Source organism: Caulobacter sp. GW821-FHT09B08 (genome assembly GCF_059418225.1).
Window position 1 is genome coordinate 113,131 of sequence record NZ_JBWKPL010000006.1, and the last position, 225,101, is coordinate 338,231.

200 protein-coding genes, 2 tRNA genes and 3 pseudogenes (2 of these 205 only partly in view) are annotated in these 225,101 nt (G+C 68.6%); 89 read left to right on the plus strand and 116 right to left on the minus strand.

The features are described 5' to 3' along the window. Together AC07OA_RS17510 and AC07OA_RS17515 are read right to left on the minus strand one after the other, a co-directional pair. A protein-coding gene (locus AC07OA_RS17510) for a methyl-accepting chemotaxis protein (RefSeq protein ID WP_494665091.1) crosses the window boundary here: on the minus strand, positions 1-1,359 show its 5' portion. It extends 465 nt beyond the left edge of the window; the window shows 1,359 of its 1,824 coding nt (coding positions 1-1,359); the start codon lies at positions 1,357-1,359; its stop codon lies off the left edge, out of view. Positions 1,360-1,439: 80 nt separating this feature from the next. Continuing rightward, the gene (locus AC07OA_RS17515) at positions 1,440-2,246 is read right to left on the minus strand and encodes an alpha/beta hydrolase (protein WP_494665092.1); all 807 of its coding nucleotides are present in this window, start codon (positions 2,244-2,246) and stop codon (positions 1,440-1,442) included. A gap of 121 nt (positions 2,247-2,367) precedes the next feature. On the opposite strand from AC07OA_RS17515, the gene AC07OA_RS17520 reads away from it, so the two are divergent. Both AC07OA_RS17520 and AC07OA_RS17525 read left to right on the plus strand, forming a co-directional pair. After that, positions 2,368-3,690, plus strand: coding sequence for an Hsp70 family protein (locus tag AC07OA_RS17520; RefSeq protein ID WP_494665093.1), 1,323 nt, complete (start codon positions 2,368-2,370; stop codon positions 3,688-3,690). A gap of 157 nt (positions 3,691-3,847) precedes the next feature. Beyond that, complete coding sequence (locus AC07OA_RS17525) at positions 3,848-5,071, plus strand: glycosyltransferase (protein WP_494665094.1); 1,224 nt, start codon at positions 3,848-3,850, stop codon at positions 5,069-5,071. On the opposite strand, the gene AC07OA_RS17530 is transcribed toward AC07OA_RS17525, so the two are convergent. From AC07OA_RS17530 to AC07OA_RS17545, 4 genes are all read right to left on the minus strand, one after another. After that, positions 4,965-5,879, minus strand: coding sequence for a glucosamine inositolphosphorylceramide transferase family protein (locus tag AC07OA_RS17530; RefSeq protein ID WP_494665095.1), 915 nt, complete (start codon positions 5,877-5,879; stop codon positions 4,965-4,967). The genes AC07OA_RS17525 and AC07OA_RS17530 overlap by 107 nt on opposite strands. Positions 5,880-5,882: 3 nt before the next feature. Continuing rightward, entirely contained in the window at positions 5,883-7,028 is a 1,146-nt protein-coding gene (locus AC07OA_RS17535; RefSeq protein ID WP_494665096.1) for a heme-binding protein, read from the minus strand. Positions 7,029-7,141: 113 nt separating this feature from the next. After that, the gene (gene ppdK, locus AC07OA_RS17540; RefSeq protein WP_494665097.1) at positions 7,142-9,829 is read right to left on the minus strand and encodes a pyruvate, phosphate dikinase; all 2,688 of its coding nucleotides are present in this window, start codon (positions 9,827-9,829) and stop codon (positions 7,142-7,144) included. Positions 9,830-10,161: 332 nt separating this feature from the next. Next, on the minus strand, positions 10,162-11,286 hold the full coding sequence (locus AC07OA_RS17545) for a carbohydrate porin (protein ID WP_494665098.1): 1,125 nt from the start codon (positions 11,284-11,286) through the stop codon (positions 10,162-10,164). Between the two features lie 253 nt (positions 11,287-11,539). Between AC07OA_RS17545 and AC07OA_RS17550 the strand changes: the two genes are divergently transcribed. The 3 genes from AC07OA_RS17550 (at position 11,540) to AC07OA_RS17560 (ending at position 17,198) form a co-directional block, all read left to right on the plus strand. After that, complete coding sequence (locus AC07OA_RS17550) at positions 11,540-13,348, plus strand: methyl-accepting chemotaxis protein (RefSeq protein WP_494665099.1); 1,809 nt, start codon at positions 11,540-11,542, stop codon at positions 13,346-13,348. 92 nt (positions 13,349-13,440) lie between these two features. After that, positions 13,441-15,078, plus strand: a complete 1,638-nt coding sequence (locus AC07OA_RS17555; RefSeq protein WP_494665100.1) for a flavin-containing monooxygenase — start codon at positions 13,441-13,443, stop codon at positions 15,076-15,078. Positions 15,079-15,218: 140 nt separating this feature from the next. Next, positions 15,219-17,198 (plus strand): ATP-binding protein, encoded by a 1,980-nt coding sequence (locus AC07OA_RS17560; RefSeq protein WP_494665101.1) that lies wholly within the window; start codon positions 15,219-15,221, stop codon positions 17,196-17,198. An 870-nt stretch (positions 17,199-18,068) separates the two neighbouring features. Here the strand turns inward: AC07OA_RS17560 and glyS are convergent. From glyS to AC07OA_RS17580, 4 genes are all read right to left on the minus strand, one after another. Next, the gene (glyS, locus tag AC07OA_RS17565) at positions 18,069-20,423 is read right to left on the minus strand and encodes a glycine--tRNA ligase subunit beta (protein WP_494665102.1); all 2,355 of its coding nucleotides are present in this window, start codon (positions 20,421-20,423) and stop codon (positions 18,069-18,071) included. Positions 20,424-20,429: 6 nt separating this feature from the next. Beyond that, positions 20,430-21,329 (minus strand): glycine--tRNA ligase subunit alpha, encoded by a 900-nt coding sequence (locus tag AC07OA_RS17570; protein WP_494665103.1) that lies wholly within the window; start codon positions 21,327-21,329, stop codon positions 20,430-20,432. Positions 21,330-21,442: 113 nt separating this feature from the next. Then, a complete protein-coding gene (locus tag AC07OA_RS17575; RefSeq protein ID WP_494665104.1) occupies positions 21,443-21,820 on the minus strand; it encodes a hypothetical protein in 378 nt (125 codons plus the stop codon). Between the two features lie 85 nt (positions 21,821-21,905). Next, on the minus strand, positions 21,906-22,256 hold the full coding sequence (locus tag AC07OA_RS17580) for a DMT family protein (RefSeq protein ID WP_494665105.1): 351 nt from the start codon (positions 22,254-22,256) through the stop codon (positions 21,906-21,908). 322 nt (positions 22,257-22,578) lie between these two features. Between AC07OA_RS17580 and AC07OA_RS17585 the strand changes: the two genes are divergently transcribed. After that, complete coding sequence (locus AC07OA_RS17585) at positions 22,579-22,917, plus strand: P-II family nitrogen regulator (protein WP_494665106.1); 339 nt, start codon at positions 22,579-22,581, stop codon at positions 22,915-22,917. 28 nt (positions 22,918-22,945) lie between these two features. Further along, entirely contained in the window at positions 22,946-24,481 is a 1,536-nt protein-coding gene (locus AC07OA_RS17590) for an ammonium transporter (RefSeq protein WP_494665107.1), read from the plus strand. 154 nt (positions 24,482-24,635) lie between these two features. On the opposite strand, the gene AC07OA_RS17595 is transcribed toward AC07OA_RS17590, so the two are convergent. The 3 genes from AC07OA_RS17595 to AC07OA_RS17605 all read right to left on the minus strand — a co-directional run bounded on the left by AC07OA_RS17595 (position 24,636) and on the right by AC07OA_RS17605 (position 29,081). After that, positions 24,636-25,517 carry a 4-(cytidine 5'-diphospho)-2-C-methyl-D-erythritol kinase gene (locus AC07OA_RS17595; RefSeq protein WP_494665108.1) on the minus strand — a complete coding sequence of 294 codons (882 nt, stop codon included), beginning with the start codon at positions 25,515-25,517 and terminating at the stop codon, positions 24,636-24,638. 57 nt (positions 25,518-25,574) lie between these two features. Further along, positions 25,575-27,296: a tetratricopeptide repeat protein gene (locus AC07OA_RS17600; protein WP_494665109.1), complete on the minus strand. Its 1,722-nt coding sequence runs from the start codon at positions 27,294-27,296 to the stop codon at positions 25,575-25,577. Positions 27,297-27,407: 111 nt separating this feature from the next. After that, the gene (locus tag AC07OA_RS17605) at positions 27,408-29,081 is read right to left on the minus strand and encodes an electron transfer flavoprotein-ubiquinone oxidoreductase (protein WP_494665110.1); all 1,674 of its coding nucleotides are present in this window, start codon (positions 29,079-29,081) and stop codon (positions 27,408-27,410) included. A 162-nt stretch (positions 29,082-29,243) separates the two neighbouring features. On the opposite strand from AC07OA_RS17605, the gene AC07OA_RS17610 reads away from it, so the two are divergent. The 3 genes from AC07OA_RS17610 (at position 29,244) to AC07OA_RS17620 (ending at position 32,093) form a co-directional block, all read left to right on the plus strand. Next, positions 29,244-30,065 (plus strand): uracil-DNA glycosylase, encoded by an 822-nt coding sequence (locus AC07OA_RS17610; RefSeq protein ID WP_494665111.1) that lies wholly within the window; start codon positions 29,244-29,246, stop codon positions 30,063-30,065. Positions 30,066-30,134: 69 nt separating this feature from the next. After that, on the plus strand, positions 30,135-31,688 hold the full coding sequence (locus AC07OA_RS17615) for a lytic transglycosylase domain-containing protein (protein ID WP_494665112.1): 1,554 nt from the start codon (positions 30,135-30,137) through the stop codon (positions 31,686-31,688). 48 nt (positions 31,689-31,736) lie between these two features. Next, positions 31,737-32,093 (plus strand): hypothetical protein, encoded by a 357-nt coding sequence (locus tag AC07OA_RS17620; RefSeq protein ID WP_494665113.1) that lies wholly within the window; start codon positions 31,737-31,739, stop codon positions 32,091-32,093. Here the strand turns inward: AC07OA_RS17620 and AC07OA_RS17625 are convergent. Then, on the minus strand, positions 32,082-32,558 hold the full coding sequence (locus tag AC07OA_RS17625) for a glycosyltransferase family protein (RefSeq protein WP_494665114.1): 477 nt from the start codon (positions 32,556-32,558) through the stop codon (positions 32,082-32,084). The two genes, AC07OA_RS17620 and AC07OA_RS17625, sit on opposite strands and share 12 nt — an antisense overlap. Before the next feature lie 73 nt (positions 32,559-32,631). Here AC07OA_RS17625 and AC07OA_RS17630 point away from each other — a divergent pair, with 73 nt between their 5' ends. Beyond that, the gene (locus tag AC07OA_RS17630; protein WP_494665115.1) at positions 32,632-33,282 is read left to right on the plus strand and encodes an HAD-IA family hydrolase; all 651 of its coding nucleotides are present in this window, start codon (positions 32,632-32,634) and stop codon (positions 33,280-33,282) included. On the opposite strand, the gene AC07OA_RS17635 is transcribed toward AC07OA_RS17630, so the two are convergent. Further along, positions 33,279-33,785: an RES family NAD+ phosphorylase gene (locus tag AC07OA_RS17635; RefSeq protein WP_494665116.1), complete on the minus strand. Its 507-nt coding sequence runs from the start codon at positions 33,783-33,785 to the stop codon at positions 33,279-33,281. The genes AC07OA_RS17630 and AC07OA_RS17635 overlap by 4 nt on opposite strands. 68 nt (positions 33,786-33,853) lie before the next feature. After that, positions 33,854-34,951 carry a PA0069 family radical SAM protein gene (locus AC07OA_RS17640; RefSeq protein ID WP_494665117.1) on the minus strand — a complete coding sequence of 366 codons (1,098 nt, stop codon included), beginning with the start codon at positions 34,949-34,951 and terminating at the stop codon, positions 33,854-33,856. Positions 34,952-35,151: 200 nt separating this feature from the next. Here AC07OA_RS17640 and AC07OA_RS17645 point away from each other — a divergent pair, with 200 nt between their 5' ends. From AC07OA_RS17645 to AC07OA_RS17660, 4 genes are all read left to right on the plus strand, one after another. After that, a complete protein-coding gene (locus tag AC07OA_RS17645; RefSeq protein WP_494665118.1) occupies positions 35,152-35,304 on the plus strand; it encodes a hypothetical protein in 153 nt (50 codons plus the stop codon). A gap of 312 nt (positions 35,305-35,616) precedes the next feature. Next, positions 35,617-36,177: a helix-turn-helix transcriptional regulator gene (locus tag AC07OA_RS17650; RefSeq protein WP_494665119.1), complete on the plus strand. Its 561-nt coding sequence runs from the start codon at positions 35,617-35,619 to the stop codon at positions 36,175-36,177. Between the two features lie 65 nt (positions 36,178-36,242). Further along, entirely contained in the window at positions 36,243-37,220 is a 978-nt protein-coding gene (locus AC07OA_RS17655; RefSeq protein ID WP_494665120.1) for a S1C family serine protease, read from the plus strand. A 262-nt stretch (positions 37,221-37,482) separates the two neighbouring features. Continuing rightward, a complete protein-coding gene (locus AC07OA_RS17660; protein ID WP_494665121.1) occupies positions 37,483-37,890 on the plus strand; it encodes a GreA/GreB family elongation factor in 408 nt (135 codons plus the stop codon). 1 nt (position 37,891) lies between these two features. Here AC07OA_RS17660 and AC07OA_RS17665 read toward each other — a convergent pair whose 3' ends face one another. The 4 genes from AC07OA_RS17665 to AC07OA_RS17680 all read right to left on the minus strand — a co-directional run bounded on the left by AC07OA_RS17665 (position 37,892) and on the right by AC07OA_RS17680 (position 41,524). Further along, positions 37,892-38,875, minus strand: coding sequence for a glycerophosphodiester phosphodiesterase family protein (locus AC07OA_RS17665; protein WP_494665122.1), 984 nt, complete (start codon positions 38,873-38,875; stop codon positions 37,892-37,894). A 127-nt stretch (positions 38,876-39,002) separates the two neighbouring features. Next, positions 39,003-39,076: transfer RNA gene (locus tag AC07OA_RS17670), tRNA-Cys, on the minus strand. Between the two features lie 99 nt (positions 39,077-39,175). Further along, positions 39,176-40,267 (minus strand): class I SAM-dependent methyltransferase, encoded by a 1,092-nt coding sequence (locus AC07OA_RS17675; protein WP_494665123.1) that lies wholly within the window; start codon positions 40,265-40,267, stop codon positions 39,176-39,178. A 30-nt stretch (positions 40,268-40,297) separates the two neighbouring features. Further along, positions 40,298-41,524: a class I SAM-dependent RNA methyltransferase gene (locus AC07OA_RS17680; protein WP_494665124.1), complete on the minus strand. Its 1,227-nt coding sequence runs from the start codon at positions 41,522-41,524 to the stop codon at positions 40,298-40,300. A gap of 260 nt (positions 41,525-41,784) precedes the next feature. Between AC07OA_RS17680 and AC07OA_RS17685 the strand changes: the two genes are divergently transcribed. Further along, complete coding sequence (locus AC07OA_RS17685; RefSeq protein WP_494665125.1) at positions 41,785-42,432, plus strand: hypothetical protein; 648 nt, start codon at positions 41,785-41,787, stop codon at positions 42,430-42,432. A 217-nt stretch (positions 42,433-42,649) separates the two neighbouring features. On the opposite strand, the gene AC07OA_RS17690 is transcribed toward AC07OA_RS17685, so the two are convergent. After that, the gene (locus AC07OA_RS17690; RefSeq protein ID WP_494665126.1) at positions 42,650-43,381 is read right to left on the minus strand and encodes a TlyA family RNA methyltransferase; all 732 of its coding nucleotides are present in this window, start codon (positions 43,379-43,381) and stop codon (positions 42,650-42,652) included. A 99-nt stretch (positions 43,382-43,480) separates the two neighbouring features. Here AC07OA_RS17690 and AC07OA_RS17695 point away from each other — a divergent pair, with 99 nt between their 5' ends. Continuing rightward, positions 43,481-44,980 carry an amidase gene (locus AC07OA_RS17695; RefSeq protein WP_494665127.1) on the plus strand — a complete coding sequence of 500 codons (1,500 nt, stop codon included), beginning with the start codon at positions 43,481-43,483 and terminating at the stop codon, positions 44,978-44,980. Between the two features lie 5 nt (positions 44,981-44,985). Here AC07OA_RS17695 and AC07OA_RS17700 read toward each other — a convergent pair whose 3' ends face one another. Next, on the minus strand, positions 44,986-45,348 hold the full coding sequence (locus tag AC07OA_RS17700; protein WP_494665128.1) for an iron chaperone: 363 nt from the start codon (positions 45,346-45,348) through the stop codon (positions 44,986-44,988). Positions 45,349-45,379: 31 nt separating this feature from the next. Continuing rightward, positions 45,380-47,155, minus strand: a complete 1,776-nt coding sequence (locus AC07OA_RS17705; protein WP_494665129.1) for a class I adenylate-forming enzyme family protein — start codon at positions 47,153-47,155, stop codon at positions 45,380-45,382. A 215-nt stretch (positions 47,156-47,370) separates the two neighbouring features. Between AC07OA_RS17705 and AC07OA_RS17710 the strand changes: the two genes are divergently transcribed. Further along, positions 47,371-48,591, plus strand: a complete 1,221-nt coding sequence (locus AC07OA_RS17710) for a serine hydrolase domain-containing protein (protein WP_494665130.1) — start codon at positions 47,371-47,373, stop codon at positions 48,589-48,591. Positions 48,592-48,720: 129 nt separating this feature from the next. Next, a complete protein-coding gene (locus AC07OA_RS17715) occupies positions 48,721-49,050 on the plus strand; it encodes a hypothetical protein (RefSeq protein WP_494665131.1) in 330 nt (109 codons plus the stop codon). Between the two features lie 49 nt (positions 49,051-49,099). Here AC07OA_RS17715 and AC07OA_RS17720 read toward each other — a convergent pair whose 3' ends face one another. The 4 genes from AC07OA_RS17720 to AC07OA_RS17735 all read right to left on the minus strand — a co-directional run bounded on the left by AC07OA_RS17720 (position 49,100) and on the right by AC07OA_RS17735 (position 54,842). Then, positions 49,100-51,823, minus strand: coding sequence for a valine--tRNA ligase (locus tag AC07OA_RS17720; protein WP_494665132.1), 2,724 nt, complete (start codon positions 51,821-51,823; stop codon positions 49,100-49,102). 149 nt (positions 51,824-51,972) lie between these two features. Further along, positions 51,973-52,506 (minus strand): pole-organizing protein PopZ, encoded by a 534-nt coding sequence (gene popZ, locus AC07OA_RS17725; RefSeq protein ID WP_494665133.1) that lies wholly within the window; start codon positions 52,504-52,506, stop codon positions 51,973-51,975. 117 nt (positions 52,507-52,623) lie between these two features. Next, the gene (locus AC07OA_RS17730; RefSeq protein WP_494665134.1) at positions 52,624-54,129 is read right to left on the minus strand and encodes a TolC family outer membrane protein; all 1,506 of its coding nucleotides are present in this window, start codon (positions 54,127-54,129) and stop codon (positions 52,624-52,626) included. 140 nt (positions 54,130-54,269) lie between these two features. Continuing rightward, positions 54,270-54,842, minus strand: a complete 573-nt coding sequence (locus tag AC07OA_RS17735) for a protein-L-isoaspartate O-methyltransferase family protein (protein ID WP_494665135.1) — start codon at positions 54,840-54,842, stop codon at positions 54,270-54,272. Between the two features lie 169 nt (positions 54,843-55,011). Between AC07OA_RS17735 and AC07OA_RS17740 the strand changes: the two genes are divergently transcribed. Both AC07OA_RS17740 and AC07OA_RS17745 read left to right on the plus strand, forming a co-directional pair. Continuing rightward, entirely contained in the window at positions 55,012-55,446 is a 435-nt protein-coding gene (locus AC07OA_RS17740) for a CAP domain-containing protein (protein WP_494665136.1), read from the plus strand. Further along, complete coding sequence (locus AC07OA_RS17745; protein WP_494665137.1) at positions 55,447-55,596, plus strand: hypothetical protein; 150 nt, start codon at positions 55,447-55,449, stop codon at positions 55,594-55,596. 4 nt (positions 55,597-55,600) lie between these two features. Here the strand turns inward: AC07OA_RS17745 and AC07OA_RS17750 are convergent, their stop codons facing one another. Next, a complete protein-coding gene (locus AC07OA_RS17750) occupies positions 55,601-56,980 on the minus strand; it encodes a DUF6880 family protein (RefSeq protein WP_494665138.1) in 1,380 nt (459 codons plus the stop codon). Positions 56,981-57,201: 221 nt separating this feature from the next. Here AC07OA_RS17750 and AC07OA_RS17755 point away from each other — a divergent pair, with 221 nt between their 5' ends. Then, positions 57,202-57,597 (plus strand): hypothetical protein, encoded by a 396-nt coding sequence (locus AC07OA_RS17755; protein ID WP_494665139.1) that lies wholly within the window; start codon positions 57,202-57,204, stop codon positions 57,595-57,597. 4 nt (positions 57,598-57,601) lie between these two features. Here AC07OA_RS17755 and AC07OA_RS17760 read toward each other — a convergent pair whose 3' ends face one another. The 3 genes from AC07OA_RS17760 to AC07OA_RS17770 all read right to left on the minus strand — a co-directional run bounded on the left by AC07OA_RS17760 (position 57,602) and on the right by AC07OA_RS17770 (position 63,961). After that, entirely contained in the window at positions 57,602-59,116 is a 1,515-nt protein-coding gene (locus tag AC07OA_RS17760; protein ID WP_494665140.1) for a tryptophan halogenase family protein, read from the minus strand. Between the two features lie 8 nt (positions 59,117-59,124). Next, positions 59,125-60,651, minus strand: coding sequence for a tryptophan halogenase family protein (locus AC07OA_RS17765; RefSeq protein ID WP_494665141.1), 1,527 nt, complete (start codon positions 60,649-60,651; stop codon positions 59,125-59,127). Positions 60,652-60,895: 244 nt separating this feature from the next. Then, positions 60,896-63,961: a TonB-dependent receptor gene (locus tag AC07OA_RS17770; protein ID WP_494665327.1), complete on the minus strand. Its 3,066-nt coding sequence runs from the start codon at positions 63,959-63,961 to the stop codon at positions 60,896-60,898. Between the two features lie 695 nt (positions 63,962-64,656). Here AC07OA_RS17770 and AC07OA_RS17775 point away from each other — a divergent pair. From AC07OA_RS17775 to AC07OA_RS17785, 3 genes are all read left to right on the plus strand, one after another. Further along, on the plus strand, positions 64,657-65,679 hold the full coding sequence (locus AC07OA_RS17775; RefSeq protein WP_494665142.1) for a LacI family DNA-binding transcriptional regulator: 1,023 nt from the start codon (positions 64,657-64,659) through the stop codon (positions 65,677-65,679). 49 nt (positions 65,680-65,728) lie between these two features. Further along, a complete protein-coding gene (locus AC07OA_RS17780; RefSeq protein WP_494665143.1) occupies positions 65,729-67,999 on the plus strand; it encodes a beta-glucosidase family protein in 2,271 nt (756 codons plus the stop codon). Between the two features lie 196 nt (positions 68,000-68,195). Beyond that, a tRNA-Asn gene (locus AC07OA_RS17785) sits at positions 68,196-68,270 on the plus strand. 205 nt (positions 68,271-68,475) lie between these two features. Here AC07OA_RS17785 and AC07OA_RS17790 read toward each other — a convergent pair. After that, positions 68,476-69,159, minus strand: a complete 684-nt coding sequence (locus tag AC07OA_RS17790) for an alpha/beta hydrolase (protein WP_494665144.1) — start codon at positions 69,157-69,159, stop codon at positions 68,476-68,478. A 249-nt stretch (positions 69,160-69,408) separates the two neighbouring features. Between AC07OA_RS17790 and AC07OA_RS17795 the strand changes: the two genes are divergently transcribed. From AC07OA_RS17795 to AC07OA_RS17810, 4 genes are all read left to right on the plus strand, one after another. Beyond that, positions 69,409-71,016: a tannase/feruloyl esterase family alpha/beta hydrolase gene (locus AC07OA_RS17795; RefSeq protein WP_494665145.1), complete on the plus strand. Its 1,608-nt coding sequence runs from the start codon at positions 69,409-69,411 to the stop codon at positions 71,014-71,016. A 27-nt stretch (positions 71,017-71,043) separates the two neighbouring features. Continuing rightward, on the plus strand, positions 71,044-71,616 hold the full coding sequence (locus AC07OA_RS17800) for an NADPH-dependent FMN reductase (protein ID WP_494665146.1): 573 nt from the start codon (positions 71,044-71,046) through the stop codon (positions 71,614-71,616). 174 nt (positions 71,617-71,790) lie between these two features. Continuing rightward, positions 71,791-73,092, plus strand: a complete 1,302-nt coding sequence (locus tag AC07OA_RS17805) for a metal-dependent hydrolase family protein (protein WP_494665147.1) — start codon at positions 71,791-71,793, stop codon at positions 73,090-73,092. Then, positions 73,089-74,378: an MFS transporter gene (locus tag AC07OA_RS17810; RefSeq protein WP_494665148.1), complete on the plus strand. Its 1,290-nt coding sequence runs from the start codon at positions 73,089-73,091 to the stop codon at positions 74,376-74,378. The genes AC07OA_RS17805 and AC07OA_RS17810 overlap by 4 nt, the downstream gene beginning before the upstream one ends. 85 nt (positions 74,379-74,463) lie before the next feature. On the opposite strand, the gene AC07OA_RS17815 is transcribed toward AC07OA_RS17810, so the two are convergent. Then, a complete protein-coding gene (locus AC07OA_RS17815; RefSeq protein ID WP_494665149.1) occupies positions 74,464-75,294 on the minus strand; it encodes a TauD/TfdA dioxygenase family protein in 831 nt (276 codons plus the stop codon). 234 nt (positions 75,295-75,528) lie between these two features. On the opposite strand from AC07OA_RS17815, the gene AC07OA_RS17820 reads away from it, so the two are divergent. Beyond that, positions 75,529-76,188, plus strand: coding sequence for a GntR family transcriptional regulator (locus AC07OA_RS17820; protein WP_494665150.1), 660 nt, complete (start codon positions 75,529-75,531; stop codon positions 76,186-76,188). Here AC07OA_RS17820 and dmpG read toward each other — a convergent pair. Both dmpG and AC07OA_RS17830 read right to left on the minus strand, forming a co-directional pair. After that, positions 76,185-77,198: a 4-hydroxy-2-oxovalerate aldolase gene (dmpG, locus tag AC07OA_RS17825; RefSeq protein ID WP_494665151.1), complete on the minus strand. Its 1,014-nt coding sequence runs from the start codon at positions 77,196-77,198 to the stop codon at positions 76,185-76,187. The genes AC07OA_RS17820 and dmpG overlap by 4 nt on opposite strands. 2 nt (positions 77,199-77,200) lie before the next feature. Continuing rightward, positions 77,201-78,124: an acetaldehyde dehydrogenase (acetylating) gene (locus AC07OA_RS17830; protein ID WP_494665152.1), complete on the minus strand. Its 924-nt coding sequence runs from the start codon at positions 78,122-78,124 to the stop codon at positions 77,201-77,203. A gap of 145 nt (positions 78,125-78,269) precedes the next feature. On the opposite strand from AC07OA_RS17830, the gene AC07OA_RS17835 reads away from it, so the two are divergent. From AC07OA_RS17835 to AC07OA_RS17850, 4 genes are all read left to right on the plus strand, one after another. After that, on the plus strand, positions 78,270-79,091 hold the full coding sequence (locus AC07OA_RS17835) for an aspartate dehydrogenase (RefSeq protein ID WP_494665153.1): 822 nt from the start codon (positions 78,270-78,272) through the stop codon (positions 79,089-79,091). 91 nt (positions 79,092-79,182) lie between these two features. After that, positions 79,183-79,881 carry a GntR family transcriptional regulator gene (locus AC07OA_RS17840; protein WP_494665154.1) on the plus strand — a complete coding sequence of 233 codons (699 nt, stop codon included), beginning with the start codon at positions 79,183-79,185 and terminating at the stop codon, positions 79,879-79,881. A 92-nt stretch (positions 79,882-79,973) separates the two neighbouring features. Continuing rightward, positions 79,974-81,197 carry an FAD-dependent oxidoreductase gene (locus tag AC07OA_RS17845; protein WP_494665155.1) on the plus strand — a complete coding sequence of 408 codons (1,224 nt, stop codon included), beginning with the start codon at positions 79,974-79,976 and terminating at the stop codon, positions 81,195-81,197. 23 nt (positions 81,198-81,220) lie between these two features. Next, on the plus strand, positions 81,221-81,745 hold the full coding sequence (locus AC07OA_RS17850) for a cupin domain-containing protein (protein WP_494665156.1): 525 nt from the start codon (positions 81,221-81,223) through the stop codon (positions 81,743-81,745). A gap of 80 nt (positions 81,746-81,825) precedes the next feature. Here AC07OA_RS17850 and AC07OA_RS17855 read toward each other — a convergent pair whose 3' ends face one another. From AC07OA_RS17855 to AC07OA_RS17875, 5 genes are all read right to left on the minus strand, one after another. Continuing rightward, positions 81,826-82,635, minus strand: coding sequence for a DODA-type extradiol aromatic ring-opening family dioxygenase (locus AC07OA_RS17855; RefSeq protein WP_494665157.1), 810 nt, complete (start codon positions 82,633-82,635; stop codon positions 81,826-81,828). A 3-nt stretch (positions 82,636-82,638) separates the two neighbouring features. Further along, entirely contained in the window at positions 82,639-82,911 is a 273-nt protein-coding gene (locus AC07OA_RS17860; RefSeq protein ID WP_494665158.1) for a hypothetical protein, read from the minus strand. Positions 82,912-82,913: 2 nt separating this feature from the next. Beyond that, complete coding sequence (locus tag AC07OA_RS17865) at positions 82,914-83,762, minus strand: alpha/beta fold hydrolase (RefSeq protein ID WP_494665159.1); 849 nt, start codon at positions 83,760-83,762, stop codon at positions 82,914-82,916. Next, complete coding sequence (locus tag AC07OA_RS17870) at positions 83,759-84,925, minus strand: Rieske 2Fe-2S domain-containing protein (protein ID WP_494665160.1); 1,167 nt, start codon at positions 84,923-84,925, stop codon at positions 83,759-83,761. Before AC07OA_RS17870 ends, AC07OA_RS17865 begins: the two co-directional genes overlap by 4 nt. 135 nt (positions 84,926-85,060) lie before the next feature. Next, on the minus strand, positions 85,061-85,852 hold the full coding sequence (locus AC07OA_RS17875) for a 2-keto-4-pentenoate hydratase (RefSeq protein ID WP_494665161.1): 792 nt from the start codon (positions 85,850-85,852) through the stop codon (positions 85,061-85,063). A 135-nt stretch (positions 85,853-85,987) separates the two neighbouring features. Between AC07OA_RS17875 and AC07OA_RS17880 the strand changes: the two genes are divergently transcribed. Beyond that, positions 85,988-86,995: an FAD-binding oxidoreductase gene (locus AC07OA_RS17880; protein ID WP_494665162.1), complete on the plus strand. Its 1,008-nt coding sequence runs from the start codon at positions 85,988-85,990 to the stop codon at positions 86,993-86,995. Here AC07OA_RS17880 and AC07OA_RS17885 read toward each other — a convergent pair. After that, complete coding sequence (locus AC07OA_RS17885; protein ID WP_494665163.1) at positions 86,992-87,960, minus strand: asparaginase; 969 nt, start codon at positions 87,958-87,960, stop codon at positions 86,992-86,994. The two genes, AC07OA_RS17880 and AC07OA_RS17885, sit on opposite strands and share 4 nt — an antisense overlap. Positions 87,961-88,097: 137 nt before the next feature. Here AC07OA_RS17885 and AC07OA_RS17890 point away from each other — a divergent pair, with 137 nt between their 5' ends. Beyond that, a complete protein-coding gene (locus AC07OA_RS17890; protein WP_494665164.1) occupies positions 88,098-88,412 on the plus strand; it encodes a non-heme iron oxygenase ferredoxin subunit in 315 nt (104 codons plus the stop codon). A 9-nt stretch (positions 88,413-88,421) separates the two neighbouring features. On the opposite strand, the gene AC07OA_RS17895 is transcribed toward AC07OA_RS17890, so the two are convergent. Continuing rightward, positions 88,422-90,212 carry a gamma-glutamyltransferase family protein gene (locus AC07OA_RS17895; RefSeq protein WP_494665165.1) on the minus strand — a complete coding sequence of 597 codons (1,791 nt, stop codon included), beginning with the start codon at positions 90,210-90,212 and terminating at the stop codon, positions 88,422-88,424. A 120-nt stretch (positions 90,213-90,332) separates the two neighbouring features. Between AC07OA_RS17895 and AC07OA_RS17900 the strand changes: the two genes are divergently transcribed. Further along, entirely contained in the window at positions 90,333-91,316 is a 984-nt protein-coding gene (locus AC07OA_RS17900) for a bile acid:sodium symporter family protein (RefSeq protein ID WP_494665166.1), read from the plus strand. A gap of 68 nt (positions 91,317-91,384) precedes the next feature. On the opposite strand, the gene AC07OA_RS17905 is transcribed toward AC07OA_RS17900, so the two are convergent. From AC07OA_RS17905 to AC07OA_RS17915, 3 genes are all read right to left on the minus strand, one after another. Further along, the gene (locus AC07OA_RS17905) at positions 91,385-92,158 is read right to left on the minus strand and encodes an alpha/beta fold hydrolase (RefSeq protein WP_494665167.1); all 774 of its coding nucleotides are present in this window, start codon (positions 92,156-92,158) and stop codon (positions 91,385-91,387) included. Between the two features lie 11 nt (positions 92,159-92,169). After that, positions 92,170-93,294: an LLM class flavin-dependent oxidoreductase gene (locus AC07OA_RS17910; protein ID WP_494665168.1), complete on the minus strand. Its 1,125-nt coding sequence runs from the start codon at positions 93,292-93,294 to the stop codon at positions 92,170-92,172. Between the two features lie 68 nt (positions 93,295-93,362). After that, on the minus strand, positions 93,363-94,694 hold the full coding sequence (locus AC07OA_RS17915; RefSeq protein WP_494665169.1) for a spinster family MFS transporter: 1,332 nt from the start codon (positions 94,692-94,694) through the stop codon (positions 93,363-93,365). A 545-nt stretch (positions 94,695-95,239) separates the two neighbouring features. On the opposite strand from AC07OA_RS17915, the gene AC07OA_RS17920 reads away from it, so the two are divergent. The 6 genes from AC07OA_RS17920 to AC07OA_RS17945 all read left to right on the plus strand — a co-directional run bounded on the left by AC07OA_RS17920 (position 95,240) and on the right by AC07OA_RS17945 (position 106,090). Continuing rightward, complete coding sequence (locus AC07OA_RS17920; protein ID WP_494665170.1) at positions 95,240-97,519, plus strand: TonB-dependent receptor; 2,280 nt, start codon at positions 95,240-95,242, stop codon at positions 97,517-97,519. 244 nt (positions 97,520-97,763) lie between these two features. Then, the gene (locus AC07OA_RS17925; RefSeq protein WP_494665171.1) at positions 97,764-100,463 is read left to right on the plus strand and encodes a TonB-dependent receptor; all 2,700 of its coding nucleotides are present in this window, start codon (positions 97,764-97,766) and stop codon (positions 100,461-100,463) included. A gap of 87 nt (positions 100,464-100,550) precedes the next feature. Continuing rightward, the gene (locus AC07OA_RS17930; protein ID WP_494665172.1) at positions 100,551-101,447 is read left to right on the plus strand and encodes a metallophosphoesterase; all 897 of its coding nucleotides are present in this window, start codon (positions 100,551-100,553) and stop codon (positions 101,445-101,447) included. A gap of 76 nt (positions 101,448-101,523) precedes the next feature. After that, the gene (locus AC07OA_RS17935; protein WP_494665173.1) at positions 101,524-104,508 is read left to right on the plus strand and encodes a TonB-dependent receptor; all 2,985 of its coding nucleotides are present in this window, start codon (positions 101,524-101,526) and stop codon (positions 104,506-104,508) included. 75 nt (positions 104,509-104,583) lie between these two features. Then, positions 104,584-105,105 carry an RNA polymerase sigma factor gene (locus tag AC07OA_RS17940; RefSeq protein ID WP_494665174.1) on the plus strand — a complete coding sequence of 174 codons (522 nt, stop codon included), beginning with the start codon at positions 104,584-104,586 and terminating at the stop codon, positions 105,103-105,105. Between the two features lie 19 nt (positions 105,106-105,124). Continuing rightward, entirely contained in the window at positions 105,125-106,090 is a 966-nt protein-coding gene (locus AC07OA_RS17945; RefSeq protein WP_494665175.1) for a FecR family protein, read from the plus strand. A gap of 278 nt (positions 106,091-106,368) precedes the next feature. Here the strand turns inward: AC07OA_RS17945 and AC07OA_RS17950 are convergent, their stop codons facing one another. The 6 genes from AC07OA_RS17950 to AC07OA_RS17975 all read right to left on the minus strand — a co-directional run bounded on the left by AC07OA_RS17950 (position 106,369) and on the right by AC07OA_RS17975 (position 113,946). Further along, positions 106,369-106,521 (minus strand): hypothetical protein, encoded by a 153-nt coding sequence (locus AC07OA_RS17950; protein ID WP_494665176.1) that lies wholly within the window; start codon positions 106,519-106,521, stop codon positions 106,369-106,371. A gap of 485 nt (positions 106,522-107,006) precedes the next feature. Then, positions 107,007-107,138, minus strand: coding sequence for a hypothetical protein (locus tag AC07OA_RS17955; RefSeq protein WP_494665177.1), 132 nt, complete (start codon positions 107,136-107,138; stop codon positions 107,007-107,009). Between the two features lie 447 nt (positions 107,139-107,585). After that, a complete protein-coding gene (locus tag AC07OA_RS17960; protein WP_494665178.1) occupies positions 107,586-108,983 on the minus strand; it encodes a hypothetical protein in 1,398 nt (465 codons plus the stop codon). A gap of 6 nt (positions 108,984-108,989) precedes the next feature. Then, a complete protein-coding gene (locus AC07OA_RS17965; protein WP_494665179.1) occupies positions 108,990-111,368 on the minus strand; it encodes a formylglycine-generating enzyme family protein in 2,379 nt (792 codons plus the stop codon). 150 nt (positions 111,369-111,518) lie between these two features. Further along, entirely contained in the window at positions 111,519-112,613 is a 1,095-nt protein-coding gene (locus AC07OA_RS17970; RefSeq protein WP_494665180.1) for a helix-turn-helix transcriptional regulator, read from the minus strand. A gap of 436 nt (positions 112,614-113,049) precedes the next feature. Continuing rightward, entirely contained in the window at positions 113,050-113,946 is an 897-nt protein-coding gene (locus tag AC07OA_RS17975; RefSeq protein WP_494665181.1) for an alpha/beta hydrolase, read from the minus strand. 169 nt (positions 113,947-114,115) lie between these two features. On the opposite strand from AC07OA_RS17975, the gene AC07OA_RS17980 reads away from it, so the two are divergent. From AC07OA_RS17980 to AC07OA_RS18005, 6 genes are all read left to right on the plus strand, one after another. Beyond that, positions 114,116-116,401, plus strand: a complete 2,286-nt coding sequence (locus AC07OA_RS17980; RefSeq protein WP_494665182.1) for a TonB-dependent receptor — start codon at positions 114,116-114,118, stop codon at positions 116,399-116,401. A 17-nt stretch (positions 116,402-116,418) separates the two neighbouring features. Then, positions 116,419-117,483 carry an LLM class flavin-dependent oxidoreductase gene (locus AC07OA_RS17985; RefSeq protein WP_494665183.1) on the plus strand — a complete coding sequence of 355 codons (1,065 nt, stop codon included), beginning with the start codon at positions 116,419-116,421 and terminating at the stop codon, positions 117,481-117,483. Between the two features lie 4 nt (positions 117,484-117,487). Continuing rightward, the gene (locus tag AC07OA_RS17990) at positions 117,488-118,762 is read left to right on the plus strand and encodes an MFS transporter (protein ID WP_494665184.1); all 1,275 of its coding nucleotides are present in this window, start codon (positions 117,488-117,490) and stop codon (positions 118,760-118,762) included. 18 nt (positions 118,763-118,780) lie between these two features. Next, a complete protein-coding gene (locus AC07OA_RS17995) occupies positions 118,781-119,863 on the plus strand; it encodes a Gfo/Idh/MocA family protein (RefSeq protein WP_494665185.1) in 1,083 nt (360 codons plus the stop codon). A gap of 198 nt (positions 119,864-120,061) precedes the next feature. Beyond that, positions 120,062-121,405, plus strand: a complete 1,344-nt coding sequence (locus tag AC07OA_RS18000; protein WP_494665186.1) for an LLM class flavin-dependent oxidoreductase — start codon at positions 120,062-120,064, stop codon at positions 121,403-121,405. A gap of 63 nt (positions 121,406-121,468) precedes the next feature. After that, complete coding sequence (locus AC07OA_RS18005; protein WP_494665187.1) at positions 121,469-122,419, plus strand: NAD(P)-dependent oxidoreductase; 951 nt, start codon at positions 121,469-121,471, stop codon at positions 122,417-122,419. Positions 122,420-122,431: 12 nt separating this feature from the next. On the opposite strand, the gene AC07OA_RS18010 is transcribed toward AC07OA_RS18005, so the two are convergent. Together AC07OA_RS18010 and AC07OA_RS18015 are read right to left on the minus strand one after the other, a co-directional pair. Then, positions 122,432-123,295: a phosphate/phosphite/phosphonate ABC transporter substrate-binding protein gene (locus tag AC07OA_RS18010; protein WP_494665188.1), complete on the minus strand. Its 864-nt coding sequence runs from the start codon at positions 123,293-123,295 to the stop codon at positions 122,432-122,434. Beyond that, complete coding sequence (locus AC07OA_RS18015) at positions 123,292-124,218, minus strand: fatty acid desaturase (protein WP_494665189.1); 927 nt, start codon at positions 124,216-124,218, stop codon at positions 123,292-123,294. Before AC07OA_RS18015 ends, AC07OA_RS18010 begins: the two co-directional genes overlap by 4 nt. 523 nt (positions 124,219-124,741) lie before the next feature. Here AC07OA_RS18015 and AC07OA_RS18020 point away from each other — a divergent pair. Both AC07OA_RS18020 and AC07OA_RS18025 read left to right on the plus strand, forming a co-directional pair. Then, positions 124,742-127,144: a TonB-dependent receptor plug domain-containing protein gene (locus AC07OA_RS18020; protein ID WP_494665190.1), complete on the plus strand. Its 2,403-nt coding sequence runs from the start codon at positions 124,742-124,744 to the stop codon at positions 127,142-127,144. Between the two features lie 15 nt (positions 127,145-127,159). After that, complete coding sequence (locus tag AC07OA_RS18025; protein ID WP_494665191.1) at positions 127,160-128,098, plus strand: ABC transporter substrate-binding protein; 939 nt, start codon at positions 127,160-127,162, stop codon at positions 128,096-128,098. On the opposite strand, the gene AC07OA_RS18030 is transcribed toward AC07OA_RS18025, so the two are convergent. Next, the gene (locus AC07OA_RS18030) at positions 128,089-129,627 is read right to left on the minus strand and encodes an N-acyl-D-amino-acid deacylase family protein (RefSeq protein WP_494665192.1); all 1,539 of its coding nucleotides are present in this window, start codon (positions 129,625-129,627) and stop codon (positions 128,089-128,091) included. The genes AC07OA_RS18025 and AC07OA_RS18030 overlap by 10 nt on opposite strands. 165 nt (positions 129,628-129,792) lie before the next feature. On the opposite strand from AC07OA_RS18030, the gene AC07OA_RS18035 reads away from it, so the two are divergent. Further along, positions 129,793-130,314 carry an Lrp/AsnC family transcriptional regulator gene (locus tag AC07OA_RS18035; RefSeq protein ID WP_494665193.1) on the plus strand — a complete coding sequence of 174 codons (522 nt, stop codon included), beginning with the start codon at positions 129,793-129,795 and terminating at the stop codon, positions 130,312-130,314. Here AC07OA_RS18035 and AC07OA_RS18040 read toward each other — a convergent pair. The 6 genes from AC07OA_RS18040 to AC07OA_RS18065 all read right to left on the minus strand — a co-directional run bounded on the left by AC07OA_RS18040 (position 130,296) and on the right by AC07OA_RS18065 (position 135,423). Then, positions 130,296-131,297 (minus strand): dipeptide epimerase, encoded by a 1,002-nt coding sequence (locus tag AC07OA_RS18040; protein WP_494665194.1) that lies wholly within the window; start codon positions 131,295-131,297, stop codon positions 130,296-130,298. The genes AC07OA_RS18035 and AC07OA_RS18040 overlap by 19 nt on opposite strands. After that, positions 131,297-132,319 carry an N-acetyltransferase DgcN family protein gene (locus AC07OA_RS18045; RefSeq protein WP_494665195.1) on the minus strand — a complete coding sequence of 341 codons (1,023 nt, stop codon included), beginning with the start codon at positions 132,317-132,319 and terminating at the stop codon, positions 131,297-131,299. The genes AC07OA_RS18040 and AC07OA_RS18045 overlap by 1 nt, the downstream gene beginning before the upstream one ends. Before the next feature lie 97 nt (positions 132,320-132,416). Continuing rightward, a complete protein-coding gene (locus AC07OA_RS18050; protein WP_494665196.1) occupies positions 132,417-132,752 on the minus strand; it encodes an Lrp/AsnC ligand binding domain-containing protein in 336 nt (111 codons plus the stop codon). 104 nt (positions 132,753-132,856) lie between these two features. After that, positions 132,857-133,303 (minus strand): Lrp/AsnC family transcriptional regulator, encoded by a 447-nt coding sequence (locus tag AC07OA_RS18055; RefSeq protein WP_494665197.1) that lies wholly within the window; start codon positions 133,301-133,303, stop codon positions 132,857-132,859. 29 nt (positions 133,304-133,332) lie between these two features. Continuing rightward, the gene (locus AC07OA_RS18060; RefSeq protein WP_494665198.1) at positions 133,333-134,349 is read right to left on the minus strand and encodes an isoaspartyl peptidase/L-asparaginase family protein; all 1,017 of its coding nucleotides are present in this window, start codon (positions 134,347-134,349) and stop codon (positions 133,333-133,335) included. Between the two features lie 54 nt (positions 134,350-134,403). Beyond that, complete coding sequence (locus tag AC07OA_RS18065; protein ID WP_494665199.1) at positions 134,404-135,423, minus strand: cyanophycinase; 1,020 nt, start codon at positions 135,421-135,423, stop codon at positions 134,404-134,406. Between the two features lie 291 nt (positions 135,424-135,714). On the opposite strand from AC07OA_RS18065, the gene AC07OA_RS18070 reads away from it, so the two are divergent. The 3 genes from AC07OA_RS18070 to AC07OA_RS18080 all read left to right on the plus strand — a co-directional run bounded on the left by AC07OA_RS18070 (position 135,715) and on the right by AC07OA_RS18080 (position 141,219). Next, positions 135,715-138,537 carry a TonB-dependent receptor plug domain-containing protein gene (locus AC07OA_RS18070; RefSeq protein ID WP_494665200.1) on the plus strand — a complete coding sequence of 941 codons (2,823 nt, stop codon included), beginning with the start codon at positions 135,715-135,717 and terminating at the stop codon, positions 138,535-138,537. A gap of 60 nt (positions 138,538-138,597) precedes the next feature. Continuing rightward, positions 138,598-140,526 (plus strand): M61 family metallopeptidase, encoded by a 1,929-nt coding sequence (locus AC07OA_RS18075; RefSeq protein WP_494665201.1) that lies wholly within the window; start codon positions 138,598-138,600, stop codon positions 140,524-140,526. Positions 140,527-140,619: 93 nt separating this feature from the next. Then, the gene (locus tag AC07OA_RS18080) at positions 140,620-141,219 is read left to right on the plus strand and encodes a sigma-70 family RNA polymerase sigma factor (RefSeq protein WP_494665202.1); all 600 of its coding nucleotides are present in this window, start codon (positions 140,620-140,622) and stop codon (positions 141,217-141,219) included. Between the two features lie 37 nt (positions 141,220-141,256). On the opposite strand, the gene AC07OA_RS18085 is transcribed toward AC07OA_RS18080, so the two are convergent. Both AC07OA_RS18085 and AC07OA_RS18090 read right to left on the minus strand, forming a co-directional pair. Beyond that, positions 141,257-142,201, minus strand: a complete 945-nt coding sequence (locus AC07OA_RS18085; protein ID WP_494665203.1) for a DUF808 domain-containing protein — start codon at positions 142,199-142,201, stop codon at positions 141,257-141,259. Between the two features lie 92 nt (positions 142,202-142,293). Next, a complete protein-coding gene (locus AC07OA_RS18090; RefSeq protein ID WP_494665204.1) occupies positions 142,294-142,500 on the minus strand; it encodes a hypothetical protein in 207 nt (68 codons plus the stop codon). 180 nt (positions 142,501-142,680) lie between these two features. On the opposite strand from AC07OA_RS18090, the gene AC07OA_RS18095 reads away from it, so the two are divergent. Together AC07OA_RS18095 and AC07OA_RS18100 are read left to right on the plus strand one after the other, a co-directional pair. Then, positions 142,681-143,757, plus strand: a complete 1,077-nt coding sequence (locus AC07OA_RS18095) for an alkene reductase (protein WP_494665205.1) — start codon at positions 142,681-142,683, stop codon at positions 143,755-143,757. 106 nt (positions 143,758-143,863) lie between these two features. Beyond that, positions 143,864-144,298: a hypothetical protein gene (locus AC07OA_RS18100; RefSeq protein WP_494665206.1), complete on the plus strand. Its 435-nt coding sequence runs from the start codon at positions 143,864-143,866 to the stop codon at positions 144,296-144,298. A gap of 3 nt (positions 144,299-144,301) precedes the next feature. On the opposite strand, the gene AC07OA_RS18105 is transcribed toward AC07OA_RS18100, so the two are convergent. The 4 genes from AC07OA_RS18105 to AC07OA_RS18120 form a co-directional block, all read right to left on the minus strand. Continuing rightward, positions 144,302-144,739 (minus strand): VOC family protein, encoded by a 438-nt coding sequence (locus tag AC07OA_RS18105; RefSeq protein WP_494665207.1) that lies wholly within the window; start codon positions 144,737-144,739, stop codon positions 144,302-144,304. Between the two features lie 112 nt (positions 144,740-144,851). Continuing rightward, on the minus strand, positions 144,852-145,031 hold the full coding sequence (locus tag AC07OA_RS18110; protein WP_494665208.1) for a hypothetical protein: 180 nt from the start codon (positions 145,029-145,031) through the stop codon (positions 144,852-144,854). A gap of 55 nt (positions 145,032-145,086) precedes the next feature. Then, a complete protein-coding gene (locus tag AC07OA_RS18115; protein ID WP_494665328.1) occupies positions 145,087-147,021 on the minus strand; it encodes an ABCB family ABC transporter ATP-binding protein/permease in 1,935 nt (644 codons plus the stop codon). After that, entirely contained in the window at positions 146,952-147,770 is an 819-nt protein-coding gene (locus AC07OA_RS18120; protein WP_494665209.1) for an Ig-like domain-containing protein, read from the minus strand. Before AC07OA_RS18120 ends, AC07OA_RS18115 begins: the two co-directional genes overlap by 70 nt. 115 nt (positions 147,771-147,885) lie before the next feature. Between AC07OA_RS18120 and AC07OA_RS18125 the strand changes: the two genes are divergently transcribed. The 3 genes and pseudogenes from AC07OA_RS18125 to AC07OA_RS18135 form a co-directional block, all read left to right on the plus strand. Continuing rightward, positions 147,886-148,518: an LOG family protein gene (locus tag AC07OA_RS18125; protein WP_494665329.1), complete on the plus strand. Its 633-nt coding sequence runs from the start codon at positions 147,886-147,888 to the stop codon at positions 148,516-148,518. 69 nt (positions 148,519-148,587) lie between these two features. Beyond that, entirely contained in the window at positions 148,588-148,887 is a 300-nt protein-coding gene (locus AC07OA_RS18130; RefSeq protein WP_494665210.1) for a DUF8200 family protein, read from the plus strand. 537 nt (positions 148,888-149,424) lie between these two features. Further along, positions 149,425-150,348 (plus strand): annotated as a pseudogene (locus AC07OA_RS18135) (beta-1,6-N-acetylglucosaminyltransferase); the annotation flags it as partial. 41 nt (positions 150,349-150,389) lie between these two features. On the opposite strand, the pseudogene AC07OA_RS18140 reads toward AC07OA_RS18135, so the two are convergent. From AC07OA_RS18140 to AC07OA_RS18160, 5 genes and pseudogenes are all read right to left on the minus strand, one after another. Further along, positions 150,390-150,534, minus strand: a pseudogene (locus AC07OA_RS18140) (hypothetical protein). 260 nt (positions 150,535-150,794) lie between these two features. Further along, the gene (locus AC07OA_RS18145) at positions 150,795-151,163 is read right to left on the minus strand and encodes a hypothetical protein (RefSeq protein WP_494665211.1); all 369 of its coding nucleotides are present in this window, start codon (positions 151,161-151,163) and stop codon (positions 150,795-150,797) included. A 149-nt stretch (positions 151,164-151,312) separates the two neighbouring features. Further along, complete coding sequence (locus tag AC07OA_RS18150) at positions 151,313-152,470, minus strand: acyl-CoA dehydrogenase family protein (protein WP_494665212.1); 1,158 nt, start codon at positions 152,468-152,470, stop codon at positions 151,313-151,315. A gap of 108 nt (positions 152,471-152,578) precedes the next feature. Next, positions 152,579-153,793, minus strand: a complete 1,215-nt coding sequence (locus tag AC07OA_RS18155; protein WP_494665213.1) for an acyl-CoA dehydrogenase family protein — start codon at positions 153,791-153,793, stop codon at positions 152,579-152,581. A gap of 135 nt (positions 153,794-153,928) precedes the next feature. Further along, complete coding sequence (locus AC07OA_RS18160; RefSeq protein ID WP_494665214.1) at positions 153,929-154,807, minus strand: nicotinate-nucleotide--dimethylbenzimidazole phosphoribosyltransferase; 879 nt, start codon at positions 154,805-154,807, stop codon at positions 153,929-153,931. Positions 154,808-154,888: 81 nt separating this feature from the next. On the opposite strand from AC07OA_RS18160, the gene AC07OA_RS18165 reads away from it, so the two are divergent. Next, positions 154,889-155,131 (plus strand): DUF1289 domain-containing protein, encoded by a 243-nt coding sequence (locus AC07OA_RS18165; RefSeq protein ID WP_494665215.1) that lies wholly within the window; start codon positions 154,889-154,891, stop codon positions 155,129-155,131. Between the two features lie 20 nt (positions 155,132-155,151). Here the strand turns inward: AC07OA_RS18165 and AC07OA_RS18170 are convergent, their stop codons facing one another. After that, positions 155,152-155,505: a hypothetical protein gene (locus AC07OA_RS18170; RefSeq protein WP_494665216.1), complete on the minus strand. Its 354-nt coding sequence runs from the start codon at positions 155,503-155,505 to the stop codon at positions 155,152-155,154. Positions 155,506-155,780: 275 nt separating this feature from the next. On the opposite strand from AC07OA_RS18170, the gene AC07OA_RS18175 reads away from it, so the two are divergent. Beyond that, positions 155,781-156,281, plus strand: coding sequence for a TIGR02281 family clan AA aspartic protease (locus AC07OA_RS18175; RefSeq protein WP_494665217.1), 501 nt, complete (start codon positions 155,781-155,783; stop codon positions 156,279-156,281). Here the strand turns inward: AC07OA_RS18175 and AC07OA_RS18180 are convergent. Both AC07OA_RS18180 and dusA read right to left on the minus strand, forming a co-directional pair. Then, complete coding sequence (locus tag AC07OA_RS18180; RefSeq protein WP_494665218.1) at positions 156,278-156,943, minus strand: hypothetical protein; 666 nt, start codon at positions 156,941-156,943, stop codon at positions 156,278-156,280. The two genes, AC07OA_RS18175 and AC07OA_RS18180, sit on opposite strands and share 4 nt — an antisense overlap. Before the next feature lie 75 nt (positions 156,944-157,018). Then, on the minus strand, positions 157,019-158,038 hold the full coding sequence (gene dusA, locus AC07OA_RS18185; protein ID WP_494665219.1) for a tRNA dihydrouridine(20/20a) synthase DusA: 1,020 nt from the start codon (positions 158,036-158,038) through the stop codon (positions 157,019-157,021). A gap of 154 nt (positions 158,039-158,192) precedes the next feature. On the opposite strand from dusA, the gene AC07OA_RS18190 reads away from it, so the two are divergent. Next, entirely contained in the window at positions 158,193-159,668 is a 1,476-nt protein-coding gene (locus tag AC07OA_RS18190; RefSeq protein WP_494665220.1) for a class I adenylate-forming enzyme family protein, read from the plus strand. A gap of 103 nt (positions 159,669-159,771) precedes the next feature. Further along, a complete protein-coding gene (locus AC07OA_RS18195; protein WP_494665221.1) occupies positions 159,772-161,370 on the plus strand; it encodes an AMP-binding protein in 1,599 nt (532 codons plus the stop codon). Positions 161,371-161,573: 203 nt separating this feature from the next. Here the strand turns inward: AC07OA_RS18195 and AC07OA_RS18200 are convergent, their stop codons facing one another. Then, positions 161,574-162,485 carry an SDR family NAD(P)-dependent oxidoreductase gene (locus tag AC07OA_RS18200; RefSeq protein ID WP_494665222.1) on the minus strand — a complete coding sequence of 304 codons (912 nt, stop codon included), beginning with the start codon at positions 162,483-162,485 and terminating at the stop codon, positions 161,574-161,576. A 179-nt stretch (positions 162,486-162,664) separates the two neighbouring features. Between AC07OA_RS18200 and AC07OA_RS18205 the strand changes: the two genes are divergently transcribed. Next, positions 162,665-163,447, plus strand: coding sequence for an SDR family NAD(P)-dependent oxidoreductase (locus AC07OA_RS18205; protein ID WP_494665223.1), 783 nt, complete (start codon positions 162,665-162,667; stop codon positions 163,445-163,447). Between the two features lie 3 nt (positions 163,448-163,450). Here the strand turns inward: AC07OA_RS18205 and AC07OA_RS18210 are convergent, their stop codons facing one another. After that, positions 163,451-163,909 carry a MarR family winged helix-turn-helix transcriptional regulator gene (locus AC07OA_RS18210; RefSeq protein WP_494665224.1) on the minus strand — a complete coding sequence of 153 codons (459 nt, stop codon included), beginning with the start codon at positions 163,907-163,909 and terminating at the stop codon, positions 163,451-163,453. A gap of 198 nt (positions 163,910-164,107) precedes the next feature. Between AC07OA_RS18210 and AC07OA_RS18215 the strand changes: the two genes are divergently transcribed. After that, positions 164,108-165,118 carry an alpha/beta hydrolase fold domain-containing protein gene (locus AC07OA_RS18215; RefSeq protein WP_494665225.1) on the plus strand — a complete coding sequence of 337 codons (1,011 nt, stop codon included), beginning with the start codon at positions 164,108-164,110 and terminating at the stop codon, positions 165,116-165,118. Between the two features lie 106 nt (positions 165,119-165,224). Then, entirely contained in the window at positions 165,225-165,929 is a 705-nt protein-coding gene (locus AC07OA_RS18220; protein WP_494665226.1) for a dienelactone hydrolase family protein, read from the plus strand. Here the strand turns inward: AC07OA_RS18220 and AC07OA_RS18225 are convergent. Further along, a complete protein-coding gene (locus tag AC07OA_RS18225; RefSeq protein ID WP_494665227.1) occupies positions 165,926-167,392 on the minus strand; it encodes a carboxylesterase/lipase family protein in 1,467 nt (488 codons plus the stop codon). The two genes, AC07OA_RS18220 and AC07OA_RS18225, sit on opposite strands and share 4 nt — an antisense overlap. A 118-nt stretch (positions 167,393-167,510) precedes the next feature. Continuing rightward, positions 167,511-168,074, minus strand: a complete 564-nt coding sequence (locus AC07OA_RS18230) for a TetR/AcrR family transcriptional regulator (protein WP_494665228.1) — start codon at positions 168,072-168,074, stop codon at positions 167,511-167,513. A 245-nt stretch (positions 168,075-168,319) separates the two neighbouring features. On the opposite strand from AC07OA_RS18230, the gene AC07OA_RS18235 reads away from it, so the two are divergent. The 4 genes from AC07OA_RS18235 to AC07OA_RS18250 all read left to right on the plus strand — a co-directional run bounded on the left by AC07OA_RS18235 (position 168,320) and on the right by AC07OA_RS18250 (position 171,450). Next, positions 168,320-169,066: an SDR family NAD(P)-dependent oxidoreductase gene (locus AC07OA_RS18235; protein ID WP_494665229.1), complete on the plus strand. Its 747-nt coding sequence runs from the start codon at positions 168,320-168,322 to the stop codon at positions 169,064-169,066. Positions 169,067-169,083: 17 nt separating this feature from the next. Then, complete coding sequence (locus tag AC07OA_RS18240) at positions 169,084-169,884, plus strand: SDR family NAD(P)-dependent oxidoreductase (RefSeq protein WP_494665230.1); 801 nt, start codon at positions 169,084-169,086, stop codon at positions 169,882-169,884. Between the two features lie 62 nt (positions 169,885-169,946). Beyond that, positions 169,947-170,525 (plus strand): TetR/AcrR family transcriptional regulator, encoded by a 579-nt coding sequence (locus AC07OA_RS18245; RefSeq protein WP_494665231.1) that lies wholly within the window; start codon positions 169,947-169,949, stop codon positions 170,523-170,525. 85 nt (positions 170,526-170,610) lie between these two features. Next, positions 170,611-171,450, plus strand: a complete 840-nt coding sequence (locus AC07OA_RS18250; RefSeq protein ID WP_494665232.1) for a TauD/TfdA dioxygenase family protein — start codon at positions 170,611-170,613, stop codon at positions 171,448-171,450. 91 nt (positions 171,451-171,541) lie between these two features. On the opposite strand, the gene AC07OA_RS18255 is transcribed toward AC07OA_RS18250, so the two are convergent. The 10 genes from AC07OA_RS18255 to AC07OA_RS18300 form a co-directional block, all read right to left on the minus strand. Continuing rightward, positions 171,542-172,291: an SDR family NAD(P)-dependent oxidoreductase gene (locus AC07OA_RS18255; RefSeq protein WP_494665233.1), complete on the minus strand. Its 750-nt coding sequence runs from the start codon at positions 172,289-172,291 to the stop codon at positions 171,542-171,544. 5 nt (positions 172,292-172,296) lie between these two features. Further along, positions 172,297-173,895 carry a cytochrome P450 gene (locus AC07OA_RS18260; protein ID WP_494665234.1) on the minus strand — a complete coding sequence of 533 codons (1,599 nt, stop codon included), beginning with the start codon at positions 173,893-173,895 and terminating at the stop codon, positions 172,297-172,299. Between the two features lie 63 nt (positions 173,896-173,958). Further along, the gene (locus AC07OA_RS18265; protein WP_494665235.1) at positions 173,959-174,276 is read right to left on the minus strand and encodes a 2Fe-2S iron-sulfur cluster-binding protein; all 318 of its coding nucleotides are present in this window, start codon (positions 174,274-174,276) and stop codon (positions 173,959-173,961) included. 169 nt (positions 174,277-174,445) lie between these two features. Then, on the minus strand, positions 174,446-175,672 hold the full coding sequence (locus AC07OA_RS18270; RefSeq protein WP_494665236.1) for an MFS transporter: 1,227 nt from the start codon (positions 175,670-175,672) through the stop codon (positions 174,446-174,448). Between the two features lie 61 nt (positions 175,673-175,733). Further along, positions 175,734-176,018, minus strand: a complete 285-nt coding sequence (locus AC07OA_RS18275; protein WP_494665237.1) for an antibiotic biosynthesis monooxygenase family protein — start codon at positions 176,016-176,018, stop codon at positions 175,734-175,736. A gap of 2 nt (positions 176,019-176,020) precedes the next feature. After that, positions 176,021-177,382: an aromatic ring-hydroxylating oxygenase subunit alpha gene (locus AC07OA_RS18280; RefSeq protein WP_494665238.1), complete on the minus strand. Its 1,362-nt coding sequence runs from the start codon at positions 177,380-177,382 to the stop codon at positions 176,021-176,023. 61 nt (positions 177,383-177,443) lie between these two features. Next, the gene (locus AC07OA_RS18285; RefSeq protein ID WP_494665239.1) at positions 177,444-178,211 is read right to left on the minus strand and encodes an enoyl-CoA hydratase/isomerase family protein; all 768 of its coding nucleotides are present in this window, start codon (positions 178,209-178,211) and stop codon (positions 177,444-177,446) included. After that, positions 178,211-179,482 (minus strand): acetyl-CoA hydrolase/transferase family protein, encoded by a 1,272-nt coding sequence (locus AC07OA_RS18290; RefSeq protein WP_494665240.1) that lies wholly within the window; start codon positions 179,480-179,482, stop codon positions 178,211-178,213. The genes AC07OA_RS18285 and AC07OA_RS18290 overlap by 1 nt, the downstream gene beginning before the upstream one ends. After that, entirely contained in the window at positions 179,479-180,372 is an 894-nt protein-coding gene (locus AC07OA_RS18295) for an HpcH/HpaI aldolase/citrate lyase family protein (RefSeq protein ID WP_494665241.1), read from the minus strand. Before AC07OA_RS18295 ends, AC07OA_RS18290 begins: the two co-directional genes overlap by 4 nt. Before the next feature lie 13 nt (positions 180,373-180,385). Beyond that, entirely contained in the window at positions 180,386-181,552 is a 1,167-nt protein-coding gene (locus AC07OA_RS18300; protein WP_494665242.1) for an acyl-CoA dehydrogenase family protein, read from the minus strand. A 162-nt stretch (positions 181,553-181,714) separates the two neighbouring features. Between AC07OA_RS18300 and AC07OA_RS18305 the strand changes: the two genes are divergently transcribed. From AC07OA_RS18305 to AC07OA_RS18315, 3 genes are read left to right on the plus strand one after another with little or no spacing between them, the layout of a single operon-like run. After that, positions 181,715-182,866: a CaiB/BaiF CoA transferase family protein gene (locus AC07OA_RS18305; RefSeq protein ID WP_494665243.1), complete on the plus strand. Its 1,152-nt coding sequence runs from the start codon at positions 181,715-181,717 to the stop codon at positions 182,864-182,866. Further along, positions 182,863-183,726, plus strand: coding sequence for an SDR family NAD(P)-dependent oxidoreductase (locus tag AC07OA_RS18310; RefSeq protein ID WP_494665244.1), 864 nt, complete (start codon positions 182,863-182,865; stop codon positions 183,724-183,726). Before AC07OA_RS18305 ends, AC07OA_RS18310 begins: the two co-directional genes overlap by 4 nt. A 10-nt stretch (positions 183,727-183,736) precedes the next feature. Then, positions 183,737-184,285 (plus strand): nuclear transport factor 2 family protein, encoded by a 549-nt coding sequence (locus AC07OA_RS18315; RefSeq protein WP_494665245.1) that lies wholly within the window; start codon positions 183,737-183,739, stop codon positions 184,283-184,285. Between the two features lie 132 nt (positions 184,286-184,417). Here AC07OA_RS18315 and AC07OA_RS18320 read toward each other — a convergent pair whose 3' ends face one another. Further along, positions 184,418-184,954, minus strand: a complete 537-nt coding sequence (locus AC07OA_RS18320; RefSeq protein ID WP_494665246.1) for a nuclear transport factor 2 family protein — start codon at positions 184,952-184,954, stop codon at positions 184,418-184,420. A 183-nt stretch (positions 184,955-185,137) separates the two neighbouring features. Here AC07OA_RS18320 and AC07OA_RS18325 point away from each other — a divergent pair, with 183 nt between their 5' ends. Next, positions 185,138-186,541 carry an aromatic ring-hydroxylating oxygenase subunit alpha gene (locus AC07OA_RS18325; protein ID WP_494665247.1) on the plus strand — a complete coding sequence of 468 codons (1,404 nt, stop codon included), beginning with the start codon at positions 185,138-185,140 and terminating at the stop codon, positions 186,539-186,541. A gap of 3 nt (positions 186,542-186,544) precedes the next feature. Continuing rightward, on the plus strand, positions 186,545-186,898 hold the full coding sequence (locus AC07OA_RS18330; RefSeq protein ID WP_494665248.1) for an EthD domain-containing protein: 354 nt from the start codon (positions 186,545-186,547) through the stop codon (positions 186,896-186,898). Positions 186,899-186,996: 98 nt separating this feature from the next. On the opposite strand, the gene AC07OA_RS18335 is transcribed toward AC07OA_RS18330, so the two are convergent. From AC07OA_RS18335 to AC07OA_RS18345, 3 genes are all read right to left on the minus strand, one after another. Further along, complete coding sequence (locus tag AC07OA_RS18335; protein ID WP_494665249.1) at positions 186,997-187,284, minus strand: hypothetical protein; 288 nt, start codon at positions 187,282-187,284, stop codon at positions 186,997-186,999. A 179-nt stretch (positions 187,285-187,463) separates the two neighbouring features. Next, positions 187,464-188,378, minus strand: a complete 915-nt coding sequence (locus AC07OA_RS18340; protein WP_494665250.1) for an acyl-CoA dehydrogenase family protein — start codon at positions 188,376-188,378, stop codon at positions 187,464-187,466. Then, positions 188,378-189,523 (minus strand): acyl-CoA dehydrogenase family protein, encoded by a 1,146-nt coding sequence (locus tag AC07OA_RS18345; protein ID WP_494665251.1) that lies wholly within the window; start codon positions 189,521-189,523, stop codon positions 188,378-188,380. Before AC07OA_RS18345 ends, AC07OA_RS18340 begins: the two co-directional genes overlap by 1 nt. A 146-nt stretch (positions 189,524-189,669) precedes the next feature. Here AC07OA_RS18345 and AC07OA_RS18350 point away from each other — a divergent pair, with 146 nt between their 5' ends. From AC07OA_RS18350 to AC07OA_RS18360, 3 genes are all read left to right on the plus strand, one after another. Then, on the plus strand, positions 189,670-189,984 hold the full coding sequence (locus tag AC07OA_RS18350) for a Rieske (2Fe-2S) protein (RefSeq protein WP_494665252.1): 315 nt from the start codon (positions 189,670-189,672) through the stop codon (positions 189,982-189,984). An 88-nt stretch (positions 189,985-190,072) separates the two neighbouring features. After that, positions 190,073-191,263, plus strand: coding sequence for an acyl-CoA dehydrogenase family protein (locus tag AC07OA_RS18355; protein WP_494665253.1), 1,191 nt, complete (start codon positions 190,073-190,075; stop codon positions 191,261-191,263). Next, the gene (locus AC07OA_RS18360) at positions 191,260-192,243 is read left to right on the plus strand and encodes an acyl-CoA dehydrogenase family protein (protein ID WP_494665254.1); all 984 of its coding nucleotides are present in this window, start codon (positions 191,260-191,262) and stop codon (positions 192,241-192,243) included. The genes AC07OA_RS18355 and AC07OA_RS18360 overlap by 4 nt, the downstream gene beginning before the upstream one ends. Before the next feature lie 103 nt (positions 192,244-192,346). Here AC07OA_RS18360 and AC07OA_RS18365 read toward each other — a convergent pair whose 3' ends face one another. Together AC07OA_RS18365 and AC07OA_RS18370 are read right to left on the minus strand one after the other, a co-directional pair. Next, the gene (locus AC07OA_RS18365; protein WP_494665255.1) at positions 192,347-193,339 is read right to left on the minus strand and encodes an alpha-ketoacid dehydrogenase subunit beta; all 993 of its coding nucleotides are present in this window, start codon (positions 193,337-193,339) and stop codon (positions 192,347-192,349) included. Beyond that, a complete protein-coding gene (locus tag AC07OA_RS18370) occupies positions 193,336-194,331 on the minus strand; it encodes a thiamine pyrophosphate-dependent dehydrogenase E1 component subunit alpha (protein ID WP_494665256.1) in 996 nt (331 codons plus the stop codon). The genes AC07OA_RS18365 and AC07OA_RS18370 overlap by 4 nt, the downstream gene beginning before the upstream one ends. A 162-nt stretch (positions 194,332-194,493) precedes the next feature. On the opposite strand from AC07OA_RS18370, the gene AC07OA_RS18375 reads away from it, so the two are divergent. After that, on the plus strand, positions 194,494-195,501 hold the full coding sequence (locus AC07OA_RS18375; protein ID WP_494665257.1) for a zinc-dependent alcohol dehydrogenase family protein: 1,008 nt from the start codon (positions 194,494-194,496) through the stop codon (positions 195,499-195,501). Here AC07OA_RS18375 and AC07OA_RS18380 read toward each other — a convergent pair. The 11 genes and pseudogenes from AC07OA_RS18380 to AC07OA_RS18430 all read right to left on the minus strand — a co-directional run bounded on the left by AC07OA_RS18380 (position 195,488) and on the right by AC07OA_RS18430 (position 206,193). Continuing rightward, positions 195,488-195,928 carry a PaaI family thioesterase gene (locus AC07OA_RS18380; protein WP_494665258.1) on the minus strand — a complete coding sequence of 147 codons (441 nt, stop codon included), beginning with the start codon at positions 195,926-195,928 and terminating at the stop codon, positions 195,488-195,490. The genes AC07OA_RS18375 and AC07OA_RS18380 overlap by 14 nt on opposite strands. After that, the gene (locus tag AC07OA_RS18385) at positions 195,925-197,610 is read right to left on the minus strand and encodes an FAD-dependent oxidoreductase (RefSeq protein ID WP_494665259.1); all 1,686 of its coding nucleotides are present in this window, start codon (positions 197,608-197,610) and stop codon (positions 195,925-195,927) included. The genes AC07OA_RS18380 and AC07OA_RS18385 overlap by 4 nt, the downstream gene beginning before the upstream one ends. A 69-nt stretch (positions 197,611-197,679) precedes the next feature. After that, positions 197,680-198,783 carry a Gfo/Idh/MocA family protein gene (locus tag AC07OA_RS18390; protein ID WP_494665260.1) on the minus strand — a complete coding sequence of 368 codons (1,104 nt, stop codon included), beginning with the start codon at positions 198,781-198,783 and terminating at the stop codon, positions 197,680-197,682. A 7-nt stretch (positions 198,784-198,790) separates the two neighbouring features. Further along, entirely contained in the window at positions 198,791-199,021 is a 231-nt protein-coding gene (locus AC07OA_RS18395; protein WP_494665261.1) for a biotin/lipoyl-containing protein, read from the minus strand. Between the two features lie 223 nt (positions 199,022-199,244). Continuing rightward, on the minus strand, positions 199,245-199,898 hold the full coding sequence (locus tag AC07OA_RS18400; protein ID WP_494665262.1) for a carboxymuconolactone decarboxylase family protein: 654 nt from the start codon (positions 199,896-199,898) through the stop codon (positions 199,245-199,247). A gap of 25 nt (positions 199,899-199,923) precedes the next feature. Further along, positions 199,924-200,226 (minus strand): DUF1330 domain-containing protein, encoded by a 303-nt coding sequence (locus tag AC07OA_RS18405; protein WP_494665263.1) that lies wholly within the window; start codon positions 200,224-200,226, stop codon positions 199,924-199,926. Positions 200,227-200,239: 13 nt separating this feature from the next. Then, the gene (locus tag AC07OA_RS18410) at positions 200,240-201,598 is read right to left on the minus strand and encodes a spinster family MFS transporter (RefSeq protein ID WP_494665264.1); all 1,359 of its coding nucleotides are present in this window, start codon (positions 201,596-201,598) and stop codon (positions 200,240-200,242) included. Positions 201,599-201,649: 51 nt separating this feature from the next. Continuing rightward, positions 201,650-202,405: an SDR family oxidoreductase gene (locus AC07OA_RS18415; protein ID WP_494665265.1), complete on the minus strand. Its 756-nt coding sequence runs from the start codon at positions 202,403-202,405 to the stop codon at positions 201,650-201,652. A gap of 105 nt (positions 202,406-202,510) precedes the next feature. Further along, positions 202,511-203,509 (minus strand): annotated as a pseudogene (locus tag AC07OA_RS18420) (SDR family NAD(P)-dependent oxidoreductase). Beyond that, a complete protein-coding gene (locus AC07OA_RS18425) occupies positions 203,443-204,480 on the minus strand; it encodes an NAD(P)H-dependent amine dehydrogenase family protein (RefSeq protein WP_494665266.1) in 1,038 nt (345 codons plus the stop codon). Before AC07OA_RS18425 ends, AC07OA_RS18420 begins: the two are co-directional and overlap by 67 nt. Before the next feature lie 42 nt (positions 204,481-204,522). Further along, positions 204,523-206,193: an MFS transporter gene (locus tag AC07OA_RS18430; protein ID WP_494665267.1), complete on the minus strand. Its 1,671-nt coding sequence runs from the start codon at positions 206,191-206,193 to the stop codon at positions 204,523-204,525. A 272-nt stretch (positions 206,194-206,465) separates the two neighbouring features. Here AC07OA_RS18430 and AC07OA_RS18435 point away from each other — a divergent pair, with 272 nt between their 5' ends. Both AC07OA_RS18435 and AC07OA_RS18440 read left to right on the plus strand, forming a co-directional pair. Then, positions 206,466-207,722 (plus strand): acetyl-CoA C-acetyltransferase, encoded by a 1,257-nt coding sequence (locus AC07OA_RS18435; RefSeq protein ID WP_494665268.1) that lies wholly within the window; start codon positions 206,466-206,468, stop codon positions 207,720-207,722. Between the two features lie 7 nt (positions 207,723-207,729). Then, positions 207,730-208,194, plus strand: coding sequence for a MarR family winged helix-turn-helix transcriptional regulator (locus AC07OA_RS18440; RefSeq protein ID WP_494665269.1), 465 nt, complete (start codon positions 207,730-207,732; stop codon positions 208,192-208,194). A gap of 142 nt (positions 208,195-208,336) precedes the next feature. Here AC07OA_RS18440 and AC07OA_RS18445 read toward each other — a convergent pair whose 3' ends face one another. Together AC07OA_RS18445 and AC07OA_RS18450 are read right to left on the minus strand one after the other, a co-directional pair. Next, on the minus strand, positions 208,337-208,576 hold the full coding sequence (locus AC07OA_RS18445; RefSeq protein ID WP_494665270.1) for a hypothetical protein: 240 nt from the start codon (positions 208,574-208,576) through the stop codon (positions 208,337-208,339). 219 nt (positions 208,577-208,795) lie between these two features. After that, positions 208,796-209,587: an SDR family oxidoreductase gene (locus AC07OA_RS18450; RefSeq protein ID WP_494665271.1), complete on the minus strand. Its 792-nt coding sequence runs from the start codon at positions 209,585-209,587 to the stop codon at positions 208,796-208,798. Between the two features lie 234 nt (positions 209,588-209,821). On the opposite strand from AC07OA_RS18450, the gene AC07OA_RS18455 reads away from it, so the two are divergent. Then, the gene (locus tag AC07OA_RS18455) at positions 209,822-211,048 is read left to right on the plus strand and encodes a CaiB/BaiF CoA transferase family protein (RefSeq protein ID WP_494665272.1); all 1,227 of its coding nucleotides are present in this window, start codon (positions 209,822-209,824) and stop codon (positions 211,046-211,048) included. A gap of 349 nt (positions 211,049-211,397) precedes the next feature. Further along, positions 211,398-212,225, plus strand: a complete 828-nt coding sequence (locus AC07OA_RS18460) for a helix-turn-helix domain-containing protein (RefSeq protein ID WP_494665273.1) — start codon at positions 211,398-211,400, stop codon at positions 212,223-212,225. 112 nt (positions 212,226-212,337) lie between these two features. On the opposite strand, the gene AC07OA_RS18465 is transcribed toward AC07OA_RS18460, so the two are convergent. From AC07OA_RS18465 to AC07OA_RS18480, 4 genes are read right to left on the minus strand one after another with little or no spacing between them, the layout of a single operon-like run. After that, on the minus strand, positions 212,338-213,039 hold the full coding sequence (locus AC07OA_RS18465; RefSeq protein WP_494665274.1) for a hypothetical protein: 702 nt from the start codon (positions 213,037-213,039) through the stop codon (positions 212,338-212,340). Positions 213,040-213,046: 7 nt separating this feature from the next. Further along, positions 213,047-214,207, minus strand: coding sequence for a thiolase family protein (locus AC07OA_RS18470; protein ID WP_494665275.1), 1,161 nt, complete (start codon positions 214,205-214,207; stop codon positions 213,047-213,049). After that, positions 214,204-214,611 carry a Zn-ribbon domain-containing OB-fold protein gene (locus AC07OA_RS18475; RefSeq protein WP_494665276.1) on the minus strand — a complete coding sequence of 136 codons (408 nt, stop codon included), beginning with the start codon at positions 214,609-214,611 and terminating at the stop codon, positions 214,204-214,206. Before AC07OA_RS18475 ends, AC07OA_RS18470 begins: the two co-directional genes overlap by 4 nt. Before the next feature lie 2 nt (positions 214,612-214,613). After that, entirely contained in the window at positions 214,614-215,864 is a 1,251-nt protein-coding gene (locus AC07OA_RS18480) for a cytochrome P450 (protein ID WP_494665277.1), read from the minus strand. A gap of 233 nt (positions 215,865-216,097) precedes the next feature. On the opposite strand from AC07OA_RS18480, the gene AC07OA_RS18485 reads away from it, so the two are divergent. The 4 genes from AC07OA_RS18485 to AC07OA_RS18500 are packed head-to-tail and all read left to right on the plus strand — an operon-like array spanning position 216,098 to position 220,219. Continuing rightward, complete coding sequence (locus tag AC07OA_RS18485; RefSeq protein ID WP_494665278.1) at positions 216,098-216,328, plus strand: ferredoxin; 231 nt, start codon at positions 216,098-216,100, stop codon at positions 216,326-216,328. 44 nt (positions 216,329-216,372) lie between these two features. Next, a complete protein-coding gene (locus AC07OA_RS18490; RefSeq protein ID WP_494665279.1) occupies positions 216,373-217,191 on the plus strand; it encodes a coniferyl-alcohol dehydrogenase in 819 nt (272 codons plus the stop codon). Positions 217,192-217,206: 15 nt separating this feature from the next. Next, positions 217,207-219,408, plus strand: a complete 2,202-nt coding sequence (locus tag AC07OA_RS18495) for an acyl-CoA dehydrogenase family protein (protein ID WP_494665280.1) — start codon at positions 217,207-217,209, stop codon at positions 219,406-219,408. A gap of 10 nt (positions 219,409-219,418) precedes the next feature. Next, positions 219,419-220,219: an enoyl-CoA hydratase/isomerase family protein gene (locus AC07OA_RS18500; protein ID WP_494665281.1), complete on the plus strand. Its 801-nt coding sequence runs from the start codon at positions 219,419-219,421 to the stop codon at positions 220,217-220,219. Between the two features lie 165 nt (positions 220,220-220,384). Here the strand turns inward: AC07OA_RS18500 and AC07OA_RS18505 are convergent, their stop codons facing one another. The 4 genes from AC07OA_RS18505 to AC07OA_RS18520 form a co-directional block, all read right to left on the minus strand. Next, on the minus strand, positions 220,385-221,119 hold the full coding sequence (locus tag AC07OA_RS18505; RefSeq protein WP_494665282.1) for a TetR/AcrR family transcriptional regulator: 735 nt from the start codon (positions 221,117-221,119) through the stop codon (positions 220,385-220,387). Positions 221,120-221,133: 14 nt separating this feature from the next. Further along, entirely contained in the window at positions 221,134-222,603 is a 1,470-nt protein-coding gene (locus AC07OA_RS18510) for an aldehyde dehydrogenase family protein (RefSeq protein WP_494665283.1), read from the minus strand. A 38-nt stretch (positions 222,604-222,641) separates the two neighbouring features. Further along, the gene (locus AC07OA_RS18515; RefSeq protein ID WP_494665284.1) at positions 222,642-223,379 is read right to left on the minus strand and encodes an SDR family oxidoreductase; all 738 of its coding nucleotides are present in this window, start codon (positions 223,377-223,379) and stop codon (positions 222,642-222,644) included. A 99-nt stretch (positions 223,380-223,478) separates the two neighbouring features. Then, complete coding sequence (locus AC07OA_RS18520; RefSeq protein WP_494665285.1) at positions 223,479-224,261, minus strand: hypothetical protein; 783 nt, start codon at positions 224,259-224,261, stop codon at positions 223,479-223,481. A gap of 161 nt (positions 224,262-224,422) precedes the next feature. On the opposite strand from AC07OA_RS18520, the gene AC07OA_RS18525 reads away from it, so the two are divergent. Beyond that, positions 224,423-224,947, plus strand: a complete 525-nt coding sequence (locus AC07OA_RS18525; protein WP_494665286.1) for a cupin domain-containing protein — start codon at positions 224,423-224,425, stop codon at positions 224,945-224,947. On the opposite strand, the gene AC07OA_RS18530 is transcribed toward AC07OA_RS18525, so the two are convergent. Continuing rightward, positions 224,939-225,101, minus strand: the final stretch of a protein-coding gene (locus AC07OA_RS18530) for a nuclear transport factor 2 family protein (RefSeq protein WP_494665287.1). Its footprint extends 260 nt past the window's final position; the window shows 163 of its 423 coding nt (coding positions 261-423); its start codon lies beyond the right edge, outside the window — the gene reads right to left on this strand; it ends in the stop codon at positions 224,939-224,941. The two genes, AC07OA_RS18525 and AC07OA_RS18530, sit on opposite strands and share 9 nt — an antisense overlap.

Consider the following 225,101-nt stretch of genomic DNA (forward strand, 5'->3'; position numbering starts at 1 on the left):
AAGATTGGTCTGGAAGGCGATCTCGTCGATGACGCCGATGATCTGGCCGATCTGCCGGGACGAGGCCTCGATGCCGGTCATGGCCTCGACCGCGCCGCGCACCACCCGGCCCGAGCGCTCGGCGTCCTCGCGGGTGGTCCCCACCACGCGGGCGGCGTCGCCGGCGCCCTGCGAGGCGCGGCGGACGGTGGCGGTGATCTCGTCGAGGGCGGCGGCTGTCTCTTCCAGGCTGGCGGCCTGCTGCTCGCTGCGGCGGGCGGTGTTGTCGGCGGCGGCGGTGATTTCGTCCGCGCTGCGGCCAATGCCGCCGACGGCGCCCAGAATCTGGCCCATGGCCTGGTCCAGGTGCTGCATGGCCCCGTTGAAGTCGGTGCGCAGCTGGCCATAGCCCTCGGGGAACGGATCGACGACGCGCACGGTCAGGTCGCCCCGCGACAGCCGCGCCAAGCCCTGGGCGATGCGCTCCATCACGAAGGCCTGGTCGCGCGCCGCGCCTTGGCTGACGGTCTCGTTGCGCACACGCTCGGCCTCGCCGGCGGCGGTGATCCGTTGTTGCTCGGCCTCCGAGGCACGTAGGGCCACGGCGTTGTCCTTGAATACCTGGACGGCGCGGGCCATCAGCCCGACCTCGTCCTTGCGTCCCGCGCCGGCCACGGTCACGTCGAGCCCGCCCTCGGCCAGGGTGGTCATGGTCTTCGACAGCGAAGCGACGGGACGCGAGATCTTGGTGGCGCCGATCCACAGGGCCAGACCCATGCCGCCGATCGCGGCGATCAGGCCCAGCAGGATGGTGGTCAGCGCGCCCTGGTCGGCTTTCTTGTTGGCGCGAGCCACCAGGGCGTCGGTCTCGACGTGATAGCCGTCGCCCCAGGCCTTGGCGTCTTTGGACAGGCTTTCGATGGCCGGGTCCAGCGCCGACAGCCGTGCGATGGCACCGGTGTCATCATTGGTCAAACCAAGATCGGCCGCGCCCCGCGCGTCGGCGTAGAGGGCGTCGATGCGCTGGCGGAATTCCTCGGCAGTCGGGGCGATGGCCGCGTCGGCCTTGACCATCTTGTCCAGGCTGTCCTTGCCCTCGCCATAGACCTTGTCCAGGTCCTTGGAGGCCGACAGGGCCGCGTCGGAGGCGCCCTCGTAGGTCACCACGCGGTGGGCGGCGTGGCCCATCATGCTGAGACGCCGGCTGAAGCGCGCCGACTGCACCTCGGCCGGCGAGCGGTGCTCGACCAGGGTGGCGGTGGCGGCCTGCAGGCTCTTCTGCTGCCAGACGGCCATGCCCGTGCAGCCCAGGGTGGCCACGGCCAGCACGGCGGCCGGCAGCAACACCTTGGTCGAGATCTTGAGGTCGTCGAGTCCCATGGTTTCCCCCGTCGGGCGTCTTACGAAACGCGGCCCGATTCAGATGGGACGATGGTTCGCCCGCCGCCGTGAAAGCCGCGTTAACGCGGCGGGAATAGCCATGGCAGGCCCGCCTTGGCGGAGGGGTCGTAGATCGTGCCGTGCTGTTGGGCGGATTGGGGATCGTAGCGCCAAGCCAGCCCCTTCGGCGGCTTGGCCTTCAGGGCGGCCACCACGCGGTCGACGCCCTCCTGCATGGTCGAGCCCTCGTCGCCGATGCTGAGATAGAGCCGCCACCCCTCGAACCCTCCGGCCGCGAGCAGGGTCTCGGCCTGGCGCGACAAGCTCTGGTCGTCCCACCACAGGCTGGGGCTGGCGGCCAGATAGGCGTCGAAGGCCCGGGGCTCGCGCAGGAAGGTCTCGACCACGAACAGCCCGGCCAGGGACTCGCCGATCAGGCCTCGCTGGCCGTCGGTGCGATAGCGCGCAGTCACCCAGGGCTGCAGCTCGTCGACCAGGAAGCGACGATAGGCGGCCGAACCGCCCGAGGTCGGCAGCAGCTCGCGGTCCTCCTGGAAGGTCGCCGGATGGGTCAGGTCGTGCTTGCGGTCCACGCCCTGGATCCCGACCACGATCATCGGCGCCAGCCGGCCGGCCGCCACCGCCTCGGCGACGATGTCGGTGATCTTGGGGAAGTCCTCCTCCACCGTGCCGCCGTCCAGCAGATAGAGCACCGGGTAGCGCTGACCCGCGCCCACATAGCCCGGCGGCAGGGCGATGTTGACCTTGCGCCGGTCGCCCAAAACACGGCTGTCGATCGTGAAGGTTCCGTCGGGCGTCACCGCATGGGCGAACGTGGGAACAAGGGCGGCGGCGCCCGTGGCGGCGAGGAATCGTCTGCGGTCCATGCTCAAGGCTCGACCATGGAGGGCCCGCCGCCAAGTCCTGACGGTGAAAACACCCGCCAGCGCTTGACGCCAGCGTCAGGAGGGGTAGGAACCCTGCCCTCCTCCCGCCCAGGCTCCTCCCATGACGTCCGCCCCGACGATCGGTATCGATTTCGGCACGACCAACACCGTGGTCTCGATGACCCACGGCGACGGCCCCGCCACGCTCGTCAAGTTCCCTACCGCCGGCGGCGACATCTTCGCCTTCCGCTCGGCGCTGAGCTTCCATGCCGAGATGGGCCGCGACGGCCGTCCCAACGAACTGGTGACCGAAGCCGGCCCCTGGGCCATCGAGGCCTATGTCGAGGACCCGCTGGAAACCCGCTTCATCCAGTCGTTCAAGACCTTCGCCGCCAGCGCCGCCTTCACCGAGACCAAGATCCTCAACAAGCGCTACCTGTTCGAGGACCTGCTGGCCGACTTCCTGCTGAAGCTGAAGGCCCACGGCGGCGAGGCGATGGCCTCTCTGCCGCCGCGCGTGATCGTCGGCCGGCCCGTCACCTTCGCCGGCGGCAATCCCAACGAGACCCTGGCGCTGGAGCGCTACGAGGCCGGCTTCAAGCGCCTGGGCTTCACCGACATCCGCTACGCCTTCGAGCCGGTCGGCGCGGCGTTCTTCTTCGCCCGCCAGCTGAAGGAGGACGCCACCGTGCTGGTCGCCGACTTCGGCGGCGGCACCAGCGACTTTTCCATCGTCCGGTTCGAACGTGAGAACGGCAAGCTGCGCTCCACCGCCCTGGCGCGCTCGGGCGTGGGCGTCGCCGGCGACGCCTTCGACTACCGGATCATCGACCAGCTGGTGTCCCCCGAACTGGGCAAGGGCAGCCTCTACAAGGCCTTCGACAACCGCCTGCCGATCCCCCAGCGCTACTACACCGCCTTCGCCCGCTGGGACCAGCTGGCCCTGCTGCGCGCCTCCAAGGACATGCGCGACATCCGCGCCCTGGAGCGCACGGCCCTGGAGCCGGAGAAGATCTCCCGCCTGATCGAGGTGCTGGACGACAACCACGGCTACGCCCTCTACCGCTCGGTCTCGGCGCTGAAGGAAGCGCTGTCGAGCCACGAAGAGGCGACCTTCCGCTTCGAGGCCGGCTCGGTGCTGATCGAGAAGGGCGTCAAGCGCAGCGACTTCGAGAGCTGGATCGCCCCGGAGCTGAAGGCCATCGAGACCGCCGTCGACCAGGCGCTGGAGCGTTCGGGCCTGGGCCCCGAGGGCGTCGACCGCGTGTTCCTGACCGGCGGCAGCTCGTTCGTCCCGGCGGTGCGCGAGATCTTCCTGCGCCGGTTCGGCGAGGCCAAGATCGAGAGCGGCGGCGAGTTCGAGTCCATCGCCTCGGGCCTGGCCCTGATCGGCCGCGAAAGCGACCTGGACCTGTGGAGCGAGAAGGCCAAGCTCCCGGCCTGACGTCCTGATCCATCCGCTTGCAAAAAGTTTCAGGCGCGCAACAAAACCCTTCCGGTCCCATCCCGCCGGCGGCGTCTGACAGTTAGTGGAGCTTGGTTGCCCGCGGTTCGCCCGCGCCCGACGCGCCATCACGTCGAGGTCGGGGGACCGAAAGAACATGGGCGACAACGCGCGCACGATCGCGATCGTGCTGCATGACCTGCCGTTGGGCGGTTCGGAACGGATCGCGGTGCGGCTGGCCAACCGCTGGGCGGCGCTGGGCCGCAAGGTGACGCTGTTCTGCGGCTCGCGGGAAGGACCGCTGGCCGACCTGATCGAAGCCGGCGTCGAGGTGGTCGAGGCCGATCCGCCCATCCCGCGCGGACGCGGCTCGCGCAAGGCCCTGGGCAAGGCGACGGCCGCCTATGTGGGCCAGCATCGGCCCGACATCCTGTTCGTGCCGGGCAACTATCACTGGCCGATCCTGCCGGCGGTGGACGCCCTACCCGCCCACCAACGCCCCGGCGTGGTGGCGCAGATCGGCACGCCGCTCTATCGCCATGGTCGCGGCCGCCTAGCCCAGATTCCCTACAATCTGAAGACCCGCTTCCAACTGCGCCGCGTCGACCGGGCCATTTCGCTGTCCGACAGCATGACCGAGGACGCCAATCGGGCGCTGGGCCGGCGGATCACCCAGCGCATCGCCCTGCCCGCGCTCGACGACGAGGACCGCGCCTTCACACCGCCGCCCGAGGGCAAGATCGTTCTGGCCGCCGGCCGGCTGGTGAAGGAGAAGGGCTTCGACGTCGCCATGCGCGCCTTCGCCCTGCTGGACGATCCGGAGGCCAAGCTGGTGATCGTCGGCGAGGGCGAGCGCCGGGCCGAGCTGGAGGCTCTAGCGGCCGAGCTGGGGATCGCCGACCGCGTGCGCCTGCCCGGCTACGTGCCCGACATCCGCCCCTGGCTGGAGATCGCCCGCACCTTCCTGCTGACCTCCTGGTACGAGGGCTATGCGGCGGTGATCGTCGAGGCCCTGGGCGCCGGCCGCCAGGTGGTGAGCACCGACTGCACCCCCGCCGCCCGCGAACTGCTGAGCGAGGCGCGCAACGGCCGGGTGGCCGCGCTGGGCGACGCAGAGGGCCTGGCCGAGGGCCTTCGCCAAGTGCTGAACGCCCTGGCGCCCGATCCGCGCGTTCTGGCCCATTCGGTGGCCGACTATCGGATCGGCCCCATCGCCGAAGCCTATTTGCGGGTGTTCGACGCGGTGGCCGCCAAGCGCGCCAGCCCGGCGAGCGTCAAGCGCTTCGCCCCGTTCCCGGTGCGCGCTTTTTCCATGCCCGCCGAACATCGAGCGCCAGCGATCGCGGCGAGACGACGAAGCGCTTGGCGTCGATCAGCGTGACAGGTCCGGCGGCCGACAGGGTGTGGAACCCGTCGGTCAGGCGGCCGAAGCTCGCCGGCGGCGGGATGGGATCGTCGGCCGTCGCCTCGAAACGATCCGGCGTCAGCGTGGTCACCCGCAGGGCGCGGATCGCCCCGCCATAGGTCTTGCGGCAGTCCTGCATCGGCAGCACCAACGCACCGTCGACAATGATCGGCGTACCGCCCGGCCGTGAGCTGGACCGGTCGACCCGTACGGGATTGCCCGGATGCGGCGTCCACGGGCCGATGATCCTGTCGGCCCAGGCCACGTGCAGTTCGCTGACCTTGGCGGCCTTGGTCGTGGCCGGGGTGTAGAACAGCCACCACCGCCCCTCGTGGAAGACGGGGGTGGCGTCGATGGCCACCTGGTCCAGTTCGATCGTCTGGACCGGCTCCCACTTCGTCGGAAAATCCACGGCGCGATAGAGCGTCAGTCGCCCGGACTTGTGGGCCTCGGGCAGCATGTAGGTCTCGCCGTCCTCCTCGACGATGAAGGGGTACGACAGGTGCCAGGCCTCCTTCAGCACCGGCTCGCGGCCCAGCAGGTTCAGGTCGGCGTCGAAGGTAAGCACCTCGATGGCCCCGACGCGGTCGCGATAATCGTAGATCTCGACGAAGACGTAGAGCCGCCCGCCCCGCCAGACGCCGACGGGGTCGGCCAGGAAGGTCAAGGGGCCGGGATCGGGGATCCAGGTCACGGCGTGCTCGGCCAGCGCGCCGGGCGCCAGCAGGTCCGCCATCGGCGCACGCACCAGCCCCACGCGCCACATGTCCTTGACCAGCCCCATGGCTCAGCCCACCCGGTCGGCGAACTTGGCCAGGGCCGCGCGGGCGCAGGCGTCGGCGGTCTCGTGGCTGGTGTCGGCCACGGCCAGGCCGCCAACCAGCTTGCCGGCCATGTGCAGCGGCAGCGAGCCGGCGTGCGGGTTCAGCCGCTCGGGCTCGGCCTTGATCAGGGCGGCGAAGGCCGGATCGGCCTTCTCGCGCGGCTCCATCTCGCTGCCCGGCGCATCGAACTGCACGGCCGTGGCGGCCTTGCGCGGGGCGGCGACCGGCGGCTTGGGGCTGCCCGGCGCGCGCAGAACGACCAGCGGATTGCCCTTGTCGTCCACCACGGCCGCGCTGACCGCCGCGCCCTTGGCGGCGCAAGCGTCGACGGCGGCCTGGGCCAGGCCGATGGACAGCGGCAGGTCCAAGGCCGGTTCGGGCGCGGCGAAGGCGTCGACCGGCGCGAGAGCCCACAGGGTCATCAGCAGCATCGCCGCCTTGGTCGCCACGGCCTTGGCCGGCCGCACCACCGCCACCAGCCAGCCGCCGCCCCAAGGGGTGTTGATCGCCGCCTCATCCAGCACCGAGCCCAACCGCTTGAGGCGATGCCACAGCCGCAGCGGCTTCAGCGCCAGCCACATGGTCAGGCCGACGCCGCCTTCCGGCTTCAGGTTCGGGGCATAGTGGGCGACCAGGTCCTCGACCTCGCCCAGATGCTCGATGCACTCGGAGAACACCACAACGTCGAAGGTCTCGTCGGTGCGGAAGGCACGGCCGTCTCCCAGCAGCAGGTCCACTTGGCCCGTCGCGCGTTCGGCCGACAGGCGCTCGAGTCCCTTCTCGACGGCTGGGGCGGAGAAATCGACGCCGACATAGCGGGCCGGCGCATGGGCCCGGAACGCCTCGAACAGCACGCCCTCGCCGGCCCCGATCTCGAGCACGCGGGGATTGGGCCAGCGGTCGGCGATCATGGCGGCCAGCAGGCGGTGATGGTGGCGCTGGTGGGACCTGGCCAGGCGGTCATAGACCCCCTCGCGGTACTCGCGATCCCACTTCTCGACCGGCGCGGCGACAATGGGCTTGTGGCGCTTGCGCATGAACAGCTCGCCGACCCACGGACGGTCGAGCGAGGCCAGTTCGATGAACCGTCGCCAGCGCAGATAGGCCATTCGCTTCCCCAGGATATCGTCGATACCCCGGATAGGCGCCCTACCCTGGCGTGTCCAGCACCCCTAGGCTGTCACGTCCGGGCGAAGCCTGCTTCGCCCGGACGTTCAGAACCTCAGGCCTTGTTGTTGAGCGCGGCCTGGGCCGCCGCCAGGCGGGCGATCGGCACGCGGTAGGGCGAGCAGGACACATAGTCCAGGCCGACCCGCTCGCAGAAGTCGATCGAGGCCGGGTCGCCGCCGTGCTCGCCGCAGATGCCCAGCTTGACGCCCGGACGGGCCGCGCGGCCACGCTCGGCGGCGATGCGGATCAGGTCGCCCACGCCTTCCTGGTCGAGGCTGACGAAGGGGTCCTTTTCGAAGATGCCCTTGTCGATATAGGCGCCCAGGAACTTGCCGGCGTCGTCGCGGCTGATGCCGAACGTGGTCTGGGTCAGGTCGTTAGTGCCGAAGCTGAAGAACTCGGCGTTGGCGGCCAGGTCGCCGGCCCGCAGGGCGGCGCGCGGCAGCTCGACCATGGTGCCGACCGTGTACTGAAGGTCCACGCCCTGCTCTTCCAGCACGGCTTTCGCGGTGCGGTCGGTCAGGTCGCGCAGATACTTCATCTCCTCGCCCTTGGTGACCAGCGGGTGCATGATCTCCGGCACGGGCGCGGCCTTGCCCGACTTGGCGATCTCGCACGCGGCCTCGATGATCGCCCGGACCTGCATCTCGTAGATCTCGGGGTACGACACGCCCAGGCGGCAGCCGCGGTGGCCCAGCATGGGGTTGGTCTCGTGCAGTTCCTTGGCCCGCTGCATCAGCTTGGCGGCGTCCAGGCCGGTGGCGGCGGCCACGGCCACGACGTCCTCTTCCGTGTGCGGCAGGAACTCGTGCAGCGGCGGGTCCAGCAGGCGGATGGTGACCGGCAGGCCTTCCATGATCGTGAACAGCTCGACGAAGTCGGCCTTCTGGAAGGGCGCGATCTTGGCCAGGGCCGTACGGCGACCGGCCTCGTCGTCGGCCAGGATCATCTCGCGCACGGCGGCGATCCGGGTGTCGTCGAAGAACATGTGCTCGGTGCGGCAGAGACCAATGCCTTCGGCGCCGAAGCCGCGCGCGGTCTTGGCGTCCAGAGGGGTCTCGGCGTTGGCGCGCACCTTCAGGCGGCGCACGCTGTCGGCCCAGCCCATCAGGGTGGCGAAGTCGCCGGTCAGCTCGGGCTCGATCATCTTGGGCGAACCGGCCAGGATCTCGCCGGTGGAGCCGTCGATGGTGATGGTCTCGCCGGCCTTGTAGTCGCGGCCGCGCACCCGGAAGAGGCCTTCCTTGGGGAAGATCGCCACGTCGCCGGCGCCCGAGACGCAGGCCCGGCCCATGCCGCGCGCCACGACGGCGGCGTGGCTGGTCATGCCGCCCCGGGCCGTGATGATGCCCCGCGCGGCGTGCATGCCGTGGATGTCTTCCGGCGAGGTCTCCTCGCGCACCAGGATCACGGCCTCGCCGTTCGAGGCGGCCTTTTCGGCGGCGTCGCTGTCGAACACGATCTTGCCGGTGGCCGCGCCGGGCGAAGCCGGCAGGCCCTTGGCGATCAGGTCGCGCTGGGCGGTGGGGTCGATGGTCGGGTGCAGCAGCTGGTCCAGCGAAGCCGGCTCGACGCGGCCGATGGCTTCTTCCTTGGAGATCACCCCCTCGGCGGCCATGTCGACGGCGATCTTCAGGGCGGCCTTGGCCGTGCGCTTACCGCTGCGGGTCTGCAGCATGTAGAGCTTGCCCTGCTCGACCGTGAACTCGATGTCCTGCATGTCGCGGTAGTGGCGCTCCAGCGTCTCGACCACGGTCTTGAACTGGCCGAACACCTCCGTCATCGCCTCTTCCATCGAGGGGGCCGTGTCGCCCATCTCCTCGCGGGCGGCCTTGGTGAGGGACTGCGGCGTGCGGATGCCGGCCACCACGTCCTCGCCCTGGGCGTTGATCAGGAACTCGCCGTACAGGCGGCCGTCGCCGTTCGAGGGGTTGCGGGTGAAGGCCACGCCGGTGGCCGAGGTCTCGCCCATGTTGCCGAACACCATCGACTGGATGTTGACGGCGGTGCCCCAGGCCTCGGGGATGTCGTGCATGCGGCGATAGAACTTGGCCCGGTCGTTCATCCAGCTGGCGAACACGGCGCCGACAGCGCCCCACAGCTGCTCCTGGGCGTCCTGCGGAAACGGCTTGCCCAGCTGTTCCTTCACGGCGGCCTTGTAGTCCTTGATCACCCCGGCCCAGTCCTCGGCGGTCAGGGCGGTGTCGACGGTGACGTCCAGGCGATCCTTATGGTCGTCCAGGATCTCCTCGAACATGTGGTGCTCCAGATCGAGCACGACGTTCGAGTACATCTGGATGAAGCGGCGATAGCTGTCATAGGCGAAGCGGCGGTCGCCCGAGAGGATCGCCAGGCCTTCGACGGTCTCGTCGTTCAGGCCAAGGTTCAGGACGGTGTCCATCATGCCCGGCATCGAGGCCCGGGCGCCCGAGCGCACCGAGACCAGCAGCGGGTTCTTCACGTCGCCGAAGGCCTTGCCGGTCAGGGCCTCGACCTTGGCCAGGCCCGCGTTCAGCTGATCCTTCAGCTCGGCGGGATACTGCTTGCCGTTGGCGTAGTAGTGGACGCAGGCCTCGGTGGTCACCGTGAAGCCCGGCGGCACCGGCAGGCCCAGGGACGACATCTCGGCGAGATTGGCGCCCTTGCCTCCCAGGAGATTCTTCATCTTGGCGTCGCCGTCGGCGCCGCCTCCCCCGAACGAATAGACCCACTGCGTCTTGGTCAGCGTATCAACCGGCATCTCTGGTTCACCCTGCGATAGTGAAAAAGCCCGCGATTCTCTGACGGAACCGTCCTGGCTTGGAACAATGCGCCTAAACGCCCATCCCGCACTGCAATATCCGGGCGTTCACTAGCACCTTGTCAAAGAACCCGTCCACCAACGGTTTTCGGTTCGCAGTCTAAAGCAGAATTTCGGCAAATTCTTCCAATGACAACGATGTCATGACTTAGTTTTGCGCGCTGACCCTAAATATCGCTACCTGACCCGAGTCTATGGGAACCGCCGGGGCGCCCGTTTCCGTGCTTTGATCGCCCCGGCGAAGCTGAGCCGCGCCGATCACGCCGGAACAGCTAGAACAGGCTGATCGTCATCCGCAGGGCCAGCACCACCACGTTGGCGGCGTCCTGGTCGCCGCCGGCCCGGCGGATCAGTTGCACATCGGGCTGCAGGGTGACCCGGGGAGCGATCTTGTCGGAATAGGTGATCTCGACGCTGGATTCGGCCCGGGCCGGCGCGACCCCGGCGTCGAGGGTGTTGGCGCGCTGCTTGGAAGACAACACGCCCTGCTCCACACCGACCGAGAAGGCGCTGTCGGGCCGCGAGGCGAAGACCTTCTCCACCAGCACCCCGGCCTGCCAGCCCGAGCGGAACGGCGTGGTGTCGCCATCCGACAGGCCGACGCGGGCGAAGCCGTTCACCGAGCGGCCGGTCTCGCCGCCATCGACGAACGGATACTCGGCCAGCAGATAGCCGCCGCGCGCCTTGGCCTGGGCCGGATCGCCGTGGATATCGACGTCGCGCAGGTCGGCCTGGCGTTCGGTGTAGAACCAGCCGCCAGCTGCCACGCGCCAGCTGTCGCCGAAGCCGGCCTCGGCGATCATCAGGGCGCCGTTGTCGAACTCCATCGACGCCCCCTTGGGATCGCCCACCGTTCCGGCATGGGCGTTGAGCACGGCGGCCTGGAGATAGCGGCCCTTGTCGCCCTCGATCCTGGCCCGCACCGCCAGAGCCGTGGACGGGAAGATCGACGGACCGTTGGGACCCGTCGAGGCGAACTCCGAGCCGATCCCGAACGGCGGCGCCAGCAACAGGCCCGAAGCCTCGGTCGAATAGAACTCGCTGTTGAGGTCGTAGAGCCCGGCCAGGACCGAGCCCTTGTCGCCGGCGAACTTGCTCTGGATCCACAGCTCGTAGAGCCGCGCCCGGGGGCGGCCGACCTCGATATTGTCGACGCCCTGCAGGGTGCCGGCCAAGTCGTTGGGCGCGCCGCCGCTGTTGTTGAGCAGATAGCCGTGCACGGTGGCGCCGCGCCAGCCGACCAGCTTCTCCAGGTCGCCGTCGACGATCACGTCCAGATTGTCGAGGAACCGGCCGGCATGGGACGCGCCGCCCTTCACCGGTCCGCCGACATCGGCCGTATAGGTGATCTCGTGGGTCCAGGCGCCCTCCTCCGAGGTCGTCTGGGCTTGAGCCACCGCGCCGACACCTGAGATGGCAACGCCTAGAACGCCACCCAAGACATACGAACAGATCGATCTAGCTGAAGTCATGGCCTGCCCCGTGATTACGGGAACAAGTACCGGCAGGTCTTGAAGCACCGATTAAAGTTCACAGGGCGCGGCCTTTTGTCTCAGATAGGACTTTTGGAGCGTCAAAATCAAAGAACGAAAGCGCCGTTAACCCTGCTAGGCGAGGGTGTGTTGAACTAGTCGGGGACGGGACCTGAAAATGCTTCGCACGATCAACCACAAGGTGATGGGCGCCGGCGCGGCCGTCATGGTGCTGTGCACGGCCAGCGCGGGCGCGGGCTTGTGGTCGACCACTCGGCTGGACACCGCCCTGCAGGACGCCAACGTTTCGGCCGCCGTGCTGCGCAACCACATGGAAGCCGACATGATGCACGACGCCCTGCGCGCCGACGTCCTGTCCAGCCAGCTGGCCAGCGATCCCAGTTCCGGCATCGCCATCGACGACGTTCGCAAGGACCTCTCCGAGCACACCGAGATCTTCCGCAAGTCTCTCGCCGACAACGACGCCCTGGCACGGGATCCCGCCAGCCGCGCGGCCCTCGCCCAGCTCAAGGCCCCGCTCGACGTCTACATCAAGTCGGCCAACGACATGGTCGACCTGGCCGCCGTCGACCATGCCCAGGCCGTTGCCGCCATGCCCGGCTTCATGAAGCAGTTCACCACGCTGGAAGGCGCGATGAGCCAGGCGTCCGACAAGATCGAGGCGGCTTCTTCCGCCGCCGCCGCGCGAGCCAAGAGCGTGGCTCTGTTCTCCGAGATCCTGATGACCGCCGCCGTCGTGGCGGGCGTGATCTTCGCCGGCATACTCATCGTCATCTCGCGCGCCGCCATCGTGCGGCCGGTGCTGAACCTGGCCGGCGACATGCGCCGCCTGGCCGCGGGCCAGAACGACATCGTCGTCTCGGGCGCGGGCCGCCCCGACGAGATCGGCGAGATGGCCAAGAGCGTCGAGGTGTTCCGTCAGTCGGGCATCGAACGCGCTCGCCTCGAGGCCGAGGCCGCCGGCTTCCAGCAGGAGCTGGACCGCAAGCTGCGCGACATGGAGGCCGCCTTCGAGGTTGCCGGTCGCGAACAGAAGGCCGTGGTCGAGGTGATGGCCAAGGGCCTCTCCAGCCTGGCCGGCGGCGACCTGTCGACCCGCATCTCCGCCCAGGTCGCCGCCGACTACGCCGCACTCAAGAACGACTTCAACGCCGCCGCCGCCGGCCTGGAAGACGCCATCCGCACCATCTCCAGCGTCGCCGGCCAAATCGGTTCTGGCACCCAGGAGATCGCCCAGGCCTCCAACGACCTGTCGCGCCGCACCGAGCAGCAGGCCGCCAGCCTGGAAGAGACCGCCGCCGCCCTGGACGAGATCGCCGCCACCGTGCGCCAGACCGCCGACGGCGCCACCCGCGCCACCCAGGAAGTCGCTTCCGCCCGGGGCGACGCCGAGAAGTCGGGCCAGGTGGTCGACCAGGCCGTCAACGCCATGGGCGCCATCGAGGACTCCTCGCGCCAGATCACCCAGATCATCGGCGTGATCGACGAGATCGCCTTCCAGACCAATCTTCTGGCCCTGAACGCCGGTGTCGAGGCCGCCCGGGCCGGCGACGCCGGTCGCGGCTTCGCGGTGGTGGCCCAAGAAGTCCGGGCCCTGGCCCAGCGGTCCGCCGAGGCGGCCAAGGAGATCAAGACCCTGATCTCGACCTCGTCGCAGCAGGTGGACGCCGGCGTCAGCCTGGTGGGCCAGACCGGCGAGGCCTTGAACCGCATCGTCGGCCGCGTGGCCGCCATCGACGACCTGGTCCGCCAGATCAGCTCGTCCAGCCAGGAACAGGCCTCGGGCCTGGCCGAGGTCAACACCGCCGTCAATCACATGGACCAGGTCGTCCAGCAGAACGCCGCCATGGTCGAGCAGGCCACCGCCGCCACCCACTCGCTGAAAGGCGAGACGGCGCAGCTGGTCTCGCTGGTCGGCCGCTTCAAGATCGGCGGTCAGCGCGAAGCGATGCGGATGGCCAGCTAGAAAAGACGGTATGGACTGCCCCAGGGTCAGGCTCCTAGCCTCCTCGTCACCGGTCGCTCCACGAGGGCGAGACAAGAACCGGGGAGGAAACCATGGCTTCCGCAACGGCCCGTCCGGCCGCGAGCCCGGCTGCTCGCGAACCTCTTCTCGACGCCACGCCGCTCGACGCCATCGTGGTGGGCGCCGGCTTCGGCGGGCTCTACATGGTCCACCGGCTGCGCGAGGCCGGGCTGAGCGTCCAGGGGATCGAGGCGGCCGGCGACGTCGGCGGCACCTGGTGGTGGAACCGCTATCCCGGCGCCCGCTGCGACCTGCCCAGCCTCCTCTACGCCTACAGCTTCTCCCAGGAGCTGATGGAGAGCTGGCGGTGGAGCGAGAAATACGCCACCCAGCCCGAGATCCTGGCCTATGCCGAGCACGTCGCCAGCCGCTACGCCCTGCGCGAGGCCTATGTCTTCGACACCCGGGTGGTCTCCGCCGTTTTCGACGAGGCGGCCAAGCTCTGGACCGTGAAGACCGACCGGGGCGACGCGCTCCAGGCCCGCTTCTGCGTGATGGCCACCGGTTGCCTGTCGGCCCCGCGCGACCTCGACCTGCCGGGCGCCGACACCTTCGAGGGCGAGACCTATGTCACTGGCCTGTGGCCGCACGATCCCATCGACTTCAAGGGCAAGCGGGTGGCGGTGATCGGCACCGGCTCGTCGGCCATCCAGTCCACGCCCCTGATCGCGGAGGACGCCGCCCAGGTCTACGTCTTCCAGCGCACGCCCAACTTCAGCCTGCCGGCCCTGAACACGCCGCTGAGCGACGCCGAGGTGGCCGAGTTCCGCGCCGCCTTCCCGGCCTATGTCGAGCTGCTGCGATCCGGCCAGCCCGGCATCCCCATGCCGCCACCCGACTGGGTCCCCAACGACGAGGAACTGGCCCAGCTGGTCGCCACCCTGTGGAACGGCTGGGGCCTGATCTCGGCGGTGCAGATCCCCAACATCGCCAGGGACGAGCGCACCAACGCCGCCGCCGGCGACTTCGTGCGGGCCAGGATCGCCGAGATCGTCAAGGACCCGGCCACGGCCGAAGCCCTGACGCCGCGCGACTTTCCGATCACCACCAAGCGGGCCTGCGTCGACACCGGCTGGTACGAGACCTTCAACCGCGACAACGTCCAGCTGGTGGACCTGCGCAAGACGCCCATCGAGGCCATCGTCCCGGCCGGAGTGCGGACCACCGAGCGCGAGTACGAGGTCGACGTCATCGTCAGCGCGCTCGGCTTCGACGCCATGACCGGCGCCCTGCTGCGGATGGACATCCGGGGCCGCGACGGCCTTGCCTTGAAAGACGCCTGGGCCGAGGGACCCAAGACCTATCTGGGCCTGGCCGTGGCCGGTTTCCCCAACCTGTTCACCGTGACCGGACCGGGCAGCCCGTCGGTGCTGACCAACGTCCTGACCGCCTGCGAGCAGCATGTCGACTGGATCATGGACGCCATCGCCCATGTCCGCGCCACCAACGGCGCCACCCTGGAGGCGACGCCGGAGGCCCAGGAGGGCTGGGTCGCCCACGTCAACGACGAGGCCGACAAGACGCTCTTTCCCCGCGCCGCCTCCTGGTACATGGGCGCCAACATCCCGGGGAAGCCCCGGGTGTTCATGCCCTATGTCGGCGAGGGCTATAAGGTGCGCTGCGACGCCGTGGCGGCGGCGGGCTACGAGGGCTTCGACCTGCGCCCTTGACCTCCACGCTCGCTGGTGGAGGGCTCTCGCCTTTGAGGTGAACAAGCTCGGGCATATCGTCGCAGAACGCTGCTTTTCTCTGTCTGGAAAGACACTTAGGCCATAGCTGGTCGCCTAGTTTTCGTGCAGAGCGCTTCACGATGATCGACGCCGCCGCGGCCCCCTCGGGTCCGCCCTACGACCTGCTGATGGAGGCCTTCGACACCGCGTCGGAGGCCCTGGCGGTGTTCGACGCGGCCGACCGCTGCGTGGCCTGGAACCAGCGCTATGCCCGGCTCTGGTCGCGCTGGGGCGTCGATATGACCGAGGGCGTCACCTTCGAGACCCTGCTGCGCGCCGGCCTGGCGGCGGGCCGTTATCCCGAGGCCGGTCCGCGTCCCGAGGCCTGGTTGGCCGACCAGATCCACCGCCGCTCGTCCCTGGCCCAGATGAACGACCAGCGGGTCGAGCACGGCGAGCTGCTGCGGTTCGAGACCCGCCGCACCCCATCCGGCGGCCGGGTCACCACCTGCGTCAGCCTGGGTCCCGCCGCCGACACCACGGCCCGCCCGGCCCAGCCCCAGACCTTCCTGGACACGGTCATCGAGAACGTGCCGACCATGCTGGTGGTCAAGGACGGCGACACCGGCAAGTTCCTGCTGATCAACCGCACCGGCGAGGAACTGCTGGGCGTCAAGCGCGAGGCCCTGCTGGGCCACAGCGACTACGATTTCTTCCCCGCCGAACAGGCCGACTTCTTCGCCGCCGCCGACCGCGAGGTGCTGGAGAGCGGCGAACTGCGGGTGATCGAGGAAGAGCCGCTGGACACGCCGCACAACGGCCGCCGCTGGCTGCAGACCCGCAAGATCGCCATCTCCGGCGAGGACGGCCGCCGCCACCTGCTGGCCATCTGCGAGGACATCACCGAGCGCAAGCTGAGCGCGGCCGCCCTGGACGCGGCCCTGCACCGCGCCGAGGCGGCCAGCATCGCCAAGAGCGAGTTCCTGGCCAATATGAGCCACGAGATCCGCACGCCGCTGAACGGCGTCATCGGCATGGCCGAGGTGCTGGAGCGCACCGCCCTCACCCCACGCCAACGCGACATGATGTCGGTGATCATCAGCTCGGGCCGCACCCTGAACCTGCTGCTCAGCGACATCCTTGACCTGTCGAAGATCGAGGCCGGCGCCCTGGAGCTGGCCGAGGAGCCGATGAACCTGCGCGAGGCGGTCACCGCCGCCGCCTCGGTGTTCGAGGCCGGCGCCCACGCCAAGGACCTGGCGTTCGAGCTCGACTTCTCCGACGACTTCCAGGACTGGGTGGTGGGCGACGCCCTGCGCGTCCGCCAGATCGTGGCCAACCTGACCAGCAACGCGGTGAAGTTCACCTCGGCCGGATCGGTGCGGATTCAGGCCGCCACGGCGCGCTCGGCGACGGGCGGGGTGGCCCTGACCGTGGCGGTGACCGACAGCGGGGCCGGCTTCGACCCGGCCGCCGGCGAGCAGCTGTTCGAGCGGTTCCAGCAGGCCGACGGCTCGGTGACGCGCCAGGCCGGCGGCACGGGCCTGGGCCTGCCCATCGCCCGGCGGCTGGCGCGGCTGATGGGCGGCGACGTCGCCTGCGAGGCCCGGCCGGGCGACGGGGCGACCTTCACCTTCACCGCCCTGCTCAGTCTCTGCCAGGTAGCCGATCCGACATGCTGCCGCGCCCCGGAGCCGCCCGCGCCGGCCGCCGCCATCGAGCGGCGCCTGCGCATCCTGCTGGCCGAGGACCATCCCACCAACCAGCAAGTCGTCGACCTGATGCTGGGCGACGCGGCCGACCTGACCATCGTCCCCGACGGCGCCGTGGCCGTGGAGGCCTTCGCCGCCCACCCCTTCGACGTGATCCTGATGGACACCCAGATGCCGGTCATGGACGGCCTGGCCGCCATCGCCGCCATCCGGGCCCAGGAACGCGACCGGGGCCTGGTGCGCACCCCGATCATCTCCCTGACCGCCAACGCCATGCCCCACCAGGTGCAAGCGTGCCTGGCCGCCGGCGCCGACCTGCACCTGGCCAAGCCGATCAGCATCCAGGGCCTGTTCGAGAGCATCGACGCGGCGCTGGGGCTGATGGAGCATTACGAGCTGGACGTTTAGACGCGACGCACTTGCCCCCTACGGACCGCTTCGCGGTCGTCTTCCCCCATAGGGGGAAGAGCTGCGTGCGTGCGGCGCCCTCCGCCCCCTACGGGGGCGGACAGACCGCGAAGCGGTCAGGTGGGGGCAAGTGAGTGCGCTCCCACGCCAAACTGGCCATGAGCGGATGGGAAGGGTGCGAAGCGCCCGGGCCTCGCCCGGATGATTTGCAGTTTGAATACCGTTTCGACGAAGTCGGAGCGCTTCGCGCGACCGTTATCCGAAAGCCCGCGACGCTGAGCCCTGTTAGGGCCTCGCCGCCTTGAAGCCTCCGACGGGCGGAACCGGGGCGACATCCCCGATCCCGGACCGCGAGCGCATCACCGCTCGCCTGCCGCAAAGTCGGTCCCCATCCAACGCCGTTTATTTTCGAGGCCCGGCCGGCACCAGATGGACAGGGTTGTCCTCCGAAGAGAACCACCAACAGAGCTTCCCGCTCGATCGCCCCCGAAAGCCGCAACGGTCGCCGTACGTGCGCCCTTCCCGTGCTTTCAGGTGGGATAAGGATACGGGAGGTCCGCACGAGGGGGATAAGTTAGGTCGAAAAAGTTCAAGAGATTGAAATTGCTGAACTCCATTCGCTATCCGCTAGGGATAGACGCCCCACCAACCCCTCTCTCATAGAGAGAGGGGGGGGCCCGCCGCGAAGCGGTGGGAGGGTGAGAGGTTTCACCGCCAGCCGGAAAACCTCGAGACCTTCCGAACGGGGACATGCACTTGTGCGTGTCCCCACCGGCGCGCGCGGCGTTCAGTCCTGGAAAGCCTTACCCCCCAACTCGGTGGGCCGATCTGGGGACACGCACAAGTGCATGTCCCCGTCAGTAGAGTCCCCTACCCGCCGATCAGCGAGAAGTCGGCCACGCGGTTCATCGCTTCGCGGACGGCCGCCAGCGTCTTCAAACGGCTGTCGCGTTCGGCCTCGACTTCGGAATTGACGAACACCCCGTCCAGGAAGGCGTCGACCGGGCCGCGCAGGCCGGCCAGTTCCTGCATGGCGGCGGTGAAGTCCTCGGCGGCCATGGCGTCGGCCAGGGGCTTCTGCACCAGGCGCACGGCGTCGTGCAGGGCGACTTCCGGCTCCGAGGCGTTGGCCGGCAGAACCGCCTCGCCCTCGGCCTTCCAGCCCTTCTTCTCCTCGGCCTTGAGGATGTTGGACGCGCGCTTGTAGCCAGCCATCAGGGTCTTGCCGTCGTCGGTCTTGAGGAACCCGTCCAGCGCCTCGACCCGGGCGACGATGCGCACCAGGTCGTCGTCGCCGAGAGCGAACACGGCGTCGACGAGGTCGTGGCGCTTGCCTTGGTCCTTGAGGGTGACCTTCAGGCGGTCGGCGAAGAATTCCAAAACATCGTCGTCATTCTCCGCGATCATAATGGGAGGCCGAACTTCGATGAGCACTTCACTCATTCGGACGTGACTGGTGTCGTTCGCGTAATCCAGCTCGTCCGCCTGAACGGTGAATCTGTAAATTTCACCGCCATCGATAGAATTTGATCTACCCCACATACTTCCACTAGACACGAGCGCGTCAATCCATTCCCGCGCCACGGAAAATTCTTCTACTTTTACCAAGTTTCGGAGCGTTTTCCCGGCATAATTTTCAGAACTCAGGAGTCCCGGGATTTGGCCTTCAACAGATTTCACAATGGCTCGGCTGTAGAACTGTTGCACCTTGAGACGCGAAATATGCCGACGAACAAGCGCTAACAGAGGCAATTTCAAACGATTGTCTAGCAGTGTCCGGATCACACCCAACGCAGCCCGACGCAGCGCGAACGGATCCTTGGACCCCGTCGGCTTCTCGTCGATCGCGAAGAACCCAACCAGCGTGTCCAGCTTGTCCGCCAGCGCCACGGCCACGCTCAGCGGCGCGGTCGGGACGGCGTCGGACGGGCCCTGCGGCTTGTAGTGGTCGCGGATGGCGTCGGCGATGTCGGCGTCCAGGCCGAACTGGCGGGCGTAGTAGCCGCCCATCAGCCCCTGCAGCTCGGGGAACTCGCCCACCATCTGCGAAGCCAGGTCCGCCTTGGCGAGGCGCGCGGCTTCCTTGGCCTTCTCGACATCGGCGCCGACCAGCGGCGCGATCTCGCCGGCCAGGGCGACGATGCGCTCGACGCGCTCGGCCATCGTCCCTAGCTTGGCGTGGAAGGTCACGCCGTTCAGCTTCTCCAGCCACGGCTCGAAGCCGACCTTGACGTCCTCGTCCCAGAAGAACCGGGCGTCCGACAGGCGCGACGACAGCACCTTGGCGTTGCCGGCGGCGATCACGGCGCCGCCATCGGCCGACTGGACGTTGGCGATGGTGATGAAGTGCGGGGCCAGACCGCCCGTCGCCGGGTCGCGGACCGCGAAATACTTCTGGTGCGTGCGCATCGAGGTGCGGATCACCTCGCCGGGCAGGTCCAGGAACACGGGGTCCATGTCGCCCAGCACCGGGGTTGGCCATTCGGCCAGGCCCGCGACTTCCTCCAGCAGGCCGATGTCGTCGACCAGTTCGAGATTCCGCGCGAAGCACAGCGTCTTGCAGCCTTCCAGGATGCGCGCCTTGCGCTCCTCGACATCCAGCACCACGAAGTGCTCGAGCAGGCCCTTGGCGTATTCGTCGAAGTCGCGCGCCTTGAACGGCTGGCCGCCCCAGCCAAAGCCCACGCGCATGAAGCGGTGGCCCTCGGTGACGTCGCCGCTCTCGATCCCATCGATGGCGAACGGCACCACCTCGCGGTCGAAGACGCAGAGGATGCGCTTCAGCGGCCGCACCCAGCGCAGCTTGCCGCTGCCCCAGGTCATCGACTTGGGCCAGGGGAAGGCGCGGACGATGGCTTCCACCATCTCGGCCACGATCTGCGGCGTCTCGCGGCCCTTCTTCTCGACGAAGGCCATATAGACGCCGTCGCGCTCGACCAGTTGGTCCTGGGTCAGGCCCGCCTTGCGCAGAAAGCCTTCCATGGCTTGCGGCGGGGCGCCGACGCGCGGGCCCTTCAGCTCTTCCTTGCGGTCGGCCTGGGCGATGGGCAGGCCCTCGACCACCAGGGTCAGGCGGCGCGGACCGGCGAAGGTCTTCAGGGCCTCGGGCAGGAAGCCGGCGGCGGCCAGGTGCTCGCGCGCCATCCGCTCCAGGTCGCGCGCGGCGCCGGCCTGCATGCGGGCGGGAATCTCTTCGGAGAACAGTTCGAGAATGAGTTGGGGCATCGTGACTTACGCGGCTTCCTGCTGCTCGACCCAGGCCTGGGCGCACTTCTTACAAAGGTCGCGGATGCGGCCGATGTAGGAGGCGCGCTCGGCGACGGCGATCGCGCCGCGGGCGTTCATCAGGTTGAAAAGGTGGCTGGCCTTGAGGACCATGTCGTAGGCGGGCAGCACCAGGGACTTGCCCTGGTACGAGCGGGCCAGCATCAGCGGCACCTGCTCTTCCATCTGCTCGAACTGCTGCTTGAGCACGGCCACGTCATAGCCATGGAAGTTGGCTTCCGACTGCTGGCGCTCGTTCTCCAGGAAGACGTCGCCATAGGTCAGGTGGCCCAGCGGGGCGTCGGGATCGTTGAACGGCAGGTCGTAGACGTTGTCGACGCCGAACACGTACATGGCCAGGCGTTCCAGGCCGTAGGTCAGCTCGCCCGCCACCGGCGAGACGTCCAGGCCGCCCACCTGCTGGAAGTAGGTGTACTGGCTGACTTCCATGCCGTCGCACCAGACTTCCCAGCCCAGGCCCCAGGCGCCGACGGTGGGGTTTTCCCAGTCGTCCTCGACGAAGCGGATGTCATGGGTGCGCAGATCCAGGCCGATGGCCTCCAGCGAACCCAGGTACAGGTCCTGCATGTTCGGCGGGTTCGGCTTCAGGATCACCTGGTACTGGTAGTAGTGCTGCAGACGGTTGGGGTTCTCGCCATAGCGGCCATCGCCCGGACGGCGCGAGGGTTGCACATAGGCCGCGTTCCACGGCTTGGGACCCAGGGCGCGCAGGACGGTGGCCGGGTGCAGGGTCCCCGCCCCCACCTCGACGTCGTGCGGCTGCAGGATCACGCAGCCCTGGGCGCTCCAGTAGTCATGGAGCGTCAGGATCAGACTCTGGAAAGACTTGGGTTTTTCGACGGGCATAGCGGTCCGAAACAGGGCCAGAAAAAAGTCGGCGGACCATAGGGCCCGCCGACTTGTGCTTCAAGCTTGTTGGGTCCTCGCGGACCCGGGCGATGTCAGACCGCTGAAAGGGCCTAGTTGCCCTTGGCGGCGGTGCGCTTGCCGGCGTTCGACATCGGCTTGCCGTAGAGCTTGCGGTTTTCCGGGGTGTCGGCCACCGGCGGGTTGGAGACGACGTTGGCGTCGCCGGCCTTCAGGGTGGCCTGCTGCTCGGGCGAGGAGGACGACACGCGGCCGGCGGTGTCGGCGGCCGTGCCCGTGGGGGCGGTGGTGGCGGCCGTCGGGTCGGCGGGGGTCATGGTGGCGGCGGCCGGGTCGGCCGGCATCGTCTGGTCGGCCGGGGCGGCGGCCATCGGATCCGGGTTCACCGGCTGGGTCGCGGCGGTCTGGGCCATGGCCACGCCGGACATCAGCGCCAGGGCGGCGGTGGCGGTAGCGATACGCACGAACATCGGGCTGATCCTTGTTAAGAAATCCAGCCTGCTCAGCGCTCAAGCCGCCCCTTCCGTTGCGCCCATCACGGGCTCGTGACCAGCTTCACTTGAAGAACATCACGATGGCCACGCCCACGAAGATGAAACCGAAGCCCACCAACGTCTTCCAGCTGATCGCCTCACCCAGATAGAAGACCGAGAACAGCGTGAAGACGATGAGGGTGATGGCCTCCTGCCCCGTCTTCAACTGGGCGGCCGTGTAGACGTTGTGGCCCAGGCGGTTGGCCGGCACGGCCAGCATGTATTCCGGCAGGGCGATCAGCCAGCTGGTGAAGATGGCCGCCACCATCGCCATCGAGCGATTCTTCAGGTGGCCGTACCAGGCGAAGGTCATGAAGATGTTCGAGGCGACCAGCAGCCCCCAGGGCGCGAGCTTGAACCAGAAGGAAGACATGGGGCTTAAGGGGACTCCGACCGGCGCGAATGGTCGGTGATTGTATGCGGATCGCGACAGCCTAAGCCAACACCCCCTCGAACCCTCCGAACGCCGCCTTTGCGAGCGCCACAGCGGATCGGCGCCTAATTTTGAGGCGCCACGTCCCTTTCGTTTCCAATTCCCTACCGCGCGACAGTCATGTCCGAAGCGCGACCGATAGCGTGAGGCCGCCGGGGAAACGATGGGGGCTCGTGGGCCTCCCGTCGCGGTGCGAGTGAGCAACGCGCTCTAAAACCAATTCAAGGGGAGCCCGCGTAGTCGGCGGGTCGGAGCAAGGCGGATGAAACTGATCATAGCGATCGTAAAGCCCTTCAAGCTCGACGAGGTCCGCGAGGCGCTCGTCGCCGCGGGCGTCGAAGGCCTGACGGTGTCCGAGGTCAAGGGTTACGGCCGTCAGAAAGGCCAGACCGAAATCTATCGCGGCGCGGAATACCAAGTGAATTTCGTGCCGAAGGTGAAGCTGGAGGCGGTCGTCGACGACGCCTCGGCTTCCAAGGCGGTCGAGGCGGTCAAGGCCGCGGCGGCCACGGGCAAGATCGGCGACGGGAAGGTCTTCGTCCTGAACGTCGAGGAAGCCGTTCGCATCCGGACCGGCGAGACCGGCCCGGCCGCTCTGTAATTCGTCGGGGAACAAGGGGATACCAACGATGAAACTGCATTTTAAACCGCTGGCCGGGCTCATGCTCGCCGCGACCATCGCGGGGGCCCCGCTGGGCGCCGTCGCCCTGGCTCAGGAAACGGCGGCTCCCGCCGCCGCCGCCGCGCCCGCCGAGGCCGCGCCGGCTCCGGCCGCTCCGGCCGCCGCCGCTCCGGCGCCCGCCGAAGCCGCTCCCGCCGCCATCGTCGACAAGAACGACAAGGGCGACAACGCCTGGATGATGACCTCGACGGTCCTCGTCCTGCTGATGATCCTGCCGGGCCTGGCCCTGTTCTACGGCGGCCTGGTCCGCTCCAAGAACATGCTGTCGGTCATGATGCAGGTCTCGACCGTCGCCATCATCGGCATCGTCGCCTGGGTGCTGTGGGGCTACAGCTTCGCCTTCACCGACGGCGGCAGCTGGGACCTGTTCGTGGGCGGCCTGGGACGGCTGTTCCTGAAGGACGTCACGCCTGCCAGCAACGTCGCGACGTTCTCGACCGGCGTGGTGATCCCGGAACTGACCTTCATCTCGTTCCAGTCGACCTTCGCGGCCATCACCGCCGCCCTCGTGGTCGGTTCGCTGGTCGAGCGCATGAAGTTCGCCGCCATCGTCGCCTTCGCCGTCCTGTGGCCGCTGCTGTCGTACTATCCGATGGCCCACATGGTCTGGTGGTGGCCGGGTCCGGACGCGATCGCTCAAGCGCCTGACGCCGCGATCAAGGCCGGCCAGATCTGGACCTGGGGCGCGCTGGACTTCGCCGGCGGCACCGTGGTTCACATCAACGCCGGTATCGCCGCCCTCGTCGGCGCGATCATCCTGGGCAAGCGCCAAGGCTACGGCAAAGAGCCGATGCCCCCGCACTCCCTGACCCTGACCCTGGTCGGCGCCGGCCTGCTGTGGGTGGGTTGGTTCGGCTTCAACGCCGGCTCGAACCTGGAATCGAACGGCTACGCCTCGCTGGCGATGATCAACACCTTCGTCGCCACCGCCGCCGCCGGTCTGTCGTGGATCGTGGTCGAGTGGGTCACCAAGAAGAAGCCGTCGGCCCTGGGCCTGGCTTCGGGCGTCGTGGCCGGTCTGGTCGCCGTCACCCCCGCCGCCGGCTTCGCCGGTCCGATGGGCGCGGTCATCCTGGGTCTGGTCGTCTCGCCGATCTGCATCTTCTTCTGCTCGGTCGTGAAGAACGCGCTGAAGTACGACGATAGCCTGGACGCCTTCGGCATCCACGGCATCGGCGGCATCGTCGGCGCCATCGGCACCGGCCTGCTGGTCAACCCCGCCTGGGGCGGCGCCGGCGTCGTCGACTACATGAGCTGCGCCAAGGACGGCGACATCTCGACCTGCGACACCGCCGCCTACAGCCTGGCCACCCAGGTTCTGGCCCAGGTGAAGGGCGTCTGCCTGACCGTCGTCTGGTCGGCCGTCGCCTCGACCATCGTCTTCTTCGTGATCAAGCTGGTGATCGGCCTGAAGGCCTCGCCGGAAGCCGAAGAAGAAGGTCTGGACATCTCCGAGCACGGCGAACGCGCCTACCACAGCTAAGGCTGGGGTTCGGAAGACCAAAAGAAGGGCCCGGAAGCTTCGGCTTCCGGGCCTTTTTCTTTGGGGCACGGCCGGGGACATGCACTTGTGCGTGTCCCCATCCACAAGCGCCGAGCCTGGGTTTGGGGACACGCGCATGCGCATGTCCCCGGCTCTAGAACGGTCCGCCCAGGCGGCAGCGCCTGACCCACCACTCCGGCCGCATCTGCTCGACCCGCTCGGCCAGGCCCTCGGCCTCGATGTCGCCGGCGCAGAGGGCGAAGCACGTGGCGCCCGAGCCGGACATTCGGGCCAGCAGGGTCTCGGGCTCGCCCGACAGCAGGTCCAGCACCTGGCCGATGCGCGGCTCCAGGGCCACGGCCGGGGCCTGCAGGTCGTTGCGGGTGAAGCCGGCCAGCCAGGCGCAGACCTCCTCGACACTTTCCAGCCCGTCCAGCATCGGCGGCGGCGCCTCGCCCTCCGGCGCCACGGCGGCGTCGTAGGCGCGATAGACCGCCCCGGTCGGCGACGGAACCAGCGGATTGACCAGCACCGCGTGCAACTCCGGCAGGACCGGCGCGGGCGACAGGCGCTCTCCCCGCCCCTCCGCCATCACCGGCGCGCCCCACAGGCAGGCCGCGCCGTCCGCGCCCAGGCTCCCGGCCACCGCCTCCAGCTCCGCGTCGGAAAGCTCCGGCGCCAGGGCCTCGCGCAGCAGCCGCAGGGCCGCGCCCGCGTCGCTGGAGCCGCCGCCCAGGCCGGCGGCGATGGGCAGGGCCTTGTCCAGGATCAGGCGGAACGGCGGCACCGGCCCGCCCAGCCGGGCGCGCAGGCCCTGGGCGGCCCGCACCACCAGATTGCCGTCGTCGACCGGAACCTCGCCTCCGAACCGGCCGGTGGCCTGGAAGTCCAGCGCGTCGGCCGCCTGCAGGCTGACCCGGTCGCCCACGTCGGCGAACAGCATCAGGCTGGAGATCGGGTGATAGCCCGCCGCGTCGGGCCCGCCGACATGCAGGAACAGGTTGACCTTGGCCGGAGCGAAGGCGTCGAGGCGCATGGCGAACCCTTGAGGCGTGGAGTCGGCGCCCGGTTTATCCGCGCGCCCCGGACAACGCTACTGCGACGAGGCCACCTTGGCGGGCGGGCCGTCCAGCCCGTCCTTGAGCTTGGCCTCGGCCGCGGCCTTCTGCTTCTCGTCCGGCTCCAGGGTCAGCACCCGCTGCCACTGGTAGCGGGCCTCGACCTGCCGGCCCACGCGCCAGTAGGCGTCGCCCAGGTGGCCGTTGACGTCCGGGTCGCCCGGCTCCAGCTCGACGGCCTGCTCCAGCTTGGCCACGGCGGTCTTGTAGTCGCCCTGGCGGTAGTAGCCCCAGCCCAGGGAGTCGAGCATGGCGCCCGACTGCGGCTGGGCGTCGACGGCCTTCTGGACCATGGCGATGGCCTCGGGCAGGTGCTGCCCGCGGTCGATCCACGAATAGCCCAGATAGTTCAGCAGCTCCGGATCGCCCGGATTGAGCTTGATGGCTTCCAGCAGGTCGCGCTCGGCCTCGTCCCAGCGGTTGGCGCGCTCCAGCACCATGCCGCGCATGGAATAGAGCCGCCAGTCGGGATTGGCGGTCTCGGCGGCGATCAGCGGGGTCAGGACCGCCGCCGACTCGCTCCACCGCTCGTTGGCCCGCAGCAGGTCGGCATAGCCGACCTGGGCGTCGCGATCCTTGGGCGCGGCCGTCGCGGAACGTTGGGCCAGGGCCAGGGCCTGGGTCTTGTCGCCGTCGGCCTGGTAGCTCCAAGCCAGCTTCGCCTGGGCCGCCACATAGCGCGGCGAGGACGCGGGCACCTTGGCGTAGGCCTCGCGCGCGCCGACATGATCGTCGTCACGGGCCAGCAGGTCGCCGACCAGCAGCCAGGCGTCGTCGCGCTTGGGATCCAGCCGCAGGGCCAGGCGCAGATAGGCCAGGCTGAACTGGCTCTGGCGGTCGGCGCTGAAGGCGGCGGCGCAGGCCACCAGGGTCAGGGCCGCCCCCTGCTTGTCGTTGGCCAGGGCCGGCGCCGGGCCGTGCGCGGCCGCCCGGGCCCGGGCGATGCGCAGGGCGGTGTTGTCGGAGTCGCGGCCCAGGGCCTCGTCGTACAGGGCCACGGCCTCGTCGCGCCGCTTGCGGCGTTCCAGGAACGCGCCGTAGTCCTCGACGAACAGGGCGCGGGCGTTCTCGACCGCCATCAGCGCCTTGTAGTTCGCCTCCGCCTCGTCGTAGCGCTTGGCGCGCTCGTAGAGCTTGGCCTGACCCAGCTGGCCGAAATACTGCACGAACCGGTCGCCTTGCAGCGTGGGACGCTCCAGCGCCCCTTCCTTGTCGCCGGCGGCCGAGGCCAGCCAGGGCGCCAGCAGCGCGGCGGCCGGACGGTGCGGGAAGCCCGGCGTTTCGGTCTTGAGCACGGCCTGGGCGTCGGCGGCCTTGCCGGCGGCCATCATGTCCACCACCCGGGTCATCACGCCCAGCCGGCGCACCGTCTCGTTGGTGTCGGTCCCGCGCGGGGCCAGGAGCGCGGCGCGCTGGACGTCGCCGGCCAGCAGGGCCGCGGTGAACGCCCGGTCGTTCAGCACGCCGGTGTCCTCGTCCATGGCGCGGGCCTGGGCGAAATAGTTGGCCGCCTGGGCGTTGTGGCCGTTCTGCAGGGCCGCCTGCCCCGCCAGGAACTGGCCGTAGGCCGAGCGCGAACCGCCCCAGCCGGAGTCCAGGGCGACCGAGCCCCGCAGCGCCGGCCCTGAAGGCGCTCCGGCGCAGGCGGTCAGGGCCGAGGCGGACAGGAGGGCGAAAAGCAGCTTGATACGCATCATCCCGGCACCCTCATCGCTTTCCGACCGCATCGCAAGAAAAAGCCTGGGGCAAGAAAAAGGCGCGGTCCGGATTTCCGAACCGCGCCCTGGATCGTCGGCAGACCGCTTGGCCTACATGTTCGGATAGTTCGGCCCACCGCCGCCTTCCGGCGTGGTCCACACGATGTTCTGCGACGGATCCTTGATGTCGCAGGTTTTGCAGTGGACGCAGTTCTGGGCGTTGATCTGGAAGCGCGGGTCGGTCCCCTGCTCGTTGTAGAGCACCTCGTAGACGCCCGCCGGGCAGTAGAGCCGCGCCGGTTCGCCGTACTTGGGCAGGTTCACCGCGATCGGCACCGACGGGTCCTTCAGCGTCAAGTGGGCCGGCTGGTCTTCCTCATGGTTGGTGGCCGAGATGAACACCGACGACAGCTTGTCGAAGCTGATCACGCCGTCCGGCTTGGGATAGACCAGGGGCTTGTAGTCCTTGGCCAGGCCGGTCGATTCCGCGTCGGTCTTCTCGTGCTTCATCGTGCCGAACGGCGACCAGCCGCCCGTCAGGTGGGTGATCCACATGTCGGCCATGCTGACGGCCCCGCCCAGGGCCGTGCCCAGCTTGGTGATCAGTGGCTTGGCGTTGCGGACGACCTTCAGTTCCTTGGCCACCCACGACTTCTCGTAGAGGTCCTGGTACTCGACCAGCTCGTCGCTGGCGCGGCCGGCGGCCAGGGCGGCGAAGGCGGCCTCGGCGGCCAGCATGCCGGTCTTCACGGCGTTATGGCTGCCCTTGATGCGCGGCACGTTGACGAAGCCGGCCGAGCAGCCGATCAGCACGCCGCCCGGGAAGCTGAGCTTGGGCACCGACTGGTAGCCGCCCTCGGTGATGGCCCGCGCGCCGTAGGCGATGCGCTTGCCGCCTTCCAGGTGCGGCTTGACCGCCGGGTGGTGCTTGAAGCGCTGGAACTCGTCGAACGGCGACAACCACGGATTGCGGTAGTTCAGGTGCACGACGTAGCCGATGGCCACGTAGTTGTCGCCGAAGTGGTACATGAAGCTGCCGCCGCTGGCGTCCTTGTCCAGCGGCCAGCCGGTGGAGTGCTCGGCCAGGCCCGGCTGGTGCTTCTCGGGCGGCACCTGCCACAGTTCCTTGATGCCGATGCCGAACTTCTGCGGCGACTTGCCGGCGGAAAGGTCGAACTTGGCGATCAGCTGCTTGGCCAGCGAGCCGCGCACGCCCTCGGCAATGAACACGTACTTGCCGTGCAGCTCCATGCCGGGGTTGTAGTCGGGCTTGTGGTGACCGTCCTTGGCCACGCCCACGACACCGACCACCACGCCCTTGACCGAACCGTCCGCGTTCCAGACCAGGTCCGAGGCCGCGAAGCCCGGATAGATCTCCACGCCCAGCTCTTCGGCCTGGGTCGCCAGCCAGCGCGAGACATTGCCCAGCGAGGCGATGTAGCAGCCGTGGTTGTGCATGAACGGCGGCATGGCGAACATCGGCAGGGCCATGTCGCCTTGCGGGCCCAGCAGGCGGAAGACGTCCTTGGTGACCGGGGTCTCCAGCGGCGCGCCGCGTTCCTTCCAGTCCGGGAACAGCTCGGCCAGGCCCTTGGGATCGATCACCGCGCCCGACAGGATGTGGGCGCCGACTTCGGAGCCCTTTTCCAGCACGGCCACCGAGACTTCGGTCCCGGCCTGCGCCGCCAGCTGCTTGAGCTTGATGGCCGCCGAAAGGCCGGCCGGTCCGCCGCCAACGATGACGACGTCGTATTCCATCGACTCGCGTTCGAGCTCTTCGCTCATAACATCTCCCGCCCGGGCGCACTCAGCCCGCGTTCTTGCTGTTTGACTCGCAGCTTATCGTGAGGTGACGCCACGGTGGTCAAGAATAAACGGACGTTTTTTGCTGCGCTGCAGCGATGGGTGAGCGTGGCGGACGTCGAGAGTCCGTACTAAGACAGCCTCATGGACCTCGCCGCCGATCCCCGCGCCGTCGAAAGCCTGCTCGCCTTCTGGGCCGACGCGGGCGTCGACGCCTCGTACGCGGACGATCCCATCGACCGCCTGGCCGAGGGCGCGGCGATGCTGCGAGCGCGGCGCGAGCCCCCGCCTCCGCCGCCCGTCGCCGCCGTGGTCACGCCGGCCTTCGGACGCGGTCCCGACCTGGGCTCGGCCGTCGCCGAGGCCAAGGCCCTGGCCGCCGCCTGCGCCGACCTGCCCGCCCTGGCCGCCGCCATCGCCGCCTTCGACGGCTGCCCGCTGAAGACGCAGGGCGCGCGCCAGGCCGTGGTCTCGCGCGGTCCGCTCGACGCGCCGCTGATGATCATCGGCGAGGCGCCCGGCGCCGACGAGGACGTCCAGGGCGCGCCGTTCGTCGGCCGGGCCGGCCAGCTGCTCGACCGCATGCTGAAGGCCGCCGGCCTCTTGGACCGCGCCTTCGTCACCAACACCGTGTTCTGGCGTCCGCCGGGCAACCGCACGCCCACCCCGCAGGAGCAGGCGACCTGCGCGCCGTTCCTCGAACGGGCGATTCAGCTGGTCCAACCCAAGATGCTGCTGCTGGTCGGCGGCGCCTCGGCCAAGAGCATGTTGCGCGTCGAGGAAGGCATATTGTCGCTGCGGGGCCGGTGGTTCGAATGGACCTCCAGCGACGGCCAAACCGAGCTTCCGGCCTTGCCCACCTTGCATCCGGCGTTCCTGCTGCGTCAGCCCGCGGCCAAGAAGAAGGCCTGGACCGACATGCTTATGCTCAGCGAGAGGCTTGATCGCCCGGAGCGTCCCCACTAGAGATTCGCCTCGACCAGTTGGTAACGGGACGCGTGGGGGGCCTCTTCGGAGGTCAGGCGCGGAAACGCATTGCAGCTTCTAGCTCGCCCTCTGGCCGTTCTGTCGGCCTTCGTCTTCAGCCTCGTGGCCGCTTTCGGCGCCCATGCGTCGTCGCTCGAGCCGCTGTCGGACGCCGACGCCCGCTTCTACCGCGCCGCCTTCGCCGCCTCCGACCATGGCGATTTCGACGCCGCCGAGGCCGCCCTGGCCAACGCCCGCGACAAGAGCCTGGCCGGCCGGCTGGAATTCTCCAAGATCATGCACCCGCGCGCCTATGCGGCCAGCTATGACGAGCTGACCGACTGGCTGGCCTCCTATGGCGACCAGGCCGGCGCCGAGCGGGTCTATGCCCTGGCCGTCAAGCGCAAGCCGGCCAAGGCCGCCGCCCCCAGAATCCCGGCCCTGTTCGTGGCCGGCGCCAAGGGCCCCGCCCCGGCCGACAAGGCCCGCGCCGCCCGCGAGGCCTACTACTCCGGCGACGTGAAGAAGGCCCTGACCCTGGCCCAGACGGCCGGCGAACCCTGGATCGCGGGCCTCTCGGCCTTCCGCCTGCAGGCCTACGCCCAGGCGCGGACCTATTTCGAGCGGGTCGCCAACGACGACAACCAGGACGAATGGCTGCGCTCGGCCGCGTCGTTCTGGGCCGCCCGCTCGGCGGCGTCCGGCGGGCAAGGCCGCGACGTCGAGGACCTGCTCAGCCAGGCCGCCCGCGCGCCCAACACCTTCTACGGCATGATCGCCGCCCGCCAGCTGGCGCTGTCGGGCCTGGCCCTGGCCCAGGAAGACCCCATCGCCGCCCTCCTGACCAAGGTGGCCTACGAGGGTCCCGACGCCGCATCCCTGGCCCGCCTGCTGGCCGCCGACCCGCGCGCCCGCCGCGCCGCCGCCCTGGCCCAGATCGGCCGCTGGGCCGAGGCCGGCCAGGAGCTGCGCGCGGGCCTGTCCCTGGCCAGCGACGACCGCAAGGCCCGGGGCGACTGGACCGACCTGGCCCTGGCGCTCAATGAAAAGGCTCCGCTGAACGCCGGCCGCCCGGCCAAGCGCGTGGGCGGCGAGGAATATCCCCTGCCCCCGCTGGAGCCCAAGGGCGGCTTCACCATCGACAAGGCCATGGTCTACGCCCTGGTGCGCCAGGAAAGCCGCTTCGACCCCTATGCGGTGTCGGGCGCCGGGGCCACGGGCCTGATGCAGTTGATGCCGGTGGCCGCCGCCCGCGCCGCCGGCGACGACAAGCTGCTGGCCGACACCTCGCCCCTGCTGGACCCCAGCTTCAATCTGCGGGTCGGCCAGGACTACTTCACCTGGCTGATGGATCGGGGCCTGCAGAGCCCCGACCTCTTCCGCGCCGTGGCGGCCTATAACGGTGGCCCGGGCACCCTGATCAAGACCCAGGAACAGCTGGGCGGCGCCGACTGCGACCCGCTGCTGCTGATCGAAAGCCTGCCGGCCCAGGAGACCCGCAACTATGTCGAGAAGGTCATGGCCTCGTACTGGACCTATCGCAAACTGATGGGCGCCGAGACCCGCACCCTGGACGCCGTGGCCAGCGGCGCGCGGGTGATCGATTTCCGGCTGGATCAGTAAGGCGGCGTGACACTGCCCTCCGCTCGCTCCTTCAGGGAGTCGTTGCGCGTGGGATGGATCTTCCACCGCGAACGCCTGGGTCTGGTCATCGTCGTGCTCGTCCTGGCGGGCTTCCTGGCGCTCTTCCGCCCCGTGGGCCATCCGACCAACCTCCCAGGCGTCGTGACCGCCATCAACGCGCAAAGCGGCAAGCTGCAGCCCCCGTTCAACGCCTGGGTCGAATTCGATGGAGGCCGAACCGTCGTGAGCCTTCCAGAAGACTCCGGCTGTGTCGTGGGCTCGCGGATAGTGATCCGACAGACCCGCTTCTCATTCGTGGGCCGCTATTTCGGCGAGCACTACGTCATCGCGAGCCATCACTGCGAGGACGCGCGAACGGGCACGCGGCAAGGGTCAGACCCGTAGCTTTACGGCCTTGGGCCTCAGCCGTCCCAGCAGCGCCTTCAGCGGGTCGCAGCCGGACTTGAAGCCGCCGGCCGCCTCGACCGCTTCCCGCGAGGCCAGCACCACCCACGGGCGGCCGAACAGTCCCGGCGCGGCGATGAAGGCCGGCTTGCCGCCGCCGCCCGCCAGGTGCGCCTCCACGGGCGTGCGCCAGGCCTCGGGCAGCGCCAGCTCCTCGCCCAGGACCATGACCCACCCCGAGCGGGCCGCCGCGCAGCCGGCCGCGAGCCGGGTTCCGGCGTCGCCCTGGGCGGTGACCACCCAGGCCCCGCTGTCCTCGGCGATCTCCAGCGTCGCGTCGGTCGAGCCGGCGTCGGCGAACACCACGTTCTTGACCAGGCCGTCGACGGCGGCGGGCACCAGCAGCGGCAGGACGTGGACCAGGCGCGCGGCGCTGTCGCGGGTGGGCAGGACGACGGTGATCATGGCCCTGCTTCCGATCCCCCGCCGCGCAGGTCAAGCCGAGACTTGAGGCGGCGAAGCATGGCATAGGCCCCGCATGACCCCGACCAAGACCTACGCCGCCTTCCTGTTCGACATGGACGGCACGGTGACCGATTCCATCGCGGCGACCGAGCGGGTCTGGACCGCCTGGGCCCAGCGCCACGGCCTGGACGCCGAAGCCTTCCTGCCCACCATCCACGGCGTGCGCGCCGAGGAGACGATCCGCCGCCAGAACCTGCCGGACATCGACATCGCAGCCGAGGTCGCCTGGGTTCTGGCAGGCGAGGTCGCCGACACCGCCGACGTGGTCCCGATCCCCGGCGCCGAGGCCTTCCTGCGCGCCCTGCCCGCCGACCGCTGGGCCGTCGTCACCTCGGCTCAACGTGAGCTGGCCCTGGCCCGCTTGGGCGCTGCCGGCCTGCCGATCCCCGCCGTGCTGGTCACCGCCGAGGACGTCTCGCGCGGCAAGCCGGCGCCGGACGGCTATGTCCTGGCGGCCCAGCGCCTGGGCGTGGCGCCCGAAGCCTGCCTGGTGTTCGAGGACGCCCCGGCCGGGATCCAGGCCGGCGAGGCGGCCGGCGCCGAGGTGGTGGCGGTCACCGCCGCCCACCGCCACCCGTTCGAGACCCCGCACGCCACCCTGGACGACTACGCCAAGCTGCGCGTCGAGATCCAAGCCGACGGCCTGCGCCTGACGCCGCTCTAGTCGGGCTCAGCGACGAGGATCGGCGCGCCCGCGACGGTGAGCCTGGGGCCGCCGAGGTCGTTCCAGCGAAACAGCACCAGGTGCCACCGCTCGGGCGCCGAACGCGCCGTATAGATCATGCCGTCCGCGTCGCTGGCCCTGACGATGTCGGCCGGCCTCCAGCTGTCCGGCCGCTGCCCCAGCCGGCGCTGAGGCCGCCAGGGAACGGCCGCGTCTTCGGCCGGGATCGACAAGCTGACGCAATGGTCGGCCTTGCGCAGGTCGACGATCCTGGCCCCGTCCAGATGCAGGGGAACCGTCAGCCGAGGCGGGTCGCCCGTCTGGCGATAGGGATCGATCGCCTTGGCCGCCCAATCTGGCCTCGACGACAGGTAGAGGGCCGGCAGGCCGTCGTGATGGAAACGCCCCTCCGGATTTCGAACGCCGTCGAGCACGCGCCCCTTATCGGCTTCGAACACGATCCGGTAGAAGGTCCCGGAGATCTCATCCCAGCCCGTCGTCATTCCAAGCCCGCCCCCGCTCGGCGCACCTTACCCGTCCGGCGTCCAGCATCCAGCTCCGGCTGGCGACCCTAGAACAGCGACAGCTGATCCCCCGTCTTGGGCGGTACGGCGAACTGGCTCAGGTCCAGCGGCTCCAGCCGGCGGTCCAGGCCGAAACGTTCGCGCGCCAGCTTGAAGCGCTGGCTCATCACCTCGGCCACCGGTCCCTCGCCCGTCATGCGCTTGCCCCATTCGGAGCTGTAGGCCGCGCCGCCGCGCATCTGGCGGACCAGCGACATCACCCGCCGGGCGCGGTCGGGATGCTCGGCGGCCAACCACTCTTCGAACAGGTCCTTGATCTCCAGCGGCAGGCGCACGGCCACATAGCCGGCCGTCGTCGCCCCCGCCGCGGCGGCGGCCTCGAGCACCCCCTCCATCTCGTGATCGTTCAGCGAGGGGATCGAGGGCGCGAACATCACCGTGGTCGGCACGCCGGCCTGCACCAACTGTCGTATCGCGTCGATCCGGCGCTTGGGCGTGGCCGCGCGCGGCTCCATGCTGCGCGACAGCCGGTGATCCAGGCTGGTGACCGACACCGCCGCTCGCGCCAGCCCCGCCTTCCCCATCGGTCCCAGCAGGTCCAGATCGCGGACGATCAGGGCCGACTTGGTGATGATCGAGAACGGGTGGCGGAACCGGCTCAGGGTCTCGATCACCGCCCGCGTCACCCGCAGCTGCTTTTCGTCAGGCTGATAGGGATCGGTGTCGCCGCCGATATGGATGACCTTGGGCACGTAGCCCTTCTTGGACAGCTCGCGCTCCAGCAGCTTGCCGGCCTCGGGCTTGAAATAGATCTTGGTCTCGAAATCCAGCCCCGCCGAGTGGCCCAGATAGGTGTGGGCCGGCCGGGCGTAGCAGTAGATGCAGCCGTGGCTGCAGCCGCGATAGGGATTGATCGAACTCTCGAAACCGATGTCGGGGCTGTCGTTGCGGGCGATGATAGTGCGCGACTTCATCGCCTGGACCGTGGTGGCGATCTGGGCCGGTTCCTCCTCCTCGCCCCAGCCGTCGTCGAACGTCTCGCTGACCTGGGACTCGAACCGTCCGGTGCGATTGGACTTGGCCCCGCGCCCCCGCGCGGCGGCCGGCGCGGGCGGATGACCGGGAAGATTGGCGGGAGCGACCATGGCCCGATCATGGATGCGAAATAGGAACATTTCAAGAACATCATGAACGTTTCACGCGCGCGAACGCCCGCTTTCGGAGCGTTCCTCCCGCGCCTTGGGCCGAAAGCTCCACCCTGGCTGACAGCGCGGATCAGTCGTGCCAACCTCGCCTCAAGGCGCGCCGGACGAAGGTCGTCCGGCCCTTGCAGCGTGAGGCCTCCATGACCACCGAACCCAAAGCCGCTCCCGAAACCGAAGCCGAAGCGCCCCACGTGGCCAAGGTCGGCGTGATCGACGCCGGTCACAACGTCACCAGCTTCAACGACGAGCCGATCAACGGCCTCCTGGCCGACATCGCCGACGGCGACGACTGATCCCCCCGCGCGCCGTCGCCTCGCGATGACTCGAGGCGGCGGCGCCTGTTCGCGGCGACTTGTCGAAAACCGTCATGGATTTTTCAAAAACACCGGGCTGAAAACTTCGTTCTCGCCCGGTCCGCCCAGATATTATCGATCCGTGACACAAAAAACGACAACAAGACCAGGACGTTGAAAGATTTCGAAACTTAACAACAGCTGCCGGGTAGCGTTCACATTGCGGCCACCCAACCTCAATGCTAGCAAATACCCGACCTGAACCTGGAGCGACCGCGCTTCTGGTAGGGTTTCGAAGAGAGGGCGGCCGGCATGACATCCTCGCGTTCAGCTCCTGCGCCCGCCCAGCCCTCCGCCCGCCCCGAAGACCAGACCCTGGCCCTGGCCCGCCTGGTGGCGGACGCCTCCCGCGCCTTCGACCGCGATCCCGACACCGCCCGCGAACTGGTCCGCCGCGCCAGCCGGATGCTGGACGCCGAGGTCCAGCGCCTGAACCGCGACCGTCAGACCGGCAAGCTGGCGCCCTGGCAGGTGCGCACCGCCACGGCCTTCATCGACCAGAACAGCGACCGCAACCTGCAGGTCCGCGACGTGGCGGCGGCCGTGCGGCTGAGCCCCAGCTACTTCTCGCACGCCTTCAAGGAGAGCTTCGGCCGGCCCGCCAAGAGCTACATCATCGAGCGCCGCATCGCCCGGGCCAAGCACCTGATGCTGACCACCGACGAGACCCTGGCCCACATCGCCCTGGCCTGCGGCTTCTCCGACCAGGCCCACTTCTGCCGCACCTTCGGCGGCCTGATCGGCCAGCCGCCCAGCCGCTGGCGCCGCAGCCGCCAGGAACGTCCCGCCCACCTGCCCGCCATGGCGGCCTGATCGCCGCCCAGCCCTTGTCCAGGCCGGACACGGCCCCAAATCAGTATCTCCCACAGGAGATCGCCTTGTCCTCACCGTTCCAGGGTCATGAAGTCGAAGCCCGGCTGCGCCCCACCGCCGACGCCTACGCCTTCGACCTCGATCACGCGCTGTCCGCCGTCGTGGCCCTGGAGGCGCGCGTGCCCGCCGACGCCTTCACCGCCGCGATCCTGGGCACCGAGCGCCTGGGCAACGGCGTGGTGATCAGCGAGAACGGCCTGATCCTGACCATGGGCTATCTGGTCACCGAGGCCAGCGCGGTGACCCTGACCCTGAACGACGGAAAGCGCGTGCAGGCCCACGTGCTGGGCTTCGACTCCCAGACCGGCCTAGGGCTGGTGCAGGCGCTGGAGCCCCTGGGTCTGCCGCCCATGCGCCTGGGGACCTCGCGCGACCTGAACTCCGGTAGCCCCGTGGTCATCGCCGGGGCCGGCGGGCGGTCGCACGCGGCCGCCGGCCAGGTGCTGACCCGCATGCCCTTCGCCGGCTACTGGGAGTATCTGCTGGACGACGCGATCATCACCGAGCCGGCCCACCCGCACTGGAGCGGCGCGGCCCTGATCGGCGCCAAGGGCGAACTGGTCGGCGTCGGCTCGCTGAGCCTGGCGGGCCAGACGTCCGGCGGCGCGGCCAAGCCCATGAACATGTTCGTGCCCGCCGAACTGCTGCCGCCGATCCTCGACGACCTGGCGCGCGGCAAGCCGGCCCACGCGCCGCGCCCGTGGCTGGGGGTCTTCGCCCAGGAGACCGAAGACCATGTGATCGTGGTCGGGACCTCGCCCGGCAGCCCGTCCGAGCGCGCCGAACTGCACGCGGGCGACCTGATCCTGGCGGTGGACGACTGGCCCGTCTCCGACCTGACCGCGTTCTACACCCGGCTTTGGGACTTGGGCGCGCCCGGCGTGACCGTGCCGCTACGCATCCAACGGGAGGGCGACGTGTTCGAGGTCGAAATCCGCTCGGTGGACCGCAACGCCCTGCTGAAGAAGCCCCGGTTCAACTAACCGAACGGCGTCGCCCTTGACGGGCGGCCGCCGCGTTCCCATTTCCAATCCGTCGGACGATCCGTGACGGCGCGCCATGAAGCGCGCCCCTCGTGGAACCTGACCTTCGGGTCGCTCGTTTCCGGCATTGCTCGACATCTTGGCCCAGGTCGCTCTTCGCGCCGGACCGTGTCTCGAGCCTCCTGGCGCATGTCGCGCCTCTTGCGAGCCTTCGCGCCCTCAAAGCGGCGGCGAGGCTCCACCAAAATCCCAGAAAGACACCATGACTATTGCTACCCAGACCCGGGCCGCTCCGGCCCATTCGCCCATCTATGTCACCGAGGCCGATTTCGAGACCCTGTCCAACCTGGCCGAGAGCCCGGCGGGCCAGGCCATCGGCGGCCGCGTCCTGGCCGAGGAAATGGCCCGCGCCGTGATCGTCGAGCCGGACCAAACGCCTCTGCCCTTCGTCCGCATCGGCTCAACCCTGACGTTCGAAGACCTCTCCAACGGCCAGACCCGCACGGTGCGCCTCAGCCTGCCGCGCGACGCCAGCATCGATGACAACCGCATCTCGGTGCTGTCGCCGGTCGGCGCGGCCCTGGTGGGCCTGAGCGCCGGCCAGGCGTTCAACTGGATCGACGCCGAGCGCCGCCAACGCGGCGTGCGTGTGCTGGCAGTCCAGGCCTAGCCTAGAGCGAGGCGTGCACCACCACCGGCGCGCCACGCAGGCGGCGGCGTTCCAGATAGTCCAGCAAGGCCGCCGGACGGTTGGTCTGGATGACGGTGACCCCGTCGTCGATCAGCCGGCGCCAGGTCCACTGGCCGTCTGCCGCCGCGCCCCCGGCCATCGCCCGCGCCCAGGCGCCCCGCAGCCCCTTGCGGGCCAGGGTGTTGCTCCACAGCCGGACCTGGGCCAGCCGCGCGGCCGCGCGCACCGCCTTGAAATCGGTGCGCTTCAGGTCGCACAGCTCGATCGCGGGAATGCGGTTCTCGGCCAGAGCCTGCTGGGCGGCGATCACGCCGGGATCGCCGCCGCCGGCGCGGTGCTTGGCGGCGCCGATCATCGGCATGAAGGCCAAGCCGCTATAGGCCGGCAGGTCGGCCAGGGGCTGGGCGCCTTCCCAGGCCGAGGCCTTGACCAGCACCAGGCCCAGAGCGCCGCTGCGCTGGACGGTGCGGGCCACCTCGTCGGCGATCGGCTCCTTGACGTCCAGATTGATCAGGATGCGGCCGCCGGCATGGGCCAGGAAGGCCTCCAGGGTCGGCGGCGACTCCCGGCCGCCCCTCAGGCGCAGAGCCTGGACCTGGGCCAGGGTCAGGTCGGCCAGGCGGCCGCGCCCATTGGTCGTGCGGTCCACGGTCACGTCATGCATGACGACCAGAGCGCCGTCCTTGGTGCGGCGCACGTCGATCTCGACCATGTCGACGCCCAGGGCGACGCAGCGGTCCAGGGCCTCCAGCGAGTTCTCGGGCACGGCGGCCGTCAGGCCGCGCGACGGGGCCGGCGCATGGCAGGCGCGGTGGGCGACCACCAGCACGCCGTCGGTCCAGTCGTAGAGCCGGGTCCGCAGCGGGCTGGGCGGCTCGGCGAAGGCCGAAGGCGCACCGGCCAGGGCGCAGATCGCGGCCATGGCGGCGAGCAGGCATCTCAGGAGGTTTGGAGCATGACGCATGGGCAAGCCCTCCACTGCGCCTGGATGGCTGAGTCTCGCAACAGGCGAGCTTCACAATGATCACGCGACGATGACAGCGCGCGAGCTCGGCGGTGTTGAACTGGGGGTGGAAATTCGGGGCGGAAGGTGGAGGCCCGGCCCGGAATCGAACCGGGGTGCACGGATTTGCAATCCGCTGCGTCACCACTCCGCCACCGGGCCATCCGGGTCAACGCAAGCAGCGTCGGCGAAGAGGTCGGTTCGAATACAGGAGCCCGCCGCCCTAGGCAATGGCCATGATGCGGGAGTTCACAACGGCGTTCAGAGCGGCTTTTCGAGCAGCAGGGCCTTGGTCAGGAAGGCCTGGTCCTGTCCGGCCACGCTCAGGCCCGCCGCGCCGAACAGGGCCGGCAGGTCGGTCTCGGCGTAGCTCGTATAGTACGGCTCGTGGAAATAGGCCGGGAAGGCCTCCAGCAACCGCGACAGGTCGGGCTCGTCGGGCGGCTGCACCGAATCGGCGAAGGCCAGCACCCCGCCGGGCTTGAGCACCCGGGCGATCTCGGCGGCCACCAGCGGCCGCACACGCGGCGGCAGCTCGTGGAACAGGTAGACGCAGGTGACCGCGTCCAGGCTGGCGTCGGCGAACGGCAAGGCCTCGGCGTTGGCCTGCACCCCGCCGCATCCCGAACGGCTGCGCGCGGCGGCCAGATAGGCCCGCGACAGGTCCAGCCCTCCGATGGCCGCGCGGGGAAAAGCGTCCTTCAGGTCGCGCAGGAACGAGCCGGAGCCGCAGGCGATGTCCACCACCTTCAGGCCGCGCTGGTCCTTGCCGCGCCAGTGGCCGGCCAGCAGCGACAGGGCCCGTCGGCGCATGGCGCCGGCCGCGCCCGAGAACAGCGCCTCGACCTGGGCCTCGTAGCGCCGGGCGCTGGCGTCGGTGAACCAGCCGCCGGACTGGTAGTGGAAGTTCTGCCGATAGTAGTTTGGATAGCCTTCGCTTTCGGGGTGGTTTCTCACCTCGACCCCGTCACCCTTTCGGCGACGCCGGTCGACCGCGCGGGCGTCGGCGATCACGTCCAGCGCCTGGCGGAAGGCCTCGGCCGGCTTGGCCGTTCCGTCCTCCATCGGCGGATAGAGACCGGCGGCGACGTCGGCGGCGTCCTTGTCGAAGGCAGACAGATAGGCCTGGCGCAGGCGGGCGGCCGAGACCGGTGGTCCCTGCGGCTCGAACCGGGTCTTGGCCTGGCCCCGCGTCGGCTGGGCCAGGGCGCGGGTCACGCCGCCGGCGGCGGTCCACCAGGCGGCCTTGACCGCCGCCCTCGCCCTCTGGCCGGCCCCGTCGAGCGTGAAGGCGCCGCGCCCTTTTGGCGTGGGTTCCCGGGGCTCGCCCGGCTTGGCGGATCGCTCGTCCATGGCCGTCTCCTGGACGACCCGAAAGCCGCCCTAGCGCGAAAACACCCCAACCAGCTCAATATGCGGCGACCACAGGAACTGGTCCACCGGCAAGACCCGCTCAAGGCGGAAGCCGGCGTCGACCAGCACCTTGGCGTCGCGGGCGAAGGTGGCCGGATTGCACGAAACGCCCACCACGCGGGCGACCTTGGACTTGGCGATCTCGACGTGCTGCTCGTAGGCCCCAGCGCGAGGCGGGTCGAGCACGGCCACGTCGACCTTCTTCAGCTCGGTCGACAGCACCGGACGGCGGGTCAGGTCGCGGGCCTCGGCGGTGATGGCCTTGAGGCCATTGGCCGTGCCGATGGCGCCCTTCAGGGCGGCGATGGCCGGGGCGGCGCTGTCGGCGGCGTAGACCCCGCCGATCTCGGCCAGGCGGAAGGTGAAGGTGCCCACGCCGCTGTAGAGGTCGACGATGCGCGACGCGCCTTGAGCGGCCTCGACGGCGAAGTCGACCATGGCCTTCTCGGCCTGGGGCACGGCCTGCAGGAAGCTGCCGGCCGGCAGGGCGACCACGGCCGGCCCCAGCTTCACCATCGGCTGGCGGGCCATATAGATCATCTCGCCGGCCATGGTGACGCGGGCGAAGTCGAACTCGCCGGCGATCATGGCCGCGCGCACGCGGGCGTCGGCCGAAAGACCGCCGCTCTTGGCTTCCACGCCCGTCACGTCGATGTCGAGGCCCGTGGCGGTCAGGGTCACGTGCAGGGTCGGCGCCGACTTGGGGTGCTCCAGGAACGGCGCGGCCAGGCGCGCCAGGCCGGGCAAGGCGGCGACCAGCTTGGGGTTGGTGACCGGGCACTCCTCGATCTTCACCAGGTTCCAGGAGCGGCGCTCCTTGAAGCCCAGCCGCGCCCCGCCCTTGCCGCCCCGGGCGTGCAGGGCCACCCGGCGGCGCGAGCCGGCAGGCGAGGCGAAGGTCGGCAGGATCTCGGTCTCCAGGCCTTCGCGGGCCAGTTGGTAGCGCACCTGGTCGCCCTTCCAGTCCAGATAAGGCTCGGCCGCCCAGTGCTGGAAGGCGCAGCCGCCGCACTCGCCGAAGTGCCTGCACGGCGGCGCGACGCGCTCGGGGCTGGCTTCCAGGATGTCGACCAGCTCGCCGCGCCCCCCGGCCATTTCCGCCGTGACCAGTTCGCCCGGCAGGGTCAGGGGGATGAAGTTGCCCTCAGACAGGCCGTCGCCCTGGGCGCCGACCGCCTGGATTCTCCATTCACGCATTCAAGACTGTTCCGTTCGTCCGTCGGAACCTTGGCCGGTTCCGCGCTTTTGCACTATGTTTTCGGGCGCGCTCTTGCCGCCGCCACGCCAGCGCCATGATGGCCGCCGACAAGCTTTCGTGACGCTCATAGCGCATTCCGGTGCGCCGCGGGTGAACGAAGATGAACGGGTCGCTCAACAGCCGTTCATGAAGACCTTGGCAGTTTGCAGCGGTAAGGCGGGTCCTGCGTGATCGCCGGACCTGTTCGAGGGAGTTTTCGATGATGTTCAAGACCGTTCTCGGCCTCGCCGCCGCGGCCACCCTGGCCGGCGCCCTGGCCCCGACGATGGCCGCGGCCCAGGCCTACGGCGCCTATGGCAACGCCGGCGCCTACAACGGCGGCGGCGCGTACGACAACAACGGCTACTACTATGATCCCTGCCGCCGCAGCACCACGCAGCGCGGCACGGGCGGCGGCCTGGCCGGCGCCGGCATCGGCGCGGCCATCGGCAGCGGCGTGGCCGCCAAGGGCGCCCGCACCGAAGGCGCCGTGCTGGGCGGCCTGCTGGGCGCGGTGATCGGCAGCAATGTCGGCAAGAACTCGGCCGCCTGCACCCCGGGCGCCAATCCGCCGCCTCCCCCTCCGCCGGCCTACAACCAGGGCGCCTACAACGCCCCAGACGACCGCTACGGCTATGACGACCCCTATTATCGCGACACCCGTTATGGCGACTCCCGCTATGGCGACCGGCGCGACGGCTACACCTACGAGTCCGAGCGCTCCTACAGCGTGACCGACACGGCCCGGGCCGACGCCAGCGGCTGCACCCTGGCCGAAAGCCCGATCTATCTGCCCGACGGCCGCACCCAGAAGCGCTTCGTGCGCGTCTGCCCCGACGCCCAGGGCCGCTACCAGGTCGTCGACTAGACCTTCCCGTTTCTCATTCGATCTGTCTTGGGCCGCCGGCGTTCGCGCCGGCGGCCTTTTTCTTGGCGTCATCCCCAACGCCGCTCATCCCGGCGAATGCCGGGACCCAGATGGAATGGCTTTGGGCCTGACGCCATAAGCTCCGAGCCCTTCCAATCAGCCACACAGCTATGGGATCTGGGTCCCGGCATTCGCCGGGATGAGCGGATAAAAGAGGCTAGCCCTTCGTGGCCCAGAGCAGGTGCTCCTCCTGCCCGTCGCCGCCGGTGATCGGGCTGGGCGCGACGGCCTTCACCGTCCAGCCGGCGGCCTCGACGAAGGCTCGGACAGAGGCGATGCAGTCGGCGATGATCTCGGGATCCTTGACCAGCCCGCCCTTGCCCACCCGGTCGCGGCCGGCCTCGAACTGCGGCTTGATCAGGCTGACCAGGTCCGCGCCCGGCGCGGCCAGCTCCAGCGCGACCGGCAGGCACTTCTCGACCGAGATGAAGCTGACGTCGCTGACCACCAGTTGCGGCGCCTCATCCAGATAGTCGTCGTCCAGCGCCCGCGCGTCGACGCCGGAGAGGTCGACGACGCGCGGATCGCCCGCGATCTTAGGGTGAAGCTGCTCGCGGCCCACGTCGACGGCGTAGACCTTGGCCGCGCCCTTCGACAGCAGCACCTCGGTGAAGCCGCCAGTCGAGGCGCCGACGTCCAGGGCGATCTTTGCCTCGACCGCGATGGGCCACAGCTCCAGGGCGTGGGCCAGCTTCAGGGCCCCGCGTCCCACCCAGGGGAAGGCCGCCACGCCCTCCAGCACGGCGGTCTCCTCGATCTCCTGGGAGGGCTTGGTCACCACCTTGCCGTCGGCCTTCACCGCGCCGGCCTCGATGGCGGCGCGGGCCTTGGCCCGGCTGTCGAACAGGCCGGTCTCGACCAGCAGGATGTCTGCGCGCTTGCGTGTCATCGGAGGCCCTTAGCACGCTTGCGGAGCGCGCGCCTTCCGGTTCACAGTGATCACCGTTCACCGACGCGCTCGAGACGTCGGACCACGAGGGGAATGCTCATGATGTCCAACCGTCGCGACCTGATGGCCACCGCCGCCGCGCTCGCCGCCGCCCCGGCCGCGCAAGCCCAGGCCAAGCCCGCCGCCGCCAAGCCCTGGGCGCCCGACGCCGTCGAGATCGCCGGCCGCATTCGCCGCAAGGAGGTCAGCGCCCTGGAGGTCACCGAAAAGGCCGTGCGCGACGCCGAGGCCCTGCAGCCCAAGCTGGGCTTCCTGGTCACCCCCGACTTCGACCGCGCCATCGACAAGGCCAAGAAACTGGACGCCGGGACCGCCAGCGCGACCGGTCCGTTCGCCGGCGTGCCGTTCCTGGTCAAGGACCTGGACGACTATATCGGCCTGCCCACCTTCAGCGGCTCGCGGGCCATGCTAAGCAACCCGCCGGCCAAGACCCAGGAGGCCTATACCGACTGCTTCGACAAGGCCGGGCTGATCGTGATCGGCAAGTCGTCGACGCCGGAATACGGCTTCCTGCCCACCACCGAGCCGGTGGGCTTCCCGCCCACCCGCAACCCGTGGAACCCGGCCCATTCCAGCGGCGGTTCGTCGGGCGGCGCCGCGGCGGCCACGGCGGCCGGCGTCGTGCCCTTCGCCCACGCCAGCGACGGCGGCGGCTCGATCCGCATCCCCTCGTCCAACTGCGGCCTGTTCGGCCTGAAGCCCTCGCGCGGCCGGATGGTCCCGGGCCGTCCGGTCCGGCGGGGCGTGGACCTGTCGGTGGCCCATTGCGTCAGCCACAGCGTCCGCGACAGCGCCGCCATGTTCGCCGCCACCGAGCGCACCGGCGCCGACCAGGTCTATCCGCCCATCGGCCTGGTCAGCGGTCCCGACAAGAAGCGGCTGCGCGTCGGCCTGGTGGTCGAGACCATGCTGGGCGCCCAGCCCCATCCCGAGGTGCGCGCCGCCGCCGAGAACGCCGCCAAGCTGATGCAGTCGCTGGGCCATACGGTCTCGCCGACGAAGTGGCCGGTCGACGGTCCCGCCTTCGGCCAGAACTTCCTGGCCATCTGGGCCAGCGGCGCGGCCGAACTGGTCGAGGCCGTCGGCAAGGCCATGGGCCGCCAGCCCGACGACACCGTGCTGGAGCCCTTCACCCTGGCCATGGCCGAACTGGTCAAGCAGCTGCCGCCCGGCGGCCTGCAGAAGGCGGTGGCCGACCTCAACGCGGCGGGCCAGGCCTATGACCGCTGGTTCGAGAATTTCGACGTGATCATCTCGCCCGTCCTGGGCCTGCCGCCCGCCCCGCTGGGCTGGGTGTCGGGCACGGTGGACATCCCCACCCTGACCGAGCGCCTCAACGCCTATGTGGGCTACACCACCCTGCACAACGTGGCCGGGGCGGCGTCGATGAGCGTGCCGCTGCACTGGACCGCCGACGGCCTGCCGGTGGGCGTGCAGTTCGCGGGCCGGGCCGGCGCCGAGAAGACGCTGCTGCAACTGGCCTACGAGCTGGAAGCGGCCCAGCCCTGGGCGCAGCGCAAGCCGTCGGTCAGCGTCTAGCCCGCTCAGCCCGTCGCTTCGTTCCTGGCGCGTACGTCCCGCAGGATGTCGCGCACCAGGTCGAAGTCGATGGCGGCGGGCTTGCGATAGCGGATGCAGCCCTTGCCGCAGTCGATGCCGGCCAGCCGGTCGGCGAACCGGGTCACGGCCGTCTCGCCGGCATAGAAGGCGACGTACTGCTTCTGATTGTTGAAGCAGATCACAGGCGCGCCGGGCGGACCGTAGCCCGGCATGCCGTAGGTCATGCCCTCGGGCCAGCCGGCCAGCTCCTCGCGGCAGAGGTCGCGCAGGCGTTCCAGGGCGGGCCGGCGGTCGTCGCCGACCTCGGTCATGAAGGCGTCGACGCTCGAAGCTTTCGACTGGACCATCGCCGCCTCCCGCTGGGGGGCGAGGGGCGGGTTACCCCTCGACGAACACCTTCTTCAGCTCGTTCTTCATGATCTTGCCATTGGCGTTGCGAGGCAAGGTCTCGGGCCAGAAGATCACCTTCACCGGCACCTTGAAGGCCGCCAGGCGGTCGGCGACGAAGGCGCGCAGTTCAGCCTCGGAGGCCTCCGCGCCCGGTTTGAGGGTGACGACGGCCGCCGGCTCCTCGCCCAGGGTCTTGTGCTCGATCCCGACCAGGGCCGCGTCCATCACGGCCGGGTGCTCGTACAGCAGGTTCTCGACCTCGATGCAGTAGATGTTCTCGCCGCCCCGGATCAGCATGTCCTTGGCCCGGTCGATGATGTAGCAGAAGCCTTCCTCGTCGAGGCGCGCCAGGTCGCCGGTGCGCACCCAGCCGTCGATGAAGGTTTGGGCGGTGGCTTCCGGCTTGTTCCAGTAGCCCTTCACCACCTGCGGGCCCTTGCACCACAGCTCGCCCACCTCGCCGGTCGGCAGCTCGCGATACGGGGCCTCCAGGGTCATGATCTTCAGGTCGGTGACCGGCACGGCCGGGCCACAGCTGTCGGGGCGGTTCTCGTAGTCTTCCGCCGAGTTCGAGGTAGCCGTGGCCGAGGTCTCGGTCATGCCCCAGCCGTTGCCGGGCGAGGACTTGGGCCACAGTTCCTTGATCTTGCGCACCAGTTCGGGCGCCGAGGGCGCGCCGCCATAGGCCACGGTGTCCAGCGACGACAGGTCGTATTCGCCGCGACGCGGATGCTCGATGATCTGCCAGGCGATGGTCGGCACCCCGCCCATCTGGGTCAGCTTTTCGTCCTGGATCAGCTGCATGGCCTTTTCCGGGTCCCACTTGCGGATCATGGCCAGCTTGGCGCCGGCGAACAGCGAGGGGTTCATCACCGCGAAGCAGCCGGTGGCGTGGAAGAACGGCACCGAGATCAGCGATCCCTTCTGCGGCAGGCTGGGATCGGGCTGGGGCGGGGCCTCGCCGCGACGCAGGAAGCCGCGGGCGCTGGCGGCGGCCGAGGCGAAGATGTTGCTGTTGACCGCGCGATGCGTGGCCAGGGCGCCCTTGGGCTTACCGGTGGTGCCCGAGGTGTAGAAGATCGTCGCATCGTCTTCCGGGCCCAGGGCGATCGCCGACAGCGGCTGCTCGTCCAGCTTGATCCAGTCGTTGGGGCAGCCGATCACCGTCTCCATCCGCTTCACGTACGGATGGGCGATCTCCTCCTTGGAGCGGCTGACATAGACCAGCTTCAGCTCGGGGCAGTTGTCGAAATGCTCGTGCAGGCGCTCGAAGCGCTCGACGTCCATGATCGCCACCGAGGCGCCGCTGTCGATCAGGCCGTATTCCAGCTCCTGGCCGGTCCACCAGGCGTTCAGCGGGGTCAGGATCGCGCCGATCGACAGGCCCGCATAGAAGGCCACCGGCCATTCGGGCAGGTTGCGCATGATCAGGGCGACCCGGTCGCCCTTCTTGACGCCCTGGGCGGCCAGCTCGGCGGCGAACACGGTGACGGCGCGGTAGAAGGCCTCAAAGCTGACCCGCTCGTCCTCGTGGACCAGATAGATCTTCTCGCCGTGGGTGCGGCCCATCATCAGGGTTTCGCGCAGGGTGGGCGGGCAGTTCTTCCAGACCCGGGTCGGAACGCCCCGGATCTCGATCTCCTCCATCTCGCCGGGCGAGCCGGGAGCGGTGATCATGGCGTAGGCCTGTTTCACCGACATGGCGGGCCACGGAATGGCGGGGGCGGTCGGCGCGGCTGTGGGGGCGGTCGCGGCCTGGGTCATCGTTACTCTCCCGGTGCTTCTGGTCGCGCTTCGCTGAACGAGCGCGTTCGGACCTGAGAAAGCACAGGCCGAAGCGGGATGCAAACGTCTGTTCGAACGTAAGGGAACATTGATAAGTTAGAAGGCGATTTTGTCGGGTGACGTAGGGTGAGTTTCACCCCTGGCTCCTCGCCCCGACCTCGCCTAAGTCAGGACGGGTGAGTAGGAGTCGTCGCATGCGTTCGTGGATCTTAGGCCTCGCGGCCGCCGCCGGCCTGGCCTTGGCGACGCCCGCGCCGCCCGCCTTCGCCCAGCCCGCGACCATCGCCTACGCCCCCGACGCGGCCCTGGCGGCCAAGCTGGACGCCGCCCTCGACCGCGCCGTCGCCGAGCGCCGGCTGGTGGGCGCGGTGGTGCTGGTGGCCCGGGACGGCAAGGTCGTCTACCGCCGCGCCGCCGGCCTGGCCGACCGCGAGGCGAACCGACCGATGACGCAGGACGCGATCTTCCGCTTCTCGTCGGTGACCAAGCCGTTCGTCTCGGCCGCCGCCCTGAAGCTGGTCCAGGACGGGGTGATCGGCCTGGACGACCCGGTCACCCGCTGGCTGCCGGACTTCAAGCCGAAGCTGGCCGACGGAACCACGCCCGTCATCACCCTGCGCCAGCTTCTCACCCACACCAGCGGCCTGACCTACGGCCTCTCCGAAGGGCCGTCGCACGCCTATCACCGGCTGGGCGTGTCGGACGGCATCGACCTGTCGGGCCTGACCCTGGACCAGAATCTGGAGCGCCTGGCCCAGGCGCCCCTCGCCTACCCGCCCGGCACGGCCTGGCGCTACTCCCTCGGCGTCGACGTGCTCGGCGCGGTGCTGGAGAAGGCGACCGGCAAGCCCCTGCCCCAGGTAGTGGCCGAGACCGTGACAGGGCCGCTGGGCCTGGCCGACACCGGCTTCGTGGCCAAGGACCCCGCCCGCCTGACCGGGGCCTATCTGAACGCCCAGCCAGCGCCCACGCGCATGACCGACAACCAGCAGGTCGGCAATCTCCGCTACGCCCCCAGCCGCGCGCTGGACCCGACCGCCTTCCCGTCCGGCGGCGCGGGCATGGTCGGAACGGCGGGCGACGTCCTGGCCTTCCTGGAGGCGATCCGCGCGGGCGGCGGCCCGATCCTGGCGCCGGCCACCGTGGCCGAGATGACCAAGGACCAGGTCGGCGTGCAGGCCGCCACCCAGGGCCCCGGCTGGGGCTTCGGCTATGGCTGGGCGGTGCTGGACGATCCGGCGGCCGGCAAGACGCCCCAGGGCGCGGGAACCCTGGCCTGGGGTGGGGTCTATGGCCACAACTGGTTCGTCGATCCCAGGAACGGCCTGACCGTGGTGATCATGACCAACACCGCGTTCGAGGGCATGAACGGCCAGATCACCCGCGAGGTCCGCGACGCGGTCTACGGACGTTGAGTCGAGGCCGCTGAGCGAACGCGGTTCGGATCGCGACCCATTTCGACCGCATCGGCGTCGCGCCGAGGCCCCATTGCTGACCCAGCGTAACGCGATCTCGCGAGACATCGCGTAAACAAGGGAATTCGCATGCGTTCGTTTCTGACCGTCTCCGCCGCCGCCCTGACGCTGGCCGTCGCCGCCCCCGCCCTTGCTCAAACCGCCGCCCCGGCCGCGCCCGCACCGGCCGCCGCCCCTGCCCCCGTGGCCGCCGGCCAGGACGTGAAGGACAGCACCGGCGCGGTCATCGGCTCGGTCGCCGAGGTCAAGGCCGACGCCAGCGGCAAGACGCTGGCCACCATCAAGATGGACGACAAGACCTTCGCGGTGGACGTCGCCATGCTGGCCGTCCGCGACGGCGCGGTCCTGATCAACGCCAGCAAGGCCGAACTCGAGGGCATGCTGGGCGTGAAGAAGTAGTCGAGCCCACCGTTGGGGACACACGCATGCGTGTGTCCCCAGCCGAGGATCACCCCACTGCCTGAAGCCGCGCGAGCGCCGCTTCCAGCTTGGCCTTCGCGGCTTCCGCCTCGGCCAGGCGCTCGCGGTTCTCTTCGACCACCTCTTCCTTGGCGCGAGCCAGGAAGTCGGGGTTGCCGAGCTTCTTGCCGACCTTCTCGATCTCGCCGACGTGGCCGGCGATTTCCTTGGTCAGGCGGGCCTTCTCGGCCGTCAGGTCGATGAACTCGGCGATGGCCAGGGCGCCGGTCGCCTCGCCCAGCACGATCGGCACCGAACCCGCCGGGGCCGTTTCGGCCTCGCGGGCGCTGTCCAGGCGGGCCAGGGTCAGCAGCAGGTCGCGGTGACGGGCCAGACGGGCCTTGGTCTCCGCGCCCGCGCCGATCACCGACAGCGGCGGCTTGGCCGACGGCGGCACGTTCATCTCGGCGCGGATCGAGCGGATCTCGCCGACCGTGTCGACCAGCCAGCCGATCTCGGCCTCGGCCTCGGCGTCGATCCAGGCTTCCGGCAGCTCGGGCCACTGCTCGACGATCAGCATGCCGGCGCGCGGCGCGCCGAACTCGGCGGTCTTGTCCCACAGCTCCTCGGTGATGAACGGCATCACCGGGTGCAGGAGCTTGAGGATCACGTCCAGCACCCAGGCGGCCGTGGCGCGGGTCTCGGCCTTGGCCTCGGCGTCGTCGCCGTTGAGGATCGGCTTGGCCAGCTCCAGGTACCAGTCGCAGAAGACGTTCCAGATGAACTTGTAGAGGGCGTCGGCGGCCACGTCGAACGACGGAGCCTCCAGCGCCGCCGTCACCTTGGCGGCCGTCTTGACGACCTCGCCGCGGATCCAGCGGTTGACCGGCTGGGTCACGGTCGAGGGATCGAAGCCCTCGACGCGGACGCACTCGTTCATCTGGGCGAAGCGCGAGGCGTTCCACAGCTTGGTGCCGAAGTTGCGATAGCCCTCGATGCGCTGCTTGCTGAGCTTGATGTCGCGCGCCTGGCCCGACATGGCGGTCATGGTGAAGCGCACCGCGTCGCAGCCCAGCTCGTCGATCAGGACCAGCGGGTCCATCACGTTGCCCTTGGACTTGCTCATCTTGGCGCCCTTCTCGTCACGGACGAGGGCGTTGATGAACACCTGCTTGAACGGGACTTCGCCCATGAAGTGGATGCCCATCATCATCATCCGGGCCACCCAGAAGAAGATGATGTCGAAGCCGGTGACCAGGGTGCTGGTCGGATAGAACTGCGCCAAATCCTCGGTCTTCTCGGGCCAGCCCAAGGTCGAGAACGGCCACAGGGCCGAGCTGAACCAGGTGTCCAGCACGTCCTCGTCGCGCTTCAGGATCGGGGCCTCGTCGCCATAGTGCAGGATGGCGGCGGCCAGGGCCTCTTCCTCGGTCTCCTCGACGAAGATGTGGCCGTCCTCGCCGAACCAGGCGGGGATGCGGTGGCCCCACCACAGCTGGCGCGAGACGCACCAGGGCTCGATGTTGCGCAGCCACTCGAAGTAGGTCTTTTCCCAGTGGCGGGGTTCGAAGACGGTCGCGCCCTCTTCCACCGCCTTCAGGGCCGGCTGGGCCAGGGTCTTGGCGTCGACGTACCACTGGTCGGTCAGATAGGGCTCGATGACCACGCCCGAACGGTCGCCGTGCGGGACCATGTGCTTGGTCTTCTCGATCTCGCGCAGCCAGCCGTCTTCCTCGGCCTTGGCGACAATGGCCTTGCGGGCCACGAAGCGGTCCATCCCCTGGTACTCGGCCGGGACGGCGTCGTTCAGGCGGGCTTCCGGCGTCAGGATGTTGATCGCCGGCAGGCCGTGGCGCTTGCCCACGCCGAAGTCGTTGAAGTCATGGGCCGGGGTGATCTTGACCGCGCCCGAGCCCTTGGTCGGGTCGGCGTAGTCGTCGGCGACGATCGGGATACGGCGGCCGACGATCGGCAGCACGACCTCCTTGCCGACTAGGTCCTTGTAGCGCTCGTCCGACGGATGGACGGCCACGGCGGTGTCGCCCAGCATCGTCTCCGGACGCGTGGTGGCCACGACGATGAAGTCGCGGGTCTCGAACTCGGTAGCCTTGCCGTCCTCGTCGAACGCGACCGGATATTGGAAGGTTACGCCATCGGCCAGCGGATAGGCGAAGTGCCAATAGGCGCCGTCGACCTCCTTCTGCTCGACCTCGAGGTCGGAGATGGCGGTCTGGAACTGCGGGTCCCAGTTGACCAGGCGCTTGTCGCGATAAAGCAGGTTCTGCTTGTAGAGCTGGACGAACACCTTGCGGACGGCGGCCGACAGGCCCTCGTCCAGGGTGAAGCGCTCGCGCGACCAGTCGCAGCTGGCGCCCAGGCGGCGCAGCTGGTTGGTGATGGTCCCGCCGCTCTCGGCCTTCCATTCCCAGACCTTCTCGACGAAGGCTTCGCGGCCCATGTCGCGGCGGCCGATGTTGCCGGCGGCCGCCAGCTGGCGCTCGACGACCATCTGGGTGGCGATGCCGGCGTGGTCCGTGCCCGGCAGCCACAGGGTCGACTTGCCCCGCATGCGGTGGAAGCGCGTCAGCACGTCCTGCAGCGTGTTGTTCAGCGCGTGGCCGATGTGCAGGCTGCCCGTCACGTTCGGCGGCGGGATGACGATGGTGAACGCCTCGGCGCCCGGCGCTTCGCTGGGCTTGAAGGCCCCGGAGGCCTCCCAGGCGGCGTAGAGGCGCGGTTCGACGGATTTGGGATCGAAGGTCTTTTCAAGCATGGCGCGGTGGATATGCCATCTGCGGCCGTCGGACGAAACCTCGGGCCTCGGTTCATGTGGGTTTTAGGACGGAAAAAGGCGGCCGCCGGAGCGACCGCCTTCGAATTTTCCGCCCGTCACTCGCCCTGAGGCGAGAGGTCGGTCGTGGATCAGCCGCGACCGCGGGCGATGCGGTGTACTTCTTCCTCGACCTTGGACTCGACGATGCGCGGCAGGTTCTGGTCCAGCCACTCCTTGAGCAGCGGGCGCATCAGTTCGCGCACGACATCCTCGAGGGTGCGGCCGTCCTTGGGCATCAGCAGGGCCGAGCTCAGGCTGCCGAAGGCGCTGGCGGCCAGGCCCGAGGCGTGATCGCCGACCAGGTTGTCGGCCACTTCGTCGCGCGAGAACACCGGCGTGGGGGCCGGTTCGGGCGGCGGAGGCGGCGGCGGCGCGGGTTCCGGCTCGGGCTCGGGCGAATAGACGTCGATGTCGCCCATGGTCTCGACCGGCGCGGGCGGGTCGATCGGATCGGTCAGCTCCAGGACGTCGTCCTCGACCGGCTCCGGCTCGGGAGCGGGCGGAGGCGGTTCCGGTTCGGGAGCCGCAGCGGCCTCCGCCGGCGCGTCATCTTCCGAGATGATGCGTCGGATGGAGGCGAGGATCTCCTCCATCGTCGGTTCTTGGGAGGTCTGGTCGGACATGTGCGGGCCGTCTCGAAGGGGTACGAATCCTGGTGCGCCTCAAACGGGCGCATGGGCCGATGGTGCAGACTTGCGCGGCTTAAGCAAGCTCAAGCATCGCAAGCGCGCCAATTCGCCCTATTTGCCGCGGGTCTCGGAGCCGCCCTGGACGGCCGTCGACGGGCCGCCGACCTTGTCGATCACGCGGATCGCCGGCTCCCACGGCACCCAGCCGAACGCGTGGTTGACCTTGTCGTACGACTTGACCGGGTCGTAGCGCTCGACGTCGGGGGCCAGGTTGGCGACGTTCAGCACGCCCATGGCCTGCAGGACGCTGGCGCTGGCCACGTATTCGTCGCGGCGGGCCACCACCAGGGCGACCTCGGCGTTGGCCAGTTCCAGCTGGGCGTTCAGCACGTCCAGCGTGGTGCGCAGGCCCACCTGCTGCTCCTGGCGCACGCCCTCGAAGGCGATCTTGGTGGCGCGGACCTGCTCTTCGTTCGAGACCAGGTTGGCGCGCGAGGCCAGCAAGTTGTTCCAGGCGGTGGAGATCTGCTGCAGGGCCGAGCGCTTGGCGCCCTCGACCGCGATGCGGGCGGCGTTCTCGCGCTCCTTGGCGGCGCGCACCTGCGAAGCGGTCAGGCCGCCGGTGAACAAGGGGATCGAAGCGGTTACCGAACCGCTGGCCGCGCGACTAAAGTCGTTGAACTGCTCGCCAACGCCATTGATCCGGCTGGCGTCCAGGTCGTAGCCCGCACGGGCGGCCACCGTAGGACGATAAGCGGCCTTAGCCTGAGCCACGCGAGCCGCAGCGGCCTGCTCGGCATAGCGGGCGGCCTGAATCTGCGGGTTGTTCCTGTCGACCAGGTCGAAAGCCTGTTCGACACTGGTCGGCAGCAGGGCCGCCAGCGACGGCTCGGGCGTCAGGTCAGTGGGGTTCTGGCCGACCACGGCGGCGTAGGACGCGCGGCTGGCGGCCAGGATCGCCTGGGCCGACGACTGGCTGGCGCGGGCCGAGGCCAGGCGGGCCTCCGACTGGGCCACGTCGGTGCGGGTGATCTCGCCGACCTCGAAGCGGGCGTTGGATTCCTCGAGCTGACGGCTCAGGACCGTGACGTTCTCCTGGGCGATGCGCAGGCGTTCCTGGTCGCGGCGAACGTCGACATAGGCCTGGATGACATTGCCCAGCACCGACTGCTCGACGCTGCGCAGGTCCTCTCGACCGGCCAGCACATCGGCCTCGGCGGCAGTCAAGCTGGCGGACGCACGACCGCCGGTATAGAGCGGCTGAGCAAGAGCCAGACCGGCACCGCTGCCGCTACGCTCATCGGTGTTGCGATAGCTCGTGACCAGTTGGCCGTTGACGATAGTCGTGCCCGTAGAGACGGGATCGGCTAGGTGCGTCTTCGAGCCGGTCACGTCCACAGTACCGTTCAAGGTTGGACGGAACGCCGTCTTGGCCTGGACCACGCCCTCGTCGGTGACGCGCTGGCTGGCGCGCTGGGCCTGCAGCGTGGGGTTGGTCTGATAGGCCAGGGCCAGGGCGTCGGTCAGGGTCTCGGCGCTGGCGACCGAAGCCGCCCCCGCCATCAGGCCCATGCTGCAAGCGGCGGCCAACAATGCGGCGCGACGGCTGTTCGACATCAACTTCATCCCCACGAAACCCTGGCCAGACACACGCGGCGGCCGCCTTCTATATCATCGGCTGTAAGGCGAGAGGCCATAGGCCGCTAGTTAAGCTTTTTTCACGCAGACGTTGCGGATCGGTTTCCGGACCGTATCGATCAGAAGGCGAAGCCCGGCTCGACCGCGAAGCCGGCCAGCAGCGGCGGCGTGGCGTCGAACACGGCGCGACGGCCCACGCCGTCCTCGGCATGGACGTAGATCGCGGCCCGGCCCACGGGGCCTTCGCGCTCGATGACGGCCAGGCGGCCGCCGACGGCCAGGGCCTTGGTCCAGCTGGCCGGAGCGCGCGGCACCGCGCCTTCGCAGATGATCACGTCGTAGTTCGCGCCGGGCACGGCGGTCAGGTCGTCGCCGTCCAGGCGGGTGACCGAAAGGCCCATGGTCTCCAGCACGGCCGCCGCATAGGGGGCGGCGATGGCCAAGGCCTTGTCGCCCTCGCGCGGACGCAGGTGCTGCAGCAGCTTGCCCACGTCGCGCGGGCGCAGCAGCCAGCGGCCGGGGGCGTATTCGACGTCGGCGTCGGCATAGGCCAGATAGCCCTTGCCGGCCGGCACGAGGGTCTCGCGCGGCACGACGCGCAGGGCGTCCTGCAGGGGCAGGTCGGTGACGTCGGCCGTGCGGATCTGGCTTTCGACCATGTTCAGGCGCGCGGCGGCGAAATCGGAGCTCATGGATTCCCTCGAAGGGCTAGACTTTCAGCCCGCTTATAGGTCCGCCGCTCGTCTCTAGGCAATCGAGGCTTTTCGCCGATTGTCCGGGCGCGACATTCGGCCCGCCTCCCCGCCCCGCCCGCGCATGCTAGAGGCGATGTGGGGCGTCCGATTCTGGGAGAGCGCGTACATGCTCTTTTTCCGCCGCGAGACCTGTCTCGCGACGCTGGCCGGCCTGGCCTGCTTCGCCGTCGCCCCCGCCGCCCTCGCCGGTTCGCTGGACGAAGCCGTGCTGGCCGAAATGAACTACGCCCGCGCCCATCCGGCCGAATACGCCCGCGAACTGCGGCGCGATCCCAGCGTCGACGACTTCGGCGACCGCGCGGCGCTGGAGGAGGCCATCGACTTTCTGGAGCGCCAGCAGCCCCTGGCCCCGCTGCAAGGCGACCGGCGCATCGCCGCCGCCGCCCGCGAACACGCCCGGTCCCAGGCCGGCAGCGGCGCTGTGGGTCACGGCGCGGCCGGCGGCCTCGGCCGCAGGCTGCGCGAGAACGGCGTCTGGGCGGGCCTGTCCGCCGAGAACATCAGCTACGGCTCCGGCACGGCCACCAATGTCGTGCGCTAGTTGATCATCGACAGCGGCGTGCCCAACCGCGGCCACCGCCTGAACATCTTCAGCCGCGCCTACCAGCTGGCCGGCGTCTCGTGCGGGCCGCATCCGCAATACGACGTGGTGTGCGTGATCGACTTCGCGGGGGCGCTGGCTCAGCGCTGAGGGGTCACCAGCGCCGGAACCCGGCGACGCGGGCGGCGAAGGCGTCGGCGTCCTCGTGGCCCTGCCAGTCGGCGATGGCCGGGGCCAGGGAGGCGGCTTCCAGCAGTTGGCGTTGGGCGTCCTTGTAGCGGGTGGTGCGGGCGTAGCGGGCCGTGTCGAGGATCATCGCCCGCAGCAGTAAAGTGCCGGCCAGCGGATGGCGGCCTTCCAGGGCCCGGGCGGCGGGCTCCAGCAGCTCGGGACGGTCGCCGTCCAGGTCGGCCCAGCGGCGCAGCACCAGCCGCGCGGCGCGATCCCAGGCGGGCCAGGCGATCAGGAAGCCCAGGGCCGCGTGCACATCGTGGAAGTCCTCGGCGTGGGCCAGGGCCCTGTCCTCGGCCTCGACATCGTCGAAGTCGGCCAGGCGCCTAAGGTGGTCGCGCAGGCGCTCGACCGACAGGCCGCGCTCGAAACTGGTCCAGCGCATCTCCTGGGCCAGATCCCCCTGCCCGCGCGCCTCCAGCACCTCGATATAGGCGTCCTCCCAGTCCAGGGCGCCGGGGCCTGGCGCGGTGGGGCGACCCAGCACCGCCCCCACCAGCTGGGTGAACGAACCTGGCGTCGAGCGGTCCAGCGCCGCCAGGGCCTCGTCGAAGCGCCCCGCCGCCGTCAGCCGTCGGGCGATCTGGGCGCCGATGGGCGGCAGCACGGCCTGGGAGTCGGTGAACTGGGCGATATAGCCGTCGACGTCGCCTTGCGCGTCGGCCAGCACCTGGACGGCGGCCTTCAGGGCGCCGCTGACCCGCTTCTGCGAGGCCATGGTTGTCTCGACCTGCGCCCGCAACACGGCCACGCCCTGGACGCCCAGCGCCGGCAGGGCGTTGCGCAGCACGCGCGGCCCCAGGCCCGCCCGGCCATGGACCAAGAGGTCCAGAAGCTGGTCGCCCAAGGCGCGCGGGTCCGGCAGGGCCGTGGCCGCGACGGCCGTCACGTCGTCGACCGCCGCGTCGAACACCGCCTCGATCTCGCCCTTGGCGTCGGCGGTGCGGTGGAAGACCCCCTCGGCCAGGCCCAGGAAGCGCAGCAGGGTCGGCAGGGCCAGGGTCGGGTCCAGCTCGGCCAGGCGCCCGGCGATCAGCGCGCGCTGCATGTCCAGCTCGCGCACGAACTCCTTGTGCTTGCGCCAGTGGATGCGGGCGCGGCTGTCGGCGACGGCGTCGATGCGCTTGGCCAGTTCGGCGGCCAGGTCCTCGGGACCGATCTCGCCGGCCAGTTCCAGGCGCAGGCGGCGCTTGATCTGGGCGTGGCCCTCGGCGACGTCGATCAGCAGCTGCGCCAGCCGCTCGGCGCCCAGGGCCGCCAGGTTGGCCGTCGTCAGGGTCTTCTTCGAGCCCGTACGCTTCACCGTCGCCAGCGGAATTCTCCCATCGCCCCTCGCGCCCCGGATCGCACGAGTCGCCGATCTCTAGCACGCCCGTACAAGCCCGCCGCGCGTTCGGCGCCTAAAATCCATCCCGTCGCGCCCGCTTGAGCGGCGAACGACAAACGCCCGTGGTTTCAAGGCGCTCCACGCGGAACACGCGGCGGCGGCCCGTGTTGAGTCCGGGTCTGAAGGATGGATCGGCGATGGCCAGGGGTTGGACCGGATCGAGCGTGGCGGCCGTCGTCTTGGCGGCGGCGTCCGTGGCCACGCCGGCCCTGGCCCAGACCTGCCGCGCCCCGGCCCCCGCGGCCGGCCAGACTGTCACCGGACCCGTGCTGCACGTGGTCGACGGAACCACCCTCTGCGTCGCCCAAGGCCCCACGCCCGACCAGTGGATTCCACTGCGGATTTCCCCTGCCCCGACGGTGCTGCCCGCCGACCGCGAGCGGCTGATGGCGGCGGCCTTCTCCCGGTCCCTGACCTGCCAGATCGTAGGCGGCGGCGCGGTGAAGGTCGCGACTTGCACCGTCGGCGGCCTGCCGCTGGACGCCGTGCTGGCCCAGCCGGCGACGGTCACCCAGGCCAAGGCCTGGCGTTAGCCCCTCAAGCCGAACGCTTGATCGGCTCGGCCGGGCAGTAGGTGCGCAGGAATTCTTCGTGGCTGGGCAAGGTGGCCACGAAATTGGCCAGCATGGGCGCGGACTTGTCCATCAGGTTCATGATCACGCTCAGCGGAATGCGATCGACCAGCTGCTGGTAACGCTCGGGCCGGATGCCCATACCCTCCATCACCGACTGCCAGCTGGGCGCGCGGAACATGTCGTCGACGCCGTCGCGCAGCACACCGCTGGCCTTGAACAGGGCCAGGCGATCCTTGAGCGTCTGGGGCGCATCCACCTTCTGGTAGTCACGCCAGAAGGCGGTGTCGTCGCGCCGGGTGGTCACATAGTGCAGGACGATGAAGTCGCGGATTTCCTCGTAGTCGGCGACCATGCGGCGGTTGTACTCGGCCGCCAGGGTCTGGTCGGCGTCCATGTCGGGCATGAAGCGCAGCAGATAGTCCATGCCCCGGTAGATCAGGTGCAGGGCCGTGGACTCCAGCGGCTCGATGAAGCCGCAGGACAGGCCGATGGACACCACGTTCTTGACCCAGGGGCGCTCGCGCACCCCGGTCTTGAACGGGATCACCGCAGGACCCAGCACCACCTCGCCCTGAACCTGCTTGAGCAGGGTGGCGATGGCCTCGTCGTCGCTGAGGTACTTGCTGGCGAAGACATAGCCGTTGCCGGCACGGTGCTGCAGCGGGATGCGCCAGCGCCAGCCGAAGTCCTGGGCCTGGACCAGGGTGTAGGGATGGGGAGCGCCGACGTTCTCGGTCTGGCAGGCGATGGCCCGGTCGCACAGCAGCACGTCCGACCAGTCGCGATAGGGCTCGTTCAGGGTCTTGCCGATCAGCAGGGCGCGGAAGCCCGAGCAGTCGATGAAGAAGTCGCCCTCCACCTCGCGGCCGTCCTTCATGATCACCTTCTGGACGCCGCCGTCCGGGCGCGTGACAACGTCGGTGACGATGCCCTCGGTGCGCTTGACGCCCCGGGCCTCGGCGAACTTGCGTAGGTACAGGGCCACCAGCCGCGCATCCACGTGCAGGGCGTAGTTGCCCCGGGAGATGATGGTGTTCTGGGCCAGGGACGGCAGCATGAACTTGCCGGTGTCGGCCATCACCGAGGTGGGGGCGAAGTCCTGCAGGCCTGACGGATGCCCGTTCTGCTTGGCGCGCAGCCAGCACTGGTAGAACTCGTTGACCTCCAGCGGCCCGCCGATCTCGCCGAACGGGTGGTAGTAGGCGTCGCCCTTCTCCAGCCAGTTCTCGAACCGGATGCCCAGCTTGAAGGCGGCCTGGGTTTCCTGAATGAATTCACGCTCGTCGATGCCCAGGGTGCGGATCAGCGAGAGGAACGGCGGAATGGTGGACTCGCCCACCCCGATCGTGCCGATCTCTTCGGACTCGACCAGTTCGACCTGCGTCGGTCCCTTCTGGAAATAGTGGCTGAGCATGGCCGCGCAGATCCAGCCGGCCGAGCCGCCGCCGACGATGACGATCTTGTTGAGGTGAGCCATGAGGGGTCCTACTCGGCCGCGACCGGCTGGGGCCGGGCGTACTGTTCGATGAATTCGCCGTGGGTGCGGGCGGCCGCCACCGTCTCGGCCACGGACTTGCGCATTTCGGCCAGGGCGGCCGACAACTGGCCGGCGTCGACGCCGTCGACGCTGACATCGTACGTCTCCGGTAGCATGTCGAAACCGGCATAGATGGCCAGCCAGCTGGGTTGGGAGAACATCTCCCAGCGATAGCGGATGAAGTGACCCTGGGCGCGCCACAGGTCCATCTTCTTCTGGAGGGTGTCGGGGACCGACATCTCCCGGCAATGCGTCCAGAAGCCGGTGGGATCGTCGGGCCGTTGGTTGAGCTTGTAGTGCAGGATGATGAAGTCGCGCACGCGCTCCATCTCCAGGCGCGACATCTCGTTGAACTCGTCGACGATCAGCGGGTCGAAGTCGCGGTTGGGGAACAGCTGCTTGATCTTCTCGATGCCCGTCTCGATCAGGGCGATGCTGGTGCTTTCCAGCGGCTCCAGGAAGCCGGACGCCAGGCCCAGGGCGATGCAGTTCTTGTTCCAGGCCTTCAGGCGGCGGCCGGGCTTGAAGCCGATCTTGCGGGGCTCGTGCAGCAGGCGCTCGTCAAGCGACCCGGTCAGCACCTTGCGGGCGTCCTCCTCGGAGGTGTGGCGGCTGGAATAGACGTAGCCGTTGCCGTAGCGGTGCTGCAGCGGAATCCGCCACTGCCAGCCGGCCGGGCGGGCGGTGACGTCGGTATAGGGCGGCGGCGCGCCCTTCCCCTCGCTCTGCACGGCCAAAGCGCTGTCGCACAGCAGCCACTGGCTCCAGTCCTCGTAGCCGGTGTGCAGGGCCTCTTCGATCAGAAGGCCGCGGAAGCCCGAGCAGTCGATGAAGAGATCGCCGCAAACCGTTGTCCCGCTGTCGAGATCGACCGACTCGATGAAGCCGTCCTCGCCGCGCAGGTTGACGTTGACGATCTTGGCGTCGATGCGCTGGACGCCGTTCTGCTCGGCCACCTGGCGCATCAGCCGGGCGAACAGGCTGGCGTCGAAATGCAGGGCCCAGTCGAACACCGACAGCGACGACGGCGGATTGCGCGAGGGCGTGGTGAACTTGCCGCCCGCCGCCAGGGCCGCGCCCAGCGAATAGTCGCCCAGCGGCGCGGCCTCGCCCAGGGCTCGCAGGCGCATCCAGTAGTGATGAAACGACACGCCCTTCAGGTCCTGGCCGTAAAGGCCGAACGGATGGATGAAAGACGAGCCCGGCTTCAGCCAGTCGTTAAAGCGAATGCCCAGCTTGCAGGTGCCGCCGGTGGCGCGCAGCACGTCGATGTCGGACAGGCCCATGGCCTGGTAGAAACGGCGGATGGTCGGGATCGTGGCCTCGCCCACGCCGATCGTGCCGATCTCGGACGACTCGATCAGGGTGATGTCGATCGGCGCGGCGCCGAAATGATGCTTGAGGCTGGCGGCCGCCATCCAGCCGGCGGTGCCGCCGCCCACGATGACGATGTTCCGGATGCGTCGATCCTGCATGCCTGCTCCCCTTACGCTTACGGGAAGCTCTCGGCGGCTTCCGGCGCGGACGTTCGAACCGCCCGTCTGGCCTTCATGCTAGCCGCCCCGCGAGAAAAAAGAAGCCGCCGTGACAGGGGGTCACAGCGGCCCGCAGGGAGGAGGTAAAGCGTCTTTCGTCGGCGAGCCTTCGAAAGACGCGGGGCAGTCAAAGTCCCCGGGACGCGACCGCCTCAAGTCGAGGCGGTCGCGCTCCGGATCTGGATCACCACTTGGCGCGGATGCCGATGGTGTAGCGGGGTTCGAACTGGTTCTGACCGACGTACTGCGTCTGCCCTTTGGCGAACTTGACGTAGTAGTCCTCGATCTCGCCGGTGACGTTCGAGCCGTTCACGTAGACGACGACGTTGTCGCGCACATTGTAGCTGAGGTTCACGTCCACGAAGCCGGTGGCGTCCTGGAAGATCGGCAGGTTGTCGCCGGAGCTGCCGGTGACGCTGCTCAGGCGGTCGGTACGATAGTTGTAGGCCACGCGGGCCTGGAACTTGTCGTCCTGATACCAGCCGACCAGGTTGTACTGGTACTTGGAGTTGTCGGTGAACGGCAGCTTCTTGCCGTCCAGGCCGAGGCGCGACTCCGAGCTGGGCGAGTAGGTGGCGTTGGCGTCGACACCGAAGTTCGAGAAGAAGCCGCCATCGGTCAGGATGTCGCTGAAGGCCAGCTTGGTGCCGACTTCCAGGCCCTTCACCGAACCGCCGTCGCCCTGGATGGGCTGGCTGACATTGACGGTGCGCGGGGTGCCGTCCTCGTCCTTGAACGTGCCGGTGGTGGTGCCGCCGGTGACGAAGCTGTCGATCTTCAGCTTGAAGACCGAAACGTTCAGCATCGAGGCGCTGCCGAAGTAGTATTCGACCGCGCCGTCGAAGTTGGACGAACGCCACGGATCCAGGTTCGGGTTGCCCGACGAGCTGGCGCCCGTCACGCAGCGACCCGGCTTGGTGCCGCAGTCGGCCGTGGCGATGCTGAGACCGCCGCCGTAGTTGCCCAAATCCAGCGGTTGCATGGTCTTGGAGTAGGCGAAGCGGAACTTCAGGTGGTCGTTGAAGTCGTAGACGGCGTTCAACGACGGCAGCCAGTCGGTGTACTTGCGGCTGCTGACGGTGTCGCCGACGTCCAGGTTGGTGTCGCCGTAGTTCTGGGTGGCGCCCGTCAGGTTCTGCTTCACCAGCAGGTGCGTCTGGATGACGTGCACCCCGATGTTACCCGACAGCTTGCCGATCTCGAAGTTGGCGTCGGCGTAGGCGCTCTGCTCCTTCAGGGTCACGTCGTAGGTCGCGCCCGGGATCTGGTAGCGGACGGCCGCGCCGAACACCTTTTCCTGGAAGGCGGCGACATTGTCGAAGTCCTTCGGATCGACGACCCAGAAGCCCGGGATGCCCTGGGTGATCTTGCCCAGGTCGTCCATCCAGATGACGTTGTTGTAGGCGTCGATCTTGGTCGGACGGTTGACGGTGTAGCCTTGGAAGATCGGCGCGCCGCCGGCCGGGTTCGAGACCATTTCGCCGGCCTGGCACTGGTCCTGGTTCATGACCACGTCGATGGCCTTCCACTGGGCGAAGCAGCCCGCGGCCGGCACCGGCGTGCCGTTGGCCTGGATGGCGCCCGGCGTACCGCCGTAGAACGGCGAGAACAGGTGGAAGGTCTCGACCGCGACCGAGCGGTCGCTCTGGCGAACGCCGGCGTCGATCTTGGTGACGAAGCCCAGGAACTTGTCGTCGAACTTGTAGTGCCCCTCGGCCCGGAACACGTTCATGTCCGAGTCGATCTCGTTGTTGCCTTCCGAGGAGAACGCCGCGATCGCGTAGCTGTCCTTGTTGGCCATGTAGTCCTTGAGCGTCTTGCCCGCGCCCAGACCGCCGACCAGCGGATTGTCGAAGCCGCTCCAAACGGCCTTGTTGCCGCTGATGTCGTAGTGCAGCTGCGGGTTGGCGCCGTACCCGTTCGGGTTCGGGTTCAGGTAGCAGCCGCCGGCGCTGCCGACGACGGCGTTGGTGCGCTGCGAGGCCGGATACTGGGCGCAGATCGCCGCCGGATAGAACGGACCGCGCGTGCGGTCGTCGGCGTTGCGGAACAGGGTGAAGCGACCCGGCGCGTACTGCCAGTTGGAAAGGTCGCCCTGGGCCTGGCCGTTCATGCTGAGACGGTTGCCGTTGGCGCGGATGGCCCGCACTTCACTCGTGAAGTTACCGCCGTTGTCGTACTTCAGTTCCAGGTTGTAGTTCTTGGTCTCCGACTTGCTGGTGCGGTTGACCGAGAAGCTGTTCACCCACCAGGCGTCGATGTCGTACTCGTCGACCGCCAGCCAGGGCTTGCCGTTGCCAGTGCTGACCTGTCCGGTGTTGGTGAAGTCGGTGGGGTCGGTCCACACGCCGTAGGCGCCGCCGTCCCAGCGGTTGGAGATGTTGATGCCCGCGGCGCGGTTGTATTCGTCGAGCTTGGCGTAGAAGCCCTCGGCGACCAGGGTGAAGCCTTCGCCCAGGTCGGCCTCGAACGAGGCGTTCAGACCGATGCGCTTGCGCTCGACTTCGCGGTGGAAGCTCTGGAAGCCGTGCGGCGAGACGAAGTTGTTGGCGGCCGCGCCACCCCAGTCGTTGTTGCCCGACAGGGCGACGGTCTCGGACGTGTTGTTGCCCAGGTTCGAACGGCTCGCGGCCGCCGAGACCAGCAGGCCGACGCGCTCGTTGCGCCAGCTGACCAGGCCGTTGACGACGTAGTCGTTTTCCTTGGTGCGCTCGCCGCGCTGACCTTCGGCGCCACCGGCGATCTGCAGGCCCTGCTCCATCTGGAACGGACGACGGGTGCGCAGGTCGATGGTGCCGGTGATGCCCGACAGGGCGTTGGTCGGGTCGGTCGACTTGTAGACCAGCACCTGGTTCATCAGCTGCGAAGGCACGTCCAGCAGGTTCGGCTGGGCCGAGCCCATGTTGCCGGCGCTGAGGTACTGTTCGCCGTTCAGCAGGGTGATGACCTGGGCCAGACCGCGGATGTTGACGGTCGCGCCTTCACCGGCGTCGCGCTTGATCTGGATGCCGGGAATACGCTGCAGCGAGTCGGCGATGGTGACGTCCGGCAGCTTGCCGATGTCTTCCGACGAGATGGCGTCGACGATCGAGGCCTCGCGGCGCTTCACGTCGACCGAACGCATCTGCGAACCGCGGATGCCGGTGACGATGATTTCCTCGACCTGCGCGGAGTCGTCCTGCGCGGCCTGGGCGTAGGCGCCCGTGGCCAGGGCCATGGACGAGGCGCCCGCCAGCAGCGCCAGGGTCATGCCCCGGGCCAGTGCGGACTTGTTTCGTGGATTGGACAAGATCTTCGCTCCCCAAACGTTTTTATGGCAGTTCACCCCCGCCGGTTTCGACGCGGGCTAGTCTCGATTCCGCTTGGCGCTGATGGGTCCCCGGCCTGCCCGGCGAGCCCGCGTTTCAAGCGAAAATTTCTGGCGACCCTCACGTCCCTCGACGCATGCGCTGGCTCACGCCCTCCCCAGCCGTGATGGCAAGATCGATAAATGTCCCGTTCGTGTCAATCAAAATGTCAACGTTGTCATTTTGCGATGGGAAGCGGCACGAAAGCGAAATCCGAGCGCATGAGCGGGACGGTCCAGCGCCGGAAAATCGGGACTGAAATCCATCTATTTAACTGTTTTTGATGAATAAATACATTGTGTCGACAATGTGTTCGAAATCCATGGTCGAGGACATTTCGGATGACCCCGGGGACTCCAGAACCCGCCAGAGACACATTTTCGAGACAGAAACTTCGATGCGACCCAACGGAATCGTCGAGACTACATGTCCTGAAATGTCCTGAAATGGCTCGAAACTCGGTCACACAGGACAAATTTTTGTCCGCACTCATGACATCGTTGTCGCGCTGGGCTATGGCTGATGGTCACTGGGGAGCGGCGGCCCGCGCGAACGGGCCCTGCGCAGCCGATTTTTCGAATCTGGGTGCGACAAGGTAATGGCGACGATCCACGACGTGGCGCAGCGGGCGGGCGTGTCCCCCAAGACCGTCTCCCGCGTGCTCAACGACCATGAGAGCGTCACCGCCAAGACCCGCGAGCGCGTGCGCAACGCCATGCAGGCGCTGGACTACGAGCCCAACGCCGTGGCCCGGGGCCTGCGCTCGCACGCCGCCCCGGCCGTCGGCATCCTGATGGGCGACCCCAGCGGCGGCTATCAGACCCGTGTCCACCACGCCCTGATGGTGGCCTGCCTGCAGAACGGCCGCCACCTGACCGCCGAGCTGGTCGAGGGCGACATGGTCGACTGGCAGGACCGCATCCGCGCCTTCGTCACCGAGGGCGGCATCCGCGAGATGATCCTGCTGCCGCCGGAATGCGACTTCGCCCCGCTGAAGGCCCTGCTGCGCGAGCACGACGTGCGCTGCGTGCTGATCTCGCCCACCAGCCCCGATTCCCATTCGCCCAGCATCGTCATGGACGACCGCGCCGCCGCCCGCGAAGTGGTCGAGCACCTGTTCAGCCTGGGCCACGAGCGGATCGGCCACATCGCCGGCCACCCGGACCACGCCGCCAGCACCCTGCGCCGCAATGGCTTCAACGAAGCTTACGCCGCCGCCGGCAAGCCGCGTCCCGATCCGGCCCTGATCGTGCCGGGCGACTTCACCTTCAAGGGTGGCCTGGCCGGCGCCCAGGCGCTGCTGGACATGGAAAACCCGCCCACCGCCATCTTCGCGGCCAATGACGACATGGCCGCCGCCACCTGCATGGAAGCCCAGCGGCGCGGCATGAAGCTGCCCGACGACCTGTCGGTGGTGGGCTTCGACGACGCGCCGATCGCGGCGGCCATCTGGCCGTCCCTGACCACGATCCGCCAGCCCTTCGACCAGATGACCCAGCGGGCCATCACCGCCCTCGCCGCCTGGAACGCCAACGAGGCGGCGGGCAAGACGGCGGGCACCATCCTCACCAAGCACAGCCTGGTGATCCGAGAATCCACCGGCCCCGCCAAGGCCGGCTGACGCCCATCCAACACGCGCCCTCGAGGGCGTCGACATAACGGGAGGTACTATGAACCGACAGACCTGGCGGGCCCTGCCCCTTGCCCTGATGCTCGGCGTCTCCGCCGCCACCCTGGCCCAGACCGCCTGCGCTCAGGCGCCGGCCGCCGCCCCCGCCGACCGCCCGTGGCTGAACCCCAAGCTCGACGCCGACGCCCGGGCCGACCTGGCGCTCAAGGCCATGACCCAGGACGAGAAGCTGACGATCATCTTCGGCTATTTCGGCGCCGACATGGGTGACAAGTACAAGCGCGTGCCCGAGGCCCTGCCCGGCTCGGCCGGCTACGTGCCGGGGATCGCGCGTCTGGGCATCCCGGCCCAGTTCCAGACCGACGCCGGCGTCGGCGTGGCCACCCAGGGCGGCGAGCCGGTCAAGCGCGAGCGCACCGCCCTGCCCGCCGGCATCGCCACCACCGCCACCTGGAACCCCAAGCTGGCCCAGAGCGGCGGCGCGATGATCGGGGCCGAGGCTCGCTCGTCCGGCTTCAACGTCATGCTGGCCGGCGGCGTGAACCTGGTCCGCGAGCCGCGCAACGGCCGCAACTTCGAATACGGCGGCGAGGACCCCTGGCTGGCCGGCCAGATGGTCGGAGCCCAGATCAAGGGCATCCAGTCCAACGCCATCGTCTCAACCATCAAGCACTTCGCCCTGAACGGCCAGGAGACGGGTCGCTTCGTGCTGGACGTGAAGATCGGCGAGGCCGACGCCCGCACCTCCGACCTCCTGGCCTTCCAGTTCGCCACCGAGCTGTCGGACCCGCACTCGGTGATGTGCGCCTACAACAAGGTCAACGGCGACTGGGCCTGCGAGAACGACTTCCTGCTCAACAAGGTGCTCAAGCAGGACTGGGGCTACAAGGGCTACGTCATGTCGGACTGGGGCGCGACCCACACCAGCGCCAAGGCCGTCAATGCGGGCCTCGACCAGGAATCCGCCGGTCACGCCTTCGACAACCAGCCCTTCTTCCAGGGTCCGCTCAAGGCCGACCTGGCCAGCGGCGCGGTCAGCCAGGCGCGCCTGGACGACATGGCCCGCCGCGTCCTGCGCGGGCTGTTCGCCAGCGGCGTCGTTGAAAAGCCGGTGAAGATCGAGACCATCGACTACGCCGCCCACGCCAAGGTCACCCAGGCCGACGCCGAGGAAGGCATCGTCCTGCTGAAGAACGACGGCGGCCTGCTTCCCCTTCTTTCTGAAAAGGGGGGGGCGAAGACCGCCAAGAAGATCGCCGTCATCGGCGGCCACGCCGACGTCGGCGTGCTGTCGGGCGGCGGCTCCTCGCAGGTCTATCCGATCGGCGGCCGCGCGGTGCAGGGCGAAGGCCCCGCCACTTGGCCGGGTCCGATGATCTACTTCCCCTCCTCGCCCCTGAAGGCGCTGAAGGCCCGCCTGCCCGGCGCCGACATCCAGTACGCCGACGGCAAGGACAAGGCCGCCGCCGCCAAGCTGGCGGCCGGCGCCGACCTGGTGCTGGTGTTCGCCACCCAGTGGAACGGCGAGGCCTTCGACAGCCCCCTGACCTTGGAGAACGACCAGGACGCCCTGATCGACGCCGTCGCCTCGGCCAACGCCAAAACCGTGGTGGTGCTGGAGACCGGCGGCCCGATCCTGATGCCCTGGCTGGGCAAGGTCGGCGGCGTGGTCGAGGCTTGGTATCCGGGTTCGGAAGGCGGCACGGCCATCGCCCGCGTGCTGACCGGCGAGGTCGACGCCTCGGGCCGCCTGCCCGTCACCTTCCCCGCCGACCTGGCCCAGCTGCCGCGTCCGGTGCTGGACGGCGATCCGGCCAAGCCCGACGACAGCTTCCCGGTCGACTACACGATCGAGGGCGCGGCGGTCGGCTACAAGTGGTTCGACAAGAAGGGCCACAAGCCGCTGTTCGCCTTCGGCCACGGCCTGTCCTACACCAGCTTCGCCTATACGAACCTCAAGGCCGAGGCCAAGGGCGGCTCGGTGACCGTCAGCTTCGACGTGAAGAACACCGGCAAGCGGGCCGGCAAGGCCGTGCCCCAGGTCTATGTCTCGCCCAAAGCGGGTGGCTGGGAAGCGCCGCAGCGCCTGGCCGGCTTCAGCAAGGTCGAACTGGCGCCCGGCGCGACCACCAAGGTCACCGTCACCGTCGATCCGCGCCTGCTGGCCACCTGGGACGAGAAGGCCCACGGCTGGTCGGTGGCGGCCGGAACCTACACCGTCGCCCTGGGCGCCTCCTCGCGCGACACGGCCGTCAAGACCGACGTCGCCGTGGCCGCCAAGTCGATCCCCGTGGGCCTGATCAAGCCCTGAGGAGCCATTTGGTCGCAGCCGGAATTAAGGTCTGATTAACCATAAAAGCCGAATTTCGACTGGTCTTTCTTGAAGACACCCCACCATCACTGACTTTCCACAGCCCGGTCATCGACCGGGCTGTTTTTTTGTCCGAATGCGCTTGCACCGAGTCAAATCGGCGGCTATCACCCGGCCTCTTCCTGAGGCGACCTGTTCCGCGGTAGCTCAGTGGTAGAGCAGCCGGCTGTTAACCGGCTGGTCGTAGGTTCGAATCCTACCCGCGGAGCCACCTCTCCCCTCCAGGGGATTGTTGGAAGTTTTCAACAGGTCAGCTTTACGCCTCTAGCCTTTCGAGGCTGCGAGCTTCCACGATCACCTAAAATCCGAGAGGCGTTGACCAGGCCCTCGAGCCATTCCCTGGCCTCGGCTTCATCGACTGGCCTGCCGCAAACTCGCCCGTCTCCGAACGACCAGTAGCGTCCTTGCCGTGCGCGCTAGTGGATCCGCTCGGCGACCCCAGTCAAGGCCGAGGGCGTTCTTTCAACGATCGCGCCTCTTAAGAACGACGCGCCGTAGTGAAGCTGCTCCGCGCCGATCGCGTGGCCTAGACCAGGAGCAGGAACCAGGGCGACGCTGTAGCCTCGCTTGGCGAAAGCCTCGGCCGCGTGCTGGCTTTCGATCGGCGACGCGATGGGGTCATTCTCGCCGTACGCGATGAAAAGATCGGGCGCGTGCGTGCGAGGAGCCTTCAGGCCGCCGACCAGGCGTCCGGCGAGGGCCAGGACGCAGGCGAAGGAATGACCGGCTGCGGCGGCCGCCATGGCCAAGGTCGCCCCCTGGCCGAAGCCGAAGACCGATAGGCGGCCGACAGGAACGCCCTCGGATTCGGCGGCCTTCATGACCCGGGGCCACAGCCGCGCCAGGGCGGCGTCGACCGCGGGGGCGTCCGCGACGCCGCCGGTCTCCACGAACCATTCGCCGCCGAGCCCCGGCGGCGGCGTCAATATGACCGCCGCCGCGTGGGAAACCCGCGTCACCAGCGCATCCGCGACCGGCAGCAGGTCGTCGGCGCCCTGTCTCGACCCCGCCAGCATGACGATCAGATGGTCGGGCGCGCGCGGCCCGATCCGCGGCGCGGCCTGGCCTCCCTCCCCGCCTGAAAAGTGCGACTCGCTCATCGTCCTGGCTGCTCCCGCCTGCCGACTGCCCGCCCGCGAACGCCACCAGAAGTCATTGTTCCGTCCACGGCCTGTCTCCGGCGTTTCGATCCGATTGCTCATGTCCGCGCCGCTCCGGAGCCGCCCCAGCCCACCTTTTAGGCGCCTGGGCCGCGCTCTCGACGCGGCGATCATCATCGTTGATGATCGTCTGATTGTCATACAAAGTTTGGCAACTTGCGCAATCGGGAGCCGCCCATGACATCGCGATTGAAATCCTTCTGTCGGACACTGTGGATCGCGATCATCGCGGGCTATGCGGCCGCCGCGCCCGGCTCATGGGCCGCGCCGCTCAGCAAGGCCCCGACCGACGCGAACCTGAGCGCCAGCGTCGCCTGCGAAAGCGTGATCGGCTGGGATCTTTCACGCCTCGAAGGCGCGCCGACCTCGATCACCGCGGCCAAGCTGGTGCCCGCCGCCGGCGGGACTCCGGAATATTGCGCCATCACCGGCTATGTGCAGCCGCAGATCCAGTTCGAGCTGCGCCTGCCGACCAAGACCTGGAACGGCCGCTACTTCCAAGTCGGCTGCGGCGGCTTCTGCGGCGGCGTGAACATCCAGAACTGCGGCGACGTGCTGGCCAAGGATTTCGCCGTCTCAGCCAACAACATGGGCCATGTCGGCAACTTCCTGCGAGACCCCCTCTGGGGCGAAAGCGCCGACGCGCGCCGCGACTACGGCCGTCGCGCCACCCACGTCTCGGCCATCGCCTCAAAGGCCATCGTCGAGCGCTTCTATGGCGCCAAGCCCGCCTACGCCTATTTCCGGGGCTGCTCGACGGGCGGGCGCGAGGGCCTGATGGAGGCCCAGCACTATCCCGAGGACTTCGACGGCGTCATCTCGGGCGACCCGGCCTTCGCGGGCCGACTGGGCGCCATCGCCAACACCTGGGACGCGCAATATCTGCTCAAGCCCGACAATACCCCGGTGATGTCCGACGACACCTTGCGGGTGCTGCACAAGGCGGTCATCGCCGCCTGCGACGGGATCGACGGCGTCAAGGACGGGATCATCATGGACCCGCGCGCCTGCAAGTTCGACCTGAAGACCGTGCGCTGCAAGGACGGCGGCGAAGGCCCAACCTGCCTCAGCGACGCCCAGATCGCGGCGGCGGCCAAGGTCTATGATGGTCCGCGCAACAGCAAGGGCCAGCGCCTGTTCCCGGGCGGCGAGACCTTCGGCAGCGAAGGCGCCTGGAAGGGCGACGACCGCCTGACCCTGGCCGACGGCGCCCAGCGGTTCCTGAACTTCACGCCCAACCCGCCGTCCGCGTTCACCTATCGCGACTTCGACTTCGACGCCGACATCGAGAAGATCAAGGACGCCCTCACCCGCTACGACCCCGTCGCGCCGGACATGGCCCCCGACCTGACCGCCTTCGAGGCGCGCGGCGGCAAGCTGATCGTCTATCACGGCTGGGCCGACCAAGGCGTCTCGCCGCTGAACACCCTGGACTACTACGCCCAGGTCCATAGTCGTCAGGGCGGACTGGACAAGACGCGCGGCTGGTTCCGGCTGTTCATGGTGCCAGGGATGTTCCACTGCCGTGGCGGCGACGCACCCAACACCTTCGACTTCATGCCGGCCATCATGGCTTGGGTTGAAAAGGGCGAGGCCCCGAACGGCGTCGTCGCCACCCAGAAGGACGCGGCCGGCGCGGTCATGCGCCAGCGCCCGCTCTACGCCTACCCGCAGTACGCCGCCTATGACGGCAAGGGCGACGTCAACGCCGCCGCCAGCTGGAAGGCGGCCACGCCCAAGACGCTGACCGACGACCGCATCGATTGGATCTTCGGTCCCAAGGCGGCCGGCAAGTAAGCCGCCATACGTCGGGAGGACGCCACCATGACCACCAAACCCCTGATCGTCGGCATCGGCGGCACCACGCGCCCCGGCTCGACCACCGAGCTGGCCCTCAAGGTCAGCCTGGCCGCCGCGGCGGCCGCCGGCGCGGAGGTCCGCCTGTTCGACGGCGCCTTCCTGGCCGGCCTGCCGCACTATGATCCGGCCGCTCCGCGCACGGCCTTCGAGGCCGAGTTCGTCGCCGCTTCGCGGGCCGCCGACGGCTTCATCATCGCCAGCCCCGGCTACCACGGCGGCGTCTCGGGGCTGGTCAAGAACGCCATCGACCTGATGGAGGAGATGCGAGCCGACGCCCGGGTCTATGTCGACGGCTGCGCGGTCGGCTGCATCGCCACGGCCTATGGTCCGCAAGGCGGCGGACCGGTGCTGGCGGGCCTGCGGGCCATCGTCCACGCCATGCGCGGCTGGCCCACGCCCTGCGGGGCCTTCGTCGAGAGCGCGCCGGGCCTGTTCGACGCCGACGGCGCCTGCCGCGACGATAAGGTCCGCGAGCAGCTGGAGCTGGTCGGCCGCCAGGTCGTCGCCTTCGCGCGCGGCCAGTCCCTCGCCGCCTGAGTCTGATCAATTTCCAGGCGCCGCGCGGCCGCAAGGCCTCGCGGCGCCGCTTTACGGTCCGAACCCGAGCTTGATTGCATACAGTATGCGACAGGGGCGAGACCCAGTCACGGAAGGCCGATTTCCTTGATAAACCATAGATTTCAACGAGGAAGGCTCCGGCCTCTCCTCTCCTTGCTGCTGTCGGCCTCGACGCTGGCGGCGGTCGGTTTCGCCGGCGGAGCCCACGCCCAGGACACCGTGATCCACGCAGGGCGACTGATCGATGGCCTGTCGACCAAGCCGCGCGAGCAGGTCTCGATCCTGGTGACCCAGGACCGCATCACCGGCGTGGAGGCCGGCTTTGTCTCGCCGCCCGGGGCCAAGGTGATCGACCTTTCCAAGGCCACGGTGCTGCCGGGCCTGATCGACGCCCACACCCACGTCACCTCGCTGAACCGCACCGGCAACGGAATCGCCAAGGCGATGACCAACTCGCCGCTGGACGCGGTGCTGGCCGCCACGGTCAATGTCGGCAAGATCCTGCAGTCGGGGATCACCACGGTGCGCGACCTCGGCGGTCTGTCGGGCGAGGACATCGCCCTCAAGAAAGCGATAAGTCAGGGCTCGGTCGCGGGACCGCGCATGTGGGTGGCCGGCGAGGCCATCGGCCCGACCGGCGGTCACAACGACTGGAGCCATGGCTACGCCGAGGACGTCTCGCGCCGCGACTGGGGCGCCGGCCTGGCCGACGGCCCCGACGCCGTCACGCGCCTGGCGCGCATGGAACACAAGCTGGGCGCCGACCAGATCAAGATCATGCCCAGCGGCGGCGTGGTCAGCCAGGGCGACGACCCCAAGGCCCAGCTGATGACCGAGGCCGAGATCAGGGCCGCCGTCGACGCGGCCCACGCCCTGGGCATGAAGATCGCCGCTCACGGCCACGGCAAGGGCGCGATCGACACCGCCGTCCGTCTGGGCGTCGACTCGATCGAGCACGGCACCTATGCCGACGCCGAGTCCTGGAAGCTGATGAAGGCCAAGGGCACCTATTTCGTCCCCACCTTGCTGACCACCCAGCGCCTCTACGACGCGGCCAAGACCCGGCCCGAAACGCTGAACCCCTCGACCGTGGCCAAGGTGTTGGCCATGGGCTCCAGCCTGACCAAGCTGACCAACGCCCACGCCGCCGGGGTCAAGATCGCCTTCGGCAGCGACACGGGCCTGGGCGAGAACGTCAAGGAAGCCGCCCTGATGGTGCAGGCCGGCATGACACCGGCCGAGGTGATCACCGCCGCCACGACCAGCGCCGCCGACCTGATCGGCTCGCCGGATATCGGCGCGATCGCGCCGGGCCGCTACGCCGACGTCATCGCCGTGGCCGGCGACCCGCTGGCCGACATCACCGAGCTGGAGCGGGTGAAGTTCGTCATGAAGGGCGGAAAGGTGTACCGGGCCGATGGCGCGCCCGTATTCGTGGAGCTCGTCAATCCATGACCGCCGACACGCTCGAAACCACAGCCGCTCGCCCGGCCCGCAAGCCGATCGGCGCGCGCGGCTGGCTGATCATCGGCGTCTGCCTGTTCGGCATCTCCACCGGTCCGGCCGCGTTCGGCCTGGCTTCGCTGGGCCTGGTCATCAACGCCTTTCAGGAGCAGTTCGGCTGGAGCCGGAGCGAGGTCAGCGGCGCGGCTTCGCTGATGATGCTGTGCACCGCCCTCTCCCTGCCCCTGGTCGGCGGGCTGGTCGACCGGTTCGGGGCGCGCCGCGTGCTGATCCCGTCGGTCATCGCTCTCGGCCTGTGCCTGCTGGCCATCCCGCTGACGGTGAGCAAGGTCTGGCAGTTCATGGCCGCCTACGTGCTGATGGGCACCCTGGCCGCCGGCGCCAACAGCGTGCCCTACATGCGCATCCTGGCCTCGTGGTTCGACCGCTCGCGCGGCCTGGCCATCGGCATCGCCGGCAGCGGCACGGGCCTGGGCTTCGCCTATGTGCCCTTGATCGGCCAGGCCGCGATCAACCACTTCGGCTGGAAGGGCTGCTACGTGGCCCTGGGGCTGATCATGCTGTGCGTGACCCTGCCTTTGGTGCTCTTCGTCCTGAAGGAGAAGGCCGAAGGTCAGCCCGGAATCGACTCCGACTCACCGGTCGCCGAGGCCAATCCCGCCGAGGGCCAGGGCGACACCCTCAAGGGGGCGATGGCCAAGCGCGACTTCTGGGTGCTGGCCTCGATCTTCGTGGGCCTGGCCTTCGTGCTCTACGGCCTGATCCCGCACATGGTGCCCCTGCTGACCGACCGGGGCCTGACGCCCGAGGCCGCCGCCAGCATGGCTTCGCTGTTCGGCTTCGCCACCTTCGGCGGCCGCGTGCTGATCGGGTTCCTGATCGACCGCTTCGACGCCCGCCGCATCGCGGTGATCTTCTTCGGTCTGTCGGCCCTCGGCATGAGCCTGCTGGCCGTGCCCTTGCCCACCTGGGCCCTGATCGTCCCGGCCTTGCTGCTGGGCGGCAGCCTGGGCGCGGAGGTCGACATGCTGGCCTATCTGACCAGCCGCTATTTCGGGCTGAAGGCCTTCGCCCGGATCTTCGGCGTGCTGTTCTCGGCGGTCATGGTCGCCATGGGTCTTGGCCCCGTCGCCTTCGGCGCGGTCTACGACGCCACCGGCTCGTACCAGGTGATGCTGGCGATCGGCGCGCCGGTCTGCATCGTGGCGGCGCTCCTGATGCTCGTGCTGCGCCCTTATGGCGAGCGACGGCGGGGCGCGGCGATCTCGGTCACCTGACCGGGATCATCCCGCCCCCAAAGAGAAAGGGCCGCGCCTCCTTCGAGGCGCGGCCCTTTTTGCTTGGCGCTATGCGGGATGCCGCCTAGGCGGCCTTGTCGGCGACGGCCCCGTAGTCGGCGGGATTGCCCTCGACCTGCACGCGGAAGCCCGAACGGACCTGCGGAAAGTAGTCCCAGATCGCCAGGTGCTGGGTGCAGCGGTTGTCCCAGAAGGCCACGGCATGCGGCGTCCAGCGGAAGCGGACCTGGAAGTAGGCGTTCTCCGCGTGATTGTAGAGGTACTGCAGAAGGGCGTTGCTCTCCTCGCGGCTGACCTCGTTGATGTGGCTGGTGAAGCCGCGGTTGACGAACAGCACCTTCTTGCCGGTCACCGGATGGGTGCGGATCACCGGGTGTGTCGCCTTGGGGAACTTGCCTTCGGGGTCGAAGCGACCGAACGCCAGGGCGCCGTCGTGGGTGGCGGTCAGGGTCTCCAGATACGCCTTCATGCCCGGCGAGAGCGCGTCATAGGCCGCGTACATGCTGGCGAAGATCGTGTCGCCGCCCAGGGTGGGCAGGGTGTGCATGTAGAGGATGCTGCCCATCGGCGGCACCGAGATGCACGACATGTCGGTGTGCCATTCCTCGCCGGCTACGTGCTTGGACGTCTCGTCGGCATGCAGCTTGCGCACTTCGGGGTGGTCCGGCAGGCCCTTCAGGGCGTGGGCTTGCAGCGGGCCGAAATACTGCCCCACCCGCTTCAGCGAAGCCGGATCCAGGCTCTGGTCGCGGAAGAAGATCACCTGATGGTCGGCGATCGCCTGGTTCAGGTCGGCCAGTTGCTCCGCCGACAGCGGTTGCGACAGATCGATGCCGCTGATTTCGGCGCCCAGCGTCGGCGTCAGCTTCGCCGCGGTGATGGTCTTGTAGGCCATGAAGGAAAAACTCCGGTCCGTGGACGCCGCCTGGCGGGCGGCCCTCCCCTTGATAACGACGTCGCCGGCCTTGCCGGCGGGCGTTGTCATACAAAGCAGATCGACGCTTCAGCGACAATTTCTTTGTATACAGTATGCATAAAATCGATTTCGAACGCTGTTATTGCATACAGCATGCCGATTGCATCGGCGCCGGCCGTATCCTAATCCGGCAAGGGACTCTAGGAGACGAGGATGGTCAGAAAGACGGGCGAGATCGCGCAGGGTGAGCGGCTTCGCGACCAGGTCTATCGGCGGATGCGCGAGGAGCTGCAGTCCGGCGTCCTGGAGCCCGGCCGCCGCTTGGTCGAAACCCAGTTGGCCGAAACCTACGGCGTCTCGCGCACGCCCATCCGCGAGGTGCTGCTGCAGCTGTCGCGCGAGGGCGTGCTGACCCAGCAGGAGCGCGGCTTCCTCGTCCCCGTCGACACCCAGAAGGACATACTGGACCGCCTGGAGACGCGCCGCCTTCTAGATGCGCGCCTGGCCCGCCACGCCGCCCTGGAGGCGACGCCCGACCAGATCCGAGCCCTGGCCAAGGCCCAAGAGAAACAGGAAAAGGCCCATGCCTCGGGCAAGGCCAAAGCCTTTGTCGACGCCAACGCCGAGTTCCGGATCCTGTTGCGCGAGATGTGCCGCAACGTCCTGCTGCGGCGCTGCGCAAGCATGGTCGACGACGTGTTCCAGACCATGCGCGGCCGCATCCACGAGAGCCCCGAGAACCGCGAGCTGACCCTGGCGTGCGACGGCCGCATCCTGAAGGCGCTGCAGGAGCGCGATCCGGACGCGGCCGAGGTGGCGGTGACGGACTTCGTCGACCGCCTGCTGCTCTATTTCGAGAGCCGCGAGGCCTAGCCGACCTTGGCCAGGTCCAGGGCGACATCCGTGATCATGTCCTCCTGGCCGCCGACCATGCGGCGCTTGCCCAGTTCCAGCAGGATCGTGCGCACGTCCAGGCCATGGTCGGCCGCGGCCTTCTCGGCGTGGCGCAGGAACGACGAATAGACGCCGGCGTAACCCAGGCTGAGGGTCTCGCGGTCGACGCGGACGGGGCGGTCCTGCAGCGGACGCACCAGATCCTCGGCCGCGTCCATCAGCTTGAAGAGGTCGCAGCCGTGGTTCCAGCCTTGGACGTCGGCGGCGGCGATGAACACCTCCAGCGGGGCGTTGCCGGCCCCCGCCCCCATGCCCGCCAGCGAGGCGTCGACACGGACGGCGCCGTTCTGAACGGCGGCGATCGAATTGGCCACGCCGAGGCTGAGGTTGTGGTGGGCGTGGATGCCACGCTCGGTCTCGGGCTTCAGCACCTTGTCATAGGCCTGCAGCCGGGCGGCGACATCGTCCATGGTCATCGCCCCGCCGCTGTCGGTGACATAGACGCAGTGGGCGCCGTAGCTTTCCATCAGCAGCGCCTGCTGGGCCAGGGCCTCGGGCGGGCTCATATGGCTCATCATCAGGAAGCCGGCGACGTCCATGCCCAGGCCCCGGGCGTATTCGATGTGCTGCTTGGAGACGTCGGCCTCGGTGCAGTGGGTGGCGATGCGCACCGACCTCACGCCCATGTCGTAGGCGCGCTTGAGATCGTGCACGGTGCCGATGCCGGGCAGCAGCAGGGTCGTCAGCTTGGCGTGGGAGATCACCTCGCCCACCGCCTCGATCCAGGCCCAGTCGGTGCAGGCGCCGAAGCCGTAGTTGAACGACGAGCCCGACAGGCCGTCGCCGTGGGCGATCTCGATGGCGTCGACCTTGGCCTCGTCCAGGGCCTTGGCGATGGCCCGCACCTGGTCGAGATCGTACTTGTGGCGGATGGCGTGCATGCCGTCGCGCAGGGTGACGTCCTGGATGTAGAGCTTCTGGTCGGTCATCTTCAGGCGGCCTTGGCGCTGCGGTGGGCGACGATGGCCTCGGCGGTCTTCAGCGCCGCGGAGGTCATGATGTCCAGGTTGCCGGCATAGGCCGGCAGGTAGTGGGCCGCGCCCTCGACCTCGAGGAAGATGGTCACCTTCAGGCCCGAAAAAGCCTGGTCCATCTCCGGGATGAACAGCGGGTCGTTGTCGCCCAGGCGCTCGAACTGCACCTTCTGCTTCAGGCGATAGCCGGGGACATAGGCCTGGACCTCGGCGACCATGGCCTCGACCGAGGCCTCGATGGCGGCGGTGTCGGCGTCGTCGCAGAGGCAATAGACGGTGTCGCGCATGATCAGCGGCGGCTCGGCCGGGTTCAGCACGATGATCGCCTTGCCGCGCGTGGCGCCGCCGACCGTCTCGATGGCGCGCGAGGTGGTCTCGGTGAACTCGTCGATATTGGCCCGGGTGCCGGGACCCGCCGACTTGCTGGCGATCGAGGCGACGATCTCGCCGTAGTGGACCTTGGCCACGCGGCCGACGGCGGCGACCATCGGGATCGTGGCCTGGCCGCCGCAGGTGACCATGTTGACGTTCGGCGCGTCCAGGTTCGCCACGCCGTTGATCGGCGGCACCGTGTACGGACCGATCGCCGCCGGGGTCAGGTCGATCACCTGCTTACCGTGGGCGCGCAGCACCGCGTCGTGATGCTTGTGGGCGCCGGCGCTGGTGGCGTCGAAGACGATGTCGATGTCGGCGAAGTTCGGCAGGCCTACCAGACCGTCGATGCCGCCGGCGGTGATCGGCACGCCCAGACGCTCGGCGCGCTTGAGGCCGTCCGACTCCGGATCGATGCCGACGAAGGCCCCCATCTCCAGCGAGTCGGACAGACGCATGACCTTGATCATCAGGTCGGTGCCGATGTTGCCCGATCCGATAATCGCCACCTTGGTCTTCTGCCCTTTTGGCGTCGTTTGCCCCGTGGGCGCCTGGCTGTTCATCACTTTCCGATCCGCGAGCCGAAACCTGTCGCCCTGACGGCGCATCTTTGTCATACGATATTATCTTATTCACGCAAGTCGGAGAGGCAGGATGGCGATCGGCGAACGTTTGGCCCTGATCGGTTACGGGGCGATCGGGCAGGAAATCGCTCAGGAAATGGCACGGCTCGGCGAGACCGACCAACTGGTCGCCGTGCTGGTCCGCCCCGGCCGCGACGCCGGCGGCGCGCCGGTCGTGCATGACCTGGAGGGCCTGCTGGCGGCCAAGCCCGACATCGTCCTGGAGTGCGCCGGCCACCAGTCGGTGCGCGACTACGGCGCGGGCGTGCTGGCGGCGGGAATCGACCTGTTGGTCTCGTCGGTAGGCGTGCTGGCCGACGCGGCGATGGTCGAAATCCTCTCGACCGCCGAGGCCAAGGGCGGCGGACGCGTGCTGCTGCCGGCCGGCGCGATCGCGGGCCTGGACGGCCTGGCGGCCGCGCGTCTGGCGGGGCTTTCGTCGGTGACCTACACCTCGCACAAGCCGCCGGAGGCCTGGCGCGGCACTCAGGCCGAGCAGCTGATCGACCTGGACCACGCCGAAGACGAGATCGTGTTCTTCGAGGGCAGCGCCCGCGAGGCGGCCCTCGGCTATCCCAAGAACGCCAACGTCTCGATCGCCGTCTCCCTGGCCGGCGTCGGCTTGGACGACACCCGGGTGCGCCTGGTCTCGTCGCGCAAGGTCACCGACCCGCTGGGCGTGATCGAGGCCGAGGGCGCGTTTGGCCGCTTCCTGTTCGAGATTTTCGGCAAGGCTTCGGCCACCAATCCCAAGACCTCGGCCCTCACCGCCTACAGCCTGCTGCAGACCGCGCGCCTGGGCATGGCTCTACCCGCCTTGCGGTTGATCAACGAGGACGCTCGCAGAACGTGATCTTTGCTCTATGCGCGGCCCGGTGAGTCTTTGTAGGATAAGCAGACAATCAGGCGGGGCCGACGCCGCCCACTGGAAAGCCGAGGACGCCTTGGAATACGAAGATCTACGCATCATCGAGACCCCGTCGCTGGTTCGCGACTATACGCTGGAAAAGCTGCGTAACGCGATCAGCACCGGTCTCTATCCGCCCGGAACACGGCTGGTCGAACGCGAACTGTGCGAAGCCCTGGGCGTTTCCCGCACCTCGGTGCGCGAGGCCCTGCGCCAGCTTCAGTCGGAAAATCTGGTCGAGGTCAGCAAGCGCCGCAACATCAGCGTGGCGGTGATCACGTCAAAGGACGCCGAAGACATCTATCTGATCCGCGAAATGCTCGAGACGATGGCGATCCGCCGTTTCGTCGAGCAGGCCGACGACGCGGAGGTCAAGCAACTGGTCAAGATTCAGAAGACCATCGCCAAGACCGCCGCCAAGGGCGCGCCCCGCCAGCTGGCCGCCACGGCGGGCGAATTCTACAACACTATCCTGGAAGGCGCCCGCAGCCGCGTGATCTCCGAGGTCGCCGGCCCCCTGCTGGCCCGGGTCAACTATCTGCGCGCCCTGTCGATGTCCGAACCCGGTCGGGTGGACGGCGGCCTGCAGGAGTGGGACGCCCTGGTCGACGCCGTCGTGGCCCGCGATCCCGAGAAGGCCGCCAAGGCCATGGCAGATCACCTGCGCAACTCCCGCGCCGCCATCGTCGCCCGCCTGGAGGCGGACGAAAACCAAGCGAAAAAGGTCGCTTCTTGAGCAGAGTCGGCGGCGCTTCGGCGCCGTCGACTTATATGATTGTCATACAAAGATTCGGACCGTAGCGTATCTCCGTTCAATGGAGTGCGCTCATGGCTTCCCCGCGTAATGTCATCATTGTCGGCGCCGGCCCGGTCGGCGCGGTGCTCGCCTGGGCCCTGCGCCGCAAGGGGATTCCGGTCATTCTGGTCGAGGCCCTGGCCGAGCCCGAGATCGACTGCCGCGCCGCCTCGTGCCACCCGCCCACCGTGGCCATGCTGGACGAACTGGGCCTGCTGGAAGACGGCCTGGAGCAAGGCCTGGTCTCGCCGGTCTTCCATTATCTGGACCGCCCCACCAGCCAGCTGATCGCCCGCTTCGACATCCGCCAGATGCAGGATGTCCCCAGCCACCCGTATGTCCTGCAGTGGGAGCAGTACAAGATCGTCAAGACGATCGTGCCTCGCCTGCAGGCCGACGACGGCGCCGAAATTCGCCTCAGCACCCGCCTGATCGACATCGAACAGACCGCCGACGGCGTGAAGGCCCGCGTCCAGACCGACGGCCAGGCCGAGGAGATCATCGAGGCCGCCTACATCGTCGGCTGCGACGGGGCGCGCAGCACGGTGCGCAAACTGACCGGCTTCGAGTTCGAGGGCTTCACCTGGCCCGAGCGCTTCCTGAAGATCGACACCTATTTCGACTTCACGACGCTGCGGTCCGAGATCGACAACCGCAACTACTTCGCCGATCCGGACGAGTGGCTGAACCTGTTCAAGGCCCGCGGTCCCGAGGGCGACGGCCAGTGGCGCGCGGTGGGCCCCACCCTGCCCGACCAGACCGAAGAAGAGCTGCTGGACCCGGACTTCATCGAGGCCCGCCTGCAGAAGTTCTGCCCCAAGCCCGGCCGCTACGAGATCGCCACCGTGGCGACCTATCGCGTGCACCAGCGCGTGGCCTCCAGCTTCAACAAGGGCCGCGTCCTGCTGGCCGGCGACGCCGCCCACGTCAACAATCCGGTCGGCGGCATGGGCATGAACGGCGGCATCCACGACGCCGTGAACCTGACCGACAAGCTGGCCCAGATCCTCCTGGAGGGCGCCGAGGCCCAGCCGCTGCTGGACCGCTACACTCGACAACGGCGAAAGGCGCAGGTCGACTTCGTCCAGGCCCAGAGCATCCAGAACAAGAAGACCCTGGGCGAGGCCGATCCGGCCGTCCGGGCCGCCAACCTCGAATCCATCCGCACGGCCGGCGCGACGCCGGACCTGCACGACGCCTTCATCCGCCGCGCCTGCATGATCGACGCCGTCAAGGTCGCCGACGCGGTCCTCTGATCCAGACAAGGGAACTACCGACCATGGCCGCCCGTCACCCGCGCCCCGCCCATCTCGAGAACGCCTCGCTCGAAGAGATCGCAGACAAGTACATCGCTCGCTTCGGGGATCGCGTACCCGACTGGGACGCGTTCTCCGACGCCAATATCGAGGGCTATCGTCGCGCCCAGCACCGTTTCATCGGGGCCGGCGCCTCGGGCAAGCACGACGCGGCGGGGATCATCCCGGCCGAGAACTTCACCCTGTCGATCATGCTGGTGCCGCCCGGGCAGGGCAACGCGCCGCACACCCACGAGGTCGAAGAGGTGTTCTTCATCCTCAAGGGCCGCTGCGTGGTGTTCATCGACGACGAGGACGGCCGCCGGGTCTCCAAGGAGCTGGGTCCGTGGGAATGCATCTCGTGCCCGGCCGGCGTGATCCACGGCTATGTCAACGAGACCGACGAGGATTGCTATCTACAGGTCGTGCTGGGTCGCGGCCGTCCGGACGTCGCCGGCTTCGCCGACCAGAAGCTGTTCGAAAACCGCGAGCGGCACCTGAAGGACTAGACCGCGCCCCACACCCCGGAACGCGAAAGGCGCTGGCTTCACGGCCAGCGCCTTTCTTCATGCTCCGACGACGACGCCGCCTAGACCGTCAGGGCCACGCCCCCCATGCCGCTCGCCCAGGACGGCAAGGACTCGTAATAGACGATCTCGCCCAGAGCCTGCGGCACGGCGCCGGCCATGGCGATCCATGCGGCGACCTCGAGGCCGCCGTTGCCGGCCGCCTCCAGAATCTCGGCGTTGGTCAGGCGGGTCAGCTCCTCGGAATGACCGCTGACCAGAGTCTCCATGAACCAGCGATCCCAGTCCGCGTTGACCCGTCCCTCTTCCGGCACCGCCAGCCAGTGAGAAAGACCGCCGCCGGCCAGCAGCGCGACGCGCTCCTCGGCCGGCCGGCGCTGCTCGACATAGCGCTTGAGCAGCGATCCGGCGTTCCAGCACTGCTCGGGCGCGGGCGAAGGGTCCAGCACCGAATTGACGTAGAAGATCGAGGTCGGCAGGGCCCGGGCCGGATCGACGACGCCGTGCGGGATCATCACCCCGTGGTCGGGGCGCACGCCCTTCATGACGTCGACCCGCAGGCCGCGCTCGGCGCAGAACGCCGCCAGGCCCAACGAGAAGGCGGGCGCGCCGGGGATCGGATCCGTCGGCAGGCCCATGTCGCCATAGGGCGTCAGCTGGGCGTCGACGGCCACCGCGAACGGCGCCGGCAGGTCGACGTGGAAATTGTTCAGGTGGTCGCTGGTCAGCACGACCAGCACGTCCGGCTTCAGCGCCTGGATGCGCGCGCCGATTTCGCGCATGCCCTGGAAGACGCGCTCGGCCTGGTCTTCGACGCCGTCAGGCGCGCCCAGGACGTGGGAGGTGGCGAAGGCGCCGACGATCTGGCCCACGGGCTATCTCCGGTCGAAATAGTAGCTGATCGGGAAGCCCTTGATGGTCGAGCGTCCCGACCAGATCAGCCATTTCATGATCAGGTTGGGGTGCACGCCCAGGGCGTGGATGTCGTCGCGGCCGCCGGTCCGCAGCACCGGCCGCACGTCGGCGGGCACGCCGAAGCGCTCGAACAGCGCCTCGTCGTCCTCCTTCACCAGGCGCCGGTCTCCCGGCGCCTGGATCAGGTGGTGGATCATGTCGTGGACGCCGTAGGGAGGCTTGGCGACCGGCATGGTCAGCCTCGGGTCCGCTGGAGGAAGGCTTCGACAGCAGCGCAGAAGTCGTCGCGCCGCTCGATCATCGCCCAGTGGCCGCAGTGGGGCACGATGTAGCCCCAGCTGTTGTCCAGCAGTTCCAGGAACCGGTAGGCGCGCGGCAGGATCGACACGCCGTCCTGCTTGCCGTTCACCACCAGGGTCGGATGCTTGATCTTGCGGACCTCGTCTTCCGGATAGTTCAGGGTGCCCGTGCGGGTCAGGGCGTTGATGGCCTGCAGGGCCGCCTTGATCTCCGGGTCCTCGCAGAGGTCGTAGCGGTACTGGACCATGGCCTCGGACGGCTTGAAGTCCGGCCCGGTCAGACCGCCGATCACGCGCCGCATGCCCTCCACCGTGAAGTCGTACTGCAGGTTATGCAGCAGGTGCGGCGAAGGCTTCTCCGGGATCGGCAAGCCGGCGCTGCCCATCAGGACCAGTTGGCCGACCAGGTCCGGCTTGTCGATGGCCACGCCGATCGAGGCGGCCCCGCCCATCGAGTTGCCGACCAGAGCCACGCCCGACAGGCCCATGGCCTCCAGGAAGTCGGCCAGATGCTTGTTACGACCCGGCTGGTCGTAGCGATAGGCCTCGGGCGAGGGTTTGTCGGTGTAGCCGAAGCCGATCATGTCCGGCGCGATCACGCGGTAGGACTTGGCGAAGACCTGGATGCACTCCAGCCAGTTGCCATAGGCGTCGGCGCCCGCGCCACCGCCGTGGACCAGCACCAGCGGCGCGCCCTCCCCCTTCTCCAGGTAGTGAGTGCGCACGCCCGCGGCGTCGATGAAGTTGGACGTGACGCCCGTTCCTTCGAGGCTGGGAACGTTCATCGCAGGTGCTCCGGCGTCTGGATGCCACGGTTGCAGCGGCTGGCCAGGCGCCGCCATTCCAGGAGGGTGATGTCCGGCTCGCAGAGCATCTCGTCCACCCAGCCGAAGTCGTCCTTGTAGAAGGGCTCGGTGACCTCGCGGGCCCAGATGTCGTCGCCGTTGAAGCCGTCCAGGCCGTGCGGCTTCCAGATGGTCTCGAAGTCGTTGGCGAACTTCATGCGCTCCTCGTCATTGCTGACGTGGCCGCCGATGGTCTGGAAGTAGATGTGGTTCTCCGCGTCGATCGGCACGTACCACTCGTACTGGTCCATGCCCTTGTTCGGGAACGAGTCGACCTTCAGCACGCCGGGCAGCCAGCACGAGGTTTTCATCGCCGCCGAAGTGCCCTGGACCGTGGCCGTGCGGGGACCGCGGACCACGACCTCGCCGTCAATCTCGCCTTCCCACATCGGCTTGTGCAGGGCGAAATCGTCGATCACGCCCTTGGGGCCGTCCGGCTCCTCGACGGTGACGACAGCGCCCGGCAGGGGCGTGTGGCCGATGGGGAAGTTGAACGTGCGGTAGTGCCGCAGCGTCGTGTCCTTGTGGATGAAGATGTGCAGGGCGTCGAAGCCGTTTTCTGCTCCCAGGCGCCAGTTGGAGTTCACCTCGCGGTGCTTGCCCAGCACCATGACGTTGTCGTCCAGGAAACCGGGCGGCACGTCATGCGCCAGCGGCGGAGGCGGACCGTCCTCGGTGTCGCCGATGAACACGAAGATCACGCCCTTGGCCTCTTCGCAGGGGAAGGTGACGATCTTGCGCCGACCGATCAGCCGGCTGTCCGGCACGGCCAGGATGTTGACCAGCTCGCCCGTCTGCACCCGGTAGGTATAGCCGTGGTACCAGCAGGTGATGGTGTCCTTGGTGTAGCAGTCCAGCTTCTTGGACAGCGGCACGCCGCGGTGCAGGCAGCGGTCGCGGATCGCGAACACCTTGCCGTCGATGCGCTTGAGGATCAGGGCCTCGCCCAGGACCTTCAGGGTAATGGCCTGGCCTTCCGCGATCTCCTTGGAGAAGCGGACGGGGTACCAGTGGTTACGGAAGCCGAGCTTCGCCTCCACATAGGCCTTCCAGTCGCCGACCGCGTTGGCGACGTCCGGGTTGACGAATTGCTGCTCGCTCATGCCTTACCTTACTCGTGCCTCTGTGGCTGAGCCCCCCGAGGGGCGAGACCAACGTTGTATGACAATATTATCTTGTACGATTCCGTCGAGACCGTTCCGCCCGCAGGCGACGACGGACGGTCAGGCGCCCAGCTTTCAGGCGCCCTGATCAAAGGTCAGGCTGACCGAGCCGATGCCTGTGATGACGGCCTCGACCTGATCGCCCGGCGCGACCACGGCCATAGGGCCCAGGGCGCCGGTCAGGATCAGCTCGCCGGCCCGTAGCGGCTGGCCCAGGGCGGCGCTTTTGCGGGCCAGCCAGGCGGCGGCGTTCAGCGGATGACCCAGGCACGCCGCCCCGGTCCCGCGTGAGACCGCCTGGCCGTTGACGCTCATCGTCATCTCGCAGCCGACCAGGTCCAGCCCCTCGGGCCGGCGCGCAGGCGTGCCCAGCATCACCAGCCCGGACGAGGCGTTGTCGGCGACGGTGTCGACGATGTTGATCTTCCAGTCGGCGATGCGGCTGGCGACGATCTCGATGGCTGGGATCACGCTGGCGGTCGCGGCCAGAACCCCTTCGGCGTCGACCTCGGGATTCTCGATGTCCTCGCCCAGGAAGATGGCGATCTCCGCCTCGACCTTGGGCTGCCGCAGACGGGCGTAGGGTACGACCTGGCCGGGCTCATAGATCATGTCGGAGAACAGGTGGCCGAAGTCCGGCTCGCCCACGCCCAACTGCTTCTGCACGGCCTCCGAGGTCAGGCCGATCTTCCGACCGGCCGAACGGCGGCCCGCCGCGCGCCAACGCCGGACCTGGGCCATTTGCACGGCGTAGGCCGCCTCGACGTCGTCCGCGGGAAAAGCGGCGCTGACCGGCGCCAGCAGGGGGCCGTCGTATGCGGCCAGCAGTCGCTCGGCCGTGCGCTCGATCAGGTCAGCTTCATTCATTCGGCCCTCGTCGCTCGAAATTATGTATGACGAACTGGCAATCAGACGTATCAGCGACATCCGTCGGCGCCAATCCTTGCTTGATCGATTTTTTGTATTATTGTCATACAAAGATTGAAGCCGTTCGAGTTCTCCATGCACGCCGCCCGATTCAGGTTCGCCGACGGAAAGACGCTGGAACTGGCCGTCGCGCCGGGCCAGACGGTGCTGGAGGCGGCGATGACCATCGACGCGCCGCTGCGCTACGACTGCGCGTCCGGCTCGTGCGGCGCGTGCGTGGCCCAGCTGTGCGACGGCGAGACCGAGTTCGACGCCGGTGCGCCCACGCCCCTGTCCCCGGCCGAATGCGCGGCGGGCCTGCGCGCCACCTGCATGACCCGGCTGCGCGGCGACGCGATCTTCGAGCTGCCCTACGCCCTGGAGCCCGCCCCTTCGGCGCCCGCGCGCTATCAGACCGAAGTGATCAGCGTCGAACGCGTGGCCGCCAGCGTCCACCGCCTGGTGCTGTCGCTGGACGACGAGGACTTCGTGTTCCAGAGCGGACAGTACGTGCGGCTGCGGCCACCGGGCTCACGCCAGGCGCGGGCCTATTCGATCGCCAGCGCGCCGCACGCGCCCGGCGGCGAAGCGCGCCTGGAGTTCCTGATCCGCCACGTACCCGACGGCATGATGTCGACCTGGCTGGCGACCAGCGCCAAAGCCGGCGACCGCGTCACCCTGCATGGTCCGCTGGGCAGCTTCGCCCATGACGCCCGCGCGAGGCGTCACGTCTTCCTGGCCGGCGGCACTGGCCTGGCGCCGGCGGTCTCGATCCTGCGCCAACTGGGCGAGGCGTCAGGCCCTGCCCTGTTGTGCTTCGGCTGCGCCACGCCCGACGACCTCTTCTACGAGGCCGAACTGGCTGAGCTGGCGCGAGCCAACCCCAACCTCGAGGTGCGCACCGCCGTGATGGACGGCGTAGCCGGCGACCGCGCGCTACTGGGCACGGCGCTGTCGCTGCTGACACCCGAAGACCTCTCGGCCGACGCCGCCTACTACCTGTGTGGCCCGCCGCCAATGATCGAGGCCAGCCGCGCCTGGCTGGACGCCCAGGGCGCGGCGCCCACCGCCATTCGTTGCGAGCGTTACATTCCAGGCGGCTAAGCCGCCTCGACCATGCGCCGGAAGGCCAGGGCAGCCACGTCCGGCGCGTGGACAGCCAGCAGGGCCGCCAGAGCCATGCGCGCCTGGCTGGCCCCGAGTTCGCCGGCGAAGATCGCCCCGGCCTTCTGCAGGGCCAGACCCGTCGCGTAGTCGGGGGCGCTGGCGCCTTCCGGACAGCGCGAGGCGACCACCACGACCACCCCCACCGCGATCGCCGTCTTGACGGCTTCCAGCGCCGAGGGCCCGACATTGCCGCGCCCCAGGGCGCACAGCACCAGCCCCCTCAGCCCCAGCCCCGGGGCCGCGGCGATCAGGGCGCCGGCCGAACCCGCACCCAGGGCGACCAGTTCCACCGCCTCCGACGGCGTCACCAGGGGCAGCGGCCCCAGCGGCGCGCGACGACCCGGCGGCGGCAGCACCGAGCGACCGACCACCCGCCCCTCGACACCATCGCGGGCCCGGAAGGCGCGCATGTCGCTGGTATGGATCTTCACCGCCTGCCGCGCCGGAATCAGCCGGCCGGCGAAGGCGATCAGCACCCCGCCTCCAGCCAGGCTCGGCGAACCGGCGGCGATGATCGCGTCGCGCAGATTGCGGGGACCATCGGAGCGACCGCGCCCGCGCGCCCGCTGCGCGCCGGTGAAGACCACCGGCTTGCGTCCCGACGACATCAGATCGACCAGGAAGGCGGCCTCCTCCATCACGTCGGTGCCGTGGGCGACGACGACCCCGTCGACCTCGGTGTCGGCCTGGGCTTCGACGACGGCGGCCGCCACCGCCGCCATGTCCGAAAAGCTCATCGCCTCGGAAAGACCGCTGTGGATTCGCCGCGCGCGCACTTGCGCCGAGCCCTTCGGAAGCAGGCCCGCCAGGCGGTCCTCGGCATGGCTGGCGGCCAGGGCGCCGTCGGCGTCGGGCCGTGAACTGATCGTCCCGCCCGCATCGAGCAGCAGTATGTGGCCCATGCCCAATCTCCGGTCATCCGCGATGAAAAGCACTCGCGACGCCAAGGCCGCTTGTCCGGATTTATGTATGACAATATGACATTATTTACAGCCCCATTTGGCTGGATTCCTTTCGATTTCAGGACCTAGCGACCGACATGACCGCCGACGCCATCCGCCTTTGCGCCGCCGACGACCTCGCCGATGGGGAAATGCGCCGCTTCGATCTCGACGGCCAGGACCCGATCGTCCTGTGCCGGGTCGGCGACGACTATCTGGCGGTGGACGATGAGTGCACCCACGCCATCGCCTCGCTGTCGGAAGGCCGGCTGGAGGGCGAGGTGATCTTCTGCCCGCTACACGGCGGCAGCTTCAACGTTCGCTCGGGCAAGGCCTGCAGCTTGCCCTGCAAGCAGAAGCTTCGCACCTATCCGGTCCAGATCGCCGACGGCGCGGTCTGGGTGACCGCGTAGCCGTTTCGCTCAGCGCCCCACCGCATAGGCCTGCATCAGGCGGGGCGTCGCCGCCGCGCTGAGCAGGCCGTCGGCGCGCCGCTCGGCCGCCGTCAGGCGCCCCGCCGACCAGGCCGGGGCGACCTGAAGGTCGTGGCCGCGCGCCCGCAGGTCGGCGATCACCGCCTCCCCCGCGCTCTCCTCGATCACCGACACCCCCGGCAGCGCCTCGCGCGGATAGAACGACGAGGGGAAGTGAACGGTGTGGAACAGCGGCAGGTCGATGGCCTCCTGCAGACCCAGGCCGTGATGGATCCGGCGCAGCAGGAGCGCCAATTGCCACTGGTCCTGCTGGTCGCCGCCGGGCGTGCCGCAGATCAGGGCCGGCCGCCCCTCGTGCAGGGCCAGGGTCGGGGTCAGGGTGGTGCGGGGGCGTTTTCCCGGCGCGAGGGAGGATGGCAGGCCCGGCTCCAGCCAGAACATCTGGGCGCGAGTATTGAGCGCGAACCCTAGCTCCGGAATGGTCGGCGACGACTGCGGCCAGCCGCCCGAGGGCGTAGCCGAGACCATGTTGCCCCAGCGATCGATGACGTCGAGATGGACGGTGTCGCCCGGTTTGATGGTCGGCTTCAGGTGGGCCATGGTCGGCTCGCCGATGCCTAGGCCGCCCGCCGTGTCGCCGGCAGGTTTGACCATGCCCAGGGCGCGGACGACCTGGTCCTCGAAGCCGGGCAGGATCCCCGGCCGAATCTCGTCGGAGGCCCGGTCGCCGATCAGCTTGCGACGTTCGGCGGCGTAGGCTTCGCTCAGCAGCGCCTCGATCGGCACGTCGACGAAGTCGGGGTCGCCGTAATAGGCCTCGCGATCGGCGAAGGCCAGTTTGGCGGCCTCCAGCACCACGTGGGCGAAGTCGGCGCCGTTGGGATCCATGGCCGAAAGGTCGAAACCCTTCAGCAGCGACAGAGCCTGCAGAAGCACCGGCCCCTGCCCCCACGGCTTGGTCTTGCAGACCGTCCAGCCGTGATAGTCGAACGTGACCGGCGCCTCGTAGGCCGGACGCCAGCCGGCCATGTCCTGGCCGGTCAGCAGGCCCCGGTGACGGCGGCCGCTGGAATCCATCAGCGGTTCGGCGCGGCAGAAACGGTCGATGGCCTCGGCGACAAAGCCCTCGTACCAGGCGGCCAGGGCGCGATCGATCTGTTGCTCACGCGTCCCCTCGCCCGCCTCGTCCAGGATGCGTTTCCAGGTGGCCGCCAGGGTCGGGTTGCGGAACAGCGACTGCGGCGCGGGCGCCTCGCCGCCGGGCAGCCAGATCGGGGCCGAGGTCTTCCACTCGGTCTCGAACGTCTCCTTCAGCTCGGCCAGGGCGCGCGAGACGCCAGGCAGCACCGGGTGGCCGTTCTCCAGATAGCCGATGGCCGGCTCCAGCACGTCGGCCAGACGCAGACGACCATGGTCGCGGACCAGGGTCAGCCAGGCCCCGAACGAGCCGGGCGTCACCGCCGCCAAGAGGCCCGAACCCGGTACGGCGTCCAGGCCCAGGGCCTTGAAGGCCTCGATCGTGGCGGCGGCCGGGGCTGGTCCCTGGCCGGCCAGAACCTCGACCCGGCCGGTCTCGACCGAGTGGAAGATGATCGGGACCTCGCCAGCCGGACCGCACAGGTGGGGCTCGACGACCTGGAGCATGAAGCCCACGGCGGCGGCCGCGTCGAAGGCGTTTCCGCCCTTCTCCAGCACCGACATGCCGACCGACGAAGCGATCCAATGCGTGGAGGCGACGACGCCGAACGTGCCGCGGATCTCGGGTCGGGTAGTGAACATGAAGACGCCTCCTGAAGGGCTGAGCTAGGCCTCTCCCGCAACGCGCCGTCAATATGATTGTATGACAAAAAATCACAGCCTAAGACCAAGCTGAACAATCGATCACGCCTGGAGCCCACCGTGTCCAAGTTCTCGTCCGCCCTGGCCCAGTTGCGGCCGGACAACTTCACCCTGTGCCTGGTGGGCACGGTGATCCTGGCCTCGCTGCTGCCGTGCCAGGGCGCGGCGGCCGGCGTCATGGGCGCGGTCACCGACATCGCCATCGCCCTGCTGTTCTTCCTGCACGGCGCCAAGCTGTCGCGCGAGGCGATCCTGGCGGGCATCGGTCACTGGCGACTGCACCTGCTGGTGCTGGCCTGCACCTTCGTGCTGTTCCCGCTGATCGGCCTGGTCTTCCGCGCCATCCCCGCCGGCCTGCTGGACCCGACCATTGCCGCGGGACTGCTCTATCTCTGCATTCTGCCCTCGACGGTGCAGTCGTCGATCGCCTTCACCGCCATCGCGCGCGGCAACGTGCCGGCGGCGATCTGTGGGGCCTCGCTGTCGAACCTGATCGGCGTGGTGCTGACCCCGATCCTGGCCGCCGCCCTGCTGGGAGCCAAGGGCCAGGGCGGCGACCTTCTGGGCGCGGCCGGGTCGATCGTGCTGCAGCTGCTGGTCCCATTTGTCGGCGGCCACCTGCTGCGCCCATGGATCGGCGGCTTCGTCGATCGCCACAAGAAGGTGCTGACTCTCACCGACCGGGGCTCGATCCTGCTGGTGGTCTATACCGCCTTCAGCGCCGCCGTGGTCGAGGGGCTGTGGCGCAAGTTGGGCGCGGTCGACCTGGCGACCATCCTGGTGCTGGACTCGGCCCTGCTGGCCCTGGCGCTCCTGGCCACCAACCTGATCGCCCGCCGAGCCGGCCTCTCCAAGCCCGACGAGATCACCCTGGTGTTCTGCGGCTCCAAGAAGAGCCTGGCCTCGGGCGTGCCGATGGCGGGCCTGCTGTTCCCCGCGGCCGCCGTCGGGCCGATGATCGTGCCGCTGATGCTGTTCCACCAGATTCAGCTGATGGTCTGCGCGGTGCTGGCGCGTCGCTACGCCGAGCGGACCGGCGACTAGATGCAAAAAGGGCGGCGCGATCCGAGGACCGCACCGCCCAGGCTTACACCTTCGATACCGAGGGGGTGTCAGGCGTATTCGCGCGAGGCGACGATGAACGCCGCCCCCTTTTCCAGGAACGGCCGGATGATCCGCAGGCACGCCTGCGGCTGATCCACCTGAGCGGCGTGGGCCGCATCGTAGACGTAGCTGAGATTCACGTGCGGCATGGACCCGGTCAGGGTCCAGCCGGTCTGGGCCGGGATGGTCACGTCCAGCGTGCCCATCAGCACCAGGGTGTGGGCCTGGATGGTCGCCAGCGCCTCAACCAGGGGCTGGTCGACGAAGACGCCGCCGACATAGGCGCGGAACGTCTCGCCGTTGGCGATCGCCGTCTCGCGGGCCGGGGCGATGGACGCGGCCTTTTCAGGATAGGCGAACAGGTTGGCGCGCGCCTGTTCCGGCGTCAGGCTGGTCTCGTCCATGCCGAAGCGCAGACCGGCCGGGGCCTCCAGCACCAGACGGCCGACGCCCTTGGGATGACGCGCCGCCATCCACAACGCGATCCAGCCGCCGAACGAGGCGCCCATCACGTCCGGGGCCTCACCGATCACCAGGGCCGAAAACTCGGCGGCGAGATTGGCCAGGTCGACGACACTCTCCACGCCCGGATGGCGCGGCGTCCCGTCGAATCCGGGCAGGATCGGCACGTACACCTTGCGGAACTTGGCCAGGCCCTGGACCACCTCGGTGATCATCGCCCCGCCGGCGGGGTGCAGGTACAGCAGCGGCTCGCCTTCGCCGGCGACGAGATAGGAAAGCTCGCCCGTGTAGAGGGCGACCTGTTTGCGTTCGAAAGTCATCTCAGCGGCTCCTAGAGGTCGCGCACGTGCGGCAGGACGCGGTCGCGGAACAGGTCCATGCCCTTCTTGACGACCGGGATCGGCAGGTCGCCGATCTGCATGCTCATGTTCAGACGGCCAGCGCCCAGTTCGCTCCGGAAGCGCTTGATCTGCTTCACCACGCTTTCGGGGCTGCCGCAGATGATCGAGCCGGCGTCGATCATCTCCTGAATGGTCTTCTTGGCCGCCACCTTGTCGAGGCGGCTGTCATAGCTGGCGCCGGCCTTCTGCTTGGCGAAGTAGCCGGCCTGGAGGACCAGCTTCAGCGCGTCATAGGTCGGCTTCATCAGCGTGCCGTGGAAATAGTCCAGGGCCTGGCCGAAGACCTCGTGGGCCTCCTCGTCCGTCTCGCAGATGCAGGTGCTGGCACCCATCATCACGTGGTCGTCGGTCGGGACCCAGCCGCTGGACTTGGCGTTCTCGCGGAAGATATCGACGTTGCTGCGGGCCAGGGCCATGTCGGAGATCAGGCCCATGGCCATGATCGCCTTGCTCTCGGCGGCGAACACCGCCGACTCCTCGTTCGAAGCCGACATCAGGATGGTGGGATAGGGCTTCTGGATCGGCTTGGGCCAGATCGAGACCGACTTGAACTGGAAGAACTCGCCTTCCCAGCCGAAGGGCTCCGGCTCGGTCCAGCACTTGATGATCAGCTGGGCGGCTTCCTTCTGGCGAGCGCGGCTCTCGCCGGGGGGCGAGTTGTAGGCGATGTACTCGTGCGGCACGCCGCGCATGAAGCCGGCGATCAGACGCCCGCCGCTCATCACGTCCAGCATGGCGTATTCCTCGGCCACGCGGATCGGGTTCGACAGGGGCAGCAGGTTGCCGATCATGGCCAGCTTGGAGACCTTGGTCTCGCGGGTCAAGATCGAGCCGATCAGGTTGCAATTGGGCATCAGGCCGTAGGGGCTGAAGTGATGCTCGTTGCAGCCGATCCAGTCGAAGCCGCAGGCCTCCGCATGGACCAGCAGATCGATGTAGTCGTGATAGAGCTTCTGACCCTTGATCGGGTCGTAGTCCTTGTTGGGCGTGGGGTAGACGCGCGGCGGCTCGGGATAGCCGGGCCAAGGCATCAGGTTGAAAAAGCCGAACTTCATGCGAGATCCTCTATCGAACGGACGCCGAGGCGCCCCGAACAAGGGGTTGGGAGCTGGAGGTCTGGGAACTAGGGGTTCGAGGGGGTCAGGGCCCGCCGAAGCGGCTTGAGGCCCAGGGCGAAGACGATCGCACCGACCACGACGCCGACGACGCTGACGATGGCCATGGCCAGGCCGATCTGGCCCGGATCGCGCAGCACGTGGTCGCTGATCAGGGCGACCGCCAGCGGGACCACCGCCGCGCCGATCACGCCCTGCATCAGGATATAGAAGGCCGAGACCCGACCGCGCAGGCGGTTAGGCGAGATCAGCGTCGCCACCGTCGCCTGGTGCCCCACCGAGGCGCAGACCAGGAAGACGCTGATCGCCAGCGAGAACAGGCTGACGCTGGCCGTCGGCGCCAGGGTGATCAGGGCCGAGAACGGGATCAGCAGCACCGCACAGACCAGACCGGTCTGGAACGGCGCCTCGGCCTTGCCGCGGGCGTAGCGTCGATCGGTCAGGGCCGCGCCGACCACCTGGCCCAGGCAGGCTGGTCCCAGGAAGATCAGCCCCAGGGCCAGACCGATCTCCTTGGGCGACAGATGATAATGCCGCCCCAGGAACGCCGGCCCCCAGGCCAGGAAGGCGGCGAACGGCACGTTGGTCATGCCATAGCCGAAGACATAGGCGGCCACGACGGCCCGGCGGCGACGCACGAAGGCCCAGAAGGTCTCGGTCTCGCCACCGCCCGCCGCCTCGCCCTCGCCGCCGCGGCGAGGCGGCTCGCGCACGGTCAGCATCAGCAGCGCGACCAGCAGGCCCGGCAGGCCCACCGCGATGAAAATGAACCGCCAGGGCGCCAACGGCCCCAGCAGCGGTAGCTCGATCGTGGCATGGCTGTTGGCGAAGCTGATCAGGAAGCCGCCGATCAGATAGGCCAGGCCTGAGCCCAGCGAAACGCCCATCGTATAGATGGCGATAGCCCGCCCGCGCGACTTGGGCGGGAAGTAGTCGGCGATCATGGAATAGGCGCCGGGCGACAGGGCCGCCTCCCCCACCCCCACGCCCATCCGGGCCAGGAACAGGTGGCCGAAATCCTTGGCCAGCCCCGAAAACGCGGTCACCACGCTCCACAGCGCGATGCCGGCGGCGATCACGCCCCGGCGCGAGGCCCGGTCGACCAGCCAGCCCAGCGGCAGGCCCATGGTCGCGTAGAACATCGAGAAGGCCAGGCCGTTGACCAGAGCGATCTGGGTGTCGGTGAGGTTCAGGTCGGCCTTGATGGGTCCGACCAGCATCGAAAGGATGATCCGGTCGATGAACGAGAACACATAGGCCAGCAGCAGGACGGCCAAGGCGAAATAGGCCAGTCCGCGGGCGGGCCAGGCCGTCGCGGCTGTTTCGGGCTTGTCTTGCACGCGGACCACTCCATCGACGCGGACCGAGATGCGCCGCGACGGCCGTTCTTAGTTTTTCGTGTGATTGTATTACAAAGAATAGAGTGCGCAGACGCCCACCGATCGCACCGGCGCCGCGTTTTACGGCGCTCCGACCCGCCCTGGCCCAGCAATTGGGCGCCGACAAAAAATGACTTGAGTCGGATCAATGCATTTTCGGAAGCCGCCGCGCCGCAAGGCTCCGGCCCGAACCCCGGCTTGATCCAAATCAAGGACAATGTTCGCCGAAACGGCGCCCACGCCGCGAGCAAGCAGGGCCTTGAAGCGCCCACGGTTTCGGCGTCGGCACGAAAATCCGCGACCGCTGAGTTGTAGGTTTGTCAGACAAAGTCACGTTGTATGACAATAAACTTGTCTGACAACGACCGGGTCACTCGCGCCATCTTGGCCGATCAAACGGAGCTGTCGTCGAGGCTCGCTTGCGCGGCCTGTTTCGCTGAGACATCCGCACGCCAAACGGCGGCGGCAAGGGGATGAAGATCATGTCGCATGCTTTCGGGGCTCAAATGCGCCTCGCCCAAACTTCCAGGACACGCCGCCACGGCCTGCTCCTGGCCACGGCCAGCGTCGCCACGCTGCTCTCCGCACACGCCTACGCCCAGACGGCCCCAGCCGCCGACAGCGACATCGTGACCGAGATCGTCGTGTCGGCCACCCGTCGCGGCGACGTGTCGGTGCAGAACACGCCGCTGGCCATCACCGCCTTCTCGGGCGCGACCCTGGAAAAGCAGGGCGTGGCCACGCTGCAGGACCTCAGCAAGGTCGACCCGTCGCTGACCATCCAAAGCTACGGCGCCTCCCAGACCAAAGTGATCATCCGCGGCATCCAGTCGAATGTCGGCGCCACCTCGGGCATCTATCTGGACGAAACCCCGCTGGTCGGCGCCATGGGCGGCAATATCCTGGGCGACGGCAAACCGGGCCTGCGCCTCTACGACCTGGATCACGTCGAAGTCCTGAAGGGCCCGCAAGGCACCCTGTTCGGATCCAGCTCGATGAGCGGCACCCTGCGCGTCATCACCACCAAGCCCGACCTGAACGAGTTCGGCGGCCGTATCTCGGTCGGCGCGGCTTCGGTGAAGTCCGGCAACCCGTACTATGACGGCAACGCCTCGCTGAACGTGCCGATCATCAAGGACAAGCTGGCCCTGCGGGTCACCGGCTGGTCGGAAAGCGGCGGCGGCTATGTCGACCAGACGGTCAACGGCGTCGTGCTGGAGAACAACAATGACGCCCACGTGAAGGGTGGCCGCGCCATCCTGCTGTACGAACCGACCGACGCCCTGAAGATCACGGCCACCGCCGTCCACCAGGAGATCGACGTCGACGGCACCCAAGCCTGGCACACCGCCACGGGTCCCTACAGCAACCCGTCCCCGACGATCGAATTCTACCGGGACAACTACAACCTCTACAACGTGGTGGGCGAATATGACGTGGGCTTCGGCACCGTCACCGCGTCGAGCTCGTACACCAACCAGCGGGTCGTGAACCCCAAGGACAGCACCCCGACCGCCCAGAGCTTCGGCCTGACCGGCTCGACCCTGTTCGTCCCGACCGCCGAGTTCAAGGACTGGGTGTCGGAACTGCGCTTCTCGTCCAAGTGGGACAGCCCGTTCCAGATCGTGGCCGGCGGCTACTACGAGAACAGCCAATCGGTCTACCAGACCAACTCGGTGGTCGCGACCGCGACCGGCACGGCGCTGTGCTACACCTACAGCGAATGCGTGGCCAAGGGCCTGCACAAGCCCGGCCGCGGCAACAGCCTCTACGAGTTCGGCACCAACACCAAGCGCAGCGTCGGCCAGTACGCCGTCTACGCCCAGGCCGATTACACGATCACCGACACCCTGACGGCGACGGTGGGCCTGCGCTACTTCAAGGCCCAGATCCACGACGTCATCACCAACCTGCAGACGGTCTATCCGGACTTTATCTTCGGCCGCGTGACCACGCCGTCGAAGACCGGCGACAGTCACGGCAAGAACGACAAGCCCAGCTTCAACTTCGCCCTGATGTGGAAGGCGACGCCGGACGTCAGCGTCTACGCCCGCGCGGCCTCGGGCTTCCGGATCGGCGGCGTCAACACCGCCACCTCGCTGGCCCAGCAGGCCGGCGTCGTGTTCCCGGGCACCTACAAGCCCGACAGCCTGTGGAACTACGAGCTGGGCGTGAAGAGCTACTGGCTCGACCGCAAGCTCTTCGTCGACGCGGCCCTGTACCACATCGACTGGAACGGCCAGCAACTGTCGGCCCAGGCGCCCGGCGCCTTCGCCTACACGATCAACGCCGGCAAGACCGAGGTGAACGGCGTCGAGGTCAACTCGACCTTCAAGCCCCTGCCCGGCCTGAGCCTCAGCGCCAGCGTCAACTATGTCGACGCCAAGCTGGCCTCGGACCTGCCCGCCGACGTGATCTCGGCCGGCACCTTCGGCTACGACGGCGACCGCGTGCCGCTGACGCCGAAGTGGGCCATGAGCCTGCAAGGCGAGTACGAGCGCGACCTGACCGCCGACTTCCGCGGCTACGCGCAGGCCGGCGTCAACTACCGCGGCGGCTCGTTCACCTCGTTCAACGACAGCAACACCTACAACACCAAGCTGCCGGCCTTCTTCATGATCAGCGGCAAGCTGGGCGTGCGGAAGGACGCCTGGGATCTCAGCCTGTTCGGCGACAACCTGACCAACAAGGCCGCCTATCTGGGCGTGGTCGAGTCGCTCGACGGCATCCGGGTCTTCTCGCCCCGCCCGCGCACCGTCGGCGTGCGGATCAGCAGCACCTTCTAGCGCCGCCCGCTATCGGCGATGCAAGGCTCCGGACCCATGGTCCGGAGCCTTTTTCGTTTGGCGGCGGCGTAGAGACGGCCCAGCCGGCGGATATGTCCGTGCACGTCTTATCCACCTGCCAGGCAGCGACGGTTGTCAAAAACACTTCACACAAAAGCCGGTCCCCGAACGCCTGGCTCGCAACTCTCCCCTCCCGACGGCGGCCTCGGGACGATCCCCGCAGGCGACCGATCGGGGACAGATCATGCGCCATTTCGCGAAATCCAAATGGATGACCACCACCATGCTGGCGACCGGCTTGCTGGCCGTCGCCGCCGGCCAGGCCCTGGCCGCCGATGAGACGTCGGCCAAGCCGGACGCCAACGAAGTCGAGACGGTCGTCGTCACCGGCTTCCGCGAAAGCCTGCTGAAGGCCAGCGACATCAAGCGGCGGGCCGTCGGCAGCCAGGACGTCATCGTCGCCGACGACATCGCCGCCTTTCCCGACCTGAACCTCGCGGAATCCCTGCAGCGCATCCCGGGCGTGACCATCTCGCGCGACGCCGGCGAAGGCCGCCAGATCGCCCTGCGGGGCTTGGGTCCCGACTTCACCCGCACCCAGCTGAACGGCATGGAAGTGCTGACCAACACCGCCTCGGGCTTTGACAACCGCGGCTCGGTCAGCCGTACGCGCAGCTTCGACTACAGCATCTTCGCCTCGGAACTGTTCAACAAGGTGGTGGTCGAGAAGTCCTACGCCGCCGAGCAAGACGAAGGTGGGATCGGCGGCACGGTGGGCCTCTTCACCGCCAAGCCTTTCGACTATCCGGGCTTCAAGGCCGTGATCTCGGCCAAGGCGCTCAACAACGCCAACACCGACACCACCACGCCGCGGGTCGTCGGACTGATCTCCAACCACTGGGGCGACTTCGGGGCCCTTTTCTCGGTGGCCTACAGCAAGAACGACATCAACGAGTACGGCTACCGCAACTGGAACTGGACGCTGATCAACGCCGGCGCGGCCAATATCGGCCCGGGCGTCTCGGCCGCCGATCGCGACCAGTTGCTGAACGCCACCGGCAATAACCGCGTGCGCGCCTCGCAAGCCCAGACCTATTCCACCTGGTTCGACAAGCGCGAGCGCCTGGGCCTGACCACCTCGCTCCAGTACCATCCGGGCGAACGCCTGACGATGGACCTGGACCTGATGTACGGGACCCTGACCAACGACCGCGACGAGTTCCAGATGACCTCGGCCGGCGTCAACGCCCTGACCGGCAACATCACCGGCACCCAGATCCTGAACTCGGTGGTTATCCAGAACAACACCTTGGTGGCCGCCGATGTCAGCGGCGTGGACATGCGCAGCGAGCACAAGTTCTCGCACGACAAGACCACCTTCACCCAGGCGGTGTTCAACGGCGGCTATCAGGTCAGCGACGCTTTCGAGATCAAGGCCTTGCTCGGCTATTCGAAGTCCGAGTTCGAGGAGCCGATCTTCGACAAGGTGTTCCTGCAGTCGACCAACAAGTCGATCAAGTACGACTTCCGCAACAGCCGGATGGGCCAGAACACCTACAACTTCACCCTGACCGATCCCGCCCAGTGGGGCCTGATGCGGGCCGACACCCGCGAAGACTACATCAGCAGCGAGTACAAGACCGCCAAGCTGGACGGCGCCTACGACTTCGGCGAGGGCTCCACCCTGAAGGGCGGCGCCGAGTACAAGAAGTTCACCAACGAGGGCTTCCAGCGCTACCAGCGCGTCGACTGGTACAACAAGCCGGTGGTTCCTGCGGCGGTGAAGTACGTCGTCAACCGCGACTCCATGATCCCCTACATCGTCGCCGACATTGACGGCACCTACGCCAACACCGGACAGCTGCGCGACCTGACGGTGGCCAACGACCAGCCGGGCTCTAACTTCCAGCTCGAGGAAAAGACCACCTCGGCCTACCTGCAGTACGACCTGAAGACCACGGCCTGGAACTATCCGGTGCGGGCCAATGTCGGCGTGCGCTACTACTCCACCGACCTGACCTCGGCCGGCACGGCCACTCAGGGCGCGGTGCTGCTGCCGGTAGTGATCAAGAGCAGCTATGACGGCTTCCTGCCGACCTTCAACGTCGCCGTCGATCTCAATGAGAACGTCGTCGCCCGCTTCAGCGCCAACCGCAATATCAGCCGGCCCAGCCTGGCTGACCTGCGGGCGGCCGGCAGCGTCAGCTTCACGCCGTTCGGGGGCAACATCTCGGCCGGCAATCCGAACCTGAGGCCATTCCTGGCCGACTCCGTCGAAGGTTCGCTGGAGTTCTATCAGGGCCGCAGCGGCTACATCGCCCTGAGCGCCTTCTACAAGAACATGGACAGCTTCATCACCACCGAGACGGCCCAGGTGCCGTACGGTTCGACCGGCTATCCGTCGCAGTTCCAGGGTCCGGGCCAGGACGCCTCGACCATGTACGGCTTCAGCCGGCCGGTGAACGGCGACGGCGCCTCGATCAAGGGCGTCGAATTGGCGGTGCAGAAGGACTTCGACTTCCTGCCCGCCCCGTTCGACAAGTTCGGCTTCGTCGGCAACGTCACCTACGCGGCCGGCAAGACCAACGCTTCGGTCGACGGCGTGATCTACTCGCTCGATCTGGCGCAGCTGTCGAAGTGGACCTCGAACGCCACGCTCTACTACGAGACCGACACCTGGGGCGCGCGCATCTCGAGCGCCTATCGTGACGGCTATCTCGACGGCGTGGGCGGCAACGGCAACGTCGGCTCGGGCTATCACAGCACCAACAACATCGACTTCGCCGCCCACTACAATGCGCCGGGCGGGCTGAAGCTGGTGTTCGAGGGCATCAACCTGACCAACCAGGCGATCGACCAGTACACCGACATCGCCGCCAACCGGGTGCTCGCCTACACCAAGAGCGGCCGGACCTTCACCTTCGGGGCCACCTACGAATTCTAGTTCGTCTGGACGCTTCTTGAAGGCCCGTCCGGCGCGTCGCCCCCTGCGCGCCGGACGGGATCCTGCTTTCACCACACGAGGCGCGACGTGACCCGACCGCTCATCGATCGTCGAGGCTTCCTGACCTCGGCCCTGGCCGTTTCAGCTTCCCCCGCCCTGGCCTCTGCTCGACCGCTGTTTCGGGTCGGCGCCATCGCCGACTGTCAGTACGCCGACCAGGACGACAACGGCCAACGGATGTACCGGCGCTCGCCGGGCAAGCTGCGGGCCGCCGTCGACCACTTTAACACCCTGGACCTGGACCACGTGATCCACCTGGGCGACTTCATCGACAAGGGCTGGGCCAGTTTCGACGCCCAGCAGCCGACGGTGGACGCCCTGCGCCATCCCTGGCGGTTCGTGCTGGGCAACCACGACTTCTCGGTCGACGATGACAAGAAGACCCTGGTCGCCGCCCGCCTGGGCATGCCGGCCCGCTACTACAGCTTCGAGACCCATGGCTGGGTGTTCCTGGCCCTCGACGGCAACGACCTCAGCGAATACGGCTGGCCGGCGGGCAGCCCCGAACTGGCGCTCAGCCAGACCCTGCACCGCGAGCGCTTCCCGGGCGCGCCCGACTGGGACGGCGGGATCGGCGAGACCCAGCTCAAGTGGATCGACCAGACGCTGACGCACGCTCGGCGGCGCGGCCTGAAGGCGGCGCTCTACTGTCATTTCCCGATCTTCCCGGAGAACCGGCACAACCTCTGGAACGCGACCGAGGTCACGGATCTGGTCGTGCGCCACCGCGCCGCCAAGGCCTGGATCAACGGCCATAATCACGACGGCAACTACGGCGAGACCGAAGGCCTGCACTGCGTGAACCTGAAGGGCATGCTCGATACCGAGGACACCGCCTATGCGGTGCTCGACTTCCATTCGGATCACTTGCAGCTGACCGGTTTTGGTCGCCAGCAAAGTCTGTCGCTGAAGCTGCGCCGTTAAGGGCGAACCTTCAAATAAGTGACATGCGATCCGGCTAGGAGACGCCTCGAGCGTAACCTGATGATCGACTGCGAACATGGAGCGGCGAAAGGCGGCTGAGCTGATCTGGCGGCCGGGCTTCGTCCTCGCATTGACGCTGCTGCTGGCCGGGATGGACGGCCCCGCACAGGCTCAGACCCGGCCCATGGTCCGGCGCTTCGACATCGACCAGGGCGACCTTGCCGTGGCCCTGCGGACCTTCTCCCAACAGGCGGACGTCCCGGTGATGACCTTCGCCGATATCCGCGGCAAGCGGGCGCGGCGGGTGTCGGGCCTGCTGCCGCCCGAAAACGCCCTGGCCCTGCTGATCAGCGGCGAAGGTCTGCGCATCAAGCTGGTGGCCGGCGGCTATGTGCTGCGCGAGGCCGAGGCCTGGGAAGCGCCGGCGCGCCCAGCCGCGCATGGCGCCCAAGCCCCGGACGAGACCGCTCCGGTCGAGGTCGAGCAGGTCGTGGTCACCGGCTTTCGCGGCAGCCTTGTCCAGGCCCGCGAGCTAAAGCGCCTGGCCTTGGGCGCCCAGGACGTCATCGTCGCCGAGGACATCGCCGCCTTCCCCGACCTGAACCTCGCGGAATCCCTGCAGCGCATCCCGGGCGTCACCATCTCGCGCGACGCCGGCGAAGGCCGCCAGATCGCCCTGCGGGGCCTGGGTCCCGACTTCACTCGCACCCAACTGAACGGCATGGAGGTCTCGGCCTCGACCGCGTCGGGCTTCGACAATCGCGGCTCGGTCAGTCGCACGCGGGCGTTCGACTACAGCATCTTCGCGTCCGAACTGTTCAACCGGGTCACGGTACACAAGGCCTACGCCGCCGACCAGGACGAGGGCGGCGTGGCCGGCACGGTCGAGCTGCGCACCGCCAAACCGTTCGACTATCCGGGCTTCAAGGCGGCCCTGTCGGCCAAGGCCCTGGGCAACAGCGTGACCGACGGGGTGACGCCGCGCCTGGCGGGCCTGGTCTCCAATCGCTGGGGCGACGTCGGCCTGCTGATCTCGGCCGCCTATAGCGAGAGCGACGTCAACGAGTACGGCTACCGCAACTGGGGCTGGACCCCGATCAATATCGCCGCGGCCAATATCGGCCCCGGCGTCTCGGCCGCCGACCGCGACCGACTGATCAACGCCAAGGGCGCCGACCGGGTGCGCGCCCCGCAGGCCCAGACCTTTTCGACATGGTTCGACCACCGCGCGCGCCTGGGCATCACCGCCGCCCTGCAATACCGCCCCAGCGCCAGGACCAGCCTCGACGTCGACCTGCTGTACGGCCGGCTGAGCAACGATCGCGACGAGCTGTCCCTGGCCTCGGCGGGCAAGAACGGCCTGACCGGCGACGTGCTCGGAACCCAGCGACTGGCGAGCGCCGTCATTCGCGGCGACGACCTGATCCAGGCCACCTATTCCGGTGGCGTCGACCTGCGCAGCGAGCACAAGCACTCGATCGACTCCACCGTCTTCATCCAGGCTGCCGTCAATGGCCGCACGCGATTGACCGACGCCCTGGAGATCAGCGGCATGGTCGGCCATTCGCGGTCAGACTTCCAAGGGCCGGTGTTCGAAAAAGTGTTCCTGCAGGCGCGCGACAAGGCCTTTTCCTTCGATCTGCGAGGCCCCGGCCGCAACGGGATCAACACCTACGGCTTTAACCCGGCCGACCCCACCGCCTGGGGGCTGATGCGGGCCGACGCCCGCGAGGACGCCATCGTCAACGCCTTCACGACCGGCAAGCTGGACCTGACCTATGCGGCCGATCCACGCTCGACCGTGAAAGTCGGCGCGCAGTACAAACTGTTCCGCAACGACGGCTACCAGCGCCGCAACCGCGTCGACTACGACACTCCGCCCGCCCTGCCCGACGCCTTGAAACTGGTGTCGGACCAGCGCTCCCTGATCCCTTATGTGGTCGGCGACGTCGACGGCGTTTTCGCCCTGCTGGGCCAGAAGCGCGACCTGTCGGAGGCCGACGACCAGCCCGGTTCGGACTACTCGCTGACCGAGAAGACGACCGCCGCCTACGTCCAGTATCTCTATGACGGCGAACTGGCCGGCCGCCGCCTGCGGGCCGACGCGGGCCTGCGCTACTACGACACCCGCCTGACCTCGGCCGGCATGGTCAGCAACGGCGTGGCGCTGGCGCCGGCCGTGATCACCCACCGCTATGACGGCCTGCTGCCGGCCGTGAACCTGGCCTGGGACCTGGACGACGACATCGTCCTGCGCCTGGCCGCCAATCGCGACATCAGCCGACCCAGCCTGGCCGACCTGCGGGCGGCGGCCAGCGTCGACGCAGCGCCGTTCGGCGGTTCGATCGCGGCCGGCAATCCCAACCTGCGGCCCTTCATGGCCAACTCGCTGGAAGCCTCGCTGGAGATCTACCAGGGCCGCGCCGGCGCCCTGGCGCTCAGCGTGTTCCACAAGACCATGGACTCGTTCATCACGGTCGAGACCGGCATGGCGACCTACGGCTCGACCGGCTATCCGCTGCAGTTCCTCAACCCCGGCCAGACCGGTTCGATCGTCTACAATGTCAGCCGGCCGGTGAACGGCGACGGGGCCTCGATCCGGGGCGTGGAGGTGGCGCTGCAGCGCGACTTCGACTTTCTGGCCGCCCCGTTCGACAAGTTGGGCTTTATTGGCAACGTCACCTACGCCCACGGGCGCTCCAACGTGATCATCGACGGCAAACCGGTGTCGCTGGACCTGCTGCAGCTGTCGCCTTGGACCTGGAACGCCACGCTCTACTATGAGACCGCCCGTTGGGGCGCGCGGATCTCCAGCGCCTATCGCGACGCCTATCTCGACGGCGCCGGCGGCAGCGGCAATGTCGGCTCAGGCTACCACGCCGCCAACAACATCGACGCCGCCGCCCACTTCAACGCCGGCCGGGGCCTGAAGGTCGTGGTCGAGGGCCTGAACCTCACCGACCAGCCGATCGACCAGTTCACCGACCTGGCGGCCGACCGCCTGCTGGCCCGCACTCGCAGCGGCCGTACGATCACCCTCGGCGTCTCCTATGAATTTTGACGGGTCCTTGTCCCCGATCGCCCTGCTCGATGCTCTACCTGTCCACGGGGGACCATGTGGCCCGGTGGAAGCGCGATGACCGACGCCCTGGCGGAGTTGAGACCCCATGAACGCAAGCTGCTCGGCTATATCGCTCGGCGCCACGGCGATCCGTCGCGGGCCGAGGACATCCTGCAGCAGACCCTGCTGATGATCATGGAACAGAGCCGCAAGCAGGACATCGTCCAGCCGCTGGCCTACGCCTATCGCGTGGCCGACTCCCTGATCTACGCCCAGGCCCGGCGCGACCGCCGCGAGGAAGGCTTGGGCGAGGCCGACTATGGCTGCGAGCTGCCGCTGGCCGACGAGGTGCTGGAACACAAGCAGCGGGTGGCGGTGTTCGAGACAGCCCTGCGCCGTCTGTCGCCGATCCGCCGCGAAGTGTTCGTCCGCCGCCACATGGACGGTCAGTCGCGGCAGAAGATCGCCGACGACCTGGATCTGAACTTGGAAACCGTGAAGAAGCATCTCGTCCGCGCCATGGCCGAACTGGCCGGAGTGATGGACGCAGCGACCGGCGACGCCGCCAACTGGAAGGGGGCGTCTCGTGAGCGCTAACGACAACGATCTGAGCGTGATGGAAGAAGCGGCCGACTGGATCGACCGGCTGGACGAGCTGTCCGACGCCGAGCGCGGCGACCTGGCCGCCTGGCTGAACGCCTCGCCCGACCACGCGACCGCCTTCGCCGCGCTTCGCCACACCCTGCGTGACACCGCGCTGCTGGAAGCCGTCGACCGCGTTCGCGCGACGCCTGTCGAGAGCCCTGTCGCGCAACGGCGCCTCGCCTTCGCAGGCTGGTCGCGCGCGGGCCTCATCGCCGCCAGCCTGCTGGTCCTGGTCACGGGCGGCTTCCTGGCGACACGCCTGGTCCCCGGGCGCACCACTCCTCCCATAGAACTGGCCACGGCGGTCGGCGCGCGAGCCGATCACGTGCTCAGCGACGCTTCGACCATACGCCTCAACGCCGACAGCCACGCCAGCGTCGCCTACAGCCGGTCGGCGCGCGACATCTACCTGCGCCAGGGCGACGCGGTGTTCGAGGTCGCCAAGAATCCGAAACGCCCCTTCAACGTGATGGCCGGCGACGCCAAGGTGACGGCGGTTGGCACGGTGTTCGAGGTCGACAAGGTCGGCGGCGACGTCGAGGTGCGGGTGTTCGAGGGCGTCGTTCGCGTGTCCCAGGGCGCCGCGTCGCCGCGCACCCTGCGCCAGGGCGAATGGCTGCTGCTCGCCGCCGACCGCACCGCCAGCCATGGCCGCCTGCCGGCCGACAGCTATGAAACCTGGCGCGGCGACTGGCTGGCGGCCGACGGCATGCCGCTGAAATACGTCGTGGCCCGCCTCAACCGCTACAGCCCCCATGCGCTGGTCCTGCGCGATCCGAGGCTCGGCGAGCTTCGGGTTACCGGTCGTTTCAAGCTGGACAGGCCGTCAGAAGCGCTTGCGATGATTTCCTCGCTCCTCGACCTCAAGGTCGAGAAGGCGGGGAAGCGAGTTTACCTTGCCTCGCCGACTTCGACTCCTTCGGGTCAACCCACATAGGTGCAGCATGTAGGTGGCCGGGGGCCCCACCCCAGCGCTTTGAGCTTAGACGTTTGGAGAGCGCAGACAAAGATCAAGCCCAAGATGCGCCGTCGATCGAGCGCCAGCAGCGGACATTGGATTGGAGGCGGAGAGCAGAACTTCCCGTGCTCGCACCGCACTGTCCTGTTCCGTTCCGGCTGAGGGCCGGGCGATGGAGAGGCGCAGCGGGCTCCATCGACACCTTTCCCAGGCTGTGACGGCGGCCCGCCTCCGCTCCGGCAGGGCCGGCTATACCGCTAGGGAAGCATTTCCAGGCAGTGATTGAGCAGATCTTTGAGGGTGTGCCGATACTCGGGTCGGCGCGATTCATCCCCGTAGAGCAGGAGGCCCGTCTGCAGGCTGAGCTTCGGTAAAGTCTGCCGAAGATTCTGCAGGGCGGCTTCGTCCAAGGGGTTGTCCCCCCATCGTGGCAGGGCGTGGACATAACCCAAGAACTCGGACGAGGGTGACCTGACCTCGGTTGTCCACCAACTGCCCGAGAGCCCCAACGCTCCTTGTGGAGAGCTTTCAAAGGCGCTGCCGAGCCGAGCATAGAAGTCGTCATAGCCTGGCGTCAGTTCGGACGAGATTGCCTGGACCGCGCCGTTGGCGAGCAGAGGCCGGTCCTGCGCGTCGGAGACGAAGGAGGTCGGCGCGCGCGAGTAGTCGTTGGGCGACGTCCTTGAGCCGCCGCGCCAGGGCGGCTGTGTCCGACGAGGCGGATGTCTCCAGTTCCGCAGCCTGGCTTGGGAGTTCGCACGCGTCGGCGACAAATGGGACCACGCCTGGCTCGTCGTCGCGCCGCGCTCGGCCTATCTGGTGAGCGGAACGGCCTGCAGCGACAGTCAGAACTCCATCCCCGAGGTCGAGACCCTGCGTTACTCGGCGACCTTTCTCACGTCAGGCGCTGGGTGAAGAACACCTTGGGCAAACCCACGTCCGCCAGCTCATCCTTGGTGAGATAGCGCTCGGAGCCATAGTAGGCCTTCAGCCGCGCGGCGTCGTTCTGGCTGGATCCATCAGCCATTGGGTATGCCAGGTCATGCACCATAGCCAGTCGGCGTCGGGGCCCAGCAAGGCCGGATCGGGGATGGGCCCGTTCTCATGAAGGCAGATCGGAACGCTGTCGCCGACGATGGCCTTGACCTAGCGAACATCGAGCCAAGGGCGCCGTGGTTGTGGACGTAAAGGTCGACGCCGGCGACATCGATATAGCCACAGTACGGATACCAAGCTGGATCGACATTCTACCCGCCCAGGCCAGAAGCCAGATCAGGTTGTCCAGGCCCGCCCCAGCGCCAAGCACAACGTCACGATCCCGACCGACTGATGCCAAGCGGTGGCCTGGTCAGTGACCACCTGATTGTCGCTCGGCTCGATATAGTCCAGCCCCAGCAGCGCGAGCAGCTGCCCTGTCACCCGCTCGATGTAGTCCAGCTCGACGCGCGGCCCTGCCCGCGCTCGCGGGCGAGTATTACGGACCCGCCATCGCGGCGGAGGAGCCGGTGGATCGAACGCCCATGAAGGACTCGCTCGTCGCCTTGCAGACCGAATGGGAGAAGCGCTGCTGAGGCTGCACGCCCCATTGCATGCCGCAGTCCCATCGACCGTCCTGCTTACGCAGGCATAGGCGGATGTCGACGGGCTGCGGACAGCCGTTGGTCGTCTCGATCTTCAGGGTGTCCTTGCCGCAGAGCGAGCCCTGCGAAACCGCCGTCGAAGCGACGCACCGCCGCGGGTCCTCGTTGGTCGACGCGGTGCCCGCCGACGCCGCCGACCGCGATGGCGTCGAGGTCGCGGGCTGGGTCTGCCGCGACACGCTCGGCGACGGCTGAAGCTGGGCCAGTCTGCGTTGGTCCGCCGCCCGTTCCTGGGCCAGACGTTGCTCGGTCGCGCGCTGCTCGGCGAGCCGGCGCTGCTGCTCCTCCGCCGCGCGCCGTTGACGCTCGACCGCCTGCTGCTGCGCCAGAGCCTGGGCGGCCTGCTGGCTGCGAGCCTGCGCCGCCGCGAGCTCGGCGCGTTCGGCGGCCGCGCGACGCGCCTCGGCCTGCCTGGCCAGTTCCTCGCGCTGCTTGGCCGCGGCGATCGCCTGGGTCTGTCGCGACAGGTCGCCGAGGAAAGCCTGCTGGCGAGCCTGATCGGCGCGATTCTGGTCGTAGATCTTCTGAGCGTTGTTGAGCATGCTCATGTAGAAATTCGGCTGCGGCGCGGGGGTGTAGTCCTCTTCCTCCTCCGCCTGCCGCTGGGCCTCGAGGGCCGCCATCTGCGCGCGCTGAGCCTCGGCCTGGAGCCGCTGCTGTTCAGCCAGGCGCGCCTGCTCCTCGGCCAGCGCCCTGCGTTGCGCCTCCTCCGCGGCCGCCTTCTCGCGATGCTGGCCCACTTGCCGATCCATCAGCTCTCGCCGTGAAAGCGTCGCCCGCGCCGCGTCGCCGACCTGCTCGGGTTCGGAACGCGGCTGCGGCTCGTTTCGGGACTGCAGCGCCAGCGTGAAACCGCCGATCTTTTCCTGCGGGCCTTCGGCCATGAGCAGGTAGCGCCCGCCGCCGGCCTTGAAGGCGATGCGCGCCTCCCCGCCCGCCGCGCCACGCTGGACCATCTGGAAACTGGCCGCCCCGCAATGAGGGCCACGACCGATGGAGAGCTTCGGAGCGAAGGCGCTCGCCGCCATGACGGCGGTGACCTCCTCGCCGGCCTTGGAGTTGTAGACGTAGCAACGCGACCGTCCCGTCCCGTCGGGCGTGAGGCCGGTCATCCGGTCGATGACGCCGTTGACGGTTTGACCCACCGCGATCGTCGGCGACGAAGGCTGGGCGACGGCGGCGACGGTGACGACTGAAAGTGCGATCGATGCGAGAAGCGTGACAGGTCTCATGGTCGGTCAGTCCAGCGCCCTGGCGACGCGGAAGCCGACTTCCGGCGCGTAGACGTTCTTGATCGGCCGGCGAGCGGCCGAGCGGATGTTCGCCGGTTCGTCCTTGTAGTTGCCGCCGCGGGTCACCTGCTCGCAGCCGGAGACCTCCTTCGCCGCCTGGCCGACCGTCGGCGCGTCAAAATACCCGACCGCGTAACAGTCCTGAACGCGCTCCTCGACGTTGCCGAGCACGTCGTGCAGGCCGAAGGCGTTGGGCGGGAATCCTCCCACCGGCACGGTGCGACCGAACTGATTGAGGAAGTTGCCATCGTCGGTGATCACCCCGTCGCCAGTGTGCCAGGGGGTGTCGCTGCCGGCGCGCGCGGCATACTCCCATTCAGCCTCGGTCGGTACGAAGTACAGCGCTCCGGTCTTGTAGGTGAGCCAGCCGACGTAGCGCACCATGTCGCCGTACGCGATGTTCATCACCGGATGCCGTCCTTCTCCCCACCCCTGGTCGGACGGCTTGCGCACGCATCCGCCCTCGGCGAGGCAGGCGTTGTACTCGTCGAACGTGACCTCGTATTTTCCGATCGCGAAGGGACGCTTGAAGGTCACCATACGGCGCGGCCCTTCGTCGCCGCGCCGCCCTTCCTCGACCCCGGGCGAGCCCATCATGAACGATCCCGTCGGCACGACGACCATCACAGGGCACGTAGGGCAATCACGGATCTGCTGGCCGGGCTCGTAGCTGCCCTTGATCGGATGGTCCTGGGTGCTCGCGGAGCCTCTCGGTATGTTTCTCGACGGACGCGACGCGGCTTGAAGGGTCGATGCGGCGGTTCCGGCGACCTGCTCCATCTTGAGGGTATAGGCGCCGCCGGTCGCGCTCGCCCGAACCCCGACCCAATAGATTCCGCCGGAGGCGTTGAAGTCGAAACCAACTGGGGCGCCGGTCGGTATCGGCGCCATCACGCCCCGCGGAGGTTGCACGCCGGCCTCCCAGACACTTTTGTCACAAGTCTCGAAGGCCTGCGGGAGGGCCTGCACGCCGAACCATCCGGCGTTTCCGGGCGTGCTGGCCGTAATCCGCCAGCGCTCTCCGGGCCGCGTATGAATGCGGAAGCAATGAAACGGCGTGCCGCCCGAAAAGGACTGATCGCCCAGCTTGATCACGCCCGATCGATCGATCGTCGTCAGATCCTGTCTGAAGCTCGCGGATTGGGAAAGCAGCCACGTGCGCGCGCTTTCCGGGACCGCCGCCTGGGGAACGGCGCGCATCTGGTCTTGAAGCGATGGACTACGACGGAAGAGGATGGAGTTGTCGAAGTCGAGGTCGGCTTGAATTAGCGCGCCTTCCTCGTAGACGATCCCGTCCTTCACCCTTAGCGGCAGGACCCAGGCCAGTTTGCGCCCCCGCATGCGAAGCTCACCTTCGCCTTGGGCGAACCCGCCTTCGCACGCCCCGGTCCAGGACCGAGACACCGTCGGATCGTCCAGATCGTAGTAAAGCCTGCAGTCGGCGGGGCCGGCCTGCTGGTACTGACCCTGCTGCGCGAGCAGCGCCTCGAACGTGGCCGTATCGGTCGCCAACTTCACCGCAGCCAGATCTTTCGCCGCCGCGCCGACGTCAGTGAGAAGATAGTGCATGTAGGCGCGCTCGAGACGAGCGGCATGCAGTTGGGGATCGGCCTTCAACAGCGCCGTGAGCACGTCGCGGCAAGCGACGGGGCTGGCGCCTTCCTCGCAACCCTGCGGCAGATTCCAGGCCGGGATAGACGGCGGCGGCGAAGGCGCCGTGGTCTCTTGAGTTGCTGTCGCGCCGGCGCTCGGCGCGCTGGCCGAAGACGCTGCAGACGGACCAGCGGCCAGGGCCGGACCACGCCCTCGCAACTCGGCTTCCGTGATCTGCGTCGTCGGCGCCGGCTCCTTGTTAGGGAACGGCATCTTCTTCGTCACCGCATCCACGGTCTTGATCGCCAGGACGTAACCCACGCCATTGGGCGTGAGCGCGGCGGGGTGGCGCCGGCTGGTCAGGACTTCGATCCGATAGACGCCGGAAAAATGGAACGCCACATCCATCGCGCTCGGCTGGAGCACGTGAGAGGACATGCCCTGGATTTCCCAATAGGGATCCTTTCCAGGCCGGTCGATCAGCACATTGAGATAGACTTCGCGGTCGTCCGGATAGAGGGCGAAGCGGAGCTTGTCTCCGGCCGCGACCTCGATCGTGTAGATGTCCCGATAGGCGATGCGCGGCGTCGTATTGTCGCCCGGCTGCAGGCGCCCGGCGATGGCCGCGCCAGGCGTCACCCGGGGCCAGTCCTTCGGATCCCCCGCGGATGCGGGGGCGCCAGTCAGGGTCTGCGCCAAGGCAAAGGGCGAAAAGGCGATCGCCATCGTCATCACGCTCGCCGCCAGGACTTGGCGAAATGCGGCTGCGAGCCACGCACGGTTCAACATGGATTCCCCCAGGACCGCGGGAGGAAACCAGTTCGCCGACAATTTGGCATACCCCGATTGGGGTATGGTCGCATCAGGGACGACGGCGGCCCGTCAGCGCGTGATCGCCGTGGGCGGCAAGGCCGCGATCAGCGCGATGAGTTCGCCCTGTCGCCGACAGCCGGCCTTGGCCAGAACGGCCTTGAGCTGGGTGCGAACGGTCTGCGGACTGGAGCCTCTTTCCAGCGCGATCTCGGCGACGGACCGACCTTCGAACAAGGCGGCGGCGATCCAGGCTTCGCCAGGACTGAGCCCCAGAAACTCGCGCAATCGCGAGGCCATGCCGGCTGGCGGCTCGACGAGCTTGACCGCGACCAGCGCCCGGGCGCCGCCCACGGCGAACAGGGGAGAGATGGTCAGCGCCAAGGCCTCGCGGCCGCCGCCTCCCACCCGCAGGACACCGGCCCTTGGGGCCGTCCGGTCCGTCGCCGCGGCGATGGCCTGCTGCAGGGCCGCGGTCCACGGCGCCGCGGCGACGAGCCTGGATTGACGGACGCCGAGTTTGCCGGAGGTCCTGCAGAGGGTGTCGGCGGCGGCGTTCATCATCAGGACCTTGCCCGCCGGGTCGACCTGAAGGATCGCGATGCTCAGACCATCCAGCGCCGCCCGGCTGGCGGCCTGCTCGACCTGGGCCGTCCAGAGCTTGCTGCGCACGATGAGCATGCGGCGAAGATCGCCCGCCAGGTCCTGCATGAGGTCGAGATCGCCATCGCCGAAGGCCCTGCTTCGCTCGCCGCGGTGGATGCCGATCGCGCCGACGCCCCATGGCGTATCGAACGAAGCGCCGAGCACATGGCGGGTGTCATCCCCGATCGGCCTGTAGAACCCTTCCCATATTTCCGAGCGGCGCAGCCGGCTCTGGGCGACCAGATCCTCGGTGATGTTCCAGAAGCGATTGATGCGCGCCTTGTCGGCGGTGGCGTTCAGAAGCACGTCCCGGTCGGCATAGGCGCCGTACAGCGCCACCTCGTCGTCGCTCCAGTGGCCCGTGTGGGCCAGGCTGGCGTGATTGCCGGCGGATCCGATGAAATGCATCACCGTGGAGCGGGCGTCGCAGGCCTTGGCGATCAGGCCGGGCAAGGCCGCGAACGCCTCGTCGTCGTAAGCCGCCTCGTGGATCGCCTCACGACGCAAATCACCAATCGGCATACCATACCCCCGCTCCGGCGCACGGTAAGTGACACGAACGGCGTTCGGCAATCCCGCCTAGGTCAAGCCGATGGACAACGAGCGCCGCAAGCACGGCGTGCTCACTGTGCAGGATTGGATGCCCAATCAGCAGACCTCAGACGATCACAAAAGGGCTTCTCGCCTGCCAGCAGGGGCAGCCCGCAAACGACTTGAGACCTCCCGAGCGCTCGATAACCCTGGGCCAAGGCGGGGGCAGCGCCAGGAGCGGGCGTCCGGAGCGCGTTGGCCAGAAGATCGCACCTCATCAAGCAAGCGAATCCGCTCGAACAACACCCCCATCTCCCGACTAGGCGCGCGGCATAGAGTTCGAAACGCTTCCACGAAGGGAAGCCACCTCTGGCCAAGAGACGAAAACCGGCCTTCAGGGCCGGTTTTTTCGTTTCTGGGCCTCGGCTCAGCTGGGCCCGGCCACGTCCGAGGCCTTCAACCATTTCAGAAAAAGATCCGGCCAGGCGGCGGCGGACGATTTGGGCGGCGCGCGCAGGCCAAAGCCGTGGCCGCCTTGCTCGAAGACGTGCAGCGCCGGCAGGGCGCCGGCCGACCGCCAGGCGCGAAAGGCTTCCAGGCTGTTGTCGACCGAAACGCGCGGATCGTCGGCGGCATGGAAGAAGAAGGTCGGCGGCGGCGACTTCGGCGCGCCGCGATAGAGCCCTTGGCGCGGCGAAGCCGGGACGTTCAGATAGGGATAGCCCAGGCCCAGGAAGTCGATGCGCAGCGGCAGATGATCGGCTTCGTCCACCAGCGCATAGTCGACCTCGGCGGCGCGGCTCGCCAACGCCCCGGCGATGGTTCCGCCCGCCGAGAAGCCCAGCACGCCGATGCGGCGCGCGCCGGTCCGCCGAGCCAGCAGCCGAAGCGCCCGCGCCGCGTCCTGCAGCATCACGTCCGGGCCTTGAGCCCAGCCGTCTCCCGGCAACCGGTAGATCAGGCCACCGGCCGCGTAGCCGGCCTCGGCCAGCCAGCGGCAGACCTCCTCGCCCTCCTTGTCGAACACCACGCGATTGAAGGCGCCGCCGGGGATGACCAGCACCGCCGTGTCGGCCTTGCCTGCCGGGAGGTGCAAACTCAGCCGGGGATCGCGTACGCCCGAGATGTCGCGACCCTTGCGTCCCTGGTCGTCGACCTCGCGCGCGACCTCCTGGACGGTGACGCGCTCGCCGCCCGGCGCGCCGCCGGGCCACAGGCTCAAGGTCTCCGTGCGCGTCTTGGAAGCCGGTTGGGAAGCCGCTCGGGCGGCCCCTCCGACGGCCGAGGCGACCAGCGCGCTCGCCAGCAGGGTTCGTCTGTCCATGCATGCCTCCATCGTGATGGCGCACGCCTAGCAGACGCCCGAAGGCGCATCGGCTTTTGAAATCCTATTAGTCCTATAGGAAAATATGAATATCAACTTCAGCCGCTCTCAAGTTACCCCCGCCCCCTGTTTCGCCGGCCATCGGCGACGAACTCACTGGGGGTGTCTGATGTCGATGTTGAACCTGGGGCGCGCGCGCACCGTCCTGCTGCTGCCCGTCCTGCTGGGCGGCGTCGCCCTGCCCGCTCTGGCCTGGGCCGCCGACGCACCAACCGCTGCTACCGACAGCAACCAACTCGAAGAGGTGGTCGTCACCGCCCAGCGTCGGGCCGAGAACCTGCAGAAGGTGCCCGTGGCCGTCACGGTGGTGCGCGGCGAGGACCTTGAGAAGCGGCAGACCTTCTCGGCCGAGCAGTTGGTCCAGCAGGTGCCGTCCCTGACGTTCCGCAAGGGCACGACCAATGTGAACTCCTCGCTGAACATCCGCGGCATCGGCACCACCTCGTTTTCGTCCGGCTCGGAGCCGGCGGTCTCGACCGTAGTCGATGGCGTGGTCTACGCCCGCTCGGGCCAGGCCTTCTTCGACCTCTTCCACGTCGACCGCATCGAGGTGCTGCGCGGCCCGCAAGGCACGCTGTTCGGCAAGAACGCCTCGGCCGGCGTCGTCTCGATCGTCACCCGCCGCCCCTCGGCCACCACCAAGGGCTTCATCGAGGGCAGCTGGTTCGAGGGCGAGGAATACCGCCTGCGGGCCGGGATCTCGGGTCCGATCAGCGACACCCTGCGCGGCAGCCTGACGGGCGTGTACGGCCAGTACGACGGCTCGGCGACCAACGTCTATGACGGCTCCAAGGTCAACGGCTACGAGCGCGTGGGCTTCCGCGGCAAGCTGGAATGGACGCCCAACGACGACCTGACCGTCAGCCTGATCGCCGATACGGTCAACGCCGTCGACAACGGCTCGGCCGACGCCATCGGCTACGCCACGCCGGGCGACGCCATCATCGGCCAGGAAGCGCCGCTTGTCGTCGGCCCCAGCAATCGGAACATCAACAACGACGTCGCCCCGGTCACCAAGGACAGCACCTGGGGCTATTCGGGCCAGGTCGAGTACAAGCTGGGCGACTTCAGCCTGACCTCGATCACCGCCTGGCGCGGTTGGGGCAACACCGAGGTGCGCGACGGCGACTATACCTCGACCGCCGGCTGGCGCGTGGGCACCGCCTCGTCCAGGGACGTGGGCGTGCTGGACTTCCACCAGTTCACCCAGGAAGTGCGCCTGGCCTCGCCGACCGGCGGCTTCCTCGACTACGTCGTGGGCGCCTTCTACTACAAGACCCACCAGGACAATGTCTTCAACCGCACCAACGTGGCCTGCACCAGCACGACCCTGACCGGCGGTGTTTGCGCCACCGGCTCGTCGACCTTCGCGGTGAGCTCGAACGGCACGGCCAACTTCACAACCGAGCTGGAGAACTACGCCGCCTTCGGCCAAGCGAACCTCAACTTCACCCCACGCCTGCGCGGCGTGGCCGGCCTGCGCTGGTCGCACGACCAGATCAGCTTCGACTTCGCCCGCGTCTCGGCCTTCCCCACCGCCACGGCCGGGGTGCGCCCCAGCTTCGCGGCCAAGGGGACCAAGAGCACCGACGGCGTCTCGGGCCGGATCGGCCTGCAGTACGACGTCTCCGACACCGTGCTGGCCTATGTGAACTACGCCCGCGGTTACAAGGGTCCGGCGATCAACGTGTTCTTCAACATGCAGGCCTTCGACACCCTGCCGCTGGATCCGGAAAAGTCCGACGCCTACGAGGCGGGCCTGAAGAGCACCCTGTTCGACCGCAAGCTGGTGCTGAACCTGGCGGCCTTCAACACCAACTTCAAAGGCTTCCAGACCACCAACTTCGACACCGTGGCCGGCACCATCGTCAGCCGCCTGGTCAATGCCGGCGAGGTCTCGACCAAGGGCCTGGAACTCGACGCCCAGGCCCGCCCGGTCAAGAACCTGACCCTGACCGGCGGCGCCAGCTACACCGACGCCAAGATCGAGAAGTTCCACTGCCCCACCGGCTCGCCGGCCACCTGCTCGGCCATCAACGGCCAGCCGCTGGGCCCGGCAAAGTGGCGCTGGTCGGCGGCGGCCGACTATCTGGTCGAGACCCCGTCCCTGCCCTTCGACATCGGCCTGAACTCGTCGATCGCCTACCAGGGCGCGGGCCGGCCGAACGTCAACAGCCCCAACCTCGGCCCCGCGCCGGAGGGCTACAGCCTGTGGGACGCCAGCATCGCCCTGGTCGACCGCGAGGACCGCTATCGCCTGGCCTTCATCGCCAAGAACATCGGCGACAGCTTCTACACCACGGCCAAAATCCCCAGCACCTACGTTCGCCAGCAGGTGCCGCGCGACTCCGAGCGCTATTTCGGGGTTAGCCTGCGCGCCAACTTCGGCCGTTGATTCAGGGCGCTCCCAGCATGACCAAACCTTGCGAAGTCTCGTGGTTCTCGGCGCTCTGCGACGACGACTACGAGTTCCTGGGCGTGCCCGACCCGGCGCTCCGGTCGAGCTGGGAGCATTGCCGCGACATCGCCCTGGCGGCGGAGGCCGGCGGCTTCGACAACCTGCTGCTGCCGTCCGGCTATGGCCTGGGGATCGACACCCTGGCCTTCGCCGGCGGTATCGCGCCCCTGCTCAAGCGCATGCGCCTGCTGGCGGCCGTGCGCATCGGCGAGGTCTGGCCGCCGCAATTGGCCCGCCAGCTGGCGACCATCGACCAGATGCTGGGTGGTCGCCTGACGATCAACATCATCTCCAGCGACCTGCCCGGCGAAACCCTGGCCAGCGGCCCGCGCTATCGGCGCACGGTCGAGGCCATGGCCTTGCTGCGGGCCTTCCTGAACGGCGAAAGCGTCGATTTCGACGGCGAGTTCTGGAAGCTGAAGCTGGACCCACCGCGCATCCGGCCGGTGTCCGGCCGCGCCCCGCCCTTCTATTTCGGCGGCCTGTCGGAGGACGCCCGCGAGGCGGCCGCCCAAGGCGCCGACGTCTACCTGATGTGGCCCGACCGCCAGGAGGTGGTGGCCGAGACCATCGCCGACCTGCGCGCCCGGGCCGACAAGCGCGGCCGCGAGCTGAAGTTCGGCTACCGCGTCCACGTCGTGGTGCGCGAGACCGAGGAAGCGGCCCGCGCCGCCGCCGACCGCCTGCTCTCGCGCCTGGACGCCAAGACCGGCGAAGACATCCGCAACCGCTCGCTCGACAGCCAGTCGGCCGGCGTGCGCCGCCAGGCCGAACTGCGCGAGGCCTCGGCCGGCGACGGCTTCATCGAGGACAACCTCTGGACCGGCATCGGCCGCGCCCGCTCGGGCTGCGGCGCGGCGATCGTCGGCGATCCCGACCAGGTGCTGGCCAAGCTGAAGGCCTACCAGGACCTGGGGATCGAGGCCTTCATCCTGTCGGGCTATCCCCACCAGGCCGAGGCCGACCTCTTCGCCCGCCACGTACTGCCCCACCTCGATCACGGTCCCCTGGAGCTCTGACATCATGGCCCACGGGTCCCATCTGCCGCCGTCCGAGACGACGACGGCCCCGGCGTCGAACCGGCGCTGGCTGCTGCTGGCCTTCCTGATCGGGGCGGGCATCCTCAACTATGTGGACCGCCAGATCATCGCGATCCTCAAGCCGGTGATCGAGCAGGACCTGGGCTGGACCGACGCCGACTACGGGACCCTGGCGGCCCTGTTCCAGTTCTCGGCCGCCGTGGCCTTCGCTTTCACCGGCTGGATCGTCGACCGCCTGGGCGCACGCCTGGCCGCGCCCGTCGGGGTGGCGGCCTGGAGCGTGGCGGCCATGGCGCATGGCGTGGCCATCACGTTCGGCCAGTTCAGCCTGGCCCGCGTAGCGCTGGGCGCGACGGAGTCGATGGGCACCCCGGCCGGCATCAAGGCGCTGGGCGCTCTCTTCACCGACCGCATGCGCTCGGTGGCCGTCGGCATCTCGAACGGCGCGCCGAACCTGGGCGCCATCGTCACGCCGCTGCTGCTGCCCCTGCTGGCCGCCGCCGTCGGCTGGCGCGCGTCGTTCGTGATCGTCGGGGCGGCGGGCCTGGTCTGGGTCGCCGCCTGGTTCGCCGTCTCGCGCAAGGCCGACCTGCCGCACGCCGCGCCGCCCGTCGGCGAGAAGGGCCAGACCTGGGCCATGCTGCGCGACCGCCGCACCTGGGGCCTGGCCGGCGCCAAGGCCCTGTCGGACCAGGTCTGGTGGCTGATGCTGTTCTGGGCTCCGGACTTCTTCCACCGGGTCTTCGACCTGACCATGGCCCAGCTGGGCCCCGCCCTGGCCGGGGTGTACGGCCTGGCCGCCCTGGGCTCGGTCACGGCCGGCTGGGTCGGCGCGCGTCTGCTGGCGGCGGGCTGGAGCCTGAACGCCGTGCGCAAGACCTCGATGCTGGTCTGCGCCCTGCTGGTCCTGCCCGTGCCCCTGGCGGTGCTGGCCCAGAACCACTGGATCGCCGTGGGCCTGCTGGGCCTGACCCTGGCTGCGCACCAGGGCTTCTCGGTCAACATCTTCGCCACCATCACCGACGTGATCCCGGCCCGCCGGATCGGTTCGGTCACCAGCTTCGGCGCCCTGTGCGGCAACTTCGCCGGCATGGGCATCGTCTATCTGGCCGGCAAGATCCTGACCGGCGGCCACGGCTACCTGCCGCTGCTCACGATCGCCGCCGTGTCCTATCTTCTGGCCCTGGCCTGGCTGCAGATGTGGCTGCCGCGCCTGACACCGGCCGAAGACGACGCCCTTCCCGCCCCTTCCGTTTGAGTGAGCTTGAGTAGAGACATGACGCAGCCCCTGAGGTTCGGGATCGTCGGCGCCGGCATGATGGGCCGCGAGCACATCCGCAACCTGAAGCTCCTGCCCGGCGCGCGCCTGACCGCCCTGGCCGACCCGACCCAGGGCTCGCTGGATTGGTCCCTGCTGGAAGCCGGCGACCCGACCATCGCGACCTTCGAAACCTCGCAAGCCCTGGCGGCCAGCGGCCTGGTCGACGCGGTGATCGTGGCCTCGCCCAACTTCACCCACCGCGCCGTGCTGGAGCCGCTGTTCGCCGCCGGCCTGCACATCCTGTGCGAAAAGCCGCTGTGCACCACGCTGGAGGACGCCCGCTGGGCCGTCGAGCGGGCCAAGGCGCACGACAAGGTGTTCTGGACCGGCATGGAATATCGCTTCATGCCGCCGGTCGCCGCCTTCGTGGACCGCCTCCACGGCGGCGAGATCGGCCGCCTGGTGCAGCTGTCGATCCGCGAGCACCGCTTCCCGTTCCTGCCCAAGGTGGACGACTGGAACCGCTTCTCGCGCAACACCGGCGGCACCATGGTCGAGAAGTGCTGCCACTTCTTCGACCTGATGCGTCTGATCGTCCGTGACGAGCCCGTGCGGGTCTACTGTTCGGGCGCCATGGACGTGAACCATCTGGACGAACGCTACGGCGGCCAGACGCCCGACATCATCGACAACAGCTTCACCGTGGTCGACTTCGCCGGCGGCCAGCGGGCCATGCTGGACCTCAACATGTTCGCCGACGGGGCCGAGCAGCAGGAGGAGATCGGGGCGGTCGGCGACACCGCCAAGCTGGAGGTGTTCATCCCCAGCGGCGACCTGGTCCTCAGCCCCCGCGTCGGCTTCCTGCAGCCCAAGCAGGTCAGCCGCACCCACGTGGCGGTCGATCAGGCGGCCCTGGAGGCCGGATCGCACCACGGCGCCACCTTCCACCAGTTGGAGGCCTTCCTGGCCGCCGTCGCCGGCGCCGGTCCGGTCCAGGTCACCGCCGACGACGGCCTGCGGGCCGTGGCCATCGGCGTCGCGGCCGAGATCAGCGCCCGCGAGAAGCGGGTCGTGGAGATGAGCGAACTCGGCTTCTGATCGCGACCCGCTAGAACGTCGACGCCGCCAAGCCTCGCAGTTTTTCTCCATTCGCCGCAAGAAAACCCGCTCACCAATTGATATTGCTAGGGTTTTCAAACTGAAATTGGGATTGATCATCGGGCAGTTGAGCACTGCTCGTTATCGCCCGCCCAGGGCGGCGTCCTAGCGTCAGGGTCCAAATTCGAGGGCTTCGACATGACGCAGCAACCCACCCGCCAACTTAAGCTGGGCGCCATCCTGGCCGGCGTCGGCACCGACCACACCCGCTGGCGCGATCCCGCCCTGCCCGGCGACGCCAGCATCGACATCGACTGGTACATCGAGAACGCCCGCCTGGCCGAGGCCGCCAAGTTCGACCTGGTGTTCATCGTCGACAGCCCGTTCATCACGCCCGACACCGCGCCCCACTTTCTCAACCGCCTGGAGCCTCTGACCCTGCTGTCGGCCGTGGCGGTCTCGACCAGGAAGATCGGCCTGGTGGGCACCCTGACGACCTCGTACTGGGAGCCCTACAACGTGGCCCGCCAGTTCGGTTCGCTGGACCACATCAGCAAGGGCCGCGCCGGCTGGAACGTGGTGACCACCGGTCTGGAGGGCGCCGCCAGGAACTACGGCCGCGACGCGCACTTCGACCACGCCGAGCGCTACGAGCGGGCCGGCGAGTTCGTCGATGTCGTCCAGGGCCTGTGGGACAGCTACGAGGACGACGCCTTCCCGCGCGACAAGGCCACGGGCGTGTTCCTGGACAAGACCAAGCAGCATGCGCTGAACCACAAGGGCAAGCACTTCTCGGTCGCCGGTCCCCTGGCCCTGAGCCGCTCGCCGCAGGGCCAGCCGGTGATCTTCCAGGCCGGGGTCAGCGGCGCCGGCCGCGACCTGGGCGCCAAGATCGCCGAGGGCGTGTTCGCCGGCGTCGACACCTTCGAGGACGCGGTGGAATACTATGCGGATCTGAAGGCGCGCACGGCCGCCCTTGGCCGCGATCCCGACCACATCAGCGTCCTGCCGGGCATCTCGCCGATCATCGCCGACACCGACGAAGAGGCCCAGGCCATCGCCGAGGCCCAGGCCGGCAGCCGCGAGATCGACAAGCTGCTGGTCGAACTGGGCCGGGCCTTCGGCTATCACGACTTCAAGCAGTATCCGCTGGACGGGCCGTTCCCGGACGTCAGCAACCTCAGCCTCAACAGCTACAAGGGCCATGCCGAGCGCATCGTCCGCATCGCCCAGGCCGAGAACCTGACCGTCCGCCAGGCCGCCGAACGGTTCGGCCGCTGGCGGGCCAACTTCGTCGGCTCGCCCCAGACCGTCGCCGACGAGATCGAGCGCTGGTTCGTCGGCCGGGCCGTCGACGGCTTCATCCTGCACGTCACCCGCCCTAGCGACTTCGCCCTGTTCCGCGAGCAGGTCGTGCCGATCCTGCAGGCCAAGAGCCTGTTCCGCACCGAGTACGAGCACGACACCCTGCGCGGACACCTGGGACTGCCCGTGCCCGAGCATCGCTGGGCCAGCCGTCCCGACAAGATCGCCGCCGAATAGGCCCCGGTCGATGTCGCTGTTTCCGCAACCGCTCCAGCGCTCCGTCGCCCCGGGAGCATCCGCATGAGTCTGATCATCGCCAGCCAGATGGAGGACGGCTTCAACACCCAGCTCCGGCGCCATCCCCTGGCGCCGACCCTGATCGCCGCGCCCGAGGCCGAACCCTGGAGCACGGCGCACGAGGCCGACGTCCTGATCACCCGCCCCAGCCCCGCCTGGCGCGCCGCCCGGAACCAGCCTCGGCCGCCTGGCTGGCCGGGTCGGCTCAAATGGGTCTACAGCGCCTCGGCCGGCGTCGACTTCTATCCGCCCTGGCTGCTTGAAGCGCCCCTCGTCACCTGCGGGCGCGGCGTGGCGTCCGAAGAGATCGCCGACTACGTGATCGCCGCGATCCTGCTACGGTCCAAGGACCTGGAGGCGGTTCGCGCCCGCTCGCCCGAGGAGTGGGTCAACGTCCCCTTGGGCCAGGTGGCCGGCGGGACGATCGGACTGGTCGGCTTCGGGGCCATCGGCGAGGCGGTGGCGCGACGGGCTCTGGCGCTCGGCGCCCGGGTGACGGCGGCGCGACGGCGGCGGCACCTCCCCAGCGCCGTGCCGGGCGTGGACCTGCTCGACACCCTGGAGGAGGTGGTGGCCAGCGCCGACCACCTGGTCCTGGCCCTGCCCGGCACCGACCAGACCCGGAACCTGATCGACGCGGCGGTCCTGGCCAAGGCCAAGCCCACCGCGCACCTGATCAATGTCGGTCGCGGCTCGGTGCTGGATCATCAGGCCCTGGTCGACGCGCTGGGCGCCGACGCCCTGGGCTTCGCCACCCTGGACGTCACCGAGCCCGAGCCCCTGCCCGCCGGCCATCCCCTGTGGACCCACCCGCGCGTACGCCTGACCCCGCACGTCGCCTCCAACCATACCCTGGTGCGCCACGTCTTCCTGGACAAGGTCGGCGACAATCTGGGCCGCTTCGCGCGCGGCGAGGACCTGATCGACCGCGTCGATCCGGCGACCGGCTACTAGGCGCCCTCTCGATCAAGCCAGGTGCGGATAGCCAAGGCTCCGGGCGATGTCGCGCAGGCGAAGCACGGCGCGATAGTGCTCGGCCGGAACCACCTCGAACCCATCCAGCAGCAGGTCGCGGCGGACCTCGGCCAGCGCCGGATCGACCGCGACTTCCTGGAGGACCTCGCGCAGTCCCGCCAACTGGCTCTTGGTCGTCGTCGAACTGGTGATCAGGGGCAGGCCGGGGCTGCGCAGGGTCCAGGTCAGCACGCGCAGTCCGGCGGCGAGCTCCGGCCGCCAGCGCTGCAGATGGGCGAAGGTGACGCAGTCGAGGGCCGCCAGGTCCGCCTCGCCGCGCACCACGGCCTCGGCGCTGGCCAGGTGGGAACCGGTGATGATCACGGACCTGAAGAAGGCCCGCCCCCGGGCCAGCGGCGCCACCTCGGCCCGCAACAGGTTCATGCCGCTGTTGGAGCCCAGATCGTTGACCGCGCAACGCCCGCCCCGCAGTTCCTCCAGGGAACTGGCCGGATCGTCGGCGCGCACGACCACGGCGCTGCGATAGTCGATCCCGTCCCAGCCCCGGGCGCGATAGCGCGGCGTGGCCACCACCTGCACCTGCCGCTCCAGCCGCGCGGCCAGCGGCAGGCCGCAGGTCTGGGCCAGCACCAGGTCCGGGTCGGCCCACAGGACCTCCGGCGGAACGTCGCGGGTCAGATGGTCGGGCGCGTCGAACAGCTTACGGGCCCGCAGCCGCTCGGCGATGGCCGTCCACAGGGCGTCGTTGGCGGCCTGCAGTTCGGGCAGGTCGTACATCGGCAGGGCGGCCTTGCGCCGGACCGGCGTGGTCGCGCGCGCCGGCGCCTTTCGCGCCACGGAAGCCTTGGCGGTCATGCGGCGGCTCCATCGTCGATCGGATAGACGACGCGGTCGTGCGGCCTCAGCAGGAAGCGCCGAAAGATCTCGCCGTAGCCGTCATAGACCAGGCCGCCATTGGCGCTCAGCAGGCGCTCGCGATCGCGCGCATAGAACGCCGGCAGGCTGTGCCAGGGCGCGCCCGGCCGGTCGTGATGCGCGGCGTGCAGGTTGTTGTGCAGGAACAGCAGCCCCAGGATCGGCGCGCGTTCGACCACCGCGACCCGGTGTCGGGGCGTGGGATCGGCCCGGTGCTCGGCGAACGAGCGCAGCAGCGACAGCGCCGCGCCGGGATAGACGAAGCAGAGGCCGTAGAACCACAGCGGCATGCGGCACACCAGCGACAGCCAGGCGATCACCAGCGCCACGGCCAGGCCGTGCACGAGCCACAGCGACCGCCTGCCCGGCTCGCCGTGTGCCACATGCCCCGCCTCGACAACCAGAAATCCGACGATCTCGATCATCGGTCCCAGGACCAGACGTCCCAGCAGGGTGGCCTGCAGCCAGGCGACGGCGCGATGGGCGAAAGACGCCGCGCCGGGCAGGTAGCGGCTCTCCGCGTCATGCGCCGGATCGGTCAGGTGCTCGGTGGCGTGGTGCGCCTGGTGCGAGCGGCGATAGATTTCGAACGGCAGCCACAGCGACAGCGGCGCGAACCCCAGAACGGTGTTGAGCCGCCGCGACCGTGTCGGGTGTCCATGGATGATCTCGTGCTGCAATGAGCCGTGCCAGGCCAGGGTCCATCCGCCGATCAAGGCCAGGAGCGGCCAAGGCAGGCGGTCGTGGAAATAGGTCGATGCGACCCACAGCCCGTAGATCGTCGCCGCCAGTCCGACGGTGGGCCACTCCACTTCCAGGCCGGCCCGTTCGGCGGTCGCGACCTCAACGCTAGACTCCGACAACAGCTGCTTCCGATCCTGATCCGCGCCTGGGCCCTCCCCGCGATCAAGCCGTTCGCCCGGGCTTGGAGCAATTCAGATCAAGTCGGTAGGAATTGAGATAAACTGGCGCCCTGCGACGCTGAATCGCGGAGCGTGGCGCGGCGGCGCATCCTCGGGGTCGTCGGCTTCCACGAATTGGGCGCTCGCGCGCAGGATCACGCGACACGCAATCCAATAACAATCATCGGTAAGGCAGAATTCATCACGCGATCTCACAGACGAGAACAGCGTAGAGAGCACAACCTATTCATTCATTCCGAACGCGAATGAACATCTTGCGTGAAATCCATATGCCATGAGCTCATAAGACGCTGCATGATAACTCGCTTGTTGAAACCTCCGTCTCGTTTAGCTGGAGCCTCCGCCAAACGCGGAAGTCGGGGGTTTTATGATGTCGAACCATGGGGCGGCCGTTGTCGCCAAACGCCAGGCGAGGGCTTCGCGCGCCTTCCTGCTCGCCACGTCGGTCCTGGCCGCAGCGACCTTGAGCGCGCCGGCTTGGGCGGCTGAACCTTCGGTCACCTCTCCCGACACCGACGGCGCGGCCGCGGTCGACGCGGTGATCGTCACCGGCCTGCGCGGCAAGCCGCGCACCGTGGCCGACAGCCCCGCCCCGATCGACGTCATCGGCGGCGAGCAGCTTTCGGACACCGGCAAGGTGACCCTCAAGGAGGCCCTGGCGGTGCTGCTGCCGTCGGTCAACTACGGCACGGTCAACGGCTTCGCCCACAACAACGTCGTGCGTCCGGTCAGCATGCGCGGCCTCGGCGGCGGCTACACCCTGGTGCTGGTCAACGGCAAGCGCCGCCACCCGACCAGCCTGCTGATGAACTCCAACCTCGACACCAGCGGCGCCACGCCCGTGGATCTGGACCAGATCCCGACCTCGGCGATCAGCCGCGTGGAGGTGCTGCGCGACGGCGCGGCGGCCCAGTACGGCTCGGACGCCATCGCCGGGGTCATCAACATCATCCTGAAGTCCGCGCCCGGCGGCCAGGTCTCGGCCGACCTGGGCCAGACCTTCGAGAGCGACGGCGAGAACGCCCACGCCAACGCCGACTGGGGAACCACCTTCAACGAGACCGGCTTCGTCCACGTCGCGATCGAGGCCAAGTACCAGGGCCGCACCGACCGCAACGATCCGGCCACCGGCAGCTTCTACTATCCCCTGGCCGGCGGCGCGCCCGACCCGCGCGAGGCCAATCCCAAGCGCGGAGACTACAACGGCAATCCGGTGGTCCGGGCCGTGACGGCGGCGATCAACCTGCAGACCCCGATCTCGGCCACGACCGACTTCTACACCTTCGCCACGGCCGGCGCCCGCAGCGGCAACGCCCGCCAGACCAAGCGCAGGCCCAACGCCAACACCAACATCATCGAGCTGGCGCCCGACGGCTTCATTCCGCTCTACAAGCTGAAGGAAAACGACTTCGAGGTGACGTCGGGCCTGAAGGGCAAGCTGGGCGAATGGGCCTGGGACCTCTCCTCGGCCCTGGGCCGCAACACCAGCCATTCCAGCGCCGATACGCTGAACCCGTCGCTGGGTCCGGCCAGCCCGACCCACTTCAAGCTCTACGACCTGACCAGCAGCGTCTGGACCACCAACCTCGACTTCGACCGCGCCTACGACATCGGCCTCTCCAGCCCGCTGACCGTGGCCGTCGGCGCCGAGCGCCGGCTGGAAAAGTACGAGGTCGAGGCCGGCGACGCGGCCACCTACGCCAACGGCGGCTATGTCTTCACCTCCGGCCCGCTGGCCGGCAGGCCCGCCCTGATCGGCGTCCAGGGCGTCAACACCGTCGACGCCAGCGACGCGGGAAAGGCCAAGCGCACCAATCTGGCGGCCTATGTCGACCTGGGGATCAACCCGACCACCGCCTGGTATGTCGGCGTCGCGGCCCGGGCCGAGCACTATGACGACAGCACCGGCGACACGGTCAGCGGCAAGCTGACCACGCGCTACGAACTGACCCCGGCCCTGGCCCTGCGCGGCACGATCAGCACCGGCCTGCGCGCGCCCTCGCTGAGCCAGCAGCTCTACGGCCAACGTCGCTATTCGACCCAGACCATCGCCGGGGTGCTCTACCAGTTCCCGACCAAGGTGGTGCGGGTGGACTCGCCCCTGGCCGAGGCCCTGGGCGCCCAGCCGCTGAAACCCGAGAAGGCGCGCAACTACAGCGCGGGCCTGACCTTCACGCCGGGCCATGGTTTCAGCGCCACCCTGGACGCCTACCAGATCGACATCGACGACCGCATCGCCCTGACCAGCACGCTCAGCGGCCCCGGCGTCAATGTGCTGCTGGCCGCAGCGGGCCTGCCGACCGACATCTACGTCCAGTATTTCGCCAATGCCATCGACACCCGCACGCGCGGCGTCGACCTGGTCAGCGAGTATCGCACCAGCCTGGGAGACCTCGGCGAGCTGAAGCTGGGCCTGGGCTTCAACTGGAACAAGACCAAGATCCAGCACATCAAGCCCAACCCTCCGGAGCTGGCCTCGCTGGGCTCGGGCCTGGTGCTTTTCGACCGCGTGCAGCAGGGCACGCTGACGGTCGGCTATCCCAAGACCAAGCTGATCGCCTCGGCCGGCTGGACCAAGGACGCCTGGACCGTCGACCTGCGCGGCACGCGCTACGACAAGGTCACCCAGGTGGCCACCGTGGCCAGCGACGACCGCACCTTCGGCGCCAAGTGGATCACCGACCTGTCGGTCACCTACGCGGTCACCGACAAGCTCGACCTGACGGTCGGGGCCGACAACCTCTTCGACGTCTATCCCGACAAGGTCGGCATCGTCAGCGCCAACGGCGGCGGCGGATATGGGGCGTTCTCGCCGTTCGGCCTGACCGGCGGCTACTACTACACCCGCGTCGGCTATCGGTTCTAAGGGCGGAGACCAGAGATGCGCAGACGTGATCTTCTGAGCCTGGGCGCGGCGGCGGGTCTCGTCGCCTGCGCGCCCAAGGACGGCCGCGTGACCCTGGTGCTGGGCGACCAGCAACGGGGCCAACGCCTGGCCGCCGACGCCTCCAAGGCCTTCGACGGCGCGCCCTACAAGGTGGAATGGGCCAATTTCAGCACCCCTACCCCGCTGTTCGAGGCCGCCAGCTCCGGCGCGGTCGACACCCTGGTGGCCATCGACAACCTGGTGCTGCTGGGGGCGATCCTGGGCCGTCCCTACAAGATCGTCGCGGCCGCGCCGTCGTCTTCGAAGGGCATCGGCATTCTCGTGCCCGCCAAGTCCGACATCCGGTCGGTGGCCCAGCTCAAGGGCCGCAAGATCATCGTCTCCACCGCGCCCGGCGGCACGGCCGACGCGGTGCTCTACGCGGCGATCCGCGAGGCGGGCCTGAAGGACGCCGACATCAAGCCCGGCTACATGCTGCAGCCCGACGCCCTGGCCGCCTTCCAGAACGGCCAGATCGAGGCTTGGGCGACCAACGATCCCAACCTGGCCCGCGCCCAGGCCGAAGGCGCGCGTCTGCTGCGCGACGGCGAAGGTATCAACAACAGCGTCACCTTCTTCGCCGCCTCGGACAAGGCGTTGGCCGATCCCCGGAAACGCGAAGCCCTGCGCGACGCCTTCGGCCGCATCGCCAAGGCCCGCGCCTGGACCAGCGCCCATCTCGAAACCTACGCGACCTACTACGCCGCTCAGACCTCGATGACGCCGGACCTGGCCAGGACCACCCTGGCCCGGCGCGGCGATCAGCCCTTGTCGCCGATCACGCCGCAGGTCATCGCCGCCGCCCAGGCGGTGGCCGACGACTATGCCGCCCGCGGGATCTTCCCCCGGCGCGCCGACGTGACGCCGTTCTTCGAGACCGGCCTCTACGGCTGAGGGGCGAGGCTTGCTCTTCGTACGACCTGCCCGGGCCTGGCGCCCGTGGCGTGGTCTCTTTCGAAGACCACCTGGCCATTGACCCAGACCCGCGTCACGCCGGTGGCCAGGGCGTTGGGATGGGTGACGTCGGAACGATCCGCGACGGTCGCCGCGTCGAACAGGAACAGGTCGGCGAAATTGCCCGGCGTGATCGTCCCGCGCTCGGCGATGCCCAACTGCTCGGCGGTCTGGGCGCTCATCTTGCGCACCGCCTGCTCCAGCGACAGCGTCCCCTTCTCGCGCACATAGACCCGCAGGATCTTGGCGAAGGCCCCGAAGCCGCGCGGGTGCAGTCCGTGCGACATGCCGTCCGAACAGATCACCGAATAATCCCAGGCGATGAACGCGTCGATGTCGGCGCCGGTCATGGCCGTGCCGATCACCGCGTCCACCCGGGCGACCTCGGGGTGGGCCAGGTGGAAGGCTTCCGACTGGCGGGTCAGGGCCAGATAGGTCTCGGCCGGATCGGCATGCCGTTCGGCGGCGATGTCGGCGACGGTCTTGCCCACCAGCGACGGGTCCGGCGCGAACACCGCCAGGCGCAGCCCCTGCGGCGTGGTCAGCTTGGTCAGGGCGAAGCGGGCGGCGGCCAGGTCGTTGAAGTCGCGCTCAGGCAGCAGGACCGCCAGATTGCTCTGCCAGTATTCGTACGGATAGACGTCGGCGGTGATGTCCACGCCCGAGGCGCGGGCCGCGTCCAGCTTGGCCAGCACTTGGTCAGCCTGGCCCCACCGGTCGACGATCGCGATCTTGAGGTGCGAGATCTGCACCGGCAGCCTGGCCTCGCGGCCGATGGCGATGATCTCGTCGATCGCCTCGTCCAGCTTCACGTCCTCGCTGCGCAGGTGGCTGATGTAGCGGCCATGACCCGCCGCCGCCGTCTTGGCCAGGGCCATGACCTCGGCCCTGGTCGCGTAGATGCCGGGGTCGTATTCCAGCCCAGTGGACAGGCCTAGCGAGCCCTCGGCCAGGTCGGCGGCGAGATCGGCCTGCATGCCGGCGATCTGGGCCGGCGTCGCGGGGTGCTTGTAGTCGCTCCCCATGGCCCGCTCGCGCAGCGCGCCGTGGCCGGTATAGGAGGCGACATTGACCGCCAGGGGCGACCTGGCCAGGCCCTCGAAATAGGCCTTCAGCGGAAAGCTGGACTCGCCGTCCTGGCCCACCACGATGGTGGTGACGCCCTGGGCGGTGACGGCGGTCAGGTCGGGCGCCTTGCCGGCCTCGCGGTCGTGGTGGCTGTGGGCGTCGATGAAGCCGGGCGCCAGGACCAGCCCCTTGGCGTCCACCACCGTCTCGCCCGGGAGCGGGGCCAGGGCGCCGACAGCGGCGATCCGGTCGCCGTCGATCCGGACGCCGACCTGGCGGGACGGTTCGCCGGAACCGTCCACCACCCTGGCCCCGACGATCAGGGTGGAGGCCAGGGCCGTGGAGGTCATGAGCAGGGACAGGCCCAGTCCGGCGGCGAAACGGATCAGTGAACGCGACATGGCGCCTCCCGGGATTCGAGCCCGCAGCTTAGCGCCGCCGGACGGCGGTTTTGACCGTTTCCCGCATCCTCGACGGCAGGAACGCCCGGCCGCCGTCGCGATCACGCCCTTACCCCACGCCGGGTTTGCGCTAAGCAGGGCCAGGACCGCAGCAGAGACCCCGCGATGACCAACGACCCGCGCAAGGACATCGACCGCATCGACGTCAAGATCCTGGACCTGCTGCACCGCCAGGGCCGGGTGACGAAGGCGGCCATGGGCGAGGCCGTCGGGCTGTCGGCCTCGCGCTGCTGGGAGCGGATGAAGAAGCTGGAGAAGGCCAGGGTCATTCGCGGCTACCACGCCGAGATCGACCTGGGCCGCCTGGCCAAGCTCTCGACCTTCGTGGTCCAGATCAAACTGACCGACTATTCCTACGCCAAGGCCAAGGCCTTCGAGACCGGCATCACGGCCGAGCCCAACATCGTGGCCTGCCAGGCCGTGCTGGGCGAGGTGGACTATCTGATCACCGTCGCGGCCTTCAGCATCGAGCACTACCAGGCGATCATGGAGCGCCTGCTGGCGACGCTGGAAACCTCGTTCGACTACGTGACCTTCCCCGTGACCAAAAAGCTCAAGGGCGAGGCCGGCGTGGACCTGGTCAAGCTGCTGGCCACCGCCGAGGACGATCAGGACGAGGCGCCGTAGCCGCCCCAGAGGCCCGGTCCGGGCCTCACCCAGGCGTCGCGGTAGCCGAACCCGTGATCGATGTCGGTCACAAGCTGCATGGGGCAGTCCAGGTCCACCACCTCGCAGCCCTGGGCCACCAGCAGGGCCGGCGCGATGCCCAGGGACGTGCCCTCCATGCACCCCACCATCAGGCGCAGGCCCCGCGCCCGGGCGGCGCCCATCAGGGCCAGCCCCTCGGTCAGGCCGCCGCACTTGTCGAGCTTGATGTTGCAGAAGCCGTAGCGGCCGACGATGCGGTCGAGATCCGCGCGGTCGTCGAACGACTCGTCGGCGCACAAGGGCACCGCGCCGCGATAGTCGAACAGTTCGTCATCGGCGCCGACGGGCAGCGGCTGCTCCAGAAGCTCCACGCCCAGGGCGGCCATGCGCGACGCCCGGTCGTTCAGTTGGCCCAGGGTCCAGCCCTGGTTGGCGTCGGCGATCAGCCGGACCTTCGGCGCGGCCTGGCGGATCGCTTCCAGCCGGGCGATGTCCTGGCCGTCGCCCAGCTTGACCTTCAGGGCGGGATAAACAGCGGCCCAGCGCGCGGCCTTGGCGCCCATGGCGGCGGGGGTGTCCATGCCCAGGGTGACGAAGGTCTCGATGGGCTTGGGCGGCGCCAGGCCGGCACGGACGGCGACGGGCACGCCGGTCAGCCTGGTCTCCAGGTCCCACAGCGCGCAGTCCACGGCGTTGCGCGCGCCCCCGGCCGGCAGCCAGTCGGCCAGCGCGGCGCGATCCAGCGCCAGACCCGCCTCCAGGGCGGCCGTCAAAGGCTGAAGTTGCGCCAGCATCGCGCCCGGCGTGTCGGCCCGGTAGTCGACACCGGCCGCCTCTCCTCGCCCGACGACGCCGTCGGCTTCCAGCTCCACCAGCACGACATTGGCCTCGGTATAGACGTGCCGGGCGATGACGAAGGGCTCGATCAGGGCATGGGACAAAGCCCGCGCGGTCAGGCGCATCAGGCGGCGACCGACGCGTCGCCCAGCGGCAGTCCATCGACGATGGCCGCCACGCCCGTGCGGACCGGATCGCAGGCCGGCACGCCTAGCGTCTGCTCGATGTCGCGCAGGCAGGCCATCGCCGCGGCCTCGTTCAGCCTGGAGGTGTTGACGCAGACGCCGGCCAGCCAGACGCAGGGATTGGTCAGGGCCGCCAGCTTCAGGTTCAGCGACGCAGCCTCCGACAGGCCGGGCGTGGGGAAGGCTTCCAACCCGTCCAGCGCCGCCCGGGTCGCGTCGTGGCAAAGCACCAGGGCGTCGGGCTGGCTGCCGTGCAGCAGGCCCAGGGTCACGCCGGCATAGGCGGGGTGGAACAGCGATCCCTGCCCTTCGATCACGTCCCAATGATCGGGCGCGGCGGCCGGGCTCAGTTGCTCGGCGGCGCCGGCCACGAAATCGGAGACGATGGCGTCGATGGGCGCCCCCGATCCGGCGATGAAGATGCCGGTCTGGCCGGTGGCCCGAAAATCGACATCGACGCCGCGCGCCTTCATCTCGGCGGCGATGGCCAGGGCCGCGTACATCTTGCCCACGGCGCAGTCGGTGCCGACGGTCAGCAGCCGCTTGCCGCTCCGCTTCTCGCCCGTCCCCACCACACAGAAGGCCGGGTCGGGCTCGCGCGCCTCGACGAGACGTCGCCCCAGGCGCCGGGCCGTGTCGCGGACTCGGGGCAGGTCGGCCAGGCGCGCGTGCAGGCCCGACACCAGGTCCAGTCCCGCCTCCAGCGCCTCGAGCAGCACGGCCTCCCAGTGGGGCGGGATATAGCCGCCGGCGTTGGCCACGCCGATCAGCAGCGACCGCGCGCCCGCCGCCTTGGCCGCCGCCGGCGTCATGTCCGGCAGCTTCAGATCCGCCTCGCAACCCGGAAGGCGCAGCTGGCCGACACAGGCCTCCGGCCGCCAATGGGCCACGCCCGAGGCGGTCTTGGCGCTGACGCGATCGACGTCGCCCAGGAACATCAGGCAGGGGTAAGGCAGGTCCAAGACAAGGCCTCGCGGAAGAACGGCGGAACGGATCGCAGCTTACGGAGCCTGGCGGCGGCGATGTGGGCGCATTGCCGGGGCCAGACGGTCGGAACCCTCATTCTTCGGCGTCGCCGCGAAGGTTTCCCTCGCCGGGCCGCCGCGCCAGCAGCATCGAGGCCTCGGTCCGGCGCACGCCCGCCAGGCGGCGGATCCGCTCGACCGCTCGCTCCAGCGCCTCGGGCTCGGCCGCCTCGATCACCGCCACCAGGTCGTAGGCTCCGGTGATCTGATGCAGGGCGGTGAGTTCGGCCATGGCCACGAGGTCGGCCTCGACGGCGGCGGCGTCGCGCGGCGCGACCTCCAGCATCAGGTGGGCCCGGGAAGCGGGCGTGGCGACATGGTCGGCCGCGGAGCCCAGGAACCCCAGGCCGCTCGTCTGGACGGCGATCAAAAGCCTCGCTCCCCCGTTTGCACAGGTGGAGTTTATGACGGGACCGACCTCGAAAAATGCCGGGTTCCATGGCCTAGGCGAGAGAAACCCTCGCGAGGCCGACCTCAGCGCAGGATCTTCGTGGCCAGCAGGATCGAGGAGGTGGTGCGCTCGACGCCGTCCAGAGCGCCGATCCGGTCGATCACCGCGTTCAGCTCGCTGACGGTCTCGGCCTCGACCACCGCGATCAGGTCGTACTCGCCGCTGATGGCGTGCAGCGCCGAAAGCTCTGCGATGGCGGCCAGTTCCTCCTCGGTGGCCTTGGCCAGCTTCAGCTGGACCTTGATCATCACCTGGGCGCGGATCAGCCGGCGGTCGTACTGGCTGCCCAGCCGCACCGTGTAGCCCTGGATGACGCCCTCCTCCTCCAGACGGCTGAGGCGAGCGTAGACATTGGCCCGGGACAGGCCCAGGTCCGCCGCCAGCTTGGTGACCGGCTGGCGCGAGTCCTGGCGCAGCATCGACAGCAGCTGACGATCGATATCGGTCAGGCCGTGATCGTCCGACTTCATCGCGCCCTCCCAGTCGCCCCCGCGCCGCCCTATTGCGGCGAAGGCTCGTTCGCGTAGATCGCCGTGCGGGGCGTGGGCAGGGACGACGAGATCGCTCCCCGGTACATGCCCAGATCGTTCATGCCGAACGCCGGCCGCCCCTGGCCGTCGATCGCGATCAGCCCGCCGTCGCCGCCGATCTTGGTAATCGAGGCCATGGTCCCGTCGGCCGCCTGCTGCACGGTCTCGCCCTTCCAGGCGATGCGGTCGCAGACCTGACGGGCGGCGGTCTCGCGGATGAAGTATTCGCCCGAACCGGTGGCCGAGACCGCGCAGACGCCGTCGCGAGCATAGGTGCCGGCGCCGATGATCGGGCTGTCACCCACCCGGCCCCAGCGCTTGCCGGTCATGCCGCCGGTCGAGGTGGCCGCCGCCACATGGCCGGACTGGTCCAGGGCCACCGCGCCGACCGTGCCGAACAGGTGGGTGGGATCGAGCGAGGCGTGGTTGTCCTTGCGCCAGGCCAGCAACTGGTCCCAGCGCTCCTGGGTGAAGAAGTACTTGGGATCGACCTGCTCCAGGCCCTTTTCCTTGGAGAACTGATCGGCGCCCTCGCGGGCCAGCAGCACGTGCGGCGACTTCTCCATCACCGCGCGGGCCAGGCTGACCGGGTTCTTGGTGCGGGTGACGCCCGCCACCGAACCGGCCTTCAGGGTGGCGCCGTCCATGATCGAGGCGTCCAGCTCGTTCTTGCCCTCGGCGGTGAACACCGAGCCCTTGCCCGAATTGAACAGCGGATTGTCTTCCAGCACCCGCACCGTGGCCTCGACGGCGTCCAGGCTGGAGCCGCCGCTCTTCAGCACCTTGGCGCCGGCTTCCAGGGCCGCGTCGAGGCCGGCGCGATAGGCCTTCTCCTTCTCGGGCGTCAGGTCGCCGCGATCCAGCACCCCGGCCCCGCCGTGGATGGCCAGCGACCACTTGGCGTCAGTCGCGTGCGCCGGAGCGGCGGCGACGCTCGCCAAGGCCAGGGCCGAGAAGGTCAGCGCGCGGATCTTCGAAAACGTCATCGGAAACTCTCTGGGCTTACGCGGAGGCTTACTGGGGAATCGAGCGGACGAAGGTCAGCGATCGCTGCGGATCAGGACACCGTCCTTAACCTGGGCCGTCAAGGCGAAGGCGGGCTTGATCACCTGAAAGGTCTTGAAATCCAACGTGCTGTCCGGACCGATGCCGACGATCGGGAAGGACGCATAGTTCAGAGGCTGCCCGGCGACGATGGTGGCGGGCTTGGCCATCGGCCGCACCAGCCAGGCGTGGCCGGGACCGTAGAAGCGGCCGATACCGTCGCCGTCGACGATCATCGCCGTGTCCTCGTCGACGCCCAGGCCGGTGATGGTCGGGTCGTTCTCCTCCTGGGCCAGACGGCCGACGAAGGTGATCAGCCGCCCCTGGCGGTTTCGCTTGTCGAAGTGGGTGTCGGTGATGACCTTCGACAGATACGGCAGATGCAGGAAATCGCGCACCAGGGTCACGCTGGGTCCGGTGGGATCCTTCAGCGCGTCGGGCGAGGTCAGGCTGATCGAGTCCAGGCAGCCATAGACATAGCCGCCCAGCACCGCCAGGCCCGCGCTGGTGCCGCCGATGGGCTTGCCGGCCTTGACGTGGGCGTCCAGCGCCTTGTTCAGGGCCGTGCCCTTCCAGGCGCGCACATAGTTGGACTGGTCGCCGCCGCCGAAGAAGATGCCGTCGGCGTGGGCGATGATCGCCAGCAGCTTGGGATCCTCGCCGGCGTCCTCGTCATGGATGACCAGGGTCTCGACCGACAGCACGCCGCCGACGTCCTTGTAGATCTCGTCCTGCAGTTCGCGGCCGCCGCGGGCCCGCAGCACCACGATGTGGCCGCCGCCCGACTGCTTGACGAACTGGCGGAAGGCCTCCAGCGGCCAGTCGCCGCCGCCCATCAGGGCCAGCAGCGGTCCGGTCTTGCCGGGAGTCGGGGCCTTCACGTCGCCGATGGCGTAGTATTCATACCCTGGACCGGTCGCGTCGGGACCCTGGGCAGGCGCGTCGGCCGCCCACGAAGTCACCGGCGCGATCAAGGCCGCGGCCACCGCGATCGCCGACACCCAACGCAAGGCCATTCCCCATTCCTCCACCAGGTCGACCCTGACCATGCGCGTCCGACCGAAACCAGGGTCGAGCCGTCCACGGAAGGTCTCGACAGCGCGTTTCCAGTCCGGACGCCACCGAAGCAGGCGCCACGCTTCAAAGCTGCACGATGGACACACCTTGTCCAATGTTTTTCACAATCTGCTCTTTTCAGCTTCCAATTCGTACAAAATGCAATCCAACATGGTTCGACCCTGGGAGTACGGACCAGGACGAGGCGCGTTCACGTCGTTGGCCGCGCCCTTCAATGAAGGGGGATTTCGATGAAGACGCATCTGCTTCGCGCCAGCGCCCTGGCCGGCGCGGCGGGCCTGATGATCGCCAGCCAGGCGCTCGCGCAGACCGCTCCGGCTCCGGCCGATCCGACCGACGACACCGCCGCCGTCGAGGCCGTGGTCATCACCGGTTCGCGCATCCCCCGCATCGCCACCGAAGGCCCCGCCCCGGTGACCGTGATCACCAGCGACGCGATCAAGTCGGGCGGCTTCAACAATGTGCCCGACCTCCTGCGCAGCCTGAACCAAAACGGCGGCGAGACCCAGACCCAGCAGTCGTCCAGCGGCGCCGACTGGACGCCCGGCGCCCAGCAGGTCGACCTGCGGGGCCTGGGCCCCAACCACACCCTGGTGCTGGTCAACGGCCGCCGCATCGCCGACTTCCCCCTGCCCTTCAACGGCAAGAGCGCCTTCACCGACACCTCCTCCATTCCCCTGGGCATGATCGATCGGATCGAGGTTCTCAGCGGCAGCGCCTCGGCCGTGTACGGCTCGGACGCCATCTCGGGCGTGGTGAACTTCAATCTGAAGAAGAAGGTCGACGGCACGACGGTCGACGTCACCTTCGGCGGCCTGGAGCACGGCGGCGCGGCCAGCCAGCGCGTCAACGTCGCGACCGGCTTCTCCAAGGGCGATTTCGACTTGGTGATCGGCGGCGAGTTCGTCAATCAGAAGCCCCTCTGGGCCTATGATCGCGACATCCAGGACTCGACCAAGGACGCCCCGACCTCGGGCGCCCGCATCGCCCGCCGCGATTTCCTGCGCATGGACCCCGACGCCGACGAATACGTCGATCCGGGCTCGGCCACCTGCGCATCCCTCAAGAACCTGAACGGCGGCTCGATCGAATACGCCAGCCGTCCGCGCTGGGGCGCCTATGACGACGACCTGGGCGACTACGGCCCCGGCTACTACTGCGGCAGCTACAGCTCGATCGGCTACGGCACGATCATCAGCGAGCGCAAGAGCGCCAACGTCGTGGCCTCGCTGACCTACGCCAAGACCGACACCCTGTCGTTCTTCGCCGACATCTCGGCGGGCTACAGCCGAAACCGCCAGTTCCAGGACGTGCTGTCCTGGGAATACCAGGACGCCAACGGCAGCGAAGACGGCATCTTCTACAACCAGTTCACCGGCGCCCTGGACCTGTGGCACCGCAACTTCACGCCCGAGGAGATGGGCGGCCTGCACAAGGGCTACATCACCAACACCTCGCGCACCTTCAGCATCACCCCGGGCGTCAAGGGCGCGCTGGGCGGCGGCTGGGACTACGAGGCGTTCTACAACTTCAGCCAGTACAAGTCGTCGATCAGTTGGCCCAAGGTGGTCAACTCCAAGGCCACGGCCCTGTTCCTGGGCCCGCAACTGGGCGTGGATCCCGACACCGGCTATCCGATCTTCAACGCCGATCCGGCCCGCCTCTACACCCCGCTGACCACGGCCGAGTACAACTCGATCACCGCCCGCACCACCTACAAGCCGGTGGCCCGCCAGCAGGGCGTGTCGTTCCAGGTCAACAAGGCCGACCTGTTCACCCTGCCCGCCGGCCCGGTCGGCTTCGCCGCCGTCGCCGAATACGGCAAGCAGTCCTACAAGCTGGGCCTGGATCCGCTGGCGACCGAAAACTACTACTACGGCCTGCGCGACGCCGACGGTTCGGGCTCGCGCGACCACTGGGGCGCCGGCTACGAATTCCGCGCTCCGCTCCTGAAAACCCTCGAGCTCTCCACCGCCGGCCGCTACGACGGCTACAAGTACGGCGGCAACACCATCGAGAAGTTCACCTATAACGGCGGGCTGGAGTGGCGACCGGTCAAGTCGCTGCTGGTGCGCGGCGCCTACGGCACGGGCTTCCGCGCCCCCGACCTGCACTACGTGTTCGCCAAGGAAGGCATCAGCCACCCGTCGGGCACCGACTACTATCGCTGCCGCACCGAGGAGCCGGACGAGGATATCGGCGACTGCTCGTACGCCGACGAGGGCCTGGTCAAGGTTCGCCTGGGCAACGCCAAGCTGAAGCCGGAAACCTCCAAGTCGCTGAACTACGGCGTCGTCTGGTCGCCGGTGCGCAACTTCGACATCTCGATCGACTATTTCCGCGTCCAGCTGAACAACGCGGTGCTGGACATGAGCCTGGACAGCGTCCTGCGCCAGGAAGCCGACTGCCGCGTGGGCTCGACCAACTCCGGCAGCCCGGTCGACATCGCCTCGCCCACCTGCGTCGACGCCCTGGCCCGCGTGGTCCGCAACCCGCTGACCGCCGCGATCAATCCGGGCGCCATCTCGACCGTGACGATCAACCCGATCAACGTGGCCACCGAGAAGACCGACGGCATCGACGTGGCGGCCCACTATCGCCTGGTCACCGACGCCCTGGGGATCTTCGACTTCAGCCTGGCGCACACCTGGGTCGACAAGCACACCAGCCGGCAATATCCGGGCGACCCGATCGAGAACCAGCTGGCCTACGACAGCGGCTACGACATCCCGCGCACCAAGAGCAGCGCGGCGATCAACTGGAGCAAGGACGCCCTGCAGATCGGCCTGCACGGCCAGCGGCTGGATCGCCTGCCCAACTACGACGAGGACGGCTGGACCAAGGCCACCTACCTGTTCAACGCCACGGTCCAGTACGACATCAACGACCGCACCCGCGTGAGCCTGGCGATCGACAACCTGCTGGACAAGGGTCCGCCGCGCGACCCGACCTATGCGGGCTATCCGTACTACGACACCTCGTGGTTCGACTCGACGGGCCGCAGCTACTACCTGCAACTGACGCACAAGTTCGGCGGCAGCAGCGGGCTCTAGGACCACAAGGGCGGGGAGCGATCCCCGCCCTTTCCATTTCCATCACCCGGGATTTCGACGATGCGCACACGCGCGCTGCTGGCCCTTTCCCTCGCCCTCTGCGCCGCGACCGCCTTCGCCGAGCCCCAAGCGCGACCGGGGCCCATGCCGCCGGCCCCGCCGATCCCGGCCGCCCGCGACATCGCCTATCCCGGCGTCATCGACCTGCGGCTCGATGTCAGCGACGTCACCCGCAAGGTCTACAGCGTCGTCGAGACCATCCCCGTCAGCCCTGGTCCGCTGGTGCTGTCCCTGCCCAAGTGGATCCCCGGCGAGCATTCGCCCAGCTCCCAGATCGCCCTGATGTCGGGGCTGAAGATCACCGCCAACGGCCAGCGCCTGGCGTGGCGGCGCGATCCGGTCGAGATGACCGCCTTCCATCTGGACATCCCGCCCGGCGTCGAGACCATCGAGGTCACGCTGCGCCAGCCTACCGCCCAGTCCGACGGGCCGGTGCGCATCGCCGTGACGCCCAACCTGCTGATCGTCAAATGGACGGCCGTGGCGCTGTATCCGGCGGGGCACGACGTCGACCGCATCCGCGTGCGGCCGTCCCTGACCGTTCCCGCGGGCTGGCGCGTCGCCACCGCCCTAGACGGCGCGGTCGCCGCCGGCCCCACGACCACCTTCGCCGAGACCGACTTCGAGACCCTGATGGACTCGCCGGTCTATGCCGGCCGCAACCTGCGCGTCTTCGACCTGGACCCCGGCGGCCGACGCCCCGTACGCCTGAACGTCTTCGCCGACGAGACCGCCAGCCTGGCCGCCACCGACGCCCAGATCGAAATCCACCACGAGCTGGTTCGCCAGACCGACAAACTGTTCGGCGGCGCCCGCAACTACGATCACTACGACTTCCTGTTCAGCCTGAACCCGGACGTCGGCTATCTGGGCGCCGAGCACCAGCGGTCCAGCGAGAACGGCTACCATACGGCCGGCTACTTCACCGACTGGGACAAGGCCTTCACCGGTCGCGACATCCTGGCCCACGAATATGTCCACGCCTGGAACGGCAAGCATCGCCGCCCCGCCGACCTGTGGACGCCCGACTACACCACCCCGATGCGCAACAGCCTGCTGTGGGTCTACGAGGGCCTCACCGAATACTGGGGCGACACCCTGGCGACGCGGGCGGGCCTCTACACGCCCGAGCAGATGCGCCAGCGCCTGGCCCTGATCGCCGCCACGGCCCAGGCCACGCCGGGCCGCGACTGGCGTTCGCTGCGCGACACCACCAACGGCTACATCATGAACGCGGCGGGCGGCACGGGCTCGACGGCCTGGATCCGCTCGCTCGACTATTACGAGGAAGGCCAGCTGCTGTGGCTGGACGTCGACACCTTGATCCGCGAGCGCACCAACGAGCAGAAGTCGCTGGACGACTTCGCCAGGGCCTTCTTCGGCGTCGACGACGGCGACACCACCGTGTCGACCTACACCTTCGAGGACGTGGTCGCGGGCCTGAACGCGGTAATGCCTTACGACTGGGCCACCTTCCTGAACGCCCGCCTCGACGCGCACGACAAGGCCCCGCTGGACGGCCTGGCGCGGGGCGGCTGGACCCTGACGTTCGGCGACAAGCCCACCGGCTACTTCACCGCCTATGAAGCCGCCCAGGAGACGCGGCTGTTCACCTTCTCGGTCGGCCTGGACCTGGACGACGAGGGAACGGTGAAGGAGTCGCTGTGGGACGGCCCCGCCTTCACCGCCGGCGTCATCGCGGGCGCGAAGATCGTCTCGGTCGACGGCAAGGCCTATTCGGCCGACGCCCTGGCCTCGGCCATCGCGCGGGCGGCCAAGCCCGGCGCCGGCCCGATCCGCCTCAAGATCAAGGCCGACGGCGTCGTCCGCGCGGTCGACCTGCCCTATCACGGCGGCCCCCGCTATCCGCGCCTGGAAAGGCTGACGGAGGCCAAGGACCGGCTCGGCGCGATCCTGGCGCCGCGATAGCGCGGGCGCTCGCCGATGTTTCTTTGACTATTTTCACCATGAAGCGGAGCCTTGATCCGTCGAGCGCGTTCACTCTCCGAACGGGGAGTAAGCATGACCGACTCGACCTCAACCCAGACCGCTTCCAGCCGAGCCTTCGAGCGCGAGCTCGTCGGCCTGATCCCGCATCTGCGGGCCTTCGGCCGCTCGCTGACCGGCAACGCCAGCCACGGCGACGACCTGGCCCAGGACGCCCTGACCAAGGCCCTGGCCTCGCGGAACTCCTACACGCCGGGCACCAACATGAAGGCCTGGACCTTCATGATCCTGCGCAACGTCTTCTATTCGGAAAAGCGCCGCTCGTGGCGCTCGTGCGAGCTGGATCCCGAGGTCGCCGAACGCACACTGGTGTCCAACTCCAACCCGACCGCCGCCCTGGAGCTGGACGAAATGCGTCGGGCGCTGGACATGCTGCCGGCCGACCAGCGCGAGGCCCTGATCCTGATCGGCGCCGCGGGCATGTCCTACGAGGAAGTGGCCGAGATCACCGGCGCGGCCCTGGGCACCATCAAGAGCCGCGTCAGCCGTGCTCGCGACCGCTTGGCCCTGATCTTCGCCGAAGGCCGGATCGACGAGGACCATCTGCCGGCCCACGACGCCATGGCCGCCATCTTCCGCCGCATCGACGGTTACCGCGAGGCGCGGGCCGCCTAAAGGCCGGTCCGGATCGCAAAAAGAGACGAGGCGGCGCCTAGTGCGCCGCCTTTTCCTTGCGCGGGATCAGGTGCAGCACGCCGACGATCACGCCGCCGACGATCAGCCCCACCACCGCCGAGCAGGCCGCCATGGCCAGCCAGCCGGTCACCGGTCCGATCACCGGCGCGCCGCCGGCCCAGTGCGAGGCGGCCTCCACCCAGTGCGGCACGGGCGTCAGGTGGAAGTGCTCCAGCCCGTGCACGATGATCCCGCCGCCGACCCACAGCATGGCCGCCGTGCCGATCACGGTCAGGGCCTCCATGGTCACCGGCATGGCCTTGACCAGACCCCGGCCGAAGCCGCGCAGGGCGGCGTTCTTGCCCTTGGCCAGGTGCACGCCGATGTCGTCCATCTTCACGATCAGCCCCACCACGCCATAGACGGCGATGGTCAGGGCCACGCCCACCACCGCCAGGGCGGCGGCCTGGATGGCCAGGGGCTGGTCGGCGACGTCGGCCAGGGCGATGGCCATGATCTCGCCCGACAGGATCAGGTCGGTGCGGATCGCCCCGCCTACCTTCTGGGCCTCCAGTTCGGGACCGCTCAGGGCCAGGTCCTCGACCTCCTCGCCGGCCACCTCGTGGTGGGCAAAGGCCTCGATGATCTTCTCGGTGGCCTCGAAGGCCAGATAGGCGCCGCCGCACATCAGGATCGGCGTTACCGCCCAAGGCGCGAAGGCGCTGAGGATCAGGGCGCCGGGCAGCAGGAACAGCAGCTTGTTGCGGAACGAGCCGACCGCGATCTTCCAGACGATCGGCAGCTCGCGCTCGGGCGTGAAGCCCATGGCGTAGCCGGGCGTCACGGCGGTGTCGTCGACCACCACGCCCACGGCCTTGGTGCCCGCCTTGCCGGCCGCCCCGGCCACGTCGTCCAGGGAGGCGGCGGCCAGCTTGGTGATGCCGGCGATGTCGTCGAGCAGGGCGGCGAGGCCGGAGGGCATGGTCGGATTCTCTTAAGCGAAGGATCGAGCCTAGGCGAATAGCCACGCCACTCGCCCAGGTCGAGCCCTAAACCCGCCGAAGGCCTGTCCGATCAGGCTTTCGGATGGGCCAGGCCCAAGGCTTCGCTCGGGCCTTCCTCGTCGTCCTCGGGGGTGACGATCTCGGCGGGCTCCTCCTGCCGCGCCAAGTCGCGGGCGCCGACGCCCCCGCCCTGCTGGATGTTGCGGTTGGCCTCGACGGTCGAGGGATCGTAGGTGTCGTCGGCTTCGTCGCCGTTGGTGACGTCGGGGGTGGGCATGGGCGTTCTCCAGATCCGCTCCAAAGCCAACGACGAGCCGGGCTCGGACGTTCCCCTCAGATTCCCTGCGACGGTCGTCAGAATAAAATCAGCCCCTGTGGCAGTTGCGATCGCATCGTGACGCTCCAGATAAACGGCACGCCGGCACGTTGCCGGCCGATCCATTTCAGGGACACCCCCATGCCCAATCTGTTCGACCCGCTTCGCCTCGGCGACATCGAGCTTCCCAACCGCGTCGTCATGGCGCCGCTGACCCGGCTGCGGGCCGGCCCGACCCAGATCCCCAACGCCCTGATGGCCGACTACTACGCCCAGCGCGCCTCGGCGGGCCTGCTGATCACCGAAGGCGTGCCGGTCGTTCCGCAAGGCGTCGGCTATCAAGGCGTGCCCGGCATCTGGTCGCAGGAGCAGGTCGAGGGCTGGAAGCAGGTCACCCAGGCCGTGCACGACAAGGGCGGCCGCATCTTCATCCAGCTGTGGCACGTGGGCCGGGTCTCCGACCCGTCGTTCCACGGCGGCGAAGCCCCGGTCGGCCCCAGCGCCATCGCGGCCAAGGGCCATGTCAGCCTGCTGCGCCCCGAGCGCGACTACCCCACCCCGCGCGCCCTGAGCACCGAGGAAGTGGCCGGCGTGGTCGAGGCCTTCCGCAAGGGCGCCGAGAACGCGAAGGCCGCCGGCTTCGACGGCGTCGAGATCCACGGCGCCAATGGCTATCTGCTGGACCAGTTCCTGCAGGACGGCTCCAACCAGCGCACCGACAAGTACGGCGGCCCGATCGAGAACCGCGCCCGCCTGCTGCTGGACGTCGCCGACGCGGTGTCGTCGGTGTTCGGCCCCGGCCGGGTGGGCGTGCACCTGGCGCCGCGCGCCGACAGCCACTCGATGGGCGACAGCGACCTGGCCGCCACCTTCGGCCATGTGGCCACCGAACTGGGCAAGCGGAAGATCGCCTTCCTGATGGCCCGTGAATACGAAGGCGCCGACAGCCTGGGCGTCGACCTGAAGCAGGCGTTCGGCGGCGTCTATATCGCCAACGAGAAGTTCACGCTGGACACCGCCCAAGCCGCCCTGAACGCGGGCAAGTTCGACGCGATCGGTTTCGGCAAGGCCTACATCGCCAATCCGGACCTGGTGGAACGCCTGCGAGTCGGCGGGCCGCTGAACGACCCGGATCCGTCGACCTTCTACGGCGGCGACGGTCGCGGCTACACCGACTATCCCACGTTGAAGACGCCTGTCGCGGCGGCGGTTGAGTAACCTCTAGTCGCGTCCGGAACGGGATTTCCCGTCGAGTCTGTATCCGCTGTGTGATTTGCCGCGTTGGCTCTTCACCACGCGCCGCACAGCGGATACAGGCTTAACCATGAGCGATACCAACGATCACTGGAAGATGGCCCTGCAACGCGGCGCGGCCGCCCTGGCCTTCCGGATCACCAGCCCTCCCAACGCCGCCAAGCCGACGATGGTGGCCGAACCCGCGCCCCAGAAGCGCGCCCTGCCCGTGATCGTCTATCACGCGGTGGCCGCCTGCGCCCTGGTCGACGGCTGGGTGGCGACGGGCGAAGGCGATGTCCTGATCGACCGCCCCGCCGTGCTGACGCGTCAGAAGCTGCTGAACGCCAAGGCCGCCGAACCGCCGGGCAGCCTGCAGTCGCCGTTCTCGACCGGCTACGCCGCCGACTACCGGTTGGAACTGGCCCGCCTGGCCTGGCTGGCGATCATCGACGATCCCCCGGCGCGACTGGAAGCCCTGGCGGCCCAGTACAAGCCGCCGGAACAGCGCATCAAGCTGGTTTAGGGTCTACCAGACGCCGACATTGGGCATCGACGCCCACGGCTCGGCGGGCTCCAGATTGCCCGCCTGAAGCAGCTCCACCGAGATGTTGTCGGGCGAGCGGATGAAGGCCATGTGGCCGTCGCGCGGCGGGCGGTTGATCGTCACCCCCATGTCCATCAGCCGCTGGCAGGTCGCGTAGATGTCGTCGACCTGGTAGGCCAGGTGACCGAAATTGCGGCCGCCCTGATAGTCCTCGGGATCCCAGTTGTAGGTCAGCTCGACCAGCGGGGCCTTGCGCTCCTTGGCCAGCTCCGCATCCTCGGGCGCGGCCAGGAAGACCAGGGTGAAGCGGCCCTTCTCGTTCTCCATCCGGTACATCTCGGCCAGGCCCAGCCCGTCGCAATAGAACCGCAGCGAGGCGTCGAGATCCTTCACGCGGACCATGGTGTGCAGATAGCGCATGGGCGGGTTCCTGAGCGCGGAGAGACTTGAGACGGGCGCAGGATACCGCGACGGTCGGCCGCCCCGCACCCCATATTGTCGCGCGACGGCGCCTGGACGGCGCCGGACGGACCTATTTCGCCAGGCGGGCGTCGCCCTGCAGGGCGCGCTGGGCCCGCTCGACGGCGTCGATCAGGGCGCCCAGGGCCAGCCCTTCGGGGCTGTCGGCGCGGTAGATCTCGCGCAGGGCCGGCACCTGGTCCTTGCAGGCGGCCATGGCGTCCAGGGCCCGATCGATCTTCCGCGTCAGCATGACAATAACCGCTATTGATGTTCTACATTCGTTCTACAATGGCGGTTTTCGGATATCAATCGACGACCGCCCCCGCTTCCACAGGTTTCCCCCGAGTCTGTCGTCGCCACAACGCCGCGTATTCGCCGCCGGCCTCCAAAAGCGCCGCATGGGGACCACGCTCCACAACCTTTCCACGGCGCAGCACCACGATCTCGTCGGCGTCGGCGATGGTCGACAGGCGGTGGGCCACCACCAGGGTGGTGCGGCCGGCCCGGGCCTTGCGCAGGGTGGCCTGGATGGCGGCCTCGGTGCGGCTGTCCAGGGCGCTGGTCGCCTCGTCCAGGATCAGCACCCGGGGATCGGCCAGCAGGGCCCGGGCGATGCCCACGCGCTGGCGTTCGCCGCCCGACAGCTTCAGCCCGCGCTCGCCCACCTTGGTGGCCATGCCTTCCGGCAGGTTGCGGATGAACTCGCCCAGCTCGGCCGCCTCGGCCGCGGCCCAGACCTCGGCCTCCGAAGCCTCGGGGCGGGCGAAGGCGATGTTGGCCATCACCGTGTCGTTGAACAGGGCTACGTCCTGGGGCACCAGGGCCACGGCCCGGCGCAGCGAGGCCTGCTTCAGCGCCTTCAGGTCATGGCCGTCCAGAGTCACCCTGCCCTCCTGCGGATCGATCATCCGCAGGGCCAGGCGCACCAGGGTGGTCTTGCCCGCGCCGGAGGGACCGACGATGGCCACGGTCGTTCCCGGCGCGACCGTGAAGTCGACGTCCTGCAGACCTTCAGACCGCGCGCCGTGACGGAACGAGACGGCCTCGAAGCTCACCGCCCCGCCGCGCCGGTCGGCCGGCGGCGGCAGGTCGATGGCGTCCGGCGCGTCGGCCACGTCGGGCTGGGCGCGGCGCAGGTCGAGCATGGCCTCCATGTCGATGAACGACTGGCGGATCTCGCGATAGGCGAAGCCCAGGATGTTCAAGGGGCCGTAGAGGTTGACCAGGATCAGCACGGCGGCGGTGACGTCGCCGGGCCCGATGCGGCCGTCGGCGGCCTCGACGCCGGCGAGGATGGCCATGACGCCCAGGCCCAGGCTCATCACCGCCGACTGCACGGTGTTGAGCAAGGTCAGCGAGTTGGTGGCCTTGATATTGGCCGCGCCATAGACCGCTAGGGCCGTCTCGTAGCCGCCCACCGCCCGATCCTCGGCCCCGAAGGCCTTGACCGTCTCGTAGTTCAGCAGGGCGTCCACCGCCCGGCCCGCCGCCTCGGCGTCGGCCTCGTTCAGCACGCGCCGATGGCCGATCCGCCAGTCGGAGATGGTGAAGGTCACGACGCCATAGATCACCACCGTGACGACGGCCGTCAGGGCGAAGCGCCAGTCATAGGCCTTGGCCAGCACGACCGCCGCCATCACCAGCTCGACGGCCGTGGGGGCGATGTTGAACACCAGGCCGCGCAGCAGGAAGTCCATCGACCGCGCGCCGCGATCGATCACCCGCGACAGCGAGCCGGTGCGCTTGGTCTGGTGGAAGTCGATCGACAGCGACAGGGCGTGGGCGAAGGTCTCGACCGCCGCGCGGGTCTGGGCCGCCTGGGCCACCGGGGTGAACACCGCGTCGCGGGCCTGGGGCGCGACGGCGGCGATGAAGCGGATGAAGGCCCAGCCGCCGGCCAGGGCGGCGAAGGTCAGGCCCACCTGAACGCCGGCGCTCTGGCCCGCGCTCAGGGCGTTGACGGCCTTGCCCAGCAGCAGCGGCGCGATCACGCCCAGGAACTTGCCCACGAAGGTGAAAACCAGGGCGAGGGTCAGGCGCCAGCGCAGGCCCGGCGCCTTGGAGCGCATGACCAGGTGAAAGAGGTCGGCCAGGGCCTTCCAGCCGTTGGGCTTGACCTCGGGCGCCGCCACCGCCCCGGCCACGGCGCCGGTTCGCGGAGCCATGCCCCTCATCGGCCGCCTTCCAGCAGCTGGGTGGTCTGCACGCCGCCGCCCGGCGTCATCCAGTCGACCCGCCAGCCCACCGGCGTCGGGGTCGGGCGCACGGGACCGGCCGTCGGCGGCTGCGGGGCGCTGACCTCGACCACGATCTGCTGTTCGCCGCCCTCCCCGGCCACCTGGATGGTGCGGGCGCCGGCCTCCAGGGCCTGGCTGAGCGAGATGGTGAAGCGGCCGTCGTCGTCGACCTTGCCTTCGCCGCGCGTCACCCGGTCGACGCGCACGCCCAGGCCCGCGCCCGGCGTGCCGACGCCCGAGATCACCGCCCCGCCGCTGCGGTCATAGTCGATGGCCAGGATGCGGGGCGACGGCGAGGCCTGGCCCAGCACGTGGGCGCCGGCCCCCGCGCGCAGCAGCACCGCATGGGCCGACGGGGTGACCATGATGTAGCCCTGGGCCTGCACGGTCCGGTTCTCCAGCGTCATCGACAGGCCGTACAGCCGGGGCTCGGCCGCCAAGGGCGCCACCAGACGCCAGCGCCCGGCCTCGTCGGCCTTGCCCACCAGGGCCTCGCCCGTGGGCGAACCCAGCCGTATGCTGGTCAGCGGTTCGGCCTCGCCCGAAAGGACGACGGTCGCGTCCTGGCGAACCGCGGAGACCAGGTGCGGCGGCTTCAGATAGCCGGCGTGAGGCGAGGCCTGTTCGGACTTGGCCACGCCGGAATCGTCCCGCCAGCCCTTCTCGCCGCGCCCGCAGGCGCCCGTCGACAGCACGGCGACCGCCGCCATCGCCCAGGCCGACTTGAAACCGATCTCGCGAATCCTGATCATGGCTTTCCCGATGGCCGCCGACACCCGGCCGGCCTTCTTCCTGAGTGCTCACGTGCGGCGCGCCGGCCTTGCCCACAAGGACCGGCCCGCCGAATATTTCCTGGAGTGGACGACGATGCCCGACCTGTCCAGCGGCCAAGCCTCGGCGGAGGCCGCTTCCTTGAAGTCGGTCTGCGTCTATTGCGGCTCGTCGAACGCCGCGCCCGCCGCCTTCCTGGAGGCCGCCTACGAGATCGGCGCCGACTTCGCCAAGGCGGGGCTGAAGCTGGTCTATGGCGGGGGCGGCGTCGGGCTGATGGGCGCGGCGGCGCGCGGGGCGCACGAGGCCGGCGGCCAGGTGCTGGGCATCATCCCCGAGTTCCTGCGCGGCCGCGAGCAGCCGTTCGACGACGTCGAGACCGTGGTCGTTACCTCGATGCACGAACGCAAGATGATGATGTTCGAGCGCTCGGACGCCTTCGTGGTGCTGCCGGGCGGCATCGGCACCCTGGAGGAGATCATCGAGCTCCTGTCCTGGCGCCGGCTGGACCTGCACCGCAAGCCGATCGTCTTCCACAATCCGGACGGCTTCTGGGACCCGCTGTTCGCCCTGCTGCGCCACACCATCGACCAGGGCCTGACCCCGCCCGCCCTGGCAGACACCTGGCGCGTGGCCGAAAAGGCCAGCGACATAACGCCTGCCCTACTGGCCTGGGGCGCGGAAAACGTGCAAACAGATGTTTTAGCGCCGCTTCGTCAGTTGACTTAGTTGCGTAAAGAAACGAACTTTGCGTTGGGCCAACCTCCCGTTGTCGGCCCGGGGATATAGGAAACAATCATGCGTATCTTCATCGCCGCGCTGGTCGCGGCTTCCGCCATGTCGTCCGCCGCTCTGGCCGCCGAAGGCGCTGTTCTGAAGCTGAAGGCTCCCAGCAAGCTTCCGACCCTGATCCAGGACGGCGCCATGTGGCGCTGCAACGGCGACGTCTGCGCCGCCCCCCAGGTCAAGTCGCTGCCGGTCGGCCGCGCGTGCCGCAAGGTCGCCGCCGAGCTGGGCGCCGTGGCCACCTTCAACTATCGCGGCGAAGAACTGGACGCGGCCGGCATCGCCGACTGCAACACCGCCGCCAAGCCCTGATCCACCGCGTTTCCGCACGCCGTGTCGAAGCGACACGGCGTGCGTCCTGGTCTTGAGCCCGCAGCCCTGGGGCGCCCCGCCAGTCCGGCGCGTCGATTTATCCGCGCCGCTTCCCAAGACATGATAGGACTACCGGCAAGGCGCTCAGACGCGCCATCGGCTCGTGCGCCCAGGCGTAACGGCCCGCCACGCGCCAGACATACGGGCGCTCCGCTCCGACCCTGAAAAAACGACGCCGACCGGTGAGTTTTCGCCGGATGCAATACGCACCGCCGGGCCAGCGCCCGCGCGCGATCGCTTGCGTCCCGATCCTCGCCCCGCGTCTCGCCTCCGAAAAGGAAAAGCCATGTCCAAAGGCAGTCGCGAAATCCGCAAACCCAAGACCGTCAAGCCCAAGGTGATCGCCGCCGCCGCGCCGGTTCTGCAGGCCACCCTGGCGCCGCGCAAGAAGTAGGCCCGTCGACGCCCGAGCGGCGTCCGGACCCCGGCGCGCGTCGCGGGCCGCCTCCCCCTCAGACCATACTTGGCGCGCCTTAGCCGCCATTCAGGAGCGTCAGCTTGATCGCCTATTTCGTCCTGGTTCACCGCTATCCCGAGCAATTCAAGCGCCTGTTCAAGGCCATCCACGACCCCGACAACCACTACCTCGTCCATGTCGACAAGAATTCCGGCCCGGCCCTGGAGGCCGATATCCGCGGCTTCCTGGCGGCGTATCCCAACGCCGACGTTCTGGAGAGCAAGAAGGCTCTGTGGGGCGGCTACAGCCTGGTCGACGCCGAACTGCGCGGCATGGCCAAGCTGCTGGAGATGGGCAAGGACTGGACCCACTTCATCAATCTCAGCGGCCAGGACTTCCCGCTGATGACCCAGAAGCGGATCAAGGCCTTCCTGACCCGCAACAAGGGCCAGGAGTTCATCCGAGTGCTGGACCAGGCTGTCATCCGCCCCGACACCATGGGACGGGTGCTGCGATATGTGGAGGAACTGGGCGGTCGCATCACCGACACCCTGGCCACCCGCCTCTTCCTGGACGGGGCCACGCCCTATATCGGCACCCAGTGGAAGATCGTCAGCCGCGCCTTCTGCGACTTCGTCTGCCACGACCCGTCGGTCGAGCGCTACAAGGCGTTCTACCGCAACACCTTCATCGCCGACGAGGGCTTCTTCCAGACCGTGATCATGAACACCACCGCCCATGGCGAGGTGATCAATGACGACAAGCGGATGATCGACTGGATTCCGGACGGCGACATCAAGCTGCGCCCTCGCACCTTCACGGCTGTCGACGCCGTGTCGCTGACGACCAGTCAGGATCTGTTCGCCCGCAAGTTCGACGCCGAGGTCGACGGCGAGATCCTCGACATTCTCGAGGCGCACCTCCGCACCCAGGACGTGGCCAATGCCGAGGAGGCCTCCGACCGGACGCCGGCCCGAGCCCTCGACGAACTGCTGATCGCCTAGGACAAGCTTGGCGGACGGGGCATGCCCCGTCCGCCACTCGCTTACTTCCTCGAATCCTTCGACGGGCGCGGAGCCGGCTTAGGCGCGGGCCTTCCCCCGACCAGCATGCCGCCCATCAGGGCGAAGGACAGCATGGCGTGGTTCATCTTCGATACGTTCATTGGCGGCGTCTCCTTGACCAGCCAGGGGCCGCCGAGACGACCCCACTTGTTACGTGGCGACGGTCCGGGACGGACCCCCGCTCAGCCAGAAAGAGACGCGCGCGGCTTACAGGGACTCCCACCCTCCTAGTCGTCAGCGCGTCGAGGGAAATCATGCTCCCGCTTGCGTGGATTTCAAGAAAAATAATCCGAACCCTGACGAATTCCGTCTACGGACGAATGCCGATCCGGGGCTGCTTTTCCCAAGCGGAGCAACGGTTCGCGCACGGAACGCCGCAGGGATCGTCAGTGAACCGTCGGACTTTCCGACGGGACCGGAGCCTCGGGCTTGCCGGCCGCGCCGATGATGGCGGCGGCGGCGCGCAGCATGGCCCCGTCGATCCGGCCGGTCTCGCAGCCGACCAGCTCGGCGGCCATCTCCGGCAGGTCGGCGCATAGCCGCAGCTGGCCCGCGATCCGTTGCAGCACAAGGCTTTCCTCGAGATCGGGATCGTTGGCGACCACCCCGACCACCAGTGAAAGCGCCACCTCCAGGCGGTCGGCCCGGGCCTTGGCCTCACGCGCCTGGTCCAGCAGGAGGCGCCCGCTGGCGTCCATGGCCGCCAGGGTTTCGGTGGTCGTCGGGGCTGGGCTGTCGAGGCGAAGATCGGTCACGGCGGAAATCCAACAGGTTGCTCTGCCAGATTGAACGGGACCCCGCCGTGAAACGGGGCGGACAAAACGCATGGGCCCAAGAAAAAGCCGCCCGCGACGGCGTGTCGCGGGCGGCTCGGTCTTCTATCGACGGTTGTCCGTAGGCGGTATCAGGCCGCCTTGCCGCCCACTTGGCCGAAAGAGAGCCCCTCGTAGCGCTTCAGGTGGTGGTCGACCGAGCCGAACAGGCCTTCGATCAGAGTCGCGCGCTTGAAGTAGTGGCCGATGGCCAGCTCGTCGGTCATGCCCATGCCGCCGTGGATCTGGATGGCGTTCTGGCCCACGAACTTGCAGGCCCGGCCGATGCGGACCTTGGCGGCCGAAACGGCCTTGGCGCGCTCGGCGTCGCTGTCGGACAGCTTGATGGTGGCCATGTAGGTCATGGACACGGCCTGCTCCAGCTCGATGAACATGTCGACCATCCGGTGCTGCAGCACCTGGAAGTTGGAGATGGCCGTGCCGAACTGCTTGCGCTGCTTGGCGTAGTCCAGGGTGCCTTCGTGCAGCTTGCGCAGCACGCCCACGGCCTCGGCGCCGACGGCGGCCGTGGCCTCGTCGATCACCTTGTTGACCAGGAGCAGACCACCGCCCTCCTCGCCGATCAGGGCGTCGGCCGGGATCGAGACGTTCTCGAAATAGACTTCCGAGGCGCGGTTGCCGTCCACCGTAGGATAGTCGCGGGTGACGATGCCCGGCAGGGTCTTGTCGACCAGGAACACCGAGACGCCGCCCGTGTCGCGCTGGGCGCCGCCGGTGCGGGCGGTGACCACCAGGTGCGTGGCGAACGGCGCGCCCACCACCACGGCCTTGTGGCCGTTCAGCACATAGCCCGAGCCGTCCTTCTTGGCGGTGGTCTTCAGGTCCTGCCAGGTGTAGCGGCCCTGCGGCTCGCCATAGGCGAAGGCGATGGTGGTCGTGCCCGCCACGATGCCCTCGATCACCGAGGCCGCGCCGGCATAGCCCGAATGCTTCATGAAGCCGCCGCCGATCACCACGGTGCCCAGATAGGGCTCGATGACGAGCGCCTTACCGAACTCCTCCATGATGATCATGTTGTCGATGGCGCCGCCGCCCAGGCCGCCCAGCTCCTCGCTGAACGAGGCCCCCAGGATGCCCAGCTCCTCGGCGAAGGCCTGCCAGTAGTCGGCCCGCCAGCCGCTCTCGGAGTCGACGATCTTGCGGCGCGTCTCGAAGTCGTACTTGTCCTGCAGGAAGCTCGCGACCGTGTCGCGGACCATCGACTGCTCTTCGGTGAAGTTGAAATCCATCCCAGGTTTCCCGTCTTTGTCTCGCCCCGGGCGGCTCGGCCGGCTTCGGGGTTGCGGTGTTCGTGTCGGAAGTCGCGGCGAGCGGCCCGGCCGCCCGCCGTCGAGGCGCTAGAGGCCCAGCACCATCTTGGCGATGATGTTGCGCTGGATCTCGTTGGAGCCGCCATAGATCGACGTCTTGCGGACGTTGAAATAGGTCGGGGCGGCGCGGTGGGCGAAATCGGGGCCGATCGGATGGGCGTTATCGCCATCCTTGGGGAAGCCGCGGAAGTACGGCGCGCCGTAGTGGCCGGCCGCCTCCAGCACCAGCTCGGTGATGCGCTGCTGGATCTCGGTGCCCTTGATCTTCAGGACCGAGGACTCAGGCCCCGGCCCCTTGCCGGCCGCCTCGCCCGCCAGGGTGCGCAGCTCGGTGTATTCCAGGGCCGTCAGGTCGATCTCCAGGTCGGCGACCTTGCGCTTGAAGTCCGGGTCGGTCAGCAGCGGCTGGCCGTCGTCGCCCAGTTCGGTCGAGGCGATCTGGCGGATGCGCTCGATGCCGCGCTTGGAGCGCGCCACGCCGGCGATGCCGCTACGCTCGTGGGCCAGCAGGAACTTGGCGCAGGTCCAGCCCTTGTTCTCCTCGTAGATGCGGTTCTCGACCGGCACCTTGACGTTCTCGAGCCAGACCTCGTTGACCTCGTGCTCGCCGCCCAGGGTGATGATCGGACGCACCGTCACGCCCGGCGATTTCATGTCGATCAGCAGGAACGAGATGCCTTCCTGGATCTTGGCGGCCGGGTCGGTGCGGACCAGGCAGAAGATCCAGTCGCCGTGCTGGGCCAGGGTGGTCCAGGTCTTCTGGCCGTTGACCAGGTAGTATTCCTTGCCGTCGTCGCCGGTGAAGCGCTCAGCCTTGGTCTTCAGGCTGGCCAGGTCCGAGCCCGCGCCCGGTTCCGAATAGCCCTGCGACCACCAGATGTCGCCCGACAGGGTCGGCGGCAGGAAGCGTTCCTTCTGCTCGGGGGTGCCGAAGGTGTAGATCACCGGCCCGACCATGTTGATGCCGAACGGCAGGATCGGCACGCAGTCGGCGCGGGCGGTCTCTTCCGACCAGATGTAGCGCTGCACCGAGGTCCAGCCCGGGCCGCCGTATTTCTCCGGCCAGGCCGGCGCCACCCAGCCCTTCTTGGCCAGAGTGCGGTGCCAGGACAGGAAGTCCTCCTTCGCCATCTCCTCGCCCTCTTCCTGCTTCTCGCGCAGGCCCTCGGGGTAGTTTTCGGCGATGAAGGCCCGGACCTCGTCGCGGAAGGCGACGTCTTCGGGCGAGAAATCGAGGTTCATGGCGGGCTCCCGGAAATCGGCCCTCTTGAGGGGCCGTCTTTGACTTTCGGGAGTCACCTTAGGGCTCGAACGAGCGTTTGGAAAGATGACCTTAGCGTCAACGTAAACAATGATCAGTTTGAGGTCGGGAAGGCCTCAGCGCACCTCGCAGGCCAGCCGCACCAGGGCCAGGGCGGTGACGCCGCCGACGCCCTCTTCCTCGGCGATATCGAGGCTGACGAGCGGCCGCTTGCCCAGCGCCTCCAGCAGGCGGGCATGGCCCTTGAGGGTCCCGACATGGCCCGCCTGGCAGTGGGCGATCAAGGCCGGATCCAGGGCATGCAGCACGGCGGCGGCGGCGCAGGCGGCGTAGCCGTCCAGCAGCACGGGCACCTTCTGGACCCGCGCGGCCAGGATCGCACCCACCAGGGCGGCGGTCTCGCGCCCGCCCAGTTGGCGCAGCACTTCCAGCGGATCGGAGAGATCGGCCTCGGCGCCGGCGCGGGCCACGGCGGCGGCGACCGGGCCGGGCGCGTCGCTCCAATCGCTCGCTTCGCCGCCCAGCAGGGCCAGGGCGACGGCGCCGGCCGCGCGCTCGGTCTCGGCGGCGATCACGCCGGGGATCAGAAGGTCGGGCTGCTTGGCCAGGGCCTCCATGCCGAAGGCCATGGTGGCGGCGCATTCCTTCTCGCTCATCGCGGCCTTGTCGACGGCGTCGGGCGTCGGGCGGTCGATGGCCAGGTCGAAGGCCTCCAGCCCCGCGCCCTGGACGCCGGCGATGCGGCAGACATTGGCGCCACCGGCCGCCACGGCCTCCAGGCGCTCGCGGGCATAGCCGCGCGGCCCCACGCCCTGGCGCGCCCCGGCGTACAGCGCCACGACCGGCCGCAGCACGGCGGGCGGCGTCTTGCCGGTCCAGGCGGTCAGCCACGCCGAGATCTCGGCCAGGCGGTCGGCGCCCTCGAAAGCCACGGCGGGAGCGGCCGGCGCGTCGGCGGCCAGCTTGCGGATGTCGTCGAAAGGAGAAACGGTCATGGGGCGCGGACTTAAGCCAGCGCGAGCCCGATGCAAAGGGCGCCCCTTGCACCCATCGCGACCAAGGACGAGATTTGGCGCATGACGCCAGACTCAGCGCCCCCGCCCTCGCGCCCGCCTCGCCCCATCGTCACGCCCTGTGTGAAGGTCTGCGCGGTGGACGGCGCCAGCGGGTTCTGCATGGGCTGCCGACGCACGCTGCCGGAGATCGCCGGCTGGGCGCGCTATACCGACGAAGAAAGGGCGGCCATCATGGCCGCCCTGCCTCATCGTCCGGATCCCCTGGCCAGCCTGATGGCCGGCGCGAACGGACCGTCCGCCTAGGCGGACGTCCGGACGCGAACTCAGTTCGACGCGTTGGCGGCCGAGCCGGTCGGCGCGGCGCTGAGGTAGGCCGAGCAGACGCCCGAGCGTTCCGCCAGCAGCTTGTCCTTCTTGGCGCCCTGGGCCTTATCGCCTTCCTTCTGGGCGGCCGAGATCTTGTTGCCGGCCGAGACGCGGACCGGCAGTTCGCGCGTGCCCATTTCCTGCTTCAGGAACGCGTCGATATTGGCGGTGTCGACCTTGCCGAGACCTTCCGAGGCGGCCAGGCCGCGGCAGCGGGCGGCTTGCAGATATTCCAGGTTGGTGGCGTCGGCGTGAGCCGCGCCCGCCAGGGCGGACATGGCGATAGCAGTGGCGATAACGATCGTCTTCATGGCGGCGTTTCCCTCGATAAGCCTCACTCAATGATGTCGGTATGCCGGAAACAGCAGCCGATCTTAAGTTAAATCGAAGTCATTTTGCACATTACATAGAAGTAACATTGGTATTCGTAAGTATTACAGTTTTTTAATTTTGCGTTTAGTTATTCACACGTTAACTGTAATCGCTTGAAATCCGCCCTATTCACGGGTTGAAAACCCATTCGCGGCTAGTCTCCCCGCAACGGTCGTAGAAACGGCCAGCAAGCCAGTATGGCGGGGTGACTTCGATGCTCAAGTTCGCGACCATCGCGATCGTAGGCGCGCTCTCGGCGGTGGGGGCGGCGAAAGCCGTCGTATCGCTGGACGACCTGCGCCAGCCGGACCTGCGCGGCCCGGCCCCCGTGGCCGCCTCGACCGACGACGGCGCCGCCCAGATCGTCAAGGGCGCTGACGGCCATTTCTGGGCCGAGGCCAAGGTCGACGGCCGCGCCGTCCGCTTCCTGATCGACACCGGCGCCACCGCCGTGGCCCTCAGCCAGACCGACGCCAAGCGCCTGGGCATCGACACCAAGGGCCTGGACTACAGCTACAAGGTCACGACCGCCTCGGGCCAGACGCGCGCCGCCGCGGTCAAGCTGGCCAGCGTCGCGGTGGCCGGCGCCAAGGTGGCCGACGTCGACGCCCTGGTCATCGAGGACGGCCTGGAGACCTCGCTGCTGGGCATGAGCTATCTGGGCCGGCTGTCCAGCTTCCAGGCCACGCCTCGCGCCCTGATCCTACGCTCCTAAAAGCGGTAGTTCAGCCCGACCTGGACGATCGGGAAGTACTTGAAGCCCTTGGCGTCGTCGCGGACGTTGTCCTCTTCCTGCTGAAGCTGCTGCAGGAAGGCCGGGTCGTTCGACAGCGTGCCGCCCGAGGCCGTCAGGTCCACCTTCGGCGACTTGCTGAACGACACTCCGCCCAGCACGCGGAAGCCCCAGGCGCCGTTGCGGCTGAAGGTGCTGTCCCAGCCTAGACCCGCGAACGGCTGGGTCTTGGACATCTCGACATCGCCGGTGATCGTGCCGATCTGGGCGGGGGTGAACACCACGCCGCCGATCTCGGTCGGCCCGGTGGGCGTGCCGTCCAGCTTGGCCTTGCGCTCGCCGAAATAGGAACCGCCCGACAGGAAGAACGCGCCGCCGCCCGGGTGCCAGTCGATGAAGGCGCCGCCGGTGCTGGTCTTCAGCTTGGCCGAGTAGTCGATGCCGCTGTAGGTGTGATCGTAGTCGAACTTCATCCAGTCGCCGCCGCCGCGAACGACGAACTGGTCGCTGAGCTTGTATTGCAGCTCGGCGCCCACGCCGGGCGTGCCGATATTGGCGCCGACCGCGAACCGGCCGTCCTGGGCATGGGCGGCGCCCGCCAGGAGCGTGGCGCCGAGCGCGGCCGCCAGGGTGAGACGTAACATTTCGTGACCTCGCATCAGGGTTTTACCCGACCTCGAAGTCCGTAACCGCGCGCGCTGGCGGCGAGTTCCGAAAGCTTAGCTCGCGGCGCTTTCCAGCGTGCGCGCCTCGCGGGCGTCGACCGCCTGGCGCACGGCCGCCACGGCGCGGTCGACCACCTCCAGCCCCGCCCCCGCCGCGACGCCCTCGACGGTGAGAATCCGCCGCCAGGCCCGCGCGCCCGGCAGGCCGTGGAACAGACCCAGCATGTGCCGGCTCATGGCCGCCAGATGCACGCCCGCCGCCAGCTGGCCGGCCATGTAGGGCTTGTAGAGCTCGACCGCCTCGAAGGCGTCGATGTCGGCCACGTCCTCGCCGAACACACGCCGGTCGACCTGACCCAGCAGGCCCGGCTCGTGATAGGCCGCCCGGCCCAGCATGACGCCGTCGACGTGCTCCAGCTGCTCCAGCGAGACATCCAGGTCCGGAATGCCGCCGTTGATGACGATGGTCAGGTCGGGGCGCTCGGCCTTCAGGCGATGGACCAGCGGATAGTCCAGCGGCGGCACGTCGCGGTTTTCCTTGGGCGACAGCCCCTTCAGCCAGGCCTTGCGGGCGTGGACCACGAAGCTGGTCACTCCGGCCTTGGCCGACAGGTCGATCAGCTCGAACAGGGCCTGTTCGGGCTCCTGGTCGTCGACGCCGATCCGGCACTTGACCGTGACCGGGACCTTCACCGCCGCACCCATGGCCGCCATGCAGTCGGCCACCAATTGGGGCTCGCGCATCAGGCAGGCCCCGAACCGGCCGCTCTGCACGCGGTCGGACGGGCAGCCGACGTTCAGATTGATCTCGTCATAGCCCCAGTCCTCGCCGATCCGCGCGGCGGCGGCCAGGTCGGCGGGTTCGGACCCGCCCAGCTGCAGCGCAACCGGATGCTGACCGGCGTCGAAGTCCAGCAACCGCTCGCGATCGCCGTTCAGCACCGCACCGGTCGTCACCATCTCGGAATACAGCAGCGCCCGGCGCGACAGCACCCGATGCAGCGACCGGCAATGACGGTCGCTCCAGTCCATCATGGGGGCGACGGAGAGCCGGTGGGGTTGGTGTCGCTGCATGTCCATCGCGGGCGGTTACGGTTCGAGCCGCGCTATATAGTCGAGACCGGCCGCCAGGGCGAGAACGCGCGTCGCCGCGCCCCGCGCCATAGAACCGCCGGGGCGATGCGCCCTCGCCTTGTGGAGCCGGCCGACCGCTCTAGAGTCCCGCGCCATGACCACCCTGGCCGAGCTTTGTGCGCAGACCCTGGCCGTCGCGCCCACGCGTCCCGCCGTCGACTACGACGGGACCTGGTACGACTGGGGAACGGTCCAGGCCATGGCCCAGGAGGTGCGACGCCTGCTGGCCGCGAGCGGGGCCGGGCCGCGCGGATCGGCGATCTTCGTGCCGCGCAACCGCCCCTCGGCCCTGGCGGCGTTCCTGGCCATGCTGGCCGACGGCCGCACCGTCCGGATGATCTACGCCTTCCAGTCGCCCGCCGCGATCGCCGCCGCCATCGAACGGCTGGACGCGACCGTGGTGGTGATGGCCGACGAGGACTTCACGCCCGAGGTCCGCGCGGTGCTGGCGGCCAAGGCCATGGCCGGGATCGGCCTCTCCGAGGACGGCGGCCGCCTGACCGCGCGCGCCGTCGACGACCACGAACGCGGCGCGGCCCGACCCGAGCCGGACGGCCCGCCCCAGGTCGAGATCCTGACCAGCGGCACCACCGGCCCGCCCAAGCAGTTCCCCATTCCCCACCGGGTCATCGCCGGGTTCGTCCAGAACCAGGGCATGACCATGATCGACGATCCGGACGAGCCTCCGTTCCTGATGTCGTTCCCCATCGGCAACATCTCCGGCGTCTACAGCGTCGCGGCCTCGCTGCTGCGGGGCAAGCGGGTGGTGCTGCTGGACCGGTTCTCGGTGGAGAAGTGGCGCGACTTCGTGGTGCGCTATCGCCCCAAGGCCGGCGGCGCGCCCCCGGCGGCGGTGGCCATGATCGTCGACGCCGACCTGCCGCCGCAGGACCTGGCCTCGCTGAAGGTGTTCAGCACCGGCGCCGCGCCGCTGGACCCGACCGTGCAGCGGCGGTTCGAGGAGAAGTACGGCATCCCGATCCTGCTGTCCTACGGCGCCACCGAGTTCGGCGGGCCGGTGGTGGCGATGACCCCGCAGCTGCGGACCGAATGGGGCGACGCCAAGTTTGGCAGCGTCGGCCGAGCCATGGCGGGCGTGCATCTGCGGGTTCGTGACCCAGCCACCGACGAGATTCTGCCGGCGGGCCAGGAGGGCATTCTGGAACTGGTCTCGCCGCGCATGGGGCCAGAGTGGATCCGCACTTCCGACCTGGTGGTGATCGACGCGGACGGCTTCATGTTCCATCGCGGCCGGGCCGACGGCGCGATCATGCGCGGCGGCTTCAAGGTGCTGCCCGAGACCATCGAACGCGCCCTGCTGCTGCATCCGGCGATCTCGGCCGTCGGGGTGGTCGGCGTGGCCGATCCGCGCGTGTCGCAGGTGCCTGCCGCCGCCCTCGAGCTGAAGCGGGGCGCGTCGGCGCCGGAGTTCGGGGAGCTGGAAGCGCATCTGCGCCTGCACGTGCCCTCCACCCACATTCCGGCGCACTGGCGGATCGTCGAGACCCTACCCAAGAACCCGTCGTTCAAGATCGACCGGCCGGGCTTGCGGCGCCTGTTCGAAGGCTGAGCCGAACGCAGGATCGCCCGTGCGGTCGATTGGACCGATCGCTTGCCCGGCTCCGGCGCCGCCTGCATGAGTTCGCGGAAGATCGCAGAGGATTGGCGCGCTCATGACGCAGACCCGCACCACCCCGACCGGATGGCGCATCCGCTGGAACGCCGCCCTGGCCGACCAGGCCTATGCCGACGGCTGGTGGCGTCCGGAGACCTGCGTCGACGCCCTGAAACGCGCCGTGGCGCAAACGCCCGACCGCGTGCTGGTGATGGACGATGTCGCCAGCCTGACCGCCGCCGAGTTGAACGACCAGGCCGGCCGCCTGGCCCGCGCCATGCTGGCCCGGTTCGAGCCGGGAAGCGTCGTGTCGTTCATGCTGCCCAACTGGCGCGAGGCGGCGGTGATCTACATGGCCGCCACCCTGGCCGGCATGGTCGCCCACCCGATCCTGCCCTCGCTGCGCGACCACGACCTGCGCTTCATGCTGGCCGACATCAGGAGCCGGATGATCTTCGTGCCCGGCACGTTCCGCAATCACGACTACGCGGCCATGCTGACCCGGGTGACCGAGGCGCTGGAGACCCCGCCGGAGGTCGTCGTCCTGCGCGGCGACGCGGCCGGCCACACCGCCTTCGCCGACCTGCTGGCCGAGGACGCGACCACCGCCCTGCCCGCGCTCGATCCCGACGACGTGCGCATGGTGATGTACACCAGCGGCACCACCGGTCGCCCCAAGGGGGTGATGCACACCCACAATTCGCTGAACGCCCTGATCCGCCAGATCGGCCGCCACTGGCTGGTCGAGCCCGGCGACCGCTTCCTGGTGCCCTCGCCCATCAGCCACATCGGCGGCTCGATCTACGCCTTCGAAACCCCGCTGATGCTGGGCGCGACGGCGGTGCTGATGGAGAGCTGGGATCCGGACACGGCGGTGGCGATCATGGCGCGCGAGGGCTGCACCCACATGGCCGGGGCCACGCCGTTCCTGCAGCACCTGCTGGCCTCGGCCCGCAAGGCCGGCACCCGCCTGCCCAGCCTGAAGCTGTTCATCTGCGGCGGGGCCTCGGTGCCGCCCGCCCTGATCCGCGAGGCCGCGGGCTATTTCGACAAGGCCGTGGTCAGCCGCGTCTACGGCTCGACCGAGGTTCCGGTGACGACCGTGGGCGTGATCGACCGCGATGATGTCGACCACGCCGCCGACACCGACGGACGCCCTGGCATCGCCGGCGTCAAGATCGCCGCCGATGGCGAGATCCGCGCGCGCGGCCCGCAGATGCTGGTGGGCTATGTCCACGCCGAGGACGAGGCCAGCGCCTTCGACGACGAGGGCTTCTACCGCACCGGCGACCAGGGCCGGCTGGTGGACGGCGACCACGTGGTGGTGACCGGCCGCATCAAGGACCTGATCATCCGCAACGGCGAGAACATCTCGCCCAAGGAGATCGAGGACCTGCTGGTCGGCCATCCCGGGGTCGCCGAGATCGCCATCGTCGGCGTGCCCGACGCCCGCACCGGCGAGCGCGCGGTGGCCGTGATCGTGCCCCGCGACGGCGCGACGCCCGACGTGCCCAGCCTGGCCGAATTCCTGGCCGGCTTCGGCGTGGCGCGGTTCAAGTATCCGGAAGCCGTCGCGCTGTGGGACGCCCTGCCCAAGAACGACGCGGGCAAGGTGCTCAAGCAGGGCATCCGGGCGACGCTGACGGCGGGTTCGTAGGCGCTCTGGATCCTTCTCCCCTTGCGGGAGAAGGTGTCAGCGAAGCTGACGGATGAGGGGTCGATAAACGCAGAAGCCGCGACCGGCCTTTCGGCTTGTCGCGGCTTTTCTGTTCTTAAACCCCTCACCCGACCCCACTCCGTGGGGCCACCCTCTCCCGCAAGGGGAGAGGGATCGTTGTCTGGCTGAGTTGCGAAAAGGGCTCAGCCGCCTTTCGTCATGCCGAAGCTGTAGCCGATGTGCTCGGCATGGCCGTTGGGGACGGGTTCGAAGACGATCGAGTCCTGGCGGTCGCCGATTTCGGGCATGCGCGCGGCGACGTCGTCGATGGTCCAGGACGGCTGGTAGACGCCCTTGGTCTCGGCGACATAGGCCTTGGCCACGCGGCCGGCGATGGAGACCAGCAGTTCGCCGGTGATCGAGCAGTCCTCGTGCGCCAGCCAGGCCACCGACGGGGCCACCAGTTCCGGCTCCATGGGCGGATAGACCGAGGTGTCGCGGCCCTCGGCCATGCGGGTCACGGCCGCGGGCACGATGGCGTTGCTCTTGACCCCGAACTCCTCGCCCTCGATGGCGGCGACGTGCGACAGGCCGAACGAGCCGGCCTTGGAGACCGAATAGTTGGCCTGGTTGCGGCTGCCGTAGAGGCCGCCGATCGACGAGGTCAGCACGATGCGCCCGTAGCGGGCCTCGCACATCAGGGCGAAGGCCGGGCGCACCACATGGAAGGCGCCGCGCAGGTGCACGTCCACGACGGAGTCGAAGTCCTCCTGCGACATTTCCCGCAGCGGCGCGCCGCGCACATTGCCGGCGTTGTGGATCAGGATGTCGACCTTGCCCCAGGTGTCGACGGCCTTCTGGATGATGGCCGCACCGCCCTCGGGGGTGGCCACCGAGTCCGTCGAAGCGATGGCCTCGCCGCCGGCCGCCTTGATCTCCTGGACCACTTCCTCGGCCACGCCGACATCGGCGTCGCCGCCCTTCATGCTGGCGCCGGGATCGTTGACCACGACCTTGGCGCCCTTCGACGCCAACAGCAGGGCGTAGGCCCGGCCAAGCCCCCGGCCCGCGCCGGTGATGACGGCGACGCGACCGTCGAACCTCAGTTCAGTCATGGGGGCTTCCTCCGCCTCAACTTGCTTGTGAATGGCCGTATCACGGCGGAAATCGCGGGGGGACGGACGCCGCCGACATTTCGACGCTGCGATGAATGTCGCGGCCCGCCGGGCGATCATTGACACCATCGTCGAAAAGCGGCGCACCAGGAGGACGTCAGACGAAGGGACAGTCCATCATGCAGGTCGCCATCATCACCGGCGCGGGAAGCGGCATCGGCCTGGGCACGGCCAAGATGCTGTACGACGCGGGCATGGCCATCGTCGGCGTGGGCCGCGACGAGGCCAAGCTCGCCACCCTGAACGCGACGATCAACGACCCGGCGCGCCTGGCCACCCTGTCGGTCGACGTCACCGCCGACGACGCGCCCAAGAAGATCGTCGACCTGGCGCTTCAGCGCTTCGGCAAGATCGACTTCCTGATCAACAACGCCGGCGCCGGCAGCCCCAAGCCGCTGGCCGACACCGACGACGCCCTGCTGGACAGCTTCCTGGACGTGATGCTGCGCGCGCCGTTCCGCCTGTGCCGCGAGGCCATCGGCCACATGGGTCCTGGCTGCGGCATCGTGAACGTGACCTCGACCTACGCCGTGATCGGCGGCCGGCGCGGCGGGGCCTATTCGGCGGCCAAGGGCGGGCTCACCTCGCTGACCGAGCACATCGCCTGCGATTATGGGCCGAAGGGCATCCGCGCCAACTGCGTGGCGCCGGGCGTGACCATGACCGACATGGTTCGCCACCGCTTCGACGACGAGATGTTCAAGCGCGTCAACGTCGAGACCACGCCCTTCCCCCGCCTGGGCGAAGTCGAGGACATCGCCAGCACTATCGCCTTCCTGTGCTCGCCGGGCGCGGGCTTCATCAACGGCCAGACCATCGTGGTGGACGGCGGCTGGACAACGACCAAGTACATGTCGGACCGCGCCTTGCGGACGACGTGGGTCGAGCCGGACGAGGGCTGAGACCTACTCCGGGCAGCAGGCGTCGGTGCAGATGCGGCGGAGCATGGCGATCATCTCCGCGCGCTTGTCTTCGGGCAGCCCACGGCCGATCCGGGCCTCGTGACGCTCGAAGACCGCCTTGGCGCGGCCGTGCAGGTCACGCCCCTGCTCCGTCAGTGACAGGGCGATGGCGCGCCCCCGGCCCGGGACCCGCTCCAGCGCCCCCGCCGCCGAAAGCTGGTTGATCAGCGGCACAAGATTGGCCGGCTTGGCCCGCAGGGCGCGGCTGATCTCGCTCTGGGTGCAGCCGGGATTGGCGCCGATCAGGAGGATCAGCGAGGCCTCGCTGGGATTGAGTCCCAGCGGCTCCAGGGCGGCGGCCAGGGTCGACATGACGGCCACCGAGGTCCGCCGGAGCTGGAAGCCCAGCATGGCGGCGAAAGGATCGGCGAAGGATTCGATGTCGTCGGCGGGCTTTTTCACAAGGCGTGCGTAGCCCGCTTGTCGGACCGTCGCAAGCAACGCATATTATATTCCATAACATAAATGGAACCGTCGATCCGAGCGGTTCCGGCACGGGAGAGAGACATGCGCATCCGAACGGTTCGACGATTGGCTCTGGCGGTGAGCACCGCCCTCCTCCCCTTCGCATTCCCGTCGGCGCAAGCGCAGGAGAAGCCCATGACCCAGACCGAAGCCGGTTCGATCAAGCCCGACAAGACCGTCGTGGTCCCGTCCTTCGAGCTGCCTCCTTCGATCTATGTCAGCGAGGCGGCGCGCAACGCCATGCCCGCCACGCCGACCGACCAGGACGCCCAGCTGCGCCAGATGCTGGCCGCCGGCATGATCCCCTCGATCCGCCCGAAGATCGGCCAGTACATGGCTCCCCAGATCGACAAGCTGAAGGCGCTCTATCCCGTCGTCACCCGCGAGGAGACGATCGACGGCGTGCCCGCGATCCACGTGACCCCGGCCGGCGGCGTGCCCGCCGCCAACGCCAAGAAGATCATGCTGAACCTGCCGGGCGGCGGCTTCGTGATGGGCATGGCGCCGGGCACGGGCATGGTGGAGTCGATCCCGCTGGCCAATTTGGCCAAGGTCGAGATCGTCAGCATCACCTACCGCCAGGCGCCGGAGACGGTCTATCCGGCCGCCACCGAGGACGTGGTCAAGGTCTATCGCCAGCTGCTCAAGACCCACAAGCCCGAGGACATCGCCGTGTTCGGTTGCTCGGCCGGCGGCCTGCTGACGGCCGAGGCCATGGCCGCCTTCGTCAAGGAGAAGCTGCCCCCGCCCTCGTCCATCGGCATCTTCTGCGCCTCGGCCGACGCGCGCTGGGCCGGCGACAGCCGAAGCTTCTCCCGCCCCTTCCAGGCGCTGGAGCCGCAGAACCGCAGCCTGGGCTATTTCGAGGGCGCGAACCTGGAGGACCCGCAGGTCTCGCCAGTGCTGTCGCCCGAGCTTCTCAAGCGCTTCCCACCCACCCTGCTGATCACCGCCACTCGGGCCATGGAGATGAGCGCGGCGGTCAACACCCATCGCGAACTGACCAAGGCCGGCGTGGACGCCGACCTGCACGTCTGGGACGGCCTGGGCCACGCCTTCTTCTACGACCCCGCCCTGCCGGAATCCCGCGAGGCCTTCGACGTGATGACCGGCTTCTTCCGCAAGCATCTGAAGCTGGCGAAGTAGCCGCCGCCGGCCAAGGCATCGGTCTCGCGATGCCTCGGCCGGCGTGATTGCGGGACCCCGGCCTTTTGGCGACCGTGGCGGCCTCGAACACCGCCGGAGCCGTCCAATGCAGATCGTCACGCTGGAGCACCGGGACGTCGTCCTCAAGGGCGAGCTGTTCGGCGGCGAGGCCGACGGCCCGCGTCCCGGCGTGCTGGTGATGCACAACGCGCTGGGCCTGGGGACCCAGGTGCGCGAGGTCGCCGCCAGGCTGGCCGAACTCGGCTATGTGGCCCTGGCCACCGACATGTTCGGCGCCGAGCTGGACGGCGATCCCGCCAAGGCCGGCGCCTATTTCGCCGCCCTGCAGGCTCAGCCCGACCTGCTGCGCGACCGCCTCCAGGCCTGGCATGACGCCTTCGCCAGCCTGCCCCAGGTGGACGCCGAGCGGACCGCCGCCATCGGCTACTGCTTCGGCGGCTTCTGCGCGCTGGAGCTGGCGCGGGGCGGCGCCGACGTCAGGGCCGTGGTCAGCTTCCACGGCCTGCTGACCACCCAGGGCCCCGCCCTGCCCGGGACGATCCGGGGCCAGGTCGTGGCCTGGTGCGGCGGGCAGGACCCGTTCGTGCCCCTCGAGCACGTCGAGGCGTTCCGGGCCGAGATGGCGGCCGCCCACGTGTCTGCCCAGGTCACCGTCTTCAGCCGCGCCGCCCACGGCTTCACCGACCCGGACGCCGGCGCCCTGGGCCGCCCGGGCGTGGCCCACGACCCGCTGGCGGAGAAGGTCTCGTGGGCCGGGACGCTGGCCCTGCTGGAAGCGGCGCTGGCCTAATCCTTGGCCAGCCCCACCCCGGCGTCGGCGCCGGCCCAGGCCGCCAGGCGGCCGCCGTCAGGATTGGCCTCGATCCGGTCGTCATAGTCGAAGATCTTCACCGAGCGGTCGGCCGTCGCGTAGGCCGGCCAGTCGCCGCCGGGCGTCAGGTGGCGCACGAAGTGGGCGTAGTGGCCGATCATCCGGTGGCCCAGGGCCGCGCGCTTGCCCTTGAACGACCCGCCCCGCGCCAGGGCGGCACGGAAGTTGTCCATCGGCCAGGTCAGGGTCAGGTCCAGCCCGTGGGTCGCCCCCGCGATGGGGTGGCTGTAGTCGAAGCGATAGAACCAGGTCGGGCTATGGCCCGTGTGGCGCTCGGCGAAGTTGCGGGTGGGCATGGCGAAGGTCAGGTCGGTCGCCAGGGCCCGCCGCCCGGCCTTGGTGCGCGGATAGGCGGCCAGGACGCGCGCGGCGTGTTCCTGGCCCAGCTGGCCGGCCAGCAGCCCCTCAAGCGCCGGCCACTTGGTGGGCAGGATGTCACCGGGCATCAGCTCGAACAGCCGGATCTCCTCGCGCGCGGCCCCGGCGATCAGCGGCACGGGCGCGGCCGACTGCTTCTGGGCGTCCTCCAGCGAGGCCGGCAGCAGGTCGCCGTCGAACCAGGGCGAGGCCGGGATGGTGCCGGGGTTCTCCTCCCCCACCTTGGCCTGCGCCTCGAACAGCTGACGCAGGTCCATGGTCCGCAAGGCTTTCAGCCCGCTCTGATCGACGCCCAGCAGTTCGGCGTAGCGGCGGGCGATCTTGCGGCTCTTCTCGCGGCTGTGGATCAGGCTGAGCGCCCCGCTCTGCATGATCGCGCCCCGGAACAGCGGCCAGGCCTTCGGCGCGTGCAGCAGCAGCGACACCGACATCGACCCCGCCGACTGCCCGCCGATGGTCACCCGGCCCGGATCGCCGCCGAAGGCCGCGATGTTGTCGCGCACCCATTCCAGCGCCGCGATCTGGTCGCGCAGGCCCAGGTTCGAGGGAATGTCGGGCAGGCCCAGCACCTCGCCGAAATTGACGAAGCCCAGCACCCCGACCCGGTAGTTGATGGTGACGACGATCACGTCGCCCGCCTTGGCCATGGCCGAACCGTCGTAGGAACTGCCGTTGCCCACCACGAACGCGCCGCCATGGATCCAGACATAAACCGGCTTGCCGCCCACATCCTCGCCGCCGTCGGGTACGTAGATGTTCAGGTCCAGGCAGTCCTCGTCGAACTGCGGCGGCGTCAGCATCGCGCGCTTTGCCGAGTTGCCGAACATCTGCGGACATTGCGAACCCGCCTTGGCAGCCTCGCGAACGCCGGTCCAGGGCTCCACCGGCCGGGGCGCCGCGAACCGTTCCTGCCGGGCGTAGGGGACCCCCAGCCAGCGCCGCACGCCGCCGGCTTCGCTACCCCGCACCACGCCCGCGCGGGTGCTTACGGTCAGTTCGCTCATGTTCCGCCCCAATGTTTCCCGGCAGGCTTTCACGGGCCGGGCATGGGATCATCCGGGAAGCGACGCCGCCCCGCGAGACATCGAGGTGGCGATGCCAAAAAGAAAGCCTTGGGGAGCCTCAGCGCTCTTCCAGGGACGGGCCGACCACCAGCTTGTCGAGGATCTCGGCCATGCGCTCGATCTCCAGCGGCGTGTCCTGCTTCAGCCACCAGGCCAGGATCTCCACCGTGGCGCTGACCGAGAACACCACGCGCAGGTCGTCGGGGATGACGCCGCCGCCGGTGCCCTCGGCCTCGGCGATGCGCCGGGCCTGCTCGGTGAACTCCTGCTTCAGGGTAGCGGCCGCGCCGCCTGTCAGCAGGGCCGACCACAGGGCGCGATGCTGGGCGACGTAGCTGCACAAAGCCACGCACGACTGGCGGCTGTCGCTCTCGATCAGGATCGGCAAGGCGTGACCCAGCAGCTCGCGGATCTGGCCGGCGGCCAGGTCATGGAGCAGCGCTTCCTTCGACGGATGGTGGCGGAAGAAGGTGGCGTAGCCGATGCCGGCTTCCTGGGCGATCTCGCGGATGGTCACCTGCTCGAACGGCCGCGTCTCCAGCAGCCGCAGCAGCGCCTCCAGCAGATTCTTGCGCGTGCGCACCTGCCGCGCGTCGGTCGGGATCGACGTCGAAGTTTCCATGCCCACTGCGATAAACGGTAAATCCTGGCTGGCAAGCCATGCGCCGATTCCGCACGGGCGATACAGCCGAGGCCGCGATTGACTTCCCGGCCCGCCATCCTGTTCAAACGCTGAACAGTCGTTCAAACACGAGGCGCTTTGCGGTTCGACTTGGCGCCGCGACAATGAATCAAAGCCGCGCCCCAAGCGGCAAGGACGCCGGTCCCCACGACCGCGTCCACAACGGATCCATTAGGAGAGTCAGAATGTCGCTGAAGGGAAAAGTCGCCATCGTCACCGGCGCGGGTTCGGGCATCGGCCGGGCCATCGCCGTGCGCCTGGCGCGCGACGAAGCCGCCATCGCCATCCTGGACCTGAACGGCGACGGCGCCGCCGAGACCGCCAAGCTGATCACCGACGCCGGCGGCACGGCCAAGGCCTACACCGCCGACTGCGCCAACGAGGCGGTGATCAAGGAAACCGCCGCCAAGATCCGCGCCGACTGGGGCCCGATCACCGTCCTGGTCAACAACGCCGGCATCGCGACCTTCGTCCCCTACATGGACATCACCGAAGAGATCTGGGACCGCACCATCGCGATCAATCTCAAGGGCCCGCACCTGTTCTGCCGCGAAGTGATCCCCGACATGCTGGCCGCCGGCTGGGGCCGCATCATCAACATCACCTCCTCGTCGACCCAGTCGGGGTCGGTGGCCCAAGCCCACTATGTCTCGTCCAAGGGCGGCCTGCTGGGCCTGACCAAGGCGCTGGCGCTGGAATACGCCGCCAGCGGCATCACCGTAAACATGGTGCCGCCGGGCGTCGTCGACACCCCCGCGCTGCGGGCCGCGCCCATCGATGTCGAGGCCTACGCGAAGACCCTGCCGATGAAGCGGATCGGCCGCCCCGAAGAGATCGCCGCGGCCTGCGCCTTCCTGGCGTCGGAAGAGGCCAGCTACATGACGGGCCAGACGATCAGCACCAACGGCGGCCGCTACATGGGTTCGGCCTGATCCTGGGAGCTGAGGTCATGCGCCTGGCGGGAAAGATCGCGATCATCACCGGCGCCGCGGGCGGCATGGGCGAGGCTTCGGCCCTGCTCTTCGCCCGCGAAGGCGCCAAGGTCGCCGCGGTGGACCTGGACGAAGCGCGCGTCGCGCCCGTCGTCGAGGCCATCCGCGCCGCCGGCGGCACGGCCATCGCCATCGGCGCAGACATCAGCAAAACGGCCGACGTCCTGCGCATCGTGGATCGCACGGTCGCCGAGCTGGGCCCGCCGAATATCCTGTTCAACAACGCGGGCGTCGACACCGAGGGCAAGCGCTCGATCCTCGACATCGACGAGGAGGCCTTCGACCGCTGCGTCGAGGTGAACCTCAAGGGCGCCTGGCTGATGACCAAGCACGTCGCCCCCAAGATGATCGAGGCCGGCGGTGGCTCCATCGTCAACACCGCCTCGATCGCAGCCCACATCGTGGCCAGCTCGGCCGGCTACTGCGCCTCCAAGGCCGGGGTCGTGGCCCTGACCAAGGTGACGGCCGTCGAGTTGGGCAAGAACAAGATCCGCGCGAATGCTCTCTGTCCGGGGGCCACCGAGACGCCGATGGCCCGCGAGCAACGGCTGGAGATGCAGAGGAAGGGCCTGCCCACCTCCAACGAGCTGATCGACCGGATGGGCGTCCTGGGCCGCATGGCCCAGCCGGAAGAGATGGCGATGATGGCGCTGTTCCTGGCCAGCGACGAGTCCAGCTTCGCCACCGGCGCGGTGTTCGACAACGACGCCGGCTGGACGGCGATGAGCGGCATCTCGGTGCAGGCGTTCGCCAAGTGAGCGCCGTGTCGGCCCCTGGGGTGGCGACTTGCGCGGCGCCGGCCGCCGCCTATGCTCGCCCCATGACTCCGAAACGTCGCGTGGGCGCCGAAAGCTCCGAAACCCGAACCCTGATCCTGGACGCCGCCGAGCAGGTGATCCGCGACGAAGGCTACGCCGCCGCCAGCACCCGCCGGGTGGCGATCCACGCCGACCTCAAGCCCTCCCTGGTTCACTACTATTTTCCGACCACGGACGACCTGTTCCTGGCCGTGTTCAAGCGCGGCGCGGCCCAGAGCGACGCGATGATCGAGCAGGCCCTGACCAGCGACGACCCGCTGCGGGCCCTGTGGCGTTTTTTCGCGGACACCAGCCGCAACACCCTGGCGCTTGAGTTCGTGGCCCTGGCCAACCACCGCAAGCTGATCGGCGCCGAGATCGTCCGCCACAGCGAGGCCATGCGCGCCCGTCAGGTGGAACTGCTGGAAAAGCTGATCGGAGAACGGCTGGCGGCGACGGGCGGCGGCACGCCCGAGGGCTTCAGCCTGGTGCTGGCCGGCATCGGCCGGGCCCTGGTCATGGAAGGCGAGATGGGCATCCGCTCGGGCCACGACGACGCCCGCGCCTTCGTCGAAGCGTGGCTGGACCGCCTGCTGGCCTAACACCGCCCCCGCGGTCTTGACGTCGAAACCCCGGCATGCTGAACATGTGTTCAGCATCAAAAATAAGCCGTTGGGGAGACGCGTTATGTCCGTCGATGTTTTGACCCGCCTGTCTCAGGAAACGATCAAGCCGAAGATCGGCAGCCGGGTCCTGAATACCAAGGAAGAGCTGCTGTCGGGCATGCTCGGCAAGGAGATCCGCGCCCTGCTCGAGGAGCGCGGCGTGCTGGTGTTCCCCAAGATCAACTTCACCGACGAAGAGCAGATCGCCTTCACCAAGACCCTGGGCGCCTTCGCCCCCGAGCATCGCGGCGGCGAGGAAATCCACAAGATCACCCTGGACGCCAAGGAAAACCCGCAAAGCGCGGAATATCTGAAGGGCTCGCTGTACTGGCACATCGACGGCACGATGAACGACGTGCCGATCCTGGCTTCGCTGCTGTCGTGCAAGGTCCCGGCGACCTGGGGCGGCAACACCGGCTTCTGCAACACCTACGCCGCCTACGAGGCCCTCTCCGACGAGGACAAGGCCGAGTACGAGAAGATGCGCGTGGCGCACTCGGTCTGGGCCACCGTGTTCTACTACGAGCCCGAACCCAGCCTGGCCAAGCTGAAGGGCATGCAGGCCATCGGCGAGAACGTGTTGCCGCTGGTGTGGAAGCACGCCTCGGGCCGCAAGTCGCTGGTCATCGGTTGCACCGCCCACCGCGTCGTCGACGTTCCCGCCGACCAGAGCGCCCGGGTCATCGTCGGCCTGCGCGAATGGGCCACCCAGGAAGACTTCAGCTACAGCCACGAATGGTCGGTCGGCGACCTGGTGATCTGGGACAACACCGGCACCATGCACCGCGCCGAGGCTTACGATCCCAAGTGCGGCCGCATGATGCACCGCACCAAGCTGCAGGGCGAAGAGCCCTTCGCCTAAACAGCCGACGCGCCTGCTTCCGGTAGGCGCGCCGGACTGCCCAGAGCGCGCTCGCCTCCCCCCGGTGGCGAGCGCGTTTTCGTTTGGGCCGCTACATCCAGCTGCCGCCGTTGACGTTGATCTCCTGGCCCGTGATGTAGCTGGCCTTGTCCGAGCACAGGAACTCGCAGGCGTTGGCGATGTCCTCGGGCGTGCCGGGTCGAGCGATGGGGATCATCTGGGCGATCACCTCCAGCGGCGGCACCTGGCCGTTGCGCTCGCCTTCCCGCGCCAGCGGCGTGTCGACCAGCGAGGGCGGGATGGTGTTCACCGTGATCCCGTGCGGCGCCAACTCGCGGGCGAGAGACCGTGTCAGGCCGATCACCCCGCCCTTCGACGCCGCGTAGTGGGCCCGGTCCTGCGCCCCCGACTGGGCGGCCTGGGACGAGATGGTGACGATCCGCCCCCACTTGCCCTCCACCATGTCCGGCACGGCCGCCTGCAGGGTGTGGAACACCCCGGTCAGGTTGATGTCGATCATCCTTTGCCAGGCCTCCAGAGAGGTCGACAGGAACGGCAGACTGGTCGAGATCCCGGCATTGGCGACGACAATGGCGATGGGTCCCAGCTCGCGCCGGACCGCCGCATAGGCGGCCTCGACCGAGCCGCGATCCGAGACGTCGGCCCGGTGCGCCAGCACCCTGCCCCCGCTCGCGGCCAGGGCCGCGCTCTCGCGCGCCAGGGCCTCATCCTGCACGTCCAGCATGGCGACCGGATGGCCGTTGGCGGCGAACAGCTTGCAGACGCCCAGGCCGATGCCGGAGGCTCCGCCGGTCACGACGACCACGCGTTGGGTGTTCATGGCGCTCATTTCCCCGAAAGCTTGGCCAGGTCGGCGTCCATCGCGGCGAGCGCCTCGTCGGTGAAGACGTCGCCGGCGAACTTCTGGATGCGGCGCAGGGTCATGTTCTTGGCCATGCCGATGCGGCGATCCGCGCTGACACCCGGGAAGTGCTTGTCGAGCACGGCGACCAGCGCCGGGTCGGCCAGCAGGTCGCCGATGGCGGTGTCGGCGGTCGAATAGCCCTTGGGCGTCGCCTCGGCCTTCTTGCCGAAGCCGAGCATGCCCAGCAGGCCGCCCTTCTTCGGCTTGGCCTCGGGCTCGGGGGCCGGCTTGGCCGGCGCCACGAAGCCCTTGGCCGGCGTCAGCTTCAGGTGCATCTCGGCCAGGCCGCGGATGATGAAGCTGGGCTCGTACTCCAGGTTCCGCGCGCCGGGCGGGCCGTGCTTTTCCTCGTCCAGGTCGATGTGGGAGGTGTGCTCGAGCAGCTTCTCCAGCAGGATGCGAACCTCCACCCGGGCCAGCGGCGCGCCGGCGCAGACGTGGGCGCCGCGCCCCAGGCCGAGGTGCTCCTTCACCTTGGCGCGGTTCAGGTCGAAGGCCTCCGGATTTTCCCAACGCCGCGGATCACGGTTGCCCGCCGCCAGGGCCACGAAGATCTTGGTGCCGGCCGGAACCTCCAGGTCGCCCAGGCGGGTGTCCTTGCGCGCCAGGCGCGTGGTCATCTTCGTCGAGCCCTCCAGCCGCAGGGTTTCCTCGATCAGTTGCGGGATCAGCGACGGGTCGTCGCGCAGCTGCTGCTGCAGGCCCGGCTGATCGACGATGAAGCGCAGCGCGTTGCCCAGCAGCTTGGCGCTGGTGTCCTGCCCCGCGCCGAACAGGAAGGTGGCCAGGCGCACGATCTCCATGGCGTCGGGCGTCGTGCCGTCCGGGAAGGTGGCGTTGGCCAGTTCCGACAGCACGTCGTCGCGCGGCTCCTTGCGGCGGTCGGCGACATATTCGGCGAAGTACATGCCCATCAGCACCAGCGGCATGTGCTGGGCCTCCAAGTCGTCACCGGCCAAGCTGCCGGGAGGCGGCCCCGAGTCGATGGCGTCCATGAAGATCTTCCGGTCGTCCACGGGCACGCCCAGAAGGTCGGCGATCACCAGGGTGACGAAGGGCGTGGCCATGCCCTTCATCAGCTCGCAGCCGCCGTTGGCGACGGCCTCCATCACCAGTTCGTCGGAGAAGCTGGTGATGAACGCCTCGTTGGCCCGCAGCCGCGACGGCGTGAACAGCTTGCTGAGCAGCGAACGCGACATGACGTGGGGCTGGTCGTCATAGGCCACCACCAGGTCGCCGCCGACGAACTGGGTGCGGTGGGCCTCGATCTGGGGGGTGATGTCCGAGCCCTCGGGCTTGAACGGCAACGGCGTGGCCGGCCCCTGCGGGGCGTTGGCGGACGAGAAGTCCTGGGTGTTCTTGAGAACTTCGAGGATCTCCTCGAACCCCGTCACCACGATGATGTCGCGCCCAGGCAGCTTGTAGATCGGCCCCCTGGCGCGGACGGCTTCGAAATAGGCGTAGGGGTCCCTCAGGATCGAGTGGTCGGTGAAGTAGTCGCGCTCGGCCAAGGCTTCCATGGTGTCCTCCAGGTCTCGCGGCCGCGTCCCGTGGACCGGCCGTCTGTTCGAATGGGCGAGGGTTCAGTCCTCTTCGGCGATCGTCACGCGCAGGCCCGAAAGGGCGTCGTTGAGGCGGATCTGGCAGGCCAGGCGCGAGCGTCCGTCGCGGTAGCTGGAGCTGTCGAGCAGGTCGTTCTCGTCCTCGCTCATCGGCGGCAGCTTGTCTTCGAACCCGGGCTCCACATGGACATGGCAGGTCGCGCACGAGCAGACGCCGCCGCACAGGGCCAGCAACTCGTCGATCCCCGCGTCGCGGATGGCCTCCATCGCGGTCATGCCGACGCTCGGCTCCAGGGTACGCGTCTCGCCTTCCCGCGTGGTGACGATCAGTTCAGGCATACAATCCTCCAGGGCGCTCCTATCTGAGTTATGCGCCACTGTGTATCATATATGCGCCACCGGATCGCGCCGTCAATGGGCTAGGCGCGCACATGCGAACGCCCGGATCGAAACGATCCGGGCGTCGGGACTGCCACGACTTTGGAGGCGGGAAAGCTGCCCTCGCCCGCTAGCCCTCGGCGGGCTTGGGCAGGCTCAGCAGGGCCAGGCTGCTGGCGGCCATGAAGGCCACGGTCAGCCACAGGAACGGCCCATATCCGCCGGACTGGTCGAAGACGGCCGAGGCGCAGAGCGGTCCCAGGGCCGTGCCCACCGACAGCGCCGCCAGCAGGCCGCCATACAGCGCCCCGAAGTTCTTAAGGCCGAAATGGCGGGTGGTCAGATAGACGATGACGTCGACCTCGGCGCCCAGGGTCAGGCCGATCAGGATGGCCGCGACCGACTGCGGCAGGGCCGCGTCGCCCGATGTCAGCAGCAGGATCGAGCCGATGGCGGGCAGCATGAACGCCCCCGCCCCCACCAGCGAGCCCCGGAACCGGTCCAGCAGCAGGCCGGTGACCAGTCGCCCGGCGATCGACGAGAAGCCGACCAACGAGGCCACGCCCGCCGCCCGCAGCGGGTCTGCGCCCCGGTCGGTCAGGATCGGCACGAAGTGCACGACCAGGGCGATGATGGTGAAGGTGAACAGCAGGCTCGCCAGCAGCAGCCGCAGATAGATGGTCGACTTCAGCCCGTCGGCCAGGCTGACGCCCTCCAGCTCGCGCCGCGCCTCGCGCTCGACGTTCTTGGCCGGCTTGTCGTGCGCGCCCCGGAAGAACAGGAAGATGGTCGGAAAGACAATGGCCGCCCAGACGGCCGCCTGGATCACCACCGCCGTTTGCCAGCCGTGCATCTTGATCAGCCAGCTGCCCAGCAGCGGGAACACCGCCGCCGCCACCGAGGCGCCGCATAGGGTGACGGCGAAGGCCAGGCCCCGCGAGGCGGTGAAGCGGGTGGCCACGGCGCTGGTCCAGACCGTGGCCTGCACCGGCAGGGTGGCCGCCGCCAGCACGCTCCACAGGAACCACCAGTTGGCGGGGCTGCCGGTCGCCGTCCCCAGCAGGGCGAAGGCGCCCGTGGTCGCCAGTATGCCCACCAGGCCGAACAGGCGCGGGCCCAGTCGGTCGACCGCGACGCCGATGGGCAGGCTGAACACCGCCTGGACCAGGGTGGCGATGGTCAGGCCGAACGTCGTCTGGGTGCGCGTCCAGCCGAAGGTCTCGCTGATCGGGCCGATATAGGGACCCAAACCGTAGATGTGGATGACGCTGGTCGCGTAGCCCAGGGCGGCCGCGATGGGCAGCACGTAGTAGCGCCGCCATTCGGCGCCGCCTCCGGTCGCTGTCGCCGTTGTCATCTTCGCCCCCTATGTCGTTACCGCCGTCGCGCGCGGCGTTGTCGATGACCCGGCCGAAGCCTCAGGTCATGGTGAAATGTTCCATGCCGCCCCCGATAGTGAAGGGGCCGATCAGCTCGCGGAAATCCTGGAACAGCGGGTCGGCCGTGAACGCGGTGTGCGCGTCCATCGTCTCCCAGGTGATCAGCAGCATGAACTTGCGCGGGTTTTCCACGCCGCGCCCCAGGCGCACGTCGCCGGCGCCCTTGACGCTCCACAGCAGCGGCAGGCCGCGCTCGGCCATCATGGCCGCGAACGCCTCTTCCGAGCCGCCCTTGATCAGCAGTTCCGCGCGTTCGACCAGCATGCCTAGCCGATCGCGCGCGGCGCGCCGGTGCCCATGTACTTGGCCAGGTTGTAGTGCAGGCTGGCGACCGACCGCTCCATGTACGGATTGGGCTGGGTGCCCCGGAAGCCGACGTTCTTCATGCCCTGCTGCACGGCCTGCATGTTGGCGAAGTCCTGCTGCAGCACCGGCGGCCAGTCCTCGGCCTTGGTGTATTCCCACTCGGTTGCCGGCTCCTGCCCCTGCGGGAACAGCTCGTAGACCGCCGCCTCGAACACGCACATGTCCGGATCGTCGCCGTAAGGGCGGGCACCGTAGCAGAGCATGTTGTTGACGGCCTGGCCGATCTGGAAGTTCGGGAACACCTGCCAGGCGGTGCCGGCCTTGGCCGTGTGCGAGGGCTCGACGGTCGGCCAGACCACGCCGCGCGAGGCGTCGTGCTCGCGCGCCGACTTCAGCCAGTGGGCGAAGACCTGCGGGCCCGGCGTGCCCTCGGGCAGCTCGTCCTTCAGGCGGTTGGCCGCGTCGACCAGGGTCTGGGTGGTGTTGGTGTTGGCGTTGGCCCAGGTGAAGTTCTGCAGCTCGGCCGTGGTGATGCGCGGATCGCCGCCCGAACCCAGGCGCAGCTTGGCGGCGTCCTCTTCCAGGTCCTTGGGGGCCTCGTAGCCGATGTTGGTGTGCAGGCCGTGGTTGCGGGCCCAGCCGCGGAACTGGCCGAACTCCAGGAACTCCGGATGGGTGCTGGCCACGTGGTAGGTCTCGGAGAAGGCCTCCATCGCGACCTTCCAGTTGCAGTTGAAGACGATCCACTTGCGCCAGCGGAAGCGCATATTCTGGGTCTCGAACGGCCCCAGCATGGCGGGGATGGGATCGAGGTACTTGGCCAGGGGCTCGGCGTTCGGGTCCAGGTTGATCCAGATCCAGCCGCCCCAGGTGTCGACCTGCACCTTGCCCAGGCTGGTGCGCTCGTCGGTCAGGGCGCCCTGCCAGTCGTCCTTGTGCTCGATGTAGGTGCAGCGGCCTTCCAGGTTGAAGGTCCAGGCGTGGAAGCCGCAGACGAAGCTCATCCGCTTGCCGACGGCGTTGCGCTTGCCCGGTGGGGTGTCGATCAGCCGGCGCCCCCGGTGGGTGCAGACGTTGTGGAAAGCGCGGATTTCGTCGGGGCCCGAGCGCGTGACGATCACCGAGTCCGGGCCGATGTCGTAGGTCAGATAGCTGCCGACCTCGGGAATCTCCTCGACGCGGCCGGCCTGCAGCCAGGTCTTGCGCCACAGCTTGTCCTGCTCGGCTCGGGCGTAGTCCTTGGAGATATAGGCCTCGGGCGAAACATTGACCGGCCCGACCAGGTCTTCGGCGCTCTCGGCGATCTTGCCCATCTTGGTCATGTCGCGTCCTCACCTTGCGCAAAGACCATTTGATAGCACCGCGCGGAGAGACCCCGTATCGCTACCGCGATTTCCAGTCGGGCGGACGCTTCTCCGCGAAGGCGCGCGGCCCCTCCTGGGCGTCCTGGCTGCGATAGGTGAATTCAGACGCGTGGCGGGCGGCCTGGAGGGCGGCGGCGCGGCCCATCTCGGTGGCCAGCATGACCGTGTCGCGGCCGGCCTTCACCGACAGTGGGGCGCCGTCCAGGATCTCCTTGGCCAGCTCGATGGCCTTGTCCATCAGAGCCGCCGGCTCGGCCAGGCGGTTGACCAGGCCGATCTCATAGGCGCGCTGGGCGGTGATCGGCTTACCGGTCAGGATGATCTCCATCATGATCCGCTGGGGGATCATGTGGATCAGCGGCGCGGCCCAGGGCGAGCTGCGGCCCACCTTGACCTCGGTGATGGCGAACTTCGCCTCGGTCGAGGCCACGCACAGGTCGCAAGCCTGGGCGATCATCCAGCCGCCGGCGAAGGCCACGCCGTTGACCGCCGCGATGGTGGGCTTGGAGAGCTCGATATTGTCGCCCGGCACCGGGAACATGTCGCGTGGCGGCACTTCCAGTTGGCGCTCGACCATCTCCTTCAGGTCGCCGCCCGCGCAGAAGGCCTTCTCGCCCGAACCGGTCAGGATGGCCACGCGCAAGGCCGGGTCGCGCTCGAAGCGGTCCCAGGCGGCGAACAAGCCGTCACGGACGTCCTTACCCAGGGCGTTGCGCTGGTCGGGCCGGTTGATGGTGATGATGGCGATGCCGTCGTCACGGGCGTCGAACAGGACCGCGTCGCTCATCAGAAGCCTCGTTGCTGGATGGTATGGGCCGCGCGGTCGAGCTCTTCGCGGAAATTCGGGTGGGCGATGGCGATCAGGCGGCGCGTGCGCTCGGCCAGGGTCTGGCCCTTCAGCTCGGCCGCGCCGAATTCGGTGACGATCACGTCGACATCGCTGCGGGCCGTGGTGACCGGCCCCGACAGGCTCGGCACGATGCGGCTGATGGCGCCGTCCTTGGCGGTGGCCGGCAAGGCGATGATCGAGCAGCCGCCAGGCGAGCGCGCGCCGGCCCGCACGAAGTCCACCTGCCCCCCGGTGCCGCCCATATAGGCCGAACCGCTCTGCTCGGCATTGACCTGGCCGGTCAGATCGATCTCCAGCGCCGAGTTGATCGTGACCAGGCGCTCAAGCTTGGCCAGCACCGCCGCGTCATGGGTGTAGCTGGTCGCGCACATGCGGATCGCGGCATTGCGATGGGCGAAGTCGTAGAGCTTGCGCGTGCCGATCAGCGCGCCGTTGATCGAGACGCCGGTGTCGATGGCCTTGCGGGCGTTGGTCACGACCCCGGCCTCGACCAGCTCGACCAGGCCGTCGCCCAGCATGCCCGAATGGACGCCCAGGTCCTTGCGGTCGTGCAGCAGGCGCAGGATGGCGTCCGGCACCGCGCCAACGCCGGTCTGGATCACCGCCCCGTCGCCGATATAGGCGGCGGCGTGTCTGGCGATGGCCTCGTCGGTGGGGCCGATCTTCGCCGGAGCGACCTCGACCGGCCCGCGCGAGACGTGGACCGCACAGTGGATCCGCGAGGCCGGCAGCAGTTCGCCGAAGGTGTAGGGAATCTGGTCGTTGACCTCGGCGATCACCACCCGGGCCTTGTCGACCGTGGCCCGCACGTGGTCGGCGACCAAGCCGAAGCTGTGATTGCCGTCGGCGTCGGCCGGGCTGACCTGGACCAAGGCCACGTCGCAGCCGATCAAGCCCTCGGCGACCATCGGCCCCAGCTGGCTGACATGGGCGGGGATGACGCCCAGCTTGCCGGCCTTGGTCATCGACCGCAGCGCGCCGATGGCGCCCATGCTGGAGAGCGCGAAGCTGTCGGCCGTCTCCGGCGTGAACAGGCCCGAGAAGCTGGTGGCGATGAAGGCCGACAGGTCGCCGATCCCCCTGCCCTGGGCGATCAACGCCTCGACCAGGGTCGTGGGCTCGCCGCAGGCCTGGCCGATGACGATGCGGTCACCCCGCCGAATGAACTGCGCCAGGTCCAGCCCTGCGGCGTCGGTGACGACGGTCACGACTGTTCCGCCAGCGCCAGGAGCGCCTGGGCGCGGGCCAGGTAAGGCCGGTCCAGCATGCCGCCCTTGTAGCCGATCGTGCCGACACCCGGATTGGCGGCGAACAGGTCGACGACTTCCTGGGCGTAGGCGATCTCCTCGGCCGTCGGGCTGAAGGCGGCGTTGATCACGTCGACCTGGGCCGGGTGGATGGCCAGCATGCCGCGATAGCCGTCGCGGCGCACCTGCTCGGCCCGGGTCTTCAGCTTTTCCAGGTCGCGGAAGTCGCCCTGGATGGTCTCGATGGGCGTCACCCGCGCCGCCGAGGCGCCCAGCAGGCACAGGCTGCGGGCCAGCTGGTAGGTGAAGGCGTACCCGCCGTCGGGATTGCGGTTCTCGCTGGCGCCCAGGGCGTCGGCCAGGTCTTCCGCGCCCCAGGTCATGGCGACCAGACGCGGCGCGCCGGCGTAATCGCCGGTGGTGAACATGCCCTCGGCCGTCTCGGTGACCAGGGCGATCACCTTGGTCGCGCCCTGCTCGATGCCGTTGGCGGCCTCGAAGGCCGACAGGTAGTGGTGCAGCAGCTCCACATCGCCCCGCCCGACCGACTTAGGCAGCATGATCCCGCCCGGACGCCCCGGCATGATCGCCGCGAGATCCGTCAGGGTGTGCGGCCCGTCCAGCGGATTGACCCGCACCCACAGACGTGAGCGGTCTTCCGGCTGCCGCGCCAGGAACTCAGCGACCACGCGGCGCGCCGTCGGCTTCTCCTCGGACGCGACGGCGTCTTCCAGATCGAAGATGACGATGTCGGCCGGGCCGGCGGTCGCCTTCTCCATCTTCTTTTCGCTGTCGCCCGGCGCGAAGAGCCAGGAGCGCATCTTCAGCGGGGTGTCTTTGGCCGTGGTCATCGATGCTTCCCGCTCAGTAGGACTTGGGCAGTTCCAGGACCTTCTCGGCCAGGTAGTTCAGGATCATGTGCGGGCTGACCGGCGCGGTCCTGGGGATCAGGCTTTCGCGCAGGTAGCGTTCCACATGATACTCCGCCGCATAGCCCATGCCGCCCAGGGTGAGCATGGCGGTGTGGCAGGCCTCGAAGCCGAACTCGCCAGCCAGGTACTTGGCCGCATTGGCCTCGACCCCGCAATCCTCGCCCTTGTCGAACAGGTTGGCGGCCTTCATCGCCATCAGGTTGGCGGCCTCCAGCTGGGCCCAGCACTTGGCCAGCGGATGCTGGATGCCTTGGTTCTGGCCGATGGGGCGGTCGAAGACGATCCGCTCGCGGGCGTAGCGGGCGGCGCGCTTGATCGCGGCCCGCCCCAGGCCCACGGCCTCCGAGGCCAGCAGCACCCGCTCGGGGTTCAGGCCGTGCAGGATGATCTTGAAGCCCTCGCCCTCGGTCCCGATCAGATCCTCTTCCGGGATCCACAGGTCCTCGATGAACAGCATGTTCGAGTCGATGGCGTGGCGGCCCATCTTGTGGATCAGGCGCACGTCGATCTTGGAGCGGTCGAAGTCGGTGTAGAACAGCGACAGGCCTTCGGTCTTGCGCTTGACCTGGTCCAGCGGCGTGGTGCGGGCCAAGAGCAGCATCTTGTTGGCGACCTGGGCCGTCGAGATCCAGATCTTCTCGCCGTTGACCAGATAGCCGCCGTCTTTGCGGTCGGCGCGGGTCTTCAGCTGGGTGGTGTTCAGGCCCGCATTGGGCTCGGTGACGGCGAAGCAGGCCTTGTCCTGGCCGCTGATGATCCCCGGGATCGAGCGCTGCTTCTGGTCTTCCGTGCCGAAAAGGATGATCGGCTGCAGGCCGAAGATGTTGATGTGCACCGCCGAGGCGCCGCTCATGCCCGCACCGGACTCGGCGATGGCCTGCATCATGATCGAGGCCTCGGTGATGCCCAGGCCCGAGCCGCCATAGGCCTCGGGCATGGCGATGCCCAGCCAGCCGGCGTCGGCCAGCGAGCGGTAGAAATCCTCGGGGAAGACGCCCGACTGATCGCGCTCCAGCCAGTACTCGTCGGGGAACTGCGAGCAGTGCTTGAGGATCGCCTCGCGGATGTTCTGCTGGTCCTGAGTGAACGAGAAATCCACGGCTTTTCGACCCTGTTTTCGAGGAGATAGGCCTCGGCGGGTAGCAGTCGCGGCAGCCCCTCACAACGCCTGCACAGGCACATATCGCTGCTGCGGAGGGCAAGCCGATGGATTTAGCCGGCCCGCTGGCCTAGCCCCTAGAGGGAGCTTAGGGAGCGACAAGTGGACCACAATTCCAGGGCCGGCGGCCCCCTGTCGGGCGTGCGCGTCATCGACCTGACCAGCATGGTCTTCGGCCCCTACGCCACCCAGATCATGGCCGACATGGGCGCCGACGTGATCAAGGTCGAGCCGCCCTCGGGCGACGCCACGCGCTACATCTCGGTGGGCCCGACGCCCGACCTGGCCGGCGTGTTCGTCAACGTCAATCGCGGCAAGCGCAGCATCGTGCTGGACCTGCAGAGCGACGACGGCAAGGCGGCCCTGCGCACCCTGCTGGAACAGGCCGACGTCTTCATCCACTCGATGCGGTCGAAAGCCATCGCCCGGCTGGGCTTCGACTACGCGGGCGTCAAGGCGCTGAACCCCTCGATCGTCTACACCAACTGCTACGGCTACGGCCGCGAGGGGCCCGACGGCGACCAGCCGGCCTATGACGACACCATCCAGGCCGAGTGCGGCCTGACCGCCGTTCAGCAGATGCTGACGGGCGAGGCCAACTATGTCGGCACCATCGTCGCCGACAAGGTGGCGGGCCTGACCGCCCTCTACGCCACCATGATGGCCCTGTTCCACCGCGAGCGGACCGGCGAGGGCCAGGAGGTCGAGATCGGCATGTTCGAGACCATGGCCTCGTTCATGCTGGTCGAGCACGCCAACGGCGCGATGTTCACGCCACCGCTTGGCCCGGCGCACTATCCGCGCGTGGTGGCCGCCAACCGCAAGCCCTACCGCACCAAGGACGGCTACGTGTCGGCCCTGATCTACAACGACAAGCACTGGTCGCTGTTCGTCGATGCGGTGAAGCCCGTCTGGGTGGACGACCAGATGGCGACCCTGGGCCAGCGGGCCAAGCAGATCGACCGGGTCTATGGCCTGCTGGCGCAGACCTTCCTGGAGCGCACCACCGCCGAATGGCTGGACCTGCTGCGCAAGCTGGGCATCCCCGCCGCGCCGCTGCGCACGCCGGACGAACTGTTCGATAACCCGCACCTCAACGCCGTCGGCTTCTTCGAGACCGTCGACAGTCGTCGCGGACCGATCCGCTTCCCCGGCGTACCCACCACCTTCTCGGCGACGCCGGGCAAGGTCCGCGGCCCAGCGCCCGAGCTGGGCGAGCATACCGATGAAGTGCGCGAGGAGTTCGGCCTATGACGGGTTCTCTCAAGGGCAAGGTCGCCGTGGTCACCGGCGCCAGCCGGGGCATCGGCAAGGGCATCGCTCTAGCCCTGGCCGCGGCCGGGGCCACCGTCTACGTCACCGGCCGCACGGTGACGGCCGGCGAGCATCCCCTGCCCGGCACGGTCGGCGAGACGGCCCTGGAGTGCGACCGCCGGGGCGGCAAGGGCATCGCCGTCCAGGTCGACCACGCCAATGACGACCAGGTCGCCGCCCTGTTCGCCCGGGTCGAGCGTGAGCAGGGCCGGCTGGACATCCTGGTCAACAACGCCTTCGCCCTGCCCGAGGACCTGACCGAGCCCAAGCCCTTCTGGGAAAAGCCGCTGTCGAACTGGGAGATGGTCGATGTCGGCGTGCGCTCCAACTTCGTGGCGGCCTGGCACGCGGCCAAGATCATGACGCCGCAAAAGTCCGGTCTGATCGTGGCGATCTCGGGCTATGTCGGCGTGACCTACACCTACGGCGTCGTCTTCGGGACCTGCAAGTCGGCCGTCGACCGCATGGCGCGCGACATGGCCATCGAGCTGAAGCCCCACGACATCGCCTCGGTCTCGCTGTGGCAGGGCCTGACCTTCACCGAGCGGGCCGAGCGCAACATCGCCGCCAATCCGGCCATGAAGCAGAGCGTCGTCACCAATCCGCTGGTCGGCTGCTCGCCCGAGTTCCCCGGCCGCGTGATCGTGGCCCTGGCCAACGATCCCGAGGTGATGCGCCGCTCGGGCGCCACCTACATCACCGCCGAACTGGCCCAGGACTACGGCGTCGTCGACATCGACGGGAAGGTCATCCCCTCGCTGCGCGAACAGCGCGGCGCGCCGATCTGGCAAGCGATCTAGGAGACAAGCGATGGACGCCGACAAGCTGGCCCGCCTGGGCGAACTGCTGGACCGCCAGGACATCCACGACGCCCTCCTCCGCTTCACCCGAGGCATGGACCGGTTCGACCGCGACGCCTTCCTGTCGGCCTTCCATCCGGACGCGGTGATCGCCGCCGGGACCTTCGTGGGCCCGCCGGACGCCCTCTACGACTGGGCGCGCGACATGCACGACGTCGGCCAATCGGCCACCCACCATGCCTTGCTGAACCACAGCTGCGATCTCGACGGCGACACCGCCCACACCGAGACCTACTACCTGTTCGCCGCCCGCAATCGCGACGACAGCAACTGGATCGCCGGCGGCCGCTACATCGACCGCTTCGAGCGCCGCGACGGCGCCTGGCGGATCGCCACGCGCAGCACGGTGATCGAGTGGTCCGGCGTCCTGCCGACCATGCCCATCCCGTTCGGCGACGTGCCGGGCATCGAGCTCAACGGCGTGGCGGCGCGGGACGAGAGCGACCTGTCGTATCGGCGACCGCTGACGAACCTGCGGGAACTGAACATCCCCTCATAAATCCCAACATCCCGGCGAAGGCCGGGACCCAAGCTGAGCGGGCGGGAGGGTCATGGCTGTCCCGAGCGCAAGCGCTAACTCGGAAAGTCGGCTTGGATCCCGGCCTTCGCCGGGATGTCGTGGAGGGTGGGCTTAGCAAAAGAACCCCAAGCTCGGATCGCCGTTCGCCGCGCCCGTGAATGCCGCCGCGCCGCCCGAGAACGGCATGCCCATCAGGCCCTGCGACCAGTCGGTCGACACGCCCAGGTCCTTGCTCCAGTCGTAGAGCATGGTCCGGTGCGCGATCCGCCACTGGCCGTCGCGACGCTCGAACCGGTCGAGATACCGCCCGCCCAGGAAGACGTCGTGCTCCTCGGTCCCGAAGTCGATGCGGTGATAGGCGCTGACGTGGGTCTCGACCTTGGCCACGTCGCCCTCCAGCACGACCAGGCTCTGGCCCAGGGTGTGCAGCGTCACCGGGATGCTGGGCGCGCCGGGCGTGACCCAGGCCAGGTAGTCGTCGAACGAACCCGCGAAGATCCCGAACTCGACCGCCGCGTCGGGCCAGAAGCAGGCCGAGATCGCCGCCGGATCGCGCCGATCCTCGCCCCGGGCCAGCCGCGCCAAGCCGTCGCGGATCCGCTCGCGGGCGACGATCTCGGCCAAGTCTTCGCTGCTGCCGCCGGCCATGATCGTCCACCCTTTTTCCTTGATCCGTTGGCCCGGAGCCTAGGGCCCGATTGAGGCAGATCAATCCAGGGCGGGTCCCATTATCGAACCGGCGATATCGGCGCGCCCAGCCCGCCGGTTCGCTTGCACGGCCTCCCCGCGCGAGACCACTGTCTCCAAAAGTTTTTAGGTGAGGCTACCCCCATGGCAGACGGTTCTATGGCCACCGAACGGCCCGTTCCGTTCTCGGTGGAAAATCCCGAGCGCATCCCGTCGCGGCGCTATTACGACGAGGCGTTCTACCAGCTCGAGGTCGAGCATCTGTGGCCGCACGTCTGGCAGATGGCCTGCCGGCTGGAGCAGATCCCCAATGTCGGCGACTGGGTGGAGTACACCAACCTCGGCAAGTCGGTGATCGTGGTGCGCGGCAAGGAGGGCGTGAAGGCCTTCCACAACGCCTGCCGTCACCGCGGCGTGCCGCTGGTCGAGGAAGGCGGGCACGGCAACTGCAAGACGCCGGGCTTCATCTGCCCCTTCCACGGCTGGCGCTGGAACACCGAGGGCCAGAACACCTTCGTCTACGGCAAGCACATGTTCAGCGAGTCCCAGCTGGACCAGGCCGACCTGGCGCTGAAGCCCTGCCGCGTGGAGCTGTGGGGCGGCTGCGCCTTCATCAACTTCGACGACAATGCCCCGTCCTTCCGCGACACGATCGGCCCGGTGGCCGACCGGCTGGAAGCCCACGGCATGAGCAAGCTGAAGTCGGAGTGGTGGTACGCCACGGTCATTCCGGCCAACTGGAAGGTGGCGATGGAAGCCTTCATGGAAGGCTACCACGTCATGCGCACGCATCCGCAGCTGCAGCAGGCCGCGCCGATGCTCTACAACATGATGTACGGGATGGACACCGGCGGCATCGGCCTGCCGATCGACCCGAACATGACCGTTCGCCAGAACATCGCCGCGCAGATCAAGCACCTGGGCCTGCTCTCCGAAGGCATGGCCGGCATGGTCCACGCCAAGGAAGTCGAGATCGCCAAGCAGCTGGCCGAGGTCGAGCTGCCCGAGGATCCGGCCCAGGCGGTGATGATGTGGTACGGCATCCTCAACCACCAGATCACCACCCAGCTGCGGGCCGCCGGCGAAGACGTGCCGGACCTGAACGCCGTGGCGGTGTCGGACCCGATCCACGCGGTCGAATTCCTGTTCCCCAACTACTTCCTGCTGCCGATGTTCTCGAGCATGTCGTCGTACCGCATCCGGCCGCTGGGTCCGGAAAGCTGCCTGTTCGAGCTGTGGTCGCTGACCCACGTGGCCGAGGGCGCCGAGCACAAGACGCCGATGGAACCGACTATGCTGCCCTATGACAGCGAGGAGTTCCCGCCGATCCCACGCCAAGACTATTCCAACATCCCGATCCAGCAGAAGGGCATGCATGCCGAGGGCTTCGACTTCATGCGCCTGTCCAAGGACGTCGAGGGCCTGATCAGCAACTACAACCGGATCATCGACGGCCACCTGAAGGGCGTCGACCAGGGCAAGCTGGCGGCGGCCACCAACCTCTTGGGCGGCAATTTCGACGGCAAGATCCTCGACCTCGGCTTCTAGACCATGAGCGCGACGCCCAAGCTGCTGATCTTCCTGAAGCGGCGGCCTGGGCTGAGCCGCGAGGACTTCCGCGCCTATTACGAGGCCAACCACGTCCCGCTGTGCCTGAAGTACATGGCGGGCGTGGAGCGCTATTTCCGGCGCTACCTCGAGCCCGCCCCCGGCATGCCGGAGATGGAGGCCGATGTCGTCACCGAGGTCTGGATGAAGGACCAGGCGGCGCTCGACTACGTGCTGGCCAACGCCGCCAAGGACCAGCTGCCGCCCGACGTGCTGGCCGACGAGGAGAAGCTGTTCGACCGCTCCAAGTCGCGCTTCTGCGCCGTGGTCGAGCACGAGACCGACATGGCCGGCTGAGACTTCCGGCCGGGCGCGAGACGGTGGCCTGAGCCCGAAATGAAACCGGCCGCCCTTCGAAAAGGGCGGCCGGTCTGTCTCTAACTTGCGGGTCGCGACTACGGCAGCTTGGCCAGCTCCGCGTCGATGACGTCCAGCTTCTCGGTGGTGATCTTGTCGGGGCTCTTGTCGTGCAACTGGCGGAAGGTCATGCCCTTGGCCAGCAGCATCCGGGGGTCCGACGAAATGCCCGGGAAATGCTTCTCGACGATCGCCTTGGCCGCCGGATTGGCGAACAGGTCGCCGACGGTGGACGTCTTGGTGGACAGGCTGCCCGCATAGGCGGCCGACAGCGGAGCCACGGCGATGACCGCCGCGAGAATGACGGCCTTGAGTTTGGTCGACATGTATTCTCCATTCATGATGGCGCGAAGGCCCAGCCGATTACTTTATCGGCGCCTGGCGAATTGAGTGAAATTGCAAATAATCCCCGATGCGGAAGGTACAATACTCACCCACCACACGAAACTCGGATAACATGTTACTCAGGAGTAAACAAGAACGTCGGCGGTAGATTTCGCCAGGACTAACCCCAGAGAGCCTCCGCCGCCGCCAGGCCCTGCCCGCCCCGACCGCCCAGCTCGCCGACCAGCGCCTTGAGGCGGTAGGTCCACAAATGCAGAGGATGCTCCAGCGTCATGCCCATGGCGCCCAGGAACTGGTGGAAGTCGTAGGCCACAGCCCGCCCGCTCTCCTGGGCGTGCAGGGCCGCCAGGGCCGCGTCGCCGGCGTCCAGCGTGTCGGCCGCCTTCATCGCCAGCCAGTAGACGCCGTTGGCGCGCACCTGCGCCTCGGCCAGGCGGTGGCGCAGGGCTTGGAAGGTGGCCAGGGGCCGGCCGAACTGCTGGCGGTCGGTGACATAGGTGGTGACGCTTTCGAGCGCAGCGGCCAACAAGCCGGCGGCCTCGGCGGCGATGGCGACGCGCCAGCGGATCGTCACCTCGGCGGGCGAGACGTCGTGAACCGTGGTCGCCGCGGCCGCCGGATCGACCAGCAGCGTCGCCATTGGATAGGCGAACAGGGTGTCCTCAGCCCGGACCTGATCCTCGGTGGCCACGAAGCTGGACACCTTGTCCTTGCCCACCACGACCACGGTCGCGCCGGCCTTCAGGAAACGGACGGGGCGCTCGGACTTGCCCCCGGTCACCAGGCAGAACGGACGCGGCAGGTCGGGGAACAACGGGCGGACCAGGGCGCTGACCGCCGCCTCGACGGCATAGGGCAGCCGCGCCAGCCGCTCGACCACCAGGGCGGCGGTGACCGCGCCCAGCTCGGGGTCGAAGCCGACATCGAGGAAGCCGCCCTCCTCCAGCTCGCGGTCCAGCTTGTCGCTGACCAGGGCGAAGGACGTGTCGTGCAGGGCCGGGCTGGCGAAGGGCCGGGCCAGGGACTCGACCGCGTCCAGGATCTGCGACTGATCGGAGGTAAGAGCCAGTTTCATCAGCGCGGCTCCCGGGGCAGCTTGAGGACGTCGGTGGCGATGATGTTCAGCTGGATCTCGGCCGCGCCGGCCGCGATGCCGGCCACGATGCCGCGCTGGTGGTGCATCTTCAGATAGGGGTGCGCGTCGGCCAGGGCCTGGGGCAGGTATTCGACCACAAACTCGGCCACCCGGCGCTCGGCCATGACGGTGGCGAAGCGGGCGGAGCTGGACTCCGCCCCAATCGCCTCGCCCCGGCTGCGTCGGTCGACGATCGCATAACTCGCCATTCGCGCCGCCTCGCACAGGGCCGCGCAATGGGCGGCCTCCAGCTTGACCACCTCGCCGGCGAACTCGCCCTGGGTCTTGAGCACCTGCACGGCCCGCTCCAGCGCCGCGCGCGCCAGCGAGTAGCGCGGAATGCCCAGCCGCTCGTTGGTCAGCGAGTAGGCGATGATCTCCCAGGCCTGGCCTTCCTCGCCCAGGCGCGCCGTGGCGGGCACAATGCAGTCGTCGAAGAACACCTCGTGGATGTCGCCCTCGCCGATCAACGACGGGATCTGGCGCACCGTGATGCCGGGCGTGTCCATCGGGACCAGCAGGATCGAGATGCCCTTCTTGCGGTCGTCGCTGGTGCGGCAGACCAGGAAGCAGGTGTCGGCCAGGCCCGCATAGCTGGTCCAGATCTTCTGGCCGGTGACGCGGTAGTGGTCGCCCTCCAGCACCGCGCGGGTGCGCAGCGAGGCCAGGTCCGATCCCGCGCCGGGTTCGGAAAAGCCCTGGCACCACAGGGCCACGCCGTCAGTGATCGGCGGCAGGTAGCGCGCCTTCTGCTCCTCGGTGCCGTAGCGGATCAGGGTGGGGCCCACCCAGTTGACGTTCATGTACTGACCGCCGCGCGGCTCGCCGGCGATCCACATCTCCTCGGCCAGGATGGTCTGATGCCAGGGATCGAGGCCCCCGCCGCCGATCTCCTTGGGCCAGTGCGGGGTCAGCAGGCCATCGGCCGCCAGTTCGCCGCAAAAGGTGCGGGCATAGGCCGTCAGGGCCGGCGAGGCCGGGCCGTGCTGGGAGAACCGCTCCCAGTCGTCAGGCAGGGTGGCGGTCAGGAAATCCCGTAGCCGCTGGCGGAAAGCGGCCTCTTCGGCGGTCCATTCGAAGTTCATCGGACTCTTCTTCTGGGTCGGTGCCCGGGCAGGAATATACGATGCCGGATGGCGACGCCGCGCCGGAGCGTGGCCGAAACCAAAAGACCGCCCCGGTGATATGGCTCGCCCTTGCCCAGGCCGCCAAAGCCGCACATCACAAAGGCATGACCGAGCCTGCCTTCATCGCCGTGGCCACGACCGACGAGATCGCGCCGGAGACCGCCAAGGAGGTCGAGATCGGCGGTCGTTCGATCCTGATCTGCCACAGCGACGGACGCTTCTTCGCGATCGAGAACCTGTGCTCCCACGCCGAGGAGCCGCTAGCCTGCGGGCGGTTGAAACGCGGCTGGATCTCATGCCCGGCCCATGGCGCGCGGTTCGACCTGGAGACTGGCGAGCCGCTCAATCCGCCGGCCACCGAGCCCTTGAAGACCTTCACCCTGCGGATCGTCGGCGAGGTCATCGAGGTCGCCGTCTAGGGCATCGCCTTGCCGATATCGCCCCCCGCCCCTTGCGGCGTTCGGGGCAAATAAGGCCTAGCGTGAGGGGTACGCTTGGAGGCCGGCCTTGACCGACACACTTGAAACCCTGCGGCGCGACATCCGCGCCTGGCTGGAGGCCAACGCCCCCAAAGACTGGCGCGCGGCCTGCACCAGCCACGAGGCGTTTCTCGACACCCAGAGGAGCTGGTTCGCCAAGCTGGTCGAGGGCGGCTACGCCGTGCCGCACTGGCCCGCCGAATGGCCCGGCGGTGGCCAGGGCCTGGCCGAACAGAAGGTGCTGTACGAGGAGCTGGCCCGCGCCGACACCCCGCGCCTGCTGCTGTCGTTCATGTCGACCTACCACGCCGCCAGCACCCTGTTCGAATGGGGCAGCGCCGAGCAGCAGGCCAAGTACATCCCCCGCATCCTGGAGGGCGAGATCTGGTGTCAGGGCTTCTCCGAGCCCGGCGCCGGTTCGGACCTGGCGGCCGTCCGCACCCGCGCCAAGCGCCGGGGCGACGTCTATGTGGTCAACGGCCAGAAGCTGTGGTCGACCATGGGCCAGTTCGCCGACAAGTGCCTGCTGCTGACGCGCACCAGCACCGAGGGCGCAAAGCAGGCCGGCCTGACCTATCTGCTGCTGGACCTGAAGGCCAAGGGCGTCACCGCCCGGCCGATCCACCAGATCCACGGCGACGAGGAGTTCGCCGAACTGTTCCTCGACGAGGTCGAGATCCCCGTGGCCGACCGCCTGGGCGAGGAAGGTCAGGGCTGGGCCGTGGCCCAGTCGACCCTGTCATCCGAGCGCGGTCTGACCCTGCTGGAGCTGAGCGCCCGCCTGCGCGGCGCCCTGTGGCGGCTGGCCGACCTGATCCGCGCCAACGGTCGTCAGGACGACGCCGGAATCCTGAGGGATTTCGGGCGGCTGGCCACGAAAATCGACGCGGCCTGCGCCATCGCCGACCAGTTCCTGGCCAACCGCATCGCCGGACACGAGCGCGTCGGCGACGCCTCGTTGGTCAAGCTGACCTATTCGCGGACCTTGCGAGAGTTCACGTCTCTGGGCCTGCGGGTCGGCGGCCTCGGGGTCCAGCATCACGAGCCCATCGTGTTCGGCGGCGGCATGGAGACCGGCAACTGGATGGCCGATTTCATGAACAGCTACGCCTGGACCATCGCCGGCGGCAGCGACGAGGTTCAGCGCAACATCATCTCCGAGCGCCTGCTGGGCATGCCCCGCGAACCCAAGACCTGGACCGTGGGAGGCGCGGCATGAACGCGGACCTGAGCGAACTGCGCGACGCCGCCCGCAAGGCCTTCAGCGCCGCCGGCCTGGCCCCCGACCTCGACGCGAGCTGGAGCACCGTGGCCGAGATGGGCGCGCTGATGACGGCCGTGCCCGAGGACCTGGGCGGCCTGGGCTTGGGTCGCGAGGCCGTCGGCGTGATCCACACGGAACTGGGCCGCGCGCTCGTCCCCGGCCCCGCCATCGCCCAGATGCTGGCGGTCGAGGCGCTGAGCGCCGCTCAACGCAACCTCGCCGACCGCCAGGACCTGCTGGACCGCGCCATGGCCGGCGAAGTGATGACCGCCTCCCTCACCAGGGCAGACGCCTGGGGGGCGCTGACCGCCGTCCCCGACGCCGACCGCGCCAGCCATGTGCTGATCGTCCGGGAAGACCGCATCACGCTCGCGCCGCTGGACGGCGCCGAGATCACCCTGCGCGAGACCTGGGACAAGACCCGCCGCCTGTTCGACGTTCGGCCGGCCGGCGACGGCCTGGTCCTGGCCGAGGGCGAAGCCGCCGCGGCCCTGGCCGGACGGCTGGAGCCCCTGATGCTTCTGGCCCTGGCCGGCGACAGCCTGGGCGGCGCCGAGGCGATCCTGGAGTTGACCATCGAGTACCTGGGCACGCGCCGCCAGTTCGACCGTCCCCTGGCCCTCTTCCAGGCCCTCAAGCACCGGGTCGCGGACATGAAGACCTGGCTGTCGGCGGCCGAGGCGCTGTTCTGGAGCCGTGCGGCCGATCCCGTCGCCGACGCGCTCGACCTGGGCGCCCTGAAAGCCCATGCGGCGGGCGTCTACCGCGCCATCGCCGAGGACGCGATCCAGCTGCACGGCGGCATCGGCCTGACCATGGAGCACCCCTGCCACCTGTTCCTGAAGCGCGCGACCCTGAATGCCGCGCTGGGCGGGGATGCGGACTATTGGGAGGAACAGGTGGGTCGGGCGACGTTGCGGAAGGCGATCGCCTAGCCTCCAGCGCCTCTCTGGCGACGACAAAAAAGGCCCAGCTCGCGCTGGGCCTTTCTCGTGTCGAACCATGCCTCCCGATGGGGAGACATGGCCAAGGCCTTGGTCACTTGCCGGCGACTTCCTTCACGGTGGCGACGATCTCGTCGACCGACACCAGATAGGCGTCTTCCAGCGGCTTGGAGAACGGCACCGGCGAGTACGGCGCGCCGAGGCGACGGACCGGGGCCTTCAGCTGGCCGAACAGCTCCTCGTTGACCGTCGCGGCGATCTCGGCGCCGGGGCCGAAGCTACGGACGGCCTCGTGGACCACGACGCAGCGGCCGGTCTTGGCGACCGACTTCAGCACCGTATCCCGATCCCACGGCGAGATCGTGCGCAGGTCGACCAGTTCGACCGAGACGCCGGCCTCGGCGAGTTTCGGCAGGGCCTGCAGGCTGCGCACCACCATCGACGACCACGAGACGATGGTCACGTCCGTGCCCTCGGCGACGACCTTGGCCTGGCCCAGCGGGATCGGGCCCTGGTCCACCGGAACGTCCTGCGGAATGAACAGGGTGCCGGCCGACTCGATGATGATGCAGGGGTCGGGATCCTGGATGCACGAGAGCAGCAGGCCCTTGTAGTCGGCCGGGTTGGACGGCGCGACGACCTTGATCCCGGCGGTGTGGGCGAACCAGCCCTCCAGGTGGTCGGCGTGCTGGCCGGCGGTCTGCCAGCCGGCGCCCGTCAGGGTGCGGATGGTGATCGGCACCGTGCTCTGGCCGCCCGACATGAACCGCAGCTTGGCCGCGTGGTTGAAGATCATGTCCATGCAGACGGCGGTGAAGTTCATCAGCATGATCTCGGCCACGGGCTTGTAGCCCGCCAGGGCCGCGCCGATGGCCGCGCCGATGATCGCCTGCTCGGAGATCGGGGTCGACTTCACGCGCTGGTCGCCGAACTTGGTCGACAGGCCGATGGTGGCGCCGGTCACGCCGCCGCCTTCGCGGTCGGCGATGTCCTCGCCGAACACCAGGACCTTGGGATCTTCTTCCATCGCCTGGTGCAGGGCCGCGTTGACGGCCTGGAAGGCGTGCATCTTGACGGTCTCGGTCATGCGGGGATCTCCGTAGCGAACACGTCGCGGCGCATTTCGTCGGTGGACGGAAAGGCGCTGGCCAGCCCGAACTCCATGGCGTCATCCACTTCGGCCTGGATGTCGGCCTGCATCTTGGTCAGCTGTTCCTCGGTGGCGTGGCCTTCGGCGAGAAGGCGCGCGCGGAAGGCGGGCAGCGGATCCTTGGCGATCGCGGCGGCCTTCTCTTCCTTGGTCATGTACTTGTCGTCGTCACCCAGAACATGGCCCAGGAAACGGAAGGTCTTGCACTCCAGCAGGGTCGGTCCCTCGCCGTCGCGGGCGCGATTGATGGCCTCGTAGGCCGCCGCGTACATGGCCCACGGGTCGTTGCCGTCCACCGTGTAGCCCGGCATGCCGTAGCCGATGGCGCGCTTGGAGATGAAGTCCACCGAGGTGCCGTTCTCATACCGCGTATGCTCGGCGAAGCCGTTGTTCTGGCAGACGAAGATCACCGGCAGCTTCCACAGCGAGGCCAGGTTCAGCGACTCGTGGAACGCGCCGATGTTCGACGCGCCGTCGCCGAAATAGGCGATGCTGACGCGCTTGCTGCCGTCCAGCTGCGCGGCCCAGCCCAGGCCGTTGGCGATGGGCATCGACGAGCCGACGATGCCGGTGGTGACCATCACGCCCGTCTCCGGGTGCGTCAGGTGCATCGGACCGCCCTTGCCCTTGCAGGTGCCGTCGACGCGGCCGGCGATCTCGGCCCACAGCGGACGCAGCGGCATGTCCTTGGCGACCATGTCGTGGATGCCGCGATAGATCGTGCAGATCGTGTCTTCGTTGGTCAGCAGCGAGGAGATGGTCGAGGGGATCACTTCCTGACCGCGCGCCGAATAGTAGGGCATGATCAGCTTGCCCAGGCGCATGGCCTTGCGGATCGTGTCGTCATTGCGCTCGATGCGGATCATCCGCCGGTAGATGTCGACCAGCGTCTCCGTGCTGGGGGCCGGACTGTTGCTCTGCTCTGCCATGACGTCCTCGAGGGGATGGTGATCGGGCCATCGATCAGCGCTCGGGAGGCCAAGGTCAATCGCGCCCCGACCCGCCCCGGCGATATCTGCCGCAAGGCCCGCGCCGCCTGTGGCGCGCCGCCCTTTCCCGCGCGACGAAGACGTCACGACAGGGAGAGAAACATGGCCAGGATGCTGAGCGCGGTCGCCGTGGGCGGCGCGGGAATCGACGGCGTGCGGGTCGTGGAGACCGACATCCCCGAGCCCGGTCCGGGCCAGGCCCTGGTGCGGCTGAAGGCCGTCACCCTGAACTTCCGCGACCTGATCGGCGCCAAGGGCATGATGCCGGGCCTGACCAAGGACCCGCACTATGTGCCCCTCTCCTGCGGGACCGGCGAGGTCACAGCGCTGGGCGACGGCGTCGATCGCGTGGCCGTCGGCGACCGGGTCAATCCGATCTTCGCCCTGGGCTGGATCGAGGGGCCTCGGCCGACCATGGACATGCTGGGCGCGCGTGCCGACGGCGTGGCTCGTCAGTACGCGGTCTTTCCGGCCGACAGCCTTTGCCGCGTGCCCGACACGATGAGCGACCTGGAAGCCGCGACCATGACCTGCGCCGGGCTGACCGCCTGGAACGCCCTCTTCGCGCCTCGCCCGCTCAAGGCCGGCGAATGGGTGCTGCTGCAAGGCACAGGCGGCGTCTCCATCGCCGCGCTGCAGTTCGCCAAGGCGGCCGGAGCGAAGGTGGTCATCACCTCGTCGTCAGACGCCAAGCTGGCCCGAGCCCGCGCCCTGGGCGCGGACGTCACGGTCAACTACCGAGCCGAGCCCGACTGGGCCGCCGCCGTACGCCGCGAACGAGGCGGCGCCGGCGTGGACATCGTCGTGGACGTGGTCGGCGCCAGCCAGGTCGAGACCGCCGCCTCGCTGCTGAACCCCGGCGGGGTGATCGCCGCCATCGGCATGCTGGGCTCGGACTTCAGCTGGCACGTGGCCGATGTCGGCGGCCATCCCGTGGCCCGCATCACCGTGGGCAACCGGACCGAGCACGAGGCCATGCTGGCCTTCTGCGAGCGTCACGCCATCCGGCCGGTGGTGGACGCCGTCTACGACCTGACGCGTCTTCAGGACGCCTACCGTCACCTGGAGTCGGGACGGTTCTTCGGGAAGATCGGCGTCAACCTGCTTTGAGCGAGGCGAACTTCTCGGGATCCAGCAGCTTCCACATGCCGTCGGCCGAGGCGACCGTGCGGTCGCCCGCCATGATCAGGCCGCGCATGAAGACGATCTGCGAGGTGCGGCGCACCAGCTCGGGCTTGCAGGTCAGGAAACCGCCGATCTTGGCCGCCGCCACGAACTGCATCTGCAGCTGAAGGGTCACGCAGTCGCGGGTCTGGGCCGCATCGACCACGCCGATGCCCAGGGCGATGTCGGCGAAGGTCATCAGCACCCCGCCGTGCACCGTGCCGACATGGCCGTTGCCGTGGCCGTCTTCGCTGAGCAGACCGGCCGTGCGCCCCTCCGCATCCTGGCGCACCCAGTAGGGCCCGGCGGTCGCGTTGAAGTGGGTGCCGGGCATGCGAACCCAGCCCTCGGCCTCCAGGTCGGATGGGCTCACAGCTGGTTGCCCACGCCCGCCGCGTGCTTGGCGGCGATATAGCCGAAGGTCAGGGACGGACCGACGCTGGCGCCGGCGCCCGGATAGACGTTGCCCATCACCGAAGCCGTCGAGACGCCCGTGGCGTAGAGACCCGGGATCGGCGCGCCGTCGGCCTTGACCACCCGGCCGCTGGCGTCGGTCAGCGCGCCGCCATAGGTGCTGACGTCGCCAGGCACCACGTTGACCGCGTAGAACGGCCCGGCCTCGATCTTGCCCAGCGACTTGTTGGGGCCGTGATAGGGGTCGCCCAGCCAGGAGTCATAGGCCCGCTCGCCGCGGTGGAAGTCCTCGTCCACGCCCTTGTCCACAAAGCCGTTCCAGCGCGCGACCGTGCCCTTCAGGGCTTCGGGATCGACGTTGATCAGACCCGCCAGCGCCTCGATGCTGTCGGCCTTCTTCAGATAGCCCTGCTCGGTCCAGGCGTCGGGCTTCTTGGGTCCCGGCATGGTGCCGGCCAGCATGTACTGCTCGATATAGGTCTGGTCGAAGATCGCCCAGCTGGGGATGGCCGGAACCGTCTGGTTCCGCTTCAGCATGGTCTCGCAGTAGAGTTCGTAGGAGCCGCCCTCGTTCATGTAGCGCACGCCCGACTGGTCCACGAGGATGGCATGCGGCTTACCGGTAAGGCTCTGGGCGGGGGCCGTGGGGAACATGGTCTCCCACCCCGGCGTCAAGGTGGTCTGGTAACCGACCATCTGGTCCATCTGGGCCAGGACCCCGCCGATGCGCTCCATCTCGACATGCATCTCGCCCATGTCGCTCTCGTTGGTCTGGGACCAGTCGGCGCGGGTGCCAGGCATGTATTGATCGCGCATGGCCTGGTTGCGCGCGAAGCCGCCGGCGTTGACCAGCACGCCCAGCTTGGCGCCCACGCGCCAGGGCTTGCCGTCCTTGACCGTGATCACGCCGGTCACCGCGCCGTTCTCGACGATCAGCTCGGAGACGGGCGACTCCAGGCGCAGGTCCACCCCGGCCTTCAGTCCCGCCTGAAGCATCCGCGCCTGCAGAGCCGCGCCCGCCCCGACGATCTGCTTGCGGGTGATCCGCGCGCCGATCGTGCGCAGGATCACCTTCAGGAACGCCTTCTTGCCGGTCCAGCTCTTCTTGAAATAGGCCAGCTGCATGCCCTCTTCGAGGCGGGCCGGCGCGGGCAGGAAGCCCGGGCGCAGCTTGGCCTGCCACTCGCCCAGCGCGTTGGCGTCGAACAGCTTGGCCGACAGGCAGCGGGTGGTTTTGCAGCCGCCCGGCAGTTCGTCGTAGTAGTCCGGCCAGAAGTCGGCGCTGCGCTCGAACTGCAGGCCCTGACCGACCAGGAAGTCGATCATCTTGGGCGCTTCGTTCACATAGGCCAAGCGGCGCTCGCGCGACGTGCCGGGCGCCGGCTTGGGATCGGTGGCCACCACCGCGTCCAGATAGGTGATCGCCGCCTCGGTGCTGTCGGCGTCGCCGTCGGCGCGCATGAAGCTGTTGTTGGGGATCCACATCACCCCGCCCGACTTGGCCGTGGTGCCGCCGGCCCAGGCCGACTTCTCCAGGATCACGACCGACTTGCCGGCCTTGCGCATGACCAGGCCCGAGCTCAGCGAGCCGGCGCCGTTGCCCACGACCACCCAGTCGAACGTCTCGTCAAATCCGGCCATGCGCGTCTCTCCCTAAGTTCTTGTCGAGCGCGTCCGGCAGCCCGGCGCGCCCGTTGTCGTCGCCGGGCGTCAGACCACGTCGGCGAGCTTCACCCAGCGACGTTCCGCGCTGGAAATCCGGATCGCTTCCTGGATGCTCTCGACCTCCAGGGCCCGCGCGAAGTCCGGCGAGGCTTTCGCGCCGCCCTGGATAGCCTCGACCATTCGCTGCATCGACACGGCCATGGGGAAGCTGGGCTGAGGCTCGCTTTGCCAGTCCAGGCCGATGCCGGGCACATGCTTGAAGGCTTCGGCGATCTCGATATCGGCCAGACCGCCGCCCGTCTGCCCGCCGCGCAGCACGCAGTCGCGGGCCGTCGGGAAGGTGGGCGACGAGGCGACCAGCCGCCCCTTCTCGCCCGCCACGTCCAGCGACCAGCCCACATGGACCGGCAGGCTCCAGCTGATCTGCATGGTCATCTTCAGCCCGCTGGCGAAGCGCAGGATGACGTTGGCCAGATCGTTGGTCTCGGGAACGATCCGGTCGCCGTCGGCGAACACCCATTCGCGCAGCACCCGGCTGTCGTCGGCGACCAGTTCCTCGATGGGACCCAGCAGATGCAGCAGCATGTAGAGGGCATGGCTGCCGTTGTTGCGAACCGCCGACACCCCCTGCCCCGCCTGGGCGAACCAGTTGTAGGGGAACAGCTTGCTGGGCTGGTTGAATAGCGAGATGCTGAACTGGCAGGTCCCGCCCAGCGGCCGGCCCAGATAGCCCTCGTTGACCATCGCCTTCATCTGGCGGTGCGCGGGAATCCACTCGGAGAAGGCGTCCACCACGCCCACCGAGCCGCCCGCGCGCCAGGCCGCGTCGATGTCCTTGGCGCCCTGCCAGTCGGGCGCGTGGGGGCTGGCGTTGTAGACGTGCTTGCCGGCGGCCAGGGCCGCCAGGACCATCGGCTTGCGCACCGACGGCCGGGTGCCGCAGTCGACGACGTCGATGTCCGGATCGGCGCACATCGCCTGGAAGTCCCAGAACGGCCGGTCGATCTTCAGCCGGGCCGCGGCCGCTTCGGCCGTCTCCTGGCGCGAGGTGCAGATGGCGGTGACCTCCACGCCCAGGATCGCGCGCCAGGCCGGCAGGTGGGCGAAGCCACCCCAGGCCGCGCTGATGATCCCGACGCGCAGGGTCATGCGACCGCTACTCGATGGTGCCGAGAACGGTGCCGACCTCGTAGATCTCGCCGACCTGGGCGATGATCCGCAGGGTGCCGCTGGCCGGAGCCTCGACCTCGTTGGTCGACTTGTCGGCTTCCAGCGAATACAGCGGCTGGCCCTCGGTGACCTGCGAACCGTCCGGGACCAGCCATTCGGCGATCTGAGCTTCCGTCATCGAGAAGCCCAGCTTCGGAAGCAGAATTTCGGTGGCCATGGGTCGCGGTCTTTCCTTGGACGGGACAGAGAATTTTTCACTCTCTACCTAGCGTGCGGACGACCCGCGGCCATCGCCAAACAGGCCGCCGCGACGGGATATCGTCGCGGCGATACGGCCCCTGGAGCGGGACGCGATTTGATGGAATCAAATCGCTTGCTCCAGGCTTTTTGCTTGTCGCGCGTTTGATCCGATAACCGGTTCCCACTTATCGGAACGCGCTCTAGTAGCCGCGCGTATCCACCCAATCCTCGGCCTCGCCGGGCTTGTAGGTCTTGCCCGGGATCTTGCCGGATGAGGTCTTCAGGTCGAAGCCGATCTGGTCGGCGGCGCCCTCGATATCGACCCCCATGACCGCCAGCGCCCAGCTGGTCATCACGTAGTGGCCGATCGAGAAGACCAGGTGCATCTTCTGGTGCTTGTCGAAATGCCGGCCCAACGCGTCCCAGGTGGCGTCGCTGAGATTGCCGTCGTCGATCAGTTCGTCGACCGAGCGCAGGACCAGTTCATCGGCTTCGCTCCAGGCGCCGCCCTTGGGGTAGTCGCGGATCGCCGCGATGTCGTCCAGCGTCAGGCCGGCGTTCAGGCCGTAGCCGACGTGGTTGTGCCATTCGTAGGCGGACTTCACCCGCCAGGCCACGCGCAGGATGATCAGTTCCAGGAACCGCGTGGAGAGCGTGTTCTCCATCAGCAGGTGCTTGCTCCAGGCGTTGAAGGCCTTGCCCAGCGGCGGATGGTTGCCCATCACCGAGATGATGTTGGTCTTGGAGCCCTCCTCCCAGGCGTTGGGCTCGCCCCAGAACGCGAAGACCTCGCGGGCGTCGTCGGTCCATTCCGCGCGCGGCAGCGGCAGGATGCGGGGCTTGATCGTGCTCATGGTGTCTCCGTGTCTTGCTGCTGGGCTAGAGCCCCTCGACGAGCAGGGCGCGGTACGTCGCGCCCCGCATCCGATGGGGCAAGGCGGCCTGGTATTCGGGGCTGGCGTACCAGGCGCGCGCGGCCGCCGCGTCGGGGAACTCCAACAGGATCAAGCCGTCGGGATTGGCCCCTTCGAACGCCTCCGTCGCGCCGTACACGGCCAGGGGCTTGATCCCGTACTTCTCGGCGAAGACGCTCGCGCTCTGGCGGTTCATGGCGCCGTAGGTCGCCATCGCCTCCTCGTCGGTGACGGCGTCCTCGCGGATGAACAGCATGTAGGCGGGCATCGGCGTCGCCTTCTCAATGGATCGGCTGGAGAGCAGGCTGGGGTCCGGCTTCGAGGGCCAGCTTCGCACGGGCCGTCTCCGCGTCGCTCTTGTAGGAGCGGCTGGCCAGCCAGGCCAGGATCGTGCTGGGGATGCCCGCCAGCAGCGACCACCGCATCGCCACGCCCAGCGACGCCTCGCCGTAGACGGGATGCAGCAGGTCGCTCAGCCAGCCCACCACCACGGGTCCGCCGCCCAGGCCGATCACGTTGATGGTCACCATCAGCATGGCCACGGCCGTGGCGCGCGAGGACACCGGGGCCAGCCCCGTCACCACCGCCATCATCGGCGCGGCGCCCAGCCCGCCGATCAGCAGTTGCAGGCCAAACAGCGGGAAGACCTGGTTGGCGGGACCCGTCAGGATCATCCAGCCGGTGAACATGGCGATGGCGCCGCTGATCATCGGGATCCACAGGTACCAGCGCAGGTTCCGGCGTCCCAGGAAGTCGGCCAGTGGGCCGCCGATGGTGTGGCCGATCAGCGAGCCGAGGAACAGCGCCCCGCCCATCTGCATGCCGGCCTCGCGGGCGGGCATGCCGTGGGTGCGCTCGATGAAGGCCGGCGCCCAGCTGATCATGCCCATGGTCATCAGGGTGTTGAGCGCCGCGGCCAGGACTAGCAGCGGGAAGGTGCGGATCGCCATCAGCTCCTTGGCCACGTCGACAAAGCGCTTGCGCTGGCTGTGGTCGGCCACATTGCCGTCGGCCAGGCCGGGGCGCACGTCGCGCAGGGTCAGCCAGACGATCGGGGCCAGGATCAGGCCCGGGATGCTGGCCAGCAGCAGGGTGTGACGCCAGCCGTACACATGCGCGCCCAGCCCGCCCAAGGCCGGGCCCAGGAAGGTGCCCAGCGACGCGCCCAACAGGAAGATCGACAGCGCCGTGGCCCGCTGCTTGGGCGGGAACAGGTCGGCGATCCAGGCCTGGGACGGCGGGGTGAACGCGCCCTCGCCCAGGCCGATGCCGGCCCGGCCGATCAGCATCGTCCAGAAGCCCTTGGCGAACGAGCAGATGGCCACCGAGACCGTCCAGGTCATGGCGGCGATGGCGACGATCCGCTTTCGCGACCAGCGGTCGGACCAGTGGGCGATGGGGATCACCGCCAGGACGTAGACGATGGCCAGGATGAAATCCTTGACCAGGCCGATCTGGAAATCGTTGAGGTGCAGGTCGTGGCGGATCGGCTCGACCAGCACGAACAGCACGTAACGCTCGGCCGTGACGCAGGCCGAGACCAGCACCATCATGAACAGGAAATAGGATCGATAGCCCATCCCGGGCAGCTGTTCGCGCGGCGGCGCGGCCGACGTTCCGGCCTCGGGCATGCTGAGCATTGTTTCTCTCCCCGCGCTGTGTCGCGCCGTATCGACTTCGGGCCTGGCGGCTTACATCGCGGCCGTGTCGATGGTCGGTCTTATCAAGATTTGAGAGACGTTCGCCCGCGCGGGTAGGGAGGCGATGAAAACGATCGCTTCCGCGATATCGGACGGCTGCATGGCCCCGTCTTTCGCGACATGCTGGCTCATGGCGGCCCGCATGGTGGGGTCGCTGATGCCGCCGGCCACCTCGGTCTGGGTGGCGCCGGGCTCGACGATGCTGACGCGGATGCCGGCTCCGCCGACCTCCTGGCGCAGGCCCTCGGTCAGGCCCGTCAGCCCGAACTTGCTGGTCGAATAGGGGCCGAAGATCCCCGCCGCGCGGCGGCCGGCGGTCGAGGAGATGTTGACGATGTCGCCGCTCCCCTGCGCCTTCATCGGGCCGATGGCCGCCTTGCAGGTGTAGAGCGTGCCCAACAGGTTGATGTCGATCACCCGGCGCCATTCGTCGGTCGACAGGCTCTCGACCCCGCCCGACTGGATCACGCCCGCCGAGTTGACCAGAATGTCGATACGGCCCAGGCGCGCGACGGTGTCCTCGACGGCCTTGGTCGCCTGCGCCTCCACCGAGACGTCGCCGGGCAGGGCCAGGGCCTTGCCGCCCTCGGCCTCGATCCGCGCGACCAGGTCGTCCAGCCGGTCGGCGCGCCGTGCCGAAAGCGCCACCACGACGCCCTCGCGGGCCAGGGCGATGGCCGCGGCCTCGCCGATGCCCGACGATGCTCCGGTGACCAGGGCGACCTTGCCCGACAGGCTCTGCGACATCGCTTCCGCCCCATGCTGTACAGTTGTTCAGCGCAGAGTGCGCGGCGGTGCGCCGGACGTCGAGCGGCGGCCGCGCGCCCCGGTCAGATATCGCCCGTGCGGCCCCTATCGCCCTTCGGCGACGATGCGGAACTCGTCGACCAGATTGGCAGGAATGGCGTAGCCGCGCGCGGGATCGGCGATCTCGTCGAAGTGCGCCGCCACGTCCTCGGCCGACGGCGGCGCGTCGGCCGGACCGTTCCAGCCCTTGGTCGCGCCCACGAAGATCCGGGCGATCCGACCGCCCAGGGTCGAATAGATCGCATGGGTCGAGGCGCAGGACTCGTGGGCCAGATAGGCCACCAGCCCCGCCGTGAAGCGCGGATCGAAGGTCGCCCCGAACGACCGCGCCCAGGGATTGTCGCCCAGGGCCTGGGTCGCGACGCCCTGGGCCATACGGCTGGCGGCGTTGGGCATGATGGCGTTGCAGAGGATGCCGTGCGGCCGCCCCTCCTCGGACAGTCCGTGCATCAGCCCCATCACCCCGCCCTTGGCCGCGCCGTAGGCCGACAGGTGCGGCGCGCCCAGCATGCCGCCCGCCGAGGTGGTGAAGACGATCCGTCCTCTCCCCTGCGCCTTCATGTGCGGCTAGGCCGCCTGGGCGATATTGAACGACCCGCGCACATGGACAGCCAGCAGGGCGTCCAGGTCGGCGGCCGTCAGGTCCTCGAACGGACCCGAGCGCATGTTGCCGGCGTTGGCGATGACCGCGTCAATCCGCCCAAAGGCGTTGAGCGCAGCCTGGATCGTGCCCCTCGCCCCCTCCGGCGAGGCGACATCGCCGGCGTCGGCCACGGCCTTGCCGCCCGCCGCGACGATCTCGGCGGCCACCTGCTCGGCCACGGTCGCGGACGCCCCTTCCCCGCCGGCTATGGAGCCGCCCAGATCGCTGACCACCACCGCCCCGCCACGCGCGGCGATCTCGTGGGCATAGGCGCGGCCCAGCGCGCCGCCCCCGCCGGTGATGACGACGACGCGTCCCGTAAAGTCGATCCCGCTCACGGCAGCCGCGCGATCACTTGCGGCAGGTCGGTAGTCGTACGGATGCCCGCCGGAGCGTCGCACACCGCCGCGACGGCGTTCACGGCGCGGTGGGCGGTCAGACCCGGGGTGAAGGCGGCATAGTCCTCGGGCGCGACCGGGAAGGTGATCCCCACGTCCAGCGGCGTGTCGCCCTCGACGCGGATGCGCCAGCCGGACTCGCGCAGCTCCCAGTCGGTATGGGCGATGTCGCGCGAGCAGTACCAGTTGGCGCGGAAGCGCAGCACCGGCTTGCCGGCCCGCATCCCCGAGATGGTGATCCGCTGGGCGGCCACCTGCCCCGCCTCGATCACGCCCGCGGCGATCTCGACCTTGTTGGCCGCCGCCGACATCTCGCCGGTCGCGGTCCACTCGTCGATCTCCACCCCGATCCCGTCGGCGATCTGGGCCAAGGAAGCGGCGAAGTCGTGCTTCACATAGTCGACCTTGCGCTGGTCGAACTCGCCGACCGGCGCGCCGTAGCCCATGACGTGGAACAGCAGCTCCGGCGAGTTGCGGCTGGACATGTCCGCGAACTCCTCGATGGTCAGGCAATCCAGCCGCCGTGACAGCGACAGCAGCGGGATCGACAGCGCCTCGGTCACGAAGCCGGGGCTGGAGCCGGTGCTGTAGATCGAACTGTTCCCCTGGGCGCAGGCCGCCTCGACCTTGGCCCGCACGGCCGGGTCCATGCCGGGCGGATGGTGGAAGTCGCCGCGCGTGGTGACGACGTTCTTGCCCGAGGCCAGCAGGCGGCAGAGCTCGTCGATGTCGGTGCCCTGGCGCATGTAGAGGACGCAGTCGGCCTCCATCGCCACCATCTCGTCGACCGAGTTGGTGGCCTTGATCCCGCAGGGCGCGACGCCGGCCAGCTCGCCGGCGTCCTTGCCCGCCTTGGCCTCGGAGCTGACCCACAGGCCGGCCAGCTCCAGGTCCGGATGCTCGATGACGGCCCGCAGGGCGCGCGAGCCGATATTGCCGGTGGCCCACTGGATGACGCGATAAGGTCTCGACACGGCTGCTTCCTCGCCTTGGTTTTCTTGTTGGGTTGGGACGGCCTAGGGGCCGAGATAGCCGACCGTCTCCTGCTGGGGATCGGGCGAGTCCGCCCGCCAGCGCACCGATCCGAACGGCCGCTCCAGCCGGCGTCGGACGCGCTTGTTCGTCCCCTCCAGCAGGAAGGCCTCGACCTCGGACTGGGTGGCCAGGTCCGCCTGGGTGAACCGGTCGCGCATGCGCAGATAGTCGCCCCAGGTCGGGAATTGGTAGCGCTCGGTCCACAAGGCCGGATCGGCGATGTCGCGAGACAGCGACCAGTTGAACGCCCCGTTGCGCATCCGCGTGCGCTGCACCTTCAGCATGACGTCGTAATAGGGCCGCGCCCGCTCCGGGGCGACGCGGTAGTCGATCTCGATCACCACCGGCCCCGAGCGCAGGGTCAGGGCCATGGCCACCTCGGGCTCGTGGTCCAGCTCGGCCGCCTCGACGCTGTCGACGCCGGTCTCCGGCAGGCGCAGGACCAGGGCCAGCAGCGGCGTGGCGCACAGGAACGCGCCCGAGGCGACCAGGGCGACCTGCACCGACCAGCCGTTGGCCACCATGCCCCACAGCACCGCGCCGACGGCGATGCCGCCGGTCAGGGCCGACGAGAACAGCGACAGCGCCCGCGCCGTCACCCAGCGCGGCGAGGCGATCTGCACCGAGATGTTGAACAGGGCGATGGTCACGATATTGCCCGCCCCGGCCAGGAACAGGCCCGCGCAGGTCAGGATCAGGGAGTGACTGAAGCCGACCAGGACGATCGCCAGGCCCGAGGCCAGGGCCAAGATGCGGGTCGCCGCCTCGTTGCTCAGGCGCTCGCGCACCCGGCTGACCATCAGGGCCCCAGCCACCGCGCCAACGCCGCTGGAGCCCAGCAGAATGCCGTAGGTGCTGGCGTTGCCGGCCAGCAGGTCCTTGGCGATCAGCGGCGCCAGGGCCGAGGCCGAGGCCCCCGCCAGGCCGAAGACAAAGGCCCGCATCAACACGGTCCGCACCGGTCCCGAATGCAAGGCGTAACGGCCGCCCGACACGATGGCCCGGTCGATGCGCTCGGGCGGCAGGCGCGAGGGCACGTGGCGGCGGTTCCATAGGAAGAAGGCCAGCAGCAGCGGCAGGTAGCAGACCGCGTTGACGGCGAAGGCCGCCTTGGCGCCAGCCGCCAGCACGATCAGCCCGCCCAAGGCCGGCCCGAAGCTGCGCGCGAAGTTGTAGCTGATCGAACCCAGGGCGATGGCGGCCGGCAGCTGGGGCGCCGGCACCTGCTCGCTGATCGAGGCCTGCCAGGACGGGCTGTACAGCGCAACGCCCGCCCCGATCAGCGAGCAGAAGCCCAGCAGCATCCACGGCGAGGTCAGTCCCAGCCAGGCCAACACCGTCAGCAGGGTTCCACAGGCGACCGAGAAGCCCAGGCCCAACATGGCGATCTTGCGCCGGTCGAACATGTCGGCCACCGCGCCCGCCGGCACCGAGGCCAGCATCAGGGGCAGCATCAGGGCGGTCTGGACCAGGGCGACGAGGCTGGCCGACGAGGTCAGCCGGGTCATCTCCCAGGCGGCCCCCACGCCCAGGATCAGCTGTCCGAAATTGGAGAGAACGCTGGCCGACCAGATGCGCCGGAACACGGGTTCGCGCAGCGGCTCGAAAGCGCCGCCCGGCCGCGCCGGCTCCCTGTCGTCTTCCCCCATCATCGCGGAGTTCACCTCATCGCCGTGCGTGATCCGTCGTTGGGAAAATTGGTATCGACCCACCCCCTGAGAGGGAAGCCGAACCGCCCGCGCGAGCCGAGAGCGGCCACCGCGAGAAGACGACATAGCCGCATGATTATGTTCATATTTTTGAGATTTACACGCTTCCGCTACGGCGCGATCCATCGCTGTCGCGATTGGTCCCAGGGTGGCGCCGGCCTGGGCCGCATGCGATATCCGATAGGCCTCCTCGCGTGGCCTTAGGGAGAAGAACGATGGCTGAAGCCTACATCATCGACGCCGTCAGGACGCCCCGCGCGATCGGCAAGACCGGCAAGGGCGCCTATTCGGGCATGCACCCCCAGCACCTGGCCGCCACGGTCCTGACCGCCCTCAAGGAACGCAACAACATCAAGACCGAAGAGGTCGACGACATCATCTGGGGCACCAGCGCCCAGACGGGTCTGCAGGGCGGCGACATCGGCCGGATGGCCGCGCTGGACGCCGGCTACGACATCAAGGCCAGCGGCGTGACCCTGGACCGTTTCTGCGGCTCGGGCATCACCGCCACCAACCTGGCCGCCGCCCAGGTCATGTCGGGCATGGAAGACCTGGTCATCGCCGGCGGCACCGAGATGATGAGCCACGTCGTCGACTTCGGCATGAAGCTGCGCGAGGCCAAGGTGGCCGCCGCCAGCGGCCTGGGCACCGGCAACGCCCGCCTGCAGGCCAAGCACCCGCAGACCAACCAGGGCGTGGCCGCCGACGCCATCGCCGCCATGGAGGGCATCAGCCGCGAGGAGCTGGACGCGTTCGGCGTCGAGAGCCAGCGCCGCGCCGCCCTCGCCCTGTCCGAGGGCCGCTTCGCCAAGTCCACCGTCCCGGTGGTCGACGACGAGGGCGCGGTGATCCTGGACCACGAGCAGTATCCGCGCCCCGACACCACGGCCGAGGGCCTGGCCCAGATCAAGCCGGCCTTCGCGGCGTTCTACGACATCCCGTCCGCCCCGGGCGGGGCCACGTTCAAGCAGCTGATCAACCAGAAATATCCCGACCTGGAATTCGAGGCCGTCCACCACGTGGGCACTTCCTCCGGCGTCGTCGACGGGGCCGCGGCCATCCTGCTGGCCTCGAAGGAATACGCGGAAAAGCAGGGCTGGAAGCCCCGCGCCCGCATCGTGGCCACCGCCAATGTCGGCGACGACCCCACCCTGATGCTGAACGGCCCGGTGCCCGCCGCCAAGAAGGTGCTGGCCAAGGCCGGCCTGACCAAGGACGACATCGACGTCTTCGAGGTCAACGAAGCCTTCGCCGTGGTGGTTGAGAAGTTCATCCGCGACCTGGATCTGGACCGCGCCAAGGTCAATCCGAACGGCGGCGCCATCGCCCTGGGCCACCCCATCGGCGCGACCGGCGCGGTGCTGATCGGCACGGCCCTGGACGAGCTTGAGCGCTCCAACGGCCGCTACGGCCTGATCACCATGTGCGCCGCCGGCGGTATGGCGCCCGCGATCATCATCGAGCGTCTATAATCGCCCGATGACCGATTCCGACGTCGACGGCCCCGTCAGCAAGCGCGCCATCTCGCTGAAGATGACGGTGCTCACCCGTCAGCTGCACAAGCGCTTCGACCAGAGCGTGGTCAATATCGGCGTCACCCGTTCGCAGTGGACGCTGATCGCCGTGATCGCGCGGCGCCCCGCCGTGACCCAGCGGGAGATCGCCGAGGTCCTGGAAATGTCGGAGGCCGCCGCCGGCCGCCTGGTGGACAAGCTTGTCGCCGAGGGCTTCCTGGCCCGGCAGCAGAAGGAAGACGACCGCCGCGCCTACTGCATACACCTGGCGCCGAAGGCCGAGGCGGTGCTGGAGAAGATCTCCGAGGTCGCCAACGAGCACGAAAAGACGGTCTTCGCCGGTTTCAGCGACGAGGAGCTGAAGGCGCTCGACTCCTATCTCAGCCGGATCACCGTCAACATCGCCGCCCCTACGGTGAAGCCGCGATAGCCGAAAGCCTTCGGCGTCAGAGGGAAACGGCGACGCTTCATGCAAGCGCGCATGAAAACGGGGCCGCGACGCAAGTCGCGGCCCCCAGTTCTGTCGGCAGAGGACCGCCGACGGTTCGCGGGAGGACGCCCGCTAACCCGGATTAGCGACCGCCCGTCATCAGGTCTTTCTTGGTCAGGCTGGTCGCGAACTTGTCGTCGTCTTTCTTCAGCGTCGACAGCGGCACGGTGACCATCTTGCCTTCCAGCAGGATCTGCGGCGAACCGTTCGGGTCGAGCTTGTAGATGGCCGCCAGCTTCTTGCCCTCACCGTCGTAGAGCAGCTTGCCGACCATGGCCTTGGACAGGGCGTCATCGGCCGCGAAAGCGGTATTGGCGCTCACGAGCGCCGTCGCCGGAAGAACAGCGGCCAGGGCGAGGATGAGACCAAACTTTTTCACAACCATAGCTCCGTGTTGAAACTGGCGCCGACATCGCCGGCTGATAGATACTAATCTAGGTTAGCATATTGTCGCGGTCAAGTGCGTTGTCGCCGCACCGCACAAGAAGCTGTGCGGTGAGCGCGAACCCAAGCCGGTGTTGAGGTTGGCGATGCGGCGCGATCAGCGCGGCGGCATGCGGATCGCCCCGTCGAGGCGAATCGTCTGGGCGTTGAAGTAGCTGTTGCGCGCCAGCTCCAGCACCAGGCTGGCGAACTCTTCCGGCTTGCCCAGACGCTTGGGGAACGGCACCGACTGGTTCAGCGCGTCCCACATGGCCGGGTTCATGTCCTTGAACCGCAGCATCGGCGGCGTGGCGAAGATGCCCGGCATGATCGAATTGACGCGGATGCCCAGGTCCATCAGGTCGCGCGCCATCGGCAGGACCAGGCCGTTCACCCCGGCCTTCAGCGAGCCGTAGGCGATCTGCCCCACCTGCCCGTCCTGGGCCGCGGCGCTGGAGGTCAGGACGATCGAGCCGCGCTCGCCGTCCTCCAGCGGATCCAGAGCCGCCATGCCCAGCGCCGCGATCGAGGCCACGCGATAGCTGGCCACCAGAACGCCCTGGGCCGAGAAGGCGTAGTCCTCGGTCGAGAAGCGCTTGAAGCCGCCGGTTTCCTTGTCCTTGGAGACGGTCTTGCCGCCTTTGGTGACGACGGCGCAGTGAACCAGCACCCGCTCCTGCCCGTTGGTGGCGCGGGCCTTCTCGAAGCCCGCCAGGACGCTGTCTTCCGAGGTGATGTCGACCTTGCAGAACAGCGCGCCGATCTCGTCGGCGACCTTCTGGCCGTTCTCCTCGTTGATGTCGAAGATCGCGACCTTCACGCCGGCCGCCAGCAGGGCCTGGGCGGTGGCCAGGCCCAGGCCCGACGCGCCGCCGGTGACGACGGCGGAAAGCGTGGAATCGATCTTCATGGCGGTTCTCCCGAGCCCGAATTTTCCCGCAGCTACCGCCTCCGCCGGGCCGTTCTCAACACGCGCCCCCATGGGCCGTCCGGGATATCGCCGGGGCGGTAACACCCCACCGCGCATCGCGGCGGCGATAGCGGCGGTTCCAGGCCCCCTCGCGGCTTGCCGCAGCCGCCTCAGCTTTTAGTTTTCAATGAAGTATCGGCCCCTTGTTCGGCCCGATCGGGAGGAGGGGAAACAATGACCCAGGTAATGAAGGGCGTGCGCGTTCTGGAAGTCGCGCAGTTCACCTTCGTCCCGGCGGCGGGCGGCGTCCTGGCCGATTGGGGCGCGGACGTCATCAAGATCGAGCACCCGGTGCGCGGCGACACCCAGCGCGGCTTCCTCAACATGGGCGGCGTCAAGCTGGACCCGCTGCGCCACACCCTGTTCGAGCACCCCAACCGCGGCAAGCGCAGCGTCGGCATCGACGTCTCCACGCCCGAGGGCCAGGAAGTGCTGTACGAGCTGGCCAAGACCGCCGACGTCTTCCTGACCAACTACCTCCCGCAGGTGCGCCAGAAGAACAAGTTCGACGTCGAGCACATCCGCGCGGTCAATCCCAACATCATCTACGCCCGCGGCAGCGCCCTGGGGAACAAGGGTCCCGAGCGCGAGGTCGGCGGCTTCGACGGCACCTGCTTCTGGTCGCGCAGCGGCGTGGCCCACGCCATGACCCCGGCCGAGCTGGAGGGTCCGCTGACCCAGGGCATCCCCGCCTTCGGCGACTCGATCGGCGGCATGTTCATCGCCGGCGGCATCGCCGCGGCCCTCTACAATCGCGAAAAGACCGGCGAAGGCGTCGAGCTGGACGTCTCCCTGCTCAGCGCGGCCTGGTGGGCCTCCGGCGCCCTGGTCTCGCAGGTGATGGAAACCGGCATCGTCTCGCGCAACGGCATGCCGGTCTCCGGCGGCTCCCTGCGCAATCCCTTCATGGGCAACTTCCGCACGTCCGACGGCGGGACCATCAACCTGTGCATGGTCAGCCCGACAGGCCTGATCGAGGACACCTTCGCCCACGTCGGCGCCCCGGAGGCGGCCAACGACCCGCGCTTCAAGGACGTGCTGTCGCTGATCGAGAACGCCGGCGCGGCCAGCGACATCCTGGTCCGGCAGTTCGCCACCCAGACCTTCGCCTACTGGCGCCAGCACCTGAAGACGATGAAGGGCCAGTGGGCTCCCATCCAGAGCTTCGAGGACCTGCTGACCGACGATCAGGCCGTGGCCAACGACATGATCATCGAGGTCGAGGGCGCCGACGGCGGCGCGCCGCTGCGCCTGGTTCGGGGTCCGGTCCAGTTCAACGGCGAACCGGTGCAGACGACTCGTTCGCCCCAGGCTTCCGAGCACACCGAACTGGTGCTGATGGAGCTGGGCCTGGAGTGGGATCGCATCGAGGCCCTGAAGGCGACGGGCGCCATCGCCTAGGCCTGCCCTCCCCCGCCGGGTACGCGACTCACGCGGCCGGCGGCGGGGCGATTCTCCAAGCTCGACTGGTCGCTTCCGAAGCCCGGGTCGCCCCGCAGCGCTTGGAACGGACAGATAGATCAAAGAAATCAGCGACATGAAACAGGCCACCGAGCGCTCCGCTCGGCGGCCTGTTCTGCTTTGCACCGCCTAACGCGACACGCTGAATGCGTGTGCCACCAAAACGCCGACCACCACGGGTAATCGTGCGATTGCAAAAAACGGAGATGCTCTCATCTTTTGTTGACAGGGAGCGGCGCTTATTGAACACTCCTGTCTATTATAAAAATAAGTCAGGGAGGCCACGGCGATGAACGGTTCCAACAAGGCCAAGTTTGCCAAGCGCGTGATCGAGGTCCTCGAGTTCTTCGACGAGGAACATCCGCAGGCGACCGTGATGGACATCGTCCGTCGCTTCGATCGCCCCCAGTCGAGCACGTCCGAGCTGCTGTACTGCCTCGTCGAGGTGGGCCTGCTCTACAAGGACCCCCACTCGCGTTCCTATTCCCCCACCCCGCGCGCCGCCCTGCTGGGCCGCGCCGCCCAGCCGGGCCTGGTCCGTGACGGCCGCCTGACCGGCCTGATCGACCGTCTCAGCGCCCAGACCGGCCTGGCCGTCGGCGTGTTCGGCATGGTGGGCCTGCAGGTCCAGATCTACAGCTGGCGCAGCGGCCAGCGCGCCCTGCGCACCGCCAACCCGTTCGGCATCTGCGGCGGGCAGAAGGATCACCTGTCCAGCTCGGCCGCCGGCTGGCTGCTGCTGTCGACCGTTCCCCAGCCGCGCCGCGAGAGCATGCTGCGCCGCCTGAACGCCGAGGCCGCCGCCGACCGCAAGTTCTGCGTCTCGGACCTGGCCGCGCGCGTCCAGCAGTGCCACGATCAGGGCGGCGTCACCGATGTGGCCGGCTTCGACTCCAACGCCCACTTCACCGCCATGCTGCTGCCGGGCCTGCCCCAGAACCAGCCCCTGGCCATCGGTTTCGCCTACGAGCCCAGCGAGCACATCGACCCCACCGCCCTGCTGCAGACCCTGAAGGACGCCGTGGAGCGCTGCTTCGAGGAGCAGGCCGCCTCGTCGGTGGTCCAGCCGCTGTTCGACGCCGCCGAGCGCCTGCCGGCCGCCGGCATGGCGATGTAGCCAAGAGTTTCTCCCCGAGGCCGTCGCACCCGCGGCGGCCCACCTCGACAAGACTAGGCGCCGCCAGGATGGGTCACTCCGCCTGGCGGTCTTTTTTTTGCCCTGGCCCGTGCTAGTCCAGCGGTCGCCGCGCGGCCGTCGAGAAGTCCACGACCGCCCCCACCCGCTGGGCCCGCTCCTTGCGCCCCGGCTGGAAGGTGAAGCAGTTGGACGGCATGCGCGTGGCGTCCGACTGCCGCTCCATCGGAATGGCCCGGCCATGGGCCAGGATCGCCGCCCAGCGCAGCAGCCGCGCCGCCTCGCGCCCCGGCTCGTCCAGGGACGCGATCCAGTCGCCCAGCTGGAACAGGTTCTTCCCCGCCGCCTCGGCCGGCTCCTCGACGAGATTGGCCCGCTCGACGAGCCTCAGCAGGACCACGCCATCGCGGGAGATCTCGGCGATGCGCACGCCGTCGACGGCGTCGGTCACGGCGATCTCGTAGCGCGTCGGCGCGGTGTCGCGCGCGTGGGCGGCGGCGATCACGGCCATGTCGTGCAGGTGAGTGCAGTTCAGCGGCTTGTCGCCCCGCGCGGCCACGCCGTCCAGCGCCACGCCCGTGAAGGTCTCGGCCAACTGATGCTCGGCCCCGGGACAGGTCGACCAGGGCGCGCGCGCCATCCTGGACTCGACGCCAACCACCGCCCGACCATCGTGACGCAAGGTCACGCCCATGTGGTGGTAGTCGTCCTCGACCCAGGCGCTGACCGCCCCGGGCTCCGGCGTGACCAGCACATGGCGGTGGAAGGCGGGCGCGGGGTCGGCGACCTGGCCCATGGCCGGCCTAGTCCCTGGTCAGCAGCAGGGCCGCCGCCATCGGACCGCCCCCGGAGGTGGCTATAGCCACCTTGGGGTCGCCCGGGATCTGGCGCGCCTCGCCCTGGCCGCGCAGCTGCACCACCGCCTCGAAGGCGAAGCCGAAGCCGTGCAGACGGCCCCAGCCCAGCTGGCCGCCGCCGGTGTTCATCGGCAGCTCGCCGTCGCGGGCGATGCGCTTGCCGCCCTCCAGGAACCGGCCGCCCTCGCCCACCTCGCAGAAGCCCAAGCCCTCGAGCCAGGTGATCGGCTGGAAGGCGAAGCCGTCGTAGAACTGGACGGTGTCGACGTCCTTGGGCCGGTAGTCGGTGTTCTTCCACAGGTCGCGGCCGGTGACATAGGCCCCGGCCCACTCGGCCTGGTCCCAGCTGTAGCGCTCGACTGAGCCGGCCGAGGCCGCGATGCGGATCGGCGTGGTCTTGACCTCGTCCAGCGCGTCGCCGGCCGAGACGATCACCACGGTCGAGGCGTCGGTGAAGCGGTCGCAGTCGTAGAGGCAGAACGGCGTCGAGATCATCCGCGCCGACATGTACGTTTCCATCGTCAGCGGCGTCTTGACCAGGGCGCGCGGGTTCAGGGCCGCGTTGGCGTGGTCGTTCAGGGCCACCTGGGCCAACTGCTCGCGGGTGAGGCCGTAGCGCTTCATGTGGCGCATGGCGAACTGGGCGGTCCAGTTGGCGGCCGAAAAGGCGCCGAACGGCGACACCCACTGCGAATTGCCGGTCACGCCCTCGCGCCGCTCCAGCGGCGGGAACTCGTCGGGCCGCGCCATGGCGGCGGCCTCGTAGACCGTGCGGAAGCAGATCACGTGACGTGCCAGCCCCGCCTTCACGGCGTTGGCCGCCTCGGCGATGGCGCCCAGCTGGGCGGTCATCTCGGCCGCGCCGATGTGCCAGCGGGTCTTCAGGCCCAGGGCCTCGATCAGCTCGTCGGCCCCGAGGGGCGAGAAACCGAGGAAGGTCTGCATCTTGCCGGGATAGGTGGCCACCCCGTCGATCTGGTCCAGTGTCAGGCCAGCGTCCGCGATGGCTTCCTTGACAGCGTCCAGCGTCAGGCCCAGCGGCGAGCGGGCCAGCCGCACGCCGACCTCCGACATGCCAAGGCCCGTGATGTAAGCTTCCTGGGTCACGCCTCGACCTTCTCGAACAGCGGGAACCAGATGCCGTCCTGCTCGTCGAACACGACCCGGACGGGATCGTCGATATCGACCGCATCGACCGGACAGTTGACGATGTTGGTCGTCAGATAGACCCCCGGCGCGTCATCCAGCTTCACCCGGGCGATGACGAAGGGCACTTCCATGTCCTTGGCCCAGGCCTGGTGGTTGACCGTGTAGGTGTCGACCACCCCCGTGCCGGCGACGGCATGGGGCGCGACGTTTTCCGACAGGCAGTGCCGGCAGACCTCGCGCGGCGGGTGGATGAACCCTCCGCAATCGCCGCACCTGGCGATGTTGAGCTTGCCCTCGGCCCCGCCGGTCCAGAAGGCCCGATTGTCCTTGTCGAGACGGGGCCGCGAACGCTTCCAGGTCAAGCTCAGACGTCCCAGACCAGGTGGAGTTCGTCCGGACCGATCACGTGGCCGCCGTGGAAGGTGACTTCCTTGGTCGGGTCCAGGCGGAATTCCGGCAGGATCTTGAGCATTTCCTCGTACAGCACCTGCAGCTCGATCCGCGCCAGGTGCGAGCCCAGGCAGCGGTGCGGACCGGTGCCGAACGCGATGTGCACCTTGTTCTCGCGGGCCAGGTTGTAGGCGGCCGGATCGGCGAACTCGGTGGGGTCCAGGTCGGCGGCGGGCAGGAACAGGAAGGCGCGCTCGCCCTTCTTCATCTGCACGCCTTCGAACTCGACGTCGTCCAGCAGGAAGCGCGGCGGCACGGTGAAGGTGTAGCGGCGCAGCAGCTCTTCGCCGGCCTCGGGCACCAGGGCCAGGTTCTCGCGCAGCTGCTTCTGCAGTTCCGGATGCATGGCCAGGTGGCGCACGCCCAGGCCCATGCCGTTCATCACGGTGTCCAGGCCAGCGATGAACAGCATCACCGCGTAGTTCTCGATGTCGTGCAGGGTGGCCGGCTTGCCGCTGTACTCCGACTGCCAGAGCATCGAGATGATGTCTTCCTGCGGATTGTCACGACGATCGATGATCGTCTCGTGCATCGCGTCGGCCACCTTGCGCAGGCGCAACTGCGTGGCCTGGGCGTCGCCGATGGGCGAATGCAGGTGCTCGGCGACCAGGTCGCGATAGACCCGGCCCTTTTCGACCGGCAGGCCGAACAGCTCCAGGAAGATGGTCACCGGCAGCGGCTCGGCGATGGCGGTCATGAACTCGCAGCCGCCGTCCGGCTTGACCTTCTCGACCAGTTCGGCGGCCAGGCGGCGGATGCTGTCCTTAAGCCCCAGCATCGCCTTGGGCGAGAACGGCTTCTGCAGCGGACCGCGATAATAGGTGTGGTGCGGCGGATCGACGGTGATCGGCAGCGGGATGAGGATCTTCTTGTCTTCCGGCAGGTTGGCGTTCATGCCCGCCAGCACCTCGTAGGGCATCGGCGCGTTGCTGAAGACTTCCGGGGCGCGCGAGGCGTTGTAGACGGCGCTGTGGCCGCGCAGGATCCAGTGGCCGCCGTGGCGCGGGGTCCAGAAGATCGGCGGCGCGTCCTTGGCGATCTCCAGGATGCGCGAGTGGGCGTCCTTGCGCAGGCCCGGGTCGTAGTAGTGGTCGTAGTCGTAGACCAGAGAATCCGGCACGTGGTCCGGCTTCGGAACGGCAGGGCTCAGGGCGACTTCGACCATGGGGCTTCTCCGGCGTTTGCCGCTGAAATGGAATGCGCGGCGCCGACGACGACATCCGTGCAGGTTGGACCTTTAGTCGCGCGCACCCCCGTCCATGGCAATGCCCGCCCCGCGATGGCCGCCGGCAATAACGCCCAGGCGATTGCAGGCCGACCGGACGGCGGGCGACGTTGATCGTACGCTGTTTCTCCGTCCATAGGATTTGCCAAGCCAAGGTCTGGGAGGAGGCTGCGATGAAGATTCGCATCGAAAAAGGCGCCTGCGTCGGCAACGCCCGCTGCGCCGCGGTTTCCAAGGATCTCTACGTCCTGGACGACGACGGCTACATCGACACCGAAGGCTTCGACGTGCCCGAGGGCCTGGAAAAGCTGGCCAAGAACGGCGCCCGCGCCTGTCCCGAGAAGATCATCTACGTCGAGGAAGCCGACGGCACGATCTCCTGGCCGCCGAAGAAGTCCGGCTGATCCCTCCAGATTCCACCCATTACAGACTCCCGCGGAGCAGGAAGATGACCGACGTTTTGGGCTACAAGGGCAAGCGGGTGATCGTCACCGGCTGCTTCTCGGGCATGGGCGAAGCCACCGCCAAGCTGCTGCTGGACCTGGGCGCCGAGGTGCACGGCCTGGATTACAAGGACAGCGCCCTGCCGCTGGCCTCGTTCAACAATGTCGACCTGCGCGACCCCGCCTCGATCGAGGCCGGCGTGGCCGCCATCGGCGGCAAGGTGGACGCCCTGTTCAACTGCGCGGGCCTGCCCCAGTCGTTCCCGCCGCTGAACGTGATGAAGGTCAACTTCATCGGCACGCGTCACCTGACCGAGCAGGTCGTGCCGCTGATGGGCCCGGGCGGCGCGATCGTCAGCATCGCCTCGACCGGCGGCCTGGGCTGGAGCCGCCGCATCCCCACCAGCATGGAAATCATCGGCACGAAGGGCTTCCAGGCCGCCGTGGACTGGTGCGAGGCCAATCTGGAGACGGTGGCCGAGGGCTACTCCTTCTCCAAGGAGAACATCATCGTCTGGACCCAGTTCATGGGCGCCCACCTGATCAAGAAGGGCATCCGCATCAACTGCACCCTGCCCTCGCCCACCCAGACCCCGATGATGGCCACCTTCGAGCAGGCGTCGGGCAAGGACGTGGTCGAGGCCGCGACCCAACCGATGGGCCGCTACTCGACCCCGGCCGAGCAGGCCGGCGGGCTGGTGCTGATCAACAGCGACCTGGCCAGCATCGTCAACGGCGTGGTCTTCCCGGTCGACGGCGGCTTCATGGGCGGCGTGGCCACCGGCCAGGTCGACCTCAGCGTCATGATGCGTCGTCGCGGCTAAGAACGAGTACCGGCCATGAATTTCGAGCTGCCCGAAGATCAGGAAATGCTGCGCGACATGTTCGCGCGTTTCCTGGACGCCAACAGTTCCACGGCGCGCGTACGGGCGGCCGAACCGTCCGGTTTCGACGCGGCGCTCTGGAAAGGCCTGGCCGAGCAAGGCGCCCTGTCGATCCGCGTGCCGGAAGACGCCGGCGGCCTGGGCCTGGGCCTGATCGACGCCGTCCTGCTGATGGAAGAGGCCGGCCGCACCCTGGCCTCGGGCCCGCTGGCCGAGGCCCTGGTCGCCGCGCGCCTGCTGGCCCAGCTGGGCGGCGACACCGGCCTGCTGGAAGGCGTCCTGGCCGGCGAGAGCGTCCTGACCTTGGCCCTGCATGACCTGACCGCCCAGCCCCGCCAGTGGGTGGCCGGCGGCCTGGTCGCCGCCCACGTCATCGGCCGCAAGGGCGATGAGGTCGTGCTGGTGACCGTGCCGGAAGCCGCGCGGATCGCCGAGGAGAACCTGGCCTCGACCCCGATCGCCGAGATCGATCTGGGCGCCCTGCCCCAGACCGTCCTGGCCTCCGGCGCGGAGGCGGCCGCGACCTTCGCCGCCGGCGTCGAGGAGTGGAAGCTGCTGATCTCGGCCGCCCTGGCCGGCCTGGGCCGCGAGGCCCTGAAACTGGCCGCCGCCTATGCCAGCGAGCGCAAGCAGTTCGATCAATATATCGGCCAGTTCCAGGCCATCTCGCACCCGCTGGCCGATCTGGCCTGCGAGGTCGACGGTGGCAAGTTCCTGGTCTGGAAGGCCATCCGCGACATCGCCGACGGCGCGCCGCACGCCGCCGCGGCGGTCTCCATCGCCGCCTGGTGGAACACCCAAGCCGCCGCCCGCACGGTGGCCCAGGCCCTGCACACCTTCGGTGGCTACGGCCTGACCACCGAGTACGACATCTTCCTGTTCAACCTGCGCGCCAAGGCCTGGCCGCTGGTGCTGGGCGACCCGCAGCGCCTGCTCGACGAGGCCGGCCGCCGCCTCTACGCCGGCGAGACCACCTCGCTGCCCGAGGCCGGCGAGAGCCCCATCGAGTTCGACCTGGGCGAGGACGCCCGCGCGATCAGCCAGGAGATCGCCGACTTCTTCGCGGCCAACGTCACCCCGGAGATGCGCGAGACGTTCCACTACAGCTGGGAAGGCTACAATCCCGAGCTCAACAGGAAGCTTGCGGCCGCCAACCTTCTGTATCTGGGCCTGCCCAAGGACGTCGGCGGCCGGGGCCTGTCTCCCTACGCCAAGATCGCGGCCATGGATGCGTTCGAGACCGAGGGCTACAACAACCCCGCCGCCAACGTCACCCAGATGGTGTCGCTGATCATTCAACGCTTCGGAACCGACGAGCTGAAGCGGGACGTCCTGCCCCAGATCATGCGGGGCGAGGTGATCTGCAGCCTGGGTTATTCCGAGCCCGGCTCCGGCTCGGACGTCTTCGCCGCCCAATGTCGCGCCACGCCCGACGGCAATGGCTGGCGGATCGACGGCACCAAGATGTTCACCAGCGGCGCGAACCTGGCCAGCTACGTGCTGCTCTTGGCCCGCACCAATCCGGACGTCGCCAAGCACAAGGGGCTGACGATGTTCATCGTGCCCCTGAAGACCGACGGGGTGACCATCCAGCCCGTCTACACCTTCCAGGACGAGCGCACGAACATCACCTTCTACGACGGCGTGCGCGTGCCCGACGGCTATCGCCTGGGCGAGGTCGACGGCGGCGTGCGGACGATGAGCGCCAGCCTCGAACTGGAACACGGCGGCGGTTTCGCCAAGTACCAGCGCGCCATGCTGGACGCCGGCGAGAAGCTGGTCCGCGAGATCACCTGGCAGGGCAAGTCGCTGATCGCGGACGGCGCGGCCCAGGCTCGCCTGGCCCGCACCACGGCCAATCTGTGGGTCTCGGAACTGCTGACCTACCGCGCCACCTGGGTGATCGCCGAGAAGAAGACCAACCTGGCCTACGGTCCGATGGCCAAGATGTTCTCGTCCGAGAAGTTCCTGACCGACGCCCGCGACCTGCTGGACCTGACCGCCCCCTATTCGCTGTCCAAGCGGAAAGGTCCGGCGGCCGAGATCAACATGTTCTACCGTCACGCCCAGGGCTCCACGATCTACGGCGGCACCAGCGAGGTGCACCGCTCGATGATCGCCGAGAAGGGCCTGGGCCTGCCGCGTACGCGCGCTTGAGGAGGACGTGATGTCGGAAGAACTGCACCTCCTGACCGAGGAACAGGACGGCGTCCTGATCGCGACGCTGAACCGTCCCGACAAGCTGAACGCCTTGTCGGCCGAGACCATGCGGCTGTTCGAAGAGGCCTTGCACCGCTTCCGCGACACGCCCGAGCTGAAGGTCATGCTGATCCGCGCGACCGGCCGCTACTTCTGCTCCGGCGCCGACCTGCGCGGCGGCTCGCCCACCGCCCAGCCGCGCACGGCCTCGGCCATCCGCGAGAACCACCGGCTGAACCTGAACGGCATGCACCGCATCTATGACGAGATGGAGCATGTCGAGAAGCCGATCGTCATCGCCATCCATGCCGCCTGCGTCGGCGGCGGGCTGGAGATGGCCCTGTCGTGCGACTTCCGCCTGACGGCCAAGAGCGCCTCGTTCTCGTTCCCCGAGGGCCTGTTCGGCGTGCTCCCGGCCTCCAATGGCGTCAGCCGTTTGACCCGCCTGTGCGGCCCGCACTGGGCCCGCTGGCTGATCATGGGCAACCAGAAGGTCGACGCCGACCGCGCCCTGGTCATGGGCCTGGCCCACGACGTGCTGCCCGACGAGGGCTTCCACGAGGCCGCGATGGACTTCTGCCGCCACCTGACCAAGTCGTCGGGCGAGCAGATGGGCGCGGCCAAGGTGGCCATCGATCTGGCCGCCGAGCTGGGCCGCGAAAGTGGCCGCCACGTGGAGCGCATGGCCAACAGCGCCCTGATGCTGAACCCCGCCTATCTCGAGGGGATCGAGCGCTACATCAAGAATTTGGGTTCGAAGGAGAAGTAGCGGCCAGCCCCCTACTCTCCGTCATTCCCGCCCTTGTGGCGGGAACCCCTCCATCCGTCGCAAGTGCGGAAGGGTGGCGCGCCAGCGCGCCATTGTATTTCACGTGTCAGCTGAACCAGGGGTTCCCGCCACAAGGGCGGGAATGACGGCTGGAATGGGAGAACGCTACGCGTCGGCCTTGGCCAGTTCGCGGAAGTCGCGGATGCCCAGTTCCAGCAGGCGCGCTTCCGATCGCAGGAAGTTGCGCACGTTCGGGGCGAAGGCGCCGGGCAGCACGTTGGGCAGGATCCGGTCGGTGGCGATGGTCACCACGCGCTCGATGCCCGTGTAGAGCACGGTGGCCATGCCGGCCGCCGGCGAGCCCTTCTCGTCGGGGTCCTGGTCCATCTGCATCACCAGCAGGCCAATGACCGGCTGGGCGGCCTGGACGCGGCTGGCCATCATCCGCTTGTCGCGCTGGTCCGACATGCTGTTGCGCAGGTGGAGCGCGGCCGAGTTCTTGTGCCAGAAGCCGTGCAGCGCGGTGACGAACTCCAGGCAGTGGGCGTTCAGCGTCTCGTCCGGCCAGCGCTCGCGCAGATGGTCCAGATAGGCGGACTCCGTCTCCGCCATCACCGGCTCCAGCACCGCCAGCAACAGCTCGGTCAGGTCGGCGAAATAGAGGTACAGCGAGGTCATGCCCAGCGAGGCCTGACGGGCCACCGCGCTCAGCGAGAACTGAACGTCGCTGGGCCCCGCCAGCAGCTCGTTGGCGGCCTGCAGGATGCGGTCGCGGGTGTTGCGCCCCTTCTTGCCCAGCCGCTGGCCGTTGAGGTTGTGGCTGCCCGGCTTGGCGACGCGCGCGCTGGGCGCACGCTTCGCCTTGACGGTCTCGACCTGGTCCAGGGCCTCCACGCTCACTCGTTCCTCCGTGCCTATGCGGCTCGCCATGCAATCAACTTGGTCTCGAGGAATTCCTCGATCCCTTCGAGGCCCCATTCGCGACCCACGCCGCTAGCCTTATATCCGCCGAAGGGCAAGTCGCCGGCTATGCACATGCCGCCATTGACGCTGATCGAGCCCGAACGGATGCGCTTGGCTACCCGCATGGAGCGCTCCAGGTCACCCGAGCTGACGCCGCCCGACAGGCCATAGGCGCTCTCGTTGGCGATGCGGATGGCGTCCTCGTCGTCCTCGAACGGAATGACCACCAGCACCGGGCCGAAGATCTCTTCCTGGGCGATGCGCATCTCGTTGGTCACGTCGCCGAAGACGGTGGGTTCGATGAAGAAGCCGCCGCCCTTGTCCGGACGGGCGTTACCGCCGGCCAGCAGGGTGGCGCCCTCTTCCTTGCCCAGTTCGATATAGGACAGCACGCGGTCCATCTGCCGCTTGGAGATGACCGGACCCATGATGTGCTTGGGATCGTCGAACACGCCCCAATTGTCGCCGAAGCTGCCATAGGCGTGCTTGAGGATGCCCTTGGCCTCCTCGTAGCGGCTGCGCGGCACCAGCAGGCGCGACTGCACCGCGCAGCCCTGGCCGGCGTGGAACACCAGCATCGACATGGCCACTTCCATGGCGAAGTTCGGGGCGTCGTCCAGGATGATCTTGGCCGACTTGCCGCCCAGCTCCAGGAACACGCGCTTCAGGGTCTCGGCGCCCTGCTCCATGATGCGCTTGCCGACGCCGGTCGAGCCGGTGAACGAGATCAGGTCGACGCGCGGGTCCTTGACCAGCATCTCGCCGGCCAGGGCCGGATCGGCGCCGAACACCACGTTGATCACGCCGGGCGGGAAGCCGGCCTCCAGGGCCAGCTCGCCGAAGATCGCGCCCATGCCGGGCGTGTTGGGGGCGGGCTTGAGGATCAGGGTGCAACCGGCCAGCAGGGCGGCGACCACCTTGCCCACATTGACGTACAGCGGCACGTTCCAGGGCGTGATGGCGCCCACCACGCCGACCGGCTCGTACACCGCCTTGCGGACGGTCTCGAAGCCGTAGCCGTGACGCGAGCCGTAGTCCTTCTCCCAGCGCACCTCCGGGAAGACCTTCAGGTAGTCGTCCCAGCCGTCCAGGGCCATGTCGACATGGGCGCGGCCCACCGCGCCCCAGGCGGCGCCGGCCTCGTGGCGGGCCAGGTCCGACAGGCGTTCCTTGTTGGCCTCGAACAGCGCCCGCAGCTTGGTGACCAGGGCCACGCGCTTTTCGATGTTGGTCGACCAGTCGGTCTCGTCGAAGGCGCGACGGGCGGCGACGATCGCGGCCTCGACATCGGCGGCCGAAGCGTCGGCGGCCTTGCCGACCGGCTCGCCGGTCCAGGGGCCGATAACGTCGAAGGTCTTGCCGCCCTCGGCGTCGCGCAGGACGCCGTCGATGAAGAGCTTCGCGTCGGGGAGGCTGGTCATGGGATCGTCTTCCTGTCGAACGGGGTACTGGCGGCGCGCTAGCGACGGCTGCCGCTGAGGGTGACCATGCCGACGTGCAGGTCGGCGGGCATGTCGAGCACCGCGCGGAAGGCGTCGGTGACGGACTTGTAGTGCGAGATCGGACGCTCGCGCAGGTTCAGGCCGACCTTGGCGTTCTCCTGGGCGAAGCGCATGGCGACCTCCATCGGCCAATTGGTGCCGGTCTTGGTCTCGTCCATCATCTGGCCGGCGCGCACCACGGTGACGCGGACGCCCGCGCTCTCCAGCTCGCGCGACCACATGTCGGAGATGAACTCCAGGCCCGTCTTGGAGCCGGCGTACATCCACAGCATCGGCATCTTCACGTGCACCGACTCGCTGGTGACGTTGATGATGTGGCCGCCCGCGCCGAACAGCGGCAGGGCCGCCCGCGCGCAGTAGATTGGGCCGGCGAGGTTGGTGGTCAGGGCGGTCTGGATCTGGGCGTCGCTGGCCTCGGCCAGGGTGAAGGGCTCGAAGACGCCGGCGTTGTTGATCAGCACGTCGATCTTGGGATGACGCTCGGCGACCTTGGCGAAGGCGGCGCGGACCGAGTCCGGGTCACCGACGTCGCACTGCACGACGAAGTGCGGCGCGCCCAGTTCGTCGGCCACGGCCTGCACTTTCGACAGCGTGCGGCCCAGCAACACCACGGTGTCGCCATCGGCGGCCAGCCGCCGCGCCAGGGCGCGTCCCAGCCCGTCACCCGCACCGGTCACTACGACGACTTTGCCCACGATCCGCCCTACTGTTGGTCTGTTCTAGGTTGCTAACTGCGCCCGCCGCCCCGCTCGCGACAAGGGGGAGGCGTATCGCGGCCGCGATGGTTCGGAAAGTCAGCCGGCGGGCCGGGCGAAATCGGCCGGATAGACCGAAAGATCGCCGTCATAGGCCACGCCGCCGGGCCAGAATTCCGTCCCGCTGACCTTCTTGAAATAGTGCACCGTGCGGGCGGTCGAGCCGGACGACGAGCGCTCCTGGAAGGCCACGCCGCTGGGGCTGACGCCCCGCGCCCGGGCGCTGAAATCCTTGACGGTGAACAAGAGGTCGTCGGTCTGCTGGGCGCAGAACACCAGGTCGCTGCCCGGGCAGTAGCGCACCGGCTCGACCTGCAGCGGTGACAGCCGGCCGCGCTTCATGGCCACCTTGCCGGGCACCCGGCTGACCTCGGGCATGTGCACCTCGTCGTACCACTTGTGGTACTCGGCCTCGCGGCCGGCGATGAAGTTGGCCAGGATGATGCTGACGCCCGAGAACGGCTTGTCCTTCTGGTGATTGGGGCTGGAGACCCAGTCCGAATACATGGCGTAGCTGTGGATGCGCTCGCTCTCGGTCGTGTCGTCGGTCAGGCCGGCGTCGCGGGCCTCGGCCAGCAGCGGCGACAGGGCCGGCAGGTCGATCGCGGGCGCCGGATAGTCGAACTCGTACACGCTCATGAACCGCCAGGGCTGGGGGATGTCGGGCATGATCTGCTCGCGCGACACCTCGTAGCGGTCGGCCGAGACGAAGCCGCGCAGCCGGGCCAGGTCGTCGCGGTGCTTGCCGTCGAACCAGGCCGCATAGTCGCCCTCCTTGCCGGCGACGACGTTGTGCAGGTGGATGGTCGTGTACAGGGTCATTCTTCCCACTCTTTTGCCGGCTTGCCTTCGGACGGGCGCGGTTCGAGGCGCACCCTATCACCGGCCCGCGCGGTCGAGCGTCAAACCCATATCGCTGGAGCGTTGTTGACCCCGCGCCGAGCCGGGCTCACGCTCACGCGACCTTTCGCAGGGAGATTTCCATGGCCGCCAAAACCCCTGCCCCGCCCCGCTTCGCCCTGTTCCGGGGCGCGCAGTCGCGGGACTTCGAAGCCAGCGGGATCATGTCCCAGGGCATGCCGACAGAGACGGAAATCGCCGGCGCGACGGCCGCCGTCGGCGCGGGCATGATGGACGGCACGACCGTGCGCCTGCTGTTCGAGATGCCGGGCCTGAGCCTCACCCACGCCTGGTTCAAGAGCGGCTTTCCCCTGCCCCGCCACACCCACAATGTCGACTGCCTCTACTACATCCTGGCCGGGTCTTTACGGATCGGGACCGAGGAGTTGGGGCGCGGCGACGGCTTCTTCGTGGGCGCCGACGTGCCTTACGCCTATGTGCCGGGGCCAGAGGGCGTGGAGGTGCTGGAATTCCGGGGCTCCAACAGCTTCGACATCAAGATGCTGGCCGACAATCCGGCGTTCTGGGCCAAGGCGGTCGAGAAGGTGGAGCACAGCCGCGACAGCTGGGCTCGGGAGACGCCGCCTTCGGGCCTGCCGTTAGCCTGAGACCTGCATGTCGACGAACAGCCGGGTCAGGCGGGACTCGGCGATCTTCCAGTCGCCGCCCTGGCGGACATAGCGTTCGTGATAGTGGCCCGCCCCGTCCATCTTGCGGCCGGTGGGCCAGGTCAAACGGTCCTGCATCGCCCAGACCACGCGC

Bases quoted from the DNA above. Each gene is read 5' to 3' on its own strand.
- AC07OA_RS18500 (WP_494665281.1), top strand. From the start codon at position 219,419: ATGTCGGAAGAACTGCACCTCCTGACCGAGGAACAGGACGGCGTCCTG.
- AC07OA_RS17885 (WP_494665163.1), bottom strand. From the start codon at position 87,960: ATGGGCCACATACTGCTGCTCGATGCGGGCGGGACGATCAGTTCACGG.
- AC07OA_RS17585 (WP_494665106.1), top strand. From the start codon at position 22,579: ATGAAACTGATCATAGCGATCGTAAAGCCCTTCAAGCTCGACGAGGTC.
- AC07OA_RS17645 (WP_494665118.1), top strand. From the start codon at position 35,152: ATGACCACCGAACCCAAAGCCGCTCCCGAAACCGAAGCCGAAGCGCCC.
- AC07OA_RS17530 (WP_494665095.1), bottom strand. From the start codon at position 5,879: ATGGGGCTGGTCAAGGACATGTGGCGCGTGGGGCTGGTGCGTGCGCCG.
- AC07OA_RS17660 (WP_494665121.1), top strand. From the start codon at position 37,483: ATGACTATTGCTACCCAGACCCGGGCCGCTCCGGCCCATTCGCCCATC.
- AC07OA_RS18160 (WP_494665214.1), bottom strand. From the start codon at position 154,807: ATGACCGTTTCTCCTTTCGACGACATCCGCAAGCTGGCCGCCGACGCG.
- AC07OA_RS18400 (WP_494665262.1), bottom strand. From the start codon at position 199,898: ATGAGCACGATCAAGCCCCGCATCCTGCCGCTGCCGCGCGCGGAATGG.
- AC07OA_RS17595 (WP_494665108.1), bottom strand. From the start codon at position 25,517: ATGCGCCTCGACGCCTTCGCTCCGGCCAAGGTCAACCTGTTCCTGCAT.
- AC07OA_RS18005 (WP_494665187.1), top strand. From the start codon at position 121,469: ATGAGTCTGATCATCGCCAGCCAGATGGAGGACGGCTTCAACACCCAG.
- AC07OA_RS17835 (WP_494665153.1), top strand. From the start codon at position 78,270: ATGGCGATCGGCGAACGTTTGGCCCTGATCGGTTACGGGGCGATCGGG.
- AC07OA_RS18510 (WP_494665283.1), bottom strand. From the start codon at position 222,603: ATGACCAGCCTCCCCGACGCGAAGCTCTTCATCGACGGCGTCCTGCGC.
- AC07OA_RS18310 (WP_494665244.1), top strand. From the start codon at position 182,863: ATGACGGGTTCTCTCAAGGGCAAGGTCGCCGTGGTCACCGGCGCCAGC.
- AC07OA_RS18280 (WP_494665238.1), bottom strand. From the start codon at position 177,382: ATGACCAAGATGGGCAAGATCGCCGAGAGCGCCGAAGACCTGGTCGGG.
- AC07OA_RS17575 (WP_494665104.1), bottom strand. From the start codon at position 21,820: ATGTTCGTGCGTATCGCTACCGCCACCGCCGCCCTGGCGCTGATGTCC.
- AC07OA_RS17720 (WP_494665132.1), bottom strand. From the start codon at position 51,823: ATGCTTGAAAAGACCTTCGATCCCAAATCCGTCGAACCGCGCCTCTAC.
- AC07OA_RS18180 (WP_494665218.1), bottom strand. From the start codon at position 156,943: ATGTTACGTCTCACCCTGGCGGCCGCGCTCGGCGCCACGCTCCTGGCG.
- AC07OA_RS18360 (WP_494665254.1), top strand. From the start codon at position 191,260: ATGAACGCGGACCTGAGCGAACTGCGCGACGCCGCCCGCAAGGCCTTC.
- AC07OA_RS18460 (WP_494665273.1), top strand. From the start codon at position 211,398: ATGAACGGTTCCAACAAGGCCAAGTTTGCCAAGCGCGTGATCGAGGTC.
- AC07OA_RS18175 (WP_494665217.1), top strand. From the start codon at position 155,781: ATGCTCAAGTTCGCGACCATCGCGATCGTAGGCGCGCTCTCGGCGGTG.
- AC07OA_RS18385 (WP_494665259.1), bottom strand. From the start codon at position 197,610: ATGGCCGGATTTGACGAGACGTTCGACTGGGTGGTCGTGGGCAACGGC.
- dusA (WP_494665219.1), bottom strand. From the start codon at position 158,038: ATGCAGCGACACCAACCCCACCGGCTCTCCGTCGCCCCCATGATGGAC.
- AC07OA_RS17875 (WP_494665161.1), bottom strand. From the start codon at position 85,852: ATGAATGAAGCTGACCTGATCGAGCGCACGGCCGAGCGACTGCTGGCC.
- AC07OA_RS17755 (WP_494665139.1), top strand. From the start codon at position 57,202: ATGGCCAGGGGTTGGACCGGATCGAGCGTGGCGGCCGTCGTCTTGGCG.
- AC07OA_RS18480 (WP_494665277.1), bottom strand. From the start codon at position 215,864: ATGGTCGAAGTCGCCCTGAGCCCTGCCGTTCCGAAGCCGGACCACGTG.
- AC07OA_RS18095 (WP_494665205.1), top strand. From the start codon at position 142,681: ATGCCCAATCTGTTCGACCCGCTTCGCCTCGGCGACATCGAGCTTCCC.
- AC07OA_RS18485 (WP_494665278.1), top strand. From the start codon at position 216,098: ATGAAGATTCGCATCGAAAAAGGCGCCTGCGTCGGCAACGCCCGCTGC.
- AC07OA_RS18150 (WP_494665212.1), bottom strand. From the start codon at position 152,470: ATGGATTTCAACTTCACCGAAGAGCAGTCGATGGTCCGCGACACGGTC.
- AC07OA_RS17910 (WP_494665168.1), bottom strand. From the start codon at position 93,294: ATGAAGTTCGGCTTTTTCAACCTGATGCCTTGGCCCGGCTATCCCGAG.
- AC07OA_RS17860 (WP_494665158.1), bottom strand. From the start codon at position 82,911: ATGCCGGTCGCCAAGCCTCCCTACGGCGTCCACGACATGATCCACCAC.
- AC07OA_RS18215 (WP_494665225.1), top strand. From the start codon at position 164,108: ATGACCCAGACCGAAGCCGGTTCGATCAAGCCCGACAAGACCGTCGTG.
- AC07OA_RS17990 (WP_494665184.1), top strand. From the start codon at position 117,488: ATGGCCCACGGGTCCCATCTGCCGCCGTCCGAGACGACGACGGCCCCG.
- AC07OA_RS17685 (WP_494665125.1), top strand. From the start codon at position 41,785: ATGATGTTCAAGACCGTTCTCGGCCTCGCCGCCGCGGCCACCCTGGCC.
- AC07OA_RS18190 (WP_494665220.1), top strand. From the start codon at position 158,193: ATGACCACCCTGGCCGAGCTTTGTGCGCAGACCCTGGCCGTCGCGCCC.
- AC07OA_RS17960 (WP_494665178.1), bottom strand. From the start codon at position 108,983: ATGAGACCTGTCACGCTTCTCGCATCGATCGCACTTTCAGTCGTCACC.
- AC07OA_RS17995 (WP_494665185.1), top strand. From the start codon at position 118,781: ATGACGCAGCCCCTGAGGTTCGGGATCGTCGGCGCCGGCATGATGGGC.
- ppdK (WP_494665097.1), bottom strand. From the start codon at position 9,829: ATGCCGGTTGATACGCTGACCAAGACGCAGTGGGTCTATTCGTTCGGG.
- AC07OA_RS17820 (WP_494665150.1), top strand. From the start codon at position 75,529: ATGGTCAGAAAGACGGGCGAGATCGCGCAGGGTGAGCGGCTTCGCGAC.
- AC07OA_RS18025 (WP_494665191.1), top strand. From the start codon at position 127,160: ATGCGCAGACGTGATCTTCTGAGCCTGGGCGCGGCGGCGGGTCTCGTC.
- AC07OA_RS18030 (WP_494665192.1), bottom strand. From the start codon at position 129,627: ATGTCGCGTTCACTGATCCGTTTCGCCGCCGGACTGGGCCTGTCCCTG.
- AC07OA_RS18240 (WP_494665230.1), top strand. From the start codon at position 169,084: ATGCGCCTGGCGGGAAAGATCGCGATCATCACCGGCGCCGCGGGCGGC.
- AC07OA_RS17905 (WP_494665167.1), bottom strand. From the start codon at position 92,158: ATGACTTTCGAACGCAAACAGGTCGCCCTCTACACGGGCGAGCTTTCC.
- AC07OA_RS17775 (WP_494665142.1), top strand. From the start codon at position 64,657: ATGGCGACGATCCACGACGTGGCGCAGCGGGCGGGCGTGTCCCCCAAG.
- AC07OA_RS17920 (WP_494665170.1), top strand. From the start codon at position 95,240: ATGCGCCTCGCCCAAACTTCCAGGACACGCCGCCACGGCCTGCTCCTG.
- AC07OA_RS18410 (WP_494665264.1), bottom strand. From the start codon at position 201,598: ATGCTCAGCATGCCCGAGGCCGGAACGTCGGCCGCGCCGCCGCGCGAA.
- AC07OA_RS18055 (WP_494665197.1), bottom strand. From the start codon at position 133,303: ATGAAGTCGGACGATCACGGCCTGACCGATATCGATCGTCAGCTGCTG.
- AC07OA_RS18220 (WP_494665226.1), top strand. From the start codon at position 165,225: ATGCAGATCGTCACGCTGGAGCACCGGGACGTCGTCCTCAAGGGCGAG.
- AC07OA_RS18490 (WP_494665279.1), top strand. From the start codon at position 216,373: ATGACCGACGTTTTGGGCTACAAGGGCAAGCGGGTGATCGTCACCGGC.
- AC07OA_RS17980 (WP_494665182.1), top strand. From the start codon at position 114,116: ATGTCGATGTTGAACCTGGGGCGCGCGCGCACCGTCCTGCTGCTGCCC.
- AC07OA_RS17555 (WP_494665100.1), top strand. From the start codon at position 13,441: ATGGCTTCCGCAACGGCCCGTCCGGCCGCGAGCCCGGCTGCTCGCGAA.
- AC07OA_RS18155 (WP_494665213.1), bottom strand. From the start codon at position 153,793: ATGAACCTCGATTTCTCGCCCGAAGACGTCGCCTTCCGCGACGAGGTC.
- AC07OA_RS17730 (WP_494665134.1), bottom strand. From the start codon at position 54,129: ATGTCGAACAGCCGTCGCGCCGCATTGTTGGCCGCCGCTTGCAGCATG.
- AC07OA_RS18080 (WP_494665202.1), top strand. From the start codon at position 140,620: ATGACCGACTCGACCTCAACCCAGACCGCTTCCAGCCGAGCCTTCGAG.
- AC07OA_RS18130 (WP_494665210.1), top strand. From the start codon at position 148,588: ATGCGTATCTTCATCGCCGCGCTGGTCGCGGCTTCCGCCATGTCGTCC.
- AC07OA_RS18060 (WP_494665198.1), bottom strand. From the start codon at position 134,349: ATGACGTTTTCGAAGATCCGCGCGCTGACCTTCTCGGCCCTGGCCTTG.
- AC07OA_RS18415 (WP_494665265.1), bottom strand. From the start codon at position 202,405: ATGTCGCAGAGCCTGTCGGGCAAGGTCGCCCTGGTCACCGGAGCATCG.
- AC07OA_RS17650 (WP_494665119.1), top strand. From the start codon at position 35,617: ATGACATCCTCGCGTTCAGCTCCTGCGCCCGCCCAGCCCTCCGCCCGC.
- AC07OA_RS18450 (WP_494665271.1), bottom strand. From the start codon at position 209,587: ATGAAGATCGATTCCACGCTTTCCGCCGTCGTCACCGGCGGCGCGTCG.
- AC07OA_RS18255 (WP_494665233.1), bottom strand. From the start codon at position 172,291: ATGAACACCCAACGCGTGGTCGTCGTGACCGGCGGAGCCTCCGGCATC.
- AC07OA_RS18205 (WP_494665223.1), top strand. From the start codon at position 162,665: ATGCAGGTCGCCATCATCACCGGCGCGGGAAGCGGCATCGGCCTGGGC.
- AC07OA_RS18265 (WP_494665235.1), bottom strand. From the start codon at position 174,276: ATGCCTGAACTGATCGTCACCACGCGGGAAGGCGAGACGCGTACCCTG.
- AC07OA_RS17665 (WP_494665122.1), bottom strand. From the start codon at position 38,875: ATGCGTCATGCTCCAAACCTCCTGAGATGCCTGCTCGCCGCCATGGCC.
- AC07OA_RS17870 (WP_494665160.1), bottom strand. From the start codon at position 84,925: ATGAGCGAGCAGCAATTCGTCAACCCGGACGTCGCCAACGCGGTCGGC.
- AC07OA_RS18495 (WP_494665280.1), top strand. From the start codon at position 217,207: ATGAATTTCGAGCTGCCCGAAGATCAGGAAATGCTGCGCGACATGTTC.
- AC07OA_RS18235 (WP_494665229.1), top strand. From the start codon at position 168,320: ATGTCGCTGAAGGGAAAAGTCGCCATCGTCACCGGCGCGGGTTCGGGC.
- AC07OA_RS17760 (WP_494665140.1), bottom strand. From the start codon at position 59,116: ATGGCTCACCTCAACAAGATCGTCATCGTCGGCGGCGGCTCGGCCGGC.
- AC07OA_RS17635 (WP_494665116.1), bottom strand. From the start codon at position 33,785: ATGACGACGGGCTGGGATGAGATCTCCGGGACCTTCTACCGGATCGTG.
- AC07OA_RS17640 (WP_494665117.1), bottom strand. From the start codon at position 34,951: ATGGTCGCTCCCGCCAATCTTCCCGGTCATCCGCCCGCGCCGGCCGCC.
- AC07OA_RS18105 (WP_494665207.1), bottom strand. From the start codon at position 144,739: ATGCGCTATCTGCACACCATGGTCCGCGTGAAGGATCTCGACGCCTCG.
- AC07OA_RS18100 (WP_494665206.1), top strand. From the start codon at position 143,864: ATGAGCGATACCAACGATCACTGGAAGATGGCCCTGCAACGCGGCGCG.
- AC07OA_RS18455 (WP_494665272.1), top strand. From the start codon at position 209,822: ATGACCCAGGTAATGAAGGGCGTGCGCGTTCTGGAAGTCGCGCAGTTC.
- AC07OA_RS18200 (WP_494665222.1), bottom strand. From the start codon at position 162,485: ATGACTGAACTGAGGTTCGACGGTCGCGTCGCCGTCATCACCGGCGCG.
- AC07OA_RS17535 (WP_494665096.1), bottom strand. From the start codon at position 7,028: ATGGCCTATCTGCGCTGGCGACGGTTCATCGAACTGGCCTCGCTCGAC.
- AC07OA_RS17770 (WP_494665327.1), bottom strand. From the start codon at position 63,961: ATGACCCTGGCGCTGCTGGCGGGCGCCTCGTCCATGGCCCTGGCCACG.
- AC07OA_RS17550 (WP_494665099.1), top strand. From the start codon at position 11,540: ATGCTTCGCACGATCAACCACAAGGTGATGGGCGCCGGCGCGGCCGTC.
- AC07OA_RS17600 (WP_494665109.1), bottom strand. From the start codon at position 27,296: ATGATGCGTATCAAGCTGCTTTTCGCCCTCCTGTCCGCCTCGGCCCTG.
- AC07OA_RS18075 (WP_494665201.1), top strand. From the start codon at position 138,598: ATGCGCACACGCGCGCTGCTGGCCCTTTCCCTCGCCCTCTGCGCCGCG.
- AC07OA_RS17810 (WP_494665148.1), top strand. From the start codon at position 73,089: ATGACCGCCGACACGCTCGAAACCACAGCCGCTCGCCCGGCCCGCAAG.
- AC07OA_RS18325 (WP_494665247.1), top strand. From the start codon at position 185,138: ATGGCAGACGGTTCTATGGCCACCGAACGGCCCGTTCCGTTCTCGGTG.
- AC07OA_RS18520 (WP_494665285.1), bottom strand. From the start codon at position 224,261: ATGACCCTGTACACGACCATCCACCTGCACAACGTCGTCGCCGGCAAG.
- AC07OA_RS17800 (WP_494665146.1), top strand. From the start codon at position 71,044: ATGACCACCAAACCCCTGATCGTCGGCATCGGCGGCACCACGCGCCCC.
- AC07OA_RS17630 (WP_494665115.1), top strand. From the start codon at position 32,632: ATGACCCCGACCAAGACCTACGCCGCCTTCCTGTTCGACATGGACGGC.
- AC07OA_RS18275 (WP_494665237.1), bottom strand. From the start codon at position 176,018: ATGCTGGTCGAACGCGCGGAACTGCTGATCAAGGGCGGCTCGGAAGAG.
- AC07OA_RS18085 (WP_494665203.1), bottom strand. From the start codon at position 142,201: ATGCCCTCCGGCCTCGCCGCCCTGCTCGACGACATCGCCGGCATCACC.
- AC07OA_RS18010 (WP_494665188.1), bottom strand. From the start codon at position 123,295: ATGACCGCCAAGGCTTCCGTGGCGCGAAAGGCGCCGGCGCGCGCGACC.
- glyS (WP_494665102.1), bottom strand. From the start codon at position 20,423: ATGCCCCAACTCATTCTCGAACTGTTCTCCGAAGAGATTCCCGCCCGC.
- AC07OA_RS18335 (WP_494665249.1), bottom strand. From the start codon at position 187,284: ATGTCGACCAAACTCAAGGCCGTCATTCTCGCGGCGGTCATCGCCGTG.
- AC07OA_RS17985 (WP_494665183.1), top strand. From the start codon at position 116,419: ATGACCAAACCTTGCGAAGTCTCGTGGTTCTCGGCGCTCTGCGACGAC.
- AC07OA_RS18225 (WP_494665227.1), bottom strand. From the start codon at position 167,392: ATGAGCGAACTGACCGTAAGCACCCGCGCGGGCGTGGTGCGGGGTAGC.
- AC07OA_RS18165 (WP_494665215.1), top strand. From the start codon at position 154,889: ATGACGCCAGACTCAGCGCCCCCGCCCTCGCGCCCGCCTCGCCCCATC.
- AC07OA_RS17765 (WP_494665141.1), bottom strand. From the start codon at position 60,651: ATGCAGGATCGACGCATCCGGAACATCGTCATCGTGGGCGGCGGCACC.
- AC07OA_RS17890 (WP_494665164.1), top strand. From the start codon at position 88,098: ATGACCGCCGACGCCATCCGCCTTTGCGCCGCCGACGACCTCGCCGAT.
- AC07OA_RS18295 (WP_494665241.1), bottom strand. From the start codon at position 180,372: ATGACCACGGCCAAAGACACCCCGCTGAAGATGCGCTCCTGGCTCTTC.
- AC07OA_RS18195 (WP_494665221.1), top strand. From the start codon at position 159,772: ATGACGCAGACCCGCACCACCCCGACCGGATGGCGCATCCGCTGGAAC.
- AC07OA_RS18390 (WP_494665260.1), bottom strand. From the start codon at position 198,783: ATGACCCTGCGCGTCGGGATCATCAGCGCGGCCTGGGGTGGCTTCGCC.
- AC07OA_RS17880 (WP_494665162.1), top strand. From the start codon at position 85,988: ATGCACGCCGCCCGATTCAGGTTCGCCGACGGAAAGACGCTGGAACTG.
- AC07OA_RS18525 (WP_494665286.1), top strand. From the start codon at position 224,423: ATGGCCGCCAAAACCCCTGCCCCGCCCCGCTTCGCCCTGTTCCGGGGC.
- AC07OA_RS17605 (WP_494665110.1), bottom strand. From the start codon at position 29,081: ATGAGCGAAGAGCTCGAACGCGAGTCGATGGAATACGACGTCGTCATC.
- AC07OA_RS17710 (WP_494665130.1), top strand. From the start codon at position 47,371: ATGCGTTCGTGGATCTTAGGCCTCGCGGCCGCCGCCGGCCTGGCCTTG.
- AC07OA_RS17520 (WP_494665093.1), top strand. From the start codon at position 2,368: ATGACGTCCGCCCCGACGATCGGTATCGATTTCGGCACGACCAACACC.
- AC07OA_RS17935 (WP_494665173.1), top strand. From the start codon at position 101,524: ATGGAGCGGCGAAAGGCGGCTGAGCTGATCTGGCGGCCGGGCTTCGTC.
- AC07OA_RS17940 (WP_494665174.1), top strand. From the start codon at position 104,584: ATGACCGACGCCCTGGCGGAGTTGAGACCCCATGAACGCAAGCTGCTC.
- AC07OA_RS17690 (WP_494665126.1), bottom strand. From the start codon at position 43,381: ATGACACGCAAGCGCGCAGACATCCTGCTGGTCGAGACCGGCCTGTTC.
- AC07OA_RS18320 (WP_494665246.1), bottom strand. From the start codon at position 184,954: ATGGCCGGCGGCAGCAGCGAAGACTTGGCCGAGATCGTCGCCCGCGAG.
- AC07OA_RS17780 (WP_494665143.1), top strand. From the start codon at position 65,729: ATGAACCGACAGACCTGGCGGGCCCTGCCCCTTGCCCTGATGCTCGGC.
- AC07OA_RS18270 (WP_494665236.1), bottom strand. From the start codon at position 175,672: ATGACAACGGCGACAGCGACCGGAGGCGGCGCCGAATGGCGGCGCTAC.
- AC07OA_RS17590 (WP_494665107.1), top strand. From the start codon at position 22,946: ATGAAACTGCATTTTAAACCGCTGGCCGGGCTCATGCTCGCCGCGACC.
- AC07OA_RS17560 (WP_494665101.1), top strand. From the start codon at position 15,219: ATGATCGACGCCGCCGCGGCCCCCTCGGGTCCGCCCTACGACCTGCTG.
- AC07OA_RS17740 (WP_494665136.1), top strand. From the start codon at position 55,012: ATGCTCTTTTTCCGCCGCGAGACCTGTCTCGCGACGCTGGCCGGCCTG.
- AC07OA_RS18430 (WP_494665267.1), bottom strand. From the start codon at position 206,193: ATGATGGGGGAAGACGACAGGGAGCCGGCGCGGCCGGGCGGCGCTTTC.
- AC07OA_RS17625 (WP_494665114.1), bottom strand. From the start codon at position 32,558: ATGATCACCGTCGTCCTGCCCACCCGCGACAGCGCCGCGCGCCTGGTC.
- AC07OA_RS18260 (WP_494665234.1), bottom strand. From the start codon at position 173,895: ATGGAAGCCTTGGCCGAGCGCGACTACTTCACCGACCACTCGATCCTG.
- AC07OA_RS18125 (WP_494665329.1), top strand. From the start codon at position 147,886: ATGCCCGACCTGTCCAGCGGCCAAGCCTCGGCGGAGGCCGCTTCCTTG.
- AC07OA_RS18000 (WP_494665186.1), top strand. From the start codon at position 120,062: ATGACGCAGCAACCCACCCGCCAACTTAAGCTGGGCGCCATCCTGGCC.
- AC07OA_RS18395 (WP_494665261.1), bottom strand. From the start codon at position 199,021: ATGGCCACCGAAATTCTGCTTCCGAAGCTGGGCTTCTCGATGACGGAA.
- AC07OA_RS17525 (WP_494665094.1), top strand. From the start codon at position 3,848: ATGGGCGACAACGCGCGCACGATCGCGATCGTGCTGCATGACCTGCCG.
- AC07OA_RS17955 (WP_494665177.1), bottom strand. From the start codon at position 107,138: ATGGCTGATGGATCCAGCCAGAACGACGCCGCGCGGCTGAAGGCCTAC.
- AC07OA_RS18330 (WP_494665248.1), top strand. From the start codon at position 186,545: ATGAGCGCGACGCCCAAGCTGCTGATCTTCCTGAAGCGGCGGCCTGGG.
- AC07OA_RS18350 (WP_494665252.1), top strand. From the start codon at position 189,670: ATGACCGAGCCTGCCTTCATCGCCGTGGCCACGACCGACGAGATCGCG.
- AC07OA_RS18040 (WP_494665194.1), bottom strand. From the start codon at position 131,297: ATGCGCCTGACCGCGCGGGCTTTGTCCCATGCCCTGATCGAGCCCTTC.
- AC07OA_RS17975 (WP_494665181.1), bottom strand. From the start codon at position 113,946: ATGGACAGACGAACCCTGCTGGCGAGCGCGCTGGTCGCCTCGGCCGTC.
- popZ (WP_494665133.1), bottom strand. From the start codon at position 52,506: ATGTCCGACCAGACCTCCCAAGAACCGACGATGGAGGAGATCCTCGCC.
- AC07OA_RS18435 (WP_494665268.1), top strand. From the start codon at position 206,466: ATGGCTGAAGCCTACATCATCGACGCCGTCAGGACGCCCCGCGCGATC.
- AC07OA_RS17680 (WP_494665124.1), bottom strand. From the start codon at position 41,524: ATGCGTGAATGGAGAATCCAGGCGGTCGGCGCCCAGGGCGACGGCCTG.
- AC07OA_RS17865 (WP_494665159.1), bottom strand. From the start codon at position 83,762: ATGAACGTTCCCAGCCTCGAAGGAACGGGCGTCACGTCCAACTTCATC.
- AC07OA_RS17735 (WP_494665135.1), bottom strand. From the start codon at position 54,842: ATGAGCTCCGATTTCGCCGCCGCGCGCCTGAACATGGTCGAAAGCCAG.
- AC07OA_RS17970 (WP_494665180.1), bottom strand. From the start codon at position 112,613: ATGCCGATTGGTGATTTGCGTCGTGAGGCGATCCACGAGGCGGCTTAC.
- AC07OA_RS17845 (WP_494665155.1), top strand. From the start codon at position 79,974: ATGGCTTCCCCGCGTAATGTCATCATTGTCGGCGCCGGCCCGGTCGGC.
- AC07OA_RS18465 (WP_494665274.1), bottom strand. From the start codon at position 213,039: ATGGGCCAGGTCGCCGACCCCGCGCCCGCCTTCCACCGCCATGTGCTG.
- AC07OA_RS18170 (WP_494665216.1), bottom strand. From the start codon at position 155,505: ATGAAGACGATCGTTATCGCCACTGCTATCGCCATGTCCGCCCTGGCG.
- AC07OA_RS18440 (WP_494665269.1), top strand. From the start codon at position 207,730: ATGACCGATTCCGACGTCGACGGCCCCGTCAGCAAGCGCGCCATCTCG.
- AC07OA_RS17895 (WP_494665165.1), bottom strand. From the start codon at position 90,212: ATGTTCACTACCCGACCCGAGATCCGCGGCACGTTCGGCGTCGTCGCC.
- AC07OA_RS17705 (WP_494665129.1), bottom strand. From the start codon at position 47,155: ATGACCCAGGCCGCGACCGCCCCCACAGCCGCGCCGACCGCCCCCGCC.
- AC07OA_RS18250 (WP_494665232.1), top strand. From the start codon at position 170,611: ATGTCCGTCGATGTTTTGACCCGCCTGTCTCAGGAAACGATCAAGCCG.
- AC07OA_RS18375 (WP_494665257.1), top strand. From the start codon at position 194,494: ATGGCCAGGATGCTGAGCGCGGTCGCCGTGGGCGGCGCGGGAATCGAC.
- AC07OA_RS18230 (WP_494665228.1), bottom strand. From the start codon at position 168,074: ATGGAAACTTCGACGTCGATCCCGACCGACGCGCGGCAGGTGCGCACG.
- AC07OA_RS18245 (WP_494665231.1), top strand. From the start codon at position 169,947: ATGACTCCGAAACGTCGCGTGGGCGCCGAAAGCTCCGAAACCCGAACC.
- AC07OA_RS17965 (WP_494665179.1), bottom strand. From the start codon at position 111,368: ATGACGATGGCGATCGCCTTTTCGCCCTTTGCCTTGGCGCAGACCCTG.
- AC07OA_RS18285 (WP_494665239.1), bottom strand. From the start codon at position 178,211: ATGAGCGACGCGGTCCTGTTCGACGCCCGTGACGACGGCATCGCCATC.
- AC07OA_RS18065 (WP_494665199.1), bottom strand. From the start codon at position 135,423: ATGGCCTTGCGTTGGGTGTCGGCGATCGCGGTGGCCGCGGCCTTGATC.
- AC07OA_RS17580 (WP_494665105.1), bottom strand. From the start codon at position 22,256: ATGTCTTCCTTCTGGTTCAAGCTCGCGCCCTGGGGGCTGCTGGTCGCC.
- AC07OA_RS18405 (WP_494665263.1), bottom strand. From the start codon at position 200,226: ATGCCCGCCTACATGCTGTTCATCCGCGAGGACGCCGTCACCGACGAG.
- AC07OA_RS18340 (WP_494665250.1), bottom strand. From the start codon at position 188,378: ATGAAACTGGCTCTTACCTCCGATCAGTCGCAGATCCTGGACGCGGTC.
- AC07OA_RS18120 (WP_494665209.1), bottom strand. From the start codon at position 147,770: ATGATCAGGATTCGCGAGATCGGTTTCAAGTCGGCCTGGGCGATGGCG.
- dmpG (WP_494665151.1), bottom strand. From the start codon at position 77,198: ATGACCGACCAGAAGCTCTACATCCAGGACGTCACCCTGCGCGACGGC.
- AC07OA_RS18070 (WP_494665200.1), top strand. From the start codon at position 135,715: ATGAAGACGCATCTGCTTCGCGCCAGCGCCCTGGCCGGCGCGGCGGGC.
- AC07OA_RS17700 (WP_494665128.1), bottom strand. From the start codon at position 45,348: ATGGTCCAGTCGAAAGCTTCGAGCGTCGACGCCTTCATGACCGAGGTC.
- AC07OA_RS17945 (WP_494665175.1), top strand. From the start codon at position 105,125: ATGGAAGAAGCGGCCGACTGGATCGACCGGCTGGACGAGCTGTCCGAC.
- AC07OA_RS18110 (WP_494665208.1), bottom strand. From the start codon at position 145,031: ATGCTGACGCGGAAGATCGATCGGGCCCTGGACGCCATGGCCGCCTGC.
- AC07OA_RS17815 (WP_494665149.1), bottom strand. From the start codon at position 75,294: ATGGCCTACAAGACCATCACCGCGGCGAAGCTGACGCCGACGCTGGGC.
- AC07OA_RS18315 (WP_494665245.1), top strand. From the start codon at position 183,737: ATGGACGCCGACAAGCTGGCCCGCCTGGGCGAACTGCTGGACCGCCAG.
- AC07OA_RS17570 (WP_494665103.1), bottom strand. From the start codon at position 21,329: ATGCCCGTCGAAAAACCCAAGTCTTTCCAGAGTCTGATCCTGACGCTC.
- AC07OA_RS17610 (WP_494665111.1), top strand. From the start codon at position 29,244: ATGGACCTCGCCGCCGATCCCCGCGCCGTCGAAAGCCTGCTCGCCTTC.
- AC07OA_RS17925 (WP_494665171.1), top strand. From the start codon at position 97,764: ATGCGCCATTTCGCGAAATCCAAATGGATGACCACCACCATGCTGGCG.
- AC07OA_RS17850 (WP_494665156.1), top strand. From the start codon at position 81,221: ATGGCCGCCCGTCACCCGCGCCCCGCCCATCTCGAGAACGCCTCGCTC.
- AC07OA_RS17695 (WP_494665127.1), top strand. From the start codon at position 43,481: ATGATGTCCAACCGTCGCGACCTGATGGCCACCGCCGCCGCGCTCGCC.
- AC07OA_RS18035 (WP_494665193.1), top strand. From the start codon at position 129,793: ATGACCAACGACCCGCGCAAGGACATCGACCGCATCGACGTCAAGATC.
- AC07OA_RS17675 (WP_494665123.1), bottom strand. From the start codon at position 40,267: ATGGACGAGCGATCCGCCAAGCCGGGCGAGCCCCGGGAACCCACGCCA.
- AC07OA_RS17715 (WP_494665131.1), top strand. From the start codon at position 48,721: ATGCGTTCGTTTCTGACCGTCTCCGCCGCCGCCCTGACGCTGGCCGTC.
- AC07OA_RS18345 (WP_494665251.1), bottom strand. From the start codon at position 189,523: ATGAACTTCGAATGGACCGCCGAAGAGGCCGCTTTCCGCCAGCGGCTA.
- AC07OA_RS18370 (WP_494665256.1), bottom strand. From the start codon at position 194,331: ATGGCAGAGCAGAGCAACAGTCCGGCCCCCAGCACGGAGACGCTGGTC.
- AC07OA_RS17790 (WP_494665144.1), bottom strand. From the start codon at position 69,159: ATGAGCGAGTCGCACTTTTCAGGCGGGGAGGGAGGCCAGGCCGCGCCG.
- AC07OA_RS18365 (WP_494665255.1), bottom strand. From the start codon at position 193,339: ATGACCGAGACCGTCAAGATGCACGCCTTCCAGGCCGTCAACGCGGCC.
- AC07OA_RS18090 (WP_494665204.1), bottom strand. From the start codon at position 142,500: ATGCCCACCCCCGACGTCACCAACGGCGACGAAGCCGACGACACCTAC.
- AC07OA_RS17515 (WP_494665092.1), bottom strand. From the start codon at position 2,246: ATGGACCGCAGACGATTCCTCGCCGCCACGGGCGCCGCCGCCCTTGTT.